Source organism: Enterovibrio baiacu (assembly GCF_004120195.1).
In the GTDB taxonomy this organism is placed as follows: domain Bacteria; phylum Pseudomonadota; class Gammaproteobacteria; order Enterobacterales; family Vibrionaceae; genus Enterovibrio; species Enterovibrio baiacui.
Genome location: NZ_SCHN01000009.1, coordinates 57,349 through 288,034 on the forward strand (window position 1 = coordinate 57,349; position 230,686 = coordinate 288,034).

Annotated in this window: 218 protein-coding genes and 4 pseudogenes (1 of these 222 cut by a window edge); 82 read left to right on the forward strand and 140 right to left on the reverse strand. The window is 48.2% G+C overall.

The annotated features are described in order from the left end of the window. Nucleotides 1-240: 240 nt before the first annotated feature. The 4 genes from EQP46_RS09745 to EQP46_RS09760 all read right to left on the reverse strand — a co-directional run bounded on the left by EQP46_RS09745 (nt 241) and on the right by EQP46_RS09760 (nt 5,298). Nucleotides 241-1,173 (reverse strand): alpha/beta fold hydrolase, encoded by a 933-nt coding sequence (locus EQP46_RS09745; protein ID WP_129493461.1) that lies wholly within the window; start codon nt 1,171-1,173, stop codon nt 241-243. Between the two features lie 424 nt (nt 1,174-1,597). Further along, the gene (locus EQP46_RS09750; protein ID WP_129493462.1) at nt 1,598-2,404 is read right to left on the reverse strand and encodes an AAC(3) family N-acetyltransferase; all 807 of its coding nucleotides are present in this window, start codon (nt 2,402-2,404) and stop codon (nt 1,598-1,600) included. Beyond that, complete coding sequence (locus tag EQP46_RS09755) at nt 2,401-4,194, reverse strand: beta-N-acetylhexosaminidase (protein WP_129493463.1); 1,794 nt, start codon at nt 4,192-4,194, stop codon at nt 2,401-2,403. Before EQP46_RS09755 ends, EQP46_RS09750 begins: the two co-directional genes overlap by 4 nt. A 24-nt stretch (nt 4,195-4,218) precedes the next feature. Next, nucleotides 4,219-5,298 (reverse strand): ROK family transcriptional regulator, encoded by a 1,080-nt coding sequence (locus EQP46_RS09760; RefSeq protein WP_129493464.1) that lies wholly within the window; start codon nt 5,296-5,298, stop codon nt 4,219-4,221. 330 nt (nt 5,299-5,628) lie between these two features. Here EQP46_RS09760 and EQP46_RS09765 point away from each other — a divergent pair, with 330 nt between their 5' ends. The 4 genes and pseudogenes from EQP46_RS09765 to EQP46_RS09775 all read left to right on the forward strand — a co-directional run bounded on the left by EQP46_RS09765 (nt 5,629) and on the right by EQP46_RS09775 (nt 8,940). After that, a complete protein-coding gene (locus EQP46_RS09765) occupies nt 5,629-6,801 on the forward strand; it encodes an MFS transporter (RefSeq protein WP_129493465.1) in 1,173 nt (390 codons plus the stop codon). Between the two features lie 71 nt (nt 6,802-6,872). After that, nucleotides 6,873-7,022: a hypothetical protein gene (locus EQP46_RS24200; RefSeq protein WP_167482757.1), complete on the forward strand. Its 150-nt coding sequence runs from the start codon at nt 6,873-6,875 to the stop codon at nt 7,020-7,022. Nucleotides 7,023-7,413: 391 nt separating this feature from the next. Continuing rightward, nucleotides 7,414-8,187, forward strand: a pseudogene (locus EQP46_RS09770) (cytochrome-c peroxidase); the annotation flags it as partial. Between the two features lie 33 nt (nt 8,188-8,220). Then, nucleotides 8,221-8,940, forward strand: a complete 720-nt coding sequence (locus EQP46_RS09775) for an MOSC domain-containing protein (RefSeq protein ID WP_129493467.1) — start codon at nt 8,221-8,223, stop codon at nt 8,938-8,940. A gap of 125 nt (nt 8,941-9,065) precedes the next feature. On the opposite strand, the gene EQP46_RS09780 is transcribed toward EQP46_RS09775, so the two are convergent. The 3 genes from EQP46_RS09780 to EQP46_RS09790 form a co-directional block, all read right to left on the reverse strand. Then, nucleotides 9,066-9,416 (reverse strand): DUF2750 domain-containing protein, encoded by a 351-nt coding sequence (locus EQP46_RS09780; protein ID WP_129493468.1) that lies wholly within the window; start codon nt 9,414-9,416, stop codon nt 9,066-9,068. Nucleotides 9,417-9,508: 92 nt separating this feature from the next. Further along, the gene (locus EQP46_RS09785; protein ID WP_129493469.1) at nt 9,509-9,814 is read right to left on the reverse strand and encodes a hypothetical protein; all 306 of its coding nucleotides are present in this window, start codon (nt 9,812-9,814) and stop codon (nt 9,509-9,511) included. A 123-nt stretch (nt 9,815-9,937) separates the two neighbouring features. Beyond that, entirely contained in the window at nt 9,938-11,278 is a 1,341-nt protein-coding gene (locus EQP46_RS09790) for an aminotransferase-like domain-containing protein (protein WP_129493470.1), read from the reverse strand. A gap of 206 nt (nt 11,279-11,484) precedes the next feature. Between EQP46_RS09790 and EQP46_RS09795 the strand changes: the two genes are divergently transcribed. Then, entirely contained in the window at nt 11,485-12,351 is an 867-nt protein-coding gene (locus EQP46_RS09795) for an NAD(P)-dependent oxidoreductase (protein WP_129493471.1), read from the forward strand. A 121-nt stretch (nt 12,352-12,472) separates the two neighbouring features. Here EQP46_RS09795 and EQP46_RS09800 read toward each other — a convergent pair whose 3' ends face one another. The 5 genes from EQP46_RS09800 to ectA form a co-directional block, all read right to left on the reverse strand. Continuing rightward, the gene (locus tag EQP46_RS09800; protein ID WP_129493472.1) at nt 12,473-12,949 is read right to left on the reverse strand and encodes an Lrp/AsnC family transcriptional regulator; all 477 of its coding nucleotides are present in this window, start codon (nt 12,947-12,949) and stop codon (nt 12,473-12,475) included. Nucleotides 12,950-13,111: 162 nt separating this feature from the next. Then, a complete protein-coding gene (locus EQP46_RS09805; protein WP_129493473.1) occupies nt 13,112-14,530 on the reverse strand; it encodes an aspartate kinase in 1,419 nt (472 codons plus the stop codon). Between the two features lie 66 nt (nt 14,531-14,596). After that, the gene (locus EQP46_RS09810; RefSeq protein ID WP_017010272.1) at nt 14,597-14,989 is read right to left on the reverse strand and encodes an ectoine synthase; all 393 of its coding nucleotides are present in this window, start codon (nt 14,987-14,989) and stop codon (nt 14,597-14,599) included. A 12-nt stretch (nt 14,990-15,001) separates the two neighbouring features. Beyond that, nucleotides 15,002-16,267, reverse strand: coding sequence for a diaminobutyrate--2-oxoglutarate transaminase (gene ectB, locus EQP46_RS09815; protein ID WP_129493474.1), 1,266 nt, complete (start codon nt 16,265-16,267; stop codon nt 15,002-15,004). 23 nt (nt 16,268-16,290) lie between these two features. Continuing rightward, nucleotides 16,291-16,836 carry a diaminobutyrate acetyltransferase gene (ectA, locus tag EQP46_RS09820; RefSeq protein ID WP_129493475.1) on the reverse strand — a complete coding sequence of 182 codons (546 nt, stop codon included), beginning with the start codon at nt 16,834-16,836 and terminating at the stop codon, nt 16,291-16,293. Nucleotides 16,837-17,372: 536 nt separating this feature from the next. On the opposite strand from ectA, the gene EQP46_RS09825 reads away from it, so the two are divergent. Next, the gene (locus EQP46_RS09825) at nt 17,373-18,818 is read left to right on the forward strand and encodes a glyceraldehyde-3-phosphate dehydrogenase (protein ID WP_129493476.1); all 1,446 of its coding nucleotides are present in this window, start codon (nt 17,373-17,375) and stop codon (nt 18,816-18,818) included. Between the two features lie 176 nt (nt 18,819-18,994). Next, the gene (locus EQP46_RS09830) at nt 18,995-20,269 is read left to right on the forward strand and encodes an RNA polymerase sigma factor (protein ID WP_129493477.1); all 1,275 of its coding nucleotides are present in this window, start codon (nt 18,995-18,997) and stop codon (nt 20,267-20,269) included. A gap of 39 nt (nt 20,270-20,308) precedes the next feature. Here EQP46_RS09830 and EQP46_RS09835 read toward each other — a convergent pair whose 3' ends face one another. The 5 genes from EQP46_RS09835 to rsgA all read right to left on the reverse strand — a co-directional run bounded on the left by EQP46_RS09835 (nt 20,309) and on the right by rsgA (nt 24,532). Next, the gene (locus tag EQP46_RS09835) at nt 20,309-20,659 is read right to left on the reverse strand and encodes a YciI family protein (RefSeq protein WP_129493478.1); all 351 of its coding nucleotides are present in this window, start codon (nt 20,657-20,659) and stop codon (nt 20,309-20,311) included. Nucleotides 20,660-20,866: 207 nt separating this feature from the next. After that, the gene (locus tag EQP46_RS09840; protein WP_129493479.1) at nt 20,867-22,030 is read right to left on the reverse strand and encodes a glutathionylspermidine synthase family protein; all 1,164 of its coding nucleotides are present in this window, start codon (nt 22,028-22,030) and stop codon (nt 20,867-20,869) included. 3 nt (nt 22,031-22,033) lie between these two features. Next, on the reverse strand, nt 22,034-22,636 hold the full coding sequence (locus tag EQP46_RS09845) for a DUF1190 domain-containing protein (RefSeq protein ID WP_129493480.1): 603 nt from the start codon (nt 22,634-22,636) through the stop codon (nt 22,034-22,036). A 15-nt stretch (nt 22,637-22,651) separates the two neighbouring features. Then, complete coding sequence (locus EQP46_RS09850) at nt 22,652-23,068, reverse strand: DUF350 domain-containing protein (protein WP_017010279.1); 417 nt, start codon at nt 23,066-23,068, stop codon at nt 22,652-22,654. A gap of 390 nt (nt 23,069-23,458) precedes the next feature. Continuing rightward, the gene (gene rsgA / locus EQP46_RS09855) at nt 23,459-24,532 is read right to left on the reverse strand and encodes a ribosome small subunit-dependent GTPase A (protein WP_129493481.1); all 1,074 of its coding nucleotides are present in this window, start codon (nt 24,530-24,532) and stop codon (nt 23,459-23,461) included. A gap of 439 nt (nt 24,533-24,971) precedes the next feature. Here rsgA and EQP46_RS09860 point away from each other — a divergent pair, with 439 nt between their 5' ends. After that, entirely contained in the window at nt 24,972-27,038 is a 2,067-nt protein-coding gene (locus EQP46_RS09860; protein ID WP_129493482.1) for a prolyl oligopeptidase family serine peptidase, read from the forward strand. Nucleotides 27,039-27,154: 116 nt separating this feature from the next. On the opposite strand, the gene EQP46_RS09865 is transcribed toward EQP46_RS09860, so the two are convergent. From EQP46_RS09865 to EQP46_RS09875, 3 genes are read right to left on the reverse strand one after another with little or no spacing between them, the layout of a single operon-like run. After that, a complete protein-coding gene (locus EQP46_RS09865; RefSeq protein ID WP_129493483.1) occupies nt 27,155-27,769 on the reverse strand; it encodes a PqiC family protein in 615 nt (204 codons plus the stop codon). Then, nucleotides 27,769-29,397 carry an intermembrane transport protein PqiB gene (gene pqiB / locus EQP46_RS09870; protein WP_129493484.1) on the reverse strand — a complete coding sequence of 543 codons (1,629 nt, stop codon included), beginning with the start codon at nt 29,395-29,397 and terminating at the stop codon, nt 27,769-27,771. The genes EQP46_RS09865 and pqiB overlap by 1 nt, the downstream gene beginning before the upstream one ends. Before the next feature lies 1 nt (nt 29,398). Next, nucleotides 29,399-30,658: a PqiA/YebS family transporter subunit gene (locus EQP46_RS09875; RefSeq protein WP_129493485.1), complete on the reverse strand. Its 1,260-nt coding sequence runs from the start codon at nt 30,656-30,658 to the stop codon at nt 29,399-29,401. 299 nt (nt 30,659-30,957) lie between these two features. On the opposite strand from EQP46_RS09875, the gene EQP46_RS09880 reads away from it, so the two are divergent. Then, entirely contained in the window at nt 30,958-31,851 is an 894-nt protein-coding gene (locus tag EQP46_RS09880) for a hypothetical protein (RefSeq protein WP_129493486.1), read from the forward strand. 48 nt (nt 31,852-31,899) lie between these two features. Here EQP46_RS09880 and EQP46_RS09885 read toward each other — a convergent pair whose 3' ends face one another. From EQP46_RS09885 to EQP46_RS09900, 4 genes are all read right to left on the reverse strand, one after another. Next, entirely contained in the window at nt 31,900-32,301 is a 402-nt protein-coding gene (locus EQP46_RS09885) for an NUDIX hydrolase (RefSeq protein WP_129493487.1), read from the reverse strand. Nucleotides 32,302-32,452: 151 nt separating this feature from the next. Next, nucleotides 32,453-34,270 carry a reverse transcriptase family protein gene (locus tag EQP46_RS09890; protein ID WP_129493488.1) on the reverse strand — a complete coding sequence of 606 codons (1,818 nt, stop codon included), beginning with the start codon at nt 34,268-34,270 and terminating at the stop codon, nt 32,453-32,455. A 417-nt stretch (nt 34,271-34,687) separates the two neighbouring features. Next, on the reverse strand, nt 34,688-36,331 hold the full coding sequence (locus EQP46_RS09895; protein ID WP_129493489.1) for an SWIM zinc finger family protein: 1,644 nt from the start codon (nt 36,329-36,331) through the stop codon (nt 34,688-34,690). A gap of 2 nt (nt 36,332-36,333) precedes the next feature. Next, the gene (locus EQP46_RS09900) at nt 36,334-39,447 is read right to left on the reverse strand and encodes a WGR domain-containing protein (protein WP_129493490.1); all 3,114 of its coding nucleotides are present in this window, start codon (nt 39,445-39,447) and stop codon (nt 36,334-36,336) included. 275 nt (nt 39,448-39,722) lie between these two features. Here EQP46_RS09900 and EQP46_RS09905 point away from each other — a divergent pair. Together EQP46_RS09905 and EQP46_RS24210 are read left to right on the forward strand one after the other, a co-directional pair. Then, a pseudogene (locus tag EQP46_RS09905) lies at nt 39,723-39,815 on the forward strand (enoyl-CoA hydratase/isomerase family protein); the annotation flags it as partial. 332 nt (nt 39,816-40,147) lie between these two features. Next, nucleotides 40,148-40,309: a hypothetical protein gene (locus EQP46_RS24210; RefSeq protein ID WP_167482758.1), complete on the forward strand. Its 162-nt coding sequence runs from the start codon at nt 40,148-40,150 to the stop codon at nt 40,307-40,309. A 68-nt stretch (nt 40,310-40,377) separates the two neighbouring features. On the opposite strand, the gene EQP46_RS09910 is transcribed toward EQP46_RS24210, so the two are convergent. The 10 genes from EQP46_RS09910 to EQP46_RS09955 all read right to left on the reverse strand — a co-directional run bounded on the left by EQP46_RS09910 (nt 40,378) and on the right by EQP46_RS09955 (nt 48,492). After that, entirely contained in the window at nt 40,378-40,761 is a 384-nt protein-coding gene (locus EQP46_RS09910; protein WP_102315916.1) for a DUF2541 family protein, read from the reverse strand. A 194-nt stretch (nt 40,762-40,955) separates the two neighbouring features. Then, nucleotides 40,956-41,456 (reverse strand): GNAT family N-acetyltransferase, encoded by a 501-nt coding sequence (locus tag EQP46_RS09915; RefSeq protein ID WP_129493491.1) that lies wholly within the window; start codon nt 41,454-41,456, stop codon nt 40,956-40,958. A gap of 117 nt (nt 41,457-41,573) precedes the next feature. Then, complete coding sequence (locus EQP46_RS09920) at nt 41,574-42,125, reverse strand: nuclear transport factor 2 family protein (protein ID WP_129493492.1); 552 nt, start codon at nt 42,123-42,125, stop codon at nt 41,574-41,576. 59 nt (nt 42,126-42,184) lie between these two features. Continuing rightward, on the reverse strand, nt 42,185-43,105 hold the full coding sequence (locus EQP46_RS09925) for a 5-oxoprolinase subunit C family protein (RefSeq protein WP_129493493.1): 921 nt from the start codon (nt 43,103-43,105) through the stop codon (nt 42,185-42,187). Then, a complete protein-coding gene (gene pxpB, locus EQP46_RS09930) occupies nt 43,102-43,806 on the reverse strand; it encodes a 5-oxoprolinase subunit PxpB (RefSeq protein ID WP_129493494.1) in 705 nt (234 codons plus the stop codon). The genes EQP46_RS09925 and pxpB overlap by 4 nt, the downstream gene beginning before the upstream one ends. A 10-nt stretch (nt 43,807-43,816) precedes the next feature. Then, nucleotides 43,817-44,557, reverse strand: coding sequence for a 5-oxoprolinase subunit PxpA (locus tag EQP46_RS09935; RefSeq protein ID WP_129493495.1), 741 nt, complete (start codon nt 44,555-44,557; stop codon nt 43,817-43,819). A 33-nt stretch (nt 44,558-44,590) separates the two neighbouring features. After that, complete coding sequence (locus EQP46_RS09940) at nt 44,591-45,901, reverse strand: TRAP transporter large permease (protein ID WP_129493496.1); 1,311 nt, start codon at nt 45,899-45,901, stop codon at nt 44,591-44,593. Further along, a complete protein-coding gene (locus EQP46_RS09945; protein WP_129493497.1) occupies nt 45,901-46,431 on the reverse strand; it encodes a TRAP transporter small permease in 531 nt (176 codons plus the stop codon). The genes EQP46_RS09940 and EQP46_RS09945 overlap by 1 nt, the downstream gene beginning before the upstream one ends. Nucleotides 46,432-46,668: 237 nt before the next feature. Beyond that, a complete protein-coding gene (locus tag EQP46_RS09950; protein ID WP_129493498.1) occupies nt 46,669-47,649 on the reverse strand; it encodes a TRAP transporter substrate-binding protein in 981 nt (326 codons plus the stop codon). Nucleotides 47,650-47,676: 27 nt separating this feature from the next. Continuing rightward, complete coding sequence (locus EQP46_RS09955) at nt 47,677-48,492, reverse strand: putative hydro-lyase (protein WP_129493741.1); 816 nt, start codon at nt 48,490-48,492, stop codon at nt 47,677-47,679. 386 nt (nt 48,493-48,878) lie between these two features. On the opposite strand from EQP46_RS09955, the gene EQP46_RS09960 reads away from it, so the two are divergent. Next, complete coding sequence (locus EQP46_RS09960) at nt 48,879-49,970, forward strand: DUF2235 domain-containing protein (protein WP_129493499.1); 1,092 nt, start codon at nt 48,879-48,881, stop codon at nt 49,968-49,970. A 10-nt stretch (nt 49,971-49,980) separates the two neighbouring features. On the opposite strand, the gene EQP46_RS09965 is transcribed toward EQP46_RS09960, so the two are convergent. Further along, nucleotides 49,981-50,886 carry a LysR family transcriptional regulator gene (locus tag EQP46_RS09965; RefSeq protein ID WP_129493500.1) on the reverse strand — a complete coding sequence of 302 codons (906 nt, stop codon included), beginning with the start codon at nt 50,884-50,886 and terminating at the stop codon, nt 49,981-49,983. Nucleotides 50,887-51,191: 305 nt separating this feature from the next. Between EQP46_RS09965 and EQP46_RS09970 the strand changes: the two genes are divergently transcribed. Continuing rightward, nucleotides 51,192-51,509: a hypothetical protein gene (locus EQP46_RS09970; RefSeq protein ID WP_129493501.1), complete on the forward strand. Its 318-nt coding sequence runs from the start codon at nt 51,192-51,194 to the stop codon at nt 51,507-51,509. 82 nt (nt 51,510-51,591) lie between these two features. On the opposite strand, the gene EQP46_RS09975 is transcribed toward EQP46_RS09970, so the two are convergent. Genes EQP46_RS09975 through EQP46_RS09990 form a run of 4 tightly spaced genes read right to left on the reverse strand, consistent with a single transcriptional unit; the run spans nt 51,592 to nt 56,297 of the window. Further along, nucleotides 51,592-52,992 (reverse strand): ABC transporter ATP-binding protein, encoded by a 1,401-nt coding sequence (locus tag EQP46_RS09975; RefSeq protein ID WP_129493502.1) that lies wholly within the window; start codon nt 52,990-52,992, stop codon nt 51,592-51,594. Continuing rightward, a complete protein-coding gene (locus EQP46_RS09980) occupies nt 52,967-53,776 on the reverse strand; it encodes an ABC transporter permease (RefSeq protein ID WP_129493503.1) in 810 nt (269 codons plus the stop codon). The genes EQP46_RS09975 and EQP46_RS09980 overlap by 26 nt, the downstream gene beginning before the upstream one ends. Then, nucleotides 53,773-54,708 carry an ABC transporter permease gene (locus tag EQP46_RS09985; protein ID WP_129493504.1) on the reverse strand — a complete coding sequence of 312 codons (936 nt, stop codon included), beginning with the start codon at nt 54,706-54,708 and terminating at the stop codon, nt 53,773-53,775. Before EQP46_RS09985 ends, EQP46_RS09980 begins: the two co-directional genes overlap by 4 nt. A gap of 2 nt (nt 54,709-54,710) precedes the next feature. Then, nucleotides 54,711-56,297, reverse strand: a complete 1,587-nt coding sequence (locus EQP46_RS09990; RefSeq protein WP_129493505.1) for an ABC transporter substrate-binding protein — start codon at nt 56,295-56,297, stop codon at nt 54,711-54,713. Between the two features lie 629 nt (nt 56,298-56,926). On the opposite strand from EQP46_RS09990, the gene EQP46_RS10000 reads away from it, so the two are divergent. The 3 genes from EQP46_RS10000 (at nt 56,927) to creD (ending at nt 60,950) form a co-directional block, all read left to right on the forward strand. Then, on the forward strand, nt 56,927-57,598 hold the full coding sequence (locus tag EQP46_RS10000) for a hypothetical protein (protein ID WP_129493507.1): 672 nt from the start codon (nt 56,927-56,929) through the stop codon (nt 57,596-57,598). A gap of 80 nt (nt 57,599-57,678) precedes the next feature. Next, on the forward strand, nt 57,679-59,259 hold the full coding sequence (locus EQP46_RS10005; protein ID WP_161972857.1) for a beta propeller repeat protein: 1,581 nt from the start codon (nt 57,679-57,681) through the stop codon (nt 59,257-59,259). A 203-nt stretch (nt 59,260-59,462) separates the two neighbouring features. After that, a complete protein-coding gene (gene creD, locus EQP46_RS10010; protein WP_129493509.1) occupies nt 59,463-60,950 on the forward strand; it encodes a cell envelope integrity protein CreD in 1,488 nt (495 codons plus the stop codon). A 213-nt stretch (nt 60,951-61,163) separates the two neighbouring features. Here the strand turns inward: creD and EQP46_RS10015 are convergent, their stop codons facing one another. Beyond that, complete coding sequence (locus EQP46_RS10015; RefSeq protein WP_129493510.1) at nt 61,164-61,352, reverse strand: hypothetical protein; 189 nt, start codon at nt 61,350-61,352, stop codon at nt 61,164-61,166. An 11-nt stretch (nt 61,353-61,363) separates the two neighbouring features. On the opposite strand from EQP46_RS10015, the gene EQP46_RS10020 reads away from it, so the two are divergent. Genes EQP46_RS10020 through EQP46_RS10030 form a run of 3 tightly spaced genes read left to right on the forward strand, consistent with a single transcriptional unit; the run spans nt 61,364 to nt 66,536 of the window. Continuing rightward, a complete protein-coding gene (locus EQP46_RS10020) occupies nt 61,364-62,494 on the forward strand; it encodes an efflux RND transporter periplasmic adaptor subunit (protein ID WP_129493511.1) in 1,131 nt (376 codons plus the stop codon). Beyond that, a complete protein-coding gene (locus EQP46_RS10025; protein ID WP_129493512.1) occupies nt 62,491-65,577 on the forward strand; it encodes an efflux RND transporter permease subunit in 3,087 nt (1,028 codons plus the stop codon). Before EQP46_RS10020 ends, EQP46_RS10025 begins: the two co-directional genes overlap by 4 nt. A gap of 59 nt (nt 65,578-65,636) precedes the next feature. Further along, a complete protein-coding gene (locus EQP46_RS10030; protein ID WP_017011689.1) occupies nt 65,637-66,536 on the forward strand; it encodes a helix-turn-helix domain-containing protein in 900 nt (299 codons plus the stop codon). Nucleotides 66,537-66,556: 20 nt separating this feature from the next. On the opposite strand, the gene EQP46_RS10035 is transcribed toward EQP46_RS10030, so the two are convergent. The 6 genes from EQP46_RS10035 to EQP46_RS10060 form a co-directional block, all read right to left on the reverse strand. Continuing rightward, nucleotides 66,557-67,327, reverse strand: a complete 771-nt coding sequence (locus EQP46_RS10035) for an HvfC/BufC N-terminal domain-containing protein (RefSeq protein ID WP_129493513.1) — start codon at nt 67,325-67,327, stop codon at nt 66,557-66,559. Next, nucleotides 67,324-68,151 carry an MNIO family bufferin maturase gene (gene bufB / locus EQP46_RS10040; RefSeq protein WP_129493514.1) on the reverse strand — a complete coding sequence of 276 codons (828 nt, stop codon included), beginning with the start codon at nt 68,149-68,151 and terminating at the stop codon, nt 67,324-67,326. The genes EQP46_RS10035 and bufB overlap by 4 nt, the downstream gene beginning before the upstream one ends. 17 nt (nt 68,152-68,168) lie before the next feature. Next, nucleotides 68,169-68,453 carry a BufA2 family periplasmic bufferin-type metallophore gene (bufA2, locus tag EQP46_RS10045; RefSeq protein ID WP_129493515.1) on the reverse strand — a complete coding sequence of 95 codons (285 nt, stop codon included), beginning with the start codon at nt 68,451-68,453 and terminating at the stop codon, nt 68,169-68,171. Nucleotides 68,454-69,104: 651 nt separating this feature from the next. Continuing rightward, the gene (locus EQP46_RS10050; RefSeq protein WP_129493516.1) at nt 69,105-70,031 is read right to left on the reverse strand and encodes a hypothetical protein; all 927 of its coding nucleotides are present in this window, start codon (nt 70,029-70,031) and stop codon (nt 69,105-69,107) included. 53 nt (nt 70,032-70,084) lie between these two features. Further along, complete coding sequence (locus tag EQP46_RS10055; RefSeq protein WP_129493517.1) at nt 70,085-70,639, reverse strand: luciferase domain-containing protein; 555 nt, start codon at nt 70,637-70,639, stop codon at nt 70,085-70,087. Between the two features lie 33 nt (nt 70,640-70,672). Then, nucleotides 70,673-71,419, reverse strand: a complete 747-nt coding sequence (locus tag EQP46_RS10060) for an outer membrane protein (RefSeq protein ID WP_129493518.1) — start codon at nt 71,417-71,419, stop codon at nt 70,673-70,675. A 114-nt stretch (nt 71,420-71,533) separates the two neighbouring features. On the opposite strand from EQP46_RS10060, the gene EQP46_RS10065 reads away from it, so the two are divergent. Next, on the forward strand, nt 71,534-72,439 hold the full coding sequence (locus EQP46_RS10065) for a LysR family transcriptional regulator (RefSeq protein WP_129493519.1): 906 nt from the start codon (nt 71,534-71,536) through the stop codon (nt 72,437-72,439). Between the two features lie 15 nt (nt 72,440-72,454). Here the strand turns inward: EQP46_RS10065 and EQP46_RS10070 are convergent, their stop codons facing one another. Continuing rightward, nucleotides 72,455-73,075: a 3'-5' exonuclease gene (locus EQP46_RS10070; RefSeq protein ID WP_129493520.1), complete on the reverse strand. Its 621-nt coding sequence runs from the start codon at nt 73,073-73,075 to the stop codon at nt 72,455-72,457. A gap of 189 nt (nt 73,076-73,264) precedes the next feature. Continuing rightward, entirely contained in the window at nt 73,265-75,271 is a 2,007-nt protein-coding gene (locus tag EQP46_RS10075) for an EAL domain-containing protein (protein WP_240671698.1), read from the reverse strand. Nucleotides 75,272-76,074: 803 nt separating this feature from the next. Between EQP46_RS10075 and EQP46_RS10080 the strand changes: the two genes are divergently transcribed. Next, a complete protein-coding gene (locus tag EQP46_RS10080) occupies nt 76,075-77,295 on the forward strand; it encodes an EAL domain-containing response regulator (RefSeq protein WP_129493522.1) in 1,221 nt (406 codons plus the stop codon). A gap of 52 nt (nt 77,296-77,347) precedes the next feature. Here EQP46_RS10080 and modF read toward each other — a convergent pair whose 3' ends face one another. From modF to EQP46_RS10100, 4 genes are all read right to left on the reverse strand, one after another. Continuing rightward, nucleotides 77,348-78,799 (reverse strand): molybdate ABC transporter ATP-binding protein ModF, encoded by a 1,452-nt coding sequence (gene modF, locus EQP46_RS10085; RefSeq protein ID WP_129493742.1) that lies wholly within the window; start codon nt 78,797-78,799, stop codon nt 77,348-77,350. Nucleotides 78,800-79,001: 202 nt separating this feature from the next. Further along, a complete protein-coding gene (pepT, locus tag EQP46_RS10090; RefSeq protein ID WP_129493523.1) occupies nt 79,002-80,249 on the reverse strand; it encodes a peptidase T in 1,248 nt (415 codons plus the stop codon). Between the two features lie 154 nt (nt 80,250-80,403). After that, complete coding sequence (dcuC, locus tag EQP46_RS10095; protein WP_129493524.1) at nt 80,404-81,765, reverse strand: C4-dicarboxylate transporter DcuC; 1,362 nt, start codon at nt 81,763-81,765, stop codon at nt 80,404-80,406. Between the two features lie 210 nt (nt 81,766-81,975). Further along, entirely contained in the window at nt 81,976-82,821 is an 846-nt protein-coding gene (locus EQP46_RS10100) for a MurR/RpiR family transcriptional regulator (RefSeq protein ID WP_129493525.1), read from the reverse strand. A gap of 331 nt (nt 82,822-83,152) precedes the next feature. Between EQP46_RS10100 and EQP46_RS10105 the strand changes: the two genes are divergently transcribed. From EQP46_RS10105 to EQP46_RS10120, 4 genes are all read left to right on the forward strand, one after another. Beyond that, nucleotides 83,153-84,244, forward strand: coding sequence for an aspartate/glutamate racemase family protein (locus EQP46_RS10105; RefSeq protein WP_129493526.1), 1,092 nt, complete (start codon nt 83,153-83,155; stop codon nt 84,242-84,244). A 145-nt stretch (nt 84,245-84,389) separates the two neighbouring features. Further along, complete coding sequence (locus tag EQP46_RS10110; RefSeq protein ID WP_129493527.1) at nt 84,390-85,037, forward strand: LysE family translocator; 648 nt, start codon at nt 84,390-84,392, stop codon at nt 85,035-85,037. A 153-nt stretch (nt 85,038-85,190) separates the two neighbouring features. After that, entirely contained in the window at nt 85,191-85,697 is a 507-nt protein-coding gene (locus tag EQP46_RS10115; RefSeq protein WP_129493528.1) for a GNAT family N-acetyltransferase, read from the forward strand. Nucleotides 85,698-86,037: 340 nt separating this feature from the next. After that, complete coding sequence (locus EQP46_RS10120; protein WP_129493529.1) at nt 86,038-87,216, forward strand: CHRD domain-containing protein; 1,179 nt, start codon at nt 86,038-86,040, stop codon at nt 87,214-87,216. 100 nt (nt 87,217-87,316) lie between these two features. Here EQP46_RS10120 and EQP46_RS10125 read toward each other — a convergent pair whose 3' ends face one another. Further along, the gene (locus tag EQP46_RS10125; protein ID WP_129493530.1) at nt 87,317-87,916 is read right to left on the reverse strand and encodes a hypothetical protein; all 600 of its coding nucleotides are present in this window, start codon (nt 87,914-87,916) and stop codon (nt 87,317-87,319) included. Between the two features lie 385 nt (nt 87,917-88,301). Between EQP46_RS10125 and EQP46_RS10130 the strand changes: the two genes are divergently transcribed. Further along, the gene (locus EQP46_RS10130; protein ID WP_129493531.1) at nt 88,302-89,069 is read left to right on the forward strand and encodes a DUF2076 domain-containing protein; all 768 of its coding nucleotides are present in this window, start codon (nt 88,302-88,304) and stop codon (nt 89,067-89,069) included. A gap of 331 nt (nt 89,070-89,400) precedes the next feature. On the opposite strand, the gene EQP46_RS10135 is transcribed toward EQP46_RS10130, so the two are convergent. The 5 genes from EQP46_RS10135 to EQP46_RS10155 all read right to left on the reverse strand — a co-directional run bounded on the left by EQP46_RS10135 (nt 89,401) and on the right by EQP46_RS10155 (nt 94,028). Next, complete coding sequence (locus tag EQP46_RS10135) at nt 89,401-90,123, reverse strand: spondin domain-containing protein (RefSeq protein WP_129493532.1); 723 nt, start codon at nt 90,121-90,123, stop codon at nt 89,401-89,403. Nucleotides 90,124-90,132: 9 nt separating this feature from the next. After that, complete coding sequence (locus tag EQP46_RS10140; RefSeq protein WP_129493533.1) at nt 90,133-90,819, reverse strand: spondin domain-containing protein; 687 nt, start codon at nt 90,817-90,819, stop codon at nt 90,133-90,135. A 200-nt stretch (nt 90,820-91,019) separates the two neighbouring features. Then, on the reverse strand, nt 91,020-91,685 hold the full coding sequence (locus tag EQP46_RS10145; protein WP_129493534.1) for a hypothetical protein: 666 nt from the start codon (nt 91,683-91,685) through the stop codon (nt 91,020-91,022). Beyond that, nucleotides 91,682-92,230 (reverse strand): sigma-70 family RNA polymerase sigma factor, encoded by a 549-nt coding sequence (locus EQP46_RS10150; RefSeq protein WP_129493535.1) that lies wholly within the window; start codon nt 92,228-92,230, stop codon nt 91,682-91,684. Before EQP46_RS10150 ends, EQP46_RS10145 begins: the two co-directional genes overlap by 4 nt. A 76-nt stretch (nt 92,231-92,306) precedes the next feature. Further along, nucleotides 92,307-94,028: a vWA domain-containing protein gene (locus tag EQP46_RS10155; RefSeq protein ID WP_129493536.1), complete on the reverse strand. Its 1,722-nt coding sequence runs from the start codon at nt 94,026-94,028 to the stop codon at nt 92,307-92,309. Between the two features lie 354 nt (nt 94,029-94,382). On the opposite strand from EQP46_RS10155, the gene EQP46_RS10160 reads away from it, so the two are divergent. The 3 genes from EQP46_RS10160 to EQP46_RS10170 are packed head-to-tail and all read left to right on the forward strand — an operon-like array spanning nt 94,383 to nt 96,567. Beyond that, nucleotides 94,383-95,141, forward strand: coding sequence for an amino acid ABC transporter substrate-binding protein (locus tag EQP46_RS10160; protein WP_017015787.1), 759 nt, complete (start codon nt 94,383-94,385; stop codon nt 95,139-95,141). Next, complete coding sequence (locus tag EQP46_RS10165) at nt 95,141-95,815, forward strand: amino acid ABC transporter permease (RefSeq protein ID WP_129493537.1); 675 nt, start codon at nt 95,141-95,143, stop codon at nt 95,813-95,815. Before EQP46_RS10160 ends, EQP46_RS10165 begins: the two co-directional genes overlap by 1 nt. A gap of 14 nt (nt 95,816-95,829) precedes the next feature. Further along, complete coding sequence (locus EQP46_RS10170; protein ID WP_129493743.1) at nt 95,830-96,567, forward strand: amino acid ABC transporter ATP-binding protein; 738 nt, start codon at nt 95,830-95,832, stop codon at nt 96,565-96,567. Between the two features lie 116 nt (nt 96,568-96,683). On the opposite strand, the gene EQP46_RS10175 is transcribed toward EQP46_RS10170, so the two are convergent. Further along, complete coding sequence (locus EQP46_RS10175; protein ID WP_129493744.1) at nt 96,684-96,974, reverse strand: YkgJ family cysteine cluster protein; 291 nt, start codon at nt 96,972-96,974, stop codon at nt 96,684-96,686. A gap of 271 nt (nt 96,975-97,245) precedes the next feature. Between EQP46_RS10175 and EQP46_RS10180 the strand changes: the two genes are divergently transcribed. Then, nucleotides 97,246-98,424: a methyl-accepting chemotaxis protein gene (locus EQP46_RS10180; RefSeq protein ID WP_129493538.1), complete on the forward strand. Its 1,179-nt coding sequence runs from the start codon at nt 97,246-97,248 to the stop codon at nt 98,422-98,424. Nucleotides 98,425-98,521: 97 nt separating this feature from the next. On the opposite strand, the gene EQP46_RS10185 is transcribed toward EQP46_RS10180, so the two are convergent. From EQP46_RS10185 to EQP46_RS10210, 5 genes are all read right to left on the reverse strand, one after another. After that, entirely contained in the window at nt 98,522-99,298 is a 777-nt protein-coding gene (locus tag EQP46_RS10185; protein WP_129493539.1) for an ABC transporter permease, read from the reverse strand. Next, the gene (locus tag EQP46_RS10190; protein WP_129493745.1) at nt 99,291-99,923 is read right to left on the reverse strand and encodes an ABC transporter ATP-binding protein; all 633 of its coding nucleotides are present in this window, start codon (nt 99,921-99,923) and stop codon (nt 99,291-99,293) included. The genes EQP46_RS10185 and EQP46_RS10190 overlap by 8 nt, the downstream gene beginning before the upstream one ends. Nucleotides 99,924-99,951: 28 nt before the next feature. Continuing rightward, complete coding sequence (locus EQP46_RS10195; protein WP_205685927.1) at nt 99,952-100,401, reverse strand: acyl-CoA thioesterase; 450 nt, start codon at nt 100,399-100,401, stop codon at nt 99,952-99,954. Between the two features lie 181 nt (nt 100,402-100,582). Continuing rightward, nucleotides 100,583-100,996 (reverse strand): alternative ribosome rescue aminoacyl-tRNA hydrolase ArfB, encoded by a 414-nt coding sequence (gene arfB, locus EQP46_RS10205; RefSeq protein WP_129493541.1) that lies wholly within the window; start codon nt 100,994-100,996, stop codon nt 100,583-100,585. Between the two features lie 55 nt (nt 100,997-101,051). Further along, the gene (locus EQP46_RS10210; RefSeq protein ID WP_129493542.1) at nt 101,052-101,981 is read right to left on the reverse strand and encodes a DMT family transporter; all 930 of its coding nucleotides are present in this window, start codon (nt 101,979-101,981) and stop codon (nt 101,052-101,054) included. A gap of 413 nt (nt 101,982-102,394) precedes the next feature. On the opposite strand from EQP46_RS10210, the gene EQP46_RS10215 reads away from it, so the two are divergent. Together EQP46_RS10215 and EQP46_RS10220 are read left to right on the forward strand one after the other, a co-directional pair. Further along, the gene (locus tag EQP46_RS10215; protein WP_129493543.1) at nt 102,395-102,811 is read left to right on the forward strand and encodes a DUF805 domain-containing protein; all 417 of its coding nucleotides are present in this window, start codon (nt 102,395-102,397) and stop codon (nt 102,809-102,811) included. Nucleotides 102,812-103,199: 388 nt separating this feature from the next. Continuing rightward, a complete protein-coding gene (locus tag EQP46_RS10220; RefSeq protein WP_129493544.1) occupies nt 103,200-104,786 on the forward strand; it encodes a BCCT family transporter in 1,587 nt (528 codons plus the stop codon). Between the two features lie 103 nt (nt 104,787-104,889). Here EQP46_RS10220 and EQP46_RS10225 read toward each other — a convergent pair whose 3' ends face one another. Genes EQP46_RS10225 through EQP46_RS10240 form a run of 4 tightly spaced genes read right to left on the reverse strand, consistent with a single transcriptional unit; the run spans nt 104,890 to nt 108,467 of the window. Next, nucleotides 104,890-105,645 carry an iron ABC transporter ATP-binding protein gene (locus tag EQP46_RS10225; RefSeq protein WP_129493545.1) on the reverse strand — a complete coding sequence of 252 codons (756 nt, stop codon included), beginning with the start codon at nt 105,643-105,645 and terminating at the stop codon, nt 104,890-104,892. A 6-nt stretch (nt 105,646-105,651) separates the two neighbouring features. Then, nucleotides 105,652-106,602, reverse strand: a complete 951-nt coding sequence (locus EQP46_RS10230) for an iron chelate uptake ABC transporter family permease subunit (protein WP_129493546.1) — start codon at nt 106,600-106,602, stop codon at nt 105,652-105,654. Next, nucleotides 106,595-107,530 (reverse strand): iron chelate uptake ABC transporter permease subunit VctD, encoded by a 936-nt coding sequence (gene vctD / locus EQP46_RS10235; protein WP_129493547.1) that lies wholly within the window; start codon nt 107,528-107,530, stop codon nt 106,595-106,597. The genes EQP46_RS10230 and vctD overlap by 8 nt, the downstream gene beginning before the upstream one ends. Before the next feature lie 28 nt (nt 107,531-107,558). Then, entirely contained in the window at nt 107,559-108,467 is a 909-nt protein-coding gene (locus tag EQP46_RS10240) for a siderophore ABC transporter substrate-binding protein (RefSeq protein WP_129493548.1), read from the reverse strand. 389 nt (nt 108,468-108,856) lie between these two features. On the opposite strand from EQP46_RS10240, the gene EQP46_RS10245 reads away from it, so the two are divergent. After that, on the forward strand, nt 108,857-109,240 hold the full coding sequence (locus tag EQP46_RS10245; protein ID WP_129493549.1) for a DUF805 domain-containing protein: 384 nt from the start codon (nt 108,857-108,859) through the stop codon (nt 109,238-109,240). Here EQP46_RS10245 and EQP46_RS10250 read toward each other — a convergent pair. The 3 genes from EQP46_RS10250 to EQP46_RS10260 form a co-directional block, all read right to left on the reverse strand. Continuing rightward, complete coding sequence (locus EQP46_RS10250) at nt 109,224-110,324, reverse strand: flavin monoamine oxidase family protein (protein ID WP_129493550.1); 1,101 nt, start codon at nt 110,322-110,324, stop codon at nt 109,224-109,226. The two genes, EQP46_RS10245 and EQP46_RS10250, sit on opposite strands and share 17 nt — an antisense overlap. A gap of 12 nt (nt 110,325-110,336) precedes the next feature. Beyond that, nucleotides 110,337-111,011: an SDR family NAD(P)-dependent oxidoreductase gene (locus EQP46_RS10255; protein WP_129493551.1), complete on the reverse strand. Its 675-nt coding sequence runs from the start codon at nt 111,009-111,011 to the stop codon at nt 110,337-110,339. A gap of 67 nt (nt 111,012-111,078) precedes the next feature. Next, on the reverse strand, nt 111,079-111,261 hold the full coding sequence (locus tag EQP46_RS10260) for a hypothetical protein (RefSeq protein ID WP_129493552.1): 183 nt from the start codon (nt 111,259-111,261) through the stop codon (nt 111,079-111,081). An 866-nt stretch (nt 111,262-112,127) separates the two neighbouring features. Here EQP46_RS10260 and EQP46_RS10265 point away from each other — a divergent pair. Next, complete coding sequence (locus tag EQP46_RS10265; RefSeq protein ID WP_240671699.1) at nt 112,128-113,078, forward strand: LysR substrate-binding domain-containing protein; 951 nt, start codon at nt 112,128-112,130, stop codon at nt 113,076-113,078. A gap of 66 nt (nt 113,079-113,144) precedes the next feature. On the opposite strand, the gene EQP46_RS10270 is transcribed toward EQP46_RS10265, so the two are convergent. The 6 genes from EQP46_RS10270 to EQP46_RS10295 all read right to left on the reverse strand — a co-directional run bounded on the left by EQP46_RS10270 (nt 113,145) and on the right by EQP46_RS10295 (nt 120,035). Continuing rightward, nucleotides 113,145-113,927: an MBL fold metallo-hydrolase gene (locus EQP46_RS10270; protein WP_129493554.1), complete on the reverse strand. Its 783-nt coding sequence runs from the start codon at nt 113,925-113,927 to the stop codon at nt 113,145-113,147. Nucleotides 113,928-113,942: 15 nt separating this feature from the next. Continuing rightward, nucleotides 113,943-114,584, reverse strand: a complete 642-nt coding sequence (locus EQP46_RS10275) for a glutathione S-transferase family protein (protein ID WP_129493555.1) — start codon at nt 114,582-114,584, stop codon at nt 113,943-113,945. A gap of 62 nt (nt 114,585-114,646) precedes the next feature. Continuing rightward, a complete protein-coding gene (locus EQP46_RS10280; RefSeq protein WP_129493556.1) occupies nt 114,647-115,348 on the reverse strand; it encodes a cupin domain-containing protein in 702 nt (233 codons plus the stop codon). 244 nt (nt 115,349-115,592) lie between these two features. Then, the gene (gene tkt / locus EQP46_RS10285) at nt 115,593-117,587 is read right to left on the reverse strand and encodes a transketolase (protein WP_129493557.1); all 1,995 of its coding nucleotides are present in this window, start codon (nt 117,585-117,587) and stop codon (nt 115,593-115,595) included. Between the two features lie 107 nt (nt 117,588-117,694). Further along, the gene (tal, locus tag EQP46_RS10290; RefSeq protein ID WP_129493558.1) at nt 117,695-118,645 is read right to left on the reverse strand and encodes a transaldolase; all 951 of its coding nucleotides are present in this window, start codon (nt 118,643-118,645) and stop codon (nt 117,695-117,697) included. Between the two features lie 397 nt (nt 118,646-119,042). After that, nucleotides 119,043-120,035: a sugar-binding transcriptional regulator gene (locus EQP46_RS10295; RefSeq protein WP_129493559.1), complete on the reverse strand. Its 993-nt coding sequence runs from the start codon at nt 120,033-120,035 to the stop codon at nt 119,043-119,045. Between the two features lie 392 nt (nt 120,036-120,427). On the opposite strand from EQP46_RS10295, the gene EQP46_RS10300 reads away from it, so the two are divergent. Then, nucleotides 120,428-122,989, forward strand: a complete 2,562-nt coding sequence (locus tag EQP46_RS10300; protein ID WP_129493560.1) for an EAL domain-containing protein — start codon at nt 120,428-120,430, stop codon at nt 122,987-122,989. A 98-nt stretch (nt 122,990-123,087) separates the two neighbouring features. Here EQP46_RS10300 and EQP46_RS10305 read toward each other — a convergent pair whose 3' ends face one another. Then, nucleotides 123,088-124,188 (reverse strand): anhydro-N-acetylmuramic acid kinase, encoded by a 1,101-nt coding sequence (locus EQP46_RS10305; protein ID WP_129493561.1) that lies wholly within the window; start codon nt 124,186-124,188, stop codon nt 123,088-123,090. 158 nt (nt 124,189-124,346) lie between these two features. Here EQP46_RS10305 and nagZ point away from each other — a divergent pair, with 158 nt between their 5' ends. Further along, complete coding sequence (gene nagZ / locus EQP46_RS10310) at nt 124,347-125,351, forward strand: beta-N-acetylhexosaminidase (protein WP_129493562.1); 1,005 nt, start codon at nt 124,347-124,349, stop codon at nt 125,349-125,351. A 326-nt stretch (nt 125,352-125,677) separates the two neighbouring features. On the opposite strand, the gene EQP46_RS10320 is transcribed toward nagZ, so the two are convergent. After that, entirely contained in the window at nt 125,678-125,977 is a 300-nt protein-coding gene (locus EQP46_RS10320; RefSeq protein WP_129493564.1) for an ArsR/SmtB family transcription factor, read from the reverse strand. Between the two features lie 113 nt (nt 125,978-126,090). Between EQP46_RS10320 and EQP46_RS10325 the strand changes: the two genes are divergently transcribed. Next, nucleotides 126,091-127,005: a permease gene (locus tag EQP46_RS10325; RefSeq protein ID WP_129493565.1), complete on the forward strand. Its 915-nt coding sequence runs from the start codon at nt 126,091-126,093 to the stop codon at nt 127,003-127,005. 74 nt (nt 127,006-127,079) lie between these two features. Here EQP46_RS10325 and EQP46_RS24215 read toward each other — a convergent pair whose 3' ends face one another. Then, nucleotides 127,080-127,247, reverse strand: a complete 168-nt coding sequence (locus EQP46_RS24215) for a hypothetical protein (RefSeq protein ID WP_167482759.1) — start codon at nt 127,245-127,247, stop codon at nt 127,080-127,082. A 665-nt stretch (nt 127,248-127,912) separates the two neighbouring features. On the opposite strand from EQP46_RS24215, the gene EQP46_RS10330 reads away from it, so the two are divergent. Further along, nucleotides 127,913-128,242, forward strand: coding sequence for a MaoP family protein (locus EQP46_RS10330; RefSeq protein ID WP_129493566.1), 330 nt, complete (start codon nt 127,913-127,915; stop codon nt 128,240-128,242). Between the two features lie 73 nt (nt 128,243-128,315). On the opposite strand, the gene EQP46_RS10335 is transcribed toward EQP46_RS10330, so the two are convergent. From EQP46_RS10335 to EQP46_RS10350, 4 genes are all read right to left on the reverse strand, one after another. Next, entirely contained in the window at nt 128,316-129,779 is a 1,464-nt protein-coding gene (locus EQP46_RS10335) for an IS1 family transposase (protein WP_129493567.1), read from the reverse strand. Between the two features lie 89 nt (nt 129,780-129,868). After that, nucleotides 129,869-130,039 (reverse strand): XapX domain-containing protein, encoded by a 171-nt coding sequence (locus EQP46_RS10340; protein WP_129493568.1) that lies wholly within the window; start codon nt 130,037-130,039, stop codon nt 129,869-129,871. Between the two features lie 406 nt (nt 130,040-130,445). Next, entirely contained in the window at nt 130,446-132,146 is a 1,701-nt protein-coding gene (locus EQP46_RS10345) for an RCC1 domain-containing protein (RefSeq protein WP_129493569.1), read from the reverse strand. Nucleotides 132,147-132,161: 15 nt separating this feature from the next. Continuing rightward, nucleotides 132,162-133,187 (reverse strand): OmpA family protein, encoded by a 1,026-nt coding sequence (locus EQP46_RS10350; RefSeq protein WP_129493570.1) that lies wholly within the window; start codon nt 133,185-133,187, stop codon nt 132,162-132,164. A gap of 364 nt (nt 133,188-133,551) precedes the next feature. Between EQP46_RS10350 and EQP46_RS10355 the strand changes: the two genes are divergently transcribed. Together EQP46_RS10355 and EQP46_RS10360 are read left to right on the forward strand one after the other, a co-directional pair. Next, nucleotides 133,552-133,977, forward strand: a complete 426-nt coding sequence (locus EQP46_RS10355) for a hypothetical protein (protein WP_129493571.1) — start codon at nt 133,552-133,554, stop codon at nt 133,975-133,977. Nucleotides 133,978-134,206: 229 nt separating this feature from the next. Then, a complete protein-coding gene (locus EQP46_RS10360; protein WP_129493572.1) occupies nt 134,207-134,497 on the forward strand; it encodes a hypothetical protein in 291 nt (96 codons plus the stop codon). Nucleotides 134,498-134,647: 150 nt separating this feature from the next. On the opposite strand, the gene EQP46_RS10365 is transcribed toward EQP46_RS10360, so the two are convergent. Together EQP46_RS10365 and EQP46_RS10370 are read right to left on the reverse strand one after the other, a co-directional pair. Further along, nucleotides 134,648-136,843 carry an immunoglobulin-like domain-containing protein gene (locus EQP46_RS10365; protein WP_129493573.1) on the reverse strand — a complete coding sequence of 732 codons (2,196 nt, stop codon included), beginning with the start codon at nt 136,841-136,843 and terminating at the stop codon, nt 134,648-134,650. 510 nt (nt 136,844-137,353) lie between these two features. Further along, complete coding sequence (locus EQP46_RS10370; protein WP_129493574.1) at nt 137,354-138,250, reverse strand: LysR family transcriptional regulator; 897 nt, start codon at nt 138,248-138,250, stop codon at nt 137,354-137,356. Nucleotides 138,251-138,365: 115 nt separating this feature from the next. On the opposite strand from EQP46_RS10370, the gene EQP46_RS10375 reads away from it, so the two are divergent. After that, a complete protein-coding gene (locus EQP46_RS10375) occupies nt 138,366-140,387 on the forward strand; it encodes an alkyl/aryl-sulfatase (protein WP_129493575.1) in 2,022 nt (673 codons plus the stop codon). Nucleotides 140,388-140,567: 180 nt separating this feature from the next. Further along, a complete protein-coding gene (locus tag EQP46_RS10380) occupies nt 140,568-141,179 on the forward strand; it encodes a class I SAM-dependent methyltransferase (protein WP_129493576.1) in 612 nt (203 codons plus the stop codon). Nucleotides 141,180-141,200: 21 nt separating this feature from the next. Here the strand turns inward: EQP46_RS10380 and EQP46_RS10385 are convergent, their stop codons facing one another. The 5 genes from EQP46_RS10385 to EQP46_RS10405 form a co-directional block, all read right to left on the reverse strand. Continuing rightward, complete coding sequence (locus EQP46_RS10385) at nt 141,201-141,587, reverse strand: hypothetical protein (RefSeq protein WP_129493577.1); 387 nt, start codon at nt 141,585-141,587, stop codon at nt 141,201-141,203. 177 nt (nt 141,588-141,764) lie between these two features. Continuing rightward, on the reverse strand, nt 141,765-142,445 hold the full coding sequence (locus tag EQP46_RS10390; protein ID WP_129493578.1) for a 3-oxoacid CoA-transferase subunit B: 681 nt from the start codon (nt 142,443-142,445) through the stop codon (nt 141,765-141,767). Then, a complete protein-coding gene (locus tag EQP46_RS10395; protein ID WP_129493579.1) occupies nt 142,442-143,128 on the reverse strand; it encodes a CoA transferase subunit A in 687 nt (228 codons plus the stop codon). The genes EQP46_RS10390 and EQP46_RS10395 overlap by 4 nt, the downstream gene beginning before the upstream one ends. 13 nt (nt 143,129-143,141) lie before the next feature. Further along, on the reverse strand, nt 143,142-144,347 hold the full coding sequence (locus EQP46_RS10400) for an acetyl-CoA C-acetyltransferase (protein WP_129493580.1): 1,206 nt from the start codon (nt 144,345-144,347) through the stop codon (nt 143,142-143,144). A gap of 173 nt (nt 144,348-144,520) precedes the next feature. After that, entirely contained in the window at nt 144,521-145,411 is an 891-nt protein-coding gene (locus EQP46_RS10405) for a LysR family transcriptional regulator (RefSeq protein ID WP_129493581.1), read from the reverse strand. A gap of 160 nt (nt 145,412-145,571) precedes the next feature. Here EQP46_RS10405 and EQP46_RS10410 point away from each other — a divergent pair, with 160 nt between their 5' ends. Together EQP46_RS10410 and EQP46_RS10415 are read left to right on the forward strand one after the other, a co-directional pair. Further along, nucleotides 145,572-146,465, forward strand: coding sequence for a hypothetical protein (locus tag EQP46_RS10410; protein WP_129493582.1), 894 nt, complete (start codon nt 145,572-145,574; stop codon nt 146,463-146,465). A 182-nt stretch (nt 146,466-146,647) separates the two neighbouring features. Then, a complete protein-coding gene (locus EQP46_RS10415; protein WP_129493583.1) occupies nt 146,648-147,610 on the forward strand; it encodes a transposase in 963 nt (320 codons plus the stop codon). A gap of 181 nt (nt 147,611-147,791) precedes the next feature. Here EQP46_RS10415 and EQP46_RS10420 read toward each other — a convergent pair. The 3 genes and pseudogenes from EQP46_RS10420 to EQP46_RS10430 all read right to left on the reverse strand — a co-directional run. Then, nucleotides 147,792-147,989 (reverse strand): annotated as a pseudogene (locus EQP46_RS10420) (hypothetical protein); the annotation flags it as partial. Nucleotides 147,990-148,053: 64 nt separating this feature from the next. Beyond that, nucleotides 148,054-148,273, reverse strand: a pseudogene (locus EQP46_RS10425) (type II toxin-antitoxin system RelE family toxin). Continuing rightward, nucleotides 148,263-148,511 (reverse strand): type II toxin-antitoxin system Phd/YefM family antitoxin, encoded by a 249-nt coding sequence (locus tag EQP46_RS10430; RefSeq protein WP_129493584.1) that lies wholly within the window; start codon nt 148,509-148,511, stop codon nt 148,263-148,265. Before EQP46_RS10430 ends, EQP46_RS10425 begins: the two are co-directional and overlap by 11 nt. Nucleotides 148,512-148,759: 248 nt before the next feature. Between EQP46_RS10430 and EQP46_RS10440 the strand changes: the two genes are divergently transcribed. After that, the gene (locus EQP46_RS10440) at nt 148,760-149,131 is read left to right on the forward strand and encodes a hypothetical protein (protein WP_129493585.1); all 372 of its coding nucleotides are present in this window, start codon (nt 148,760-148,762) and stop codon (nt 149,129-149,131) included. A gap of 90 nt (nt 149,132-149,221) precedes the next feature. Here the strand turns inward: EQP46_RS10440 and EQP46_RS10445 are convergent, their stop codons facing one another. After that, entirely contained in the window at nt 149,222-150,112 is an 891-nt protein-coding gene (locus tag EQP46_RS10445; protein ID WP_102309819.1) for an aspartoacylase, read from the reverse strand. Nucleotides 150,113-150,218: 106 nt separating this feature from the next. Next, nucleotides 150,219-150,878, reverse strand: a complete 660-nt coding sequence (locus tag EQP46_RS10450; protein ID WP_129493586.1) for a pyridoxamine 5'-phosphate oxidase family protein — start codon at nt 150,876-150,878, stop codon at nt 150,219-150,221. 127 nt (nt 150,879-151,005) lie between these two features. On the opposite strand from EQP46_RS10450, the gene pdxR reads away from it, so the two are divergent. From pdxR to EQP46_RS10475, 5 genes are all read left to right on the forward strand, one after another. Next, nucleotides 151,006-152,523, forward strand: coding sequence for a MocR-like pyridoxine biosynthesis transcription factor PdxR (gene pdxR, locus EQP46_RS10455; RefSeq protein WP_129493587.1), 1,518 nt, complete (start codon nt 151,006-151,008; stop codon nt 152,521-152,523). Nucleotides 152,524-152,680: 157 nt separating this feature from the next. Then, the gene (locus EQP46_RS10460) at nt 152,681-153,367 is read left to right on the forward strand and encodes a CDP-alcohol phosphatidyltransferase family protein (protein WP_129493588.1); all 687 of its coding nucleotides are present in this window, start codon (nt 152,681-152,683) and stop codon (nt 153,365-153,367) included. Further along, entirely contained in the window at nt 153,364-154,296 is a 933-nt protein-coding gene (locus EQP46_RS10465; RefSeq protein WP_129493589.1) for a phosphatidate cytidylyltransferase, read from the forward strand. Before EQP46_RS10460 ends, EQP46_RS10465 begins: the two co-directional genes overlap by 4 nt. Before the next feature lie 2 nt (nt 154,297-154,298). Further along, the gene (locus tag EQP46_RS10470; protein ID WP_129493590.1) at nt 154,299-154,943 is read left to right on the forward strand and encodes a lysophospholipid acyltransferase family protein; all 645 of its coding nucleotides are present in this window, start codon (nt 154,299-154,301) and stop codon (nt 154,941-154,943) included. A 280-nt stretch (nt 154,944-155,223) separates the two neighbouring features. Beyond that, nucleotides 155,224-156,519 (forward strand): DEAD/DEAH box helicase, encoded by a 1,296-nt coding sequence (locus EQP46_RS10475; protein ID WP_129493591.1) that lies wholly within the window; start codon nt 155,224-155,226, stop codon nt 156,517-156,519. Between the two features lie 92 nt (nt 156,520-156,611). Here the strand turns inward: EQP46_RS10475 and EQP46_RS10480 are convergent, their stop codons facing one another. The 5 genes from EQP46_RS10480 to EQP46_RS10500 form a co-directional block, all read right to left on the reverse strand. Continuing rightward, nucleotides 156,612-156,818, reverse strand: a complete 207-nt coding sequence (locus EQP46_RS10480; protein ID WP_129493592.1) for a hypothetical protein — start codon at nt 156,816-156,818, stop codon at nt 156,612-156,614. 145 nt (nt 156,819-156,963) lie between these two features. Beyond that, nucleotides 156,964-157,983 (reverse strand): CobW family GTP-binding protein, encoded by a 1,020-nt coding sequence (locus tag EQP46_RS10485; protein WP_129493593.1) that lies wholly within the window; start codon nt 157,981-157,983, stop codon nt 156,964-156,966. Beyond that, on the reverse strand, nt 157,973-158,533 hold the full coding sequence (locus EQP46_RS10490; protein WP_129493594.1) for a DapH/DapD/GlmU-related protein: 561 nt from the start codon (nt 158,531-158,533) through the stop codon (nt 157,973-157,975). The genes EQP46_RS10485 and EQP46_RS10490 overlap by 11 nt, the downstream gene beginning before the upstream one ends. A gap of 10 nt (nt 158,534-158,543) precedes the next feature. Next, nucleotides 158,544-159,368, reverse strand: coding sequence for a metal ABC transporter permease (locus EQP46_RS10495; RefSeq protein ID WP_129493595.1), 825 nt, complete (start codon nt 159,366-159,368; stop codon nt 158,544-158,546). After that, nucleotides 159,369-160,088: an ATP-binding cassette domain-containing protein gene (locus tag EQP46_RS10500; RefSeq protein ID WP_129493596.1), complete on the reverse strand. Its 720-nt coding sequence runs from the start codon at nt 160,086-160,088 to the stop codon at nt 159,369-159,371. Nucleotides 160,089-160,270: 182 nt separating this feature from the next. Between EQP46_RS10500 and EQP46_RS10505 the strand changes: the two genes are divergently transcribed. After that, a complete protein-coding gene (locus EQP46_RS10505; protein WP_129493597.1) occupies nt 160,271-161,299 on the forward strand; it encodes a zinc ABC transporter substrate-binding protein in 1,029 nt (342 codons plus the stop codon). A 210-nt stretch (nt 161,300-161,509) separates the two neighbouring features. Here the strand turns inward: EQP46_RS10505 and EQP46_RS10510 are convergent, their stop codons facing one another. Together EQP46_RS10510 and EQP46_RS10515 are read right to left on the reverse strand one after the other, a co-directional pair. Further along, a complete protein-coding gene (locus tag EQP46_RS10510; protein ID WP_240671710.1) occupies nt 161,510-162,565 on the reverse strand; it encodes an NADH:flavin oxidoreductase in 1,056 nt (351 codons plus the stop codon). Between the two features lie 240 nt (nt 162,566-162,805). Next, nucleotides 162,806-163,315: a M23 family metallopeptidase gene (locus EQP46_RS10515; protein WP_129493599.1), complete on the reverse strand. Its 510-nt coding sequence runs from the start codon at nt 163,313-163,315 to the stop codon at nt 162,806-162,808. 351 nt (nt 163,316-163,666) lie between these two features. On the opposite strand from EQP46_RS10515, the gene yghU reads away from it, so the two are divergent. Continuing rightward, nucleotides 163,667-164,527, forward strand: coding sequence for a glutathione-dependent disulfide-bond oxidoreductase (gene yghU / locus EQP46_RS10520; RefSeq protein WP_129493600.1), 861 nt, complete (start codon nt 163,667-163,669; stop codon nt 164,525-164,527). 77 nt (nt 164,528-164,604) lie between these two features. Here the strand turns inward: yghU and EQP46_RS10525 are convergent, their stop codons facing one another. Both EQP46_RS10525 and EQP46_RS10530 read right to left on the reverse strand, forming a co-directional pair. Beyond that, nucleotides 164,605-165,111: a GNAT family N-acetyltransferase gene (locus EQP46_RS10525; RefSeq protein WP_129493601.1), complete on the reverse strand. Its 507-nt coding sequence runs from the start codon at nt 165,109-165,111 to the stop codon at nt 164,605-164,607. Nucleotides 165,112-165,143: 32 nt separating this feature from the next. Further along, the gene (locus EQP46_RS10530) at nt 165,144-165,710 is read right to left on the reverse strand and encodes a TetR/AcrR family transcriptional regulator (RefSeq protein ID WP_129493602.1); all 567 of its coding nucleotides are present in this window, start codon (nt 165,708-165,710) and stop codon (nt 165,144-165,146) included. A gap of 246 nt (nt 165,711-165,956) precedes the next feature. Here EQP46_RS10530 and EQP46_RS10535 point away from each other — a divergent pair, with 246 nt between their 5' ends. The 3 genes from EQP46_RS10535 to EQP46_RS10545 all read left to right on the forward strand — a co-directional run bounded on the left by EQP46_RS10535 (nt 165,957) and on the right by EQP46_RS10545 (nt 169,271). Further along, nucleotides 165,957-166,415, forward strand: a complete 459-nt coding sequence (locus EQP46_RS10535; RefSeq protein ID WP_129493603.1) for a RidA family protein — start codon at nt 165,957-165,959, stop codon at nt 166,413-166,415. Nucleotides 166,416-166,816: 401 nt separating this feature from the next. Then, entirely contained in the window at nt 166,817-167,782 is a 966-nt protein-coding gene (locus tag EQP46_RS10540; protein ID WP_129493604.1) for a catalase family protein, read from the forward strand. Nucleotides 167,783-167,966: 184 nt separating this feature from the next. Continuing rightward, nucleotides 167,967-169,271 (forward strand): hypothetical protein, encoded by a 1,305-nt coding sequence (locus EQP46_RS10545; RefSeq protein WP_129493605.1) that lies wholly within the window; start codon nt 167,967-167,969, stop codon nt 169,269-169,271. A 594-nt stretch (nt 169,272-169,865) separates the two neighbouring features. Here EQP46_RS10545 and EQP46_RS10550 read toward each other — a convergent pair. The 9 genes from EQP46_RS10550 to EQP46_RS10590 all read right to left on the reverse strand — a co-directional run bounded on the left by EQP46_RS10550 (nt 169,866) and on the right by EQP46_RS10590 (nt 181,120). Next, nucleotides 169,866-172,013 carry a calcium-binding protein gene (locus EQP46_RS10550; RefSeq protein ID WP_129493606.1) on the reverse strand — a complete coding sequence of 716 codons (2,148 nt, stop codon included), beginning with the start codon at nt 172,011-172,013 and terminating at the stop codon, nt 169,866-169,868. A gap of 1,168 nt (nt 172,014-173,181) precedes the next feature. Next, on the reverse strand, nt 173,182-174,630 hold the full coding sequence (gene gnd, locus EQP46_RS10555; RefSeq protein ID WP_129493607.1) for a decarboxylating NADP(+)-dependent phosphogluconate dehydrogenase: 1,449 nt from the start codon (nt 174,628-174,630) through the stop codon (nt 173,182-173,184). Between the two features lie 14 nt (nt 174,631-174,644). Then, nucleotides 174,645-175,385, reverse strand: a complete 741-nt coding sequence (gene pgl / locus EQP46_RS10560) for a 6-phosphogluconolactonase (RefSeq protein WP_129493608.1) — start codon at nt 175,383-175,385, stop codon at nt 174,645-174,647. Then, nucleotides 175,382-176,881, reverse strand: a complete 1,500-nt coding sequence (zwf, locus tag EQP46_RS10565; RefSeq protein ID WP_129493609.1) for a glucose-6-phosphate dehydrogenase — start codon at nt 176,879-176,881, stop codon at nt 175,382-175,384. Before zwf ends, pgl begins: the two co-directional genes overlap by 4 nt. A gap of 553 nt (nt 176,882-177,434) precedes the next feature. Further along, on the reverse strand, nt 177,435-178,271 hold the full coding sequence (locus tag EQP46_RS10570; RefSeq protein ID WP_129493610.1) for a calcium-binding protein: 837 nt from the start codon (nt 178,269-178,271) through the stop codon (nt 177,435-177,437). Between the two features lie 279 nt (nt 178,272-178,550). Continuing rightward, complete coding sequence (locus EQP46_RS10575) at nt 178,551-178,946, reverse strand: hypothetical protein (protein ID WP_129493611.1); 396 nt, start codon at nt 178,944-178,946, stop codon at nt 178,551-178,553. Nucleotides 178,947-179,105: 159 nt separating this feature from the next. Beyond that, entirely contained in the window at nt 179,106-179,702 is a 597-nt protein-coding gene (locus EQP46_RS10580) for a DJ-1/PfpI family protein (protein WP_129493747.1), read from the reverse strand. Nucleotides 179,703-179,771: 69 nt separating this feature from the next. Next, a complete protein-coding gene (locus EQP46_RS10585) occupies nt 179,772-180,371 on the reverse strand; it encodes a pentapeptide repeat-containing protein (RefSeq protein ID WP_129493612.1) in 600 nt (199 codons plus the stop codon). A 224-nt stretch (nt 180,372-180,595) separates the two neighbouring features. Next, nucleotides 180,596-181,120 (reverse strand): MerR family transcriptional regulator, encoded by a 525-nt coding sequence (locus EQP46_RS10590; protein ID WP_129493613.1) that lies wholly within the window; start codon nt 181,118-181,120, stop codon nt 180,596-180,598. Between the two features lie 297 nt (nt 181,121-181,417). Here EQP46_RS10590 and EQP46_RS10595 point away from each other — a divergent pair, with 297 nt between their 5' ends. The 6 genes from EQP46_RS10595 (at nt 181,418) to EQP46_RS10625 (ending at nt 186,620) form a co-directional block, all read left to right on the forward strand. Then, complete coding sequence (locus EQP46_RS10595; RefSeq protein WP_129493614.1) at nt 181,418-181,846, forward strand: hypothetical protein; 429 nt, start codon at nt 181,418-181,420, stop codon at nt 181,844-181,846. Between the two features lie 192 nt (nt 181,847-182,038). After that, complete coding sequence (locus tag EQP46_RS10600; RefSeq protein ID WP_240671700.1) at nt 182,039-182,437, forward strand: hypothetical protein; 399 nt, start codon at nt 182,039-182,041, stop codon at nt 182,435-182,437. 87 nt (nt 182,438-182,524) lie between these two features. Continuing rightward, entirely contained in the window at nt 182,525-182,983 is a 459-nt protein-coding gene (locus EQP46_RS10605) for an NADAR family protein (RefSeq protein WP_129493615.1), read from the forward strand. A gap of 748 nt (nt 182,984-183,731) precedes the next feature. After that, the gene (locus tag EQP46_RS10615; RefSeq protein ID WP_129493616.1) at nt 183,732-185,090 is read left to right on the forward strand and encodes a sigma 54-interacting transcriptional regulator; all 1,359 of its coding nucleotides are present in this window, start codon (nt 183,732-183,734) and stop codon (nt 185,088-185,090) included. 278 nt (nt 185,091-185,368) lie between these two features. Further along, complete coding sequence (locus EQP46_RS10620; RefSeq protein WP_129493617.1) at nt 185,369-185,683, forward strand: hypothetical protein; 315 nt, start codon at nt 185,369-185,371, stop codon at nt 185,681-185,683. A 217-nt stretch (nt 185,684-185,900) separates the two neighbouring features. Continuing rightward, on the forward strand, nt 185,901-186,620 hold the full coding sequence (locus EQP46_RS10625) for a UTRA domain-containing protein (protein WP_129493618.1): 720 nt from the start codon (nt 185,901-185,903) through the stop codon (nt 186,618-186,620). Nucleotides 186,621-186,886: 266 nt separating this feature from the next. Here EQP46_RS10625 and EQP46_RS10630 read toward each other — a convergent pair whose 3' ends face one another. The 3 genes from EQP46_RS10630 to EQP46_RS24230 form a co-directional block, all read right to left on the reverse strand. After that, nucleotides 186,887-188,116 (reverse strand): glycosyltransferase family 4 protein, encoded by a 1,230-nt coding sequence (locus tag EQP46_RS10630; protein WP_129493619.1) that lies wholly within the window; start codon nt 188,114-188,116, stop codon nt 186,887-186,889. Nucleotides 188,117-188,464: 348 nt separating this feature from the next. Further along, nucleotides 188,465-190,231: a GGDEF domain-containing protein gene (locus EQP46_RS10635; protein ID WP_240671701.1), complete on the reverse strand. Its 1,767-nt coding sequence runs from the start codon at nt 190,229-190,231 to the stop codon at nt 188,465-188,467. A gap of 705 nt (nt 190,232-190,936) precedes the next feature. Next, nucleotides 190,937-191,104 (reverse strand): hypothetical protein, encoded by a 168-nt coding sequence (locus EQP46_RS24230; RefSeq protein WP_167482760.1) that lies wholly within the window; start codon nt 191,102-191,104, stop codon nt 190,937-190,939. A 460-nt stretch (nt 191,105-191,564) separates the two neighbouring features. On the opposite strand from EQP46_RS24230, the gene EQP46_RS10645 reads away from it, so the two are divergent. Beyond that, nucleotides 191,565-191,909: a hypothetical protein gene (locus tag EQP46_RS10645; RefSeq protein ID WP_129493622.1), complete on the forward strand. Its 345-nt coding sequence runs from the start codon at nt 191,565-191,567 to the stop codon at nt 191,907-191,909. Between the two features lie 103 nt (nt 191,910-192,012). Here EQP46_RS10645 and arsJ read toward each other — a convergent pair whose 3' ends face one another. Beyond that, nucleotides 192,013-193,242: an organoarsenical effux MFS transporter ArsJ gene (arsJ, locus tag EQP46_RS10650; RefSeq protein WP_129493623.1), complete on the reverse strand. Its 1,230-nt coding sequence runs from the start codon at nt 193,240-193,242 to the stop codon at nt 192,013-192,015. 24 nt (nt 193,243-193,266) lie between these two features. After that, entirely contained in the window at nt 193,267-194,280 is a 1,014-nt protein-coding gene (locus tag EQP46_RS10655; RefSeq protein ID WP_129493624.1) for an ArsJ-associated glyceraldehyde-3-phosphate dehydrogenase, read from the reverse strand. Between the two features lie 519 nt (nt 194,281-194,799). Between EQP46_RS10655 and EQP46_RS10660 the strand changes: the two genes are divergently transcribed. After that, nucleotides 194,800-195,168 carry a hypothetical protein gene (locus EQP46_RS10660; RefSeq protein ID WP_017008682.1) on the forward strand — a complete coding sequence of 123 codons (369 nt, stop codon included), beginning with the start codon at nt 194,800-194,802 and terminating at the stop codon, nt 195,166-195,168. 109 nt (nt 195,169-195,277) lie between these two features. Next, nucleotides 195,278-195,844, forward strand: a complete 567-nt coding sequence (locus EQP46_RS10665; RefSeq protein ID WP_129493625.1) for a GNAT family N-acetyltransferase — start codon at nt 195,278-195,280, stop codon at nt 195,842-195,844. Nucleotides 195,845-195,871: 27 nt separating this feature from the next. Here EQP46_RS10665 and EQP46_RS10670 read toward each other — a convergent pair whose 3' ends face one another. Continuing rightward, nucleotides 195,872-197,008: a GNAT family N-acetyltransferase gene (locus EQP46_RS10670; RefSeq protein WP_240671702.1), complete on the reverse strand. Its 1,137-nt coding sequence runs from the start codon at nt 197,006-197,008 to the stop codon at nt 195,872-195,874. A gap of 341 nt (nt 197,009-197,349) precedes the next feature. Between EQP46_RS10670 and EQP46_RS10675 the strand changes: the two genes are divergently transcribed. Further along, on the forward strand, nt 197,350-197,985 hold the full coding sequence (locus tag EQP46_RS10675; RefSeq protein ID WP_129493626.1) for a 2OG-Fe dioxygenase family protein: 636 nt from the start codon (nt 197,350-197,352) through the stop codon (nt 197,983-197,985). Next, the gene (locus EQP46_RS10680) at nt 197,963-199,210 is read left to right on the forward strand and encodes a cysteine desulfurase-like protein (protein WP_129493627.1); all 1,248 of its coding nucleotides are present in this window, start codon (nt 197,963-197,965) and stop codon (nt 199,208-199,210) included. The genes EQP46_RS10675 and EQP46_RS10680 overlap by 23 nt, the downstream gene beginning before the upstream one ends. 63 nt (nt 199,211-199,273) lie before the next feature. On the opposite strand, the gene yqfB is transcribed toward EQP46_RS10680, so the two are convergent. After that, nucleotides 199,274-199,609, reverse strand: a complete 336-nt coding sequence (gene yqfB / locus EQP46_RS10685; protein ID WP_129493628.1) for a N(4)-acetylcytidine aminohydrolase — start codon at nt 199,607-199,609, stop codon at nt 199,274-199,276. A 270-nt stretch (nt 199,610-199,879) separates the two neighbouring features. On the opposite strand from yqfB, the gene EQP46_RS10690 reads away from it, so the two are divergent. The 4 genes from EQP46_RS10690 (at nt 199,880) to EQP46_RS10705 (ending at nt 202,417) form a co-directional block, all read left to right on the forward strand. Beyond that, entirely contained in the window at nt 199,880-200,440 is a 561-nt protein-coding gene (locus EQP46_RS10690; protein WP_158239736.1) for an RNA methyltransferase, read from the forward strand. A 54-nt stretch (nt 200,441-200,494) separates the two neighbouring features. Next, entirely contained in the window at nt 200,495-200,953 is a 459-nt protein-coding gene (locus EQP46_RS10695; protein WP_129493629.1) for a cupin domain-containing protein, read from the forward strand. Nucleotides 200,954-201,020: 67 nt separating this feature from the next. After that, the gene (locus EQP46_RS10700) at nt 201,021-201,362 is read left to right on the forward strand and encodes a Fis family transcriptional regulator (RefSeq protein ID WP_129493630.1); all 342 of its coding nucleotides are present in this window, start codon (nt 201,021-201,023) and stop codon (nt 201,360-201,362) included. Between the two features lie 179 nt (nt 201,363-201,541). Beyond that, complete coding sequence (locus EQP46_RS10705) at nt 201,542-202,417, forward strand: drug/metabolite transporter permease (RefSeq protein WP_167482761.1); 876 nt, start codon at nt 201,542-201,544, stop codon at nt 202,415-202,417. An 82-nt stretch (nt 202,418-202,499) separates the two neighbouring features. Here EQP46_RS10705 and EQP46_RS10710 read toward each other — a convergent pair whose 3' ends face one another. The 5 genes from EQP46_RS10710 to EQP46_RS10730 all read right to left on the reverse strand — a co-directional run bounded on the left by EQP46_RS10710 (nt 202,500) and on the right by EQP46_RS10730 (nt 207,816). Further along, nucleotides 202,500-203,312 (reverse strand): carbon-nitrogen hydrolase family protein, encoded by an 813-nt coding sequence (locus EQP46_RS10710; protein ID WP_129493631.1) that lies wholly within the window; start codon nt 203,310-203,312, stop codon nt 202,500-202,502. Nucleotides 203,313-203,336: 24 nt separating this feature from the next. After that, nucleotides 203,337-203,804 carry an ASCH domain-containing protein gene (locus EQP46_RS10715; RefSeq protein ID WP_129493632.1) on the reverse strand — a complete coding sequence of 156 codons (468 nt, stop codon included), beginning with the start codon at nt 203,802-203,804 and terminating at the stop codon, nt 203,337-203,339. Between the two features lie 174 nt (nt 203,805-203,978). Continuing rightward, the gene (locus tag EQP46_RS10720) at nt 203,979-204,509 is read right to left on the reverse strand and encodes an MltR family transcriptional regulator (protein ID WP_026025168.1); all 531 of its coding nucleotides are present in this window, start codon (nt 204,507-204,509) and stop codon (nt 203,979-203,981) included. 76 nt (nt 204,510-204,585) lie between these two features. Next, nucleotides 204,586-205,734, reverse strand: a complete 1,149-nt coding sequence (locus EQP46_RS10725; RefSeq protein WP_129493633.1) for a mannitol-1-phosphate 5-dehydrogenase — start codon at nt 205,732-205,734, stop codon at nt 204,586-204,588. Between the two features lie 129 nt (nt 205,735-205,863). After that, entirely contained in the window at nt 205,864-207,816 is a 1,953-nt protein-coding gene (locus tag EQP46_RS10730; RefSeq protein ID WP_129493634.1) for a PTS mannitol transporter subunit IICBA, read from the reverse strand. A gap of 703 nt (nt 207,817-208,519) precedes the next feature. Here EQP46_RS10730 and EQP46_RS10735 point away from each other — a divergent pair. Both EQP46_RS10735 and EQP46_RS10740 read left to right on the forward strand, forming a co-directional pair. Continuing rightward, the gene (locus EQP46_RS10735; RefSeq protein ID WP_129493635.1) at nt 208,520-208,783 is read left to right on the forward strand and encodes a DUF5062 family protein; all 264 of its coding nucleotides are present in this window, start codon (nt 208,520-208,522) and stop codon (nt 208,781-208,783) included. A 138-nt stretch (nt 208,784-208,921) separates the two neighbouring features. Beyond that, nucleotides 208,922-209,395, forward strand: coding sequence for a DUF3429 domain-containing protein (locus EQP46_RS10740; protein WP_129493636.1), 474 nt, complete (start codon nt 208,922-208,924; stop codon nt 209,393-209,395). A 93-nt stretch (nt 209,396-209,488) separates the two neighbouring features. Here EQP46_RS10740 and EQP46_RS10745 read toward each other — a convergent pair whose 3' ends face one another. Beyond that, nucleotides 209,489-209,761: a hypothetical protein gene (locus EQP46_RS10745; protein ID WP_129493637.1), complete on the reverse strand. Its 273-nt coding sequence runs from the start codon at nt 209,759-209,761 to the stop codon at nt 209,489-209,491. A 197-nt stretch (nt 209,762-209,958) separates the two neighbouring features. Further along, complete coding sequence (gene msrB, locus EQP46_RS10750; RefSeq protein ID WP_129493638.1) at nt 209,959-210,402, reverse strand: peptide-methionine (R)-S-oxide reductase MsrB; 444 nt, start codon at nt 210,400-210,402, stop codon at nt 209,959-209,961. Between the two features lie 303 nt (nt 210,403-210,705). Between msrB and EQP46_RS10755 the strand changes: the two genes are divergently transcribed. Further along, nucleotides 210,706-211,380, forward strand: a complete 675-nt coding sequence (locus tag EQP46_RS10755; protein ID WP_240671703.1) for a hypothetical protein — start codon at nt 210,706-210,708, stop codon at nt 211,378-211,380. Between the two features lie 126 nt (nt 211,381-211,506). Continuing rightward, nucleotides 211,507-212,187 (forward strand): HAD family hydrolase, encoded by a 681-nt coding sequence (locus tag EQP46_RS10760; RefSeq protein ID WP_129493639.1) that lies wholly within the window; start codon nt 211,507-211,509, stop codon nt 212,185-212,187. A 50-nt stretch (nt 212,188-212,237) separates the two neighbouring features. On the opposite strand, the gene EQP46_RS10765 is transcribed toward EQP46_RS10760, so the two are convergent. From EQP46_RS10765 to EQP46_RS10800, 8 genes are all read right to left on the reverse strand, one after another. Next, nucleotides 212,238-213,113: a lipase secretion chaperone gene (locus EQP46_RS10765; protein ID WP_129493640.1), complete on the reverse strand. Its 876-nt coding sequence runs from the start codon at nt 213,111-213,113 to the stop codon at nt 212,238-212,240. Between the two features lie 124 nt (nt 213,114-213,237). Next, a complete protein-coding gene (locus tag EQP46_RS10770) occupies nt 213,238-214,185 on the reverse strand; it encodes a lipase family alpha/beta hydrolase (RefSeq protein WP_129493641.1) in 948 nt (315 codons plus the stop codon). 177 nt (nt 214,186-214,362) lie between these two features. After that, nucleotides 214,363-215,427: a succinylglutamate desuccinylase/aspartoacylase family protein gene (locus tag EQP46_RS10775; RefSeq protein WP_129493642.1), complete on the reverse strand. Its 1,065-nt coding sequence runs from the start codon at nt 215,425-215,427 to the stop codon at nt 214,363-214,365. Then, entirely contained in the window at nt 215,411-216,319 is a 909-nt protein-coding gene (rimK, locus tag EQP46_RS10780) for a 30S ribosomal protein S6--L-glutamate ligase (RefSeq protein ID WP_017012382.1), read from the reverse strand. Before rimK ends, EQP46_RS10775 begins: the two co-directional genes overlap by 17 nt. 3 nt (nt 216,320-216,322) lie before the next feature. Then, a complete protein-coding gene (locus tag EQP46_RS10785) occupies nt 216,323-216,817 on the reverse strand; it encodes an ATP-dependent zinc protease family protein (protein WP_129493643.1) in 495 nt (164 codons plus the stop codon). A gap of 500 nt (nt 216,818-217,317) precedes the next feature. Beyond that, a complete protein-coding gene (locus EQP46_RS10790) occupies nt 217,318-217,806 on the reverse strand; it encodes a GNAT family N-acetyltransferase (RefSeq protein ID WP_129493644.1) in 489 nt (162 codons plus the stop codon). A gap of 53 nt (nt 217,807-217,859) precedes the next feature. Then, nucleotides 217,860-218,336, reverse strand: coding sequence for a GNAT family N-acetyltransferase (locus EQP46_RS10795; RefSeq protein ID WP_129493645.1), 477 nt, complete (start codon nt 218,334-218,336; stop codon nt 217,860-217,862). 454 nt (nt 218,337-218,790) lie between these two features. Further along, a complete protein-coding gene (locus EQP46_RS10800) occupies nt 218,791-219,657 on the reverse strand; it encodes a DMT family transporter (protein ID WP_129493646.1) in 867 nt (288 codons plus the stop codon). 132 nt (nt 219,658-219,789) lie between these two features. Between EQP46_RS10800 and EQP46_RS10805 the strand changes: the two genes are divergently transcribed. The 7 genes from EQP46_RS10805 (at nt 219,790) to EQP46_RS10835 (ending at nt 224,000) form a co-directional block, all read left to right on the forward strand. After that, on the forward strand, nt 219,790-220,272 hold the full coding sequence (locus EQP46_RS10805) for a MarR family winged helix-turn-helix transcriptional regulator (RefSeq protein WP_129493647.1): 483 nt from the start codon (nt 219,790-219,792) through the stop codon (nt 220,270-220,272). Between the two features lie 130 nt (nt 220,273-220,402). Next, nucleotides 220,403-220,660: a hypothetical protein gene (locus EQP46_RS10810; protein WP_240671704.1), complete on the forward strand. Its 258-nt coding sequence runs from the start codon at nt 220,403-220,405 to the stop codon at nt 220,658-220,660. A gap of 131 nt (nt 220,661-220,791) precedes the next feature. Further along, on the forward strand, nt 220,792-221,208 hold the full coding sequence (locus tag EQP46_RS10815) for a BLUF domain-containing protein (RefSeq protein WP_240671705.1): 417 nt from the start codon (nt 220,792-220,794) through the stop codon (nt 221,206-221,208). Nucleotides 221,209-221,646: 438 nt separating this feature from the next. Beyond that, entirely contained in the window at nt 221,647-221,988 is a 342-nt protein-coding gene (locus EQP46_RS10820; RefSeq protein ID WP_129493649.1) for a DUF1428 domain-containing protein, read from the forward strand. Nucleotides 221,989-222,145: 157 nt separating this feature from the next. Then, nucleotides 222,146-222,631, forward strand: coding sequence for a cupin domain-containing protein (locus EQP46_RS10825; protein WP_129493650.1), 486 nt, complete (start codon nt 222,146-222,148; stop codon nt 222,629-222,631). After that, entirely contained in the window at nt 222,628-223,392 is a 765-nt protein-coding gene (locus tag EQP46_RS10830) for an SDR family oxidoreductase (protein WP_129493651.1), read from the forward strand. The genes EQP46_RS10825 and EQP46_RS10830 overlap by 4 nt, the downstream gene beginning before the upstream one ends. 248 nt (nt 223,393-223,640) lie before the next feature. Then, nucleotides 223,641-224,000, forward strand: a complete 360-nt coding sequence (locus EQP46_RS10835; protein ID WP_129493652.1) for a hypothetical protein — start codon at nt 223,641-223,643, stop codon at nt 223,998-224,000. 118 nt (nt 224,001-224,118) lie between these two features. Here the strand turns inward: EQP46_RS10835 and EQP46_RS10840 are convergent, their stop codons facing one another. Beyond that, nucleotides 224,119-225,024 (reverse strand): mechanosensitive ion channel family protein, encoded by a 906-nt coding sequence (locus tag EQP46_RS10840; protein WP_129493653.1) that lies wholly within the window; start codon nt 225,022-225,024, stop codon nt 224,119-224,121. 658 nt (nt 225,025-225,682) lie between these two features. Between EQP46_RS10840 and EQP46_RS10845 the strand changes: the two genes are divergently transcribed. Then, nucleotides 225,683-228,340, forward strand: coding sequence for a M4 family metallopeptidase (locus tag EQP46_RS10845; protein WP_129493654.1), 2,658 nt, complete (start codon nt 225,683-225,685; stop codon nt 228,338-228,340). A 105-nt stretch (nt 228,341-228,445) separates the two neighbouring features. On the opposite strand, the gene EQP46_RS10850 is transcribed toward EQP46_RS10845, so the two are convergent. The 3 genes from EQP46_RS10850 to codB form a co-directional block, all read right to left on the reverse strand. Further along, nucleotides 228,446-229,015 carry a chloramphenicol phosphotransferase CPT family protein gene (locus EQP46_RS10850; RefSeq protein WP_129493655.1) on the reverse strand — a complete coding sequence of 190 codons (570 nt, stop codon included), beginning with the start codon at nt 229,013-229,015 and terminating at the stop codon, nt 228,446-228,448. A gap of 213 nt (nt 229,016-229,228) precedes the next feature. Continuing rightward, nucleotides 229,229-230,509 (reverse strand): cytosine deaminase, encoded by a 1,281-nt coding sequence (locus EQP46_RS10855; protein ID WP_129493656.1) that lies wholly within the window; start codon nt 230,507-230,509, stop codon nt 229,229-229,231. Between the two features lie 12 nt (nt 230,510-230,521). Continuing rightward, nucleotides 230,522-230,686 carry the end of a cytosine permease gene (codB, locus tag EQP46_RS10860; protein ID WP_129493657.1) on the reverse strand. 1,074 nt of this gene lie beyond the right edge of the window, so 165 of the gene's 1,239 nt are visible here — the last part of the coding sequence; its start codon lies beyond the right edge, outside the window; it ends in the stop codon at nt 230,522-230,524.

Genomic DNA, 230,686 nt, shown 5'->3' on the forward strand with positions numbered 1-230,686 from the left:
ACTTTTTTTAACATTCAGTGTCCTGAAGAATTGGATCGACAGTTCTGGAATGGTCTAACCCCTGAATACACTTAGGCAATCCACAATGAACTGATATTTAGTGTGTTATCTCGTTGTTGTTTGTACATATTCTGAGCTTCTTTAGCAGCAGTCAAACCAACAAGGAAACGGTAGAAATTGACGAGAAAATGAAAAAACTTTAAGCATGCTCGTCTCTTCTTTATTTAGTTTCACCTTGCTTTAGGTTTGGTCAAATTGAAGGAATAGCTTCGCCGTTTTGGACGGTGTTTCAATCATTGGCAGATGGCCCATATCCTTCATCACTTGCACTTCTGATCGAGAGACTAATTTACCAAGGATACCAGCACCGGCGACATGCAAGACACGATCATTGTCTCCCCAGATAATCAGTGTTGGTTTCTCGAAGCCAACGAGTACAGTATCAAGCGGCACAGTGAAATGGACTTGTCCATCTTTGATGTGGTGGATCTGTTGGAAGATCTTGCTGTTAAGTGGGAAGCTGGCTTCTGCCCGTTTAGCGAGTTCTTTGATCATTACTTCTGGAATGAAGGGTGGCTTGTGAAATGCAAACGCCAACAGTTCTCTGTATTGCTTGGCATCACCTACCAGCACAGCGGGGCGTTCTTGCTGGTGCAACATGGCAAACATCTCGCTGTCAGGCGAGGTTGCCACGCCTAGTGGGTTGAGAAGCCACAAACTTAACACTTGATCAGGGTGCTCTACCGCGTAATTCCCCGCAATATAACCTCCCATAGAATTGCCGCCAATGTGAAACGCCGACAAGCCAATAGACGCTGCAAATGCTTGAAGGCGTGCCACCTGAGCTGGCACATCGTAGTTTAAGTCAGGTTGTTTCAGGCTATCCCCAAACCCTGGTAGATCCGGCGCAATCACCCGATACTTGTTAGTGAGGTGTTTCGCCATTCTTACCCAGTTGTCTTTGTCTGCGCCGAAGCCGTGAAGCAACAGAAGTGGCGTACCCGATCCACCTTCCAGATAGGCAATTTCGCCCTCTTCAATCTCCGATGTTTTTAAAGTCAAACCCGATATTCTTCGCTCTGCTGAAATGCCAAGCTCGAATAGCTTTTCTGGTGGGGTCATTCGGTAAGCGACAAACCCAATGAGTATCAGTACTCCAATGAAATAAAGCATTATGAACCCTTCCCTGTAGAGAGTGGCAGACCGGTATTTCCTTCCCGATCTAATGTAAAGTCTGAAAATGGGGCCAGCATCAAGCCAAACGGCAAGCAAGAAACCATGGTCATGAACTGATTCCAACGGTTCCCGTTGGGTTCAAAGCCTTTCTTGCATCTTTCATTTGCTTCTATTATGTCCAGATTTAGGCTTTGAATTTGGCTTTTTTTTGAGGTAACGGCAATTGTGCTTACTGAGTCTCTTTCCCACATGCTAATAGGAGACGCAGCAGGCAATGTTCTATGGGCGCCATTGTGAACTGATCGTGTTCTTATGGTATGTCATGCGTACGCGCTCTTTTCACCTCACCGAGAGGTCTCCATAGCCTGAGGCCATCGAAGTGTACGCTTGTAGTGAAAATGTGACGGTGTAACAAGTGGTACTACACTTTCACTAGTCCACCTTTCTCCATATCCGCACATCGGTAGCATTTTTCATCGCCACAATGGGTAATGGTTGGCGTTGTTTTGATGGCATTGGCGCAGGTTTGTACCAAAGTTTGCAGCGGATAGGCCGTCCAGGTGCTGTGTCCTACCTTGGCTTGCTGGGATATCTCGGTGAGCAAGGGGGCAAATTTGTTAAAACCCTCAGAGCAACTTCCCACTGACGTTTCGACAATGCCGCGCGTGAAAGTTTTTGCCCAGCGTCTTAGAAGGTTTCTTCCGGCAAGTTGTTCAGCATAGTGAATAGGGGTGATGGTGGTGAGTGGCACGCCCATTGAGATGACAAGGGCTTCTTTGGCCTCATCGCATGCATACAGGCCGTAGATGTCATCATTCGTTTGTTTCGACAATATGGCTTCCGCGTGTGGGCCTAACGCCGCATAGCTACAAATAGGGTGGGTGCTACGGATACGGTCTGGACGGTGGAGCAAGGCTTTAGAAATTGCCCCCATGCTGGGTTCAAGTCGGTTTTCATCGCCGCAGAAGGTCACGGTGTCTTCAAGTTGCAGCTCGCCGCGGTATCCGTTTTGGCGATACGGGTCACCGTTGGGTGGAAGGCAAAGTGTGTCGTAATTGAAGGTGGGCACCACGAGGGTGCATCCCGCTTCAAGCAAGGCATCGAACAAGGTATCTGGCCCACCATCAAGGTGGCCGAATGATCGAATGGACGAATGAACAAACAGTACTTTGTTCTCAAGCGCCAGTGCCTTGATGGCGTGTTGAACATCACTTTGCGTCGTGGTCACGGCGTTGCCTCTTTGTTTGTGGCTTTTGATGTCTCTGTCTGGAGCAGTGTCAATAAATGCTCAAGACGGCTTGTACTTTGATTCATCCCACCAGGACGATAGTTGTTTGTCCACAGATCGCGGTACGTGCGGATCATTGGCTTCAACTCTTGAATGAGCGCAGCCTTTCTATCATCTGCAAATCGTTCGACAAGGCGATGATCTTCTTGTTCATAACCTTGTGCAACAAGACAAGCAAGGCGCAATGCGTCTACCGTCCAGCGCAGCTCTTTGGATAATGGAGACGAGAGGTTTTCGAGCTTCTCTTGCCACAGGGCCAGTTCATTCAGGGCGGTATTGAGTGTGTTCGTTTCAATACCTTTGGCGTGTTTGATGTGGCGGCGTGACGCTTGGTCAAACAAGAAAGGACCAAAAAATGCACAGTTAGGCGTTTGAATGCCTGTCATCAGGTAAATGTCTTGCAGTGCAATCAGAGCATCACACTCTGTTTGAGAGGCGTCAGGGTAGAACCACAAAATAGCACGCATGACGTCGTTATCACTTTGCTGCAATTCTCCCCATGCCATTGCGCCACCAAAGGCGTACGCGGGGATCGGCATTGAGAATTGTTGTCCGTGTCCCATGTCACCCCACTCGGTCACCATGTAGCCTTTCGCACCGAATTTCTTCGCTGACTTTGCGGCTTTACGCATGTGGGTGACGGCCGCATTCCAACGTCCGGAGACAGATGCAAAACAGCCCGTGGAAACCGCGACATGGAAGGGGTAACCAAATAAGGCAAGTTGCTTATGCTCAGCATCAAATGGGTGGTCGGGTTCGTAACCCCAGTTAAGCAACGTGAGATCGTCAGGTAACTGGCTGATGAGGTTTGGGTAGCGGAAGAGCATGTCGCTGAAAATCTGACAGCGTTTGCCATGCTTGTTCGCAATGGCGAGCACTTTTTGTAAGTAGTTTAAATAGACTTTCCCTTTGCCGAATATTTCACACGCTGACTTGCTGGCGCCGACCCCTAAATCCATGGTTTCGTCAAAGTTGATGTTTAACGTGTTGCTGGAAAAATTCGGCACGAGTTCCGCGATGAGTTCGTCGACAAAGGTTTCAGTTTGCGGACTGATCGGGTTTAACCCAAATGACCCAGGACGGTGATCGCCGCGTTGATCTTTAAAGCCGGTTTTCTGTTCGGCAAGGTGCTTGTATTCAGGGTGGTTTAGCCATTTTTCCATGTGGCCAAAACAGGCTTGGTTTGCGACAAGCTCGATCCCTTTGTGGCGACAATAAATATCGATGTCGCGAATGTCTTCCGCGGTCATCGGCGTGTAGTCGCGCCATACCGTCTCGTGCTTTTTATACGCAAAGGTATGTTCGGTATAGAGTTGGAGCTGGTTGTATCTGAGCGCACTCCAATAATCGATGAGTCGCTTGAGCGCGGGTAGGGTTGGCACGCGATCTCGGCTGATATCCAGCAAAATGCTGCGCGCTGAAAAATCCGGCCAATCTTCGATAACAAAGTCGAATTTCAATTCAGCGTCGTTTTCAATCAATTGATTGAGCGAGAGATGTCCGTATCTCAAACCATGCAGGTCGGCGTAAGCAAGGTTCAACCCACAAGAGGAATAGCTCAGTCGATACCCTTGCTCTGGCAAAGAAGGATCGTGAAGGTAGGTTAAAAGCGCATGTGATGAACGTGCTTCATAGTCTGTCGGACAACCGCGCAGCACGTTCGCTATACGAAATCGCTGTGCTGAAAATCCCTCATTAAAGCGTTTGGGAGCGGGGAATATCAATTCCATCTGACATTGTCCTTGTCATTCACATTAAATTGAAACATTGCCGTTCTCTGCTAAGCGCAAGCTTTCCGCCAGCCTGAGTTCGGGGGTTAATAGCTTTTGCCACGCCATGGCTGCTGCGCCCATGGCTGCGGCTTGCGGGCCTAGAATCGAAAACTCAATATTGGGTTTTACGATATAAGAACCCGCCAAGGCGTCACTGTGTTTACGCATTGATGACGCCAGCTCTGAACCAAATGACATGCCATTTCCACCGATGACGATGCGCTTAATGCTCATCAGGCTACATAGGTTAACGGCAAGCTCGGAAAATTCTTCAATGATGACGCTTGGCGTTGGTTCTGCGCCTCGCATTAGCTCCTGGCTGTTAAATTGTCCGGCCATGTGTTGCTCGCCATAAAACAACTGGCGATTGAGCACCACGCCTACTCCAATGCCAAGGCGGTGATAGTGCTCGCGGGCATGGTGGGTAGAGAGCAGCACATACAAAAAATGGTCATAAGGCAGGCTGCGCTGTTGCATGAGTTCGCCCCACGCCCCGCAGTTGGCGTCGTTATCAATAAATACAGGGTAGGGCACATGGCGTTTAAACAGCGGCGCAAAATTGATGATCGAGCGAACATTGAGTGAATGAGAGAGCTGGAGTTGGCATTTTTCGGGGTCTACAAGGCCGGGAACGCCAACACCAATCGCGAGAACGCGTGGAAAAAGGGCTTCAATGTCTTTGATGCAGGGGAGAAGCGCATCAAGCACGGCATCATCTATCGAGATTTGCGTGTCGATGGGTAGCATATCGTGGTAAATGACCTGCCCGAGCAAGTTGACGACGGAAACTTTGAGTGTGTCTGAATTCACATCAACACCGATAACCACACCAAATTCTGGGTTGAAGACCAAAGACACTTTAGGCCGACCGCCTTTGCCTGAGACGATCTGAGGTTGCTCTAAAATCATACCGATGTCGAGGAGGTGGTTGACGGTTTTTGTCACGGTTGATTTATCGAGTCCAAGCTTTGACGCCATTTCGATGCGAGAAACCCCTGGCGATTGCCAGAGCGAATTAATGATCCCTGCGGTGCTGTGTGTTCTGCTGAGCCTGATCGTCACAATGGGTTAGTTTCCATGAGCAACTTAATACTCGTTATCTTATTGATGGCAGTATGAAAAACAACTACGTTCACGGAATTCAGAGCTGGGTTCACTCTTTTTTATTTCATTGTTGAAGTGAGTCGAAAACAGGGTGCAAAAAAAAGAAATTGGGCGATGGAGGGTAAAAGTTTTACGCGGAAACTATCGAGACAGTGAATTTTTGGGTATTCAACGCATTTGATGATTTCTTGCTCGCATACTTGCTGCCTAGTAGCCCCTGCGAGATACTCGCCTTATGACTAAGGAATGGTTTGTCTTTGTTGCGTCAGCAAAGACAAAGGGGAAGACATGAACAAAAACGTATGGTTGTTGGCGCTATGCCAAGCCCTTCTTATGAGCGGAAACATCGTGCTTATTTCCGTCAACGGCCTGATTGGACAAGCGCTATCCCCTAATGACAACTGGGTAACCTTACCCGTTTCGACACAGTTTGTAGGCTTGATGATGGCCACCATTCCTGCCTCGCTGATCATGGCAAAAATAGGCCGTAAAAACGGCTTTATGCTTGGCAATGTGATTGGTATTTTCGGAGCGTTGTTGTGCGTGTATGCCCTTGGTCAAAGTGCATTTTGGTTGTTTTGTTTCAGCACCATGCTGTTGGGTATTGGCATTGGTTTTGGCACGTTATACCGATTTGCGGCCATTGAAGTGAGCGCGCCTGAAAGTCGTGACAAGGCGATTTCACTGTCAATGGCGGGCGGCGTGCTTGCCGCCGTGCTCGGGCCAAATCTTGCGATTGCGAGTCAGCATTGGTTGCCTGGCACAAATTTTAGCGGTGCGTTTATTGGTATCACCGCGTTGTACGTGCTCTCGTTGGTGGTGCTTCAATTTATTGGCCTTCCTCCCGCGGTGCCTGAACATCATCAATCGAAACAAAGTCCTGTGGGCGATATTCTGCGCGCGCCGGGCTACATGCTGGCGGTGTTTGCTGCCGTCATCGCTTATGCTGTCATGAACCTATTGATGACGGTAACGCCGATTGCGATGCACAAGCATGGTTTCCATTTTGAAGCCGCGGCACTGGTCATTGAATGGCATGTGCTGGGTATGTTCCTCCCTTCTTTCTTTACGGGCTCCCTGATTGGCAAGATAGGCACACGCATGACGATCATGCTGGGTAGCCTAATGTTTATCGCCAGCATATTAGTCAACTTGAATGGCGTAACAGAGTGGCACTTTAGGGTCGCGCTGGTGTTGCTCGGGATTGGCTGGAACTTTATGTTCATTGGCGCAACCAGCCAGCTTACTCAAACCTATTTGCCGCAGGATAAGCCTCGAGCCCAAGCTATGAATGAATTTGCGGTGTTTGGTTGTGTCACGCTGACTGCGCTTTTAGCTGGGAATTTGGAGGCTTCGATGGGATGGCAATCGCTGAACTTACTGTTGCTGCCTTTTGTCTGTATTGTCCCGGTTGTGTACCTGTTCTTTACGCGTAACCCTCAGGAATTAAAGGCGAAATAACATTCTTCTTTCAGGTGGTTTTTCTGGTGCTATCTTTACTTTTACTGCGCTAAGTTGTTAAGGAGTGCAACATGGAATTGGAAAACCAATTTGGTGAGAAACTACATCTCGCCGATGATCTTACATTGAAAGAAATGGTCGATATGGGCTTGCTAGTGGTATTGGCAGACGAGAACGACGAGAGTGAGAACTGCTGGATCCCCACTGAGCCTTTTGAGTGAATACCCCTTAAAAACAACATGTAGAAAGCCTCTGATTGAATAAATCAGAGGCTTTTTTAATCGTCTGTATCGGCTGCTGCGCGCCAGTGATTCGTTTTTCCTGTTGCTTTCATCGAAATATCCCGCTGTAAATGACCGAAATTTGCTGTCTATACTCCCAGACAGGTTGCTGACAGGAGGTTATAGGATGAAAGCGATATGCCATGTGATATTCATTACTTCAACGCTTGGGTTTTCTTGGAATACCTCCGCAGCAGAACCCTTGCAAGATCTTGCCAATGCGTTATTTGGCCCTCTGCCAGAGGCCATGCCAGGCAGTGAATTTGATACGCCAGAGCGGGTTGCTCTCGGCAAAGCCCTGTACTTCGAAACCGCACTTTCCGCCACTGACAATCAATCGTGCAATACTTGCCACAACCTTTTAGAAGGTGGGTCGGGCACTGAGCCTCTGCCGGTATCTGTCGGTGCGCTCGGCAAGTTAGGCACGCGTAATAGCCTCACAACGTGGAACGCGGGTTTTCAGTTTGCTCAGTTTTGGGATGGGCGCGCAAAAGATCTCGCCGAGCAAGCACGAGGCCCAATCACCAATCCGATTGAAATGGGGTTGTCTTCAGAAGATGAGGCCATTGAGAAGCTTAAAGACAAGGGCTACCAAAACGCGTTCGCTGCCGCCTTTCCCAACGTAGATGATGCGATGACCTTTGATCATCTGACGGAATCCCTTGCGGCGTTTCAACGCACTTTGGTCACCGAAGACAGATTTGATTTGTACCTCGCGGGGGATGCAACCGCGCTGAGTACTCAAGAAAAGCGGGGATTAGAGCGATTTATTTCCACAGGGTGTAATGCGTGTCACAACGGCCCATTGCTTGGCGGCGAACTATTCATGAAAATGGGCTTAGTAAAGCCTTATCCGAACAAGATCGACAAAGGCCGCGCACATGTTACGGGCAGTTCAGCGGACAACTTTATGTTTAAAGTGCCGACGCTTAGAAACGTGGCGCAAACCGCGCCCTACTTTCACGATGGTGCGGTATTCAATTTAGATCAGGCTGTACGCGACACGGCATGGCATCAGCTTGGGGTGAAACTCAGTGAAGAGGATGTGAAAGACATCAGCGCATTTTTTGCTTCACTCGATAACACCAAGACAATAACGTTTTAGATAGTCTCGACTATTCGCTTTGGAGATTCCGCTTTGCAAGATGCATCGAACCCTGTGCCTTCATCACATTCAGCCTTTCAGGTTTCGACCATTTATCGTGGGAAAGTGGCAGCGCGCTATGGCCTACAAACCGCGATGGACAAGGTTGAAATTGTCGGGGATGTCTTTTTATCAAAGACGGGGTTAGACGGTGATGAAACCGCAGATAAAAAGCATCACGGCGGGCCTGAACGTGCGCTTCACCATTACCCGCAGGAACACTATGCATGCTGGCGTGAAAAGTATGGTGACGAACAGGATTGGCAAGCGCCCGGAATGGGCGAGAACATCAGCACTGTCGGGATGACGGAAGACACGGTATGCATTGGTGATCGCTACCAATGGGGCGATGCCATCATTGAAGTGAGCCAGCCGCGCTCGCCATGTTTCAAGCTCAATCAACGCTGGGAAGTTGAAAATCTGTCGGTCGATATGCAAGCCATCAGCCGCTGTGGTTGGCTTTATCGCGTGGTTCAGACCGGCACTGTGAGTGCGCAATCGCCCCTCGTGCTTCTCTCTCGCCCTGAGCATGCCATGACGCTGCGTGAAGTGTGTGACGTGTTCTTTGGCGACCCTTTAAATACCGAAGGGTTAGCGAAGCTGCGTGAGCAAACTGCCCTGTCTGACAGTTGGATGAGCAAAGTCATTCTTCGCCAGGAAACGCATGAAGTGGAGAATTGGTATTTTCGATTGTTGGGGCGTGCTGCGCCGTAATTCGTGTTTAACCACGTCATTACGTGACTGCGAATTAAGCGTCAACATCGATAGATAACAGGCGTGAAAAAGGGCATCTACGAGAACGTGGATGCCCTTTGCGATCTTACTCGTCGAGAAGACGATTACAGATACATTTTTGCCAGTGTTGCTGGCTCAATTTCTTTGCCTTCAAGCGCTGCGTTCCAGTTAATACCAACCAGCACGCCGTCTTCGTCTAGCGTGATCAGCCAATCTTGAACGAACACGTCTAGTGGGATTTCTTGCACTTCGAAATCTGCCCACTCTTCAACGTTGTGAATTTCTGCATCTTCTTTTGAAGACCAGAATGGCATGATTTCGCTGTTTTCAAATTCGGTTGAATCGCATGCCAGCCAACCTTCTTCATTGGTTAAACCCCAAACTTTGGCGGTTTCTTGTGTTTCTTCAATGAAAAGCGTCAAGTTTGCTTCGATGTCAGCAGTCAATTTGGTCATTTTTAGATTCTCAGTGATTCAATGCGAGCGCTAGAATATCACTTTAATTCGGAATGCGCTTGCATCATGTCGTGTCACTGAGCCATGACGAATTATCCCATCGCAAGTGATAACGCTGAGAGCTTACGATTTAGACGCAGATTGATGATTTCTTTAGCAAACGCCATGTAGAAATAAGGAAGAAGCGCAAGCATCACCAGCACATAACTTATTTTGAATCGAAATGGCATGTCTCGCTTCTTTCCCTCATCGAAAATCGTGATGCCAGTGACGAAAAAGAAACCGACAGCATACAAGGTGGCAATGGTGCCGACGAAGAGATAACTGATCATGACGCCCTTTGCGACAATGGCGCTTATAACCTGCAGGTAAACCCAAAAAATATCAATGTAATCCACAACCTACTCCGGTGTGTTGGTAGAAAAAACCAACAAGGTAGAGCGCGTTGCAATTAATACAATCCTATTCGATGAAGACTTCGGGAAGCATCAAAGCGGCTTTGTAACTGCGAATTCTGTCATTCAAAACGGCGCTAATGAAACCTCATGACTCTCCAGTAACGCCCTGAGTGCTTGCAAACCTTGCTTCAATGCGTCGTTGTTTTTTATCGACATCAAAGACAGGCGAATGCAGTTGGGGTGAGTGTCGCCCGCAGCAAAATAGCTGCCACTGGTTACGATCAGATCCCGTTGCTTCGCTTCCATCACAAAACGTTCTTGTTGCCAATGTGCGGGCAAGGATACCCAAACGTGATAACCCTCCGATGCTGAAATCACGTCACCGAGTATGTCTTTTGCGATGGCTTGTCGCTGCTTGGCAATGTCGCGCTGCATGTCTGCCATCGAAAACGCGTCGCCGCTGTTTATGAGTTGTTCGGCAACAATAAAATTCAACGGGGAGGCTAACCAGACATTGGCGCGAATGTGCGCATTCAGTAAAGGTAATAAATGCTCAGGGGCAACCACAAACCCGCAACGCATGGCGGGGCTAATCGCTTTAGATAACCCAGACACATGAATGCCTTTCTCTGGTAGCCAATGGCATATTGCAGGCAAGGTGTCTTCGTTCAAAAAACCGTAAATGTCATCTTCCACCAAGTAGGCAGAAGAATGTTCAATGATGGCAGCAATAGCTTGCCGTCGCTTAACGGGCATCGTAATGCCTGTCGGGTTCTGGTGCGACGGAATTGCGATTACCAGTTTGGGTTTGTGCGTGTGCAGTACGGCTTCGAGGGCGGACGGGATGAGCCCGTCTTCATCCATGTCTATGCCGATGATCTGGCGTCCCGCTAAACTGGCGATAGCCAGAATGCCGGGGTAGGTGAGCGCTTCGACCGCGATAACATCACCGGGTTGGGTCAGCGTTTCAACCAGCAGAGACAGTGCATGTTGCGCGCCGTTGGTTAAAAGCACATTGCTTGCTGTTGCGGAATCCAATCCGTAGCGCTTCGCCCACATGGCCCCAGCTTCACGGTGTGCATGGTGACCTGAATGATCGGTATAAGCGAGTAATTCTGGTGTAAAAGCGAGGGAGGCTTTTTGATAGGCAGTGCGCAGCGAGGCAAGGTTTTGCAACACGTAAGGTTGAAGGATCGAAAAGTTAAATTCGGTGTCGTTTTCGGCAGGCTGAATGGCTTTGTTTAACTGCGACGCACCCACGACAAACGTACCGCGACCGACAAATGATTCCACACGATTCATTTCCGCGAGTAGCTTATAAGCTTTGGAAATGGTGGCGGGTGTGGTTTCTAACTCAGCGGCAAGCTCACGGTGTGGGGGCAACTTGGCGCTGGGCGGATAAACGCCTTCGTCAATGCGTTGCTCAAGTTGACGGGCGATGTCTTTGAATTTCGTTTCGCTCACAAGCATTCCATGCGTTTTCAATCTCTGGGACAAATTATGGCCAGCTTTCCACCGAATTGAAATAGCCAACGCAATCAAATTTAACATTGACATATGTCAATTGGTGCAATTATAGTCACCTCATTACGCACGAATCATGCGCTTTTGTTTGCGTGGCTGAAGACGTCACGGCAGTTTGCATGCACCCAACATGAGAGGATAAGGATATGTCAGAGAAAAAGGTTTCGTTTATCGGTTTGGGTGTCATGGGATACCCAATGGCGGGTCACCTTGCGCGTGCAGGTTTTAGCACCACGGTTTATAACCGCACGACGGCGCGCGCAGAAAAGTGGGCGTCTGAGTATCAACAAGCGTTTGCGATTACTCCGCGTGAAGCCGCAACCGATAGCGACATCGTGTTTGTGTGTGTGGGTAATGACAATGACGTGAGAAGCGTTATTTATGGTGATGATGGTGTGCTGGCGAGCATGAAGCCGGACAGTATTTTGGTCGATCACACCACCACGTCGGCAGAGTTAGCAGAAGAGTTGGCGGCAGCCTGTAAGGAAAAGGGCGTGCACTTTATTGATGCGCCGGTATCCGGCGGTCAAGCGGGCGCAGAAAACGGCGCGTTAACCATTATGTGTGGCGGTGATGAAGGCACTTTTAACATCGTAAACCCTGTGTTTGATGCGTATGCGAAGCAAGCGGTGCTACTGGGCGACAATGGACAAGGTCAGCGCTGTAAAATGGTCAACCAAATCTGCATTGCGGGTATTTTGCAGGGATTGAGTGAAGGCCTATTGTTGGCGCAGGCGTCAGGCTTGAACATTGAACAAGTCACTAATGTGTTGAAGCACGGTGCTGCGGGTTCATGGCAAATGGAAAACCGCGCCGTCACCATGGCGCAAGACAAGTTCGACTTTGGGTTTGCCATCGATTGGATGCGCAAAGACTTGGGTATTTGCCTTGATGAAGCTAAACGCCACGATTTAACGCTGTCACTGACGCAAGAAGTGGATAGCAAGTATGCCAGCCTGCAAGAGAAAGGCTTAGGGCGCATGGACACATCGGTATTGATCAAGGCTAACTAAGGTTTTTTGCGCAGATGCTTCTTGAGCATCGTATTGTTTGAAAACAGCCTAAGTAAACAGATAAAAGCCAACGGCAGATGATGCGGTTGGCTTTTTTGTTTTATCAGTATCGGCGTTTTTATCAAAGCTGGGTATCGTCGATGGACAAGGCTTCTTGCTGGTGCTTGATGGTTTTGGTGACGATGTAGGTGTAGTAGCGTTCAATGCCTAAATCGGACACCAGCCAGTGGTCGATTAATCGTTGGTATTGGTCAATGTCGCTCGCGACAACGCGGAGCACGTAATCAACGCCGCCACCTGTTGCAAAGCAATCCGCCACTTCATCGCATTCTTGCATGGCTTGCTCAAAGCGCTCAAAGCTATTTGCGCTGTGTTGACCCAGCGTGACTTCCACGATGACGGGTGTTTTTTTGGATAACACGTTGTGGTTGATTTTCGCGCCATACCCTTCAATCACCCCCGCTTCTTCCAAGCGCTTTACGCGTTCCCAGCAAGGGCTTACTGATAAATTGATGGCCTCTGCGAGGTGAGATTTTGTAATACGGCCTTGTGTTGCCAAGATTTGCAAAATCTTCACATCGTATTTATCCAATCTCATCGCGTCTCCCTTTTGCTGGTGGTGTTACTGGTCGTGGTGATGAATACGTATTGAAGACGAGTTCACACATTACTTTAAGATTAGCGGAAAAGAAAAACGCTCATCGAGGTTATCAATGAGCGTTGATGGTCTTGTGACAGCGGTTGTCTTTAACGCCAGTATTTAGGCAACGTGCTGTTTTTTCGCCGCCTTGGCGGTAAAGAATTCATCATGCAGTGCACGGATGGTGCGATCGTAGGCATCGTCTTTCACAACAAACTGAACGTTCACGTTACGCATTGAAGAGTGCACGGCGATCGGCGCGATGTCATGGTTCATGAGTGCAAGCACACCACGGCTCAAGGTTGTGTTGGTGTTGATTTCAGCACCAATGGCAGAGATGAGGGCGACCCATTGACCGGTAATGGTCGAGCTTGGGAAGCGCTTCTCTGCTTTATACAGCAAGTGGTTTAGGTTTTTACCTGCGCCGCTCAAGTAGTAAGTAATGGAGTTCGCGTTCATTTCTTTGCCGACCAAGCTAACACGCGCATCGGCAATGATTTCCATCATTTCATAGCCCACGTTATCCACCTGTCCGACCATGGCTTGGTCGAAAACATGCAGCGCAAAGACTTTGTTTTTACCCGCGATGATTTCGATGTTCTCTGCATCAGGTTGGTATTCCTGAGAGATCAAGGTGCCTTGGTGCTCCGGTTCAAAGGTATTTTTAATTTGAAGCGGAATGTTGTTTTGACGTAGGCCTGATGCGGCATTGGGGTGAATGGCTTCCATCCCCAAGTTCGCAAGCTGGTCAGCGACGTCGAAGTTTGACTTGCCGATTGGCAGCACGTTTTCGGGCCCAGCGATACGCGGGTCAGCGCTGCTCAAGTGATACTCTTTGTGGATCACAGCAAGGTCTGCCGATGTCAGGCATGCAATGCGACTAAAGGTCATCTCGCTGTAACCGCGATCATAGGTTTTCATCAAGCCTTCATCGCAGTAGGCGTAACCCGTGACAATCGGCAGTTCCTTGGTGACATCAATGTCATCAAAGGCGCTTTTAATCACGGTGTCCAAGTTGCCTGAAAGGTTGTTGTCCCAGCCTGACAAATCAACAAAACGTGCGTTCACGCCAAGAGTTTTTAGCTTCAGAGCGGTGTTAAATGCACTGTGGGCTTCGCCGATCGAAGATAAAAATTCTCGAATTTGTGGAAGGTATTGGCGGAGGGTGAACTGGCCGTATTCGCAGGTCGCCAAAATGTTGGTGATACAGTTTTGCGCATCATCCAAACGTTCGGTAATGAATTTGTCAGCGCGCTTACGGCTGACCGGATCAGCAAACAGGTTTTCATTGATCATCATCATGCGTTGTTTCACGGTAGTGAACGCACTCATCCAGTTTTCATCGCGCTTCGCAACGTGTTGGTAAATCCCTGGCTCGCCAGAGCGTTTGCATTCCAACAAGGCATCCGTGATGCCGCCATAAGCTGAGACGACAAAAACACGATTATAAGGCGACGTTGGGCGTAATAAGATGTTGTCTAACACAGCATCAAACGCCGACATGGACGTGCCACCAATCTTTTCTACGGTGTAAGTCATTTGGGCTTCCTTTACACAAAAGAGGATAAAAAGAAGGGGCGAGTCGCCCCTTTTTGATGAGAGAAATTAGTCGACGAGAGGATAAACGCCGTTTTCATCGTGGACTTCATTCCCTGTGATTGGCGGGTTAAATACGCACGCCATCACCATCTCTTTGCCTTCGCCGGAATAGGCGCGAAGGTAGTGCTCATCATGTTTATCCAGAATGTACAAAGTACCTGGTTTGATAGGGTAGGTTTCACCGCCGACCACTTCGATTTCACCTTCACCAGACATGCAATACACAGACTCTAAGTGGTTCTTGTAGTGGATGTGTGTTTCTGTGCCTTCGTAAATCGTGGTGATGTGGAAAGAAAATCCCATCTTGTCGTCTTTCAACAACATACGAACGCTTTCCCACGTTTCAGATGCAACACGGCGCTCGCTGTTTCTGCACTCTTCCAGAGTTCTTACGATCATGTTTCTTGTTCCTTAAGATGCTTTGCGTGTTGCTGTTTGTGCAACGTATTCTGCGGCTTGCTCGAAAATATGAAGGCCTTGCTCGAGCTCTGATTCACTGATGGTCAGTGGGCAGAAGAACTTCACCACTTCATCGTTTGGACCCGCAGTTTCAATGACCATGCCTTTTTCAAAACAGCGACGTGAAATCGCAGAAGCAAGGTCACCGGTTTTACATTCAATACCCTGCATCATGCCGCGCCCTTTGGCACGCACGAACAAAGACGAATGGCGCGAGAGTGAACGATCGATGACCTTTTTCACTTGTTGGCTGCGCTCAGCAATGTGCTTTTCGAAATCGTCGTTTGCCCAGTAGCTTTCAATGGCTTTGGTTGCAGTCACGAATGCGTGGTTGTTACCACGGAACGTGCCGTTGTGCTCGCCCGGCGCCCATTTATCCAGCTCAGGTTTCATTAGAACGAGGGCCATTGGTAGGCCGTAACCACCAATTGATTTCGACAAGGTCACCATGTCTGGTTTGATGCCGGATGGTTCGAAGCTAAAGAAGGTACCTGTGCGGCCACAACCTGCTTGAATGTCATCAACAATCACGAGCACGCCGTTGTCTTTACAGATTTTGCTCAAACGCTGTAGCCAGGCGTTAGATGCCACGTTCAGGCCACCTTCACCTTGCAAGGTTTCGAGTAAGACAGCTGCCGGTTTGTCTAAACCGCTTGAGTTGTCGTTCAACATGGTTTCTAGCAGCAGCAGGCTGTCTACACCGGCATAGCCTTCATACGGCAAGCGTGATGTGCCTGCTAAAGGCATGCCTGAACCACCGCGGTGGTGTTGGTTGCCGGTTGCCGCCAATGCGCCATACGTACAGCCGTGGAAACCATTGGTGAAGGTCACGATGTTGGCACGACCTGTCACTTTACGTGCAAGCTTCATTGCCGCTTCAACGGCATTGGTGCCAGTGGGGCCCGTAAACTGCACTTTGTAATCAAGATTTCGTGGTTCGAAGATGTGATTACGGAGTGCGGTTAGGAATGCAGACTTGGCTTCTGTGTGCATATCAAGGCCGTGGGTCACACCATCACTTTCGATGTATTCGATCAGTGCTTTTTTGAAGATGGCATTGTTGTGACCGTAGTTAAGCGAACCAGCGCCGGCGAGAAAATCAATGTAGCGATCGCCGTTTTCGGTTTTCAGCCAGCACCCTTTTGCGGAAGAGAAAACCACAGGGAAGCTGTTTGAGTAAGACCTAACGTTTGATTCTTGCTTGTTATAAATATCCATAAGGATTCCGTTTTAACTCCAATTTATTGGTTGTTATTCAAAGGAATGCGGTAAAGAAATTCCGTGTCGTGATGACCTTTGAAGTGCTGCTGCTCGTCGAGAAATACCGATACCGAACCCGTTTCGCCATGCGATTTATCGAGCTTCTTGAAAAGATTCCAAGAGCCTTCATTGGATTTGGTGATCGTGGTTTCGACGGCTTGAACATGCTGTAAATATTCGCGCATCAGCAGTTCTTGCAACATGTGATATGCGAGGCCTTTGCCGCGCATGGTAGGTGAAACAGCCACTTGCCAGACGAAGAGTTCGTCATTCGCTTCGGGTTTTAGATAGGCGGAAATGAAACCAACAATTTCGCCATCATACTCTGCAAGGATGCAGGTTTTGTGGAAGTGGGATGACTGAAGGAAATTACAGTAAGAAGAGTTTTCATCAAGCGGCGGACAACTGGCGATTAATTGGTGGATCCCGATACCATCTTTAAGGGTTGGAACGCGAAAAACCCATGCATCTTCATCTTGACTCAAACGCGCTAATGCCGCAGTTTGGTAGATCGTCGTAGTGCTCATTTGATTCACTAATCCTTTAGAGGTCTAAACATTAAAGCCACCTAAAGGATACAGTTTGCTCATCAATTATCAAGTTTTCGTCACGTTTATGAGACTTTAAATTTGTATCTTATTGTTATATATGGGTGTAATTTTCCATCCGAAAAATCGAAAATGATTAGATGTATAACGAAAATATTGCGCTATTAATGCAATGAAATGACACTTTTCTTTCGAGGGAGATCACCAAAATGTTTTCGGGAAAGCGGGGGGGGCACTTAATTCCTAACGATTAAAAAGTGACAACAAGTCAGATTGAATTGGGTGGGAAGTAGTAAACTTTCAATCAATTTTTGTGGCACATGCGATGAGGAAGAAATAAGACAGTAATAATTCATCACTCTGCGTTTTAACTGATTGAATCGTATGACATTGAAGGCATGTTATTTTTGTTTGGTTAATAATTGTTCGCTCGTTAGACTCACGACCAAAATAATAATAATCACCCTTAGTTGTTCTTCTTTTCACGTATTAGTTAAAAGGCATAGAAAGTAACAATGAGTCCAGAACAGTACCTTACCCAATGGCAACAAAGTCAAACTGACGCCGAATCCATGTATCCGTTAATCGGAAAACTGTACCGAGAAAAAGGCGTCGACATTCACATTTATGGCCGCGCAATGGTCACCGCAAGCACCATTGATGTCGTCAAAGCACATCGTGTTGCGCGCTGGTACACCGGTCAAGAAGTCACCACAGAACACACCTTACCGCTGCTTCAAGCCCTCTCTACCATGGATTTACCGCCATGCCGTATCGATCTCGGTCGCCTTGCCAGCCTTTACTGGGGCGAGCACGACGATGATGCAGCGCTAGAAGGTTTTCTTGCAAGTGCCGTCGCAGACTTGCCAAAGGGCAATGCATTAGACGCACCAAGAGATGTTGTGCTTTATGGTTTTGGCCGTATAGGACGCCTTGTAATGCGTCTTATGATCGAAAAAAGTGGCCCGGGTTACCCGCTTCGCTTACGTGCCATTGTTGTACGTGGCGGACGTGACGGCGATTTGGAAAAACGTGCGAGCTTGCTGCGTCGCGATTCCGTACATGGCCCTTTCAATGGTTCCATCCTTGTTGATGAAGCGCGAAATGCCCTGATTGTGAACGGCAACTACATCCAAGTGATTTACGCCAATCACCCTTCAGAGGTTGATTACACGGCGTACGGCATCGAAAACGCCGTGGTGGTCGATAACACGGGCATGTGGCGTGACACTGAGGGACTCGGCCAGCACCTCACGGCGAAAGGCGCAGGTAAAGTGTTGCTGACTGCTCCGGGTAAAGGTGACATTAAGAATATCGTCTACGGCGTTAACCAAGACGACATTGACGATGCTGACACCATCATTTCTGCAGCGAGTTGTACCACGAATGCCATCACGCCTGTGCTTAAAGCGATGCATGATCGCTACGGCGTAGAGTCAGGGCATATCGAAACGGTGCACTCGTTCACCAATGACCAAAACCTGATTGATAACTTCCATCACGGCGATCGCCGTGGTCGCGCTGCCTCATTGAACATGGTATTAACGTCCACCGGTGCTGCAACCGCGGTTGCGAAAGCGTTGCCTGCACTGAAAGGCAAGCTCACGGGCAACTCCATTCGTGTACCAACCCCAAATGTGTCGATGGCGATTGCCAACCTTAACCTTGGCGCCGATGTAGAACGTGAGTCTCTTAATGCCTTTTTACGTGATACGGCGCTCGTGTCACCGCTGGCGGGTCAAGTTGATTACACGCAATCGACAGAAATCGTGTCATCGGACATTGTTGGTTCTCGCTATGCGGGTGTGGTGGACAGCGAAGCCACCATCGCGGATGGCAACCGTTGTGTACTGTATATCTGGTACGACAATGAGTTTGGTTACAGCTGTCAGGTGATTCATTGCATTGAGCACATGGCTGGCCTGCGCTATCCAATGGTGCCGACACCGCAAGAATCGTAACGATTTTTGTCGTGGATCAGGCAAATTAAAAAACGGCTCTCAGGAGCCGTTTTCTGATCGGCGAAACCTGTATCAAACAAGAGTAAAACTGAACGAATCATGGGCATAAGCCATTAGGGAGCTGCTTCTCACCGGGTGATGCGCTATACCTGATAGGAGGCAGGCAAGGAGTGGGAATGCCAGAGCTGTTAAACCGCATTGATCGACTTTATCGCGCAGAGTCCGCCAAGGTGCTGGCGGCGTTAACGCGTATCTTTGGTGTCGAGAATATCGAGTTGGCAGAAGACACCATGCAAGAAGCTTTTGGTAAAGCATTGAAGCATTGGAAAGTGCATGGCGAGCCGGAAAATCCCGGAGGCTGGTTGATGCAAACTGCGAAGAACCATGCCATTGACGTGATCCGCGCGAACAAGAACAAACACCGCTTTGCCGACGACCTATCCCAATTCCTCGAAAGTGAGTGGACACTTACTCGCACCATGGAACGAGAATTCAGTGAAGAGGCGATCAAAGATGACACGCTTCGAATGATTTTCTGGTGTTGTCACCCTCACCTCAAGCCAGAAAATCAACTGCCTTTGATCTTGAAACTCTTGTGTGGTTTTAGCCTGTCGGCCATTTCCCGTGCGCTGTTGGTGCCTGAAGAAACCATTAAAAAGCGCCTGCATCGCACTCGAAATCAGCTTAAACAATCCCCCTTTAAACAGCCTTCGCCCGCGCACATTGAGCAAGCGCTGGATACGGTTCATGTGTCTTTGTATCTCTTGTTCAACGAAGGCGTGTATTGCTCTGATGGTAAGAAAGCCATTGATATCGACTTCTGCCGAGAAGCAATGGCATTGGTGGGTATGCTGGTGGAAGCGCCGCACATTGCCAATCGAGAGACCTTGGCCTTGTATGCGCTGATGCATTTTCACATGGCGCGCCTCGTCGCAAGAACGGATGCGAATGGCAATCCTGTTCCTTTGGATTTGCAAGAACGTGGGTTGTGGGAACGAGACACTGTGCGCATGGGCCAGCAATTCATCACGCTTGCTACGCTGAATATGCCAGAGACATTGCAAGATGCTGGGCGCTTTTGCTGTGAAGCATTGATTGCTCAAGAGCACTGTATCGCAGAGACGTTTGAATTGACCAACTGGAAGAAGGTTGAGGCTTACTATGCGCGGCTTATTGATGTGTCTGCATCGCCAGTCGCCAAACTTAATCAAGCCATCGCGATCGCCTATCAAGGGCAAGAAAAGCGGGCGCTTCAACGTGTTGCGGCCATTCAAGCAAAGCATGGCATGGAACATTCCCATTTGCCGTTCGCTATTTTGGCTCACATTCACGCTAAATCAGGTAACAGAGCAAAGGCATATCAATTAGCTGAAGAAGCACAAAAAAGAGGAGGCACTCAACAAGAGCAGCAACTTATGCTTGCTCAAATTGAACGCCTCCTCGCCAGTTAACAGAGGGATGTTAACTGACGGATGTTAACGGATTAGCTTTTAGCCCATTTGCGCCACTTCACGGATTTCTAAAGATACGCCGGGCGATCGGAAAATCGGACAGGTTTTTCCAAGCTCGGCTGCCGCTTCTAAGCTTGCTGCACGAACAATGGAATAGCCACTGACGAGTTCTTTGAATTCGGCGGCAGCAATATCCGTCACGACCATATCAGGCGTGACACGTTTGCCATCAAAATGCAGCGGTGAACCCCCAGTCACAAGCTCCCCTGCTTCCTGCAGTTTGGTCATCCAGTCTTCCCAGCACTTCATCACCGCAGCCATTTCTTCAGAAGAAGTATTCTTCATCCAATCTGGGTCACCACCTTGGTAGATAAACATAAACTCTTTCATCTTTGTCTCTCCATATCATGAATCGTTGTTGTGAGATTTGGTCTCGTATAGACAACGTTTGAGGGTGACCAAACGGGGACATTTATTTTTAAAAGATAGGCGATTAAAAAAAGAGAAGGCGTGCCAATCCTAATAAATCAACACCTTATGCTTGTGCGGTGAAGGGGCAATTAAAAGAAGAAAAGAAGAAAAGTTGAAGCACGAAAGCTAAAGAATGATGTGTGGGATATATCGCGCAACGTCTTGGGTGATCAAACTGGCATCTTCGCGAATGGAAATGCCGGCAGCGCGATCGTTGACGAGCCAACTGCCGATTAAGGTGTAGCTGTCCCCAAACTTAGGGAGCGGCTGGTATTGTTGAACAATCGCCTGTGTTGATGCGTAAGGGCCGTCAGTTTTGACGAACGACTTGCCGTCTCGGATGATTTCGATGTTTGCGCCTTCGCGTGAGAACAAAGGCTTGATCACGAAGTCGGTTAATGACGAGGCCTTTGGGTCGTCAGCAAAATAGGCAGGCAGCAAATTCGGGTGGTTTGGTTGCATTTGCCAAAGCATGGGCAGCAGGGCTTTGTTGGAAAGCACTGACTTCCACATAGGCTCTAACCAATTGACGGTAGACGTTTTCAGGTGCGTGGCGTATTCCTCGTCAAACATAAACTCCCAAGGGTAGAGCTTAAACATCCAACGGATGGGGCGATCGCCGAGGTCGATAAATTCACCATGGGTATTAATGCCAATGTCTTCCACAAATACAAAGGCCGTGTGCAACCCTGCCTCAATGGCGCAATCTTCAAGGTATTGCACCGTGGCTCTGTCTTCTTCCGTGTCTTTGCAGCAACTGAAATGCAGCGTTTGCCCCGGTTGTCGACGCGCAAGATCGGCAAAGCGTTCGATGATGAAGTCTTGCAAGATATTGAACTGATCGGCGTTTCGATGAATGCGGCCACTGTCTACCACATCTTCTAACCACACCCATTGCCAAAAACCAGTCTCGAAGAGAGAAGTGGGCGTATCTGCGTTGTTCTCATAGAGTTTGGCTGGGTTGACGCCGTCATACGCAAAATCAAGGCGAGCATACAGCGAAGGATCGCGTCGACGCCAAGAGTTTGCGACCAAATCCCACATGTTTTCAGGGATGCCAAAACGCTGTAATAACGCATCGTCTCGCACCACTTTTTCCACCACGTCTAAACACATTTGGTGGATTTCTTCCGTCGGTTTCTCTAAATCTTCCTCAATTTGCTTGAGGTTAAATTGGTAATACGCCGTTTCGTCCCAATAAGGGGCGTCATACATGGAGTGAAAACCAAACCCATACTTCTTGGCGAGTTCACGCCAATGCGGACGTTCAGAGATATCCCGACGGAACATGTGTTATCCGCCTCGGCTCGATGAGCGTGATGACGATGACACGGATTTACCGAAGCCGCCACGTGACATCACTTGACCGACGGTACCGCCTTTACGGTTAATCGTGCTTGAACTGACGTTCACCGCCTTGTTCGCCACATTGCCATAGGATTTTCCATCGCCAGAAAAGAACTTGCCGCGGTAACGATAAAGCGGTTGTGAGTAGTAGCGTTTTTTCTTGCGCTTGAAGTAATCGTCATCCAACCCGCGAGCGAAAAAATACCCCGCTAACGCAGGAATGAAAAACGATGAGTAGCGCTGACAACCGTCCAAGAAGTCCATTTCACATTCTTGTTGATTGTAATAACGCGGCGCAGATTCAGCGGCATCGCGTAAGGCTTCTTGATACGCGATTTCACACTCTTCCATTTGTTCAGGAAATGAATTCCCACATTGGCGTGGGTTTTCGAACACAAAGCCTTCGGTTTCAGGTTCGAAAAAACACCCAGAAATGCCACCCACGAAGGCAAAAGGGATCACTTTCGCGGCCTTGTTCATGGCTGAACGTTTAACGTTGCTGCTTCGTTTTGGGCGGTTAGCATGTTGCTCGGTATTTTGCTGCGTCATGGTGTCTCTCCCGAATTAATAGGTCAGACACGCGGCATTCAAAATGCCAATGGACACAGAGACAACTGCTAACACGATACCGGCAGGCAATTCGTCGTTTTCGATGCGCTTGGTCAGCTCTTTAAGCAGCAAAAAGCGCACGATCGCGAAAGCAATGAACTGCGCGACCATGGCAATCACACCCCACACCATGAAATCGATGATGTTGACGGAGTTCTGCGCCGCCCCTGCAATGGCGAGACAGTAACCTAAAAATGCGCCGCCCAGCGCAACAGCTGCAGTCACGCTTTTGTCATCTTTGATCAACGACCATTCATCGTACGGCGTGATGCGCACATAGATAAATTTGAAAATGAGAACGAAGGCAATTGAGGTCGCGAAGTAGATCAGAAAGTTAGGAAGGCCGGAAAGTAGCCCTGCTAGCATGTCCATAGTGAGTCCCTGTTAGTAATTCGATGAAGCGCCATCCTTGCGGTTCCATCACCCAGCTTTTGCTGAGGATAGCGCGTGACTACTCTATCGAAATTCGTGAGCGGCATGTGTTCTAAAGATTAAACAATGCGTTGATTAAGATATAAAAAGCGTAGGCGATGGACGCCGCTATTTAAAGCGGGTCCATGCCAAGGCTTGTTATTTTGAGGTGTGTATTTCTTGCGCGTGACGCTGCAATGCTTCCAGCACTTTGATCAGGTCGCGATAGTGGGTGCCACTCAGGCTATCGAGAATGCCAGCTTCCCACTCGAGCGCACGAGGGACAACCCGCTAGTAGCGTGCCAGCACATCTTCCTTATCGTTTTATTAGAAACATCATGTTTTAGGGTGTTAGAACCCTTTCTTCATATGGCGATGGCTGGATTGCACCGTGTTCACCATTTTGGTGAAGGCTTTATCCTTTGCGCGCTTTTGCGCCATGGTTGCTGAGTTTCTCGCGTCTTCACTTTGCAGCTTGATGTAGTTGTTGAGCCGACGTTCGTCGATGCTGCCTGATGCCAAGGCGTCACGAATGGCACAGCCCGGCTCGTTACCGTGTTGGCAATCGCTGAATCGACATTGTGATTCCAGCGCCTTGATGTCGGAAAACAAGGTATTGAGGCCGTCTTCGCTGTCGAAGATTTTTAGCTCTCGCATTCCCGGTGTATCTAACAACACTGCGCCAGAAGGCAAACAGTGCAGGCTTCTTGCTGTTGTGGTGTGGCGACCTTTGCTATCACTTTCGCGAATGCCGCCAGTTGCTTGCACAACATCACCTAACAAGGTGTTCACCAAGGTAGATTTTCCTACGCCAGATGAACCCATCACGACCAGCGTTTTCCCCGGTTTTAGCCAAGGGCTAAGGGCGTTTGTGGTCTGTTCGTCGAGGGCGTTGACCGCTTCAACGGCCAAAAATGGCGCTAATGCTTCGACAGAACGAAGGGTGTCATTCAGATCAAACGGGTTGCCGTCCGCATCAAGGCTGCTTTCGGCTAGGTCACGCTTGGTTAAGACCACCACGGGTTCAACGGATGCGTCGGCACACAAGGTTAAGTAGCGTTCAATGCGGTTTAGATTGAAATCATGATCCAAGGCGCACACCACAAATGCGGTGTCGATGTTGGCGGCAATCAACTGTTCAATCACTTTGGTGCCTGCGCCTTTACGCGCAAACAAAGATTGGCGTTCAAGCTGGCGAATGAATTGGCCGTCATCATCCAATAAAAGCCAATCGCCGACCGTCATACTGGGAAACGAGGGGCGGATCTCAAGCAATTCGCTGCCCGATTCACTGATCAATACATAGTGACTACGGTGATGTTCTGCAATTCTGGCGATACGACGATTTTCGTAATCTTCTAGTGTCAGTTGTTGTTGAAATACAGGTTGCCAGCCAAGTTGGCTCAATGTTTTAAAAGGTGTCATTGCTTTTCCCTACGCACAGAGAATGGCTCTGTGTGTTTGAGTAACAGAGTGTTGTAGGGTCGAATCAATTTGGAAAGACCCCGGTCGAAATTCACCGGGCAAAGGAAGGGTGTCGCTGTCGCGTAAACGTGGTTTTACCGAGCGTTTTAAAAGCGCTATTTAGCGTACGGTTCCTGCCGGGTGGGTCATTACTACAATCATTTTGTTCCTCCTGGTTGTGTTGCGTCATGGATGTTGAATGTGTCGGCACTCGCCGTCAATTTCGCGAATTTATCACGAGTTTCTTTTCCCTGCAAAGTGTATTGATTTTCTGCGGTCCGCCCTTGGTATTCTTGCCGTATCACAACGCGGCAAAAGGGACGAAACACGGGCAGAAACTTAGGCAGAGAGTCGCGCCTTTCGTTATGATGAAAAACATAATGTCAGCACGGAGTGACACATGTTCCGCTATCCCCAAACTCGCAAAGACGACACCGTAGACACCTACTTTTCCACCCCCATTCCAGATCCCTATCGCTGGCTAGAAGATGATTTAAGCGATGAAACAGCCGATTGGGTCGATGCCCAAAACGCGGTGACCTTTGACTACCTTCGCGCGATCGCATGCCGTGATGAAATTCGCTCGCGCTTGATCCACGCGAACAACTACGTGAAGCAATCGAGCCCGTTCGTGCGTGGCGATTACACCTATTTCTATCGCAATGACGGCTTGCAAGATCATGCGATTCTTTACCGTTCAAAAACACACAGTGACAACACAGATGCGGCTGAACCTGAGGTGTTTCTTGACCCTAACACCTGGAGTGGCGAAGGCACTACGTCGCTCGATCGTTTGCAGTTTTCTCGTGATGATTCGCTGGTGGCGTACTCAACCTCTGAAGGCGGCAGTGATTGGCGCACCGTGTATGTGATTGATGCAGCGTCGGGCAACGCACTGGGTGACGCCATCGAGAACGTGAAGTTTTCAGGTATCTCATGGCGAGGCAGCGAAGGCTTTTACTACTCGACCTACGACAAGCCAGAAGGCAGCGAACTGTCAGCACGTACTGAACACCATAAACTCTATTTCCACCGCATTGGCACAGCGCAATGTGATGATGAATTGGTCTTTGGTGGCGAAGGTGACCCGCAATACCGCTATGTTGGCGGCTACATGACGGAAGATGATCGCTTCTTGGTGATCAGCGGTGCGAATGCCACGTCGGGTAACATGCTTTATGTGCAAGACCTAAACGCGGGCACGCCATTAACCTGTTTAACGCAGGATGATTCGTTCGACAGCGACGTGATTGAGCATCACGACGGCACACTGATTCTATACACCAACCTCGACGCACCGATGGGACGTATCGTCTCAGTCGATGCCGCCACGCCGACACAAGCACACTGGCAAGATTTGATCCCTGAAACCGAGCATGAACTCAGCATTGGCACAGGGTGTGGGTATTTGTTTGTCAGTTACTTGGTTGATGTGCAAACCCAAGTAACCCAATATCGCCTTTCTGGCGAGAAAGTACGGGACATCCAGCTCCCTGATATCGGCAGCGCGTCGGGCTTCAGTGCGCGCGCACAAGACACGGATTTATTCTTCAGCTTTACCAACTACACCACGGCCAGTGCCATCTATCGTTACGATCCTGAAAATGGTGATGTCACTCTGTTCCGCAAGAGTGAATGTGTCATCGACAGCGCTAAGTTGGAATCTAAGCAGGTGTTTTATACCTCCAAAGATGGCACGAAAGTGCCGATGACCATTTGCTACCGTAAAGGCATTACGCTAGATGGCAGTCACCCGACGATCTTGTATGGCTATGGCGGTTTCAATATCAGCCTTGAGCCTGCCTTCAACCCCAATGTGGCGACATGGATTGAGCTTGGCGGCATCTATGCGGTGGCGAACCTTCGTGGTGGCGGCGAATATGGGAAAGCCTGGCACGATGCAGGCACACAGCAGCAAAAGCAGAATGTGTTTGATGATTTCATCGCAGCAGCTGAATACCTGATTGACGCGAAATACACATCGCCCGATAAACTCGCGATCCGTGGTGGCTCAAACGGTGGTTTGTTGGTGGGTGCATGCATGACGCAGCGACCTGAACTGTTCCGCGTCGCGCTCCCTGCCGTTGGCGTGCTCGACATGCTGCGTTACCACACCTTCACCTCGGGCGAGGGCTGGGCCTATGACTTTGGTACGTCGGCACAAAGCCAAGACATGTTCGAGTATCTACTGGGCTATTCGCCGGTTCACAACGTGAAAGAGGGGGTGGCGTATCCATCCACCTTGGTCACTACCGCTGACCATGATGACCGTGTTGTTCCCGCGCATTCCTACAAGTTCATCGCTGAGCTTCAAGCCAAACATGCTGGTGACAACCCTGTGTTGATTCGTATTGATGTGAACGCAGGTCATGGCGCTGGGATGCCTACCCATAAAGTGCTGGATTTGAATGCGGATGTATACGCGTTCTGTTTTGACCAAATGGACGTTGCCCCCCGCTTTGACTGACGTTATCGGTTAACGAGCGCTCGTTAAAAGAAGACGAAAAAAACGCGCCAACAAGGCGCGTTTTTTATTGAGGAAAGCGGAATGCGTTGATTGCTACTTGGCGAAAATGCGAAGGTTCAGCGCGTTTTCACATAGCGCGCAATATCGTCACTCACTTCAACCCACGCGGCTTGCAGCGCTTGCGTCAGGCCGACATAACCGTCTTGCTCTAATGGCACTGATTTGTTGAAGGTGTTTTTAATCACCAGTTGCTGATTAGCGTCATACAGTGACCAGCTTCCCACCACTTCTGCATCGCCATTCAGCCCGCCGTTAAAGCGCTCGACGAAAAGTCTCACGGCATAACTGGCTTTTTCTGCGGCTGCAGACTGCGGGATATCGCCGTCTTTTTCGATCAGCACCAACCAACCCGATAACTGCTGCGACAACAAATTCGCCGTGGCGGATTCCAACATGTCAGCAGGCAGAATCGCCCACTGATGCCAGGTTGCAGCGCGGGCGCGGTAGTTGTCGACCCGTTGTACCATGCCGGGTTCGTTAAGCCCTGAATACATGTCTACGTTTTCGACAATGAGTTGAGGCTTCGAGGCTGGGGTCGTCACCACCTTGTCTTCCGCCACAATGTCGAACTGGTAGTAAGACACTTTGCGTTCTGTCTGCGCAGAGCAGCCACTTAACACAGCGAGAGCCGCAGCGAGTCCCAATCCTGCGAGGGTGCGTTTCATGATCATTATTCATTTCCTCGGGCTTTGGGTTGCACATCGTCTTCATCAGGTTTATCAAAAATCAGTATGTTTGGATGTTCGCTGAGTTCTTCCGCCAACGGCTGAATTTGCTTCATCAGTACTTCCATGGATTGAATCGCGTTCTGGATGTCGTTATACAGCGGCGATCCTTTTTGATAACTCTGTAGCGTGGTTTGTAGTTCTTCCAAGCTCTCCGTGATTTCTTTTGGCACGCTTTCAATGTTGGCGCTGCTGACGATTTTTTCCGTCGAGCCTGCGAGCGACGAGAAAGACGCCAAGGTGTCGTCTATGCGGGCGAGGGTTTTCTCGATTTCCAGCGCATTGAGCTTATTGAGGAAGCCTGACATTTGGTCCGTAAGCTGGGTAAAACCATCCGCAGTACTTGGGATCACGTTATAGCCGCCAAACGTTGCCGCATAGGGCTTCTCGTCGCGTTGATAAAAGTCCACATTGACGAACAACGCCCCCGTTATCAGGCTGCCTGTTTCCATGGAGGCGCGAAGGCCATTTTTCAGCCAAATACCGATATTCTTGCGCCAGAAGTTCTCGGCCAGCGCGACATCTTCATTGATGCGCGCAAACTCTACTTTGATCAGCACGGGAATGTCAGTGTTGTTCTCTGTGACAAGCACCGGCATGCCGTCTTTTCCTTCGTTGAGTGGCACTTCAACGACGGTGCCTATGCGCACACCGCGGTATTCAACGGGCGCACCCGCGCGCAATCCGCGTATCGAGTGTTCAAACATCACGACATAGTATTGATAGTCAGGGTAGCGCTCTTCCAAACTCTCGCTGTAGCTTTTGCTCAAAACAAACTGGCTGTTTTCTTTGGCGATTGCACCCGGGTCTTCGCGATTAGGCACACCGAACGTGATGCCGCCATCCACGAATTTTGTCAGCGGGCCAGCGCGCACACTCAATCCATCAGCAGACAAATCCATTTCTAAGCCAGTTTCAACCCAGAACAGCGTTTTCTGTGTGATGAGGTTATGGTAAGGGTCTTGGATGAAAACCTGATAGTTCATCACTTGCTGTTGCCAATCGAACTGAGCTTTTTCGATCGTGCCTACGTTGTAACCTTTGAAGTAAACCGGTGAGCCAACCGCCATCGCATCTGCGTTATAGCTGATCAATTCGTAGCGTTTCCCTTTGAGGTTGATGGACACTAATGGTGGCTCGGGTAGCACAGTAAATTCATCACTGTTTTCTTGTGCGTTGCCAGGACGAAATTCAAAGTAGATACCTGAAAGTAATGTGCCCAATCCACTAATACCCGATTGGTCTATGCGTGGCTGAACCGCCCAAATTTGCGCATCTTTAGTGAGAAGATCGTCATAGCGCTTTTCAATCTCAGCGGTGACTTCCACTTGGCGTCGATCATCGGTGAGGTGAACTTCAGTGATCAACCCAATGGGTACGCTGCGTGTTTTTATTTGGGTTTTACCAGGGCTAATACCTTCCGCATTCGGCATCACAATGGTGATCATGGTGCCTTTGTCATCGAGATAGGCGTAGACCATCCAAATGCCTAAAACCAGCGCCATCAGCGGCACAATCCAGATTTTGGATATGCCTTTTCGCTGTGTGATGACGGCGTTATCTGCCTCTGCCATATTATTCCTTATCGGCGTGTTTCTGCTCTAAATCCCAGAGCAGCTTGGGGTCAAAACTGTGTGCCGCAATCATGGAGGCGATCACCATCAGTGAGAAATACACTGCGCCTACGCCCGGCACGATTTCCATCATGCCGGAGAGTTGCACCAGCGCGGCTAAAACGGCGACGACATACACATCAATCATCGACCATTTCCCTAAAAATTCTGCAATCATGTAGATCTGCGTAAACGATAAGCGGCAGATGTTTTTCTGTTTGGTGACGACCCAGCAGAACAGCGCAAACGCCGCCATTTTGGCGAGCGGTAGCATCACGCTCGCGACGAAAATAACGATGGCTATGGGGTAAGACCCGTGTTCGATAAGAACAGCCACACCACCGATGATGGTTGAGGGTTCAGGCGAGTTAAGAAAAACGGTAATCAAAATCGGCGCGATATTCGCGGGGATATACAACATGAATGCCGTTGCTAACCACGCTAAGGTTTTCTGCACACTTTGAGGGTTGCGCGTATGGACGGCACTATGACAGCGTGGGCATTCTGATTCTTTGGTGATTAAATCGCAGGTGTGACAACCACCAACGTCTGAATCGATGGCGCGTCCGCGGGTGGGATACTGGGGATATTTGGAATGGTGGGAAATGGTGTCCCACAAATTCTGTCGATGAATGTTGAGCATGGTCAGCAAAAAGAAGACCACGAAGCCAATGTACGCCCAGAATGACAGTCCCATCCCAATGTCGGCCAATGAGGTGATTTTCACTAAACTGACGAGCACGGCCACCAAAAATATTTCCGGCATGCTCCAATCTTTGCAAAAGAAAATCGCTTTGGTCATGAAAATTTGCAGGGACGTCGGCAAGAGCTTGCGTAGCGGGGTATGCAGGAAAAACGCAAACAGCAGCAAACTGGCAGGCAGCATTGTTATGGTGGCGGCCATTAAAGCGCCCAGCGGTTCGTATTGGTGTTTCACCATCACGAGTGACACATCCATCAGCCCCATGGATTGGACAAGGCCTTGGCGAGAAAACGAGATCAGTTCAAACAATAACGAGCACAATAAGAGAATGCTGGCGGTGGTCGCGAAGGCGATGACTTTTTCGTCATCATGTTTTGCGCCTTCCACAACATGCCCACCACAGACGCGACAAACCGCCACTTGATTCTCATCAAGCTCGGGCACATTCGATACGTGATCACAAAGGTGACATACAACCTGCAAACGGTATTTCCAACATTTATCCAATAGGTTAAGCATTCAATATGTCGGCGGTTTTCGCAATGTTGTGTCGCGTATCAATCATAAGAAACACCTTAAATATATGATTATACGAGTGTATTCATATGTGCTAATGGAAGTGCCCCCTTCGCGTTTAAAGAGGCAGTCTGTCGGGGTTTACGCGAATAAGAAAAACAACAAAACGCGACAATTTCACAGATTCTAGGAAAACAGGCATCTTCTGATTTTATGAATGAGTATGATCATGCCGCAAAAAAAAGATAAAACTCAGCAACTAAACCAGCGCAACTGGTATTTGGGGATACAAAGGTTTGACCGTGGAAAATACTTGGCAAGAGACCACGCTGACACGTGGCGATTTATCATTGATTTTGGTGCCCGGCATTGGCGGGCGTCTGATGGATGTGGTTTACAAGGGGCACTCGCTGCTGTTTACCAATCCTGATTTGGAAGGCATACAGGCAGATCCGGCGACTGGCGTGTTAGACACTTTCCCGACACGTGCCAAGCATGTGCCTTTTCCGCTGTGGGGCGGTGAGAAAACATGGCTAGCACCAGAGCGACATTGGCAAGATAAAGGGCCCGTTCCAGTGCTGGATTCAGCGGCATATCACCTTGAATGGGTAGGTTCGCATTCCGTGAAAATGACCAGCGCAAAAAACAGCGACGGCTTGGTGATCACGCGAACGGTGTCATTGTCGGAAGACGTTGAAGGGCAGTTTGAAATACATCATCAGATCACGAATGAAGGCACAGATGTGGCTAAGGTTGGATGCTGGTCTGTGATGATGTTGCAACGCAATGCCGTTATCGCCTTTGCGCAACAAGGGGCGTCAGATGCTGAAACGTATTTCGGTGAACCTGCGAACAATTTGCAAACCGTTGGAAAGTACGGCGTTGTGCGTTGCGATGACGACAACGAGTTTAAAGTTGGGGCGCTGCCAAGTTCACCCGTCGCCTTTGCCTATTGCCCTATTGAAGAGACTACAAAGGGATTGTTACTCACTTCTTCTGTTGAAACGCTGTTTGATGCGGCTGATTATGCGCATGGGAATGCATTTGAAGTGTATAACTCGTCTGCCTATTCCTATTGCGAATTGGAATGGCATGGGCAAGTAAAGACGCTTGCACCACAAGGCTCTGTTACGTTGGTGACAACGTTCCGCGTGACAGATTCAGATGAAGAAGCATTCTTGGCGTTACTGTCATAACCCGAAAATAAAAACGCGCCAACGATGGCGCGTTTTTGTTGAATCGCATTACTGGGTGATTTGCCCTTGTTCAATCAACCGTTCCATCGCAATCCATGCGGCTTTTGAGGTGACAGGTTCGTCGTCTTTGCCGAGATACGCCAGTTCTTCGATTTCTGCATCGGCTTCTAGTTCGCCAGTGTAATCGGCGAAGTAGCAGGTCAATTGTACGGACACACCTTCTGCTTTTCCATCCGCAGGGCCAGTGAAGGTTTCAACATATTTGAGGCTCTCCGGCACCAAATCAACAGACAGTTCTTCTTTGATTTCGCGGATCAGCGCTTGCTCGTCCGTTTCACCTTGTTCGCGCTTTCCACCTGGCAGGTAGAACAGCGTTTTCCCTTTAGAGCGTACCGCCAGAAGTTTGCCGTCTTTGATGGTCAGCCAAGCCAGTTTATCAATCAGTTTCATCGTTGCTTTCTTTTGTTATTGATCGTTGTAGGGGGCAGATTATGCCACGGCGTGCGAGAACTGTCAGAGTGATAATGCCAGACGGTATCACTGCACCCCTCGAACGTATGCTGGCGCTTAAGAGGTGCATGTGTGAGAGCAAATCGTGGAATCACATAAAGAAGTAATACACCCAAAAGAAGAGTGATGCGGCGAATGCTATTTTCGCCGTGGTTGAGGCACGCGCCATGGCGACAATCAATATGATCGGAGAAAAGACAATCGCGAAAATCCAAAAGCCGATACCGCGCTTTTTCTTCTCTGAATCCGTAGCGTCGCTATTCTGTGTCTCTGTTTTCGAATCTGTAGGTGTGCCGCTGTGACGTTTTTGTTCCGCGATGGCTTCGCGCTTTTTGTGTTCCAACTGTGCGGGGGTGAGCTCCAATTCAGGTGCAGGCTTAATGGGGGGCTGCCACCATGTGTCTCTTGGCGTTTCTCCCTTCGCGGCTTTCATGCGAAAGAGTTTCTTGTTCAATGCACTGATCTTTCCTGAAGGGGTAGGAATGTCATACTGACGCTTGAGGTGAATAACCGCTTTTTGCAGAGGAATACCTTTCTCAGGGTTCACCATGGCAACAAAGTTTGCATACCCCGCCATACTTTGGAAGAGCTCACCACTGCCCCAGTGCTTGTTCTCAGGCCCATCAAGCTCTACGTGTTTTAATACGGCACGAAAACGCTTCAACGTTTTTCTTTCCACAGACAGCCCATCATTAACGACAACGCCTGTCACTTCCTGTTTCTGATGGCGACGCATTACGCGTGTTTTGTCAGGGTGAATGACAAACCCTTCGCTGGATACGATTTGTTTGCAGCGCCAAAGGAGTGCTTGTACTTGGCTGTCATCATCATTGGAAAAGGTCAGATCATCGGCGTAGCGGGTATACGTAAATCCAAGCTTTTCCGCCATGCCTTTTAAGCGAGCATCAAGGCGTCGGCATAGCACGTTCGTTATCGCTGGGCTGCAAGGCGAACCCTGCGGCAATGTGCGTTCCCCCACTGCGACATGCCAGGTTTTCCCATCCATGTCTAACGCTTCTGTTGCCGGCTTTGTGGTGAGTAGGGCAAAGGTTGTGGCCAGTTCTTCACTGTACCCAAGTTGCTTGAACATGCCCTTTACGCGCTTGTAACTGACCGAAGGGAAAAAATCCTTCATGTCTAAATTAATCACGACACGTTTCTTAGTGTGTGGTTCAGCATTCGACACAATGCTTCTGCTAGACACAAAACCATGTGCGGCATCGTGAACGGCCAACTTGTTCAATACATTGTCGAGCAACCAATATTGTGCGCGTTTCATGCGTGGCATCGGCGCTGAAATGGTGCGAACGCCGCCCGACTTTTTGGTGATAGCAAAATCCTGATAGTGGGAGATGGTTGACACGTCTTTTTGATAGCAAAGAAACCGTAGTTCGCTGGTGGAGACACCCATGGCATCAGCCACGGCGCCTGCATTTTCAAATACAGGAATCTCTTGTGAAATAAGCTTTTCTTCGTCAGATGTTTTGTCATCGAGCCCTGCAGAGACGTTTTCACCAAGATAAGTGAAGGTGTCTTGTTGCTTCATGTACCAAGAAAATGCTTTTTTGTAACGGGCTGTATTTTTCTTCAGCTTCGTCAGTTCGCGCTTTTCTAGCGCTGCTTTCTTGCGTTCATCATGCAGCGCTTTTAATGCTTTTTCAGGATCGGAATACAGTGCGTTCTCAGCGCTCAGTTCACGAAGCCGTGCTCGCAATGAGGCACGCTTTTCCATGAATGTATCAGTCAGATTGGGTTTGTCGGTGTTCTTTTTCCAAAAACCCAAGCGAATCATTTCGTTCAAAATATATTCGTCTTTTCCAACGCGTCTCACGCGGTCATACAATTCCTGACGCGTGAGCTTAGGAGAGGGATCTTGAATGGGGGAATCGCTTTGGTGTTCATTAGACATGGCAAATACCCTCCTTGGCTAAGGAGACATCGGTAGAAAACAGAAAAGTGCGGAGCGCAGAGAGAGGGTTTGGTAGCGCGACAACTTCCTTCGAAGAGTTCTTAGTACTGAGGGAATCAACTCGATGCCGTACGTTACCTATATCGCTCATTGACTTCTTCGAAGTCATACCGCAATAGCGATATAGGTGACAGTACGGCCCAGTTAAGATTGCCTCAGTGACGCGTGGGTAGTCTTTGTACCAGAATGGTGATCCACCATTCGCGATGCAAGGTTCTAACGTCGCGCTACCAAATGGGGCACGGTTTGAATCTATCGTATTCAAACCGCTAAAATCTGAATCGTCAGCATGCAAGGCTGGCCGTTCTGATTCAAGAGAGTTGCAGTAAAAGAGTGATGTAAATCTCGTAATGAAACTCATGAGAGGCGCTCCTCAGAAACCGCCAGTCTCAGAGCAAGCATGTGTTCACACGGGCCTTGACGAAGTTTGTTTTGATGCCAGAAATGGCACTGACATTCGCCTTTCACCAACCGTTGGTCATTATCAATGCTCAATGCAACGTGGTATTCGTGGGCGTTGTCCATCACGGAGCCACTCAATGCTGTACCTTGTTGGCTCGATACGGCTTCGCCAACAGACACGAGCTTTGCAGCTACAAAATTTGCGGCTTTCTTTTCGCGCTCGTTGCTAAAGCGGATTTCATCTAAATCAATCGGTGCGTTGTAGAGAGCACGAAGTCGATACACGTCATTGGTCATGTCATACAACACCAACCCCAGTTGGCTATATTGCGCCAGAGCGGATTTCACGGTGCTGATATCAAGTTGAAGGCGCGTAGCAAGGCGTTGCGCACTTTCTTGATGTGTTTGCTCAAGGGCTTGATAAACACGCTGGCTGGTGAGCTGATCCACGGTTTCACGCGGCGCAAGCAAATCGAAGTTTCCCGCTTGAGACCAATCGTTCGCACTCCATCCGGATAAGCCGAGCGTAAAGGTCAGAGGGCCCATATTGGCAACGTAAAACGAGGGGAGTCCATCGTCCATCAGGTGTACATCAAAGTGATCGGCCACAGGCAATAAGCGCTCTAGAGTAAGCAGCCGTCTGCGTCCCCAAACACGGATGGAACGTTCTGTGTCACCTTGGTAAATCGAACGGTCAAAGCGAATCACATCGCCCCAAGGTTCCATCACCACTTGAATGGGTTGGCCTGGCATGAGTTCAAAACGCATGGAACGAGGGCCGACGCGTTCTTTTTTGCGTTTAAGTTGCAGGCACAGGTTGTGAATGTCCATCGGTTGAAGCCGCAACGTGGTCATTGGCAGCGTCATTGCCGAACTGACTTGCAGGAAACCCCGCACCCAGCTTTCAGGTAAGTCGATTTTTTTCTCGTCGTACTCTGCGCCGCCAGAGGTTTGGATATTGAACCCGTCAGGATCAATTTTTAGCAATGTGGTGCGGTAATCGCGGATTTTTTGAAACTCGTTATACAGTTTGGTGGAGTAATCGATATTGGTGGTGCCATAAGCTTGCTCAGACACATTGGCGAACACATCGTATTGGCAACTCAATTTGCCGTAGCTAGATTCATCTTCAGAAAAGCATTCAAAAAAGACCTGATCGGGATGAATAGTGATCACCGGATCGAGCACGTACCAAGCGTCCATGTCGTGTTTGTAGAGGTAATTAAAATACGTATTTTGTGCCTTGTAGTAAGGCGCAAGCATCTCGCCTGCTTGGCGGTTCATGTCAGCGAGTTCGGCACTGACTGCATCAAGTTCTGCTTTCACTTTCCCTGATTGGCTAACGAATTCTGCCAGTAACCGTTCTTCTTCACCCGCTAACCAACGTTGGTATTCCTCGCGGTTTTTGGGCGTAAAGCGCATGTCCGAAATGACCACATCATGCAAGCTGGACATGGCTTCGCGAAAACGTCGTTTGTCTTTTAGCTCCCCAACAAAAAAGGTCGGTGGCCGAGATAAATCCGGTGAAAACGACATGTCCGTTCGTTGGCTGTTGGAACCGACGCGTGAGGCATTGGCGTATCGATAAGTCACTTCCATGTTTATTTCCCAACCTCGCTTAACGTCGTGTTTCGAAGGCTTTTGAGTGAAACGGGCAATGCGAGATCGCTGTGCGATTTTTTCAGGCTCAACATCAGTTTGATGTATTCCGCTTTGTCTTTTTGGACTGAGGTGAGCGATAAGCGAGTTAGCATTTGGCACAGCATTTCTCGAATAACATCAGAACTATCCGCGTGTGCTTTGAGAAAGCGGATAACGTTGTCTTTTGCAGGGCGGCCGGTATTTGCTCGCGACAGAACGGAAACGAAATACGGCTGCAATGCGAGAATGGCCGCTTCATTGTTCGCAGCGTGTTGGGGTAACAGCTGACTGACGAACAGCTCCACATTTGCAGCGGGGTGTTGGCTCAATTGCAACAGATATTGCTCTGCATCGCCTTGGTCGAAATGGGTTTGCACCAGTTCGCGCCCAAACCTCTGCACGGGTTCGACGACGCTGTCACAGATCGCGACAATTTGGTCGGGTGTCCAGCGATCTCGTGACAGTGTTTCGCGACAGAACGTGAAGGCAAATTCTTGTGTATCTGGCCATTCGCTTTCCATGATCGGAACAATGCTGTCCATCTGAACAATGAGCGCTTCGGGGGTATCATCAAAATATGTGCGGGCTTTCTCACGCAAGGACAGTGTTGGACTGTTCAGCAACGCGAGCCACTTATCGGCAGAGAAGGCGTCGTGTGATACCTGCTTGTCGAACTGTTCGGACGCAAGGGTGTGCACCACTTCAGAACGTGCGGTTGCTAAGAGCCAAAGTGTCTCTGAGTTTGCTCGTAATCTGTCTTCACCATGCACACGAAGGAAATCGGACAATTTGTGTTGCAATGCATCATCAAGTTTGTGCCCGTGTAGCAAAGCGACGATGTGTTCGAAAATCGCCTTCTGGTTTTTCGCGTGACTGGCTCTGTAAGACGCACCTTGCATGGTTTGCTCAAGCACACTCAAGATGGCGCGCTGATCGGTGTCACTGCTTTTCGTTAACATCTCGAGTAGAAAGTCGAGCTTGCTTGCCAGTTCATCGCTATCCAGTTTTTTCAGCAGTGCGAGGTTGAACGCGTGAATATCGTGATCATCCGATGAACGGATTGTCTCCAACACGGCATMCGATATTTGGTGATAAGCGATCGGCATGGCATCCAAAAGCTTGCACCCGAATAGCGAAAGACGCGGAGATGTTGAAAGAATCAACGCGTCTGTCGTGGAGAGATCACGGTAGGTTTTCGTGACTACATCGTGACACTGCGTCATCAGCCAATCGAAGACCTGAATGGCGTGATCTTTTGACGCAAAATCCTTTTTGCTCAACACAGAAAGCACCGTTGTCAGCAACTGGGTTTTGTCTACAAACGTGAATTTCGTTTTTTGTTCTGGGGTGTTGAGCCAAGTGATCACGTTGGTATGGCTGGCAAGCTGGGTGCTTGGATCGATACAAAGTGCGTGCGACAGGGCGACGAGGACCTCATTGAAATCACGCTTTTGCCCAAGCAAGGTTAAGCCAAGGCTCGCAGGCGCAGCTAACCCACTGTCGAACAAGGTAACGAGTATGTCGTTCGTGACAGCTTGATTCGCCAAGAGGTGTTTCAATCTCTCTGAGGCAAAGTCCTGTGAACGCTTAAAAGGCTTGGTAAATAGCGTCAGTACAGTATCAAGGGAAAGCGTTTCTAAAAACGCGGTATTGTCTTCCAGTGCACGAATCGCAAAATCTGAAATGGGTTCACATTCCGTGCCGCTGGCAATGCGGAGCAAACTGTCGGGGGCGTTATCCCAAAGCTCCGGGAAGGCTTCTCCGCGACCCTCAAAGGACGTGTCTGGATCGAATCGCCATATGCCTCGTCGATTTTTTGAGTAAGCTGGGTTGTTCGCGCGAAGCAAGGTGTTCAACGAAGAACAGTGCGCGTATTCGTCATAATGATTCGTGGCGATGAGTTGTCGTCGCCAATTCTCATCCCATCGATAGTGTGGCGTGCTTCGGGCGCGTTTGGCCTGCTCCGCGCGATATTGCAACAGTGTGGACTCGGCCAATGCAATGAAATGTGCATTTTTATTGATGCCAAGGCGTTTAAGTACACGGGCGTAGCGCGCAATAAAATAGCGATGGGTTTTCTGGGAATGCGCCAACCGCGCGGTGCTTGAAGCCAGTTCTTCTTCCACGTTAAGGCGACCGTGCTCGTTGTAGAGCACGTTCCACTCTCTCGTAAAGTGTGGCTTGCTTTGCTCTAAGCGAACATTCAGCGCTGCGAGCACGGCAGCATCCATCCGAAATTCACTCATCTTGAGCATGTATCGGATGCCGTGAAATGCACCTGGCACAAAAGGCAGGCTAGGCAACAGTTGAAGCAACGTATGGTGCATGTCGGCATCAACGCGGGCTTGCAAGTAAGCCGCTTTTAACAATGTACCGATGGGATAACTGGTCGCGCGCCGAGTGTTAGTATTGTTGAATTGTTCAACGGCATTTTTGAGCGTGTCCGCTGTGATGTTTTCTTGATGCGTGCGCAGCGATTCAAACGCGTTTTTACGTGCCTGTTCAGGCGTTAGAGCGAGAACAACTTCGACCGCTAAACTCGCCAGCGTGTTGTTGGCGTGCGTTAAATAAGGTGTAACGCTACCAATATTCTCTTCATTTCCCACGCGGCCCAATGACCAGAGCAGGGTGTATTCGTGCAGATCGTCTTTCTGTCCGAGAAGGGTAACAATCAGTGCAGCCGCTTCTGGTTTGCGCTCAGGTGGCAGTCGCCAAATTTGACGCGCGCGGGCATCGGCGTTCTTTTCATGTCGAATGCGATCAAGCAACGATGTCGAACTGTCTGATGTGGACGTCGTTTTGGGAGGCTGAGATGGCGATGAGACGGCATCCACATAGCCCTTGTTGGTTTTGGATACGACGACAGATGCAAAGAGCTTCTCGGCTTTCTCCAAAGAGACAGGCACAGGCGTTTTTGTGCCTTCACGCAGGTTCGCCCCTCGGCGTCCATAGCGAAAGTTAACGAGGTATCTCTCATTTTCATTTGTGTTCGACGTGTCGACTAAATCAACGTCATAGACCTTGTCTGAATTTCCTTCCTGAAAACTCAGACGAGATGTTTTTATCAGCCTCATTTCCCTGTCTCATTCGACTCAACAAGTTGATAACACCGTACCACATCAAAAAAGCCAGTTAATCAGTAAAGCCGTTGAATTCCTGAGAAATCACAAAGATGGGAATGTCGGCAATAAGTGATGAGCACCCCTGCGGAATAGGGGTGAGGATGAGGGTTTGAAAACCAACTGTGCTTTCTACACTCGCGGCTTGAGTAAGGCAATGAACGCCGCGTGAGCACTTAGGTTCGGGCATACAACGTTTCGAAATGCGGGATATTGCTTTCCCACACCGGAACGTCTTGATCAAGCATGGCGGTCAAACAGAGCGAGAAGCGAAAGACATTCAAGGCATTTTTGTTGATACAGCGGCAGAGCTCGCGAAATAATTCGCATACCTCTTATACCCAAACAACCTGAATCCTGCATCTTCAGGTTGTTTGGGTATATAAAACGGCCCACAGTTTTGTTGGCCGTTTTTTCGACCACGCTCGTTGCAATATGAAAATCGTTTTGCAATCAGGTGCCGCTGCTAGTGCCGAGTACTGTATCACTACCTAGTTTACTCACTGAAAATAAACAATTATTTAAGATTCTATAACCTTGGCCTGTTATATGCTGATGTCTATATACGGAATATCATCAAGTAAAAGAAGAGACAGAAAAAATACAGGGTTAAGTCGTTTTCGATAGGGATTGAGAGTGAGTTGAGGTGCTATTTATGATCTGTATGAATGAATTTGGTGAGCTACTGCAATGCTATGAAGATAAGCAATGTCCCGTCGAAGGTTCTGTGTATGTTGAATACCTTGACGGTGAAAAGAAAGGCAATTACTACATAGAACTAGAGCCGGAAACGCTGGTACAAGTTTACCTTCATTAATTTATTGATAACCTCGGAATCAACCAGAAAGGAGCATGTGCATGCTCCTTTTCGTTTACTGCTAAGGGTTACTGACGTCCGTAAACGCGAATACCTGCCGATGAATTCTTCGATTCGCCAAACACTTCCAACTTCTTCACACAGCGCTTGTAGGCAAACTTACGCCAATCGGTTGTCGCATCTTCTTTGATGTTGCGATAGAAATTGATGGTTTTGGTTTCGTCGTTTTTGAAGGTCACTTTCACTTTGCGCACGTAGGCGTCGCGGTCCGCTTTTAGTTTGATCGCGTTAACGCGACGACACACTAACAACGGGATATCAGCACCGTGGCTCGCGTTTTCTAGCAGAATAGTACGACCGAGTGTGATTCTCTCTTCAGCATGGGCGGTGTTTGATAGTGTCAGCATGCCCGTTAAAACGCACATCAGGGAAAGTAGCGTTTTCATTTTCATTGTTATGTATCTCTGTGAGTCGTTCAAAAATCGGCATATCGCCGAAAAGCGACGGAGTGTAGCGCCAGACGAGAAAGAAACAACAAATTTGCGTCAATTCTTTTGGGGGGTATGTCAGGGTTTGAACGAAACAGGCCAGATTTTATCTGGCCTGCAGGGAATTTTTTTTGGTCGGGGGTGAAACAAGTTGGGAATTAGAGGAAGGCTTCTAGCATGACTTCATCGACGTATTGCCCGTTGATTTTCGCATGCTTGGTCAATGTGCCTGCCACGGTAAACCCTTGCTTCAAATACGCGTTCAACGCGATGTCATTATCAGCGCGGACTTGGGCGATCAGCTTTTCAAAACCGCGGGATTTTGCAATCTCCAACGTGGCTGCAAACAGCGCCGATGCCACGCCTTTTTGACGGCTGCTTTCCTCGACGTACGTCGAAACAATACCGACGTGATCCAGCGTGCGCGTGAAGCTGGCAAAAGGCTCAACGGTTTGATAGCCCACGACAGCGTGGGATGCGTGATCTTCTGCCACGAGGAACACGCCATTGACTGGAAAATACTGAATAAAGAAGCTTTGGTCAGACACGGAAAACGTCGAATCTAGGATGGTGGATTGCCCACCTTCGATGATCGGGTTAATGATGTCAGTAATATGCTGAGCGTCAGAAGGCAATGCGGTGCGAATGGTTGGGTTCATAGCGTGAAATCATCAATAAACAGTCATATGGACGAAGCGTAGCGCACTCGTGCGGCGCGACGCCAGCGAATATTCTGCATCAAACGTGTTAATGCAGAAGGCTTTATTACGTGGACTTTAAATTTGGTCAAGGAATGTGCGAATGGCGTTCAATGCAGGAATAACAGGCATCTCAATGCGCACTGAACTGCTGAAACACCAAGGGTAGGGCAGTTCACTTAATCCATTGAGAAAGTGCGTTGTATTTTGGAAATCAATGGCCGACATGTGTTCGATAGTAATGGTCAGTTTCTTCACTGTTGATCCATCATCAGATTGAAATGCCCAATCATACTGCCCGCAGCCCACTTTAAGCTTACCGCCGTCTTTCTCTGTCATTGCCACTAACCATTTGCAGGTCAATAACGATCCCTTTCGTTCGATGGAATCTGACAGACAAAAGGTATACACGTTCTCATAGGTTTGGTTGAACTGGGTGACCAACACATCTGAAATCGCGGCTCTCCCGTTCACGTCTGCGGGAAAGGCAATGTTGTCAGTGTTTACTTGCATGACGAGGGTGGCTTGTTGGGTAAACACCTGCGACAGCAGGTGTGGTTTGTTGTTGTCTTTCGCTGCGATGTAGCGATTGATTGTCGATAAAAACGGGGCTATATCGTTTTTCTGCATCGATGCATCCTCCCCTCGATACGTTGAGCGGTTAACCGTGTTTCATGCGTTTGGCGCAGTTAGCCAAAGATGACACGGTTAAACAAGCGGCGTTCAATTTCGGCATCTGCCACATCCATGGCGGTGAACGTGACGATTTGTCCGGGCTGACGCTGTGAAAGCTGGCCTGCGCCTAGACTGCTTAAACAACCGATTTTCGGATACCCACCAATGGTTTGACGATCTTTCATCAATACGATAGGTTGCCCATCGTTAGGGATTTGAATTGCCCCGAACGCTATGCCTTCTGAAATGATGCCGTCTAAGCTGCTCTTAATCGGCGCACCAGAGAGTCGATAGCCCATGCGATCGATGTTCTGGCTGACCTCATAATTATTGGTGAAAAAGGTCATTTGTTCATCATGAGAAAACGATGCATGTTGATAGGCGGGCATTACACCTAATTCCAACGGCGCATTGTAGTCAGGAATGGTCCACTTTGGCGCGCGCAGAGCAATGGGATCAGCATGTGGTGCGAAGTGCAGGACATCCCCTTTTTTCAGGGGATCGCCATTGCCTGATAATCCGCCCAACTGTTCGCGTTTGACGGTTGAAGCGCTTCCCAGTTTCTCTTCAACGTGAAAGCCACCCAGCACGGCAAGGTAAGCGCGAAGGCCGTTTACAGGCGCTCCGAACGCTAGGGTATCGCCTTTTTTCAGTGCGTACGTACACCAAGGTTGAATGGGTTTATCGTTTAAACGCGCTGCCAGATCGGCACCTGTGATCGCCACGCTGGTGGGTGCATTAGCCACAAGCTGCAATTGACCAAAGGTGATTTCCAGTTGGCTTGCATCGGGGGAATTACCCAGCAACCGGTTAGCCCAATAAAAGGCGTGCTCGTCCATTGGGCCGCCAGTGGTAATGCCAAGATGCTGAAAGCCTTGCCGACCGCTGTCTTCTATTAGGGTCAGCATGCCGGGGTTAATGACGTTAAAGCTCATTTGCCCTCCGAATCATTCAATACGCCGCCTTGGGCAAGAAACTCGTGTTTATCGATAGGGCAAAACTTCACGCGATTTCCTACGTTCACTTTGGCAAGATTACGACTTTCCCAATCCAACATGCTGATGGGGGTGCGGCCAATGATCTGCCAGCCCCCAGGTGTACTGCTCGGGTAAATCGCGGTTTGGTTATCTGCCAAACCCACGCTGCCTGTTGGCACTTTGAGGCGCGGGGTGGATTTTCTTGGCATCACAATGGCATCGTTCAAGCTGCCAAGGTAAGCAAAACCCGGACTAAAGCCGATGGCATAGACGCGGTATTGGCGTTCGCTGTGCAGCTTGATCACTGTCTCTGCATCCAACGTTGTTTTCTCACACACGTCGGCCATGTCGAGCGCGACTTCGTCACCGTAATACACGGGAATTTCAATCACCACGTTGTCGCTGTTGTCAGTTAAATCATCCGCATTGCTGGCGAGGGCGTGTTTAATGCGTTTGATGATGTCGAAGCGGTCGGTTTGGTTTAAGTCAAAACACACCAGCATCGAGTTGTAGGACGGCACAATATCAGTCACGACATCGTCTAGTTCACGCCTTACTTGAAAGATGGCGCGATTGACGTTGGCCGCAATCGCTTCATCAATGGTGTCGCCAAAATACACAATCAGGGATTGCTCGCTGACTGCTTCAATCTTAAGCATGGGTACTCCGTTACAGCTTGTCTTTCTTGCGCCAGTGATGAAGGGCAGAGGCGACGGCGGTGGCATGAGGGCCATCGCCATGAATGCAGAGCGTGTCAGCCTTCACTTCCAGTGTTTTGCCACTGAGCGTGGTGACGGTGCCGTTTTCCACGATTTGCTGAACTTGGCGAATGATGGCGTCCGCGCTGCCGTGAACGGCCCCTTCCACCTTGCGATCAACCAGATACCCGGCATCGTCGTAGGCGCGGTCAGAAAATGCTTCGTACAGCAGCTCAATGCCAATGTCTTCTGCCATGCCGTCGATGGCGCAGCGGTTTGGTATTGCCATCACGACGAGTGCAGAACCGGGTGCCGCCTCTTTCACGGCAAGCATCACGGTACGTAGCACCTCCATGTCACGCATCATGGTGTTATAGAGCGCACCATGCGGTTTCACGTAATCAACATAGGTGCGTTGCTGGCGACAAATGCCTTGAAGCGCCCCAATTTGATAGCCCAACCACGCGCGCAATTCTTCGTTGGTGCAATCAAATTTTCTTCGACCGAATCCAAGCAGATCGGGGTAGCCTGGGTGCGCCCCAATCGAGACGCCATGTTCCCGTGCCATCGCGACGGTTTGCTGCATGGTGACAGGGTCTGAGGCGTGAAAGCCGCAGGCAATGCTTGCCATATCAATGCATGGCATCACGGCAGCGTCATTTCCCATGACCCACGCGCCGTAACTTTCACCCATATCGCAATTCAATTTCATCAATAACGCTCCGCTGTTATTTGGTTGCTGCCGCTATCGCTGACTCATGGTGGTTGGTAGGTACGTCACGATGTCAGGGAAGACGGTAATCAACACTAACCCTAAAAGGATCAGCATAAAAAACGGGAAGGCAGCCCGTGCGACATAGAGTATGTTTTTGCCCGTGAGTGCCTGAATAACAAACAGATTAAAGCCAACTGGCGGCGTGATCTGTGACAGCTCAACCACAAGTACAATGAATATCCCGAACCACAACAGATCAATACCCGCTTGCTGCACCATGGGCATGACCACGGCAACGGTGAGTACGACCACGGAGATACCGTCAAGGAAGCAACCCAGCACCACGAACAAGATGGTGAGGTACAGCAGCAGCTCCATCGGCGTGAGTGACATGGATGCAATCCATTCTGCCAGCTCGCGTGGAATACCAAGGAAACCCATTGCCAGTGTCAGGAAGTGTGCGCCGACCAAGATAAAGCCAATCATGCAGGCGCTTTTCACCGCACCTAGCAAACTGTCAATAAACCCTTGGAAGGTTAACGATCCCGTTAGCCACGCCAAGATCATGGCGCCAAACACACCCAGTGCTGCGGCTTCGGTTGGCGTGGTTAAGCCGCCGTAAATCGAACCTAAGACAAAGGTGATCAAACTGACGATCGGGATCAGTTTACGAAGCGCGGCAAAGCGCGTTGCCCATGAGGTTTCTTCCGCGTTGTGCGCAGGCAGTTCGTTTTTGTTGAGCAGAGCCCAAAGGGTGGTGTAACCCACAAACAAGCCCATCAGCATTAAGCCAGGCAACGCGCCTGCGATAAACAGGCGACCGATCGACACTTCGGCTGCTACGCCATACACAATCAAGATGATCGACGGGGGAATTAACAGCCCCAAGGTACCCGAACCTGCCAGTGTGCCGATTGCCATGCGTTCGCTGTAACCCTGCGCTTTGAGCTCAGGCAAGGTCATACGGCCAATGGTGGCAGCGGTGGCAGCCGAAGAGCCTGATACCGCCGCAAAGATGCCACAGCTTAAGACATTGACGTGCAAGAGTTTGCCGGGAAAGCCACTTAGCCAAGGGGAAAGGCCTTTAAACAAATCTTCCGACAAGCGTGTTCTGAATAACAGCTCACCCATCCAAATAAACATAGGGAGTGCGGTGAGAGACCAACTGGTGCTGGCGCCCCAACTGGATGACGCAAATAACAACCCAATCTGTTCGTTGCCAGTGAGGTATAAACCAATCACACCCACACCTATAAGCGAAAGGGACACCCACATGCCGGCGGCAAGAAACAGCAACAAGCTGACGGCAAGAATGATGGAAATAAGAGACATGTCAGCCATTACGCGCGCTCCTGATCTTCTGAAAGGTCAATGTTCGCGTCTTCTTCTTCACGCACGCGGTAATGCGGAGTAATGCCACGAAGGTTATCAATAAGGCTGTCCAGCACTGCAAGGTTAAAGGCGATCATGCCGACGGCAAGCGGGACTTGTGGTATCCAAAGGGGAATAGGAATGTAACCGTGCGTCACTTCCTCAAAATCGTAGGATTCCCAGACCATATAGGTGCAGTAGTAACTGGCAAAACAGAGCAGCAAAAATGCGAGTGTTAGCACCACGCTCTCGAGCGGACGTTGCCATGATTCAGGCAAACGTTGAATAGCGAGGTTTACACGAATGTGTCCACCTTCGCGAAAGGTGTACGCCAAGCCAAAGAACGTCGAGGCGGCAAGCGCGTAGCCTGAGAAATCCTCCGCAGAGGGAACAATAAAGCCAAAGAGTCGGCCGATGATTTGGGCGAGGATGATCAACATGATCACCACGATAAAAAAACCGGATAAGCCGCCCGACAGCATATACAGGGCTCGTTTCATTTCAACCTTCCTAGTTTGGCGCTGTTGGCGTTACCGTCGTTCAGAGGTAAGGCATGGCAGCGCGATATTTCCCTCTCACTTATCATCCTTGCTTTGCCGTACAACTCGCGGCGAACTCACCGCGTGATACAAAGCCAAGTGACAGGGGCACACGTCTTTTTATTGCTGCATCACACCGTTTTGAATGCATACCTAGCCAAGGCTGATGTTGAGTGCGTGCAGTCTATTTGTTAGCGGTTATTGGGCACTGTAGGCGCTCAATACGGGTGTCAATGCGGCAGGATTTTCTTGTTCCCACTCGTTCGTCATGGTTTGACCAATGGCTTGCAGTTCACCCAGCAATTGCGCAGAAGGTTGAGACACCACGATGCCGTTATCAGCAAGGGTTTTTGTGTCTTTTGCTTCTTGTGCTGTGACTTCGTTCCATCCTCGCGCTTCTGCTTTTGCAGCCGCATCAAGAATGGCTTTTTGATCGTCTTTGTCGAGGCGTTTAAACGCACGCTTGTTCACGACAACGAAGTTCTTCGGGATCCACGCTTTGATTTCATTGAAGTGGCTCAGGTAATCCCATGCTTGACCGTTCGCACCCGTTGAAGGAGATGTGATCATCGCATCGATAATGCCCGTGCTGAATGCTTGTGGAATGTCTGGCACTTGTACCGTGGTTGGCGTGGTGTTCATGAGATCTGCCAAACGTGACGTTGATGGGCTGTAAGCGCGCATCTTGGTGCCCTTGATGTCCGCCAGCGCGTTCACAGGCTTCTTGGTGTAAAGGCTTTGTGCAGGCCAAGGCACGGTGTAAAGCAAGATCATGCCTTCTTTGCTCAACTGCTTTTCAATTTCAGGCTTTGCCGCTTCCCACAGTTTCTGAGCTTGTTCGTAGTCCGTGGCAAGGAAAGGAATATTGTCGTGCTTAAAAATAGGGTGGGTGTTACCCATGATGCCAATGAACACTTCACCAAGCTGTACTTGACCCGTACGCACGGCGCGTGGGATTTCAGGGTGCTTCATGAGCGATGCGCCTGAGTGCACGGTAATGTCGACGTCGCCGTCTGTGGATGCTTTAACTTGCTCTGCAAAGTCATAGGCAATTTTGGTTGGCAGGTTTGCGTCACCATACGGTGTCGGCATGTGCCACTGAGCAGCAATCGCAGAAGAGGCGGTCAATGCGGAGAATGACACGACCATGGCAGGTAGCAGGGTTTTCAACAACTTCATTGGAAGTCTCCTTTTCACATGTGTTCGTTAAAGAATTGAGAGTTGTTCAGTACTGATATCAGTCACGAGCATCTTCCCTGGCGCGTGAGTGATCGCAATGGGGGGACGAGCATTCGCAATCGCCAACTGTGGCGTCACACCGCACGCCCAAAATACGGGAATTTCATCGTCTTTAATGGTTACTGGGTCGCCAAAGTCGGGTGAGGAAATGTCGCTGATACCGATCATTTCTGGGTTGCCAAAGTGAATCGGCGCACCGTGAGATTTCGGCAAACGCGATGTAATTTGAATCGCGCGAATGGCATCGGCCGGCGTAAAGGGGCGCATAGACACCACTAAGTTACCGCTGAAATGCTGGCTTGGGTTCGCGGGAATGTTCGTTTGATACATAGAGACGTTGGACTGGTTTTCGATGTTACGAAGCGACAGTCCAGCGCGCATCAGTGCATCTTCAAATGAGAAAGAACAGCCAAGCACAAAGGTCACCATGTCTGGACGCCATAAGTCGCGAATGTTTTGTGTTTCTTTGGTGAACTCACCGTGTCGAAACACACGGTATTCAGGGACGTCAGAACGAATATCAATGTCATCGCCCAGTGCATCGAGTAAAGGTTGACCGGGAAGCGACACCGCAAGTAAAGGGCAAGCAATGGGGTTTTTCTGGCAGAACAAGAGGAAATCATCCGCCCAATTCTTGGGTAAAATCACCACGTTGCCTTGCGCTAAGCCTGATGCGTAGCCGCTGGTGGCGTCTTGAAATTCGCCGCGGCGGATTTTCGTTCTCAGATTACGTGCTTCCGCCAATGCGGCGTCACGCTGCATAAATGCGATAGGACGTTCCATGCCTGTCGGTAACGTGGTCGTCATCCTTAACCCTTACAGTGATTTGTTGTGTTAATTAAATGTTGCAGTTTGGTGTCATTCCGTCCAATTATAGTTTTTTACCTTTTGCCATAAAAAAAATTAATCGGTAGCCAAAGGCTGCGATACATCTGCAATTCGTCACGAGATGGGCTGTTTTAAACGTGTTATTTGGGAATATGTTTGTGAAACCACTCGATTTGTCTCGACCTTGCGTATCCTTTGCACTCGGTGAGTGCATAAAATTTCTAGATAAAACGTCCAAAGCATGGAACAACGCAGCACCTGAAGGATGCCATTGACGCAAAAAACACGAACAGGTCACGGTCGCTTTGACAGAATGTAGACCTTGGTCGCTGGAGGTATTTATGACGAGCGACAGTGAAAGAGAACATCCATCTAGAGAAAAACATCAGCAACGCCTCATCGTGCTGTTCGACGGCACGTGGAATGACCCACAAGACCAAACCAACGTCTTCAGACTCGCCAAGTGCATTAAGCCCTTTGATGAAAAGGGTGTGCGTCAGCGTTTTTTCTATGATCCGGGGGTAGGCACCTCCGCCGTCACCCGTTTGCTAGGCGGTATATCTGGCTGGGGGTTAACGAAAAACCTCCTCCAAGGGTATGAATGGCTCGCCAAACACTGCCACTCTCAAGAAGAAATTTGGGTATTTGGGTTCAGTCGTGGTGCATACACAGCCCGCAGCTTGGGCGGGATCATTCGCCTGTGTGGCCTGTTGAACATTGTCACGCCTGATTTGCTAAAACGCGCCATGGCGCTCTATAGCAACCCATCGCTGACACGGGACTCCGAAGAGTGTGTGAACTTTCGACGCGATTTCAGCCGCGACGTTGATATTCACTTTATGGGCGTGTGGGACACGGTGGGCGCACTGGGTGTGCCGGGTACGATTTTGTCGGAAAAAGGCGTGTTCAGCTGGCACGATACGACGCTGTCTGACAGCATCAAACATGCCTTTCATGCCATGGCGTTAGATGAACACCGAAGCGCTTACAACACGGCGCTGTGGACATGCAATGCAAACACCGAGATGAGGCCGATTGAAGAGGTCGAACAGCGCTGGTTTATTGGCGCTCATGCTAACGTGGGCGGCGGCTATCCTAACGATACCTTGCGTGAAATTCCCTTCGGTTGGATGGCAGAAAAAGCGATGGGGCTGGGGCTTGATTTAGACATGTCGCAGCATGTGTTCACGAAGGAGCCTTGGCGCAAACAACCCCGCGATTCCTTTCATGAGTTTATTCGCGGTTTGTATGCCACCTTTCAGCGCTTTCGTGGCAAGGGGGATGAAAACGGACGTTTCTATCGTGCGTTCAATCTCGGTAGAGGGGATTTACCTGCTTTGAATGTCAGTATCGATCCAAGTGTGTGGCAGCGTTGGCATGAACATGATTATCGACCTCAAACGCTGATCAACGCTGAACAAACACCCCCTTAAACACACAGACTTACTCAATCAGCGTGTGCTCTCCAGCATGACGAGCCGCGACTTGCGTGGCTAACTTCGCCGCTTCTTGTGCCGCGCCATTCAAGGGCGCGCGCATGAAGGATGCGGTAAATTCTAACGGGGAGGGCGTCCAGTTGCATTCCACCGTCCTCAACCTGCCTGATGCAATTTCAGGTGCGGCAATCGCCATCGGCAAGGTGGCTACACCAAGCCCATCTGCCGTCATTCGTAAACATGCTGACAACGAACTGGATGTGAAGAAATGCACGCCAGACACATCGGCCTGCGCCACGTGCTCTTTGATTTCACAAAATGGCAGGGTATTGCGGGCGTAGGTAATGATGGGCCAAGGCGCGAGGTGTTCCAGAGATTCTACGGAATCGGGCAATGCAATTGAAGGGCTCGCAACCCACGCTAGCGGGTAGCTGCACAAAGGTAAATTCGTTACAGAAGGCTCTGAAATGGGCCCCATCAAAAACGCCAAATCCAAAGTTCTATCGAGTAAATCATGGCGCAGGTTTGACGTCACATCGACGGTCACATCTATGTCCAAGCTAGGAAATTTGTCATGCAAGCAGCGCAAGAACGCCGTAAGCCAAGTATGCACAATGGATTCCGATACCCCTAATCGCAAGGTGCCGCTCAATAGCGCATTGTTCTCTGCACGGCGCTCAAATTGCTCCGCCGAGATCAGCATCTTTTCAGCATAAGGCAATAGCTCTCGCCCCTTTGCCGTCAATGAAATCGGCGATGCTTCGCGATCAAACAAGGTTACGCCAAGTTCTTTTTCCAGCCCTGCAATGCGGGATGAAATTGCCGGTTGAGTGGTGAATTGTTGTTCAGCCGCTTTTCGAAAGCTACGAAGCGTCGCGACCAAGACAAAAGTTTCGATTCGTTTAAGGTTCATGGATCACTCAGTGATGGCTGTTATTGAAAAGATAGACGTTTCAATCGGTTTGGCACAGAGAGCGTTAGCGTAAGGGAATTTGCAAAGCATGGGCGTGCGGGTTTTGAGAATGGTCGCGCGAAAAGATTCGCGAGGTGCATCGACCTAGAAGGAAAAACGTGCTGAGAGAAGGAGTGTTGAATGTCTCAATAAATGCACAAAATGTGTAAATGAAATACTTAGTATGTCTGCTAACCAATTGTAAATAATAACGATGACTCAAGGCGCAATGAGACCTTGATGTTGGCTTACTTAAGGATGAGTTCGTGAATTTTTGGAAGGGCAGTGTGGTATTTGGATTGCTGATTGTATTTTCGTCAGCATACATTTTTGCGTATCTATATTGGCAATATTTTATGGAAGTGAAACTGGGGCGTCCGCGATCCGAATCCTTTAGCAGCGCGTTGCCTTTGATTTACTTTATAGCATGCGCAGTATTTGGCGTGAGAGGGGCAAGAACGGAAAATGGCGTTTCAATACTGGGTTTCGTTTGGGGCTATTTTAAGCCGTTAGTCTATTCCTTATTTGCCTTCGTTGTTGTCATCGCGCTCATCGCTTTTGTTGGGTTCTTGTTCGTCAAATAAGCGAAGACCACAACCTTGCCCTTCTCTCTTTGTTTTTTTGGGAAACAAGAGAAGGGCAACGTCAGGTTTTTTCTTTTGTCTGTTAAACCGCTTTTGTAGCACCCAAACTAATCACCGAGTCACAGCGCTTCTCGATAAGATTCTTATCATGGCTGACCAACAACACGGCGCAGCCTTGCTCTTTGGCTAGGGAAATTAAAATCTCTGTCACTTCCTTGGCAATGATCGGGTCGAGTCGAGAAGTGGGTTCATCAGCGAACAAGAACACAGGGTCGAGCAGTAGCGCACGAAGAATGGAAAAACGCTGTAGCTCGCCGCCAGAGACTGAGGTACTGCGTCTTTCAAGCAGCTCAGGGGCTAGTTTGAGTTTTTCCATTAAGGGCGCGACCTTCTGTTTATCAATGCTGTGAAGCGTGAGCAGATCGTCCAGCAGTGTCCCAAGCGTGACGCTAGATGTCACCGCGGATGGAGGGTCTTGAAACAGCTTGAGCCATTGATAAGGGGTGGCGTTTTCATTCGGCTTTTTGATGTTGCCTTCCAAAGGCGGAAGCAGCCCAAGCAGCGTGTCACCCAATGTGCTTTTACCGCAGCCGCTATCGCCAACCACACCCATGACTTCACCTGCGTGAAGCGTGAAAGAAATGTCTTTCGCTAATGCTTGGTTGTTCCGACCAATACTTAACATCTCTGCGGTTAAAACAGGTTTGGTGAGTGCTTGCGGGTATTCGCTTTTCTGCCAATGGCGAGGATCAGCGGCAATCAGGGCTTGGGTGTATGTATGTTGCGGCGCTTCGAGCACTTGTGCCGCTGTGCCTTGCTCAACCACAGTGCCTTCTTTCATCACAATGATGTCGCCCCCAATTTGGCGGGCAACGTCGATATCATGGGTAATTGTGAGCAAGCCGCCACCTTGGGCGCTTTTTATCAAAAGCTGAATGATGTCATCCCTGCGGCTAACATCGAGCCCTTTGGTGGGTTCATCCGCCAGAATCAAGGTTGCGCCGCCTGCTGTGGCGGCCGCCACGGCCAAACGTTGCGCCATGCCACCAGAAAGCTGGCCGGGTCGTTTCAACGCACTGGATTTTAGCCCCAACTCATCCAAATCGTGTATCGCGTTTTCAAACGCGGATTCAGGGTTTTGTTCATGTACACACTCGTAAACTTCGGCCACTTGTTGGTAGCTTTGCATCAGCGGATCTAACGCGCGCCAAGGCTCTTGGGGCAACATGATCATCTGTTTCCCCCAAAGCGTTTTTAATGCGGGAACATCATGGGATTTCCCCATGATTTCGACGCGACCGTATTGCTGTAATGTTGCGGGTAACAAGCCAATGATCGCTTGCGCTAACAGGCTTTTTCCAGAACCAGTTTGACCCAAAATGGTTAGCGGTTTGTCCTGAAATAACGATAACGAGAGTGGCTCAAGCAGCGACACATCCCCGGCGGTGATCGACAGATCAGTCAATTGAATTAATGGGGTCATCGCCTGTTCCTGCTAAAAGATGAAAACCTAACACCAGCAATGCGACCACAACCAAAGGTTGCGCCAACACCCACGGTGCTTCGATATAGAACGGGAAGAGTTCGACACTCATTAATCCAAGTTCTGCGAGCGGCGGCTGAATACCAACAGCGACAAAACCAAGTGATGCCATCATGAGGATGGCGTTTGCCCCCCCAAAAGCGGCCATGGTGAGTATCGAAGGCAAAATGGCTGGCCAGATATGGCGTTTAAATTGATACCACTTTCCAAACCCCATCATGGCGGAGAGTTGCCTTTCCGGGCTATTGATTTTGGTGCGAGTGATGACGCGGGTGACGCGGTAATACTCGACCCACTGAACCAGTGAAATCGCCAAATAAAGCACAAGGAATGAACCCGGCGCGATGGCGGCGAGCAATAGCACCATGACCAAACCGGGTAAAGCGAGCAGAATGTTCACCAATACGTCCAAGGCTTGTTCAACGCGACCTCCTGCCCATGCTGAGCACACACCAAGGGCAACGCCCAACACGGAGGAGGTGATGACGCAGAGCAAACTTAACGAGAAAGACAGCGCAATGGCACTGGCAAGGCGCGTTGCCATGTCTCGCCCGAAGTGATCAGTACCTAACCAATGCACACTATCAGGTGGAAGCAGTGTCATCGTGAGGTTTTGTTGTTCAATGGTGTAAGGCGATAGCCAGCTAACGCAAAGTGCAAAACCAAACAGCACGAACAAAATGGATAGCCCGATACGTTGTCGAGGCGTGAGATTTTTCATCATTGTGCTTCTCTCCCTCTCGGATCGATCCAATAACAGGCGAGGTCGATAATGCTGTTTAGCACCACAAACAAAATGCCCATTGCCAGCGCACAGCCTTGAATTACGGGAATGTCTCGCGCAAAAATGGCGTGTGCTAAACCGTGCCCAACGCCCGGCCATGAAAACAGGGATTCGATCATCACAATGCCTTCAATCACGCTCACCAGTTGAATGCCGATAAAGGCAATCACGGGCACGGCCATGTTTCTTACGCCATGGCGGAGAAAGGTTTGTACTTCCGATAATCCTTTAACACGGGAGAATTGATAGAAAGGCGAATTCAACACGTTGAGTGTGCTGGCATGCACAACGCGGTTAGACACTGCCGCCAAGCTAATACCCAGTGTGAGGGCGGGCAGTACGAGGTGCTGCCAGGTACCAAAGCCTGCGACAGGAAGCAATTGCCATTCCATCGCAAAGATCAGGATCAGCACCAACCCCAGTACAAACACAGGCAGTGCTTTGGTGCAGGTGGACAGCCAAACAAGCGCACTGTTAATGGCGCCGCCTTTTTTGGCTGACCAAATTCCTAAGGGCACGGCAATCAGTGAAGACAGCAAAATCCCAAACACTGCGAGCAGTAGCGAATGGCCGAGCAGGTGGGCAACGGCTTCGCTCACCGGTAATCCGCTCACGAGTGAATTGCCAAGGTTAAATTGCATCAGATCCATCAACCAGCTTACATAACTGCTCACCCAGCCTTGGTCGAGGTTCAATTCTTCGCGCACCAAGTTAGCAGCGGCGGTATCCACGTTGTCTTGCCCGTATCGGCTTGCCGCAATGCGGTAAGCCATATCACCGGGTAAGCTTCTCATCATGATGAACGTGAGGGTACCAACCCCCCACGCCACGAGAACCAATTGGAATAACCGCTTTTTAATCAGCGAAAGCATGCTTACTTAAAGTCCATTTGGCTGATGAAGTAATTGCGCTCAAACGGATCAAACGCGAAGCCTTGAACACGGCTGTTTACCGCGGTGTGCTGGCTATAACTGGAAATAGGCAGCACGGGGTAATCTTCGTGGATTGCTTTCGCGACGTGTTGGCTCAGTACCGTGCTTCTTGCTGTGTCGCGGGTTTGCATGAGCTCTGCGATGGCAGCATCTACCTCGGCGTTTTCCCAGTTCATGGTGCCCCAATCGCCCCCACCGTTAGAAAAATCGGTACTGATGATAGGAAGAGGGTCTGCAATGAAGCCAAAGTTACGTGCAATCAGCGCCATCTCGAGCGAGCCGTCTGCGTGCCCTGCGGGGATCATGCTTGAGTTGGTAATATCGACAATCAAATCCACGCCAAGCTCCGCCCACTGTGCTTGAATCGCTGTTGCGACGGTGGCGAGCTCAGGGCGATCGGCATAGGTGATTAATCGAATTTGGAAAGGTTTGCCATCACGGGTGAGTTTTCCATTCTCGTCGGCTTCCCAGCCCATTTCTGTGAATAGTGCTTTGGCTTCAGCTTGGTCAAACTCATCATTCGGCAAATCTGCTATATACCATTGAGACATCGAACTCGGCATGATTTGTGCGGTTTCAGACCCTTCTGCGCTCAACACGTTTTTCGCAATCGCCGCACGGTTTATTGCCATGCTCAGGGCTTTACGTGCACGCACATCATCAAGGAAAGGATGCCCGTTGTTGAGTTTTACAAACAAGGTGCGGGGGATAAGGTTGCTGTGAACGTCAACGTCTGTGGTTTCAGCCAATTGCGGGATCATGGCAGGGGCGAGGGTAAACACAATGTCAGCCTCACCGGATTTGGCTTGAAGAATACGGCTTTCAGGACGGTGCCCTGTCAGGTAGGTTGCGAACGTGATGTTGGCGTTGTCGCCCCAATAGTCGCCAAACTTCTTCACGGTTAGCTTGTGTGGCGGTTCGAAGCTTTCCATCTGGTAAGGGCCCGTGCCATAGAGCGTCGCAACCTCTCCGGCCTCGTTGTAAGAAGCAGGCGCAATGATGGCCGTCGAATAGTTAGTAAGAAGGGCGGGAAAGGCAACGTAAGGTTCGCTCAAATGAAATTGGATTTGGTTGTCACCCAGCGCTTTGATGCTTTCAATCGAGGCTTTTTTCAGCGTACCGTGCTTTTTCAAGGCGTTGTTAAGACTGTCCACAACGGTGTTTACGTCCATCGCTGTCCCGTCATGAAACACCACGCCATCTTTCAGCGTAAGTATCCAATCCAAGCCATCCACGCTTACGCGCCACTCCGTTGCTAAGCCAGACGTGATTTCGCCTTTCTCATTCACATTCAACAAGGTTTCGATAACTTGCATGCGGGTGAGAATGTAGCCTTGTTTGGAGGGATCGAGGCTTGAGATTTCCCAAGGTCCACTGATGGATAAGGTGTTTGATTTTTCAGGAGTGACGGTTGAAGGTGTCTGCATGGAGAACCACGCAGCAATGGCAGCAATAATGATCGCGCCATAAACGAACAATCGAACAGTTTTTTTCTTTTTTGCCACATCGGCGTATGAGATATCAGTCATGAGTGTGCCTAACGTATTCCTTTAACGTTATAAAAAATGGGGAGTAATGATTGTGTCAGAACGTTATGAAAATGGCGGGGAGCGCATTCTTGGGGTGCAACTCTCGCTGAGAAACGCGGTTCCATGTTCGGGCGTGTCGAGCACTTCAAGAACGATAGTCGGGGGGATCGAAGTAGACGCGTAGATCACCGCATGATGAATGGAATCAAAAACCGTGCAGTGGTGTGTTGCGTGAAAATCTTCAGATGTATCGGCTTCGTGGTACAAAGAAACAGCATTTAACCCCAGAACTAAAATAAGGAGTAAAAATGCACAGCGCGCAGATGCTGTAACACAATGAAAAACGGGCACAACACCAACTTCACGTGAACACGAATTGTTATAATATAACAATTCGTGTTTCAACTTTAAACGATAATTGTTATCAACTTCGTTTTGTCTAATATCTTATACGCATTCAAAGAAATGAGGCGATTAAGACGCAATTCCCACCCTACCCAAACCGCGATTATTTCCGTGTGGTCTTAGGATTGAGTAACCCCTGTAAACTAAATTGGGTTAGCGTTAACAATGCGCGTATCGCTTGCTGAGAAAGCGAGTTTGTTCAATGGATTGATAAGGATATCCAGATGTTTGGTGACACGCTTTCTGCTGCGTTTTGGTTTACGTTTCGGCACAAAATGGCGCTTTTACGCATTACCATTATCCCCATTTTGATTTCAATTTTACTGCAATTGGTCGCGATTGAATTGCAAAGCGAATCGTTCAGTTATTCAGTGATATTCATTGAGGCAATTCTGAGCTCAATCATCGCGATAAACGTTCACCGTGTTGTGCTGGAAGGAGAAGAGTCGGTACCGACGTGGGGGCGTTTCAAGATTGGTAAGATAGAGCTATGGTTTTTGGCCCACTATCTCAGTCTTTGGTTCGCGGTGTATGCGGTCTTCTTGTTAGCCCCCTTTATTGGTGCGCTTGTTGGTGTGCTTGCGATTATCGGGGGGATTCTTGCATGCCGCCTCTGCCTCGTGTTTCCAGCCATTGCTCTCGGCAAAGCCGTGTCATTCCCATATGCATGGAATCTGACAGCGCAGCGAACTTTCTACATGCTCTGCGTCGTCGCAATAGCACCGCTGATTTTTAGCTTCTTCTTAATCCCTCTGGGACTTCTCGGTGTTCCTGATGCGATCTTTACCTTTTTTAGTCATGTCATCACGATAATTGCGGTTGTCACGTTGTCATTCGCTTATCAGAAGTTAAAGGAAGGGCCTAAGCCTGTGGACAAAGGTGCTGACCCATCATAGTCATTTAAGGAGAATGATGAAAACCCCGCCTTGTGTGGAGTTTTGTTGGATTGGCTGTATTTAAATAAAAGGACTTTATGTTGGCTAGTTTAAAATTATTGCTTGTTAGTTTTTCGATATTGTTTTTTCTAAGTGGATGTAAGCTTATACCAGAGCCAGATCCAAGTGTGGAAATAAAAAGTCAAGGTGTACTTGTCGCTTCGTTTAATTCACCTTTGTCTGTAGGCATAGAAATAGAAAGAGATGATGGTAAATCATACTTCCTTACAACGGGTCATGATGTAAGGAAGAGTAAAAACATTTGGCGGTGGGTTGAGCCTGGAAGCTATAGAATAGCAGCATTACTTGTTCAAACAGTACTTACTCTAGATAGCGTTGAGCTTAGAAAGGATGCATTTCTACCATTTGAAGTTAAGACGGGGGGAATTACTGATCTTAATACCTTGGTCCCTTTAAGCTTAGGGGGGGAAACGTATTCACTTCTTTCTTTACCTCGAGAGCAAGATTTTACGCCAAAAGTCATTTCAGATAACGTAGACTTATTTAAAAATGCGCCGAAAGTATCTTGGACATCATCGAATAAACCTGTCGTCGTTGGAAAGATTGAGTATGGTTCGACAGGGCAAGGCTTGATTGCAGATCTCATCGTTGATTACGAGAAGGAATCGCAACGAACGAGAGCTTCAGGTGTTTTTCGTGAAGGAAAAGATCACTATGATACGCTTAAAAAATACCAGCACTATCTCCCTGTAACTGGCGCTATCGCTTCAGGAAAAGACGGTAAAGATTATATTGGAACCTATTTTGGTAAGATTAAAGTTTGGGGTGATAGAAAAAGTAACCCGTCGATTATTGATACCGGTTCAATACATGCTGTTGTTGCGTTAGATATCTCAGAGAATAACCATATTTATGCCGCATTAGACTCCGGTGTTGTTATTGTGTCCCCTGATGGTGGTGATTCATGGAATGAGATGTTTAGATTGAATTCTGATGAGATGATCTTTGACATAAAAGAAATTAATTCGAAAATTTATATTGGTGCATGGAAGCCTGCGGCGGGTGAGGCTTTTGATAAATATAGGGCTAATGCCAGTGTAAAACCTAATGTTTCTTTATTTGAATATGACAATCAGAAAATTAACACGTTAGTATCTGTGGAAACTGACGCTATCTATGCTGCGAGTTTTAATCCTACGCTTATCAATAATAACAACGAAATTTATATTGCTTTCCCAGGTGATAACTTTGTGAAAGTGGACATAAATAGTAGAGTTTCAACGCAGAGTAAACTGTTAGATGATCTGCATGGTATGGCATTACACAAAGACGGAAGTATGACGATGTGGCTGCCTGCTGGAATATTTTCTGATAGCTACAAAAGCACAGATCTAGGCACCACCTGGCAAGAAGTTGACATTCCAGCAAACCCTCTTTATTTAGGGTATAACGCTTATGGGGATTTAATTCTCTGGAACCAGAGAGATTACCAAAAAATCAATCTCAATAAGTTCTTTAATGGTGAATGGCAGCTTGTAACCCAATCGCCTCAGGGCTGTGTAAGATTGCTCATGAATGACGATGGATTAAGAGCTTACTGTGCGACAAGCACTGGTCTTGTTCGTGAGTTCTACAAAGGAGGCTGGGGGCGAGCTTTCTAATTTAAAAGTTAAAGGATGAGGAGGGATGACCTCCTCATCGTTACTTTCAGTGTTGAACCTGTTCGCGGGTGTTCAAAGCCTTAACAATACTACCCGCCATATTCTCGCCACAATTGATCACCACATTGCCAGCCTGTGACTTCATCGGTTTGGTTTAATGTTCTCTCGACGATCACTTAATCCTCTCCATGCAAGGAAGACCCATGACAGAATTAATCTTCGGGCTGTTTGCCCTCTTGCTTATCGCTGTGTTTGGTTTTGGTGCCTTTATTCTCGTGAAAACAGGACTGAACCGAATGAACATAAATCTCGATATCCCTGAAATGCAGGCCCGCAGTTCATTGCTATTAAAAGGCGTGCTGGCGCTGACCCTTTGTTTGCTCGCGATTGTGCCGCTCTCAATGGTGCATGACATGGCCAATGAGCGAGAGTATTTGTACAAAGACGTGGTCAATGAAATTGGTCAGTCTTGGGGGAGCGAGCAAACCTTGGCGGGGCCAGTGCTGGTGCTGCCTTATACCTATGTAGTGATACAGGAAGTGGCGACGGGTGAGGGGGAAGTGAAAGAAGTCAGCGAGCGCAGAACACGCCGGTATGGCGAGGTGGTGTTCTTGCCGAAAACACTCGATTTAAAAGCGGGGCTGGCGCATGACTTCCGACACCGTGGCATTTATCAATCGCTGGTCTATCAAAGCAAGATCGAGGGCAAAGCGCAGTTTGATTTCGAGCTTCCCAATATCGCCAACCTTGAAACCTTCCATTTTGATTCCGCACGTTTGGTGTTTGGGTTGTCGGCTAATAAGGCGATCGACGGTGTAGATATGTTTGAAGTGATTGGGGAAGGAGCAACCTCTAATGCCAGCTTAATGTCTGGCACAGGATTGAGCACGACGGCGCTAGAAAGAGGCTTTCACCGTCCGGTTTCATTAGCTGAAACGCCGAAGCCGTTTACCCTTGATTTCAAACTTCGCCTCCGTGGCTCGCAGGGAATTGGCTTTTTACCCTTGGGTGAAAACTCAACAATCCAACTGCATACCGATTGGCCGCACCCGAGCTTCAGTGGCGCACTTCCTTCAGCGAGACACATCAATGAAGGCGGCTTTTCAGCGGAGTGGGATATCAGTCATTTGAGCCGCAATTACCCGCAGGTATTTGTTGATGATTCGAGCGTCAACCTTGAAGAAGCCAATGCCTATACACAGCTCTTTGAGCCAAACACACACTACGGAAAAATTGAACGCTCGCTGAAATACGGTCTGCTGTTTGTTGCCCTGACGTTTATCGTATTGATGATGTTCGAACTCGGCATGAAGAAGGGCAAAGCGCAAAGTTTGTCGGCACTTCAATACGCCATGGTAGGTGCGGCGATGACGCTGTTTTATTTGGTGTTGTTAGCGCTTTCAGAACATTTGAGCTTCACCATGGCATTCATGATGGCGGCGAGCATTCCACTGCTAAGCATTCCCGCGTATGTCGGCAGTGCCACGAGAAGTGTGGGTAGAGGCGTGGTCATGCTGTCTATGCTTGTCGGTTTGTATGCGCTGTTATATTCCATCCTGCGACTTGAAGACTATGCCTTGTTGATGGGCAGTGGTTTGTTGGTGGCGGTGTTGCTGACCTTGATGTTTATGACGCGAAAGGGGAAGCGGGAAGAGCAGGACCTCGGCCCTAGGAAGAACGAGAGAGGGTAAAGCAAAAAGCGGGATTGAGATTGTGAGAGGCGAGAAAAAGCAGAAAGAGATCGTGATTAATTAGGGACAGTGTGGTGGTTTTTCTTGCCCTGATTCAGGGACTGCCCCCACACTGATTCGCAATCTCGCAATCTCGCAATCTCGCAATCTCGCAATCTCGCAATCTCGCAATCTCGCAATCTCGCAATCTCGCAATCTCGCAATCTCGCAATCTCACGCAATCAAAACACCAGTGGCTGGAATATTTAAAACAGCAAGTTGGGACACTTTTTTTCTAACATAATTGGCAATACTGGCGCGACATTCATTGGTCGGGTTCATTATGTCACTGAGTAAAACCATCATCTTATCCTTACGCCATATCCGCCTCTTCTCGCCGGTTGCCTTGCTGTCGATATTCAAGGAGGTACCTCATGAAGCGTAAAAAGATTCTTGCGGTTGGTGCTGGGTGTCTCGCGATTTTTTTTGCCTTGGTGATTGTTGACGAACTCGAGCCAGACGTGCAAAAGGTGAAAGAAAAGCCGCCAGTGTTAGCCCCCGTGTCTGTACTAGACGTTACCCCAAGTGCACATGCATCGAGTTTAACCTTGTTGGCGACAACCTCGGCGCGCTGGCCTGTGCAGTTGAAAGCTTCCAGCAGCGCCAGATTGGCGTGGCTAAATCCAAACATTGAGCCGGGCATATTGGTGCAGAAAGGCACGGAGTTAGCACGTTTAAATACCAGTCTGTTGGTATCCAATATGGCGCAGGCAAACAGTGACCTCAAACAAGCGGAATTAAACCTTAAAAAAGCAGAGCATGAACAGACGGTAGCATTGCGTATGCTATCGCTCACAAAAAGCTCGCCATTTGCACGAAAGGAGCCTCAAGTTGCTGCTGCAAAAGCAGAATTAAACAGAGCCAAGCAAGCCTATGAGAGCGCGGATGTTTTGCTAAGAGACGCGAATATTGTTGCACCGTTTGATGCTGTGATCATGCGTCGCAACATCAGTCCGGGAGAATGGTTGGTTGCTGGGCAAGTCGCATTTGAATTGGCGGCGAGTGCGTCAATAGATATTGAATTGCCTGTGTCAGAAATGGATTGGCAGAAGGTGCAATCTGCATTGATTGTGCCTGAGATTCGCATTGTTGATCGCAGCGCAAATGAATGGCCGGCAGATGTACGCTATGTGTCTCCACAAGCTGATAAAGCAACGCGTCAAAGAAAGGTGGTGTTATCGGTCAGCTATCCTTACCAGCACGAGCCTCGCCTTCTTCCCAATCAGCAGGTCAGTGTGGTCGTCAATTTGGGGGAGCAACAACAGGTTTCTGCCTTGCCGTTGAGTGCGATGACACGCGATGGTTATGTTTGGACGATAGACAAGCAAGATCGCCTGCAAAAAGAGTGGGTCACGCCCGTCGGGCAAGTTCAAGATAAGGTGTTTGTTCGCTTTGATACTGAGCGGGATAATCCGCGCCGTGTAGTGGCGTATCCGTTGATGTCCATGTTGCCCGGTAAGCATGTTTCTCCTCAGCGCTTGAACGTGCAGGAGGTGGCGCAATGAATTGGCTCACCAAGTGGTTCATTCATAATCCTGTTGGCGCGAACCTGTTGATGATTGCCATTATTGTGAGTGGTGTGATGGCTGCTGGGCAATTACGGGTTGAATCCTTTCCTCAGATTGCGCCTTCGTCAGTCATGATCACTGTGGCGTATCCCGGAGGCACAGCCAAGCAGATTGATGAAAGCGTTACACAGCGAATTGAAGAAGCCATTAGCGGCGTGGCGGGCATCAAACACATCACCAGTCAATCAAGTGCAGGGCAGTCGAGCGTGGTGGTGCGAAAAACCAGCAGTGCTGATCTTAATCAATTGCTGGATGACATTCGCAACCGGGTGAATACCATTAGTGCGTTTCCCACACAGGCAGAAAAACCGCAAGTTGTCCGAAATGAATTTACTAATCTTGCTGCATTTGTTGTGGTGTCTGCTCCGCGCAGTGACCACGAATTACAGCCCATTGCGAGGCAAGTCGAACAGGCACTTAAGAAGCATGCTCAGATCTCAAATGTTACGAACTGGGGCAGTCGCTTCCCAGAATTGGTTATAGAACCAGACCCTGCAGAGCTTAAAAAACTGGGGCTCAGTTTAGATGATTTGGCGACGCTTATTGAACAGCGGTCGCTGGAGTCCCGCACGGGTGAATTAGTCAGTGATAAAGGCCGTATGATCATTCGCGGCGATGGTTACGCAGATGATATTCAAAAGCTACATCGATTAGCGATTGTCGCTGGACCCGCGGGTACGGTGTATCTGGGTGAGATTGCCACGTTACGCCGAGGTTATGAGCAAAGCGGTGCAATTGTAAGAAACAATGGACAGAACGCCATTGCTTTGTTGATCAGCACCAGCCAGACCGACAATTTACTGAGCGTCAGCAAGGCCATAGAAGAAACCTTGGCGGCACAACGTCACATTCTGCCATCGGACATTGCGTTAGACACAATGGCGGATATGGCCCCCTATATTGAGGATCAGCTTTTCAGGTTGGGCGACAATGCGTGGCAGGGGTTGGCAATCATCATCTTATTGCTTGGTCTCTTTCTTGAACTGAAGCTCGCGTTTTGGGTGGCTGTGGGAATCCCCGTTGCTTTGGCTGGCACGCTAGGGGCCATGCAATTGGCAAACTATAGCCTTAATGATATTACCTTGTTTGGTTTCATCTTAGTGCTGGGGATATTGGTCGATGATGCTGTGGTGGTTGGTGAATCCATTTATGATGAACGCGCAAAAGGGCTAAATGGTCAAGAGGCCGCGTGGCAAGGGGTGCATTCGGTATCTGTTGCGACCGTGTTTGGTGTATTGACGACCATCGCGGCATTCTCGCCCATGCTTTGGATCGATAACGATTTAGCCAAAGTGCTGGCAGGTTTTTCTGCGGTCGTCATTTTTGCGCTGATCTTCTCCCTGATTGAAAGCAAGCTATTTTTACCCTCACATTTGGCGCACCTGTCCCCGCAAAAACCATCAAAAAGTGCAATCGGGCGCGTTCAAAAAGCCGCCCAGCAAGGGTTAAAAACAGTCAACATGCATGTCTACAAACCCCTGTTAAAAGTGGCGTTAGAATACAAGTTAGCGTCGCTATTAGGGTTTGTTGCAGCCGTGGTGCTGGCCTATGGGATGTGGTCAACAGGATCGATAAGAAGCGCTATTTTCCCCGATATTCCAGGTCGTTATGTCACGGCAAAAATCTCGCTGGAAGACGGCGCGCCATTGCCACTGCAACAACAGGCATTGTTTCAAACGGAATCCGCTATTGAGGCCGTTGCACAGGCATTGAAAGATGACTATCCACTGGTTGTGTCACCGTTGGTGAACGTGCTGGCTTGGTCGGATGGTCATGGCAGTATAGAAATCACCGTAGAGTTAACCCATGAAGCATTAAGTGTATTGCCTGGGAACGTGGTGATTGATCAGTGGCGGGCGCAAACGGGCGCCATTGAAGGTGCGTATTCCGTGCAATTCAGTGCTGCGGATTCACCAATCGGTGGCACGTATGTGTCTATTTCATCCAGAGATCGAGAGTTAGCGAAACGCGTAGCGGGCCAACTGGCTCAAACACTTGAAACGTTGCCAGGTGTCACCGACATTTATGACGATGGGAAGTCCGGACAGCCTCAGGTACGCATAGTGCTAAATGCGTTTGGTCAGCAATTAGGGGTGACGCAAGCGACATTGGCACGGTTGGCCGGAGAAGCCTTTGGAGAACGTGAGATCCATCGCTTATTGGAGCAAGGTATAGAGACTAAGTTGCTGCTCAAATACCCGCGAGAGGAACGTAAAACGCTAGCGCAATTAGCACAAGCTTTGGTCAAATTGCCGAATGGTGAGAGCGTTCCCTTAGGCGACATTGCGACATTCCAACACGAGCAAGAAACGCAGATCATTCATCGTCGAAATCGCGAACAGGTGGTGAATCTGTATTGGAAACAAAATCGCGATATCCAAGCGCCAGAACAGACACTTATTCAGCTAGAAAAGACGATCGAAACATTGCACCTCCAATATCCTGATGTGGAGATCAAAGCGGGGGGAGAATTTGAAGAAATCGATGATGTATCTGATGGGTTTACATCAGCGATGGTGCTGACACTTTTGTTGATTTACATCTTGCTTGCGGTGCCGCTCCAGTCCTATTGGCAGCCATTTATTATCATGGCGATAATCCCTTTTGGGTTTGCTGGGGCGATATTCGGGCACTACGTGATGGATTTGCCGATCAGCTTGTTGTCGATGTTTGGCATGATGGCAATGACAGGAATCGTTATCAACGATTCCTTGGTGCTCATTACGCGGTTCAACGAAGAGTATCGACATGGCATGCCATTAAAAGACGCTTTGATCACTGCGGGAACAAGCCGCTTTCGGGCGATATTTCTGACCACGATCACCACGGTGTGTGGATTGATTCCGCTGCTTAGCGAAACGGCTGAGCAGGCACAGTATTTAAAACCAGCCGCTGTTTCTTTGGTGTTTGGTGAGTTGTTTGCAACTGTCGTTACCTTGATTTTGATTCCTGTGTTGCTGGGGATGACAACACGCAAGTTACCGAAAGTGGCCGATGAGTTGTCTTTGAGCGCTGTGTAATTGATTTTAGGGAGTATTGGGGCGATAGTAACCTTATTGTCCCATGCTTTCTGGCACCAATGACTGAACCCCCATCCCCTTTTTACCTCGTTCCTGAAGTTGCCTTGCTCGAACAACTTCCTGAGCATTTGCGTAAACGCTTCATACATGCACTGACTTTGATGCACAAACATCTTGATGATCAGCTTTCATGGGAACAAATTGCCACGAAAAGTGCTATTTCTCCTTATCATTTTCATCGTCAATTTACGGATCTGTTCCATGAAACGCCCGGGCATTACTTAGGCCGACTGCGATTACAGCGGGCAGTGAATCTGTTGATGAAAAATGCACCTTGGACCATCACTGAAATCGCACAACATTGCGGCTTTTCTTCCTCTCAAGCATTGGGGAAAGCGCTTAAACGTGAATTGGGTGTGACTGCAAAACAGATCCGGAAAATGGGGATTACATCCACCGCGAATGAAACGGTGGCGTTGATGAACAAGTTGGCGCACCCGGGCGAAGGAAACACGCTGGAGCAAGAATTAGCGCAAGCGATGCCGACCGAGTTGGTTTGGTACCCGCAAAGAGGGATGAAAAAGATAGCCCTTGATGACCGCAACTGGGACAAGGTATTCAATGCCTATGGTGAGAAAGCTGTTCGGCTCATGGGCATTACGCCGATCAAAGACATAGAGAAATCATGGGAAGAAATTGAAACTGTGATTGGCGATTGGCAGGTGGACAATGAGGAATACGATAACGTTATCCAAGAAGGGTATTTTTTGTGTTGTGATGTCTATGTGGCGTCGGATATCGGTTATATCGCTGCCATTGAATCTTTATTTCAGCGTACAGAACAAGAGCAACTGTCTGTTGATGTAACAGGCGTTTTGGTAGAAATGATCCGAGACATTGATCTGTCTGATACTGGCGGTGTCACCTTTTCACTGCAAATACCCATCAAAGTGAAATAAGCTTTTCTCATTCGTCACCGTTATGATTTTACCGCCAGCACTTCATCGCCAATCCATTGTTGGAGTAGCTGGCCGAATATCATCGACACGTCTTCTTCTGGGAAGCTCTCCACCAGTTTCGCGCCAATATCATTCAGCGTGTAGCCCTCGCGCACATAGCCAATCGCGGCGGATTCCAACGGTGAAATGCTGCGAAAATGCGGCGAATCGCCTTTGCGCCAAATCAGTATATCGATGGCGTGAGGCAACGGCGCAACCTCGGGCGGTGTTTCATCCTGATCGATGGCATGCCAGATTTCCAGCGTGTTGAATTGCAGGGTATTGATGGTCAGGGTCGCGACAGGGTGTAGCGCGAAATTTTCTGGGTCACTGCAGGCAAGTCGCTGCAGATTGTCCATGGTCATCACTGTGCTGTTGCCGCCGTCGAAGGCGCGTCGCAATGTCCAATCCAGTGTCGCCAACTCAGCCACTTCCAAATCATTGGGAAGCTGTTCAGCCAAAAATGTCGTGAACGTTTGACCGTACAAGCCGATGTTGTTGAAAGTGGAATGGTGCGTCTGCACATAGTCAGCGGCTAACTGGCGAAACCAATTGTCGCCAAGGTAGGTCGCGGTATGTTCAAACGTATCCCAAAGCACATCCATTAACCGCACACGATACGCGTTGTGATAAATAGCAATGCGGTGTTCCGGTGTAATACCGTGTGTCGATTTGGTCACCCAATCCGCGCCTGCGCTTTCTTTCGCCAATACAGTGCGTTGAAAGTCGTCTTGTATCGCTAATAGATTCATAGGGCAACCTTTGGATGCAGGATAGTTTGTGCAATGGCTCGCGCGGTATCGAGCTCTTCCAGAAGCTCGGTGAGCAGCGGAATATTGTCGTCGCGTTCAATCATGGTAGGGGTTTCCCCAAATCGAGCGAGGGCTTGTTCATAGAGTGTCCAAACACTGTCGCACACGGGGTGATCGTGTGTGTCGATCAAGTGGTCGCCGTTATTTTGGTGACCCGCTAAATGGAATTGTTGAACACTGCCAATGGGAATCCCGTTGAGAAATTCTTTTGACGAGAAGCCGTGGTTAAAAGCACTAACGTAGATATTGTTGATATCCAACAGCAGCTTTGCGCCGGTGGCTTTATGAATGGCCGCGAGAAATTCCCATTCCGTCATTTCTGACGAGGTAAATTCAACGTAGCTAGAAACGTTTTCTAACACCAAAGGACGTTGAAGTGCATCTTGCGCTTGGTGAACGTTGCGGATCACCACGTCGAGCGCTTCTTGTGTAAAGGGCAGGGGCATTAAATCATGGAGCTTTCGCCCATGCACGCCTGTCCAGCAAAGGTGATCAGACACCCACATGGGTTCTATGCGTTGCTCAAGTTTTTTGAGGCGTTTTAGGTAGTCAGCATCAAGGCCATTGATTGAGCCTATCGACATGGACACACCATGCATTGCCATGGGGTAGTCGGCACGTATGCGGTCAAGCATGGTCAATGGCTTGCCGCCATCGACCATGTAATTATCGGAAATGACTTCGAGCCAATCTACCGGCTGCGGCGCAGTCAAAAAATCGTTGTAATGTTGAGTGCGTAATCCTAAGCCAAAGCCTGAAGTCATTTCCATTCTCCTAACAATTAACCGATATCAGAGATAGTGCCGCCTTGGTTCAGGCACTCTTTCGCTTCCATTGCTTTAAAGCCGTGACCTGCACAAACGTTCTGACCTTTACACGCATTTTCAGCAGTTTTACAGTCTGAGTTGCCTTTACAAGAGTGAATGCCGTAACAGTGAACTTTGTCACCAGCGCCAATCGCTGAGCCTGAGCTGCCTGCTGGAAGTTCAGCGGCTGATACGCTTGCGCTCATTGCTAGAGCCAGTGCTACAGATGCGAATGTGCTAGTTTTTGCGATATTGTTCATGGTCTATCTCCAATATTTATTAAGAATGAGTAGCCATTGATGTGCTCAAAAAGTGAATAGAATTGAGAGCACTGCCACCATCTGGTATTGACGTATGTCGAATCCAATTAAAGAGACCCACGACATTCTGAGTTTATTTCAAAAATGTAAAAAATAGGAAAATTAGTTTTAACATGTTGTTTTGGCTGGCGTTATTTTGAGGTGGATGAAAGAACAGGGAAAGGCGACGCGTGTTTGTCTCAAAGTAATTGAAATCATTTAATAAATGAGAATTTATTGGGTGATTTTATTTTTCAATAAAGTGCATATGGTGTGTTTTTATTGGGTATAGGTGACGGTTTATTTTCTTTGGTGAGAAAAGGCGGGTTGTTATTAAAATTCTGTGGTCTTTTTTCTTATTTTTCCGAGGGATAAAAACATAAATAAAAAAGAGAGGTTTTGCATACACTCTTCCGTTTTTACATTTGGATAATGAAAACAGAACCTCTTTGGATAAATCAAATTAACCTGAAAGAAAAGCTGCTGGGCCGTGGAGATCAGCAGCTATTTTTTGAAAGCGCAGAGGTTGTGAAGTGCATAGGTAACGCACTCTCTACGCATGAATGAACATCTATGTCTTTTTACCTTTTTCGGGGTTAAGAGTAAGCACGATCAGTTTAGTGGTCCCAACGCTTCCGCCACCATGTCAACGTTGCCAAGCCCTTCAGACGGGATGTAACCGCTGCCTGAAAAGCCTGTAAATGCGCTGCGGTTTGTACCAATCAGTTCATTGATGGTCGTGCCATCATTGGTGACAACAAACACATCAGGGCCTGCGGTGTCGGTGAAGGTTTGATCAATAACCTCATTACTTAACGCAGTGACACGATCGTGTTTATCGACAGACCACCAGTTTGCAATGAAATCAGCGCCACCCACATGGCATTCAGCCGTGGCTTCAACAACATCACCTGTAATGCCTAACGCGTATTGGCTCTCACCTGGCACGTTAACTTTCAAGTTGGCCGTGCTGCACGTGTTGGGATCGTTGTCAGTGAGTTCATTGACGATGCCTTCATTCAAATCAATGTTCTGCATCCCCGCGCGTTTCATTGCACCGAAGTAAGCTGGCGATGAGGTTTGGTAGCTGAGCGCGTAAATGTTGAAATCTGCGCCATTTACGCTGTCGTTTGAGTACGTGGTGGCCGGAAGGTTTGATACATTAATTGGTGTGCCCACATGTACAAAAGCAACGTTGTTATCTGTTCTTACTCTGTCTTTTGAATCGGTGACTTGAATGGCTTCACACGAGAGCGAGCGCACAATCAGCATGCCTTGATCGTCTGACCCTTCAAACACAAATCCCATGTCGGTCAGGCTATTTACTGTGATGCCGTCAGGCACTTGCGATTGTAAATCGGCTTTTGCGACCACAATGCCGCCAGCGATTTCGCGGCAATTAGAAAAATCGACATCTGAATTGCTGAGTTTTATCTGGTTGTTGTGGCAGGCAGTAACACCTAAACATAACGCGCCAATAAGTGCGGTGCGCGGGTTGATTGCTGCTCTACGAATTTTCGTTGTCATGCTCGTCGTCATGAGGAATAGCTCCTGTTTAACATGGTGAGAAATGGCGTAGCGAGAGAAAACGGTTATTGAAGTGAGGACAATTTCTGTCCAGTGACGAAATCAAAAGACGCCAGCACGAGTTGATAAACGGTATCGACTTCGCTGTCTGTGGTAGGTGTGTAAATCATTACAAACCCCTCCCAACCTAATCGTTTGTTTGCCCAAGGGTGAGGAATGGCCCAACCCGCGTTAACTGCCTTTTGGGCGAGAGCAGGAGGCAGTGAGGCATGTAAGCTGCCATCAGGGTGCATGTGGGCGAATTCGCGACCACCCACAATGGATTGTGGGTTCGCCAGTGTTACGTGCTCTTCAATCCAGAACCCTTTTGTCCCTGACATGGAAATCACCGTCTCGCGGACATCTACGCCGGGAATGCGAGATGCTCGGGCCATCAAATCCTTTAGCAAGGCAGGGGTTGATTCCCCGCCAAGCTGAACATGCGGCACGCTGTTTGTCGTAGCAGGGACTGGGCTGGTTCTTGTTGGTAACGTTTCAACGTCAGTCGCGAAGGATGTTTGCACAAAAGAAGATGACAAAATGAAGGCAAATAGTGCGCTGATTTTCTGTTTCGTGGTCATAACATCGCTCCGTGACTGAGTATTGGGGTTTACTTAGAAGTGGTAACGCAAGCCTAATTGCACTTCATGTGCGGTTGCTTCATCGATACGGAAACCGTCATTGGTTTCGCCAGAGCCAAAATCAAGCGAATCCACACCCGTGCCAGCATCACCCAATGAAATATATTGATACTCACCGATTAGACTGAGTTGATCAGTAATGGCATAGCTCGCACCGACACCCAGGTTCCAGGTAAATTCGGTTGAGGTTTCATCAGCATAGTCGTCGTAGTAGCCGTCCACGGCTCCATCAAGTTGATCAAAGAAACCTTGAACACCTGCGCCACCTAAACGTGCGGAATATTCGTTTCGGGCTACACCCACACCCGCTTTGATGTAAGGCGTAAATGCCGTGCCGGTATCAACGTCGTAGAAACCTTCTACGGTCAATGTGGTGCTTTTGAGCTTGCCGTTAAGCACATATTCTTCACCTGTGCGTGCACCAGTACCTATACGCTGGCTATTAAATTTGCCTTCGCGATAGCCCAAACGCGTTTCAATGCGGAATTGTTCGTTAATCACATAACCCAACCCTAGGGTGCTGACCGTGCCGTCACCTGCGTCGAACTTACCTGGAAAATCGGCATCTTGTGCGATGTTGTTACCGTAAGGTTCTGAGTCTGTCGCTTGGTAGCTTTTACCCACTAAACCCGTGATATAGAAGCCCTCTGCGCTGGCGAGACCTGATAAAAAGGTCGTTGCGAATGCAGCAACATATAGAGGTGTGCGCGTTAAATTCATGATGTCTCCCTTCGGGTTACGTGATGTGGTGTCTTACGCAGTGAGAAGTTACAACAAATTGTTTATATCTGTTATCCTGTATTATCAGAAGATATAATTCCGCAGAGCAGAACAATGATTGATTACCTAAAACACATGGCAATATTTGCCCGCGTGGTGGACGAAGGTTCTTTTCGTGCAGCGGCAAAAGATTTGAACTTGGCACCGTCTCGAGTGAGCCAAACCGTGTCAGATCTTGAAGACCATCTTGGGATCACCTTGCTTTATCGCACCACGCGCAAACTCGCGCTGAGCAATGAAGGGCGGTTGTTTTATCCTCGCGTGGTAGAAATGTTGCGCAATGCGGAAATGGGATTGGACGAACTGAATGCGTTGTCTGTTGAGCCTGTTGGTGCGTTGAATGTGTCGCTCCCTGCTTACATGGCGTCTTCTAGAATTTCTACGATATTGGCGGAATTTGTTCGGGAATACCCACGCGTGACCTTATCGGTGTCTTATACGGATCACCTTGTCGGTCTCATAGAAAACGGCTTTGATCTGAACATTAGGATGGGCTGGTTGGATGACAGTTCAATGGTCGCGCGCAAGCTCGGAGAGTATCAACGTGTGCTTGTCGCCAGCGCTGACTATGTTGCGTCTCGACCTAACCCAGAAACGCTTGAAGATATTCAATCGTGGGATTGGATCAGCTATAAACAGCGTAATGAGAACATGGAATTCGCCGTGGATGGCGAAACTCGGGTGATTGCCTTCAATAACTACCGTCTGCAAGTAGACAGTATCGATGCGTTGTTTTACTTTGTGCAGCAAAACGTGGGCGTGACGGTTTTACCGTGGCACCTTGCTGAAGAAGGGTTGAAGTCAGGTAAACTTGTTCACTTGTTGCCAGAATGGACGCTCAGCCCGCTGGGATGTTACGCCGTATGGCCGGACAAATCTCGACGCGCCAATTTGACCTTGTTGCTTGCCCGCTTTCTGGCGGAGAAAGAACAATACTACGCCGTTGCGCCGACGCGCTAACGGCGCGTATGAAGACTAGGCGCGCACTTTCTCAAACAAGCCTTTCATCGCCCCCTTACTGGTTTTGCTGATGGTCTGCATCAGTTTGAAGCTAGGGTCGAACACGCCTTGTTGTTCCAGTTCTTCAATCATCACCATCCAGAGTTTGGCTGTCATTTGAGCATCGGCCAACGCGCGGTGAAATACGCCGTCGTTGTCGATGTGCTTGAAGCGCACCAAATCGCCCAACTTATGCGTAGGTGCATCTTGGATCAGGCGGCGAGCAATCAACATGGAACAGGCAAACTGGCCAGAATAACGCACGTTCACACGTTCTAATTCAGCATCCAAAAAGCGCTTATCGAACGAGGCATTGTGCGCAACAAGGTGGCTGTCGCCGATGAAATGCCCAAACTTCTCCATCACTTCCTCACAGCTCGCGGCAGTGCGCAGCATGTTGTTGGTGATGCCCGTGTAACCCTCGATAAAACTGCTGACACGACGGCCTGGATTCATCAATTCTTGGAAGGTATCGACGACGTCACCGTTCACCAATTTAACCGCACCGATTTCGATGGCGCGATCGCCCATATTGGGTGATAAGCCTGTGGTTTCGAAGTCGAGAACGATAACGGAATGCGCGGGTGTTGATGGCATGAAATGGAACCTTGTTGATGTGCGACAGTGCAATAAGGCGGAGTATACAGAGACAGGGTTGACTTAGAAATGAGTTCGCGAGCACATCACCGATGAATCGATGCTAGCGAGGTGGCAAGCGCGAGCATGCGAAAGTGAGAAGAGCACGTTTCAGTGCTCTGTCTGCATGGTTCAATGGCTGTCGTCCAACTATATATTTGCGTTCATTGTGGCGGTGTGTTGAATGTTGAAGCTGGCGAAATCGTTCGCGGCGATGGCGCGCGAGAAATACCAACCTTGTACTTCTACATCCGCTTTCTGTGAGACGTAAGCATATTGCTCCTTGGTCTCTACGCCTTCGACAATAATTTTGATATCGAGCTCGTTGGCAATAGCAATTAAGCCGTTAAACACCTTTTTTCCTTTATCGTTACTGAGTGCAGCCACGAAACTTTGGTCAATCTTGAGCGCATCAATATCAAAACGGTTTAGGTAACTAAGGGAACTGTAACCCGTCCCAAAATCATCGATATGAACGCGTGCGCCGGCCTCGTGGAGTCGGCGAATGGAATCGCCCACCATGAATTCGTTTTGGATCAGCGTGTCTTCGGTAATTTCGACATGGATCAATCCGGGGACGCGTTCAATCAGCAGAAGAATGTCACTCATTTTTTGCGCATTGGTCAGCGTCGGGCTGGTAATGTTGACGCTAATTGGAATTTCTAACCCGTCGCGTTTCCATGCTTCACACTGCGCCACGCTGTTTTTGACTACCCACACGTCAATGTCGCTCATCATGTTGGCTTTCTCAAAGATATGCAGGAAGTCCGAAGGTAATTCCACGTTGCCTTGCTGATCCTTCACGCGAATCAAGGCCTCCATCCCAACGACTTTTTGCGTGTTTGAATTGATCTGAGGTTGGTACTCCAAATAGAACTCGCGGTTGGAGAAAAGCGCGATGCGATTGTGGGTTTCTTCCATTTCTTTTGAACGAAGCAAAGACTCGCGCACCGGGTCAACGGAAAGCACATATGCTTCTTCTTCGCTGCGGGTAAACGTGGTGTCGAGAGACGGTATGTAGACCTCTTGCTGCTTAGCTTGATTGTCGATTCTACGCACGAAAGGCAGATAGATCAGCACGTTGAGGGCGATAATAAAGAGCTGCAACGCAATAGCAGAAATATCCCCGCCCGTCGCTACGTATGCATTGATGATGATTGGGCTACTCATCGGAGCTAATGTGTAAGGCGCGGCGACCAAGCCCATTTGCAGCACAAGTACGGTAACAACAACGTTCACGAGTGGCGTGAAAAGAAAGGGAAGGAACAAACGCGGGTTGAAGATAATAGGCAATCCGAATAACAGCAGTTCGTTTATGTTGAACAGCCCGAGGGGGATGCTGGTTATGGCAATCACCCGCATCATTTTGCTTTTCGAAAAGGCAATCAGCGCGATGGATAAACCCAGCGTGGCGCCCGCACCGCCAATAAATACAAACAGAGAAAGGGTCGAAAGGGTCATCACATTGGGCGCATCACCGCCTGCGAGTACGGCGGCACGGTTCATTTCCAGCGCTGCGAGCAAGGGTTCTACCATGGGCGTTAACGCGTAGTAACCGTGAATGCCAACAAACCAAAGCATGGAATTCAACGCAGCAAATGTGCAGCCCGATTCAATAGGACTATTTTCGACATCAATGCCATGAAATGCGCCTAGCACGATTTCGAGTTCGAAGTAGTTAAACAGCGCATTGAGCATCACGGCGACAGCGGCAACCACGGCGGCGACAATCGCGCCGGGGAGCATTAAGTTCATCGAGTCTTTAACCGGTTTGCCTGCGAGCTCGGTTTCTAAAATACGTGCGTAAGGCAGACGCTCTAACTTCGATATCAGTGGCACGGTATAAAGCGGCATAGTGAGACCAACAAACAACAATAAGGTGGCTTCAGCTTGGCCTTCATGGCCGAGGATCTGTGCGGTGATTGCGATGTACGCCATGTTCAAAATGGCGATAGGTGGGCGAGGTAACCGCCAGTAAATCGCGAGCATCATGCTGATGGAGGCGGCAAAGAAATAGGGATATAGGCTCGTGAGCCATTCATTTAGGTGGTGAAGGCCATTGATCAATGACACTGCGTTTGAGCCAAAAAAATCGAGCAGACTCGACGCGAAGCTTAAAATGTTTGACAAGATCAGGCAGGGCACTAGCCATAACATTCCATCTCTCAATGCACTGAGTGCCCCGGAATGGCGGGGAAGAGCGGACGACATGAACTGCAATAACCAACTGTTCGTTAAAGGGGTTTTCATTCCAGCTTTCTCATAACACTTTGCGGTTGCCTTTCACGTCATTTTTATTGGCCGTGTTATACACCAAGGTGTTTTTATTCGCAGACAGGCAATAGTCATCAAGGTGTCGCCACTTTCACTACGAAAGAAAATAAGCGTTGCACCATGATCCTTATTCTTGAGTAGGGAAAAGGTAAATAAAACAATAGAAACAGAGTCTTGCGTTATTATATTAATAGCGGGCTATTTTTGAGCACGTTTCTTTGCACGTTTGCTCGTATACACACTGTTGCCTAGCCCGTGTCTAGTAATAGTGTATTCGTTCGATAAATGCTTACAAAAACCAGATGAATAAGGTGATTGTTAATTTTCTTCTCAAAAATAGGACTGGTGTGTCATGTGGATTTGCAGGGATTGTAGATAATGAAGCGGGTGCAAAGCGTTGGTATGCTGGCTTTTCATTCCCTTCAACTATGTGATCTGTTCATTTATTCACCTCGTTAATAACTCTTTAAATATCATGATCATGGTTTTTTCTGAAAGAATTAAAATAATCATGATGTCTTAATAATGAAGCGTTATGTGTCTTTTTTAACATTCACTAAATTGATAAGTTATCTGAAATTCTAGTGTTTCAATGTGATCCGTTTCATACGGAATGCTTACACCCCAGTGTCGCTCTGGATGAATAATAAATAACAACAATGGCTCACGGCGTGATGCAGTAAGTTTTGGGTGAAGGTTTGGATAGAGAAAAGTGGATACTCGTCATTGATGACACAGAAAGCATGATCATAATGATCGAGTCTGTGCTCTCTCAACTCGGATACAACAACGTAGACAGCTTCACTCAGCCGCAATTGGCGCTCGATGCCGTGAAGCAAAACCCCAAGAAATATGACGTGGTTCTGACGGATTTGAACATGCCAGAAATTGATGGCATGGGTGTGATTCGGGAACTTGGTGATCTTGGGTTTCGCGGCGGCGTGTGTATCGTTTCTGATTTAGAAACCCGTGTTGTCGAACTGGCTGCCAACATTGCTCAACAACAGGAGATATACCTGTTGGGCAGCATTGCAAAACCCATCAGCCGAGACGGCCTTTCGCGGGTATTGAAACGCATGGGTTACGTGGGGCGGAAAAAACGCCTTCATTTGGAAAAGATGACCCGTGATGAGCTGATCGGTCATGTGTCTCGCGATAGCATCGTCCCTTACTACCAACCCAAGCTAAATCCTGTTAGCAATCGCGTTGAAAGTTTAGAAGTGGTCGCAAGGATTGAAGTCGCGAAAGACAACGAGATGATCTTGCCAGATAACTTCATAGGCACCGCGATCCAGCATGATCTTGTCGATACCATCACCATGCAGCTGGCTCAGAAAATTGCGACTGATATGCCCGCGTTACTAAAGGCATTTGGCAATGATGTGTGCATCAGTATCAACCTCTCGCCGACTCAGCTTTCCGATCTGGATATTCCTAAGCGTCTTCACCAATTGTTTGATGCGCAGAACATTGATAAGCACCAAATCATCCTCGAAATCACGGAGGAGCATGCGCTGAAATCTGCCGAACAATTGGAATCGCTCAACCGTTTACGCATTCAGGGGTATGGGGTGTCGATGGATGATTTTGGAACAGGCTTCACCAACATTCAGCAGCTCAGACGCTTGCCGTTCACCGAAGTGAAAATTGACCGCTCATTGGTGCGCCAAATCCACAACGACCCGTTCAGTCAGGCTATCGTGCGCTCTCTTGCAACTTTTTCACCGACTGAGAATTTCAAACTGGTGGCGGAGGGCGTTGAAGAGCTAGAAGAGTTGGAATACTTGGTCTCGCACTATCCAAACATGTTGATCCAGGGCTTTTTGATTTGCCGACCTAAGCCGATTGAACAACTCACCCAATGGCACTCGCGTTGGCGTGAACAAGCAAGTGCAGACAGCGCTTAGCTGCCTTTTCATCCATCCTTTGGTTTAGCCATGTGAGTCAACGGTGTGCAGACTAACGTGACTGCGCTGTTGCACGGTAGCACTCAGATGCTTCATCAAACTCAAACGTCAGTGAATGCTTGATACTTTCTAGCTCATCACCTTGGTAGTGGGACACATAAAGAAGCTGACTGAGGTTTTCCTTCGCAATCAGCTCCAAGGTGTTTTTCATTAGTCTTCGCCCTAGATAATCCAAACCTTGATAGGGTTCATCCAGAATCAATAGCGTCGGCTGTTTAACAATGGCGCGCGCAATCAGTAACAAGCGCTGTTGCCCATATTCCAACTTGCGAAAAGGTGTTTTTAGGTATTGGCGCATATGAAGAATATCGAGCCATTCTTTGGCGATTTCTCGCTCTTTCAATGAAGGCTGGTTGTAAAGGCCGATAGAGTCATAAAAGCCTGACAAAATCACATCGAGTGCCGAACAGTTCACGCGATATTGCAGATGTAACGCTGACGACACCATGCCGATGTGTTTTTTGATTTCCCAGATGGTTTCACCTGATCCGCGTTGCTTACCAAATATCTGAATGTCGTTACTGTAACACTGTGGGTGATCGCCAAATATCATCCCGAGCAGTGTACTTTTCCCGCAGCCGTTCGGGCCTTTTACCTGCCAGTGCTGGCCTTTGTCTATGCGCCAATCGATCTCGGTGAAGATGGTTTTTTCGGTATAGGCGACTTCGCCGTTTTTGAGTTCAAAGATCGGGTTTTCGAATGGCGTGCTGTGTTGATAGCGACGAATTAGCGCCATCATGTGTTCGCTTTGCTCTTTCGATTGCGCCTTGATTTGCGTGATGATGGGGTGAGTATCCCACGCGTTTTTGTTCATCAAGCTATCGAGCTTTCCATGGTTAAACAGCGCTATGTGGTCAACCCACTCTGGCATGTCTTCTTCTCGTGAAAAGGTCACCAGCATTTGTACGCGTTGGGAAAGGGCGGTGAGATAAGTTGCCAGCGACGCGCGGTGCGCAACATCAAGGCCGGTGAAAGGATTATCGAGCACGATGAAATCTGGTTGCGTGGCCAATGCGCGCGCTAGCATGACGCGGCGCGTTTCCCCTGTAGAAAGTACGCGAAAACCGCTCTCTTTGAGATGATTCAGATCCAGCTCATCAATGAGCTTTTGCGTGAGGGCATCATCATGGCATTGTTCGAATATCAGTGTGTAAACAGTGCTGCCTGCATCGATACGATCGAGAAAGTCGGTGTCATCTTTCGCCAGTTCGTCATCGAGTAAACGCTGCTGCTCGACCAAAGACACTTGCGCGAATGTCCCTGGCGATAGGTGCAATTCGCCATCAAATTCAAGTTCACCCACCAGTAATTCACCCAACAAAGAACCAATGTCGCCTTCGGTGCTGAATACCGCCCAAGATTCCTGTGGAGCGATTGCCCAGTGTTCGATGTTGAGCGTTGATGTTGCGCCCGTGGCAGAGAGTTGGGTAAACCTAATTTCCATGGTGGTGTCGCGTCCTTTCGTCCAAATATTCATCGGGCTTTCATGGGTTATAACAATTCTGTTCTCTGCCGAGAAGGGTTTTTATTGAGAAACGAGGCGCGAGATTTGAGGGACGAGAAGGCGACAAGAGAATAAGAGATGGACGGCGTGAGCGAGAGAGAATGAACATCGGGCGGGGGGCGCCCGATGTGGGTTGGATAACTTACAAATGACGCTCTGCGGTAATCTTGATCACTTCCACCACCACGGCACTGGCGGCTTGCAGCGATTTCACGGGCAAGTATTCGTAGATGGAGTGGAAGTTGTGTGCGCCAGTGAAGATGTTCGGGCATGGCAACCCTTTCTGAGAAAGAACGGCACCGTCATAACCGCCGCGCATTGGGATCGCGTTCATTTGAATGTCGTTGCGGGCATAGGCTTCTTTGGCGATGTCGATTGGGAAACTTGCCTCACCTTCTAAGCTGTTTGCCACGTTTTCATAGCGATCTGCCAAGTGAATCGATACCGTTCCTTCGCCCCATAGGCCAGCACAACTGTCAGACAAGTTCTGCAAAAACGCCATGCGGTGTTGGTAGCCTTGTTTGGTGAAGTCGCGAATGTCCATTTTCAGCACGGTTTTTGCGCTGTTTCCGGTCATCTCTTTCACCCAGTAATAGCCTTCGCGGCCTTCTGTGTATTGCGGTGCTTCGCCTGCTGGCAACATGTTGATGAACTGGTGCGCGATCAATAGTGAGTTCTTCAGTTTCCCTTTCGCTGACATAGGGTGTGCAGATTGGCCGGTGAAGGTGATGACTGCATCGCCCGCATTCCAGTTTTCATGCACGAATTCGCCAATGCCACAGCAGTCCAAGGTGTAACCAAAGTCTGCACCAAAGCTTTCTACGTCGAAGGCTTTCGCACCGCGCAGGCCTTGTTCTTCATCAGGGACGAAGGCCACTTTCACGTCACCGTGAAGAATGTCTGGGTTCGCTTTCAGTGTTTGCAACGCGTGCATGATGGCAGCAATGGCCGCCTTGTCATCTGCGCCCAGCAGGCTGGTGCCGTCGGTCACGATGATGTCGTCACCCACATACTGAGCAAGCTCTGGGAATTCTGCCTGTTTTAGGATGATATCTAACTCTGCATTGAGGCAAATATTACCGCCGTTGTAAGGCACGACTTGCGCCTTGGTGTCGTTAGACTGCTCTGCGCTGGTATCAAGGTGCGCAAAGAAAGACACCGTTGGGATGGTTTTCGCCGACGCTGGCACGTTAGAAGGCAAGGTCGCGGTGAGGATGGCGGTATCGCGCAACACGATGTCTTCCATGCCCAAGGCTTCAAGTTCTTTGGCGATCAATTGCGCCAACACCCTTTGTCCTTCAGAAGACGGCATGATGCCAGCAGCGCCTTTTTCTCGGCTGGTGGTGGTGTTAATGCGGGTATATTGCAGAAAGCGATCAACGATATTCATTATGTTCTCCTATACGCGCTTCTTAGTGAATCGCGTGGAAAAAATACAAAAACAGGTTGGGTGCGTCATTGCGATCTTGTCTAGACCTTGCTTAGACGACACACCTCAACCTGATAAAAACTTACGTGTTCATGTGATGGCTGTTTCTAGGGAATTAGATCAGCACCTGTGAGCATACGAGCACCGAGGCCAGGCCGCCCAGCATTGGGATCATGGTGCGTTTTGCTAGCTCGATAGGCGATACGTTTGCCACGCCAGCACAGGCGATAACGACACCAGCAACGGGCGATGCAGAGCGCATCAAACCCGCTGCAAGTTGCATTGGCATTGCGACATGCGCAGCGGTTGTACCCACCTGCGCTGCCACTTCTGGTGCGAGGTTTGAGAAGCTAAAGAATGATGCATTGCCTGAACCCGACAGCATGGTAACCAGCACAATGATGGCAACCAGCATGAGCACCATGGCTAAGTAACCCAACCCAAGGTTTGCAGCACTACCTAGTAACATGTCGATGAAGCCAATCGCGGTGAGACCTACCACGAACACTTGCGCTGAAATGATCAAGCTCACTACGCTTGAGAACACCGCACCCATGCCTTCCAAGTACACCTTCAAAGAGGCAGCAACGGCTTTGCCGTCACGGGTGTAAATGAAGTCACAAACCATGGCGACGAACAGGGCGATGAACATGGCTGTTACCACGTCCATGCGAATGGTGGTGATAGCAAACTTACTGAAGGTCAGAAGGAGCATCAACGGCAGTACAGGCAGAATCGCAAACCATTGTGGTGCTTCTCGTTGCTCTTTCGCTTCAATGTTGAATTCGTGCGTGACGCCTTTTTCTGCGTCTTTCTTGTCAAAGTAACGCTGGCTGAAGTAGTGCAGGGCAGCGATAACAATCATCGACACCATGGCTACTGGGAATTGGTAGCTGGCGAAGTAGGTAGCAACATCAATGCCTGATACTTCCGCGGCTTTGTTCGCGGCAGAAGATGCGGGGCCTAAGTCCAAACAGCCCGTGGTCGCAACAACCGCAGCGGCGGCCGCTGGGTTACAGCCCACGCCAACTAATACTGGATACATGGCAACCAGCAACAAGAGTGCTAGGCCCGTCGCGCTAGGAATAAAGATGTTGATGAGCTGACCAATGATGTAAGCCAGTGCCAATACCATGTAGGGGTTTTTAATGTGGGAAAGCGGCTTGGTGGCGATGTTTACCATCGCGTTTGCTGCACCAATGTGCCCCATGTATTTAGAGAAACCACCCACAGCCATGATGATCAGACCGAGCTTCGAGAGGGTGGATGATGAAATGACTTTAATCACCTCAAAGAAATCGACAATGATCGAGCCTGTTGGTTTACCGCCTTTCGGTAAAAAGTCAGTAGTGCCATCAATAACAGCAAGCGCAATCATGAATAAGCCAGCAAGGAACAGCACAGCTTGCGTGTTATATTTTTTAACAATGAAGTAACCAACACCGAATATTATCGGCAAGGCTAATAATGTGATCATTTAAAACCTCATTTCTTACAGTCAAATGTGAAACTCTTTAATGAAAAGAGCAAATTGTGAAATTAGAATCGAATTTTCTTGAATTTAAAGCGCAGAAAGTCCTCCGCCATTATGTTAATTATTGGCGATATAATGCATTTATTTGTTAACGGTTTTGCTGGCGGTGCTGATGAATAAATGCGTGACCGATTTATGTATAAAGAATGAAAACTAAAAAACGTTAAATTCTTCGAACAGACTGTCTATTCGTTTAAATCGGTCATTTTTTTCTTTTTGGCGAGAAAGTCCTTTTATAAATGCTTCAATCAATGCGAAGCCTGAAGTGCGATTGTTAAAGAAACCCGAACTCGCGCTTTCCACCGCAAACTGAACGTCGCAGTAGGACACAAAAGGGTTTACAGGTTGGTCTGTCACGAACACAACGCGTCCACCATGTTGGTGGAACCATTTCACGAGTCGAACGGTGGTGAGTGAAAAGCGGTGGTATGAAATGGCGAGCAAGGTGTCGTTCGTTGAAACATCAATAAGCTGGTGGGGCAGTGTGGAAATATCGGCTTTAAGCCAAACCACATCTTTGCGTAAATATCGCGCGAGTAAATAGAAATAATTGGCGAGCGCTTCTGATGAGGCACTGCCAATAACATACAACTTCCCATTGGGGTTTTGCATGTAATCAATGGCGAGATTAAAGTCAGATTCAGACAGAGATGCGATGGTTTGCGTCATGTTAGACATGACTTCGTCAAAATGACTTTCCAATACACCTTGGTCGGCGTCGTTATGTTGAGCGCCTTCGTAGCGTTCAATGGGGGTGGTTAATGTTAATGCAAGATCGTTTGAAACCTGCTTTTTAAACTCTAAAAAGCCACTGAACCCCAAGCGCTGCAAAAAGCGACCAAGGGTGGCTTTTCCCAGCCCCATCTGTTTGCAAAGCTCATCAATTTTGGCAAACGGCAGCATCGTGTAGTGCTTCATAAAATACTGAGCAATAACGACTTCTGCGGCTGTTAACGAATCCAATCCATTCACCGTGTCGATGAAGGTTTTTCTGTCCATGGGGAATTTTTCCCAAATCCTTAATCTGCGGGACATATTTCCACCCGCCCTGTGGGAATTCAAGGGAATTGCAATTTCCCATACAAAAAATGTGACTAATATGTCCTTGTTTTTATTCCGTTAACGAGTCGGTGTGCTTTGTTATTGATAGCATGATTAACATCTAGTTTTTGTTATATCACTAGATAGATATGCTGTTAATGCGTCTCTATGCTGCTGTTTGATCAAAGAAAATTTGGAATCTCTTGTTTAGATTGCGTTATCGGATCGCCATTGGTCCTTGTTCTGAAGTCGATTTTCAGAGCATTCGCGCAATTTAAAAGGGGTTTTTATGAGCAGTACGCATTTGCCACGTATTGGCATTATTGGTGGCTTAGGCAATGAAGCCATGGTGGATTTGGTCGAAAAAATTGATGCCATAAAGGGTGCGGATAAACGCGCGTTTATCGCGTTCGGTAACTCACGTTTGGCCTACAAACCTGACGAAGTGATGCAAAGCTGGAAACCAACGGACGAACCTGAATTAAGAAAGGCTGATACGGCCATCTACACGCTGCGTTTCATGCAATATCTCGGTGCGGATGTCATGGGGTTGGCCTGTAATAGCGCGCACGATCTGTTCCGAAAACTGTTACCAGAAGTGCCAGTGACCTTCGTGGACATGCTTCATCGAACCGCACATACCTTAGAAGGCACACAAGACAAGGTACTGGTGATGGGCGTGAATAGTTTGGTTGACTCGGGTCTCTATCAAGCGGCACTGATGGAACAAGGTGTTGCATCCACTAAGCCATCGGTCGATAACCAACAGAAAGTGATGGCGGCGATTTACGATTCTGCTTTTGGTATTAAAACGGCGCAAATCACACCAGAAGCCGAAGCGCTGTTGTGTGAGGTGATTCGTTCTGAGTGCGAACAGCAAGGTTGTTCTAAGGTCGTCCTCGGTTGTACGGAATTGCCGCTTGTACTGACGGCGGCAAGCTGTGCGCGTTTCAAGCAAGAGGGGTTGATTCCAGCACACATCGAGGTGATTGATGCATCAAATGTGCTGGCGCAGTGCCTTTTGACGGCGCACGGTAAAGGCGCAGCAGTTGATGGCGAGCTTGAACAATACAAGGGCCAGCATACGGATTGGTTTGCGCCGCTGACGTTTAAAGTCTCGTCTCTTGACGCGCTCGTTCGTCTGCAAAAAAAGGTGTTTCAACACACGGTGTCATTCCTTGCGGCGCAAGGGAAATCGGTCACGGGCAGTTATATGCACCTTCCAACACTTTTCATATCCCAAACCTTGCAAGATGCTGAAGACAAATTGATCGACATGGGGATGCCTGTTTATCTCGAACATGATGATGTGGACATCGTCATTGTTGATGCCCTTCAACGCTACTACGCCGACATGGATAAAAACCTGGTAGCGCGCTAGCGGGTATTGGGTCCTCACACCCAAAGAGACTGACTGTCTCATTGGGGGAATGACGGAAACGGGTAAGCTTTCGGGGCAAAAACTCGTTATGCTTGGCGGGCAATGACGCGTTGTGCATTTCTCACCCTAAGAAGGAGCTTACCCGGTGCTAGGAATCGAAAACATTTGGTTGTTTGTTATCTCAGGTTTCCTGCTCAACATGATGCCGGGGCCTGATTCATTGCTCATTGCTGGTCGTGCGGCCAGTCAAGGGTTTAAAGCGGGCTCAGCAGCGGCATTAGGCATTGGGAGCGGAACGCTTGTTCATGTTTTTGCGGCGGCATTTGGGCTTTCTGCCATTATGGCGACATCTGCAACGGCGTTCACTGTCGTGAAAATGCTCGGTGGCCTGTACCTGATCTACATGGCCTTGACGATGTTAGTGGGAAGCGTGAAGAACACGAATGAACACCGCGCTGATTTGCCGCCTCAGCCTGCTAAAACCTCCTTAATGAAGATTTACTCTCAAGGGTTTGTCACGAATGTGTTCAACCCTAAAGTGGCGATTTTCTTCCTCGCGTTTGTGCCACAATTCATTTCAGATGCCAGTGAAAACAAAGCGCTGGCCTTTATCGTGCTTGGCCTTGTTTTTAACCTCAATGTCATGATTTGGTGTCACTTCATCGCTTGGGCGTCTTCCCTGATTAGCCACAAACTGTCGGTGAGTGATTCTGCCCAGAAATGGTTAACCCGACTTTCTGCGAGTTTGTTTGGCTTTTTCGGTATCAAGCTGTTGATGTCGACGCAAGATTGATCAAACAAACAGCACCTTGTTCACTAAGTGATCCAACGAACCCCATTTGATTGCATCGTGTAAAGCGCCTCGTATGATGACGGCGTGTGGGGCGAACTGCGTGCAGTGCGTTTTCACAACACATTGATGAAAACTAAAAAGTGGTAGGTGGGTATGCAGTTAGTCGTTAGGGAAGCCAAGGCCGAGATTCATGATGCGGAAGGTATCGTGAATATTCTCAATCCGATCATTGATGAAGGGCGCTATACAATCCTTGATACGCCATTTTCTGCGGAAGAAGAAGTGCAATTCATCAAAGGCTTCCCTCAAAATGGTGTATTCAATATCGCCATTAACACTCAAGATTCGATCGTGGTTGGGTTTCAAAATGTTGAGCCTTTTGCATCGTATACCAGCGCCTTTAACCATGTCGGCATCATTGGCACCTTTGTGGATGCACAATATCGTCGCCAAGGCATTGCAACCGCGCTTTTTAATGCCACATTTTTAGATGCGAAAAGCAAAGGGTATGAAAAGTTGTTTGCCTATGTGCGTAGCGACAATGAAAATGCACTGGCGACCTACTTAAGGCAAGGTTTTGAGGTGGTGGGGACGGCAAAGAAACACGCGAAAATTCGCGGCGAATACATCGACGAAATCTTGATCGAAAAGTGGTTGTAATGTGTCGTTACCCGCGACATTCAGCGTGAGAAAATAGGGCAGAGCACAGTGTATTCACTGTGCTTTTTTTGGTTTTAGCCCTATATAAAACAAGGGCTTTTTGTTGCTTTATTGAGAATCGATTGTATTGCATCAATGCGTTGCTCTGTATCTGAATCCAGTGCCCCATCGTGTTCGTCCCACCTGTGTGTTTACACAAACACCGAATACAACACCCCTGAAATGGAGCCAGAAATTCGGCGTTTCTCTTATCAACGCCTTTGTTGACCTTCTTGTTGTCGCCTAATGATCGGAGACACATGGGTACGTCAAAGGTTGGGCATATCAATAGGACGATAAAATGAAATACATAGCAGCAGCGGTAGCTTTAACCACATTGGTTGCATGCAATGATGACGATAACAACACAGTCACGCCTTCATCCCCTGATTTTACGGCCACCAAAACGTACGCATTGATGCTGACAGGACAACAAGCGGTGCCGATGAACGATTCCACACGATCGGCCAGCTCAACGATAGACGTGGATGAAAATGCCAAGCAACTGAAAGCCACGCTTGATACCAGCAACTTTAGCGATCTCACTGCAGCGCATATTCATGCTGGGGACATTGGCGAAACAGGCGCTGTGGTTTTCCCATTTGGTACGCCAGATTCAAACGACATGGCCAGCATTGATGCGAGCGATCTGACCGATGAACAACTTCAAACGCTGTTGAGCGGTGATTGGTACATAAACCTTCACACAAGCACGGTGCCTTCTGGTGAAGTGCGCGCGCAAATTGTGCCTGATACCACCACCATTTATACCTTCGAAGTGGATGGCTCGCAGGAAGTACCCGCAGTGACCACGAGCGCAAGTGGTGACGGCTATGCCGAGTACAACAGTGAAAACCAGACGTTGAACCTTCGCGTAAACACTGAAGAGATCGACGATGCGACGGCAGCGCATATTCACATTGGTGAAGTAGGCAGCAATGGCGGCGTGCTGGTTGTTCTCGACCAAGACGCAACAGATGCTGGCGTCTGGACAACCCCCGCGAACACTGAACTTGATGCGGCAACATTGGCGACCTTAAATGCGGGTGGCTATTACACAAACTTCCACACGCCTGGAACGCCAAGCGGTGAGATAAGAGGCCAGATCACCACGAACCAGCAAGTGCTGTTTACCTTCCCGATTGATGGAAACCAAGAAGTGCCCGCGGTGACAACCTCTGCACAAGGCAATGGTTACGCGCTGTTAAATACAGAGACAGGTAGCTTGACGCTAAAAGCGATAACAGAGGGCGCTTCAAATGCCACCGCTGCACACATTCACATCGGTGTCTTTGGTGCGAATGGCGGTGTGCTTGTGGGGCTCGAGCAAGACAGTGGTGATGTGAATATTTGGCAAACACCCGTCAACACGGTGTTGGATGCAGGGCAGCAAACCACATTCGTAGAAGGTGGTAATTATGTGAATGTGCATACGCCTGCAAATGCGGCTGGAGAGATCCGCGGTCAGATTATTGAGTAAATTCGTTACTGCGTGAGAACAAACGCCCCATTTTTTGCCAGCATTGAGGAACACTTGGCATAAATGGGGCGTTTCTGTTGGCGCTGAAAAACCGTTTACGTTATGGCGTTCCGCCACAGCTATAACAGCCGTCACCTTCGCTTAGGTAGGTGATCACAAGACGGTTTTGATAGTCATTAATGTAATTCCACGGCGACACATCATACGGCGCGCGCTGATAACGCGCCTGAATGAAAATGGTGTCACCTTGGTTTAGGTACATGATGCTGTCGACCGCAGCCACGCCGGGAATGGCGCAGCCAGTGTCGTTGTTTGCAAACGTAACAGGGCCAATGGAAGCGTTACTGCCTGGGGCTATCGCGTTGGGAATCGAAATGCCGATGCGGAGCAAATATTTAAAGCCACAGGTGCGCTGCGCATAGCGTGCATCAATGCTGTACAACCCAGAAACCGGCGCTGTAAAGGTGTGACTGTGAGTGTCGAACGCATCATTAAAGTTGATCACCGCGTGGTTGTATTCCACGACTTTAATTCCGCCATTGTTGTTCTCTGTTAATTCACTCCCTGTAATGCGCGCATCGACGACGACAGATTGTGACGCCAGATACCCGTTGTAGGGCTCCGCAGTGGCTGTTGCCGTGACAAAGAGATAGGCAATGCCGATCACAAACGTTTTCAAGATCGATGACATGAGGTACATAAATAATTTCCTTAATCAGATACGCGATCATTGGCGCATCGGCGCGTTGATGCGGCCAGCCAATATACCCAAACAACCTGAATGCGAGCATCTTCAGGTTGTTTGGGTATAAACCATTCAATGAATAAGGCTATGCCATTCAATACGGGCGTGTTATCTCAAAATTGATATACATGTGCATGAAAAAGTGGATATTAAACAAAGTTTATATTCTGAATTTGTTGGTGTTATTGGACATACTTTGGTTGGGGTTGAAAAGAAGGTCGTTGGAAGGGATGTGGCCTCTTCATTTTCGCAAACTTAGTTTGGGCGCTTTTGATTTTCATTAATTGGCGTATGTTGTCCGCATCTACAATCCCATGACAGACAAGGGCTGGGGGGCGACATGACACCACAAGAAAGAGAATTGATTCTGGGTTTAGCAAGCAAATTGAGTGCGAATCAAGGCAAGTCATCCGACCCAGAAGCATCGACGCTCATTAATGAACAGATCGCGTCGCAACCTGATGTGATATACCGATTGACGCAAATGGCGTTGGCGCAAGATGTGGCGTTGAAAGAGCTTAAAAGCCGCAATGATTATTTGCAGCGCAATGCGGAGTTTTACCAGCAAGAATCTCAGCGCAGCAGCATGAGCAAAATGTTTGGTGGTGATCGTCAGCCGCCAACCCCGCCACAACCTGCGTATCGTCCAAGTGCATTTGGCGGGTTTATGCAAACAGCGGCTGGTGTTGCGGCAGGTATGGTTGCAGGCAGCGCATTAAGCCATTTGTTCTTTGGTGGCGATCATAGCGAACCTGTGGTGGAAGATGTCACCAACAATACCGTGATCAATGAGGACACTTCACCCGATGACGCGTCAACGTCGGATTTGGGTGATGCGGCGTCGCCAGAAAGTGGCAGTTTTCTCGATGGCTCAGACAGTTACACCCAAGATTATACGGGCGGTTGGAGCCAAGGCACTGGCTTTGGTGATGACACTGGATTTGGCAGTAGTTTTGGTAATGACAGCGGCTTTGGTAACGATAGCGGATTTGCCAATACCGACGAAGACGCCAATCGCTATGGCGGTGACTCAGGGGCTGAAGACAGCTTTGGTAATGATTTTGACGGTGGTGATGATTTTGGCGGGTTTGATGATGAATCGTTCTAGCTGACTCCTTGACGCGATAGTGACACGAGGAAAAGATAAAAAAACGGACGGCTAACATCGTTGTATCTGGCTCAAACGTTCCTTCAAGTGAAGGCGGGGGATCAAGCAACCAGTAACATCGAAGGGCGGAAGGCCGTCCGTTTGCGTGTGAACTGTCTCTGCATGTAACAGGTTTCACGCCAAGTCTTTCCATGTTTTCCAATAAGCTGCCACGCTTTTTCTTGTGTCTACTTTCTTCCTTTCAGACGTCCTTCTTTGAATATGATGTTCACCGCCCAGTCGTGGGTTTGCCTATTCGTTTTGGCTAACACGCCGGCGGTGAGTCCTCACGTTATTCGGTGCGTTCAATCGTGACGCTAATACCTGGGTTCAAGAAGCGATGCTGGGTTAACAACGCAGAGGTTGTGAGTCCATCATCACTGCTGATCACACCCGGGTGAACCGTCACTTGATCATCACTGCCACGCGCGGCATTGAAGCCTTCACCACCGCCAGCTGGGCCGGGAATGTTTGCTGCAAGCTCATCGTTGACTTCTGTGCCTGCATCCCAAATCACTGCATTAACGCGTTCCGTATCACCCGCTTCAAGCGCACTGATGTCCATTGCACTGAAACCGGCAAACGCATCGTTAGTGTTGACTAACATGCCAGCCACTGACAGATAACCCGCGCTGCTCGGATCCACGGTGAAGGTAAAAGATTCTTGTCCGCCTGGAGGAATAGGGCCCGTGCCGCCCATGGTCAATGTCACATTGTCATCGCTGCTGAAAGCGAGAAGGTCGGCATTGTCCCCACCTTCTGCCATGACTTCTAGCGGGACAGACGCGGCTTCACCTGTCGTGAACAGGGCAAAATTGTCGTTATGTGCGAGCACGGCAACCGGAGAAACAGGTTGCGCCGCCGTCAGGTTTTTTACCGTGACGGTGTAGCTGGCACTGGTTGGCGTGCTCGGTGAGTCAGGGGTGGTTGACGTGCTTGGAGAATCGTCATCATCAAACGGACAACCCGCTAGCAATAAGGCGGAGCTCGCAACGAGCATTAATCGTAATTTCATAAAACCCCCTTATTTCACCACAACGGTCATCACGGCAACGGGATTCAACCAACGGTGTACCGCGAAATCGAAATCACTCGCGCCAGCGGTTGCATCAGCATCGCCAAGGTTGCCCGGGTGGATGTGAACCGTCGCATTACTCGCGGTTTGTTCAACACCGGTTCCGTTAGCGCCGAGGTTAGTAATAAACGGCGGGTTAGGAATGCTTGTCGCCAACTCATCGTTGATTTCTGTACCTGCATCGTAGCCATTAAGGTTGATGGTGTACGTGCCGGCTTCCGTTGGAATCTTCCAGCTATTTAGGCCAACGAATCCATCATTGGTCGGCAGCAGCATGGCGGTAAGAGAAAGGTACTCATGTGAACCAGTGTCAAAATCAAACGTGGTGGTACCCGCCGGTGCTAGTGGGCCAGTGGCTGGGTTTTCGACCACGCTGCCACCCGCGTTACTGACCGCAGAAGACAGTCCTGAAATGTCACCTCCTTCAGCCATGGCTTGAAGTTCAGCGGATGCAGCGGTACCTGTTTCGAACAATGTGTTACTGCCGTCATGTGCGGCAATAAGAAGGGGGGTGAAATAGATACCTTTGGTGGCATTTGTGACGGTAATTTCAAGCTCCGCTGCCGCGATATTGCCTGATACGAGGCAGCCAAGAAGTGAAAGTGCGTAGAGTCCTTGCTTCGTTGATTTTGTCATTGTCGTTCATCCTGTTTAACGGTTTTAAACAGAATGAAGGACAAAACTTGCAGGCCAATCTCTAACGTTTCTCAAAATTCTCGCGAATTTCTCGCAGGGGCTTTTGTGAGGGTTTTGATAGAATTACGTCCCCGATAACGCGCCAACGTGGGCATTATCGGGGCAATGTTTAAGAGACCCTTATCAGAGGGGAAGGGTCACTATTTTTCTGCACCATTATTGCGTAAACCCTGTAATTCGGCGGGTAATACTGCTTCTAATGCAGGCTGTTGTTCAAGCAGCTTACGCAGCGCGTCTCGTGCTTCTGCCTCTTTTCCTTCATCGAGTAGCGTTTTAATGTCAGCGAATGGCTCGTCTGCAATACGGTCATTTTCAGCGCTGAACGCATTGTCTGCCATCATCTCACTTTCAAACATTTCACGCGCAGGCGCTGTTGTTTTCTCAGGCAAGGCGGACTTCATGCTCCGCGCTCGTGATTTTTCCTCGCTCGGTGGTGCAACCTTGTAAAGCTTGTTATCGGGCACTGCATCTGCAGCGGATGGCGCAATGTCTATTTCTTCCAGCATCATGACGTCTGGCGAAGAATACGGTTGGATATCTTGTGCGCCAGGCAGTGTTTGATCGACCCATTGCCAAGGCGCAAGCAGGGCGACAAACATGGCACCGGCGGCAAGGCCAAATATCGGCCACCACGGCGTCGCGGATTTTGCTTTTTGCGATGCCGTTTCTGTGTCAGGTGAATCCGCGTGTCCTGTTTGCTCTGACGCATACGCCAAAATGGCATCATCAAGCGAAGCGGAAGGAGCTTCTGTCGCACTGTCTTTGTAGATGGCGGCGATATCATCATCGCTAAAAGGCTTGCTCATTCTCGGCCTCCTAATTTACGGGTTAGGCATTGCCTGAGTTGTTCCATGGCATAGCGCAGTCGGGTTTTCACGGCTTCTGGCTTTGCATCTACAATCTCGCAGATCTGTGCAGGTTCAAACCCCGCTTCGTGGCGCAACAAAAAGGCTTCGCGTTGAAGTGGAGCAAGGGCATCCATACAGACTTTGATGGCGTCTTTTTCTCGCGCTTCCGCGTCGTTCATGTTTGATTGAGGTTCGTCAGGAAGCTGCGAAGCATAGGCGTTTTCCGACAGGCGTTTGCGGTGTTCATCAATCACGAGGTGGTGCGCGATATGATACAGCCAGGTCGTGAATTTGGCGGTTGGCGCATAGCTTTCTCGTTTATCAATCACCCGATACCAGACGTCCTGATACAGCTCTTCGGCTCTGCCGCCATTTCCTGTGCCAAGCTGGCGCAAGAAATAGCGGTAGAGTGATCCTTTGTGTCGCTGATACAGGGTCGCGAAGGCAGCTTGGTTGCCGTCGCGAAACTGCAGCATCAGTTGTTCGTCGGGTATGTTTTCCATGAAACCTTATTGGTTATTAAATGGCCGTGATGAAACGTGTGATTATTCGCTGTTGCACGCTTTGCAGTCCTCGCCATTAAAGACTTTGCGCCACTTCCACTAAGCGAACAAACTCTCCGCGGTAGTTGTAAGGGTCGTCGCCGCGATTTTCTCGTGCGATGGTGGCGATCTGCGCGTAATCGAAATCATCAAGGTAGCTATTTTCTTTGAGTTTCTGTGCAAATGCCGCAACCGCTGTGGCAAATTTGAAATCTGCACTCGCTTGGGTGAAGCCCTTCTTGATGTCGTTTTGATTCACATTGCCTTCTACCAGTGTGCTGGTGGCGGTGCCGGGTAATTTATAACGGACTTTCACATGCGCCAATTCGTTACTGTGACTGCTTGAAGATGCCACATCGGCCTCTTTTTGTTGATAACGCAGATCATCAATTTGACCTTGGTCGCCTGTTAACGTCAGTTCATAGAGCGCAGTCACGGTATGACCCGCGCCAATCTCGCCTGCATCTACCTTGTCATTGTTAAAGTCTTCATCGCGCAGTTTTCGGTTTTGATAACCAATCAAACGGTACTCTTTGACGTTAGTCGGGTTGAACTCGACTTGAATTTTCACGTCAGACGCAATGCTTTGAAGCGTGCCGCTCATCTGACGCAGCAACACTTTTTGTGCTTCATGCAGCGTATCAATGTAAGCGTGATTCCCATCTCCCGTGTTCGCCAGTTGCTCCATCAAGGCATCGTTGTAGTTGCCTCGTCCAAAACCGAGTGTGGTGAGGGAAACGCCTTTCTTACGCTCTGCGGTGATGATGTCTTTAAGCTCATCCATGTTGGTGACGCCGAGGTTGAAATCGCCGTCTGTCGCCAGAATCACACGGTTAACGCCGCCTTTGATGAACCCTTGCTGCGCTTGTTGGTAGGCGAGTTTAATGCCGCTTTCCCCGTAAGTGCCGCCGCCCGCATTCAGGCTTTTGAGCGCATTGAGGATGGCTTGTGTGTTGTCGCCTTTCGTGGGTTTCAACACCACGCTGGCGTTACCGGCATAGGTCACCAAACTGACGGTGTCGTTCTCTCCCAGTTCTTTGGTCAACATCGACAAACTTTGCACCAGCAATGGTAATTTGTTGGGTTGCGCCATTGAGCCTGACACATCGACCAAGAACACAAGGTTCGAGGCTTTACGCTCTGCTTTTGGAATGTCGTAGCCTTTGAGCGCAATACGAAGCAACTGGCGTTCCACGTTCCAAGGGGACGGCGCGATCTCTGTGTTTACCGAGAAAGGCTGCTTTGTACTGTTTGGCGTGGCGTAGTTGTAATCAAAATAGTTGATGAAGGCTTCTTCCCGAATCGCGTCAGTCGGAGGCTTTTGTCCCATGGTCAGATAGCTGCGCACATTGGCGTAACTGCCCGTATCAACGTCAATCGAAAAGGTCGAAAGCGGCGTGGTAATGACTTGGTGCACGCCATTGCTCGGTGTTTCGATATAGTTGTCACGATTTTTGGCCTGAGGGTAGGGCTCGTAACTGGGCATTACCATCAATGCCTTGCCCATGCGATTAGCCGGCTGCGCGGTGAACGCAACGTCGACGGAGGCATCATGCATTGCAACGTGCTCTTCTGTTTCAGGCATAGGTTGGATTTGCGGTTGAGGCAACTGAGTTTTTGGTTTCGTGGTGGAGGTTTGCGCATTCTGCGCCTGTTTTTCTGTTGATGCGTCATTCATCGCGACATCAGAACAGGCAGTGGTGATCCCCAAGGCAAGTGTGATCGCAATAGCAAGGCGTTTTTTTGAAAGCGAGAGCATGGTGTTTTCCTTTGTTCATCGGGTATTTACACACTACAAACGGGCAAGTCCTCAGAAGGGGTGATCTTTTTTCATTTTATTTTTTGATTGTTGTTAGCTGCTTGTTTTTAGTGGCGAGTAATGGGGTGGCATAAGGTTTTTAATGGAGGCGGTGAAGCTGGGTGGTTATAAAGTAAACAATGCATCTGCAAAACTGCGGATAGAGTAGTTAGCTGTTCGGTGAATGAAATGGATTACATTTTATTGCTCTGGTTTATATGAAATTTCCAGAGTATTACATATGTTTTTTCGTTATTTATCGCAAAAAAGGAACTGCGTTACATTGGCGGCAACAGAATAAAGGAGTACTTCACCATGCCTTCAATGAAAAACCTACTGGTTGCCACACTTGCACTCGCAGCCAGCTTTACCTCTACCGCATCACTTGCTCAAGACGAAATCAAAGTGGGCATGTCGGGCCGTTACTTCCCGTTCACGTTTGTGAAGCTCGATAAGCTACAAGGCTTCGAAGTGGATGTGTGGAATGAAATTGGTAAGCGTGCCGACTACGACGTTGAGTTCGTGACGTCCAGCTTCTCTGGCCTGTTTGGCATGTTGGAAGCGGGCCACATTGATACCATCAGTAACCAAATCACCATGACAGATGCACGCAAAGCAAAATACGCGTTTTCTGTGCCTTACGTGGTTGATGGTGCGCAAGTGGTTATCCGCAAAGGACGCGATGACATTCAAGGCATTGATGATCTGAAAGGGAAAAAAGTTGCAGTAAACCTCGGGAGTAACTTTGAACAATTACTGCGTAACTACGACAAAAACAACGAAATCAACATCATCACGTATGACTCTGGTTTCGAGCAAGATGTTGCCCTAGGCCGTACTGATGCATTCGTGATGGACCGTGTTTCTTCAGCGCAATTGATTAAGAAGTCAGGTTTGCCGCTGGCACTTGCGGGTCAACCGTTTGAAACCATCCAAAATGCGATGCCGTTTTTGAACACACCAGAGAAGTTAGAGATAAAAGCCAAAGTAGATAAAGCGCTGAATGACATGAAAGCCGATGGCACCCTAAGCGCAATCTCGCAAACTTGGTTTGATTCTGACATCACGAAATAATGAACGGGTTTGATTTCGACTACATGATGGCGTTGTTCCCGATACTGTTTAAGTATTTGGGAATAACCCTCGAAATGTCACTCATTGGCTTTGCTGTGGCATTGGTATTATCCGTTTTTCTTGCTCTCGTGCGTGTGTTTAAACTCAAGGTGTTGAACGCCCTTGTGGTGGTGTATATCTCTTTCTTTCGTGGCACACCGCTCTTGGTTCAACTGTTTTTGCTTTACTACGGATTGCCACAAATCTTCCCTATCTTTGTCGGGATGGATGCGTTCACCGCAGCCGTGATTGGTTTGTCGCTCCACTTTTCTGCCTACATGGCCGAAAGCATTCGCGCTGCGATCTTAGGTATCGACAAAAACCAAATGGAAGCCAGCTTGAGTGTGGGAATGACACAGCTTCAAGCCATGAAGCGCATCATCCTGCCGCAAGCTGCCCGCGTGGCAACGCCGTCGTTGATGAACTATTTCATCGACATAATCAAAAGTACCTCTTTGGCATTCACCTTGGGTGTGGCGGAGATCATGGCAAAAGCCCAGATGGAAGCGTCATCGAGCTTTAAGTTTTTCGAAGCCTTTATGGCGGTTGCACTGATTTACTGGGTGGTAGTGATTTTCTTCACGCAGATTCAGTCGTTGTTGGAAGTCAGGTTGAATAAGGCGTACGCACGATGAGCACAGTGAATCAAATGATCGCGGTAAAAAACCTCAGCAAACGCTTTGGTGATGTTGAGGTGTTAAAACACATCGACTTGGACGTGAAGCAGGGTGAAATCGTCGTCATTATCGGGCCGTCAGGTACCGGAAAATCGACCTTGCTACGCTGCCTGAACTATTTGGAAACGCCTACCACAGGTGATATCCAAATCGGTGAAGCGTCTGTTAATGCGGAGAAAGCGTCGACGTCAGACATTCATAACCTGCGTAAACAAAGCAGTTTTGTGTTTCAAAGCTATGCCTTGTTTGCCAACAAAACGGCAGTGGAAAACGTCGCTGAATCTTTGATGACGGTGTGGAAAGAGCCAAAAGACACGGCACAACATACTGCCCGACAATTACTAGATAGCGTCGGTATGTCAGATCATCTGAACAAATACCCAGCGCAACTTTCTGGTGGTCAGCAACAACGCGTTGGCATCGCACGTGCGATGGCTTGTAAAGGTGACGTGATTTTGTTTGATGAACCCACTTCTGCACTTGACCCTGAATGGGTGGATGAAGTGTTGGCCGTAATGAAGCAACTGGCTGAGAAAAAACAAACCATGGTCGTTGTGACCCATGAAATGCAGTTTGCTCGCGACATCGCTGATACTGTGATTTTTATGGAAGGCGGTGTGATTGTTGAGCAAGGGCCACCCTCACAGATTTTTGGTAACGCCCAGCATGAACGCACCCGCGCGTTCGTCTCAAGGGCCATGGGCAGTTAAAATGTATGCCCGCCTGAAAAGCAAAAAGCCAGCATCTGCTGGCTTTTTGCTTTTAGCTACCTTTTATCCCGCTTCCTGATTTCATGGGGAATGGGGCGAACCCTTTAAACGCGGGGTTACAAGCAGGCTTTACGTTCTTCGACACACTCGTACGAACCCATTTCAAATTCGCGGCAAATCCAAGGGCGATTTTCATAAATCGTACACATCAGGGTTTCGCGATCGACCGCTGAACACCATCCATCTTCTAAGCGCAGCATGGTTTCTGCGCCCCACTCATCCACCGCGATATGCTCTTCAGGCACACCGGTGTCTGTGATGATCATGACTTCGAGACGGCAACAACACGCTTGGCAATTGGCGCACGTAACTTCCGCCGTTGGGATATTTTTCACTTCAATGGTCATAGACATCTGTACCCAATTTAATTGCTGCATAGTACTGGAAATCACGTGATTGGCACACCCGTATTTCTCATTTAACAGCGGATACAGCGTGAGCTGTAGGACGTGGTTGTTTGCTTGGTTTATGAAATTAATGCGCTGTAATTAATAAAGATAGTGTGGGCAATTAACGTTAGATCATGTTGGCGAGCCTTCTAAGGCTCAACTATTTTTAGTTAAGCAATACACGTTTGTATGCATATTATCGCTGCGTTGTTTGTATTAGGGAAAGCTAATGTCTAGAAAAAGCATGTTTAGTTCGCTGTTTACAAGAATGAGGTTAATTCACTGGGTGGGTATTGTGCTGCTGTTAGTGAATGCGTTTTTCTTCACCGACAATGTCTATTCGGTGATCATTCAATTGACGTTGGCGGGCGTACTCTTGATCCACGATATTGATGAGAAAAAGTGGGGCGTTGACTCGCTAAACGAAACCAAGCGCTATTTAAAAAACTTCGAAGAGAACAACCTTAGTGTAAAAAACAACGTGAAATCGTCATTAAACAGTGAAATGGAAGACTTTTTACGGGTTATTGAAAACTTCCGCATCAGTATTCGCAATACGCTTGAGACGATTGATGAATCCTCAAATGAGTCAAAATCCTTGTCTGACGGCATGCTCATGAAGGTGAAAAACATCAACGAAGATCTTGTTAAGCAAGATGACAACTATGAGCTCGCCACAACCAATCTGTCCTCGTTGAAAACCTTCTCCTCTTCCATGGTGCAAACACTGAAAGACACGGCGTCTTCTACGCAGCAAGTGAAGGGGGATTTGATTGATTTAAACAGTAAAAACATTTCTTCACTTCAGCAGTTAGAGAACTACTCAAGCAGTGTTGAACACATGTACACCTCGTTCATTGAGCTGAAAGCGCAGGCTGAATCCATCGAAAAGTTTGTTGAAGTCATCAAGTCGATTTCAGAGCAAACTAACTTGCTGTCTTTAAACGCAGCAATAGAAGCAGCACGTGCAGGTGATCAAGGCCGTGGCTTTGCCGTGGTGGCGGATGAAGTGCGTCAGTTAGCACTGTCGACGCAAGATAGCTTGGGTGATATCACGAAAATCGTATCTGAGATCCGTGGTTCCGTGGTGCAAATCAGTGATCGCTTAACCACGCAAAAAGAAGAGCTCCTAGAAATTATTTCCCATTATGAAGGCTCAAATCAAACGGTCCAAGATGCCGTGTCTTCCATCAATGAGGTGGTGACATTGATTTCGACCGACGATGAAAGCACGGGGCTTGATGAACTGCTGGGTCAAATTGAACATTTGAATACCTCGATGCTCAAGATTAAAGAATCGAAGGATTCAATCGTGAACCTGAGCGACCAAATTCGAGTTGATAATCAAAACTTGGTTAACGCTAACGATGTGTTGAAACAGCGTGTATCCCAGTTTGTGTTGAAGTAAGAGAGAGGGGCGCGCAGCCCTTCACCTTCGTTTTAAAAGGCCGTCGGCATTTCTCGACGGCCTTTTTTCGTGGAGTACGTGCAGATCCGGGATGGGGTTAGGGTGAACCAATGAGATTCCCGTACTCATCGAACAGACGTCTCCCCGCTAACAGCAAGGTCGTTGACACTGACGTAAAGACGACGATGAAAATGGCCACCATGATGACGAGTTGGTACTTCACCGCCAATAGCGGCTCTGTGCCACCGAGGATTTGGCCCGTCATCATGCCTGGAAGGCTAACAATGCCTAACGTGCTCATGGCTGCCATGGGCGGCTTTAATGCGGCGGATAAGGCTTCACGCATGAAAGGGCGGCTGGGTGTTGGCGCCCCCATTGATACATAGAATTGGTATTCGGCATGGCGCTTTTTCAGGCTTGAGTGCAGGCGCTCTAAGGCCAGCACGTTGGCTGAAAGTGCATTGCCGAGCAACATGCCCGCCACAGGAATAAGATACTGCGCTTTCCACCACGGGTCAGTTTGAATGACGCCCACCATCAAAACCGGTAACACAAACCCTAACGCGACACATTGCCCGGCCAGCACGGCGGGCATAAGTGCTTTCATGTTGGCACTGGCTTGCTTGCAGATCGTGATGCTGGCGAAAAAGATCATGAGCAGCAGCCACAAGGTGTTCAGCCAAAAGTTCGCAAATGAAAACAGGGTTTGAAGATACAACCCAACCACCGCAAGTTGCAGGGTCATGCGTACCACGGAGGAAATCAGGTTTTTACTGAGTCCAAGTTGCCAGCGCTGGAAAAGAATCAAGGGGATGAGAAAGAGCAAATACAGCCCTGCTAACGCCCAATGATTGATGTTTAACACCTCACTCATTGTTTGCTCCAAAACTGAACTGGTGGCTCGCACTGCCTACCCAAACCTGATCGTGTGAAATGGATACCCGAATCACGTTCATCGTTTCAAGCAATGCCATCACATTGTCTCTACTGCCTGCATCGAGCGCAGAGGTGGGTTCGTCCATGAGCCAAATAGGGCGTTCAAGCAACACTGCACGGGCGAGCGCCAAACGCTGTTTCTCGCCACCGGAGAGGGTATCAACCTCTTTGTTTAGAGCGTGGGAAAGGTTGACCTGATCAAGCACATGCTGGCATTGGCTTTCGCTCGGCAGTTCACGCGATGAGGCTTTGAGTGTCCAGGGTAAATGCAAAACATCAATCACTGTGTCTGCCCCCATCACAGGGTCTTGCGGTAAATAGCAAAACTGGCTGCGCCACCATGCAAGGTTAGCGGTGTCAATTTGCGTGTTTTGCCAATGGATTTCACCGTTTTGCGGCGCTTGTAAACCACAAATAACTTTGAGCAGACTGGTTTTCCCGCTGCCAGATGCCCCTTTTAGCACCAAGTGATCCCCCGCAGTGAGTGACAGACTCAAGGGAGCTGTGCTTGGCGCTTCATAGCCTGATCGCAATTGAACGAACGACAGCGAAAGGGAAGTCATCAAATACCGGTGTCCTATTCTTGTGGGGTTATGCGTGGCTAGCGCCGTCGGGCAAAAGGTAGTGTTCAAGTTTTTTTGCCGTCTCCGCAGGGATTGCGCAACTTTTGCCATCGGTAAAGTCACAATACACCACCAAGGCTTCACCGACAGCTACGCGACGCTGTTGTTGGTGACTGTGGATTTCATATTTCATGGTGTAGCGCTTTTCTTGAATGTCTTCGACCCATGACACTGTGGTGATTTTATCGGGGTACACCAAAGGGGCGCGGAAATCACAGCGAGTAGAAGCAACGACAGGACCAATGTTATGGCGCTTTACGTACTCAAAAACCTTCAGTTCTTCCAACATCACGACGCGAACGTCTTCAAAGTAGCGAAAATATACAGTGTTGTTGATGTGTTGTAGGGCATCCATGTCGTTCCACACCAGTGATTGCGTGTGTTGAAGCGGAAAGTGGTTGAAATTCTTGTCTGTCACGGTGCAATCCTTTTGCGTTCAGAGACATCGATTGGACACCGTTTCGTTGTGGCTGACAAGGTGCTCAGTTTTTTGAGCGCGGGGAATGTGACCTCTGCCATTGTGAAGGCAAAGGTGCGAGAAAAGAAGAAGAAGAAAAAGTTCAGAAAAAGAGGAACAGAGAGAACGAGCGAAGCGAACGTTAGAACTGCACTTTTCCACGCATAGATTTGGTTTTTCCACGCAGGGTTTTCCCATCCATCCGTTTACGTTGTGACGACTTAGAGGGCTTGGTGGCTCTACGCGCCTTTTGCACCACGCCAACGCTTTTGATCAGTGCTTGCAAACGCGCGAGGGCATCATCGCGGTTCTTTTCTTGCGTGCGATATTGTTGACCTTTGATCACAATGACACCGTCTTTGGTGATGCGGCTGTCTTTCAACGCCAGTAAACGTTCCTTGTAGAAATCAGGAAGTGATGAGGCATGAATGTCAAAGCGGAGGTGAACCGCAGAAGAAACCTTATTGACGTTTTGACCACCTGCACCTTGGGCGCGGATATAGGTGATTTCAATCTCGTCATCTGACAAGGTCACGGTCTGAGAAATGTGAAGCATTTTGCTGGGTGTCCTTTCTAAATCAAGGCAACACTATAGCGGAATGTGGCTGATTTTACGACGATGCTGATTCTGCCGTCGCGCCGCGCTGAATGTTTGCAATCACCAGCCCAGAGACGATAAACACGATGCCTATATAATGATAGGTTTCCATTCTCTCCCCTAGAAGCAACATGGAAAAGACCAAACCAAAGGCGGGAATAAGGTGCATGAATTGCCCGGTTGTTGCGGCCCCCATACGCATCAATGCCGTGTTCCAACACCAAAATGCGATGCCGGAAGCAAACACGCCCGTATACAGAGAAATCGCAATGCTTTGTGGAGAAATCGGCATGGTTTCATAGAACACAGATTCTGCAAGATAGAAGGGAAAAATCATTACCACACCAAGGCAAACGGTGTAGCCCAGAATCGGCAAGCCTTTAAGCATATCTGGCAGTTTCTGCACAAGCACGGAATAGGTTGCCCAAACTAAGATGCCAAACAGCGCAATGAGCTCGCTGTTTCCAATGGCGAAGTCTGAGACCAATTGGCCTTTGGTAATGATGAGCAACACACCGATGGCAGAGGTCAGTATGGCGAGCGTTTGTTTTAAGGTCGCGGCTTGTTTTAGCAAGAAGAACTGTAACAGCAGAATCATTAAGGGGGAGGCTGATTGCAGAATCACGACATTGGTGGAAAGCGTGTTTTCAAGCGCGATGTACACCAAGCTGTTGTAGCCCGCCACGCCCAATAAGGCCAACAGTAACACCAGCCCAAGATGTTGCTTGAACAGCAGCCATTTCTCTCTCATCGGCTTGTATACAAAAGGCAGCAGCACGATAGCGGCCACTGTCCAGCGCCAAAATGACAACCCCAGCGGTGGAATACTCGCGTTGACGAGCTTCGCCAGCGTGATGTTGCCCGCCCAACTCATGGTGGCAATGGTCGCCAATAGAATTGGAAACCACGTTAATGATTGTGTCTGTTGGGGGCGGTCTGACATGGCGCGCTTTGCATCCTTTTCTTTCGTTCCGACGTCTTATTCTGGGGAAGCTTCTGGGTGTTTGATCTCAGTTACGCACGCTTGTGAATGAGGATCAACCTCGGGGGCATTGCGAGGTGATGTCATCCTTACGTTTTTGCTGAATGTGAGATATCCAAAGATGGTGAATGTCGTTATTGAGCAGTTTCGCGTTGTCTTTAATACGTTTCGAGTTGCCAATATTTGGTACACTGTACGGTGAATGAGGTAATGCGCCTTGATGCGCACTCAAGCATAGTGAGAATGTTCGTCTCTAATGTTTTGACCGAGTTTGAACGCAAATCCCTGCGCTCTGTAGCGCATGAGCGATAACGCTCACTGTTTCGACGAGAAAGGGTGAGTGCTTGTTGGGAAGAATTGTTCAGGAGAGAAGAATGAATTGGTATATCGATGTACTTAGAAAGTATGCAGTGTTTAAAGGACGCGCTCGCCGCAAAGAGTATTGGATCTTCATTGTATTCAATATGTTTTTCTCATTGGTGCTGTCCCAAGCTGATCAAATGCTGGGATTTTACGATGCAAAAATGGGGATTGGCACGTTAGGTATGATCTATGCGGCGGTTGTTTTCTTACCAACCTTGGCTGTCACAGTCCGCCGTCTCCATGATACCGATCGCACCGGCTGGTGGGCGTTGCTGGGCGTTGTGCCTTTGGGTGTCATCGCGCTATTGATCCTTCAAGCGTTTGATGGCACAAAAGGGGATAACCGTTTTGGGCCAGATCCAAAAGCCGATGACTTTAGCAATAGTGACAACAATGGGTCACCGAAAGACGGTACGTTTGCTGGTTAATATAACGAGCGAATAAGCATCGTATTGATTTCACCATTGAATACGAAAATAAACACCTGCAATATGTAGGTGTTTCTCTCTGTCCCTTAAGATCTCTTCACTCACCAAATTAACCTTCCTCTCTTTCTCCATTTTCTCGAACTTTACATCGACGTCTTAAAAAGAAGATGTTTGAGTGCGCTTACATTTTTCTCTTAACTGATTGCGCATTAATCGGGATGAAAACGGATTTTCTCAGACTTCTATTAGTCGATTCGTCATCATTAACTAGCGTGCACAATAAAATAATGAATGAATGCCCTTTCTCACTCTACGAGGCGTGAGAAAGGGCGTTGCTATTGCTGCTCAGTCGTGTCGCGTTTTAGAGCAAGCAAATGGAGGCAATGCTGTGAGTGGACCAACATCGGAAGTGAATAACGACGATCAATACAATACCGATTATCAAATCGGTCAGGACAACGTCAATGTGTTAGGGCTGGATTTCCATAACCCTGTATTCCCAATTTCAGCCATCATGGTAGTGGTGTTTGTTTTGGGCGTGTTGATTTTTCAAGAACAAGCTGCAGATTTCTTTGGGTGGCTTCGCCCTGCAATTACTCAGTCGTTTGACTGGTTCTTTGTGATTTCCGCCAACCTCTTTTTAATCTTCTGTTTAATTCTGGCGGTGTTACCAGTCGGCAAGATTCGACTCGGTGGCGATGATGCAACCCCTGATTACTCTTACCCTGCATGGTTTGCGATGCTGTTTTCCGCGGGCGTGGGTATCGGCCTGATGTTCTACGGCGTGCTAGAGCCAATGAACCATACACTAAACCCACCATTGGGATTAGAAACCGGTTCCGCAGAAGCGCGTAGCATTGGTACGGCAGCATCCATCTTCCACTGGGGTTTCCATGCGTGGGCGATTTATGCCGTGGTGGGTTTGGCATTGGCTTTCTTCCACTACAACAAAGATTTGCCACTGACACTGCGTTCAGCGTTTTACCCATTATTGGGTGATCGCGTATGGGGTGTTTGGGGACACATCATCGATATCATGGCGGTTTTGGCAACCTTGTTTGGTTTGGCGACGTCGCTGGGTATAGGTGCAAACCAGATTGCCGCAGGTTTGAACTACCTGTTTGGCATTGATTCTGGCATTGAAACCAAATCTATCTTGATTCTCGTGATCACGTTGGCGGCATTGGTGTCGGTTTATCGTGGCATGGACGGCGGTGTGAAACGCCTTAGTGAAATCAACATGGTCATGGCGGGCATGTTGATGGTATTCGTGATTGTGGTTGGCCCAACGGCGCTTATCTTTAGCGGTGTGGTGTCTAACACGGTTGATTACCTGAGCTGGTTGCCTGCGTTGTCTAACTGGGTTGGACGTGAAGATTCTGGCTTCTACCACGGTTGGACAACCTTCTACTGGGCGTGGTGGGTATCTTGGTCTCCATTCGTTGGTATGTTCATCGCGCGTGTATCTCGCGGTCGTACCGTTCGTGAATTCATTCTGGCAGTACTGATTGCACCAACCATCGTTTGTATCGTTTGGATGACGACGTTTGGTACAACGGCACTGGATCAAATGGATGGCGGCTACAATGGCGTGGTGAACTTGATCACCAACGGAAACTGGCAACCTGAGCTTTCCATCTACAAAATGTTTGAAGCCTTGCCGTTTACGGGTGTGATCAGCTTCTTCGGTATGGTGCTAACGATCATTTTCTTCGTTACATCGTCGGATTCCGGTTCGCTGGTTATCGATACCATTACGGCGGGCGGTAAGATTGATGCGCCAGTTTCTCAGCGTATCTTCTGGTGTACCATTGAAGGCTTGGCGGCTATCGCCCTCTTGATGGGTGGTGGTTTGGGCGCACTTCAAGCGGCGACCATTTCAACAGGCTTGCCGTTTGCGGTGTTCTTGTTGGTGATGTGTCTGAGCCTATACATAGGTCTGTCACGAGAGCTACGCAGAAAGCAATTCGCTTAATGCCTTCGCGTTAACGTAAGCAGATAAAAGAAACCCGCCAGTTGGCGGGTTTTTGTTTTTAAGCTCACGGTGCTAATGGGCGAATGACGACTTCACTCACTCGTCAGTAATACAAACACATGCGCTTACCGTTGGCTTCAACGATGTTGAAGGGTGTGTCGTAAATGCCTTCCAACACGTCAGCTTGAATCACATCATTCACCTTGGCATTGGCGACAATGCTGCCTTTTTTCATGGCGATGATATGGTCGGCATAACAGGCTGCAAAGTTGATATCGTGGATCACCACAATGACAGCTTTGCCCATCTCGTGCGCAAGGCGCTGCACGGTTTTCATGATGGAGAGCGAGTGGCGAATATCGAGGTTATTCAGTGGCTCATCCAAAAACACATAATTGGTGTCCTGCGCGATGACCATGGCGATGAACGCAAGTTGACGCTGACCGCCGCTGAGTTCATCCAAATAGCGATGTTGGAGTTCGGCTAAATCGAGGTAGTGAATCGCCTGATCAATCGCATCGTTATCCGCAGCAGTCAGGTTACCTTTGGAGTAAGGGAAACGACCAAATGCCACCAGTTCACGAATGGTGAAGCGCATGGTCATGCTGTTTGCTTGGCGCAGCACTGCCAGCGACTTTGCCAGTTCCGCCGTGTTCCAGTCAGAAATGGCCTTCCCGTCTATCACGACTGTCCCGCTGTCTGGCGAAACGAGGCGTGTTGCCATTGAAAGCAGGGTACTTTTTCCAGCGCCATTGGGGCCGATAACTGCGGTGACTTTGCCTTTCTCGAAATCGGTTGTGGCATCGCTAACAACACGTTGTTGACCAAAGGCCTTACTGATTTTATCTAGAATAATCATGATGCTTTATACAATCTTGTTCTTGAGTAACATCCAAAGGAAATACAGCCCACCTGTGAAGTTCACCACCACACTCAGTGTGGTATCGAAGGTAAACAGGTTCTCTACGATCCATTGCCCAGCCAGAAGGGTACATACCGACAATAAGGCGCAGCCAATCAGCAATACACGGTGCTGGAAGGTGTTGAATAGCTCTCTGGCGAGGTTGGTTACCAGCAAGCCAAAGAACATCACAGGGCCAATCAGTGCGGTAGAAACGGCAATGAGCACTGCGGAGAGCATCAGCGCACGTTGTGTGACACGTCGAACATCAATCCCCAAACTGATCGCGTTGTCTCGGTCTAGCCAGAACACATCCAGGGTGCGGTGCATACGAAACAAAGCAACACTGATCACGGCTAACACCGGCAAGCAAAGGTAAACCAATTCCACCTTTACGTTGTTGAAGCTCGCAAACATGTTTGCCTGCACAGCGGCAAATTCGTTCGGGTCCATCAACATGGTGATGAAGGACGCGGCGTTGCCAAATACCTGACCAAGAATCAATCCCACCAAGAGCAGCACGATCAAGTTTCGACCTTCTTTGGCGAAGTAAAAACCGAATAGCAACACGGAAAAGATCACCATTGCACCGACAGAAATGGCGAAGTTTAAATACGCGTTCAACACATAGGCACTGAAGCCGCCAAACATAGCGACGATCAGCGTTTGTGTTAGAAGGTACAGCGCATCAAACCCCATGATGCTAGGTGTGAGAATGCGGTTGTGCGTGAGGGTTTGAAAAACCAGTGACGATTGCGCCACTGCGATTCCTGCAAGCACCATGGCGAGCACTTTCGGCACGCGGCGAGAGAGGAAATATTCATAGTTGTTGGCCGTCAGCCCGACGCAGATAAACAGTGCAGCGAAGACTAGGGCGGTGATCAGCATTAGGCCAATTTTCTTGGAGTCAGACATGCTTTTGCCCCTTCAAAATAAGCACAATGAAGGCAAGGCCGCCAAGAATACTCACGAGCATGGACACGGGAATTTCATAGGGGAAGATAATCACGCGGCTGGCAATGTCGCAGACCAAGACCAAGGCAGCACCAAGGGCAGCGGTACGAGGGATGTTCTTTCTCAAATTGTCGCCGTAATACAAACTGACCACGTTTGGCACCAGTAGACCGAGGAAGGGCAGGGTGCCGACGATCATCACCACGCTGGCGGACATGATGGAAACCAGCATCACACCAATTAACACCACATGCTGATAGCGCAAACCTAGCCCAGTGGCGAAGTCTTTACCCATACCAACGGCGGAGATTCGCGTGGCGTAGAGATAGCTGAAAATCGCAATAGGAATGGCGATATAAAGCAGCTCAAAATCACCCCGCAAAATGGTGGCAAAGTTTGCAATCGCCCATGCGCTGAGCATTTGCACGGCGTCATATTTGTAGGCAATGAAGGTCGCCCCCGCATCAATGATGCTGCCGTAAATGATGCCGATTAGCGGCACGAACACGGCGTTACGAAATTGAATGCGTTGGATGAGGGTGACGAAAAGCAGGGTGCCAAGCACGGCAACGCTGAAAATAAGCCAAAGCTGATTGCCGTTGCCGAAGAAAACCAAGCTCATCACGTAGCCGAGCATGGCGCATTCTATGGTGCCCGTGGTAGAGGGCGCAGCAAATCGGTTCTGACTGATCTGCTGCATGATAAGGCCAGCAATACTCAGCCCTGCGCCAGCAAGTAAGATGGCAAATAGACGGGGAAGACGGCTGGTAAGAAAGAGGTTTAGCGCCTCAGGATCACCTGCAAGCAAGCTCGCAGGTGAAAGTGGGCTGACGCCCACGAACAAGGAAAACAGGCTTAATAAGCCCAGAGGAAGCAATAACTTGAACAAGATAACCTCTGCTCTCCGGGAGCAAGTATTAAAGCGCTACGCTGTTTTTAATGTCTGAAACCATCTGTTCTGTCGCGGTAATGCCTGACATAGACAAGTACCACGCATTCAGGTCTAGATACGTCATTTTGCCCGTTTTGTAGGCTTGCGTGCTTTTCACGAGGTCGTTGTCGAAGTCTTCGCGTGTCGTGCTTTCCGCTGGGTTAACCAGGGTGTCGCGGTCAATGATCAGCAGTGTTTGTGGGTTGGCTTCACGGATGAACTCGAACGAAATGGAATCACCGTGTGTGGCAGTTTTAATGTCTTTCACGGTCTCTTTGAAACCGAAATCTTTGTAGATCACTGAAAAGCGCGACTCTGGGCCAAAGGCGGTGATGTTGCCACCAGAGCTCATTACTGTCAGCGCGTCACTGTTGTTGGCACTGTTATGTTGGCGGATGGTGTCGAACTCTTTCTCGAGTGACGCGATCTTTTCTTCTACCAAGGCTTCTTTGTTGAAGATTTTTCCAAGGTTACGCCATTGTTCTTTCGTGCCTTCCCAGTAGCCTTCCGCTTGGTTATTGGCGAAGACAACAACAGGGGCGATTTTTGATAGTTCTTCATAGCTGGTGGAGCTACGTGGACCCACGATGATCAAATCCGGCTCTTGCATGTAGATCTCTTCGAAGTTGGGTTCGAAAAGGCTACCCGCATTGGCGTACTTGTCGCCTTTGTATTTCTCAAGATAAGCAGGAGTTTGAGACACTTTAGATACCGCAACTGGGTCGATGCCGAGTGCGTTAACAGCATCAAGTGAACCTAAACCAATAACGACAACTTTCTCTGGCGTTCCATTGATTTGGGTTTGTCCCATCAGGTGATCAACGGTGATGTTGTTTGCATGTGCAAAGAATGAAGCGCAAATGGAAAGCAGAATGGCCTTGAACAAGGTTTTCATGTTAACTCCCTATTAAGAAAATGAGAATGTATATCAAAAGCATTCGCAATATACATTTGAGGGGCCAGTGATTCAACCTGTTATGTGTAATCGGCGCCTCCCTGAAAGAGAGAGATAAAGGATTTGCGAGTGCTGCAGTTTTTGTTCTGTGTTCGAAGGGAGGCAATAGACGTAAAGATTCTCATCAGGAATGGTGACTTTCAAATAATGAGAATGGTGTGTGTAAAGTGATAATTTAACGACAACCAGCGAGAACGGGCGTCATTTTGTGGGTTTAATACAGACAATTCAAACAGGCATTTGATAACGTAGCCCACGCGTCATAGAGGCTGTAATTTAGTATTAAAACAATAATTCGAAAACATCTATAAAGTAGTAAGGATACTCGAATGAAGTGGTTGTTTTCTGCATTTTTGAATTACGCAAAATTCTCAGGCAGAGCAAGGCGAAGAGAATACTGGGGCTTCTTCTTCTTCCAAAACGTTGTACTGGCGCTTTGCTTTATGATTGATATCGCGGAGTCAGGAATAAACCACTTTCAGGTGGTAGATTTACAGGCAACCGCCTTATGGGTCGCTTTGACCATCATCCCAGCGATATCTGTTACTGTGAGAAGGTTTCATGACATCAATCGCTCTGGATGGTGGTGGCTCATTATCGTTGTTCCACTGATTGGTTCGTTGATTGTTTTGATCTTTACGTTACTACGCGGCACCAAGGGCACTAATCGCTATGGCTGCGATCCCAAAGGGATTTTCAGCAACAGTTTTTGATGGCACTAACGGCACGACTTGCAGCATCGAGTGCCCCTTCTAAATAGCCACCATACCCGCGGGATGCTTCTGTTCCGGCAAACACGATATTCGGATGCGCGCTGTCTTTGGTGCTGAGGCCATAGACACCGTGCGATGTGGCGATATCTTCTTTGGTCGCTGTCAGCGGATCTTGGTACCAATCAATATATTCAACACTGAGCGGTGTTTGTGCTTCTGGACCAAACAACCGAACTGATTGCTGGATAATCAGTTTCTTCAACGTCTCATCCCCCGCGGTTTTTCTTGCTGGGCCATTAATGCCCATAAAGCCCATGATCGCACCGTAGGCAGGCTCACCATTGATGTCGGGTGACGCATCATGGATTTCTACCAAAGGGCCAACATTGCTGTTTACTGACCCTGAAAATCCCATTTCTCGCCAGAACGGTGTTTCGTAGATCAACACCGCTTTCGCATGCGCCGCCATCCAGGTTTCGGTGCTATCGAATGCCTTTTTCAGCGCAGGGTCGAGGGCAGGGCTGAATGCGATATGTTTAGCCACCAATCTGAGAGGCATGGCGAACACGATATGTTTGGCTGACAAGGTGCCGATGTCGCCATTGCGCTCATATTCCACCGAATAGGTGTCGTCAGCTTGCTTCAATACGGCGCTGACCTGCGTGTTCAAGAAGCGCTTTTCAGAAGGCAGCGCTTCCAATAAACCATTGATGATCGCCTGCATCCCGCCGTGAAGACGGTAGGTATCGGGCATGATGTCATAACCGACATCGATGGCTTGAGGCGGCGCGCCACGCATTTTATCCACTAAGTAACGGCCGTCGGAAAACTGCTTATAAGCTGTGATACCCAGCGCTTCGATGAGTGCTGACAATTGCGGGTTAATATTGGGCCAAAACCAAGAAGGGCCAAGATCAACGCGTGCTGGGCTTTCGTCACTAAGAGATGTTGAAACAATGCGCCCTCCAAAGCGATCACGCGCTTCAAGCAACATGTAGTCATGCCCTTGTTGCTCTAACAAATGCGCAGCGTATAGGCCGCTTAAGCCGCCGCCGATGATCACTGTGTCAGTTGTTGTTTTCATAGTCACTCCGATTTAAAAGACTTCACTGTAAGGGCGAATATCCACTTCTTGTGTCCAAGCGGTGACGGGCTGCTTTGCTAAATGTAAGTATGTCAACGCGGCATCTTCTGGTTGAATTGCGTTTGCTTTAACGAGGGTAGGGAAACGCTCTCGACTTTTTTCAGACCAAATAATGCCGTCGATAACCACATGCGCGATATGAATTCTATTGGGCTGAAATTCTCTGGCGAGTGACTGAGTTAATCCCCTTAGTGCAAACTTTGCTGATGCAAAAGCGCTAAAGTTTTTGTTTCCCTTTACGCCTGCGGTAGCCCCCGTCACTAAGAGTGAACCTCTGCCTGTTTTTATCATTGACGGAATAACGGTCTGTGCAATGTTAAATACACTCATCACCGACGTTCTCCATGTTTGCTCAAATTGGCTAGACGTCGTGACAAAAAAACGCTCTATCGTGAGTAAAGCGGTATTGCATATAACAACGCTGGGTATGCCGTAGAGCGTTTCTATCTGCGCAAAAGCGCGATTGACTTCGTTTGGGTCCGTTGTATCAGCCAGAATCATTGCGTTTTTTCTGCTGAGGGTAACCACTTGAAAACCATCATCCTCAAAGGTTTTTTTTATAGCATGCCCTAAACCTTCACCGTAACCGGCAATCACTGCGAGTGGTTTTGCTTTGTTTCCTTTCATGATTTCTCCCTCAACAACGTATCTTCCATGCATTCTATCGAGCCAAAAATCTGAAACGAGGCATGATTCATTCATTGGTGGGATAGTTTTTCTTTGTCAAAAAACAGGATACTGAAGTCAAAACGACGGTTTCTTGCTCGGTTAACAAATGTTCAACGAGTCTTTTCTCGCTGCCACCCGAGAAAAAACTCTCGTCGGCAGTACCCTTAGCCTGATCGATAGAATCATTTCCATTGACAATGTTGGGCATGCATTTTTCCCTGTTTATAAGGTCTTTTTGTGGTCAATCTTGTTGCTAATTTAGCGTGAAGACTTAAATGAAAAATATAATGAGTTGTTATTTATATAATCATGAAAAAAGTATTAGCTGTTAAGTGTTTGATGTAAGGTTTTCTGTAGGGTGGTAATTTTAAAGTTAATTAAATCATTGGCTTAATGTCATTCCTTTCAGTTTGTGCTTTGTTTTTATTCACTGATAACCCTGTGGGTTTATTGGCTTTTTAAATGGTATATAAATCTATAATCACGATTGGAAAGTAATTGATGCGTGGTGGGTGAATTTTTTGTTTTTATTTAAGTTCTATTTTTAATTTTATCTTTGGTTTTCATAAGCGTTTTATGAATTATTAATTTAGAAAATTATAATTAATTAATTTTTCGGTTGTATCGAAGGAAGAGGTATGGATGTTGTGTAGTAAGTTTCGAAAGTTTCATGTGATGGTAAAAATGTCTTTGAATTGGGTTATTTGGCGCATCGGATCATCTACACTTTTATTTAAGTCGTCGCTATTCAAGGCCTTATATACCCAAACAACCTGAAGATGCAGGATTCAGCGAGGTTTACTGACGTTATGATCTAGGCGTCCCTTTGCCGATGTAGTGATCTCCATCAAAAAGGGATAACACCGAGCATGGCGTCAGTAAACTCGCCCGAAGGGAGGCCCTCAGTGCGTCCACTTCATCGTTAAATTCCTGTGAAATAGAATGACTATTCCTACAAGAATTTGCCTTGAACTGAACGTACTGATGGCCTCTGAAATCGAGCATCTTCAGGTTGTTTGGGTATATGACAGTGCAAAAGATACATTTCGGTTTTGAGAGCAAAAGGGATAGATGATGGAAGCATCTAAAAAACGGGCTAAAAAAATGAGATTGAACAGAATCGCTCATCTCAACGGGATAAGGGCGTTTGAAGCAGCAGCTCGCCATCACAGTTTCGCGGGTGCAGCACAGGAGCTCAACGTCACGCCGGCCGCAGTGGGTCAACAAGTTAGGCAGTTGGAAGAATGGCTGAATGTGCGATTATTCAATCGAGCGACATCAGGTGCATCGCGTTTAACGCTGACGGATGAGGGAGAACGCGCCTTCCCTGATATTCATCGCGGATTTGAGCTGATTGGAAGAGGCTTAAACCACCTTTTTGATGAACCTCAAGACGATGTGATCAAGGTGTCAGCCAGTCCTTCCATCGCGTCTAAGTGGCTACTTACTAGGATCAACCAATATCAAATGCAACATGATGATATCGATATTCTGGTGGAAACAAACGTATCGTTAGTTGATTACGCCGATCAAAGTATCGATGTTGGTATACGTTATGGACTTGGTCAGTGGGAAGGAATGTGTGCGCAACACTTAATGTTTGAAGATGTGTTCCCTGTCTGCTCACCAGATTTTGCAGAAAAGCATGGTCTAAGCGACGTGCCTCCCGACCTATTAAATGATATTCCTCTACTTCATGATCATTCGGTGCCTTCCAGCAGTGGCTATCCTTCTTGGCAAGAATGGTCAGATTGCGTTGACGTTGCTCTCCCCAAAAAACTGCATGGATTGAAAATCAACGATTTCGCCAGTGTGACTGAGCTAGCACGAAGGGGAAATGGCCTTGCGTTGGGCAGAAGCAGATTGATAGAAGATGAGTTGAAATCAGGGGAGTTAATTTGTCCTTTTGATGTGAAAAAGTATCAATATCGATCTCGATTTTGCTATTTCATGGTGTGGAGACTCGATGAAGTGCAGAGTGAACAAATTGATGTCTTTAGGAATTGGTTATTGTCTTCTGCGTGAATACGTCGTGCTTTACTCAATGTTTTAAAAGAGGGGCTCATGCATGATGAGTCCCTTTTTTGTGTTTTAACGTTTGGTTGGCAGGAGGAAAGTAAGGTTAAACGGAATCGCGATATTCAATAGCTTTGGTTCCATGAGAGAACTGTCTCGTCTATCTCGCGTAAAGACATATTCTTTCAAAGAAGTGTTTTGTTTAATCATGACGTTCCTTCGCTTTTGCCAATCTAACTTTGTACACGTTGTTGGTGGCGTACCCAATGGTGGGTAATCATGGCAAAGATAAACGTTGGTCTCACTCGGCAGTTGATAAAGCTTCTTTATCGAATGAAACAAGTCTTCTGCACTACCGCCTGGAAAATCTGCCCTTGATGTTCCTTTGTCGGGAGCAAAAAGTGTGTCACCGACAAAGATGTGATCACCAATTTTATATGTGATACAAGCGGGGGTGTGTCCCGGTGTTTCGATCACTTCGATCATTTTTGAGCCAAATGGAATCCGAGAATGGCCATCGACAAAAAAATCGAAGTGCGCAACGTTTTTCAGGTTCAGCTTTGTTTTCCATTGGTCAAAGACCTCTTTTATCTTCGCGCTTATCACTGATTTAGCGCCCGTGATGTCCTTGACATACTGGGATGCTGATAGGTGATCGGCGTGAATATGCGTCTCTAATACAAGGCGTAAATCAAGACCTTTTCGCTTGATATAATTCAACACTGAATCAACATGTGCGTAAGAAATTTCGCCGTCACGATAGTCGAGAACGGGGTCGACAATGAGTGCGAACCCACTGTCTGAAACAACATAAGTGAGTGAGCCCGTTTCCACATGAAAAAAAGGTTGTACTTTCATGATCTCACTCCTTCATTAGTTTGTTGAAAAACAGTCTCTTTTAGACATCGTTTCTCGCCACGCGATAAGGTTGGTTAATTCACTTGGAATCTGAAGACCTGCAAATTCAGCAAACGCTAGCCCATAAAAGAGGGTGATGTCTGCCATTGAAAAGGTACTTGCAGCGACATATAGATTGTTTTCCAACAGCGTATTGAAATACGCAAATCCGGCGAGCGCGCGATGCTTCTGGTGGTTGCCCCATTCTGTACACTGATAAGTTTCTAGCGTTGGACCCAAGCCATCGGTCGCGTGGTGGAAGTAGGTCGCAACCGCATCCATCACCATGGATTCTGCTCTGCGTTGCATCATATGGATCATCCCGCGCTCTAACGGTGTTGTTCCTGTGAGCGATGGACCATCAAAAAGCGCATCAATGTATTCAGTGATTGCCGTAGATTCAGAGATGTATTCACCTTCTAGTGTGCGAAGTACAGGCACGGTTCCTGTCGGATTCTTGGCATAGAATTGTTCGGTTCTGTGCTCAAGATTCATCACATCCACTTCAATGAATGTCGCTTGATTAAGCGCATTTTTCTCTGCCAATGCTGCACGAATACGCGCAGGGTTAGGGAAGCCTGTGGTTTCATAGATGGTAATGGTATTTTCTGAGGACATGACGTTTCCTTATCCGAGTCTTCTCGGTCGTTATGGTGTTGTTCCTGTGAGATTTTTGGCGTCTAGATGCGGACTTCGCCTGACCCAATTTTTTGGTAAACCACCGCGCCCAATGTCGTGGAGACGGTGATTGGGGTGCCTGCTGGAAAACGCATCCAAGAGTGGTGTTCGTAGCTAACGTCGTTAATGATTGCTTTGCCTGACAACACGAAGAATTCCGTCACTTCGTCATGTTCGATGACGGTCGAGGTATAGCCAGCTTTAAACTGATTTAACGTCGTGTTTTCGATGTCTGATTGCCACAGTTGAAGTTGCAAATGCTTATCTTCAATGGTTTTCCAGTCTGCTTCATGCGTATTGAGGTAGAAGTAATCAGGCTCGTTAGATGGCACTTGGGAAAGCTTCACGAATATCTCGCAGCCTTCTTTGGTAAAAGGGGCATGGGTCGAGCCGACAGGATTACGCACATACCAACCTTTGGTGAAATCACCGTTGTGATCGGAAAATGTGCCGTCCAGAACAATATACTCTTCACCGCCAGGGTGGCTGTGAGGTTTAAATGAACTGCCTTGCGCATAGCGAACACATGACGTTGCGCGTCTCGCTATTTCATCACCTCGACGTTCAAACATCATGCGTTTCACACCGACCATCGGGGTATCTGAGAAAGGCAATGAACCACCAGAAACGGTAATGGGTACTGACAGATCGACATTCCATTCGATGTATTCTTGGCTAGCTGTTTTTGTGTCTGCTGTTGTCATCTCGCAACTCCTTACCTTTGATTTGTAGCCAGTCTAAGGAGAGAGGGTTTTGAGCACGAGGCACAAAAATTATCAGAGTGGGATAGTTTTGGTTTCTCGGTAGGATTTACGTGTTTTAGTGTTTGTATTTAAAGAGAAATAAATTGCAATCGGCGTTCTTTGGGTGGTTTGCAGGTAATAAAAAACCCGCTTTTCAGCGGGTTTTAAGCATCAAAAACGTGTTGTAATTGAGGGGAAAGTAGGGTTACTCAACCAACTCTTTCGCCGTTTCAACCACGTTTTCAACGGTGAAACCGAACATCTTGAACAGCTCACCTGCAGGTGCAGATTCGCCGAAGGTGTGCATACCGATGATACGACCGTCGAAGCCCACGTACTTGTACCAGAAGTCAGCAATACCCGCTTCAATCGCAACACGCGCAGTCACGTCTGAAGGAAGCACTGACTCGCGATACGCAGCGTCTTGTTTGTCGAACACGTCAGTTGCAGGCATGGAAACAACGCGCACTTGAATGCCGTCAGCCGTCAGTTTCGTTGCTGCTTCAACTGCAAGTTCCACTTCAGAGCCTGTTGCGATAAGGATCAACTCTGGTTGGCCAATGCTGTCTTTTAGGATGTAGCCACCCTTAGCAATGTTCGCAACTTGCTCTGCATCACGGGCTTGTTGTGCCAAGTTCTGACGAGAGAAGATCAGCGACGTTGGGCCGTCTTTACGCTCGATAGCCAGTTTCCATGCAACCGCAGATTCTACTTGGTCACACGGGCGCCATGTGCTCATGTTTGGCGTTAGGCGCAGTGAAGAAATTTGTTCAACAGGCTGGTGTGTTGGACCATCTTCACCCAGACCGATTGAATCGTGAGTGTAAACCTGAATGTTTTGAACCTTCATCAATGCAGCCATGCGCATTGCGTTACGTGCGTATTCCATGAACATCAGGAAGGTTGCGCCGTAAGGCACGAAACCACCGTGCAGAGCGATACCGTTGATGATCGCTGTCATACCGAACTCACGCACACCGTAGTGAACGTAGTTGCCTGACGCATCGTCAGCCGTTACCGCTTTCGAACCAGACCACATGGTCAGGTTTGAAGGCGCAAGGTCAGCAGAGCCGCCCATGAACTCAGGGAGCATCGCGCCAAACGCTTCTAGCGCGTTTTGAGACGCTTTACGTGATGCAATGTTTGCAGGGTTTGCTTGCAGGTCAGCAATGATTTGGTTGGCTTTCGCTTCCCATTCTGCAGGCAAGTCGCCGTTTACGCGGCGTTTGAATTCTGCGGCAAGTTCTGGGTGAGCAGATTCATACGCAGCCAATTTCTCGTTCCACGCAGCTTCCTTCGTTGCGCCTGCATCTTTCGCAGACCACGCTGAATAGATGTCTTGCGGGATTTCAAACGGGCCATGTTCCCATCCTAGTTGTTGACGGGTTGCTGCGATTTCATCTGCGCCCAATGGTGCGCCGTGACAATCGTGTGTGCCTGCTTTGTTTGGTGAACCGAAACCGATAACGGTTTTGGTACAAATCAAAGTAGGACGGCCTGTTTCTGCTTTTGCAGCAGCGATAGCGGCATTGATTGCGTCAGCATCGTGACCATCAACAGCTGGGATAACATGCCAGCCGTACGCTTCGAAGCGCTTAGGCGTGTCGTCAGTGAACCAGCCTTCTACGTGACCGTCGATAGAGATACCGTTGTCATCCCAGAATGCGACCAGCTTGCCCAAACCTAGCGTACCCGCCAGTGAACAGGCTTCGTGAGAAATGCCTTCCATCAAACAACCGTCGCCCAAGAACACGTAGGTGTTGTGGTCAACGATGTCGTGGCCTTCACGGTTAAATTGCGCGGCCAGAGATTTCTCTGCCATCGCCATGCCTACCGCATTGGTGATGCCTTGGCCAAGTGGACCWGTGGTGGTCTCGATGCCTGGTGCATAACCGTATTCAGGGTGACCTGGGGTTTTTGAATGCAGTTGACGGAAGTTTTTCAGATCGTCAATCGACAGATCGTAACCGGTGAGGTGAAGCAGAGAGTAAATCAGCATTGAGCCGTGGCCGTTCGACAGAACGAAACGGTCGCGGTCCGCCCACTCAGGGTTTTGTGGGTTGTGATTCATGTGGTCACGCCACAGTACTTCGGCGATGTCAGCCATACCCATTGGGGCACCTGGATGACCAGAGTTTGCTTGTTGTACACCGTCCATGCTTAGCGCACGGATCGCATTGGCAAGGGTTTTACGTTCCATCTTGGGCTTACCTTAACTATGAATTTCAGACCTGATATCAATCAACAGAATGATATAAGAAATAAGAGAGCGGCAATAGCCGCTCTCGAAAATGTCTTTTGTTAGATTTAAAGTTTCTCGCGAATGGTCACTTCTAGCTTGCCTTGGTCGACAGCGAAGTTGCGAATACCTTCTGCCAGTTTCTCAACGGCCATTGGATCTTGGTTGTGTTCCCACAAGAACTCAGCATGGGTCATTGCCGCTGGACGTTGTTGAACTTCTACGTCATCAGACAGTTTCTGAACCACTTCACCTTCTGCATCAGACAGCTCTTGAAGCAGTTGCGGACTGATGGTTAGGCGGTCACAACCGGCCAGTTCCAAGATTTCGCCGGTGTTACGGAAGCTTGCACCCATGACGACAGTGTCGTAACCGTGGGTTTTGTAGTAATCGTAAATTTTAGTAACAGACAACACGCCTGGGTCTTCTGCAGGTGCAAAGTCACGGCCTTCGGCAGCTTTGTACCAGTCCATGATGCGACCAACGAAAGGAGAAATAAGGTAAACACCTGCTTCCGCGCATGCACGTGCTTGAGCAAATGAGAACAACAGTGTCAGGTTACAGTTGATGCCTTCTTTCTCTAGCACTTCAGCAGCACGGATACCTTCCCACGTTGATGCCAGCTTGATCAGGATGCGATCGTTGCTGATACCTGCTTCGTTGTACATGCTGATCAGTTTGCGCGCTTTCGCCACGCTGCCTTCGAAATCGTAAGACAAACGTGCGTCAACTTCTGTTGAGATGCGACCTGGAATCACGTTAAGGATTTCTTTACCGATGTTCACTGCAAGGCGATCGCCTGCGTCAGCAACTTGCTGCTCAATGTCTTGACTCATTGCTTTCGCGTAAGCGATCGCGTCGTCAATCAAAGGCGCATATTCTGGGATGTCGGCAGCTTTAAGAATAAGAGAAGGATTCGTGGTGGCATCTTGTGGCTGATATTTCGCAATCGCATCAATATCACCCGTGTCAGCGACGACTGTTGTGAGCTTGCGTAGTTGTTCCAATTTCGTGCTCATCTTTTAAACCTTTTTTGTCTTGAGTTTCACTATGGCAGCGACGCTACCAGTAGGTGCTCAGTGCTCCTGTAACCCGCAGTCTACAAGGCTGTAGACGTTTGGATGAACAAATGTATCAAGCATGAGCAAATGATAGGGTCATATTTGTGTTTTTACGCGATAAAGTCAACGATCTGATCGGATAAATCTCACTTCGATCTCACACGCTTTTCACGTAGTAACGGATTGTGTTGAATGTGTGACAGAGTCTTAGTTCCATTTCTGGAAGCGCGCTAACGCTCTGTGGTTGCTGCAACACACCGCACTGATTTTCTCTTTTTGGTAACGGCTTTTCATTTTTGTCTTGGCTGTTTTGGGCTAGACACCTAATGAAATGGGGCGAGAATGGTGCTCAGCGTTATTCATTATCGACCATATTTAGCAGTGCCATGGCACAACTTGCACTGGTTGCAAGCACATCAATGGTGCCTGTTTTCAATGCGCCTAATATGGACAGTGCCTTACGGCTTTCACTCGCCATTGCAATCACATTTGGAATACGTGTTAAGTCGCTCATTTCTAAGCCAACAACACGGTCTCGCATCAATGTATTGGCGCGGCTACCGTCCAATTTGAAGAAATCAAAGCCGCCGATATCGCCGACAATGCCATCATTCACGCGCGCCTCGACAAACTCTTTTGCAGAAAAGCAGCCCAACTTCACCATGTGGCTGTTTTCATCCATGTCACCAATACCCACCAAGGCGAACTCGGCTTTTCGTGCCTGATTTAAGGTTTCATTGATGTTGGGATGATTCAGAAAAACATCACGAATTTCAGGGGTATCAACGTATGCAGGGGCATAGAGGGTTTCACTGCTTCCCCCAAACTTCTTCGCAAGGCGACGGCAAATGTGGTCAGCGTTAATGATGTCACCGCTGCGGTGTGTGCCGCCAATGGCACAAACGAACCGCGCATTACGGTGAGAAACAATGCCGGGGTGATCCGCCACTGCTGCCACGTTTTGACCCTGTCCAACCGCCACCACCATGCCGTCTTGCAAGTTGCCATCAATGAAAGAGGAAACGAGCGTTGCAACTTGTGTGCGTTGTTCTTGAACGCTCGGTTGATCAAGTGCAATCAAGGCACGTTTGAGAGAGAAACACGCCATTAAACGTTGTTCGAGTTGCGCACTGTGAACAGGGTGAAACTTCACACTGATTTCAACAATGCCTTCTTCACGTGCTCGGCGGAGAAGACGACTCACTTTCGCACGGCTAATACCGAACTTTTTCGATATTTCTTCCTGCGTGGCATTTTGCTGATAATAAAGAATGGCAATTTCAGTGAGCAGGTTAGTGTCATCAAGCAAGCTTTCGAAGTTGCTACTCAATGTGCGGGTCGTGTTCATGGGGATATCCTGAAAAGATTTAACGCAAACAGTGTACGTTGAACCCCTCCTATGAACAAATGTTCATGTGACTGGCATGTGTTCAGTCACGCTTTTCACCTTTTTTAGTGAACTTTTTACGTCAAGCCTATGCTGTGTTTGTAAAAATAGTCATTCGTATCTAGATTAAAATATAGCGGTGTAAAGCGCGGATACACGGTAGGACAATCATTTTCGCTGAAACTCATTCAAACAGGCTTTTTAAAAAAGTTTGAATAAAAAAAGAGTAGAGCGGTTAGGTACAGAGTTCGGTTGGTTTTCCCAGAAAGGTTGCCTTGTTCATGTGGTTTGTTGGCCGCACGGGGCAGTTATGTTTGTTGGGAAGGCCGATAATTATCTGTCAGGGTGGCTAGATGAAATTTCAATCGCTTGTTCCAAACAAGATGTTATGGATAGCATCGACGTTGTTTGTTGTATTGATATGTGTTGCAGCAGGCGTTCGATATATCAACTTCTTTCCAGCGTTAACGTCCCAAGGGAAAGATCTCAATGTTGCATATAGTTACTTTATAGACAGTTCAAACAGCCATGTATTGAGTTATGTCCGAAAAGCCGCCATTTTCAGAGACATTGACGATCCAAAAGAAATTCCTTGGCAGTTGGGTAAGAAATCTTACTGGATCAAGCTAGAAATCGACAACCTCCTTTCCGAACATCGTCACTTGTCGTTGTATTTTGATACGCCGATGATTGATCGTCTGAGCATTTACCAATTCAATGTAGAAGGCACCGAAACCCAACAATGGTCGTTAGGCGACAGCAGCCAGCGAGAATACAGAATGGGCGACATGCCGCCTGCCATTCATTTCGGGCTTGATGGTTTTGAACACACCACCCTATACATGCAGGTGTATTCTACCGGTATTCCTGTGATGCCGATTTGGATCCTAGAACAAAACGAATTTCATTTACTCACCCAGCTTCTTCACACCCTTTGGGGCGGATTTATTGCCATCATGTTGTTAGTGGCAATATACACGGCCGCGGTGTATGTCTCCCTGAAAGAGCGGGTTTATGCAGTATACGTGGGCTATGTTCTCACGGCGTTGCTTCAATTAGGGGCGATTCACGGGTTTGGTATTTATCTCTTCCCTTCAAGCGTTCAACTTTTCCTCAGTAATAATATTGTCGCACTGACCTTCGGGCTGTTTTGGTTCTCTTTGTTATTCGCGCACCTTTATCTACGCGTACACAAATCCAACTCACTGCTGCGCCAAGTTGTTCACTACGGATTGTGGGTGTTGGCGGGCTTAATGTGTTTGTCTTTGTTCTTGCCAGAGCACATTGCCGGTACGTTCTTGATTGCCATGCAGCCGATGTTTTATGGGCTCATTGGTACGCTGGTGTGGGTACGTTGGCAGAAAGGCCATAACTGGGGACGCATGTTTATCATGTCGTGGTTGCCGCTGGTGATTGCGGGCGTGTTCCCGCCGCTATTGGCGACAGGCGTGATCGAATACACCTTGTTCAGCCGTTATGCCTTCATGATGGGTACGGTACTCGCCGTGCTGTTTATGGCACTTGCCCTAGGTGAACGTTTTCGACAGCAACGTCGTGAATCGGTATATCAACTGACGCATGATGAAACCTCATTACTGCCAAACCTCAACGTGATGTCGTTTGCGGTGTCCAACCTGATTTCAAGAAACCGCGAATTTACCCTCTGTTGTTTCCAGATTGATCGCTTCTCAAGCTTATCGCTCTACATGTCGGAAGATGAAAAACGCTACTTCGTCGGCGAGATTTGCTCGCGCTTACGCAGCGCCCTTGATAGTGACAACGTGAGTGTGTTGGAAACGACCTTTGACAAACATCATCGTCTGGCGAGTCTAAAGGAAGGCAAGTTCGGATTTATCATCCTTTCTACGGACGCGGAAAAAGTAAAACTGCTTGTCTCTACCATGCTTGATGAAGTGGACAGCTACATTGAATTGAACGCCTTTGGTATTCGTATTCAAGGCTCAGTGGGCACGAGTTGTTTCCCGAAAGACGGCAAGAATGCAGACTTGCTGATCAATAAATCCTTCCAAGCGGTAGAAGACAGCAACCCTTGCGACAAGAAAATGAACGCGTACGATTCGCTGAAAAATTTCAACCGCACCATGAACATGTCTTTGGTGGCGGATCTGAAAAAAGCGATTGATAACGACACCTTAGCGCTTTATCACCAGCCTCAGGTGGATTTGCGTACAGGGTCGATTCATGGTTCAGAAGTGCTGCTTCGCTGGGATCATCCCAAGTTTGGCCAAATCTCTCCGGAAGTGTTCGTCAAACTGGCGGAAGAAGTCGGCATGATCAACGACCTCACCATGTGGGTGATTCGCCGTGCCTTCTTCCAGCAAAGTAAGCTGATGGATCAAGGCTTCAATCGCCGTTTGTCGATCAACGTGAGCGCCACTGACATTGCTATTCCTAACTTGGTTGATCGCATTGCCGATATTGCCGATTCTTACAGCGTACCAACAGGGTTACTTTCCTTGGAGCTGACCGAATCAACCATGGTGTCTGATTATGAGCGCTTGCATGAAGTGATAGATAAGTTGTCACAGCGTGATATTGAAGTCTCGATTGATGACTATGGGACGGGGTATTCCTCTCTGACGTACCTTTCACAATTGCCGTTTACGGAATTGAAAATCGACAGAAGCTTTATTCATTCCCTGACAAGCAGTCCACGTAAACAGAACATTGTCCGAGCTACTACGGAAATGGCGAAATCACTGGGCTTGATGGTGGTTGCGGAAGGGGTAGAAGACCTCGAGACAGCGTCTGTGCTGAAACGTTATGGTGTCGATATTGCGCAGGGGTTTCACTACTCACGTGCGTTGAGCTTTAACCAGTACATGAACTACATGAAGCGAACCAGTCACCAAATGCCGCTGGCGCCGAATCGCTCGCGCAAGCTGGGTTCTTAGCTTCGAGTGTTGTTTGCTTTTGGCTTAAAAAACGGAAAGGGCGTGAATACAATTCACGCCCTTTTTTGTGCTCGGAAGCGGGTGTTCACTGGCTAGCGTTAGTCAGGGTAATAAATCGCCCCTAATCGGCAAGGTCGAGACGCGCCCGTTACCTCGGGCAAATTCCCCGGTTTACCTTCCATCGCCTGTTTTGCCAGCCATGCAAACGCCAGCGCTTCGAGGGAATCACCATCAATGCCTTTGGCATCCGTTGGCATTACCTGCCAACGTGGTAACAACTCTTGCAGTGAAGCCATCAACGCCGCATTTTGCGCGCCGCCGCCACACACGAGCAATTCCCCTTCGCTAACGGCTTTCACGTCGTTAGCGATGGAGGTCGCCGTGAACGCTAACAGCGTGGCTTGCACGTCTTGCGCCGAAACGGTTTCATTCAGTTGCGCTAATTGCGCGTCTAGCCAACCCTGGTGGAACAATTCACGGCCTGTGCTTTTGGGGGCAGGCAGAGCGAAATACGGGTCGCAGAGCATTTGTTCAAGCAATGAACGATTGATCGTTCCCGATGCTGCCCATGCGCCATCATGGTCATAGGCTTTCCCTTGGTGTTTGTGAATCCAACTGTCCATCAGCATATTGCCGGGACCAGTATCAAAACCCACAACGGGCTTATTGGGTTCAATGACTGAAATATTTGCGATGCCGCCAATGTTCAAAATGACGCGGCTGGTTGTGGCATCTTCAAAGAGTGATTGGTGAAAAGCTGGCACAAGCGGCGCACCTTGACCACCAAGCGCCATGTCTTTGCGCCTAAAATCCGCCACGGTTGTGATGCCTGTGAGCGCAGCAATCAGATTGGCATCGCCCAATTGCATGGTGAAGGGCATGGGTCCCGTGGGTTTGTGGAACACGGTTTGTCCGTGACAACCAATCGCAGCCATGTCGCTCGCTTCTAACCCCGTTTCAGTCAGGAAACGATTCACGGTTTCAGCATACGTTTTTCCAAGAAAGTGGTCGATGGTGCCAATTTCTTCCAGCGTAATGGGCTCACCTTGGCTTAAACCGATGAGTTTGCTTTTGAGCGCATCTGGAAACGGATACATCGCTTTGTGAAGAAGCGTGGGTGCTGATGCCGTAAAGTCTGCAGCGACAATGTCGATGCCATCTAAACTGGTGCCGGACATGATGCCAATGTAAGTGCCCATCTTGTGACTCTTCAAGTTGTTTGGGTATAAGTCTCTCATAGCGAAAAGAATTCAGATATCAAATTCGTGCTTCGGGTTTTCTACTGTGTGCGTATCAGCGTAATATAGCCGCTATCGGGCAGAGAAACTGCCGAACACAGCGAAAACAGGAGAGCACCATGGGCCCATTGTGGGTTGATGTTGAAGGATACGAGCTAGACGCGGAAGATCGCGAGCTTTTGGAACATCCTACCGTTGGCGGCGTGATTTTATTTGCGCGTAATTATCATGACAGTGAACAATTGGCAGCACTAACAGCGTCTATGCGTAAAGCCGCAAAGCGTCCGTTGTTGATTGGTGTTGATCAGGAAGGCGGCCGCGTTCAGCGTTTTAGAGAGCACTTCACTTTGATCCCGCCTGCGCAGTCTTATGCGAACATGCCGAATGGCGAAAACATGGCGCGCGAATCAGGCTGGTTGATGGCCGCTGAATTGATGGCTCATGACATTGATATCAGTTTTGCCCCTGTGCTTGATCGTGGTTTCGATTGTAAAGCGATCGGCAGCCGTGCGTTTGGTGAAGACAACAATACCGTGATTCGTTTTTCTACCGCGTTCATGCAAGGCATGAAAGACGTGGGTATGGCGACAACAGGCAAACACTTCCCAGGTCATGGCGCGGTGCTGGCAGATTCGCATGTGGAAAGCCCAGTCGATGAGCGAAGCGACCTGTTCGAACAAGACATGGCGATTTTCAAAGCCCAAATCGATGCGGGTGTGTTGGATGCCATGATGCCTGCACACGTTATTTACCCGAACTATGACGCGCTACCAGCAAGTGGCTCGTCATACTGGCTAAAAACCATTTTGCGCAAACAGCTTGGTTTTAACGGTATCGTGTTCTCAGACGATTTAAGCATGGAAGGTGCCTCAGTGATGGGTGGCCCAGCAGAACGCAGCCAGCAAGCACTAGACGCAGGCTGTGACATGCTTTTGCTATGCAATAACCGTCAATCATCGATTGAGGTATTGGATAAGCTCGCCATCAGTGACGTCCCGCAAGCTGCTACCTTGCTCAAGAAAACTCAGTTCACAGTGAAAGAGCTGAAAGCATCGTCGAAATGGCGCGAGGTTCAGCAACGCGTCGCCGCGTTTGGTGCGGAGTGGCAAGAGAAGAATAGCTAAGATCTAGACGCGAAAAGCGAAATTGCGAGAATCGAGGAAGAGCAGAAAAAGCAGGACGAGCAAAAGCGAAAGAGAAACTCAGGATTCAAATAAGCAGTAGTGACGTGCGAATAGCATGTGTAGTACTTGCTTTATCTTAACCGCTTTTATCATGGATCTGCTCTATCTGCTCTATCTGCTCTATCTGCTCTATCTGCTCTATCTGCTCTATCTGCTCTATCTGCTCTATCTGCTCTATCTGCTCTATCTGCTCTTTCTATTCTCTCTACTCCCTCAGCTCTTCCTCGTCCCTCGTCCCTCGTTTCTATTAATCTCGCGATCTACCGTCAGCTTGCTGACGATTCATCCACACAGCACTCATCCCGCAAAAACGCCAGCACAGCTTCTAGCTGCTCAAACTGAGGCACACAGTACAACACGCGTCCTTCGCGACGCTGCGTGATCAAGCCTGCTGACATCAAGCTGGAGAGGTGGTGGGAGAGGGTAGAGCCGGGAATGCTGAGATCGTCTTGAACATCCCCCACGGCAATGCCGTTATGCCCAGCGCGTACTAGGCGTCTAAAAATGGTTAAACGGGTCGGATGTCCCAGTTCTTTCAATGCTTTTGCTACTGCGTCCAGTTCCATAAAACCTGTCTCCGAAAAATTTATATTTCGATAATACCAGAAATATCTTGATCTCGTCGCCTGATAAATCTATATTTCGATTATTCCAGAAATATAGATTAAAGAAGATTATCATGAATACAGACATCATTAGTTCCACCCTCGGTATGTTCGCGTTCCTCGCGGTGGAAATTACCCTTTTGTTTTTAGCGATTAGCTACTTGGTGGGCGTACTGCAGATGTACATTCCGCCAGCGCGCATTCGCAACATCCTGAGCAGTAAGAACGGTAAAGGCTATTTCATGGCTGCGTTCTTGGGCGCAATCACGCCGTTTTGCTCGTGCTCAACCATTCCTTTCCTAAAGGGGCTGATTCGCGCACAGGCAGGTTTTGGCACCATGATGGTGTTCTTGTTAGCAAGCCCATTGTTGAACCCGATGATCATCGGTCTCTTTGCGGTAACCTTTGGGCTTGAAGTGACGGTGTACTACTTTGCATCGGCGTTAACCGTGTCGGTTGTCGGTGGCTATATGCTAGAGAAGCTTGGGTTTGAAAAATACGTGAAAGAAGAGGCGCACGTTGAACCTGAAGCAAGCAATGCTGGCTGCGGCACGTCATGCTCTGGCAATGCAAAACCCGTGAACAAATGGCTGAAAATTTGGCAGGGCGTTTGGAAAGATTTCAAAAAGGCGTTGCCGTACATCTTGGTCGGTGTAGGCATTGGTTCCCTGATTTATGGTGCCGTTCCAACAGATTGGATCGCTTCTTATGCAGGTAACGATAATCCTTTTGCCATTCCCTTCGCGGCGATTGTGGGCATTCCACTCTACATTCGCGCGGAAGCGGTCATCTTGCTAAGTGCACCATTAGCGGCAAAAGGCATGAGCATGGGCGCCATCATGGCACTGGTCATCGGCAGTGCAGGTGCGAGTTTAACAGAAGTGATTTTGCTGAAATCACTGTTCCGCAACCAAATGATCATGGCGTTCTTGATGGTCGTGCTTGGCATGGCGGTGCTGACAGGTTACAGCTACGGGGTGTTCTTCTAAACAGCAATAGCTAGGAAGTACCCTAGAAAAACTAAAGCCAGAGATGTTCTACATCGCTGGCTTTTTTCGTTTCATCAATCGAACGGGAATTCCTCAGGGGATGATGCGCGACTTGGACGTGCCTTGCGGCGTTCCTTTTTCGCACGTTGTTGAGGACGGTCGTCGAATTCGTCGTTGAACTTCGAATTAAACTTTTCTTTTTTGTTAGTGTCGTTTTTCAGCCACTGTTCCCACTTGGCCATTTTATTTACCTTGTTCCTGTTCGAGTTACTTTTCACTGTGCCTATCTGTCATGAATGACATTATCTGACGGGCTAAGTCCTTGTCTAAAATAACGTAGCGTCCATGTGTGACGCTATGATGAAATTACAGTGTCAGTACCATGACACCGAATTCACGCCAAGCATAGATCTGGACGACAGAATAAATAAAACGAAAAAATTCATTGCCGTTGATTAAAATATTTTATCGTCATAAACAGAATCACACCTTCATTCTTGGTTTATTAAACGTGTAAAGAATTGAACGATAAGAACGTGACGGTCATCAGTGTCAGGATAGTGAAAATGGGGGCTGTAGCCATTTTTGTCCAAAGTTTACATTGTGTGTCTTAAAACATGGTTGAATGCTTGATGAGCAGCGTTTGTCGAGAATTGCGCCATATATTGATGTTTTTCACATTGTTACAAAGGCTTACTCTCAAACGTATCGACCAAATTAATTTTCTCAGATACCTTACGGATCGAATTCATGAACTATCTAACGCTAAAGACTCGACAGCGCTTTTAATCGTGACTATAAAGCAAGTTGTGAATTAAATTTCTTTATCGTTAGATCAACAATATTTTGCTTTACACCTTATTGGTTTAATGAAGAATATTGCGCAAATTTACTAAGGAGCTAAATAATGTTTAGTGGTCAAAGGTTTTTTGATGACAAGCATTTTCCAAAAGGTTTTGCCCGATCTGGTTATTTCACCATCAAGGAAGCACAGCTTTTGGAAACCTGTGGCCGTACTATGAAGGCGTTGTTCGAAGGTACGATGGTTCCACAAGACGAAGAACAGCAGAAATTTGTTGATGAAGTGAACGGTCGTCGCGCTGCTGAGTCGCAGTACTCTCTTTGCTGGATCAAATATCTGAAAGAGATCAACCACAAGCATGTGGTTTACAATCTTTGCTCAACCTCTCGCGGCGGTGCTGCAGAAGATTATTCAGAAGCAGAAGCGGACGAATAAGGTTCATTTGAGCGCAAAAAAAGCGAGCTTTGGGCTCGCTTTTTTATTTTGTCATCAAAACAAATTTGCCGTTTTAGGCCAATAAATGCGCCAAAGTATAAGGGTGACGCGTCAGGCCAAGCGCCTGTGCAGGTGTGATCCCCTCGCTGTTTTGATTACATAAATTGTTCCACGCCCGGAAAATATCCAGCAGCGGCAGCAAGCCACCTGGGCGCAAACGGCGTCTAGGCTCGTCAATCAGCGAACGAAAATGCTGATGGAAGCGCGCTTGATATTGATAAACAACCTGCGTACTTGCCTCTTGAAGCCATGTTTCTTCATTCCCCGTTTCACGTCCTAGATGGCAAATGGCCTTCGCCGCCGCGCCTTCCTGCGTAAACGCCCAACGATCACGCCACCAACTGAGCAACATAATGTCAATGTTACTGGCTGCAGAACCCTCAACCCAATGGGCATTTTGCTCAACATATATCGGGTGACATGTCTGTTCCACGAGCCTTTCTTTGAAAATACTCATCATGGCAGAACGCATCAGAGGTTCTTGTGGCAAATACAAGGTGAATGAATCCCATGATCCCAACAGCTCTTTCAAGCGAAGATATTGCGCATACGCCGTGTATTGCGGGCGAATAAGACAACCCTTAGAAGGGTAATCCACGCGAATGGGACGGGTGTATGGGTCTTCCACATTGCTTCGTGACAAGACTTCTTTGTATTTGTCGTTCACTTGCGTCAGTAAATCGCTGCTCGTTTCTAAATGCATCTCACTGTGCGGGTGAAACGCATCTGGCATTAAGCGTGACGATGCATCAAACACATCGGCCAGTTGGTCAGGCTTTTCTTCTGCGGCAGAGTAGTTGATGTTTTGCAGCAGAATATAACCGTGCTTCGCATCGCCTGTCGTTAGCCACATAACACCGTTGTCGCTTTTCGGTTGAAGCGGCATCAGCGTTGAAGCGAGCGGCGTGTTTGTCGCCATTTGCAGAAAACGCGCATCCACACTGGCGAGTTTGTTACGACAGCGCGCGGCAATCTGATCCAAATGGTCGTAAAACGTTTTTGGATTGATGGCCAATTTACGGCAGATCTCTCTGACGGCATACCCGGTAAACAACAAGCCCAGTAGTTTTTGCTGGACGTCGATTTTCGGGTTCGCATTAGACCATTTATCTACAAAGGTTGATTGGCAATGCTTACAGCGGTAACGCTGGCGTTCACCACTGTAACCAAAGGCATGATAGTGCTCTCTGTGCGTTAACACAGGGAGACCATGCGCAGGGCAACCTTCTGTACTGCACGCAGCGAGGTTACCTGAATCTTGCGCTTTGAGGCGCAAATACTCATCCATCACTGCGTGATTGTTAAGGAGAGGAGGAAAAGCGCCACACTCTCGGCACACCAAACTAGGGCGAGATGGATCGGTATCTTGAAGAAGGTATAACTTCTTGTCACTCAATCCAAAGTTTCGACACGCCAATGTTTTACAAAAGTTGAGTTGTAATCCATCTGCCGCGGGCGGTAGCTTCCCTGTAGACACCAGTCCTCCTCGAGTTTTCTGTCGTCGTAAAATATAAATAGCTGAGAAATGCTCAGCATGAACAAATGTCCCTAAGGACGAATTTTGTATTAAGAGAAGAATCGCTCAGCGATGGTTTGATATGCCATGCCGCCAAGATAGATACCAACGATCCCCATGATGCCTGAAATAACAGGCGGTGCAGGCAGTGGCAGCTTGATCGCACTAAACAAAAATCCAACAATCGCGCCCGCCGCTATGGCTAATAACACTTCACTCATGGGTACCCTCTTTTTCGTACGTTGCATTTGCAGATGCAGGTTGTCGTTACGGCTTTGTATGATATTAATGAAGATGCCGTTAACGTTTCGGTGTCCAGTGTATGGAAGCGACAAACATGATCAGCCGATCTTGATCACAATAAACGGGATATTATTGTGGTTTTTCGCTGTATGTAACCAATTTTGTTGAAAGGGAGAGGTTGCGCAAGGGGGAATATGAAGGTGTGATGAGGTGCAGTTCGGCGGGTGATAACTGGCAAAACAACAGATTGATCATGGCTAGAAACAAAATGTGTACGGTAAAAATTAGAGTAAAAACGCAGATTTAGCCAGGGTGTGGAGAGTTGTGCAAAGAAGGTTTTTACTGAACCCTAAGAGAAACAGCCCAAATAGGGCTGTTTGAATATTAAAGTGATGTTTCTATGAGAATGTCATCGCTGGCAACAAGGCTCGCTGAAATGTCATCAGGAACAGTTGGATCACCGCCATAGCTAGCATCTCCCCAAACTACGATCGATCCATCTTTTTTAATGGCGGTAAAAGATAAACTGCCCGAAAATACATCAACAACATCACTAGCCACTTGAGAGGCGATGGCATCATATTCTGTTTTGAAGCGTCCCCACGAGACAATTTTACCGCTTGATGTTAATGCGGCAAAACCAGATCCATTAGGCGCTGCATAGATGGTGTCGACATCAATCAATTGACTCGCTATATCTGAAGGTATAGTGCCGCCATGAAAACTACTTCCCCATGCTACGACAGTTTTATCATCTTTGATGGCGGCGAAAGCTCTGGTATTGCCAACGACTTGGGTAATGTTTGTCAATGTACCTCCATTGCCTCCTTGGCCAGAGGCCCCCCATGTGATGATGGTTCCATCGGATTTTCTTGCAGCAAACGCCCCCTGAGTTGCTGAAACTTCAACCACGCCACTTGTTAAATCGCCAGTAACATCATTTGGAACTGTCTGATCCCCACCACCTCCGCTTAAGCCCCATGAGACAACTTGCCCGTTTGTTTTAAGAACGGAAAACGCGTTATTAGTCGCGGAAATGGTTTGCATATCACTTTGCACCTGTGACTCGACGGCCGCAAACTTCACCTGAGTATTTGCATCATCAATACTCCCCCAGCTTTTAACTGCGCCTGACGAATCTATGCCGGCAAAGATACTGCTCCAAGTGCGATATATTTTTTGAATATCTGTAGCAACAATGCCTTCCGCGGGGCCTTCTACCCTACATTGGAATCCGCCCCAAAACACGACATCGCCATTGTCTTTGAGCGCAGAAAAGCAGTATTGATTTTCGACTATTTCTTTTACACCACTTGTTAGTAGACTGGCTACGGCCGATGAGTCACCACCAAAGCTACTGCCACCTAGTGTTACCACGGAGCCATCCTGCTTCCAGATGGATAAAGCGCCGAATGACACAGCTGCCCCGGCAGCATTGGGTTCAGTGCCATTCAATAAACCCCAATATATTAGAGTATTGTCTTCTTTCAGAGCGGCGAAATTACTACCGCCGAGGTACGTATCGACGCTTTTGACATTGGTTAAATCAAGACCATTACTGCTCGTTGAGCCCCAAGAAAACGCAGTACCATCGTTCCGCAATGCTGCAACAGATAGTCTTCCGGGATAATAACTATTCACAGCGTTTCGAGCGTAGACGCTATATTGTTCTTCCGCGCTATATTTCCCACTTTCGCTGTAAGTTACGACTGACAATCGAACCTTTTTTGCAACATCAATATTTTCAATTGTAATGCTATCAGTAGTAGCAGAAAGGTCAGAGATAAACTTTCCATCAACCTCTATTGTGTTTCCAAATATTCCGTCATTGTTTCTATCTATCTGCCAAAGATAGGTCGTCAGTCCGCGATTACAATCATCACATGTGTAATCTGCGGCTACTGTGTCGCCGACAATTAATTGTCCTATTTTGCTTAACGATGTAGTAACAGGGCGCGGCTCATCATCAATTGGCGCGGGAGTACCGCCATCCACAGGCTTTCCTTGAGAAGGAATTCCGCTATTTTCTCCTCCGCATCCAGAAAAGATTAATGCACCCACTAAAAAAAAGTATTTGTTATTCATTATTCAGTTTCTCTATTAATTATTCGTCGTGAAAGAAGGAATGAAGACTTCAACACGGCGATTTTTCTCTCTTCCTAATTCAGTTTCATTGCTTGCGATAGGGTTTGATTCCCCCTGACCTGTCGTGCTAATTCGTTCCTCATCAACACCACTATCTGCCAAGTATTTTGCTACTTGTTTTGCACGCAATTCTGAGAGTGTTTGGTTGTATGCCGACGCCCCTTTGCTATCGGTATGACCAATTAATTTTACGTCAACTGAAGGATTTGCTTTTAAGTGAGAAACAATGGGTTCCAACTGCGCTTTAGCGTGCTCGGTAAGAGAGAAATCGTTGAATTGAAAAAGGGCTTTGCCTTCAACATCGCTTATAATGATTGGTTCTGGGCTTGGTTCTGGTTCCACTCTGCTTGGGCTCGGCGAGAGTGAAGGCTTTTTGAATTGATATTGCAAAGACACGGTGAGCCAGTGGATGTCTGAGCCTCCAGTATTTTCACCTCCAACATTATCAAACCATTGATATTCAAGCCTTGTTGTGAGGTTTGAAGACACTTCATAATCAAGGCCAGTGCCGAGCGTTAAGGAGAAATCTTTGTCGTCAGAATTAACCGAGTAAGATGCTTCTCTGCCTGTTTTATCCGCGTGCCAGTAAAGAGAGCCGCCCTTACCAAATACAGATAGTTTATTGGTTATTGGATAGCTTGCTTTAAGTGAAATTTCTGCACCATGAACTTTAGATTCATAAGGAGCATATACATTACTGTTTTCTAATGCTGGGTATACAGCTTTTGCACGACCGAAATAATCATATCCACCTTCAACTGCAAGCCATGGAAGAAATTGATATCCTAAATATGCGCCAGCGCCTAACGCATCTCTGTCACATTCTACATTGTGACTTTCGCATCCGTTTCCGAAATATGTCCATCCAACCTTTCCGCCAACATAAAAAAAATCATTCTCTGATGTCTCAATGCTTTCAGCGTGTGAGTAAAGGGGAAGTACAATGGATAATATGAGTGAACATAGACTTATTCTTTTCATTTTGTTGTGAATTTCCCTTGTCAGTACCAACGTTGGCGGCATAGTAGCAAAGTTGCTTATTCAATTATAAGACACAAAATGGGAATATTACTTTCTGTCTCCATTTTGAGATATTGATGATGTGGCTGCATTTATATTCATATCTGGCTTATTATCTATGCTTTGTGTATTTAATTGTGGGCAATTTAATCGATTTTTATTTTGGCGAAAATGTATATTTATGAATTGAAAAGGAATTAAAATTAGTAAGAAATGAGAGTTTGTACAGTTAAATGGCGTGTATTGCACGTTAAGGTTTTTCTTTATCTTACGAAACCACATGCATTAAAATGCTGACTGAACCATCCAATTTAGGCGAATGTGTATGAAAAAGGTAATTGCTTCTGTTGCTATTGTATTGGCGCTTTCTGGTTGTGAAGAAGCGAACAAGGCGATTGACCAAGCGCAAGAGGCTGCGAATAGTGCGGTTGATAGTATTCAAGACAAAGTCGATTCCGTCGATTTCAGCGAACTGAACGTGGACGCTTTCGGTGGTGCAGCTGAGTCTGCAAAAGAATTTGCGGCATCGGTCGAAGAAGCGCTAAGTGCAGATTTGACGAATGCAGCCGTGTTTGAGGACATGCAAGACAAGGTGGCAAATTCCTATGCTTGCTTGGTGGATGCAACCTCAGAAAGCACCGCGGAAAAACTGCTGAACCAATTTATGTCTGCGATTGGGAATGAAGACAATCGTTCTTTGATTGAAAAGGGCGTAGAGAAAGCCAAAGCGGCACAAGAGTGTGTGATGTAATTGCATTGCTTTCGCTCTTTACTTACCGTTAAAAGAAACCCGACCGTTGTCGGGTTTCTTTTTATTCAGACCCCTAAGCGCAACCCTTTTTAGGGTTCATTTCTTGATTGCCTTGTTATTTCTATTCCCAATAACGAATCACTGTGTCGCTATTTTCATTACTAGGTTCATTAGATGTACTGTGGTGATGTGCATGACAACTGTCATGACATGTGTGCGAGGGAATGCAATGAACCATCATGATAAAAAGCAAGATGAGGCCATTAGACGATTGGCTAAGCTCTCAGCGTCGCATCTCGACGAGGAAGATAGAACGTTTATCGAAATACGCGATGAGGAAGAAGAGAAAGATCGCATATCGCGTTCAGTGAAGCATGGTTATACCTCCCCTCGACCCGAGCCTGTTGGGAAAGACGTGACGTTTATCGAATCACTGTTCAACACTATCAAAATACTGGTGGTGTTGGCGGTGCTAGGATTTGGTCTCTATGGAATACTCATGGCCTATCTGGCTTCATAGCATTGCAAAAACACGGTGACAATGAGGCGTGTGCACCTGAACAGTTCAAAGTATTCACCGTCTATGAACGCTTAACAACAAAAAGGGAAGCACATGCTTCCCCTTCGTTTAGGTTTAAATCAGTTTTAGCGTCAGACTAACGCGCAGAACTTAACGCTGCTCCCACGCATCCGCCCAGTAAAGGCTATCACCCGGCGCGTATGATGCGTTCGCACACCAGCTGGTGTAAGGCCATGGCTTACACTCGTAAATGTTGCCATCCACGCCTGTCACCATGTCGCCCGCTGCGTACGCAGTACCAGACACATAGTTAGGGTATTCACCGCCAGGAGGCGGCGTAATCGCCTCATCTTTCACGGTAAATGCTGCGTTTTGCTTCACTGTTGTGCCGCTTTCGGTTTTACCAATCACAGACACGGTATATTGACCCGCGTCCACATTGCTCAACGTCAGAGAAACAGCCAACTTACCATCAACGGACACTTGGGTTTCACCGCCAGACACCACCGATGCACCTGTTACTTTGATCTCAGCGGTCATCGCTTGGTTGCTTTCAAGAGAAAGATCGAGCGTTACATTGCCATTGTTTGCTGTGTAGGTGCTTTTCACGCCTGACAGTTTAAGTGTTGCCGCGGGTGTGCCTGTGTCACCACAATCGCTGTCACCTGTTTCGCGCCAAACACCCCATTCGCCTGTGGTGCCCGGTTCTTCACCGCGCGTCCACCAACCGGCTTGCCAGTTTTTACCTGCGTGGCTCACGATGTCATCCGTGTTGTATACCGCTGAGGCATCCCACGCGTTTACACAGGTGCTGCCATCGGTAACAGAAATGACGCGGTCAACGGTCACGGTTTGCAATGCACTGTCAGTGACACTGTAACTAATGGTGTGTTTGCCGATCACATTGGTATCAATGCTACCTTCCACGGCCACTTTATCGGTTAGGTCGCCATCTTCAGCATCGGTGGCTTTTACGCCCGCCATCGCATCGAATTGAGCACCCAATGTCAGGGTCAGTTTTTCTACGCCCGAGAAAACAGGTTTCTGGCTATACACTTCCACAGTACGTGTCGCTTTGGTTTCGTTACCGTCTTCATCGGTCACACTGTAAACCAGCACGTATTGACCTAGGCGTGAGGTATCAACGCTGCCGTCAATCACGATGCTAAAGGTCAGGTCGCCGTCTTCTTTATCGAGCGCTTTTACGCCAGCCATTGCGTCGAATTCGTCACCGTGGCGCACACGTGCATCGGTCACGCCGCTGATCACAGGTTTGCCTTCGACAGGTGGCGGCGGTGTTTGCCCGTGAATGAATGGGCCGTAATCTTTGATGAATTGTTCGTTGTATTGGTTGCCTGCTGCGTCGGTGCCCATGTCCCAGTTTACTGACCATGTCATCACACCACGAAGTGGCTGACCTTGGTTACTTAACTGACCAAACGCCGCATACAGCTTGGCAGGATCTTTCACAAAACCGGTTGCCGCTGCATCGTTGCTAGAAGGAATACCGAATACCAGTTTGTCGTGCGGGATCTTATGGAAGCCGCGCGTACCGTTGATCAACGAGTCAGAGATGTAGTAGATAAATTCTTGTTTTAACGCATCGTTGTTCTGTGCAATCCAACCCACACCATCGATCCAAATGCCGTCTCCGCCTTGGTTGTAAAACTGTGGGTTGATCCAATCGTAGTAACCTTCAAGCGCTGTAATGTAAGGGACGTATTTGCCGCCTTCAGTCAGATAAGGGAACTCTGGCGCCATGGTGATCAGGAAGTTTTTACCTTGTGCGGCGTAGTGGTCTTTCACCATACGCAGTGCCGCAGGGATCACGGTCTGGTTGTCAGCCGCGGTGACAGCTGCTTGTTCTAGGTCGATGTCTAAACCGTCGAAACCGTACAGGTCAGTCAGACGAATGATTTCATCCGCGAACGCCTGCTCGTCGCCTGTTTTCAATTCAACGTGTGCGTCTGCACCACCCAGTGCAAGCAACACAGAACGGCCTTGACGGTTTAGCTCAGCGATTTCGTTAATAAAATCTTGCTCAGACAAACCAATCATAGGGTCAAGACGGAAGGTGGGAATGCGGCCTTCCGCGGTGTCGAACACCTTCATGAAGGACACGTCGACCACGTTATACATTGGGTTCACTTCTTCTAACGTCACGCACGGTGCATTACCGCCTTTGTAACCCGCGCCGTCACACCAGTTGTGCCAGTAACCCACAACAACGCCACCTTCAGGGTTCACCATATCGTTGCCATTTACTGCAGACACAGAAGCGTGAGAAGAGAAGCTCGCTAAGCCCAAAAAGAGCGCAGCACAAATTGCATTTGGTTTAAACGTCATGGCCGTTTTAATCCTTATAAAAGAAGAGACAGGTATTTTCGTCAGTAAGTTACGGGATGTTTTTTAAAGACATAAGCGAAATGTATGTCTGCTTTTTTTACATGGAAGTACGATCACTCCTTGTTCATTTTTTCGACAAGGAAATACAAAGTTATTCAATGTAACTCACTGAAATTTAGCGCGAATTGTAGGGTCGAGATACGGGTGAAATATCAGGGGAATGACGAAAATACGTCAGGGGAATGTCAGGAGTCTCAGTGTTGAACAATAAAAACGCAGGCATATAGTGAGTTTCCAGACAGCCCTGCCGATGCTTTGGAATAGCGATGAAAAATGGGGTGGGTGAAGGAAAAGTAGGTGCGAAAAATGGTGAGCGTATTAATGGAATAAAGATCACGCCTTTTCTTGAGGCTGAAGAATGCTCCCTCGGTATTTAGCGAGCAAGCGTTAAACAGCTAACGTGACAGAGACGCCTCGTTAGCTATATAGCATCTTCGTAAAGTGGCAAAATCAGACAGCAAAATAAGACTGTATCTTTTCCCTCAACCAGATGTTTGATGGGCTATTGCGGTTACGATTATGAACCATCAACCGGTATCGCACGGGGTGGGTAGTCAAAGGGATGTCTAGTATCTGGATGTGTAATCGTTCTGCAAGTAACGAGGCAACGCTTGCTGTCATTGTCGCAATGCAATCACTGTTTGATACCATCGACAATTGTGAAACCAGTGATGTGCATTCTGCAGCGACCTCTCTGTCCTCTAGCCTCTCCTTAGTGAAATAGTCCGCCAAGTAAGCATCTTCCCTCCGTAGCTTCAAGGTGATGTGCTTTTCTTTGTAAAACTGCTTTTGGCTGATAGTACCTTCAATTCTTGGGTGGCCTTTACGGGCAATCACGCAGATACCATCCTCAAAGAGATCTTCGGTAAAGAACGAGCGCGTTGAGTATTTGGCAAACTCTATCGCCATATCCGCTTGGTGCTGGTTCAAGCCGTTGATCAGCTTTTCTTCATTGGAAAGGGTAGGTTGAAGTTCTATCGTCACATTGCCAAGGCTGTCGTCTGCTTCAATCTTGGGGAGCAGCAGCATCATCACGGGCTCTGAGGTGTAGATGATGAATTTACGCGGATGCTCGACGGAAAATCCATTCAAGTTTTCTAGCGCATTGCTGATTTGAATTAGCGCGGGCTCAACGTGTTCCATGAGGGCTTGCGCGTGTTGCGTTGGTGCAATGCCTCTTCCCGAACGTACAAAGAGTTGGCTGCCAACTTGCTGTTGCAAACGCTTTAATAGCCCGCTGACACCTGGCTGCGTTAGTCCCATCTCTTCTGCTGCCATTGTGATGGATTGATGACGATAGACCGCCACAAAAACTTTTAGCAGATTCAAATCAAGATGGTTTAGCATTGTATCCTTACATAACAATTTGTGATGTTTAAAATACATTTTCATGCATGTATTGCTATGAGTCAAACACGATAGATTAGACCCATACCCAATACGTAACCCCAAGAGGTTCACCATGAAAATTCAATGCACTCCTTCCGTTTTGTCTCTCGCGATTTTTGCGTCTTTCGGTGCTTTTGCCAATGACTATGCATCGATTGACACGTATGAAGGTAAACCCGCCTCAGTGCATACGATCAACGCGAATGCTGCGTTGGCAAAAACACTTCCTTGGCATGACACCTCCGCATTTGATCGAACGACACATGGCCTGATTGCGGAATTTGGTACGCATGAAGCGGGTGAGCTTAAAAACCGATTCGAATACATGACTGACATGTCTGTGGACGATCTGCCACCCACCGTGAATCCGTCCATCTGGCGTCAAGGCATGTTGAACTACGCAGCAGGCGGGTTGTATGAGGTGACTGACGGTGTGTATCAAATCCGTGGCGCTGACTTATCCAACATGACGATTTACCGCTCTGACAACGGGTACGTGATTCATGATCCTCTGTTATCTCGCGAAGCAGCAGCGGCATCCTGGGCGTTTGCTAAAAAACACCTTCCCGCCATCAATGGTGAGCATAAAATCACCGGCATGATTTACTCACACATGCATGCCGACCATTTCGGTGGCTCTCGCGGCGTGTTTGAATCTGGCGACTTTGCCGCAAATGCCGAAATCTATGCACCCAAAGATTTCATTAAAGAACTGGCGGATGAAAACGTGATTGCAGGTACTGCAATGGGACGCCGCGCGAATTACCAGTACGGTACAACGCTGGACACCAACACCAAAGGCATCGTTGATAACGCGTTAGGTTTAGGCACGTCACGCGGTGAAGTGACCTTGGTTGCGCCGACGGAAGAAATTCAAGAGCGTGAGAAGCGCATAACGATTGATGGCTTGGACTTTGTCGCCATCAATATGCCTGGTGCAGAAGCGCCCGCAGAAATCGTGCTGTATGTGCCTGAATATCGTTCTCTCAATACCGCAGAACTGACCTATGACGGCATGCACAATATATATACCTTCCGTGGGGCGAAAGTTCGCGACTCATTAGTATGGACGAAGTACCTGACAGAATTGAAGATGCGCTTTGTTGATTCTGGATTGGTCGACAACATCCACGCCGCGCACTCTGCCCCCGTGTGGGATGACAAAGACACTGATGTGAACGAAATTTCGGAGTACATGACATTGCAGCGCGATAACTACGGGTTCATTCATAACCAAGCCATGCGTTTAGCAAACCACGGTGTCACCATTCATGACGTTGGGCGTGAAATAGAAAAGATCGTTCCTCAATCTCAGATTGATACTTGGCATACCAATGGGTATCACGGGTCATACAGTCACAATGCGCGAGCCGTGGTGAATTTGTATCTTGGTTACCATGACATGAACCCCGTGAACACGAATCCACTTCAAACCCAAGACAAGTCTTGCGTATATGTTGAAGCTGCCGGTGAAGATGCGCTCTATAAAGCGGGGATGACGCATTTCAACGCTGGCGAGTATCAGGAAGCATCGCAACTGTTCAACGATTTGGTGCAGTGTGAACCTAGCAACATCGATTACCGTTTTGCTTTGGCAGACAGCTTTGAGCAGCAGGGCTATCAGTCTGAAACCATGGCATGGCGTAACAGCTACTTGCAAGGCGCAGCCGAGCTTCGCACCGGTGAAATTCAGCCTTCCATTAAATTGGCATCACCCGATGTGATTGCAAATACACCCACGGGCATGTTCCTTGATTTTATCGCAGTGAGCTTGAATGCGCCGAAAGCGGAGGCGGCAGGTCTGGACTTCAATTTCGGGGTTTACCATCCTGATCTTGGTGAGCGTTTCTACGGTGAAGTGTCGAATGCAAACATGGCAAACATCGAAGTTGATGAAATGCCAGATGTTGATTTCGAACTCATCATTCATAAAACCGACTTCACCAAAGTGGTGTTGGGAGAAACAAGTTTGGAAAGTTTGCTCAAATCTGGTCAAGCAGGTGTGAAAGGGGATGTTGAACTATTGAGTAAGCTCGCTGGCACGCTGGATGATTTCGATGGTTTGTTTGAAATTCTGCCAATGCCGAAGAAATAAAAGCACCATAGCGTAAAAATTGCATGAGATAGCCCAGCGTCCTGCTGGGCTTTTTTATTGCGTTTCACAAAGGTTGATCTCTTACCTTGGTGCCAGTTTTGGTCGAAAACCGACACTGCCTTGGCCAATTTGTACATAATGTTAACGATTGGTTTTCGGATCTTGAGATGCTTTGTATTAATGGATGAACACAGTGATATTTGGCGAAAGTTTTATGAGAAAGCACTGCTTCGTCCGCATTTAAAACGAACGGAGTTTGTCGTTCGCCTGAACGAATCTAGGTCAAACGTGGCGATCGATTGTGGCTGTGGAACGGGGAGTGATATTGCATTCCTAGAGAAGCAAAGCTATCAGGTGTATGGGTTTGATGTGAACCCAGAGGCTATCGCAATTTGTCGCGATCGTTTTCAAGGTACATCGCTGGTGGAGATATCAGAGGCGTCATTTGAGTCCTATGACTATCCAACTGCGGGCATTGTTCTCGCCAATTCTAGCCTCTTTTTCGCAGATCCCAGCCAGTTTGATAGGACGTGGGACAAGATTAAATCATCGATTGAAATTGGCGGCGTTTTTGCTGGTGACTTTATGGGAGAAAAAGATAGTTGGGCATCAAATTATCGTAGCCCAACCACACCTCTGTCAGAGCGTGCGGTTAGGGCATTATTCTCAGGGTTTGAAATCGTTCGCTTCTTTGAGCGAGACGAAAATGCCAAGACATCATTGGGTAAAGTAAAGCACTGGCATACATATTCTGTTGTTGCTGTCAGAACCGCTTCAGATGGACACCTTTAGCTCAATCACTCAATCACTCAATCACTCAATCGTTTCAAAGTGGAATTTGTAATCGCGAACACCGTCTATTTGAACCCCTTTCTCTCTCAGTTCAAGGTACTGCTTGAGCTTCACGGTTCTGAAATCCATCGCCTTGAGTGCAAGGATGATCCTCAATTCGTCCATTGAACGTGATTTCGCCTCAGAGCTACACGTACCGCAGACAACGTGTGTTTTTTGCTTAAACCCCACCTTATCCAGCCAGTGCAGTTCTTTGGGCTCTTTACGTGTGCCACAGAAGTAGCATTGATTATCTTGCTTCAATGCTGCCTCTTCCCTTAACGCTTTAGGGCTTGGCGATTGGGTTGCTGGCGTAGTGTTGGTCTTCTTACTACCACCAAACTTCGAGATTTGAACGACATTAGACATTGGGATTGCTCTTACTCATCAAGGTATATGGCAAGTCATTGAACTTGATTGCCATGTGCCCTCATATCCTATTTTCTGAGTACTGAATGAGTCAAATTATTCTGAACATGCTTGTTCCGTGATGACTGTGCTTGGATAGGCGTTCGTGAGTTAGACCTGATGGCTAGCTCATAAACGTCAGTCAACGGGCAATTGCATCGGCACTAAATCGGGTGATACCAGAAGCGTGGCTTCCGTGGCGGCTTGAACCTCTTCGATGGAAAATTCAGGGGCAAGCTCAGTAAGCATCATGCCACGTTCGCTGATTTCAAATACCCCCATTTCTGTCACGATCAGGTTGACTTGATTCGCGGCTGTGAGTGGTAAGGAGCAATGCTTCAGCAACTTAGGCTGGCCTTTCACGGAATGCTCCATCGCGACAATGACCTTTTTGGCACCGACGACCAGATCCATTGCGCCGCCCATGCCCGGCACCATTTTTCCGGGAATGATCCAGTTGGCGAGGTTACCCTGCTCATCAACCTGCAGCGCGCCCAATACCGTGGCATCGACATGGCCGCCACGGATGATGGCGAAAGAGTCGGCGCTGTTGAAGTAACACGCCCCGTTTACGGCAGTAATGTGTTGGCCGCCTGCATTCACCAGATCGGCGTCCATGGTGTTTTCACACGCCAATTGATCAATGCCCAGCAGGCCGTTTTCCCCTTGCAGTAACAACTCGACCTCTTTGTCGACATGATTGGCAACCAGTGTGGGTAAGCCAATACCCAGGTTCACCACATCACCGTCTTTCATCTCGCGGGCGACACGCCATGCAATGCGGTGGCGGATGGTGTCTTTATCCAATTGCGCTGTCATTGCGTGTCCTCCACCTGAATGTGATCAACAAAGATATGATCGACAAAAATATGATCAACAAAGATGCTTGGGGTATGAACCGCTTCAGGTGCAATGTCGCCAAGTTCAACGAGTTGTTCAGGTTCGACAATGACGGTTTCCGCCGCGGTCGCCATGAGCGGATTAAAATTCTGGGTGGTTTTGCTGTAAAACACGTTGCCACGACGATCGACTTTTGAGCCTCTGATCAAAGCCAAATCGGCTTTTAGCGGTGTTTCCAGCAAAAATGGTTGCCCATCGACGTCTATCACGCGTTTGTTTTCCGCGACGATGGTGCCGAGCCCTGTTGGCGTGAGTACGCCGCCTAACCCTGCACCAGCAGAGCGAATGCGTTCCGCGAGCGTGCCTTGGGAAACCAACTCAACCTCCAGCGTGCCTTCGTTCATTTGCTTGCCCGTTTCAGGGTTCGTCCCAATGTGGGAGGCATACAGCTTTTTCACTCGCTTATCAGCAATCAAACGGCTTGAACCACGGCCGGGAGAACCTGTGTCAGTGGTGATCAGCGTAATGTCTTTGATGTCTTTTTGAATCAAGAGATCGATCAGGTGCTCTGGTGCGCCTGTCGCCATAAAGCCCCCGATCATGATGGTCATGCCGTCATGCAAGAGGTGTTCAATCTGTTGGGCGGTCGCTGCTTTTTTCATGGTGTCCATTCCCTTAGCAACGTTTCAGAATGAGTGCCGTGCCCATGCCGCCACCAATACATAACGACGCTAGACCATACTCTTGTTGCGTGCGTTGCAGTTGGTAAACCAGCGTAGTGACAATACGGTTGCCAGACGCGCCAATAGGGTGACCAAGGGCAATCGCGCCGCCGCTGAGGTTGCTGCGTGCTAACAGCCAGTCTTGTTCGATCTGATGTTCTTCAGCGACTTCTTTGATCACACCAAGCGCTTGAGCCGCAAACGCTTCGTTTAGTTCGAATACCTTGATGTCTTCGATGGTCATTTTGGCCTTGGTCAAGGTGTTGGCGATGGCTGAAACAGGCCCAAGTCCCATCACTTCTGGTGCAATGGCGCCCTGTCCGTATTCCACCAACTCAGCCAGTGGGGTGAGGTTGTGACGTTTCACCGCGCTTTCTGATGCCAGCAAAATGGCGGATGCGCCATCGTTAATGCCAGATGCGTTGCCCGCCGTCACGCTGCCTTGTTTGTCGAAGGCTGGGCGCAGCGCTTGAAGCCCTTCAAAGGTGGCGTTTGCTTTGGGGTATTCATCGTCTTTGACGTAAAACTGGCGTTTTCGCTCAGTCACCGTGATTGGCGCGATTTCCGCTTCGAAATGACCGTTTTCAATGGCGTTCACGGCTTTCTGTTGGCTCTGCAAGGCAAACTGGTCTTGCGCTTTGCGGCTGATATTGCACTGGGAGGCGATATTCTCTGCGGTCACACCCATGTGGTAGTGATGGAAAGCATCGGTTAAGCCGTCTTTGATGATGCTGTCTTCCTGCATTTGTTGGCCCATACGAACGCCGCGGCGAATTTGCCCAGAGGTGATAAACGGCGCGTTGGACATGCTTTCCATGCCGCAAGTGAGAACAATTTGTGCATCGCCAGCACGAATGTGGCTCGCACCGTCCATGATGACTTTCATGCCGCTGCCACAAATCATGTTCAGTGTGTAGGCGGGCACCGTATCTGGAACACCGGCATTGATGGCAGCTTGTCGGCCTGGCCCCATACCCGCACCGCCGGTCAGCACATTGCCCACAATGACTTCGTCGATAAGATCCGGCGTGATGTCTACCTGTTCAAGTGCGGCTTTCATCGCATGTGCGCCAAGCTCAACGCCTGACAATGACGCGAGAGAACCGTTAAAACTGCCGATTGGCGTGCGTTTTGCCGCCACAATATAGATGCGTTCCATGTCACCCGTGCTCCCATGCTTGCGATTTGTTATTTGCTTTTTAGCTTACGGAATGAGAGCGGGAGGCGATATAGACAGAAATTCAAAGTGGCTTTGCGAAAATGCAAAGCAGGAGGAGTGAGGTGTGTGAAGCCCTATTAGCAAGGCGTCAATAAGACGTGGTTAGAAAGGGCTCAGCAAGGGTTTTCCAGTAAGAAATCTTTAAATTTACTGGCGACGGGCGAGGCAACTGTGGCGGGGTGATAGTAAAGATTCAAACTCCAAGTACTGGTTGTAAAGTCTTGCAGCAAAGGAATAAGTGCACCGTTTTCAACCGCATCTTGGGTGACGAATTGGGGAAGGTAAGCAATCCCCGCGCCTTGGGAGACGCCGCGCAATAAGAGGTCGCTGTCATTCACCTCAATGGTTTTCGGTACTTTCAGTACGATGTTTTCAATGCCTTTTTGGAAGATCCATTCGTTACTGCCCGTGAGTGTGGTCGCGACCAAACAGGCGTGGTCCTGCAAATCTTCCGGTTGGGTGGGTAGCCCTTGTTGTTCTGTGTAGTGCGGTGCAGCCACCACCACAAACGGAGAGGCCAACAGTTCCCGTTTGACCAAGAGTAAGTCTTTTTCTCGGTAGCCCTGAAAGCGGGCGTTGGCACTGATCATCAAATCGCTGGTGCTGGCATGGTCGAGTGCCCAAGGCGTGACGTTAATGTTGAACGTCACTTTCGGGTTGAGTCGGGTGTACTCGGTGATTTTGTCCATCAAATAGTGGTTGGCATAAACAGGCGTGCAGGCAATGTTGATGTGGCCTTTCTCGTTATCCTGAAACCCCGCGAGCTTCTGACTTACGCGCTCGGCGTTATCGACGATCGGTGAGAATTCTTCATAGAGAGTCTGGCCCGCCTGTGTGGCTTCCAATAGGCGGTTAGAACGGTGGCAGAGGGTAGTGCCGAAATGTTGTTCCAATTCTTGTAGCCAGCGGCTTCCCGCAGAAACGGAGACATTAAACTGACGCGCTGCCGAAGAGATAGACCCTGTGCGGATCACGTAGATAAAGAATGCCATTTTATCGAGCATGAAATCTCTCCGAGGCTGTTTAGGTATATGCGAAATCCCTTTGTAAAAGATTCGGTTAACTTTTGCACGTGCGCAACAAACAGTTTTCAGGTTTGGTCAGTTTTTATCCCACAAGTTCGAGTTTTTACTTAAGGAGGAATCGGGCATTCCGAGCATCTGAGTGCTTGACGCGTCTTCCAAAGGCCAAACTTTTCTTGTGAATAACGCCTGTTTGGATGTGCAATGGAATGCGCATAGTGAAAATTCGCGCATTTTTAGTGCGGGACGCCTGATTTTTTCGTTGAGGCTACCACCAATAAGAGTTAATTATCTGATTTTATACAACTATATGGTAAGTTTGCACAAGTTAGAGCGGATTGGTCGGGCGTCCCGGTTTTGGACTAAACGGGCAATTTGCACGCTAATAGGCTGTTATGACGCAAGGCTTAGTGTATTGGTGAGGTTTGATTTGCAAGAAATAATCGCACACATTGAAAGTGGGGATTTTGGCTACGCAGTAACAATGGTCTTAGTCTTCTTCCTGGTAAATACCAGAAACATAGTGACCTTTCGTGATGAACATAGGAAGCGGAAACTAAACATCCTTCTTGAAGCTAGTAAGTCAAATGAGGTTTCTGAAGAACTAAAAAAGCACTTCAGAGATGAAATAGAAGTCGAATACTTTAGGCTCACTTATGGCGTAAAGGTAATACGTCCACTTATAAGGGCTATGCTAAGGGTCAACCGTTTTGGGAATGAGAAAATTCCTTTTGGCTTGATATTAAGTGCAAGAAAATACTTTGATAGCGATGATGAAAAGTGCGTTCGCAAATTAGTCTCTATTGATTTATTTAGCTCATTGGAATCTGCTTTTAACTTGTTGGCTAGCTGCTTGTTAGCATTAGTCATCTATTCAGTTTTAATTGAAGGTAGTGTGAAAGACATACCTCTTGTCGTAGTTGCTGCCTTACAAGTATTGTTTGGACTGTATCAATTATACGGTTTCTTGGCGGCCTTACTACTTAAGATCATACTCAAGCTCAGATGTGGAAAGGTGGTGGAGTCCGCTTCATAAAGTGAAAAAAGGAAAAAAGAGGGACACGGAAAAAAGAGGGACACACACCTTAAGAAAACCATAACTTTATCAGTTGCATGCGTTAGTGCTTTTAGGCTCAAAGGTGTGAGACAAAGATGAATGGATGGTTTCATAACGATATGCTTTTTGTATTGTTTAGTTGCCATCCATCTTGAATCTCAATGACAAAAGCCCGTTCCTCCCTCATCAGTATTGACGCCACGCCTTATTACCACTGTGTATCCCGTTGTGTTCGTCGGTCATTTCTCTGTGGCTATGATGAGCAAGTGCAACAAAGTTACGAACATCGCCGCGGATGGATTGAAAAGCGGCTACTTGCGTTAGCTAGCGCGTTTTGTATCGACGTATGCGCGTACGCCATCATGAGTAATCACTATCATGTGGTTTTGCATATCAATGCTGAAAAGGCAAAAACGTTGTCAGATGTTGAAGTCGTTGAGCGTTGGCTCACTTTTCATCATGGACCAGCGTTAGTTCAGCGATTCATGCAGGGGGATGAACTGTCAGAGGCTGAAACTGAAAGGTGCAATGAGATGATTGAAGAGTGGCGAGAGCGCCTTGTCTCAATCAGTTGGTTTATGCGTTTGATCAATCAGCACATTGCCTCAGAAGCCAATCGAGAGGACGATTGTACCGGACATTTCTGGGAAGGGCGCTTTAAAAGCCAAGCATTACTGGATGAGAAAGCCGTCGCCGCAGCCATGGCGTATGTTGATTTGAACCCTGTACGTTCAGCAATTGCCGAAGCGCCAGAAACGTCGGATTATACAAGCGTGAAAGCGCGCATTGAGGCGATAGAAAGTAATCAAACATCTCCAGTAGGGCTGTTTCCTTTTGCTGGAAACCCGCGAGAGAGCATGCCAGCTGGCATTCCTTTTCTATTGATGGATTATCTTGCCTTGGTTGATTGGACTGGTAGACAAGTGCGGGATGATAAACGTGGAAATATTGATAATACTTCGCCGCCACTGCTAGAAAGACTAGGATTTGACGCTAAAAGTTGGTTGGAAACATGCACACGCATTGAGCAAGGCGGCATTGTCGGCACTGAAAATTCAATAAAGGCGGCGTTACCTCACTTGCAGCGAAAGCGATTTTCAGGCTTTCGGTTGCCAAACCGCTAAATCAAGCTCCCCCTCCAGAAAATACGATCCCTCAGGCGCGAGCTTGAGGTTTTTGTTGCGTGTCATTCAGTCAATCTCCGTAAATTATGGTTCTTACTTAGAGATAAGATAGATTTTCTCGAAAGAATAAACTGTTCGATAGAGCGAAAGCGTCATTCTCGGTGTCAAGCTGGGATGGTTTTTAAGTATGTCTGTCCTTGTTTTTTCTTGTTTTTTCAACCATCTTTCTCACACAGGCAATGATGGCGACTTTTTTGGGTTTTCCAGCATTGACCAAACGTGTATAGGTTGCCTTAAAAGTAGGGTTACATTGCATCGCCAACATCATTGCCATGTAAAGAACTGTCCGTACTTGAGCACGTCTTCCTTGGATGACGCGTTAACGTCCACTTTCTTTTGTCGTGGAAGCGTGCTTCACACCTTGAACGTGCGTTATACCGCAATCAATCATCTAACCTTTTCATCGCTTTACGGTATACATCGCTATGTTCGCGTTTTCCGACAGCTAAGACGATTACAATGATGACATCGTCTTCAACTTTGTAGACAAGACAGACGGTAGCCCGATTGACGTAGCTTTTTCTTAAATTGTTGCTGCAGAGTAGAGCCAAGTTTTTTCCACTCTTTGAGTGCGCTCTTTTTAAAGTCGAGTTTATAGGTCATCAATATCTATCGAAATGCTCTCTTCAGATTCACGCTCTTTCTCAATGGCTAATAGTTCAAGCTCTTCGAGTCTGTCCATCATCATTTCGTACGCTTCGGCAGGTACGCAATAAAATGCTGGCTCATTTCGGTTCAATACAGCAACAGGTTCACCGTGAGCACTCGTTGCAACTTTCATCGGGTTAGCTTTCAACTCAGTAATGCTTGCAGCAACATCAGCTAAAATTCTAGTGGTCATTTAATAGGTCTCTTAAGTGGTCTTTATTTTGGTCATTTTAGCCTCAGCTAAGCGGTTTAACAAGTTGCTTACGGCGGTCTCACTGCAGCCTGTATTTCCCCAATCTCGCTTAACATCGTTCTGCGTGGCTTTAGCGTATTGGCCACTGGCTTCGGGGGCGGTAATCCTCTATTCCGAACCTATTGAGATAGTATTTTCCAAAAAAACACTCATAATCTTGCTTCAAAACACTTAACGAAAAATTATCCATGACTGATTTTCAATATTACTTTCATCAAGCGCCTTGTTTTAACTGTAAAAATACCAAAGTAAGCACCGATCTTGGTTGGTTAACGGCAGCGATGAAAGAGGATGTCGTTGCACAAATGGCGGCGATTATCGCGCAAGGGAAGGTTGAGCCAGAGTTTTCGGTGAACGTGACGTGCACGAAAGAGGAAGCGCGCGATTACTTACTGCTTAATTTCTACGGTTACTCAGAAAAAGACCTTGCGAGCCAAGTGAAAGCGGAAGATGAGCAAGAAGTGGCGGATGAAATCGCAGAGCTTCTAGCAGAAGGTAACGACGCCGTTTTTGAACATGAAATTTCACTGCAACATTGCAATGATTGCGACATTGACTAAGCGTTAATCCACGCGAAAACATGTGCTCTGCACAAAACAAAAAGCGCCGTTTTTATACGGCGCTTTTTTCATACTCGTATCTACGAATGCTTAGCGAATCACTTCAATCTCGACTTTCTTACCGAGCGACATGGCGAGGTTATTGTCGTAGTAGGCGGCTTCGTTGATGAAGTGCGGGTAGGCATCGTAATCGCCTTCCCAGCAGACTTCTGAGCCGTCAAACAGGGTGAAGATGGGGTCGCCGTTGCGCAGTACGGTAAAGTCAGCATCTTGCACATTCTTATGCACCATGCCTAGGCGTTCGCCGTCTTCACTTTCTGGCAGCTTTAGCGTTTCTTCATAGCGGTAAGCAGAAACCGTCGCTGGCAGCTCAGGCACTTCGTTCTTATTGAACAGTTCCACGAAATCCAGAATGTGGGCGGTCATTTCGTCCATCCAATCCAGCACATCTTGGCGAACCACGGATTGTGGTTGCGGGCCAATTTCAACAATAATGCCTTGGTCTGCGATTGAGCAGAGGAAGTAATGCTCTTCCATCGAACAATGGTCTTCAAACAGAATAACGGCGTTTGCCATACGTGAAGACACATACGCAGCAAGTTGGGTGTTAAACGCATCTGCTTTCAGCAAGATGATGGTTGGGCCCATGTTGCTGGTGGTGTTGTGCAAGTCTATAACCAAATCAGTGCGGGCATTGCCTTTCGGGCCAAGCTGCGCGTTGATCACTTTGGCGCGGCTTTGCTCGTAATTGCTTAATTCCATGTTCGCGAGATCGGCAGGAAGGAACTGTCGGTTGAGGTCGACGTCGAGATAGCGTTTGTTATCGCGAAAGCCATTGGGGTTAGCAAAGAGTGTTTCCGTTTCAAAGCTCGAGCGGCTGATCAGTGCAGGGGAAGCCTGCCACTTTTTAAGAAGATAAATACCACTGAATTCGTTGCCATGGGTACCGCCGACAATGGCTACCCGATTGAATGTGCTCATCCTTGTCCTCTCCTGATAGACGAAAATTCAATATATCAGGGAGATGAGCAATCCCCAAGCGCTTCGACATACTTGAGGAGTGCATAATCATTCAATAATAGTGAGGTTATTCGGTATACCAACGGCCTTCGTATGCACTTGAGTAGTCTGGCACGTCGGTGACTTTGTTATCAGACGTTGGTTCCAACGGCCCTGCAACGGTGCGAAACGGCAAAATACCCGCCCACACATCAATGTCCATGTCTGCCAAATCATCGTTCACACCGTGACGTCCAATTTTCACCGAGGTTTCATCCAGCGGCATCACCAACATTTCTGTGGCGGTGAGTTCTTTTTCATTGCCGGGGCGCGCTTCTTTGCTTCGTCCCGGTGCGATTTGCTCAAGGAACGCATCCAGTGCGACGGATTTTTCTTCGTTGTCTTCCACCACTGAAAAACGACCAAATGCCATGGCGCAGCGATAGTGCGCACTGTGGTGAAAGGCGGAGCGTGCCAATACCCACGCATCAAGTATCGAGAAGGTCATGCTACATGGTTCGCCGCTTTTCAAATGCTTCAACATTTGGCTGTTTTTCGCGCCGTGGATATAGACCTTGTTGCCGATACGCCAAGCAAGCATGGGTATAACAGTGGGGCCGCGTTTGTCACTAAACGCGACGTGCGCCAGCTTGGATTCATCAATGATGCTGTATAGCGCTTCTTGATCTTTTACTGCCTTGTGCGCGCCTTTTCTTACGCGCGTTCTCTCGGTTGTTCCTACTGTCATCACATTCCCCTTTTTTGGCGCTATGTTGTTTTTGCTTGTCCGTTGACTTGCAATCTACGGATAAACTGGCACCTTAAATAGAGCCAGTTTTAATAACTCAATAGATCCAATTTTGAGGCGGGATACCATGCAACCCATTGATATCGGTGATTTACGCTTAGATGCGGGCAATACGTCTAAGCAAAGTGCTTTGTACCTTGCGATTCAAGACAAGATTTTGAATGGCCAGTGGCCGACAAACGGACGCTTACCCGCAACCCGCTTGTTGGCGGAAGAATTGCGCGTCAGTCGAAACACGATCACAGCGGTGTATGAGCAATTGAAAGCCGAGGGCTACATTGAGAGCCGACGCGGGGCAGGGTATTTCATTCAATGGGCAACGCCGGATCACTATTTACACACGAACACGCAGGGCGATCTTCAACGATCGGTGCCGCCTACTTCTCTTTCAGACTCGCCCTTAGAAGGGGAGGAAACGGATCAACGTCCACCGTTTGATGCGCATGTTCGAAATCGACCTTTCGCGCCTGGGGTGCCTGATCTTGCGCAGTTTCCTTACAAGAAGTGGGCGCGATCGCTGCAATGTCATTTTCAACGGTCGATTCTCGGTGGGCAGAACGACATTCAGGGCAATCTTGCGCTTCGCCAAGCCCTGAGTGACTATCTGTCATTTAGCCGTTCAGTGGATGCATCGCCGCAGCGCATCATTATTACCGTGGGCGCACAACAAGCGCTGTATATCGCCATTAACGCCATTCTTGATGCGGGTGAGAAGGTGATGATGGAAAACCCCGGCTACGCACAAATGCGCAAGGTGCTCGATCGCAGCAAGATTGCTGTGTCTTATTTGCCTGTCGATGCAAAAACCGGCGTCGATATTTCATTGCTCGATCAGTTTGATGGTAAAGCGGTGTACCTCACACCGAGTAATCAATACCCCATGGGCACGAGTTTAAACACCAATGATCGTATGCGATGCATTGAGTGGGCGGCGCAGAAAACCGACGGCAAGCAGGCAAGATGGATCATCGAAGATGACTACGACAGCGAGTTTCAATTCGCTAACCGTCCTTATCCTTCCTTGCAGGGGCTCGCGACCAAGTTTCATGGCGACGCCGCCAACGTCATTTATGTTGGCACCTTCAGTAAAACCCTGCTGCCTGCGATTCGTGTCGGTTACATGGTGGTGCCTGCGTCATTGGTTGAGAAATGCTTGAGCGTGAAAGATGCGATCGGCGGTGACTCAGCGATGCACATTGAAGAAGTCTTGGCGGAGTTCATCGCTGAAGGGGATTACCTGCGTCACATCCGAAAAATGCGCACCTTGTACCAAGAAAAGCAGCGGGTATTTGTTCAAGCATTGCATGAACATTTCGGCGATCGTATGGAGGTCATTAGCCAAGCGGCAGGGTTGCATGTCACCTTCCGATGGCAAGGCGGATTCACCGCGCTCGAAGCCAAAGCATTGCTAGAAGAAAAGGGTGTCACGATCCGTACACTGGCATTTTACTGCGATGCTGAGACTGTGGATGAAGTGCCGGATTGGATGCACCGCACGCTGGTGGCGGGTTTTGGCAACAGTTCTTTAGAAGATATTCGCCAAGGTGTGAAGAAACTGGCCGAATGCTTTGAAGCGCAATGCTGATTACGTCGAATGATGATGCAATCTTTTGTTTTCGTTTTAAAAAAATAGGTGATTCGCATTTTTGACATTATATGCAAAAACGCGTCTAACGCCGTATGTGAAATAAAGATGTAACGCTAAGATATCGTTAGATTAATGGATTATGTCGAGAGGATGGATGGACCCCAAAATCAATGACGCGAGTCGTCGTCCGTTAGCGGTGCGACAGAGTGCTCTCACGCAACGCATTGCTGTGTGGATTAACAATCATGATATTACGCCGAATCAGATTTCGTTGATGAGCATTGTGTTTGCCGCATTGGGATTTGCGGCAATGCTTGGGTACCATTTCTTCGCATCAAGTGTGCTTTTACTGGTGGCGGCAGTGTGTATTCAGGGGCGTCTGCTGTGTAATTTGTTCGACGGCATGGTGGCCATTGAAGGCGGCAAAAGTACCGCATCCGGTGAGCTGTTCAATGATGTGCCTGACCGTATTGCCGACCCTTTACTCATCATCGGCGTAGGCTTTGCCACGCAGCATGAAAGCGGAATGTATTTGGCGTGGGCCTGTGCGCTGGTCGCTGTTCTCACGGCGTATATTCGCGTGTTGGGTGTCAGCATGGGGACGAAAGCGGATTTTCGTGGCCCCATGGCGAAGCAACATCGCATGGCGTTGTTAACGGGCGCACTCGTGGTGCTCTTTCTTCAGAACCTGACAGGCTTTTTTGCAGATCTTCCTGTCAACATCATCGAATTGGCGCTTGTTGTCATGCTGCTAGGCAGCTTAGTGACATGCTGGCGACGTTTGGTGTTCATCTATCAGGACGTTGAAGGTGCAGCGTTGAAAGATGGGGATAAACAATGACCTCGATTCTCCCTCATTCTCAGCATGTGATGGTCTCTGTTTTCGCCGCGCTTGTGGCGGGTACGGCAGTGTATCTTTGGAAATCGCGCACCACGCCCGACGGGGATTTTCTGGAATTAAAGCTCAGGATCCGCTCCTGGTGGTGGATGGTGGGCATTATCTTTATCGCGCTTTTCTTGCCCCTTCAGTACACCATTGTTTTCTTCGGTTTTCTGAGTTTTATGGCGTTGAAAGAGTTTCTTTCGATTGTGCCAATACGCTTAGCTGACCGACGGGTCATTTTCTGGGCGTATCTTTCCATTCCGCTTCATTATTACTGGCTCTCCATTGAATGGTACGGGATGTTTATCATCTTCATTCCCGTCTACATGTTTCTTTATCTGCCGATGGTAGCGGTGTTAATTGGTGACACGAACGGATTTATTCGCTCAGCGGGGGTGATTCACTGGTCAATGATGTTGACGGTATTTTGCCTCAGCCACATGGCGTATTTACTCGTGCTTCCGAGCAAAAACCCCGATGCAGGATCGCTCGGTATGCTGCTTTTCCTTTTGATCTTCACGCAGTTCAATGATGTGAGCCAATACGTGTGCGGGAAGAGTTTTGGGAAGCGGAAAATCATCCCGAAAGTCAGCCCGAACAAAACGTGGGGAGGATTCATTGGCGGCGGTATTACCATCGTCGTGCTTTCCTATTTTGCGGCACCGTATTTAACGCCGCTTACGCCGTTAGAAGGCATGGTCGCAGGGTTGATCATTTCGTTAAGCGGATTTATTGGGGACTTGGTCATTTCTTCAGTGAAGCGGGATTTGAAAATCAAAGACACGGGTCATCTCATCCCTGGGCATGGCGGTATTCTTGATCGCGTGGATAGCTTGATGTTTACAGCGCCACTGTTTTTTCATTATATCTATTACTTATATTATTGATTATGTTGCCGAAAGTACTGAAAGTGTTGTTTGTGCTGCTGATCGTAAAGCCATTGGTGTTCATTGCGCTTGGCCTCAATGTCATTAACAGAGACAAGCTCCCCGTGAGTGGCCCAGCAGTGCTTGCCGCCAACCACAATAGCCATCTTGATACGCTGGTGTTACTCGCGCTGTTTCCGATTAGCCAAGTGCACAAAGTGCGACCAGTGGCTGCGGCGGATTACTTTCTTTCCAACCGTTTTGTTGCTTGGCTATCGCTGAATGTGATTGGCATTATTCCGATCAAGCGAATGAACTCAGGGGCGGATAAAGACAAACTCTTTGATGAGTGCCACCGTGCACTGCGTGATAACGATATTTTGTTGGTGTTTCCTGAAGGCAGCCGCGGTGAGCCAGAAGTGATGAGCGGGTTGAAAAAGGGCATTTACCATCTGGTCAGGGAGTACGACAAGTGTCCGGTACTGCCCGTGGTGATGCGCGGTCTTGGGTTGTCCCTGCCCAAAGGCACAGCGATGTTTGTGCCTTTCAATTGTGACGTGGTGGTAGGTGAGCCACTGGAAGCGTTTGAGAATTCCGATGCATTTCTGACAGACATGCAGACAGCCTATGAATCGCTAACGAAGCACTGTGTGACCCAAGTGCTTTAATTTTCCCCCAGCGATGTTTTTCTGCTCTTGGTTAGGACAAATCAGAAAAAGAGATGCTCGGATCAGTGTTGGACACAAGCGTCATGCGATTTCGTCGCTAATGCCTTGTTTTACTGTTCGATTTTGATTTTTTTAATCTTTGTACCCAGCGTGATCTAGCCCGAGAGCCAAATCCGCACAGTGGATGAAAGACCGATAGTGATCAATATCACTAACTGAGTAGGGGCGAAATACACTAAAATGTTCGGCTATCATTTTTAGCTTTGAGCCTTTTATCTTAATGACTACTGCAAAGACGCCAGCCACCTTTACTGAACTCGGCCTTATTTCACCTCTGTTAGCACGTTTAACCGAGTTGGAATACCAGCAGCCAACGCCTATTCAAGCACAAGCGATCCCAAGTGCACTTGCGGGGCGCGACCTCATTGCTGGGGCGAATACCGGTTCAGGTAAAACGGCGAGCTTTGCACTGCCAATGTTGCAGCATATCTTTGAACAACAAGGCAGCATGTCAAAAGGCGGCAAAGGCAACTATGTCACAGGCTTGGTGCTGGTTCCTACTCGCGAACTGGCGAAGCAGGTTGCAGACAGCATTAAATCTTACTCTGTGCATTTTAATGGCGCGGTAAAAACCGTTGCGGTATTCGGTGGCGTGTCTGCCAATACACAAATGCTGGCATTGCGTGGCGGCACAGATGTGCTGGTGGCAACCCCGGGTCGTCTGCTGGATCTGATTTCTAGCAACGCGATTAAACTTGATCGCGTGAAAACCCTGGTGCTTGATGAAGCTGACCGTATGCTAAGCCTTGGTTTTACCGAAGAGCTTTCTGCGCTGTTGGCTTTGTTACCAAAGCAAAAACAAACCTTGTTGTTCTCAGCAACCTTCCCAGAAGAAGTCACCTCGCTTGCTCACGCGCTGCTGAACAACCCTGTCGAACTTCAATTGCAAAGTGCTGATGCAAGCACACTGGTTCAACGTGTTTTCACCGTCAACCAAGGTGAGAAAACGGCCGTTCTTGCGCATTTGATTCAACAGAACGCATGGCGACAAGCATTGATTTTCGTGAACGCGAAAAAGCACTGTGAGCACTTGGCAGATAAACTGGCAAAGCGCGGCATTAAAGCGGAAGTGTTCCACGGCGACAAAGGCCAAGGTTCACGTACGCGCGTGCTGGATGGCTTTAAATCCGGCGAGATCGACGTGCTTATCGCTACTGACATTGCCGCGCGTGGTCTGGATATCGAAAAACTGCCTGTGGTGATCAACTTTGATTTACCGCGCAGCCCGGCAGATTACATGCACCGCATCGGTCGAAGTGGCCGTGCGGGTGAAGTCGGTTTGGCGCTGTCGCTGATCGACCATGAGGACTACCACCACTTCAGCATCATCGAGAAGAAGAACAAGATTCGTCTTGAGCGTGAAGAAGTCGCAGGCTTTGAAGTGGATGCGTCAGTGGCTGAAGCCCTCGCGAACGTGGCTAAACCGATGGCAAAACCTGCGGGCAGCGGCAAGAAAAAAAGCAAAAACAAAGATCGCAAACCCTCAGCCGCTGAAATCTGGCTGAAACGACTGTAAGCGATTCACGCACTTTTTTGCGCGATGATAGAGTGAAAAAAGGGTTGGCATTGCCAACCCTTTTTACGTTCCGCTAGCGCTTTTACGGTCTGCTAGCGCTTAAAGCGAGATTTCAATTCTGCTTCTTTTTCTTCTAGCCATTGGTGAATGCGTGGGCCGTTCATCGCAATCATGCCAATGCCACACATCACGAGCAGATACACCCATGCCATCCAACGCAGTGAATCGGGCGCATCAGGTGTCGCAATAAGCGCGATAACCCCGACAGCGATCAATAAGCTTAAAACACGAAAAAACATGGCAAAACGTCCTGTTTGTTGGCCGATAAAACCAGCATACCGCAACGAAAAAATTTCCAAAGTGTATGTTGTCTTAAAGGCTCAACAAAGGCGGATAAAGAAGGGAAAAGGGCTGATACGTCAGCCCTTTTAGGTTTCGAGGGTGTTATTCGCCAAGCACACAGGCCAACAAATTCGGCTCTAAGTCATCTTGTTGGCGATCGGTAATCACTTCGATGCGGCTTTCCAGTGCATCATCCAACTCCATTTCATTCAGCGCGTCGAGGGTGAGGTTGTAACCAAACACGCCCGTGTCTGTGATAAACACGGCTTTCATTCTCACCGCACGAATGGTCGATAAAAACGTTGAGAGTTTTTGGTAGTTGAAGACTTTGCTCGCGGCAAAGCGCCAACCTATGCTCGAATACCCTTCATCTTGATTTTCTGCTTTAAGAAAACCGGATTCAGGGAGCGGCAGCTCAGATGCCAATGGTTTGTCTTGTTTGTGGTGATGATGATGGTGGTGGTGACCATGTGGGTTGAGAAGGTGATTCGCGCTTGGGCCAGACAGCAGAGAAAACGGAATGTCGCCGTTTTGGGTTAACACAATTTCAGTCTGCGGCGCAGCGTGTTCTTTGACGTAGTTGGCCAGTCTCGCCGTGTCGCCCTCACGGTATAAGTCGACTTTATTGCCGACGATTAAATCTGCCATCGCAATCTGCTGATTAAACGTGGCATGGTTTGTATATCGCTCGTCTGAGAGGGTTCTTGCATCCACCAAGGTGAGTGTTTTTTGTAGCGCGAGCACTTCTTGGTAATACTCGGATGTCAGTACTTCGAGCACTTCTTTAGGGTGACCGAGGCCTGTTGGTTCAATCAACAGGCGATCAGGCCTTGCCTCAGAAAGAAGCTGAGAGAGGGCGATTTGCATGGGCAGCCCCGCCGCACAACACATGCAACCACCGGGCACTTCACGAATGAATACCCCTTGTTGCTTGGAGTGTGTCCCTTCAAACAAGCTACCATCGACGCCAATTTCGCCAAATTCATTCACCAACACAGCCCAGCGTTCGTCAGCCGGTTTGCTTTTCAGTAAATGCAAAATTGCCGAGGTTTTACCTACGCCCAAAAAGCCCGTGATGATGTTTGTGGGAACGGCGAGTATCGGTGAGACATTAGAATTCATTCGCTAACCTCTTATAGCCTTCAACCAAGGTATTGTTCGCTGACACCACCGATTCAGAAAAGCTGGCGTATTCAGGCGGGACTTTCTCGATCGCATTGAGATCGAACCCAGGACCAATGTTCGTCATTGGTGGAACATGGTAGGCCGGTGGCAGGTCGGTTCCATCCACCACGCAGTTATGACGAATAACGCAACCCTCGCCAATCGTGGTACGAAACATCACGCTGTTAAACCCAATAAAGACATCGTCGCCGATCGTACAGGGACCGTGAATGATGGAACGATGCGCAATCGAGGTCTGTTTGCCGATGGACACGGCTGCGCCACTTTTCGAATGAATGACGACGCCATCTTGAATGTTTGAATCCCTTTGAATGTGGATAGGCTGCATCTCACCCGTTTCATCGACCTCATCTGCGCGGATCACCGCATAGGGGCCGACAAACACATTTTCTTCAATGATGACGTGACCACAGATGATGGCTGTAGGATCAATAAATGCCTTTTCAGACACATTCGGGTAATGGCCTGATGGATTTTTTCTCAGCAAGTGATTCTCCCTAATTTTCTTTAGATGAAGCGAACCTTTCGCGACCTTGCACAAATAACTTTGCGGCGATATTGGTGACCATAAACAGAACGGTGCAAACACACACAATGGTTGCGCCTGTGGGTGTGTCAAACACGTAGGAACTGCGCAGACCGATGAGGCTGGCACATACCGCGATAAGCGCTGCCATCACCGCCATGCCTTCAGGTGTTCGGCTTAATGGACGCGCGGTTGCGGCGGGCACAATCAGCATGGCTGCGATGAGAAGCACACCGACGACTTTAATGGCAACGGCGACGACAATCGCGAGAGAGAGGGTAAGGATGAATTGCTCGCGTTTAGGGTTAAAGCCACTCGCCAGTGCAAGGTCGGGGTTCAATGTAGAGAGAAGTAACCCAGACCAACGGTAAGCGATGAGCGTCAATACCAGTGCTGCGCCGCCCCAAATCAGCCAAAGATCCGTGGGGCCGACAGCGAGAATATCGCCGAAGAGATATGACATCAGGTCAATCCTAACGCCAGAAAGAAAAGAAACGGCGACAAGACCTATCGCCAAAGAAGAGTGTGCCATCACACCAAGTAAAGTATCCATGGCAAAGCCGCGCCCACTCAGGCTTGAAACTGTCATTGCCATTAATAATGAAACGACCAACACCCCAGCAAAAATCGGGGTCGATAGCGTAAGAGAAAACGCCACACCCAGCACGGCGGCGTGTGCCGTTGCATCACCAAAATACGCCATGCGTCGCCACACCACGAAGCAACCCAACGGGGCGGCAGCCAGTGCAACACCGACACTGGCAAGCATTGCGCGGATTAAAAAATCATCAAACATTTAGAAGGTTCCCGTAGCAGGTTGGCGGCGGGATTCGCGCAGGTTCAATGCCATGTCGTCATGCGAATCAAGGCCAAACAACGCGCGGTATTCGTGTGAATCACTGATGACGTCGGGCTCGCCTTGGCAACAGATGTGACCATTGAGGCAAATCACCCAATCGGTTTGCTTCATCACCACGTGCAGCTCATGGCTGATCATCACAATGGCGCAGCCGCGTGTTTCTCTGACCTTGGCGATTTGTCGGTAAAAGTCTGCGGTTCCACGATGGTCTAACCCTTGAGTTGCTTCATCGAGCAGCAACAAATTCGGTTCGCCAAGCAATGCGCGCGCCAGCAACACACGTTGGAATTGCCCGCCGGAGAGGCTCATTACTTGTTGTTTATCCAAGCCAGCAACACCGGCGTCCGCCAATGCTTGTGCCACCACGTCAGGAGAATGTGTGCGAGGTAAGTTCATGAAGCGCGACACCGTGATGGGCAAAGTCTCATCGATGTATAGACGCTGAGGGACATAACCAATCCGCAAGTCACTGGCTTTGTGTATTTTGCCAGTGCTTGGAGAAAGCGCGCCAATGAGGGTTTTAAACAAAGTGCTCTTGCCAGCGCCGTTGGGGCCAACAAGGGTAATGATTTCGCCAGCATGCACCGAAAGGTTAATGTTGCGGAGAATGTTTCGTTGCCCAAGAAGAACGGACACGTTTTGGCACTCAATCAACATTGAGGCATTTCCTTATTACGACCTGAAAAGAAAACAGCGCTAGATCCGAGGGGTGACGCCTGTTATGTTTGTAATGTTATAACATAACAATTAAGTTTTCTACTCACGTCAGTTTGCGATTGACGTGAGTTTGCCACTTACGAAGTTTTGAGTTTTTTTGACTCAATGAAAGGGAGAAATTCATGCGTCACTCACTGTTTGCTTATGCCGCGCTAGGCTTAGGCATGTCTTTTCACGTTCAAGCAACGCCAAATGTTGCCGTTGATATCGCACCACTTCACTCACTGGTTAGTCAAGTCATGGACGGCGTTGGCGAGCCTGATTTACTTATTCCCCCTGAATCGTCGCCGCACGAATACACACTGCGTCCTTCGCAAGCAAAAGCCCTGTCGAATGCCGATGTGGTGTTTTGGATGGGCGAGGGGCTAACGCCGTGGCTCGAGAAGGCCTTGGACAACGTGGCTGGCTCTGCACAGAAAGTGGAAATGCTCGCGCTAGAACAAACCCAGACGCATGAATACCGCGAAGGTGCGACATTTGAAGCTCATAACCATGGTGATGAGCACCATGATGACGATCATCACGACAAACATGACGACGAGCATCATGACGAGCATAAAGACCATGATGATCACAAAGACCATGACGACCACGACGCGCACAAAGATGAAGGCGGCCATCATGGACACGATCACCACGGTAATGACCCACACGCATGGCTTGATCCTGAAAACGCAAAAGCATGGGTCGCCGTGATTCAGGAAACACTGTCTGCCGCTGACCCTGACAATGCGTCAACCTACCAACGCAATGCTGCGGAAGCGACCGCGTCTCTTAACGCCCTGATCGCAGACACCCATGACAAAATTGGCAAACTCGGCGACGTGAAGTTCATCGTTTTTCACGATGCCTACCAGTATTTTGAAAAGCGTTTTAACGTCGTCGCAGCAGGGGCAATCTCGCTGGGCGATGCAGAAGATCCAAGCCCGAAACGCATCAAAGAAATCAGGGAGACAGTTAAAGCCCTGAACGTGAATTGTGTGTTTACCGAACCGCAATACAACCCAGGTTTGGTGAAGAACGTGTTTGAAGGCACCACCATTACAACCATCGGCGTCATGGACCCACTGGGTGCCGCCATTCCTGTTGGTAGCAAGCAATATCAAACCTTGATTAACGCCATGGTGAACAGCCTGAGCCAGTGTAAATAGTTCTTTATGGAGGCATCGCCTTTGCACGCGTAGGCATGCCAACATTTGCCAGGCTAAAACAAGTCCGGCTGGAGCAAGAGTTACCTCTTATTCCAGCCGGACTTTTTCGTGGTGAATCTGCTGGATTTTCTATCTAGGCGCTATGTTGCACTCGCTCAGACAGGATCCGAATCAGAGCAACGAAGACAACTTACGCTACGACATACGCGACTACATACGCGCAAGCTGGACTTTTCTGTCTTTGTTCACGACGCAGAAGTTACCGCGCTTGGTGCGGCACTTCGAACATCTCTCGCATTCTACTGGGCTTCGATCGCCTTCTTTCCAGCGCTTCACAAGGTGTGGCTCAGAGAGCAAAGGGCGTGAGAGGGCGAAGTATTCAATACCCGTGTTGTTCGCGATGGCTTCAATGGCATCAAAATCGGTGAGGCCACCCACGGTGATCACCGGGATGTTCACATCTTGGGAGATTGCGTGGCCGTATTCATGAAAGTAGCCTTCTGCTTGAATCGTAAAGCCATCGTGTGATTCGCCAATCATGGTGTCGGCTTTACCATGAATGTTGCCAGACATCACGATGCCATCAACGCCCACTTCTTCGAGCTTTTTACACACTAAGCGGGTTTCATCGAAGGTTGCGCCGCCCTCAAAAAACTCAGAGGCGGTGAGCTTCACCAAGATAGGGAAATCGTCGCCGACCAGCTTGCGCGTTGCCGCGTAGATCTCTAACAAGAATCGCATGCGATTCTCTAGGCTACCGCCATATTCGTCTTCACGTTGGTTGTAATAAGGGCTTAAGAACTGGTTGATCAAGTAAGTGTGGGCAGCGTGAATTTCTACGCCATCAAAGCCCGATTGCTGTGCCCTTAATGATGCTTTGGCAAACGCATCAACAATGTAATCAATGTCATCTTTGGTCATGGCTTTGCCAAGTGTTTGCGTCCCTTTTTCTGGTACTTCACTTGGTGCATAAATCACGCGTTCGCCAAGGTCATGCGTGGTTTTCGTGCCACCATACGCCAATTGCATCACGATGTTAGAATCGTTGTTATGAACCATTTGAGTGAGCTTTTTGTATTCCTCGATAAACGAGTCGTTATACATGCCCATCATGCCCGCGTTGGGCTTTTCTTCTTCAACGATGTTAGCGTAACCGGTCACGATCAGGCCGATCTCACCTTGAGCGAGCTCTTCATAGATGGCGTAAAGCTTATCTGTCATATGGCCATCTTCTGTCGCCATATTTTCCCACGTCGCACTTCTCACGAAGCGGTTTTTAAGTGTCATGGTGCCGATGCGGGTTTTTGCAAACAAAGAACTCAAGTCTCATCCTCATTAAAATCGTTTTACGCGAGTGACCCACTGAGCATGGGCACTGATTCACGGGGATAGTACAGAGAACATGGCAGGCAAAACTTAATCTAGATTAAGAGAGCGGCACTCTCGCATAAGAAAGCGACAAGAAATGAACGCGAAAGAGAGCAGTTATTGAAAGGCGCATTGTTTCTAACGGCACGCGCCGAATGCACTGGCGGGATCAAGGTAAAACATCTTCTTCCACCCTTGGGTTTCCGTGGTGATTCGCCAAGGGTAGGGAGCAAGGGTTAGCACCGAATAGTGCAGGTGAGCGGGTTTGTTGAATGCATTACCCGTTCGCCCAGCCGAGCCGATTTCTTCCCCTTGGGAAACCCAACGGCCAAGCGTGGGAGAAATGTCTTTGAGGTGTGCGTAGTAATGGATGCGCCATTTAGGGCCAAGGATCGCGATCACTTTCCCGCCTTTACTGATTTCGCCAGCGTACGTCACCCACCCGCTGGTGGCGGCAAGAAGCGGCGTGCCTTCTTTCGCGAACACATCAATGCCTTTGTGCACACCCGAACTGCCCCAAGGTTCGAACCAGAACGTTTTTGCATTCCAATCGTTACAGGCGGCGTTTTTTACCGGAATGACCGCACCAGAAGGCATCAATAACCCCGCCCCAAAAAGCACAAGCAGGAAGAGAAAAATCCGTTTCATGTCGTTAATCCTTTAACGTGTATGAAGGAGAAAACTGCCGAGAAAAGAACAGCATATTCCTGCTTGTCGAACGTTTTGTCAGGCTTGGGTCAAAGAAAAGAGGCCAAAGGTGAAAGGGTTAAACGGAAATGAGGTTCTCTTTCTCAATATTGCCAATGCCTTCGGTTTTCAGCGGGTCGCGCGTAATCTTTGTGATTGAGCGAAGCCTAATGCTAGAGTGTATTGGTTTGGATAATAACGAGTTAGCTTCGGACGCCTTCAATGCACATTGTTTCTGGCATTTATCTGCGAAGCGCCGTTGATTGAAGTTCGTCAGTTAACTCGTTCATCATTAACGTTTAAGGAGAAGCCATGAGCGACAACCAATATACACCGCCGAAAGTCTGGGCGAATGAGGCAAGCAGCGGTAACAAATGGGCGAACATAAACAGCCCGGAGTCAGGTGCCCGATTTGATCGTGATTTGCCGGTTGGCGAGCACGGCTTCCAGCTTTATTCGCTTGGCACGCCAAATGGCCAAAAAGTCACCATCATGTTCGAAGAACTGTTAGCGCTGGGTATTACCGAAGCAGAATACGATGCGTATTTGATCAACATCGGCGAATCTGATCAGTTCTCGTCTGGCTTTGTGGGCGTAAACCCGAACTCGAAAATTCCTGCACTGGTGGACAAAACAGGTGCGGAGCCGGTTAATGTGTTTGAGTCAGCGTCTATTTTGATGCACTTGGCAGAGAAGTTCGGCAAATTCCTTCCAGCAAGCGGCCCTGCACGCACGCAAACCCTGAACTGGTTATTCTGGGCACAAGGATCTGCGCCGTTCCTTGGTGGCGGTTTTGGTCATTTCTATGCGTACGCTGATGTGAAGCAAGAGTACCCGATTAATCGCTTCGCAATGGAAGCCAAGCGTCAGTTAGATGTGCTTGATAAGCAACTTGCTAACAACACCTTTGTTGCGGGTGAAGAATACACCATCGCTGACATGGCCATTTGGCCATGGTACGGCAACTTGGTGCTTGGAAACGCGTATGACGCGGCAGAGTTCTTGAGTGTGCATACCTATACCAACGTCATGCGTTGGGCGAAGCAACTTGAAGAACGTGAAGGTGTGCAACGCGGTCGCGTGGTCAACCGTCCGTTTGGTGAAGAGTGGGAAAAAGTGCCTGAGCGCCATTCAGCAGAAGACATTGATAAGGTGCTGAAACTACGCCCGTAGTGTTTAGGTCATAACGTATAAAAAAACGCACCCAAGGGTGCGTTTTTCATTTCCCGCATGGCAGAGGGGGATTTTAATTATACCTGCTCGCTTGGGTGACCCCACATGAGTGGGTTGGCATAGGCCCCCGAGATGCTTGATGTCGATTGACCAACACCATCCAATGCACCCGGTGTAAGCGCTCTAGCAAACCAGCATTCTAGCGGCGCAAGCGTTTTAACCGGCGGCAAAACATTGTGAGGCGTATTGTAGCGGTTGCCATAATGGAAGGGTTCGCCCATCACAAAGATCACGTCGGCATCTAGCTGTTTTTCAGCTTCATCCATTAAACGAGACGCATACCGTTGACCCTGATAATCAGGCAGTACGGCTAAAGGCGCCAAAACAAAGCACTTTAGATGAGGTGCAGCATCAACTGTGATTGGGGTATAGCAAGCATGTGCGACGCTTTCAAAAACAATAGAGAAACTGCCTTCGTTAATGAGGTCGTCAGCAAAGGATGCATATAATTTTGCATGGCGCTCATCATAAAGCCCACCTGCTGCGGCGAACGCTTCATATTGAATTTGATATGGTGTTTTCATTTAAAACATTCCTATTGGGTTTTCTTTTCGCGCTATAGATCAAGCAACATCAGATATTTACGAATGAAACGCGCTTTAATTTGCGCTAACGGATAATCACCTTCCGAGAACAGATAGTTGAGCGCGATACCGTCTATTTCAGCAATTAACATGTGGCTATCTACAACGTCATTTGACTGAGGCAGATCCGCTAAAATTGTTTGAAAAGAGTTCATCATCAGTGTGTAGCGCTCATCTAACAGATCTTTCAATATCAGCCGCATAGCCGGCTGGCATTTAACCTGGTAGTCAAACTGATAAAACAGCTTTTGTTCTGGGTTTGCCATAGAGAGAAAGATCGCCTCTAACAAATGAATCAGCCTTTCTTTTGCCGATGCAGATTCATTCTGAGCATTGGATGCTTCACCAACATCGTTGATGATTTCCTCCATACGGACAAATACCTGACGCAGTAAATCCTCTTTATTCTTAAAGTGATGAAAAACCAACCCTTTAGACACATTTGCAGATTCACAAATCTGTGCGATGGAGGTTCTCTCATACCCTAGCGTTGCAAAGAGCGAGATCGCTACTTGCATGACCTGCTGTTTTTTGTCCATATCAGTGCTCTCTAAAAAGCAAACCGACCGTCCGGTCTGTAAATTTTCTCGAATAATATAGCGATCAAAAAGAGAGAACAAGATCTTTCGAATGTTTTAAGTTTGGTCGTGCATCCAAACCCCGTCCTAATTCGTCTCACTTCCAGCTATCTCATCTTTTTGCTCGCTGATAGCTGTCATTCTTGCGTCGGTTTTTACTCGCTTAATCCGCGACGCGCATCGATAGTCAAACGTAAGGAAACTAACATGCGACATCTTTTCATCTTACTCACGGTCGGTCTCAGCATTCTCACTGTTCAACCTGTATTGGCAAAACAGCATGAAGGAATCGAGTTTCTTAACTCTGGCGCCGTGCTTCCTAAGACACTTCCTTTTTCAGAGGCCGTAAGAGTGGATAAAACCCTCTACCTGTCAGGGCAGATCGGCATTTTGCCAGGCACACTCACCTTAGCGCCGGGCGGAATAGAAGCGGAATCAAAACAGACGATGGAAAACATCAAAACGTCGCTCAGCGCAAACGGCTATGCCATGAGCGATCTGGTGAAATGCACTGTCTTACTCGCAGACATGTCGGAATGGCAAACGTTTAACGGTATCTATAAAACGTATTTTTCTGACCGATACCCAGCGCGAAGTGCCATCGGCGCAAATGGGTTGGCATTGGCGGCAAAAGTGGAAGTGGAATGTATCGCAGCGGTTGATTGATAGGGCGAGCGTGATCAAGTGATCGTGACTGTCATTCTCTAGGTGTTGTGTCCCTTATCAAAAGGCGCAACACCTCGTATCACGTCAGTAAATTCATCCATCATAGCCAAAGAAAACTGAGGTTGAGGCATTTATGAGTGCCTGTCCCCGCTAGACTTCGTATTCCTTTCGTTTTTTGTACTGCATCCATTTCCTGCCTCACCTCGTCTCATTCTTGTTTGACTGGCTCGGTGTGCATTCTGTGTGATTGCATTGGTCATCGAAAAGAAAATAGTTGGACCCATTTTGCCTGCTTATCTCAACAAAGACACAGTAGGGAGTTTGAACTTTTATTCATCATCCATCATTGTTTGATTACTAATAGTTCGTGTGCGAATAATTATAGGGAGAGTGAGGTTGTGATGAAAAAAACAAGGTTAAGCATGATGTTGATGGGTCTGATTGCGTTCACCGCAGAGGCAGCTATTTCGCCACAGTTACCCGGAGAAATGATTGATGCCTTTGAAGGCAAATTTGGTGTTACCGAGGGAAAAAGAAGAAATCATACCAAAGGGTTTTGTTTCAAAGGGCAGCTAATTCCTAATGATTCATTGATTGCTAACTACTCTGACAGTGCGATTTTTAAGGCACCTTCACGCGTCATCGGACGGTTTTCTCATTCAGGGGGGAATAACAACGCGCCTGATGACAAGTATGGTGAGTTAGGGATCGGGCTATCCATTGTTGATCTTAACGGTGACAACACAAGAATGGCACTCAATACCTTGGATTTTTTCCCAGTATCAACACCAGAGGCTTTTCTCGCGCTGAATCAAGCAAAAGTAAAAGGCAAAGATGCCGTGGCAAAAATGAAGCAAAGCCATCCAGAATTGGCGGCGTTTAGCAAACATATGGCGAAGCGCGATAAGAAAGTGAAGCCGTATGAAGACCACACATATAATGGCATCAATACCTTTTTCTTTGTGAATGCTCAAGGCGAGAAGACACCGTTTCGTTGGGTGTTCGAACCCACTATGGCGAACGGTGTTCGCGTTGAAACGCACCCTGATTTCTTCTTCGATAACATTCAAGCGAGTCTAGAAAATGGCGGCGTGTCTTGGGACATGACGGCGGTTTTGGCGAACCCTAGTGATGACATCAACAATGCAGCAGTGAAATGGACAGGCCCTCATCAAACCATCACGCCTGTCACCCTGGTGATTGAAAAAGTCGCGACGGAGCCGGAAGGTCAATGCGACACCATTAACTTCGACCCCTTGGTGTTGGCCAAAGGTATTGAGCCGTCGAGTGATCCCATACTTCTTGCAAGAAGCCCAGTCTACGCGGTGAGTTTCGGCAAAAGGCTCACCGAAAAAGCCGCAAAATAAAAAGCACATAAAGCGCACCCTCAGGTGCGCTTTATGTATGTGTTGGTTAAACACAGAACATATTCTGTGTGTTTTTTCATCGTTTTGTTTTCACTGCAAATTGTAAGGTTTTAGTTTTTGTTTTTTCTTCTTTCTTGCCCCATGATGAGCGCAATTTTTGGCCGACATATTCCGTGGAGCAGTCGTGAAATCGGGCTTAGACATTCAGTTAGGTGACGCACTTAATGCGTTTATTTGTGCGTTAAAAACAACCCATGAAGCGTACTTTGAAACGTCAATCCGCCTCGTGTCTTTGCAAGATTGGGAATACGTCGGCGTTAGCATGGGCGCTCAACCTCCCCAGCAAACAAGTGAAGCGTGTTGGGTTGCATTGCCAAATCACGATGACGAAGCCACGACGAAAAAGCATTTCTATTGCACCGCGCGAGACGCTGATGTTTGGGCGATCAACATGGCAGGTAAAGGGCGAAGAATCGCGTTTGCTCGCCGAGATACACTGAGTGACATGGCAATTTTGGATCAAGACGCCTTTACTGATCATGTCATTTGGAATGCGCCGCTAGGCGAATCCGGCCAAGGCGTGCTGCCCGTCAATCAGATGGTGTTAGACATGGGCGGTGAAGAGCGCGTTTTTCATCTTTGCGGAATGCGTGATGAGAAAGGCAGCCTATTGATTCATGTCAACGGCCATGAAAAACTGGCATTAACGGCATCACGCTATATCGATAACGCCCTCCATCGCTTTGGTGAACGCTGCGCGCAAAGTAATAACAGCGAACAACCTCACTCGGGTGTGTCGCTAGATAACCTACCATTTTTAGCACTTGTTGAAGCGCAGCAAGACAATGATGTGCTTTCCGAGCAATTTCCTTTTCTGCCACCGCTAACGTTTCAAAAGGTAAGAAATGAAATCGCCAAATCTCGGCATCTCGTTCAAACCGCGATGAAAAAAGCCGTGTCTGCAAGCCGCGTCATGCTGCTTGCCGTTCCGAGCGCGTTGGCAGTGTCTGTGTCGCTATTTTTCATGTTCAACCTGACAATGAGTAACGGTGTATCGGCAGGTTTTCTCTCAGCCATAGAGCCGTTCATGGCGGCTTTCCTTGGCGCGAAACAATCCCTATTGCAGCAATACTTCGCGTTGTGGGGAAACATGAAATACGGCCTCATGGGGTTGGTCGTCATCGTTATGGCAGTCTCTCAACTTGTCGATTATGGCGCTAAAAAGTGGAGGAAACAGGGCGTGTTATTCCCCGTCGCCGCGAAACTGACGTATTACTGTTTTGTCGCTGCCTTTTTGATTGATCTCTTGCTGCTCAGCATGAGTGCAGCGAACCCAAACATCTTCTCCGTCGCATCGGCGTTTGCGATGTATCTTTTGCCCGTCACGGTGTATATCAGCTTCCAGTTTTTGAAGAAGAAAGCCGAGAGCAAGGTATTGGCTCCCTTGAAAGCGTTTACCTGGTTTTCTGTTGAGAAGCCTTTGCGATAGGGCAGTAGAATAGGGTGGGGTGAAAGGACTGGGGCAGTCACGTTGGGGTAGTGGCTGTTTCAACGATACCTATTGGCTATTGAATCGAACAACACTATTTTAGCCACTTTGACATCTTGTTCTTTGCTTTTGCGCAGTTCAGATAAGATCTCGGTTGCTTGGCGTTTTAACGAAGTCACTAATGCTATTTTCATCCACACTACCCCGAAGAAATACTCAAAGTGACACTATTCGATCACTTTGAGTCTGGCAGGGTTGGGGGCATTTTTGTATGTCTGTCCCGCTTATTGCCAAAGGGAATGAAAACCTGAAGATCAACACTGAACACAGTGGCAAAAACAACCTCAATATCGTTTCGCTACGCGACAAGAGCGTATTGACTTGACGTTCGGGGAGCGTCCATATATGTCCTCGATGTTTTCTAATCAATAGAAAGAGCTTAAATGCCCCTTTCACCACCGTACCAGTGACACTAACATAACTCATAGGGGAGGGGGCCGATGTTGTGACTGAAAGGTGATTTCAGGGGCAAAGTGTGTTCATTTAAAACTCACTATACTCAAGCACCAAAATTTGATGTTCTAAATATGAATATCACATAGTCCCAAACAGCTCTCTCCCATCTTGTAAGATGTTTTCGGCATCCGTCCAAATTGTAATAGATTCACCTGAAGAACGAACAAAAACGTATGCATCAAGTTCGGCAACTTGTGTCTCATTTAATCCTAAGAAGGAAACTTGAGCTGCTGAAAGCTCGGCTGATATCGGCGTATTAGCACTATAGCTCCAATTTTGAGCTTCAAGGTTAAATGTATCATCACCTTCACCTAAATATGCTACGAAACCATTCCAATCATCGGGCTCTTCATGAGTTACTGTCTGAATCTGGTCTGACTGCGCTAAAATTGCGTTAGCATTGATGCTTACAGTTTGGTCTGAATCCCCATATGCGACAACAGCTTCAACTTGTGCTATTACTTTAGGCCCTGAAGTTACACCATAAGTGTTTCCAGAGAAATCGATTTGTGTGTCGTCTTCCACGAGAATTTTGTCAAAGCCTCGACTGCCAAGATAGGAAGTCCCATTAGACAACAATAAATTAGTATCTGAAAAATCCTCTTGATCGAAAACCATTGTATCGTTGCCTTCACTGCCAACATATCGATCTATCCCCGTTCCACCATCCATAATGATGTCATCGTCAAAGCCAGCTTGAAGATAATCATTGCCAGCGCCACCATATAGTGCGTCTCCTCCAGCGCCACCCAAAAGAGTGTCATCGCCATTGCCACCATATAGTGTGTCATTGCCTTGACCACCATTTAAAATGTCGTTTCCATCTCCACCATATATAATGTCATCTTCAGCGCCTCCTTTAAGGGTATCATTCCCAGCCTCACCATAAATTATATCTCCTCCAGCACCCCCATAAACAATATCCTCCCCCTCTCCAGCAAAAATGGTGTCATTGAATGTATTTTCGCTTGGTGAATATTTGAGTGAAACATTGTCAATTAGAGCTCCATAGCCATCAGAAGATCCTTGCGCTGCAAAACGAACCGTTAAATAATCAATGCCTTGGGGAACAACAATATCCGTAGAAAACGTTTCGTAATCAATGTTTCCCTGGGTGTTCGAAAAATATTTGCTATATAAAATGCGACCCACTGGGTCTATAATCTCGATTTCAAATGGACTGGTTGATGAATTACTACCCATGAAGCGGTTTGCATAATCAAAAGAAAACATCAGGTCTATATTACCTGACTCCGATAGGCCTTCGATATTTACATGTTGCTGAATCCATGTGTTTTCTAAGCCATCTAATTCAAGTACAGTGTTTGTATCGCTATTATCTGGAGCTCCCTCACTCTGCCCTTGTTGCAATTCTATTTTCCTAGATCCTCTAGAATACCAACCTGTAACGCCATAATCCTCGAAAAGGTTGCTCTTATAACCTTCATTATCTCCCCAGTCTTCAAAATCTGAATTTATTAAGAGTTCGCGAGAAGTATTAGAACTGCTATCACCATAAATAATATCGTCTCCACCGTTTCCAACAATACGGTCATCGCCCATGCCTCCAATTAATACGTCAGAATTATCTCCACCCGTAATAATATCGTCGCCTTCAAGTCCATCGACAGTTACTATGCTTGAATCAAGATTAGGCTGGGAAAGTGAAACATTATCAACTAATGCCCCGTGATTATCGACCTCACCTTGTCCTTTAAAGCGCAGCACAAGACCATCAGTTCCTTTAGGTACAGAAAAATCCACATCAAAACTTTGAAATGTTTCATTTGATTGCGTGTTGCTGAAATATTTGCTATACAGAACAACGCCTTCATTGTTTATAACTTGAACAACGAAGGGGCTTGTTGATTGATTATCACCGTTGTATCGATTTGCGTAATCAAAGGATAAGTTCAGGGAAGTATCTTGCTCACTTGCTATTTCTGTGACATCAATTTCTTGATGAACCCAAAGGTTTACATAAGCATCCAATTCCAGCACACTACTTGAAGTATGATCAGTAGGTGCGCCAGAAATTGAACCTTGTTGAAGCTTTAGGTTATAATCTCCTGTCACATACCAACCAGCAACACCATAATCAAAAAAAGTATTGTTTTCACCACGGACTCCAAAATCTTCAAATCCACCATTAGTAAGAAGGTTTACACCAACCCCTTCTGAAATAGAAAGTTTATCTGAACCACCTGTTCCTATTACTTTAGTCATAATATATATCCATTTTTAAATTTTAATCCAGAAGCGAACCACTATCTTAGGCACTAATTAGCCATGAAATCGAGGCTTCTAATGGAGAGGGATTTTCGTAAACGTGTATTTTACATATATTATTTATTGTGTGTGATTTTACATCAATCCCCACTTTGTATAGTTGAATAAAAACAATAGGTTAAACTGAATTTATCAGCTAAAAATCAGTCTAAATTACTAATGGAGCTTGATGTTTTTTGTTAACTAGAATATATCCTTACCCTCCCATTAAATAAGGTTTTTTGTTACAATAATAAATTAACAGAAATAGTTGTATATAAATTCATTCAATTTGGATAGATCAGGTTCAGCATCTGAAAAATTATCGTCGAAGTAAAGCTTTTAAAACCAGTACTTTATGAATGAGCATTGTTGAGCAATTTCAATTATGGGTGCGGTTGTGCCAAGTGTCGCTGTCAAATGTTCTGTTGTTGACGAACAGACATTCCTCGCTTGCACTTTGTTCAATACCTCGACCCCAGCAATAATTTCTCTAACTTGCGCGTTGTAATCTCGGAAGCTCAATTCCCCGCTAAAAAATTGCTTGTGACGATAGACTGTCGGCTCTGACAGAGATAGTTTGTGGTAACTAAAGCTCCGTTTCCATTGTTTCAAATCTCTATTTTTTAATGCCTCTACAGCAAGTTTCCGCAGAATTCTTCATGCCAATAGCCTGCATTTTTACGTAGAGGAATGTTAGGCACTAACCCTTTCTAAATTAGTGCCTTATAGCAACATTTTATGTTGTAGGCACCGTCATCTGACATTTGGTTTGTTTGGCGTCTTAAAGGATTGAGCTAGGACGTTAATGCCTCCTGTCATGCACCGCACCTAATGATGCAACGGCTGAGAATATCTCGTTGCTATTGGCATCAACCATTAACAAACTAACATTCATAGCGATATAAGGATTTCCTGTTTAGCTTTCCCCCCCCCAACCTTATCCCCAATTTCTGTGCATAACTCCCACGAAATCGATGGCTTCAATGGCTTAGGGATTGCAAGTGATTGTGTGACTTTTGTTCAACTTTTTTCTGTGAGCGTCAGGCACAAAAAAAGGGCAGGATTCTCATCCTGCCCTTGGGTGTTTATTCGCCTTGCTTAAAAGGCGATTTGCACGCGGTGCTTACACGTCGTAAGTGGTAGACGAGATGTTGCCGCCTGTGCCAGTCCAGTTCGTGTGGAAGAACTCGCCACGTGCTTTGTCAGTACGCTCATAAGTGTGCGCGCCGAAGTAGTCACGTTGTGCCTGAATCATGTTCGCTGGAAGGCGAGCAGTGGTGTAACCGTTCAGGAAGGTCAGTGCAGATGACATACATGGCATTGGTAGTCCGCTTTCGAACGACTTAGCCACCACTTTACGCCATGCTGGCAGGCTGCCTTGTAGGATGTCTTTGAAGTACGCATCTGTGCCGAGGAATGGCAGTTCTGGGTTTGCTTCAAATGCATCACGGATGTTGCCAAGGAATGCGCTACGGATGATACAACCGCCACGCCACATCAGCGCCACGTTGCCGTAGTTCAGTTCCCAGTTGTTCGCTTCTGACGCTTCGCGGATCAGCATGAAACCTTGCGCGTAAGAGATGATTTTAGATGCAAGCAACGCTTGGCGTAGGGCATCTAGCCACTCTGACTTGTCGCCTTCAACCGGCTGAATTGGGTTGTCGAACAGCGCCGATGCTTCAACACGTTGGTCTTTCAGTGAAGACAGCACGCGTGCGAAGACAGACTCGGTGATCAGGGTCAATGGAATGCCCAGATCAAGTGCGTTGATACCTGTCCATTTACCGGTGCCTTTTTGGCCCGCTGCATCCATGATTTTCTCAACCAGTGGCTCGCCGTCTTCATCGCGATAGCCGAGGATGTCTGCGGTGATTTCTACCAAGTAGCTGTCTAGCTCGGTTTTGTTCCACGCGGCAAAGGTCGCTTGCATTTCATCGTGCGACATACCTAAGCCTTCTTTCATGAAGTGGTACGCTTCGCTGATCAGCTGCATGTCTCCGTATTCGATACCGTTGTGAACCATTTTCACGAAGTGGCCTGCGCCTTCACGGCCAACCCAATCACAACAGGCTTCGCCGTCGTCTGTTTTCGCTGCAATCGCTTGGAAGATTGGTTTCACGAACGGCCATGCTTCTGGGCTACCGCCCGGCATGATGGAAGGCCCGAAACGTGCGCCTTCTTCACCGCCTGATACGCCAGTACCCACAAAGTAGATGCCTTTCTCACGTAGCTCAGCAACGCGACGGTTGGTGTCAGGGTAGTTGGTGTTACCGCCATCAATGATGATGTCGCCTTCGTCTAGCAATGGTACGAGTGCGTTGATGAATTGATCAACCACGTCGCCTGCGCGAACCATCAACATCACTTTACGTGGTGTTTCTAGTTTGCTTACCATGTCTTCTAGCGATGTCGCACCGACGATGTTGGTGCCTTTCGCTGGGCCTTCAAGAAACTCGTCGACTTTGGCGACGGTACGGTTAAAGGCAACAACCTTGAAGCCGTTGTCGTTCATGTTGAGGATCAGGTTTTGACCCATTACGGCCAATCCGATTACGGCAATATCAGCTTTCATTTATCCATTTCTCCTTAGGCCAGCTCTTTCGCTGCGTCTGAATCTAAATACCACTCGGTAGTGCCCGCTTTTGAGCGAACGTGTGCAGCAGGGTAGGCCTCTGCTGCTGGCGCGTTGTCGGCAATTTCTTTCAATACCGATGCTTTGCTCGCGCCCAATACCAAGTAGGTGATGCGTTTTGCGTTTTCCAAAAGATGCGCGGTTTTTGACACACGGAGCTGATGGCTCTCAGGGTGTGATGCAATGGTCGCGATCTCTGTGGTTTTGTAATCTGTTTTGCCCGGGAACAGGGAGGCGGTGTGACCGTCTGTGCCCATGCCAAGCATGATCCAATCGAAGACTGGCACGCCGTCTTGATCCACGGTGCCTTCTGCGTTTGGAATGGTGTCGAGCATTTCTTCTGTAAAGCGGATCACTTCACCTGCCACGAAATCTTCGCCACGAATGCGGTGAATGTTTTCAGCGGGGATTTGGATGTGATCAAACAAGAGGGCTTTGGCTTGGCCGTAGTTGCTTTGCTCGTCTTCGGGTGCCACGCAACGTTCGTCGCCCCACCAGAAGTGCAGGTTTTGCCACTGAATACGGGTAGCGTAATCTGCGTTCGCCAAGTAGCTGAAAAGCTGTGATGGCGTGCTGCCGCCAGACAGGGAAATGTGCACAGGGCGGCCCATTTCGCTGTATTCCAGCAGGGTGTTTGCTAACGCTTCAACGACCTGTTGGCTGTCGTCGAACACGCGGTAATTCATGTTACTCATAGTTCGCAATAGTCCGTGCTTGCTAGGTTCTTACAAGGGAAGCGCCACGAACGGTCTTCTTCATGAAGCAGCTCGTCGGCCTCTTTCGGCCCCCACGTGCCTGCGGCATAGCCATACAGGTGTTCTGGGTTTTGCTTGTATTCCAAAATCGGTTGTACAAACTCCCAACACGCTCTCACTGCATCGGTACGGGCAAACAATGTGGCATCGCCTTTCATTGAATCGAGCAATAGGCGCTCGTAAGCCGTCAGCATGTGCGTTTCTTCGAGGGTGTCGTAGTGGAAGTCCATGGAGACTTCTTTGGCTTTAAAGCCTGCGCCCGGTTCTTTCAAACCAAAGCTCATTTGAATGCCTTCGTCAGGTTGAATACGGATGATCAACTTGTTCTCTGGGGCATTGGCACCAAATACGGGGTGCGGCGTTTTCTGGAAGTGGATAACCACTTCGGTGACGCGGGTCGGTAATCGCTTACCGGTGCGCACATAGAAAGGCACGCCGTTCCAACGCCAGTTGTCGATAAACATCTTCAAACCGACGTAGGTTTCTGTGCGGGAATCGTCTGCCACACCGTGTTCGTCGCGGTAGCCTTTTAGGTCTTCGCCACGCACGTTGGATTCTGTGTATTGCCCCAATACCAGGTTCTTCTGCAGTTTTTCTTCGGTCAGTGGTTGTAGGCTGTTTAGTACCTTCACCACTTCGTTACGCATGGAATCTGCATTGATCACCGCTGGCGGCTCCATGCCCACCATGGCGAGCACTTGCAGCAGGTGGTTTTGGAACATGTCACGCACTGCGCCAGCACCGTCGTAGTAGCCACCACGTTCTTCTACACCGAGGAATTCTGCTGCGGTGATTTCAACGTAATCGATGAAATTGCGATTCCAAAGTGGTTCAAACATGCCGTTAGCAAAACGGAAAACCAAAAGGTTTTGGACGGTTTCTTTACCGAGGTAGTGGTCAATGCGGTAGATTTGGTGTTCTTGGAAGCAGTCGTGGAGGTTTTTATCAAGCTCTTCGGCAGTGGCAAGGTCGTAACCGAAAGGCTTTTCAACAATCAGTCGTTTCCAACCGTTGTCTTCGGTGTTTAAACCGTGTGCAGCAAGGCTGCTTGGAATGATGCTGTACAAGCTTGGCGGCGTTGCCAAGTAAAACGTGGTGTTGCCACCGGTTTTGTACTGTACTTCGATGTCGGCCAAGCGCGTTTTCAACTTGGCGTAGTCATCGGTGTTTGAGGTATCAATCGCTTGGTAGTGCACGCGCTCTAAGAAGGCATTCAATACATCTTGATCGACTTTCTCATTCGCGGTGAGCGATTCTTTTAATTTTTGTTGGAAGTCCGCATCGGAGTAGTGCGTGCGGCTCACGCCTAGAATGGCAAACTCTTCTGAGAGCAATCCGTTGGCATAAAGATGATAAAAGGCGGGAATCAATTTGCGGTGAGTCAAATCGCCCGAGGCCCCAAAGATGACGATACAATTATTTTCAGGCTTAACCATAATGCTATCCCACTTGTCTGAGTCCGTCAGACAAGTCATTCATTTTTTAGTGCTAAAACTATAAACACTAAGGAAAAAAGTGATAGTCGGTTTTACCTATCAAACTGATAGGCAGAACCCCGTTCTAATTGTGATGACACAACCCTTACATAGAACTATACCCAAACGACCTGAAGATGCTCGCTTTCAACGTGAATGCTACTTCATCAATCTGCCTTTTTCCTGCACTAACACTGCAAGCTTAGTGTTCGAAAAAGGCAATTGGTGCATGACGTTCGATACGAAAGCAAGAGGACATGAATACGCTGTGAAAGCGTTTTCATCACGTCGTCGCGGGGGATTTTATATGAAGTCGCTCCAAAAATCTGTCGTTTTCCAAAGACAAATTTTAGGAAACCAACAGGCACATGAGGCGAGAAGTCCGTGAATAGTTGCCGTAAAACCGCGATTTACGCTGACATCGGTCGAAGGTGGATCTTGCAAGCGGTACGAAAAAAGGCGCATCACGCGCCTTTTTGTCCATCAGAATGTGACATCTTGTTGTCGCGGGCGATTAGCCATAACTGAACAAGAAATCATCGGCGGTAAGCTCTGACAGGTCGGTGTTATTGAACGTCACTGTGTTGGTTTGTGACAGTTCCAACACGACCGTTGAGCCAACTTGGGTGAGGCTGAGATCCTCAAATTCATCGCCTGTGTACAGCAGCACGATGGTGTCTTCGCCTTGTTGGTAATCCACCACGCGATCATGGCTGGATTCAGTCGGTAGTTGCTCGTAGAAGACAAAGAAGTCATTGCCTTCTCCGCCGATGTAGAAATCGTTACCTGTGGTGCCAACGAGAATGTCATCGCCGTCGTTGCCGAACAGGCGATCATTGCCGATGCCGCCGATAACAAGGTCATCGCCAGTGCCACCTAGCATGTCGTTGTTGCCCGCCACACCAATCATGACGTCATTGCCTGAACCACCACCGATGTAATCGTCACCGCCACCGCCGTAGATGACATCGTTACCTGCGCCACCGATGATGCGATCGCCACCGTCGTCTTCAAACAATGACAGTGGGAATTGAATGTCGCCATACAGAAAGTCATGAATGTATGGGGCGTAATCTTCAAGGGAGGTGATATCTGAAGATTGCCATGCGTTGTATAAGATGGCGAGGTAGTCTTCCGCTTCATCGCCAGGCGCGAAGATTTCTTGATCGGAGAGGTATTCATCTAATCGAAAATCATCACCCAGCAGCAAATCATTGCCGCCAAAGCCAATCAATGTGTCGTTGCCGCTGTCGCCGTTAAGTAAATCGTCACCTTGCATGCCGGAGATTTGGTCATCTCCTGTTGTTCCGACTTCGATATAATCAAACTCAATATCGGTCATCGTCGTCATGTCTCTCTCCTTGTCACCTTTGCCAACTAAAACGTCCTATTTTTTTCGATGTTACCGATTTAATTTATGGTATCTGGCCGTATTTGCTGCGTCTTTTCGTTGAAACCTCATCGTAAACAAGCCAATGAGACGCGTGTATTGAAATTGAGCGCAACCCTTATAAGCAAAGGTGTGAAAGGTGAGTGTTTACTCACATTTTGACTGGGAAAGGTGTGGTAGGGAGGCGATGCGCCGTGCGCGGCGCATTGATTTGGAGAACATGCGGTGTGGGACGATAGGTTAAGGCGTGACCTCGATGTCTTCTAGCTGCTTGCATTCCGGGGTTTCAAAATCGTCCGCGAGCTGATTACAAGCAAGGCTGTTGACGCTTTTCATGCAGGCGATGGCGGCTTTTTGAATGGTGGGATCATCGGGAATGTCTCGCATCTCTATTTTTGCCTGTTCACAAGCTTGATCGGCAATGCCGCTCACCATGGCTTTCATTTGCTCGTTCTGCGCATGCTCACCGAGTAGCTCTGACGAACAGGTTTTCATTTTTCCGCACATCTTGTCGATCTCTGTCATTAACGCCGGGGAGATGGCGGCGTGAGAGAAGGCGGGCACAAAAAGTAATGCCACAGCACTGCTGCGAAGGATGCATAACAAACGCGCGGATAAAAGACGATGAGTTCGCATAGAATGCCTCAGTTGTTTTAGAGAAAAAGGGCAAGGGAAAAGACGGCTTGCTTCTACAGAAAGCGTAACACTAACGAGGCGTTTTTCTGTGTTGCAGCAAAGAGATCCGAAAGAAACTTCAAGGTAGGTGCTCGGCGCGATGATCGGGCGGTGACGCGATCAAAGGTAGGGTTCTATCACCTTGAGACAGCGTTCCACGGTGTCCTCTTTTTCACCAATAGGCGCAACGTAATCAACCACGCGCTTTGCCTCTTCCACACTGGCTAGCTTCGCAATTATCCATGCGGAGAGGTATTGGGAGGATAAGCATCCCCCTGCTGATGCGAGGTTACCTTGGGCATAGAAAGCTTGATCGAGCACGGTCGCCCCTGATTCGATGAGCAAGGGTTTGGTGGTGGCGTCAGTGCATGCCGGTGAATGTTGGAATAGCCCGAGTGAAGAGAGTATCAAAGCGCCTGAACACTGACTGCCAATGCATTGTTTTTCAGGGTTAAACATCATGCGGCGCAACAAATCGCCGTTTCTGGCAATATCGCGTGAGGATTTGCCACTGCCAACCAAAACGGCATCTGCATGGTTGGCAAATTCGATTGGCTGGTGGGCTTTTACGGTGACACCGTTCATTGAGGTGACATGATCATTTGGGCTGCAAAGGTGGATATGCCAGCCACAGGGTTTCATGCGATTTAGCATACTAAGCGCGACGAAGGTGTCCATCTCGTTGAAGCCTTCAAACGTGAGAATGGCAATGTCCATCATGCTGCCCTCGTGCGCGTTTCAGTGCGCGGTTGTGGTCGCTTAACGTTCTTGCGTCACCGCGTTGTGTTAGTCGACCAATTCAATCCCTAAACTTTCCAACAAGTTTAACGCTTCGTAGCGAGAGAATTTTGCACCGGCCACACGATTTTCCAATACGTTCAAAAACACGTTGGTGGATTCTGTGAAATCTGCGTTTTGTAGATTTGTGCGCATGAATTGGGCGCGGTCAAAATCGCAGTAGGTCAGGGTGGATTCGGTAAAATCGCCATCACGGAAATCGACATCATGCAGTTTGCACTCAGTCATTGAGAGTGAATGCAGGGTGAGGCCAAAAAAGGAGGCGTCGGTCAGAATGCATTGGGTGAATGTCAACTCGGCATCAACGCGATACGTCGGCCACTCTGCTCTTGTCCAATCAATGCCCACCATTTTACAGGCGTTAAACACGACCTCGTTAAACTTAGAGAAAGGGATTCTCAGTAAGCTCAAATTGCAGCGCGTGAAGGTGCAGTTGATGAATTTGCTGCTGCGAAACTCAGCGGATGAAAAGTGACAATCAATGAACTCACATTCTTCAAACTCACACTGCGTGAAGGCTTCATCGTTGAGTTCAAGCTTGTTGAACGTTTCGTTGTAATACTCGTTATTGCTTTCGATGGTTTGCACGGTTTCCTCAGAAGATATCCGCAAACAAGAGGGGTATTTAAAACACAAGATGACGGTGTGTCTAGGGATTTATGGGCCGTGATGAGCACGCTGTAACGACACACTCTTTTTTGAAACAAAACGCGCGAGAAAGGTTGAATCGCGCCTTTTTCTCTGTGCAGCCTAGAAGCCAAAAAACGGCCACGAGGGCCGTTTTTATTGCGTTGTTGAGCGAGATGATGCGCTTAGACGTCTTTTGACCACGTGCGGATCTTGGTAATTTCTTCTGCGTCGATGTTTAACGATTCAAGAAACGCTTGGTGTGCCTCGGGCTCCATTTTTTCGAACTGCTTGTGCCAGTTCATCATGTCTTCTTCGCTCATACCCGCGGCGACCATAATGTCTACCCAGCGCTCTTTCGTTACCATGTTTTGCTCCAGTAATGTCGGTTGTTCTAACAAAATGACAATCGCTTTTTGCTGCTGACGTAAACGCTGGATTTCGTTCTCCAAGGCGTTGAATTGGTCACGCAGAATCTGTTCTTGCGTCATGTCATTCTCTTGATCAAGAAGAGGGGCGATTTTGTTAATGGGCACACCGTAAGACCGATACGCCAAGATGGCGGATAAGCGTTTTACTTCTTTCTCTCCGTACCACCGATAGCCATTCTCCGAGCGATATGCAGGGTTAAGCAGCCCTTCACGTTCGTAATACAAGATGGTGGTACGAGATACTCGGTGTTGTTTTGCCAATTGACTGATCGTTTGCATCGCTATGTTGTCCTCTGAACGCATGCACCGTTCCTCAAAGCGGGAACGTCGTTCTCTTCTCTCTCTGAAACAAAAGTCTCAACCCATCACTCATAGACAGGTCAACTGGGCGTTGGGCGTTTTATTTACATGTGATGTTTTATTTGCACCGTAAAAAAATCGACAATTGATTATAAAATACACTGTATTATAATGACGAAATCATGATGACACTGGATTAACATCAAGCCGCAAATTGTTGTTACCTTGTCGTCGTACTGTATCAACTGCTCAGACGGGAAAGGGATTTTCAGCCAAATGTACACGTTCTTCTCTTCGCTCATTGGATTGTTTGTCCTCAGTCTGTACATCGAATCTGCCCGCACAGCGTTACCCGATACCGCCTTTCATTTGGCATTGCCTATCGCACCATCTTTTACGCCAACAACAAGCTTTGATGGAACATGGGAAGGGATGCATGTGGATGAAAATGACAAGCACACCTGCCTGCCTTCAAAGGTGGTCGGCACGATCCGCAATGGGTTCGTTTCTTTCCACATTTCACACGACAATTCGACCCTAAAGGGCTGGATTTCTGAAACCGGTGAACTGGAAATTTACAGCGACAGCATGCAGTGGGGCTATCACTTTTCAGGGAGCGCAAGCCATGATGCGCTGACGGGAGAGTGGGAAATGAGCAACGCACCATGCAATGGCCACTGGTCGATGTCCCGCGTATCTGTCTGATAACCTTTAATGTTTTTGCAATTTCGAGACTTGATACGAATGCTTCGTTTTTACTGTCGCGAGTGAGCAACAATTCATTTACATTGTCATTATCTACACACTAATAACGGTCTACACCACTTGAATAAAGTCTGAGCGGCACAGCTATCACTGCGCGTTTGGATCTTGCTGTTTCGTTGTTTAGAGGCTGATATGGTCAATGTTTTCTATTCTTTCCGCGGTGAACACCCTGAAATGCAGCACGTTGAAGTGCAAACTACGCGTTATCGCGATGCGGTTGATCTGATTGATAAGTATCCGTGGCGTGAAGAAGTGGCATTGTTTGAGGAGCACGGTGAAGGCGGCGGACTGTTTTTCATGTTGGGGGACGAAAACGGCAAACATGCATGTTTTCAATTGGTCCCGACAGAGCCAGACAAAGGCTTGCTGTGTTTTTGGCTGGTGCTAGAAAAGGGCTTTCTTGGTATTTTCGGCAAAAAAGCCATCGATACACCCTTTGAAGAAGTGTCGATTTCCGAAGCGAAATCGAAGATTAAACCGCTATTCGATTATTCCATCGAACAACTCTACGAATCCCACAAAAAGTCTTAACATCACGAGTTTGCATTTGTTCCGTCGCTTTTACTGTTGTGTTGTCTATCATTAATGCTGCAAGTTCCAATGACTTAGGTGGTGCACATGTCGACAATCTACTTCTATGAGCCTGATGACCCGTTCGGCTTTCTTTCAAATTTTTACCCAGCACCTCTGATTATCGATGGCCAAACCTGGTTGTGCTCTGAGCACTATTACCACGCGCAAAAATTTGAAAGCCAAGACATTCGGCGGATTATTCAGCAAGCTCCCACACCGGATGATGCGTTCCGTTTGAGCCGTCAATACGCGGAAGCCGTGCGTGAAGAATGGATGGATGTTCGCGTGGAAGTAATGCGTTTTGTGGTGATGAAAAAGTTTGAGCAACATGCTGAGTTAAGAAAGCAGTTATTGGCGACAGAAAACCAAGTGCTTGCTGAATGTTCTCCTTGTGACGCTTTTTGGGGGGCTAACAGTGAGGGGGTGGGTGAGAACAAACTTGGACAAATCTTGATGGATGTTCGCGCGAAGTTGGCAACTGCGCAGCGCGTTTTATCACTGTAATATCTAGGGTTTATGTAGAGTAATGCATACGGGGTGTTAGAAATTTTATGCGCTCTGTATGGGTTTTTAACTTTTAGAAACAGAGAATGTGCCTACAAAATAAGAATTAAGTGTTATTCCCTCCTGTGGATCAGCCTTCAACTCTCTCCGCTGCTATTGTGAACTCATAAAAGTGAAGCTGGAAAACTCTGGGCATGCGCGAATTACGCATCCCTAATCGTTTTGATTTTCCACACTTTTAACTTCAGCGACATGATTGCCCATTATGTCGCTCGTCAACTCGGCTTCTATGAGTAGTGCTGCCAAGTAATGTAGAGACGGTTGCGTTAGCAATGTAGTCATCGTTTTCATTGTTGCTAAATGGTAAACCGTCAATAGGCAAAAACGTCAGTGCAATGGCAGGTGGGACAAGCGACGTTTTCGGGTTCCAACTGGCTGATGTTAAGCGGTAAAACCCAAAAACTTGCCAGCATATTTTGATCACTTGTGACTTCAACATCTCGGTAGAGGTCGAAACAGGGCAAACGGCTCAATGCGAAGGCTTTGACGTTTTGGCTTGTATAAACGCGTGGTGTATGAATTTTTGCGTTGCGTGAATGATAACTATCGAGATTGCACGCTAAATAAGGCAGATAACACGAACGAATGGATTTGTGTTGACTTCGATTCCTAAGGGCAATGCATTGTCCTTGCGCAGTAGGCCTTGAGCGGTTTCAACACAGGTGTTAAAGCCCATTAAGGGGGATACATGGTTGATACTATTAGAAGCGATGCATCATCACTTCAACAAACATTACTCATTATTGAGGACGATCCAGAGAATTTAAAGCGGCTGGGAAGGTTACTTGAAGATATCGGAGCGGTTGTGACAGCAAGCCGTTCAGAGGCGATTTCGGCACTTAGACACCATCAACCACATGTGATCGTGATGGGCGATTTGGTCATGGCTGACCTGACGCTGATAAGCGATATTCTCGCTCTGGATAAGAAGAATAAGATTCTCGCCCTCGTAGGGAATGAGAATACACAGACAGTGCAACCGGCGTTCGAGCTAGGGGCATTTGATGTGGTGGGGCGCGAACTCAATGATCCTTTACTCAAACTGGTGGTGAAGCGTGCTGCGCATGTTGCCAAAGTGGAGAAGGATCTTGCTCGACTCACTAAACAGGAAAAACGTGAAGATCAGTTCGTTGGCAATAGCTCGCAAGTGTTGCAGCTGATGCGGATGGTTGATCGTGTTGCGCTGACGGATGTGAACACGCTCATTGTGGGCGAAAGCGGCACAGGTAAAGGGCTGCTAGCGCGCGCAACCCACGACAAAGGGCCGCGAAGAGAGGCACCTTTCATCGCGATCAATTGTGCGTCTGTGCCAGATCATCTTTTGGAAGCAGAACTGTTTGGTACAGAAAGTGGGTCTGCGTCTGAAGGCTACCGTGTCACGGTCGGTAAGATTGAAGCGGCAGAAGGGGGCACACTATTTCTTGATGAAATTGGCGACATGCCGTTAGCGCTCCAGTCGAAATTGCTGCGCTTCATGCAGGAACGGATGGTGAACCGCATTGGCGGCCAGCAGCCTATTCCTGTGGATGTGAAGATCGTAAGCGCGACCTATCAAGACATGAGCAGTCGTGTTGCAGAGAAACGCTTTAGAGAAGATCTGTTCTATCGTATTGGCGAAGTGACGATTCATATTCCTCCATTGCGGGAGCGCCCGGATGACATCATGCTCCTCGCAAAAACTTTTCTGAATGAATTCAGTCACAGCATGAACAGAAACATTCTTGGCTTTACGGAAGAAGCTGTCGAAGCCTTGCTCGAACACCCTTGGCCGGGGAACGTCAGAGAGCTTCAAAACAAGGTGAAATCTGCGGTGATTTTGGCAGACGGCAATAAGATTGCGACGGCGGATCTTATGCTGACCAAGGAACAGAAGAAAGACAGCGGGTTACCGCTGAACTTGCGTCAAGTGCGTGAAGAAGCTGAGCGTCATGCTGTTTCGCGTGCATTGCTGCGTGCTGAGGGGAACATGTCTCAAACCGCCAACTTGCTTGGTGTGTCTCGTCCTACCCTTTACACCTTGATTGATAAGTACTCTCTTCAACGTTAACACATGATTTTGTGTGTGATTTTCCATCGTTAGCGTTTTGTTTGTAAGCGATGGAAAATCCGTTGATGCCTTTCTGTCTTACCCCTGCGACGAAACTGAAAGTAACCCTAAATTTCATAAGGAAAACTCCCCATTGGTTATACAGTTAAGAATGTATGAACATGTAACCTGAGGGTATCGCTGAATCCGGCATCTTCAAGTGACTTGTGTACGACGCTATGGAACGCAAGAGGTTTCGGAAGGATAGGTTTAACTCAGCAAAGCGGTGGAGTGTTGATATGAGAATGTCCGAGTTTGTCGATGACAATCTAGTGCTAAAAGCAGATGTCGATGTGTGCTTAGCCGATGATTTTACGTTAGACGCCTGTGCGTATGAATCAGGCGACCAAATGGTGTTGTTCAGTCCAATGACGGGGGATGTGTTGGTGTGCGACAGCGCAACTAGTGTGTTTCTCTCCCTTATCGAAAAAAACCTTCCTCTTGGCGCGGCGCTTTCAGCGCTCTCTGTGTGCCACCCTGATTATGCGCAAAAGTTGCTCCGTGAACTTGAACGTATGGAAATCATCCGATTGGCGGGCGTGAACTGGAGCTGATTGCTCGTATCATGGTTGTTAATGGATGTCTGTCAGCCTAGCTGACGTGCTCTTCTTACTGTTTTTCATGGTGCACGGGTATTCGGCTGGCTAGTCGAACGAGTAACTGTCTGATTTCTGACGAGACGAAAGCTGTTTTCTTCTGTTTGCTGAGGTATGCTTCAAGCATGACTTTTAATGGTTCAGTGTGAATGCTGGACGACTGAGCAGGCTTGCTTTGCAGTACATCAAAATCAAAGACACCATTGTTGAACAAATCCAAAGTGGCCTTCTGGCGGCGGGCACCAAACTGCCTTCTGAACGAAAGCTGGCGGAATCTTTCAAAACCACACGTGTCACGCTGCGTGAGGCGCTCTCATTATTGGAAGCTGAAGGGGTGATTTTCCGTGAAGATCGCCGCGGATGGTTCATTGCTGAGCATCCTTTGCAGCTTGATCTAACGTCTGCTTATCACATTCATGCCGTGGCTCAGGCACAGGGGAAATCAGCATCAACGGAAGTGGTGGTTGCTAAGACCTTGATGGCCAATAAAGAGGCGGCGGAGAAAATGGCATTGCCACCGTTTTCGGATATTCACCATATTGTGCGAACGCATCTGGTTGATGGCCGCCCTGTGATGTACGCGATTCACTATGTGCGTGCGGACAGCACACCGTCTTTGCTGGATCACGACCTCTCTCAAGATCTTTCCGTGATTTTCAATACCACTTTCCAACTGCGTTTTGCTCAGTGCACGTATGGTGTGTCTTCTACGTCTTTCGATAAGGAGATTGCGCAAGCATTACGTGCGACAGCAGGCGCGCCAGCGCTGTTAATCGCGCGGACACACACGGACATTGATGGTGTGGTTCAAGAAGTGGTGTTAGAGCATTGGCGACACAACGCGGTAGCGCTGAACGTGTCGGCGGGTTTTTCGCTCTATACCCAAACAACCTGAAGATGCTCGATGTCAGAGGCCCTCAGAGTGTTCAATTCAAGGCAAATTCTTGTAGGAATAGTCATTCTATTTCACAGGAATTTAACGATGAAGTGGACGCTCTGAGGGCCTCCCTTCGGGCGAGTTTACTGACGCCATGCTCGGTGTTGTCCCTTTTTGATGGAGCGCACTACATCGGCAAAGGGACGCCTTGATCATAACATCAGTAAAGCTCGCTGAATCCTGCATCTTCAAGTTGTTTGGGTATAGTCTTCCTTCCAAACGCTTCACACGTCGCGATTTGACCGTATTGACAGTCTTTCTTGGCTGTATCGTTGCGCTTCCTTTTCTAATTTATCCCCATGCGCCAACACGTAAAGCGCTTCACAACGCTGTTGGTGAATGCGTTCGTCATGGTGCTGTTGAATGTGCAAGCGGGCTAAGCGGCCCAACTGCATGCGCTGTGACACATTGCTAAAGAGCTGAAGCAAACGATCGTACGTCTGTTGCCCTTGCGCCGTGCTTGAGGAGAGTACCGGTGGCGCTTTGCTTTGACTCAAAGGGTGAACGTTTGGGTTGGCGAGCAAAATCGGCAGCCCCATCGACATGGCTTCCAAGGTTTTCGATGGGAAGGCGTATTTGCGGTGCAAGCTGGCGTAGCAATCTACGCGTGTATTGAATTGGTAGCTATCCGTGAGCAAACCACAAAAACGAATGGCGTCGTCTGGCAGCGATAAACGGTCAACGCACTGGCGATAGGCGTGCAAGTGTCGGCTGTTTCCCGACACCAAGAGTATGGCGTGATTCGCGAATTCCTCGTCGAGATCTCGCGCTTTCGCAAACGCTTCAAAGAAGGTTTCAACGTCCTGCAGTTCGGCGTCGCAGATTGATGTGCCAATGACAAATTTATCATTCGGCACGGGCGCTGTGCCAATCATGCACTCTTTTTTGTTAACCTCTAGCTGCCTCAAAGGCGGGCGCAACCGCTGGCTGTTTATGCCGAAGCGGATCAGCTTCACCTTGCTTTGTTCCACTTGGGTGTGTTGAAGCAGCCACTGCTCGCTTTCATCTGAGGTTGTAACAATGAAATGCGTTGAAGGAGAAAGCAGGCGGTAGCGCCATTGTTCAACAAGGAGTGAAAGCCCTTCTGACGCGCTTGGGCTGGCGAGCTGCGTATGCAGGCGCAGCGGCGTAGCGTGTTGGTAAGCAAACCATTGGATCGCCATGGTGTTGTCGCCATAGGTGTGGCAAATGTCGGGTCGAAGCAAGGCTATCACGCGGCGGCATTCTTTGAGACCACCGAAATTCAGTAAGCCTTTTGGGTTGAGTTCAATGCAGCTGGTGTTAGGCGGAAAGCGCACGTTGAGCCCTGGCTGCTTCTTGAGCACCACTAAGGTATGTTCATACGCATCACTGCTGAATAGGCGAATGACATTAAACACCTGACGGTTCTGTTCTGCATCGGCGAGGTTATCGACGAAATGGCAGATATGCAGGGGAGCCGTTCGATTCATCATCTTGTGCTCAACACGTTCAAAGACGCTACTTCCATGAAACCACCTTCAAGACATGATCTTAAAGAACCTATGCGTATACTGGCATAGCCAATAGGTGAGAAGTTTCTGATTTAAGAGACAAACCAACAGAAAACTGGGCGGATTAGCCGCGGGCTTGTTGGCGGCTTTGTTGGCGGCTTTGTTTGCGGAACGGGGGGATTGAAAGGCCGCCTAGCAAGAGGCGCTTTTATCTGCTCAATACAGACATGGAGTCTCTTGATGCGTGAAGGCGAATTGAATCAGCCGGTTAAAACGAGAAAAGCGACGAAGTGCGTCGCTTTTAGAGAGGTGATTCCACTAAGGCGAGGTTTAAGACTCGAACGCTTCTGAAGGAATGGGGGCCAAATCGAGCACTTTCACTTCTGCGCGATTGCGGCCTGCACGCTTGGCTTTATAGAGCCGTTGGTCAGCGGTTTCTAGCAGTTGATTCGGTTGGGTTGCACCATCTGGGGTACAGATAACACCGCCAATACTGACCGTGATGATCCCGCTATTTTTACTGCCTTGGTGTGAAATGCTTAAATCACGCACCGATTGACAAAGTTGCCACGCCACTTTCTTCGACTGTTCAAGATCAGCACCTCGTAGAAGAAATGCAAACTCTTCACCGCCAAATCGCGCGATCGTTGCATTGCTTGCTGTTGCCACCTGGTTCATGGCACGCGCTACGTAGGTCAACACTCGGTCGCCTTGCAGGTGTCCATAAATGTCGTTGTACGCTTTAAAGTGGTCGATATCGATCATCATGATGGTGATCGATGCGTTGTCATCGACGGCATCATACAGGGCGGTGTTCATGATTCGGCGGAAAGGACGACGATTTAACAGGCGTGTCAGTTCGTCGGTTTCGGCCTCAACACGCAACCTTTCATTGGCGAGGATCAGCTCTTCTTGCAGCTCGGTCATGGCCACATGATCGCGCTCACGGATCGTTAATTCACTCAACATGGTGGCGAAACGTTTTAGTAGCAGGTCTTTGTTTTCATTCCAACGCAGCGAGCAGTGATTGTTGGTGGCGACCAACAAACCAAAACTCTTACGGCCATCGGTTAATGGGAACATGGCCAAACTGTGTATACCAACGCTTTCGAGGAACAGACGTTCAGTCACGGCGTGATCTGACATGCTATTGGTGTCGATGATCGCGGTGTCATGTACGTCCATTAACCAACGCTTGAGCTTATACATGTCGGTGAAATCAATATCTGGCTCATCGCTCGACTCTGGGTATGAGGCGCGATATTGCACTTTGTCATAATCAAAGGCGAGCCAGAAGATATGGTCAGTTTCAAGCAGGGCCGCCATGCGTGACATGCTCGCACGCACATCGTTCTCGACATCGGTTTTGTGGCCTTTGAGTAAGCGGAGCGATAGGTCAGCCAGCAGTTTGTTGGCTTGGTTCTGCCAGTCTAACTCCAACGTTCTTGCATTCACTTCTTCTGCCAGCAAGGTTTTGTGCTGCTTTAACGTGCGCTCTTCTAGCTTCTTCTCAATGAAGTCGGCACGAACACGTTGATAAAGCGCTTGCACGGAATTAGACACTTGGCCGATCTCATCTTCACACTTGATCAGTGCGTCTGGCAGAACGAACTTCCCAACCTTGGCTAAGTCTATTTTATCGACGTGCTCCGCCAGCGATTTCATTCGGCTGGTGAAGGTGCGCTGCACAATGAACAACAGCAACAGCGCGATCACAAAGGCTTCGAGCAGGTAGATCATTGCCACGGAGCTTGCGCTTGTAATAGCCGATGACTCGATGGCATCCAGATCTAAATAGACTTCAATAAAGCCCGCGTTCTTTGTGCCATCACTGATGCTGAAACGCGAAAAATAGGCTTCAGCAAGCGGCGCATCTTCAGGGTAAGCCCAACGTTGTGTGCCGGTTGCACTGACCAGAAGGGCATTTTTCACATACGGCATGCCCGCGAGGCTTTTTAGCTGCTGGGTTAAAAGTTCGTTGTCTTGTTTGCTGATGGCATAGTTCAACACGGAGATGGTGCTGCCAATGCGCTTTTCTAGTGAAGATTTTGTCCAATCGACCGTGTGCGAGTAGTTGATACCTACTTGAACACTCATTGAAAGCACCGCAAAAATGAGGCTCAGGCCTAATACAAGAACGGTCAGTTGTGTTTGTATGCTTCGGCGTAATTTGAATAACTTTTTCAGCATGCAAGGCTCTTAACGTATGGAGCAATGGCAGCTTGGTGCTGTGTATGCATCGCCATGGCTTTTTTCATGTTCTGGTGGTGGTCATACTGAGGCTGGGGTGGCCTTGCGTTCGCAAACACTGGCGCAAGAGTCACTACGTGATCTAAGACGCGGGTGAAGCACCTGAGAATGCTGAAAGCGTAGAGTATTAGCTCTAAGGTGTATGTGAATAAAAGACAGGGGCGTTGAAGCACGCCTTGGAGATCACATTCATTCACATCAAGCGTTGCGCGACGACGATCTGTTAGATGTTGGTTGCTTCGCTGATGTAATCCGGGGTGCATTGCGCTTTGCCAATGCCAGACGTCAGATTCAATCGGAGTAGCGATTGCACGACGTATTCCCCTGGAAAATGGTTTCGCCATCTTTTACTCCAAAGTACCGACAAATCTTTCAGTAATTTACAGTCAGTCTTCAAAGTCTACCGCATTTTTAAGGCAGATCTTGTCTATAAAATCATTTAAAACGTGTCATGTGTATCGTTTGAGCAAATAAAACGCATTTACAGCGAAAATGTTATTCTTATGTTGGCATATGTTTGGCGCGGACTTTCGCGACTGTTTCGAAGATGAATTAGTCGTGATCAGTGGAGATGCATATTTGATGGCTGCCAATACTCCTATCACCGCCCATATCAAGGCAGGAATCAGGCTCGGTAAATTTTTGGAATTCGATGCCGAGTACAAACGCACCAATCACAAGCACAACAACGATAATCCATCGGAATATCTTTAATTTCATGTAGAATGCCGCTTCCCTGTCAATCCGACCCGTAATAATGGGTCGTGTTAATGTGCACGCTGATGTCGTGTCGCTGTGATGGCCATGCCTTGTTTTGTCAAAATGTTTGGTTTTAAGGCGTTAAAATGCAAGCCTCACGCGTGCGAGAAAAGATTCAGACCAGAGTAGTATCAATCCAATAAGTATATCTGACCAACAACATACCGTGTTTTTAATTTATTAGTGTATCAACTGAACAGACGAGCGTGTCATTGTTGGCGATTATTCCCGTTAATGAGATTTTTTCGGGGCTTAGCGCAGTCGATTCTGCTGGGTCATTAGACCCAAATTATCGAAATTGAAAGGATTGATGCCAATTAAAACAAGACTTTATTTAAGTGTGTTTCATGGCGAGCTTTGAATCTGTCTCTATACTCAGATCGTGTGTGCATCCAGTTTTCGTTGGAAAAGAGATACAAGTTTGAAAATCAAAAAACGAATCCGAAAAATGTTTCCGCTGGATTTTTATGGCGAAGATAGAGGGTGGCGTTTTGTTATTCGGGCATACAACACAGCCGAAGTGTTTGATGCGCTGATGTGGCGTTCTTTTCTTTCTGTGCGCCGACAAGAGTTAAACCTTCTTCACCTTGCGATTGAAACCTTCCCTTACCAGAGTGACTACTCCGAGGGGCGTGTTGCGGAAATCTCTGGCTCTCATGGCGCATTAATGCGCGTGAAGATGCTAGGGCCTGTTGTCGAGGTGAGTGCGTTGAATAAGGCCTATCACGATAAAGTGGCGTCTGAGGCAATGCTTTCCATCGCCTAATGCTGGTAATACCGCGCATTGCTCGTGGTGTCTAGACAACGAAAAAGAGGTTGGACATTGTCCAACCTCTTTTTTTTAGAGAAAAACACGTCATGCGATGGGATTACGAGGCGTGTGTCTTCGCCTCAATTTGGCGAGGAAGCCAATAGGAAACCACGCTGGCAGTTGTCAGCATGGCAGCCGAAATCCACAGACACGCTTCTAGGCCATAAGCTTGGTAGACCCAGCCTGAAAGCAAGGTGCCGAACAATCTACCCAAGGCATTCGCCATGTAATAGAAGCCAACATCCAGCGACGCGCCATCGCTGCGGGCATAACTCACGATGAGATAGCTGTGCAATGACGAGTTGATTGCGAAGACGCCACCAAACACCAATAGGCCCACCACAATGGAGATTTCAGGTGCGAGAGAGTGGTTGAGCGCGATGGCAATCAAGGCCGGAATAATGGCGAGGCCAGCCGCCCAATACATCGCTGAGCGACCATCTGGCGTCTTCCCTTGTGCTTTGCCTGTGATTTTTGGCGCAAAGCCCTGAACGATGCCATAGGCAATCACCCAAGCGGCAAGAAACCCTCCCACGTACCAGTGGTCCCAACCGAGTTGACTGGTTAAGAACACGGGAAGCGCAACCACAAACCACACGTCACGCGCACCGAACAGAAACATTCTCGCAGCAGACAGCACGTTAACGGGCACGCTCTTCGAGAAAATCTGGGTGAACTTAGGTTTGCTTTTCGATGTGCCAAGTTCGGCTTTCAATGACAGTAAGCTGCTGATCCACACGACCAGAAGCATGGCGGCCATTGCTGCAACTGCCCCTTGGAAACCGAGTACCGACAGCAATGCGCCACCCAGGAAGAAGCCAGCCCCTTTCAGTGCGTTCTTCGACCCTGTCAGTGCTGCTACCCATTTGTAGAGCGTGCCTTCGGCATTCTCAGGCACCAGGGTTTTCACTGCGCTTTTCGCACTCATTTTGTTGAGATCTTTGGCGATGCCTGACAAGGCTTGCGCGGCCATCACCCAAGCAACGGTTAACATGCCCGCAGGTACCATGAGCATACCGAGCGCGACGATCTGCAAACCAAGGCCAATGTTCATGGTGCGGTTTAGGCCAATACGTGCCCCAAGCCAACCACCAACAAGGTTAGTGACAACACCAAAGAACTCGTAAAACAAAAACAGCATGGCGATTTCCAACGGGCTGTAACCCAGCGCGTTAAAATGCAGCACAACCAACATGCGCAATGCGCCGTCGGTCAGCGTGAATGCCCAGTAGTTGCCTGTAACAATGAGATACTGCTTTATCTCAGTGGAGAGTGAAGCGAATGGCATGGTGAAGTCTCTTCCCGTCTACGCTTATTTTGCTTTGTCTTGGCGGCCGACCATGAGTGCTAGCTCTGCAGTACGGTTCGCGTAGCCCCACTCGTTGTCATACCAAACGTACAGTTTTACCTGTGTGCCGTTAATGACCATTGTGGACAGGGCATCAATGGTGCCTGAGCGCGGGTCTGTTTTGTAATCAATCGATACCAGCGGGCGCTCTTCGTAACCAAGAATGCCTTTCAGTTCGCTGTTTGTGGCGTCTTTCAAGAATGCGTTCACTTCTTCTTCCGTGGTGGCACGGCTGACTTCGAAGACGCAATCGGTCAGTGAGGCGTTGGTAAGCGGAATACGAACAGCGTGGCCGTTCAGGCGACCTTTTAGCTCTGGGAAAATGTGGGTGATAGCCGTCGCTGAGCCTGTGGTCGTTGGGATCAATGAGGAACCGCATGCGCGTGCACGGCGCAGATCTTTGTGCGGCGCGTCGATGATGGTTTGTGTGTTGGTGATGTCATGAATGGTGGTCATTGAGCCGTGCACAATGCCGAGCTTCTCATGAATCACTTTAACCACAGGTGCAAGACAGTTGGTGGTACACGAGGCTGCCGTCACGATAGGATGGTTGTCTGCATCGTATTCATGGTGGTTAACACCCATCACAACGTTAAGTACGCCATCTTCTTTGACAGGGGCAGTAACAACAACGCGCTTCACACCTTGTTCTAGGTAGGCATTCAGTAGCGCTTTGGTTTTCATCTTACCAGACGCTTCAATTACGATATCGCAATCAGACCAATCAGTATCACCAATGGCACTGTTTTGTGTGCACTGAATGGAGTTCTCGCCAATCACCATGTTTTGTCCATCGGCAATGGCTTCATGTTCCCAACGGCCGTGAACGGAATCGAAGTTGATCAGATGGGCGAGGGTTGCAGCGTCGCCAGCAGGGTCATTAATGCGAATGAATTCGACATCCGCTTGGTTGAATGCTGCTCTGAACGTAAGGCGACCCATGCGGCCGAATCCATTGATACCGATCTTAATTGTCATTGCGTTTTCCTTCTTCGCTGAATGCGCAGTCTAAAGGTGCGGGATTTACATATGGAAAATCATATATTCGTTTTTTCATATGTAAAGTGAAGTTTTAACGACAAAGGTAAAAAGAGCCTGTGTGGTGCTTCATCTTGGCATGTGCTGTCAGAAAATGCGTATGGTGTGTCGTCTAAATAATGCAATTCAAAGCAACACTCTCCATTCAAAGTAAAGATAAAGACCGCGATTACTTATCAGTTGCTGACAATTTCATTGTATTCATCGCATAAAACTTCATCATAATCGTAACAAAAGGTTTCCAGTTGCAACAAATAAACAATTTATTAACGTGTTCTCTACAGAGAATCTTCCAATAAATAAAGCAGTTATGATTTTATAACCGCCTGATTTTGTATAAAAGTGTAACGTAAATGTAAATAATCACCCCTTAGCGGTCGGAACAGAAATGTGTAAAAATACGCTCCAGGTGAGCAAAGTTTGCTTAATGTTTTATTTAACTCTCATTTTGGAGTAGAAATGGCCTTCTTCTTGGTTGTTTTTCTGTCTGTTGTTGGCGGCATCCTCGCGGGTGAGCATGTCCATTCCTATATGGTTGGATTTTCTCTCGCAACGGTTGCTGTTGGGTGTTGTTATTGGCTGAGCTTCCGCCATACAAATTATCCACAATTGGCGCTGCTGCTTCTGATTTCAGGATTTGCAGTCAAAATGGGTATCACTGTATTCGGCGTGATGTGGAGCCTTGAGCGCGAATTGATCACATCACCTTTCGTCTTTGCTCTGTCGTACCTGTTCTTCTCTTTGGTCGCGACTTACGGCTACTTTAAGTACCGCGAATTTGTGCAAACCCGAATGGCGGCAGTGAAAGCGCGTTTGCAAACAACGTAAACACAATCAATCGTTAACGTGCGCATTTTGTTAACGTTCGCCTATAGTTAGAAAGGTGGCTTATTAGCCACCTTTTTTTGTGCCTAGTTTCTGACTTGCAAGGAATTAAATGGGAAAAGAGCTTCATACTGAACGTCTGGTTTTACGGCGTTTTCAGGAAAAGGATCGAGAGCCTTTTGCTGCGATGAACGCAGACCCGTTTGTCATGCGCTACTTTCCTGCCACGCTAACTCACAGCCAAAGTGACGACACCTTATTGCGTATCGCCAATAAGTGGGACGAAACCGGGATTTCCTATTGGGCGGTCACCTTGAAATCGACAGGCGAATTGATCGGCACTGTCGGCATCAATTTCACTGATTATCAAGTGATGGGTGAATACGTGTATGAGATTGGTTGGCGTATCGCCTCGGCGTTTCACCGCCAAGGTTATGCCACAGAAGCAGCCAACGAAGTATTACGTGCTGGGTTCGAGGAAAGCCAACTTCAACGCGTCGTGTCATTCACTGTGCTAGAAAACACGCCATCACAAGCGGTAATGAAAAAACTGGGTATGCGTGATACGCAATTTCAGTTTTTTCATCCCAGTATTGCTGCTAGCCATCCGCTTTCAGAGCACTGCCTTTACGAAATGACTTCACAGATGTGGCATAAACTGCACCGCACATCGGACTGAGTGGCGCGATAAGCCTGAATGTAAGCATTACGCCTTTCTGTAGGGCAGGTGTTGGAATGCGTCGTCGTAGTATTGTTGGATCATGTCATGTTCGCGCGTGAGATACTCTGCAATCCCGTCATGGAAACCTGGGTGCGAAAGGTAGTGTCCAGAATAGGTAATCACAGGCTCAAACCCTCGAATCAACTTGTGTTCACCTTGTGCACCTGCATCAAAGGTGGTGATGCCGTGCGTTATGCAGTACTCAATCCCTTGGTAGTAACACAATTCAAAATGCAGGTTTTCGAAATCTGACAAACTTCCCCAGTAGCGGCCGAACAGCGTGTCATTCGATTTGATGTAAAGCGCGCCCGCCACGTAATCGCCGTAGGCTTCAGCAAATACCAATACCACTTTGTCTAACATGGTTTCACCGAGATGGTGGAAAAATTCACTGTTTAAATAGCCGGTATGCCCTGAGCGTTTTAGGTAGGTCATTTGATAAAAGTGGGTGAAGACATCCCAATGCGCACTGGTGATCGCATCCCCTTCTAACACATGGACGGTTGCCCCTTGGTCACCAATGCTTTGACGTTCTTTGCGAATGGTGCGGCGTTTGCGTGAGGTGAGCATGGCCATGAAATCATCAAAACAGGTATAGCCCCGATTCAGCCAGTGGAATTGGACGTCGCGGCGTTCCAAGAACCCGTTCTCTTTCAAGGTGTCACACAAGGTGCTTGATGGGAATAAAACGTGAACACCAGAACACTTTCGCTGCTGAGCGAGCGTTTGCATGGCGCTCAGTAAATGTTGGTAAATCTCGGCACTGTCTTCATTCGCGGACACAAGTAGACGCGGGCCTGAGGAAGGCGTAAACGGAATTGCGCAGACGAGTTTGGGATAATACTCCATGCCTGCATCTTCATAGGCTTCTGCCCATGACCAGTCAAACACATACTCACCATAAGGATGTGCTTTGATAAAGCAGGGAGCGATACCGATGAGTGTTTGGTGACGGTATACACCAATGTATTGCGGGAACCAGCCAGTTTTGGCGCCTACGGCTTGGCTCTTTTCAAGTGAATAGAAAAATTCATACTGAATAAACGGATAATCACTAGGTAGCAACGCGTTCCACGCCTCTTTACCAAATTCTTCGATTGTCGAGATTACCTTACATTCCATGGTCATCAGCTTTTGAATCACTCCATTGTTGATTTTATTGTTAATAGTGAAATTCAGCAGTGATAGTGAACGAGATATCAGACAGAAATACAACCAATAGAAACTAAAGGTTTCGGGAAAAGCATAGAGGTTCTTGAATACTCTCAACCATGGTACAAAACACTATATTTATCCCTGTTCGCTTCATGATGTTTCAGTTTCGACTTTATGTAAAATTATAAACTGGAATATATGCTCATAAATGGATTTAAGTGTTGTTAGGGTGTTGTTTGTTGGCATAGTATAAGGTTAACGACCCATTAACATGTCGGGCTTTGTTTTGTCATCAAAAGGAATGGGATATGCAAAACACCTTTTTAATTGAAGCATTTCAGACACCTTCTGAAGTTGCTGACACACTCACGCCTTATTTTTCTTCGCTAGAACGTGACCCGTATGTGGACAGTGATGTGCGCTTTAGAAGCTATGCGCGTTTTTCGCTTTCATCGTCTGGCGAGATCTCGCGATTAGCACACGCCCCCTTTATGCAATCTTCCGACGTGAACCGCGTGGTCGGTGATGTTCTGCGGGAGTTTGCGCCTATGTCTGACGACATGATTAATACTCAGGCGTTTCAACATTTACTGAAATCTTTCGCCAGTGCCACTGGCATCGAGAAAGACGGCACACAAGTGGATGTTCACCAAATTCGCGTCACCTGCTCGGTGGATGATACGTCTGCCCCCGCGCCTGAAGGCATTCACCAAGATGGATTTCGCTTTGTTGGCATTTTCTGTGTGCAACGCAAAAACATCGCGGGGGGATTCACGCAAATCTTCACCTCTCCGGTGGATCAGCATCCACACCTGAATACGGTTCTGGAACCTAATCAGTTCATCATTCTGGATGATGCGCGCTACTACCACCACATATCTGAAACACTATCCAGCCAATCAGGCGAAGAGGGGATTCGCGATGTCTTTGTCTTTACCGCTTAATGCTACAAACATTGAACAACTGCGCCGCCAGTTTCCTGCGTTGCAGCGAGAAATTGAGGGCTCTCATCCCGTCTATCTTGATGGCCCGGGTGGCACCCAACTTCCTGAGCGCGTGATTGATGCTATCAGCGACTATTTGCGTGCGGGTAATTCCAATCTTGGTGGAAAATTTACTGTTAGCCGTGAAACCGTGGATGTGGTGGCAAAGGCGCGGGAATACGCCGCGACATTGGTGGGCGCAGCATCGCCAGACACTGTTTTCTTCGGTGCGAACATGACCTCGGTAACGTTCAGTTTCAGCCGTGCATTGAGCCAAGAGTGGCAAGCGGGTGACGAAGTGATCGTCACTGCGGCAGATCATGGTGCGAACCGATCAAGCTGGATCATGGCGGCGAATGACAGAGGCGTAAATGTCCACCACTTGCCGATTAAGGATCGCACTGGCGCGTTAGATCTTGACGCATTAGATGCGCTGCTGAGTGAAAAGACACGCTTGGTGGCATTAACCGCGGCCAGCAATATCACAGGCACGATCACGGATTTAAAGGCGGCCATTGAAAAGTGCCATCGTGTGGGGGCGAAAGTGTTCGTGGATGCCGTGCATTTACTGCCGCATCAGTTGGTGGATGTGGTGGCGTTGGACGTGGATTTTCTTGCGGGTTCTGCGTACAAATTCTACGGGCCACACCTTGGTTTCCTGTATGGAAAGCATGAATGGATGTCGAGTGTTGCACCCTACAAAGTTGAACCTGCACCGAGTACACCTCCAAACTGTTGGGAAACGGGTACGCTTAACTTTGAAGCCTTGAGTGGGTTCATTGCTGCGGTTGAGTATATTGCGTCTCTTGGCGACGGAGAGACGTTACGTGAGAAGCTGGAAACGGCATACAAGGAAATTTCTGCGTATGAGTCGGCGCTTGCCCGTTACTTCCTAGCGCAGTTGGATTCCCTTGATGGTGTCACCTTGTACGGTAACGACGGCGTTGAAGGGCGCACCGCGACGTTTGCGTTACGCTTTGGCGATATTGACCCTGCAGACGTGGCTGAGGCGTTGGGTAAGCAGCAGATTTACGTGTGGAGCGGACATTTGTATGCAGACAAGCTGACGGATGCATTCGACGTGACCGAGAAGGGCGGAATTTTGCGGGCGGGTGTGATGCACTACAACACGCATCAAGAAATTGATCGCTTTTTTGATGCACTAAAAACGGTGCTCAAGCGTTGAGTTTACGCCGTTCAACAGAAACAAAAAGGCCGACGCGGCGTTTACCCTGCGTCGGCCTTTTCTTTATTCTGCGCTTTTTTCGCTTACGAGCGCGTAGCTGATGACGTAGAAGACATCGTCATTCGGGTAGATTTTGCGGATGAGTGGCTTTAGCTCATCAAGTGGTAAAAACTCTTGCGCTGCGTGCTCTTCACCGATGTCATCAAAGGTGATTTCAGTAACGGACTCAATGTCGATCTTACAGACATATTCGTCGGTTTCTAACGTGTGCACATCTACTCGCGTGCCCGGCACATAATGGCTTTCCGATTTATCACGGATGGTGATGGTTTTCTTTCCGCTTACGATCAGCGGCGTAAGCCAGCCAAAAAAGGTAATTTTCGTCGGTGCTTGATTCACAAGTCGAGCCTGTCTTTACTAAATTCAAAGTGGCGCATTAAAACACATTGTATAACAAAGTGCGTCAACAAATTTCACCTCTATGCATACTCCTAAAAACAGGCGAAAGAAGCGGGTTGATAGAGCGGGGGTAGACGGGTGAACGACGGGCGATAGAGGGGAAGTGGGTGGTAAATTGGGGAGAGAAATGTTTGTAATTTGTACCGTTGAAGAAAGAAATCGTCGCGTAACCTGGAAACAGTGTGGGGAAACGTCCGTGGCTTTGTTAGAATGCCGCCCCTTGTTTGGGCACAACCCGCGATAGAAGAGAAGAACACGTTGAAAGAATCGACCGTCATCATTGGATTAAGTAACCCTAAAAGCCCAGAAAACGTGGGCGCTGTGATGCGCGCTGCCGGCTGCTACCAAGCGGATGAAGTGCGATACACGGGACAACGTTATGACAGGGCGGTCAAATTCTACACCGACACGAAAAGTGCCGCTGACACCATTCCACTGACGGCGGTGGAATCGTTTCTGGATGATTTACCCGCAGACATGAAAATTGTTTGTGTTGAATTGGCACTCGGCGCGCAGCCGCTGCCACATTTTGTTCACCCAGAAAAAGCGATTTACATTTTCGGGCCAGAAGACGGTTCGATTGCGCAGAACGTGGCAGACAGAGCGGATCATGTTGTGTATGTGCCGACGGTAGGTTGCATGAACCTTGCCGCGTCGGTGAATGTGCTTCTTTACGACCGTTTGGCAAAAGCGGAGAACATTGAACTTGGCGATGATTTAATTCTTTCTAGCCGTGATAACCGCAATACGCTGAGCGTGAAAAAGCCGTAACGCCGAGCCATTGCCACTGTGACCGCCGACGCAATGACAGGGAGTCTGCAAGGTATGATCAAGCACGTTTCTATTCGTTCATACACGCGCCAAGCTCATGGCCATGCACACAGCTACCATCAGTTGGTGTTGCCGTTGCATGGCTCTATCGACATTCGTGTTGGTGAGTATGCGGGGTTGGTCAGTGCTGGCGATTGTGTGATTGTTCGCGCTGAACATCACCACGAGTTCAAAGCAGATGAAGCTGCGCGTTTTATTGTGGTAGATCTCGATACTCTGCCAACCAACCTCGAAAATGCTGAACGTGCCAAGTTCGCCATTAGCCCTACCTTGTTCGCCTTCCTTCAATTCCTTGAAAAGCAACTCGCGTTCGAAGTGAGCGCGACATTGGAAAGCCATTGTTTTGTGCTGCTTGAGCAGTTGTTATCTACTCAGCAATGCGCATTGAAAATGGATCATCGCATCGAGCGTGCCATCGCACTGATCCAACAAGATCTCAGCCAATCTCGCTGAATCCTGCATCTTCAGGTTGTTTGGGTATAATGATAATCCGTAATAACATCGTGAGGTAACAACGAGCATGCGTAAAACAGACAAGAAAATGGACAATGAACTGCGTATCGCGCTCACGAACGTGTGTGAAGCGGCGCTAACAGACATAGACGGGTTTCAATGGCTCACGCATACCGTTAACTATTCATTTTTCCCACAGAGCTTAAAAATCACCTGTGTGTTTGATACCAATGCGCAACTGGCGGCCTTTTCTGAGAGCAATGAGCAGAACAAGCTCGTGTCGTTGATTCAATCGACACTGAACAATCTCGGGATTCCGGTTAAAAACATGGCTCGTCATGTCTTTTTCGACTCGGAAGAAAGCTGCACGAACGTCCATGATGGAAACTGGGCGAAGCGTTTGGCGTAACGTCTGCCATTAATCACGTCACCGACCCCCTTGTGTTGCGCATGCATTGCGTTTAGACCCTATTTCTATCTTTTCAGCCAAACAGAGCGTCTTTCCTGCACAATCACTCTTGTAATTCGCTGTTACGCTTTTCCTATCGATTCGGCCACTAATGGCAAACAAGGAAAAGGGTTAACAGCATGGCTTCAGTAATGGGTATCAGCGCAACCATTCTTTGGTGTGTTCTGGCGCTATTGGGCACGATGATGTCGAGTATTCCGGCGTTTCAGCTTCTTGCGTTGTGTTTTTCTCTCTCTGCATGTTTGATGGTGGCGAAACGCGTTGTGATGAAACAACCCCTGTTGACCTTGCCCACTCTCACTGTGCGCCAGTGGCTTTTCGGCATAGCAGGGCTGTTCGGCTTCCATTTCTGTTACTTCATGGCGATCAAGTTTGCCCCCGCCATTGAAGTCAGCTTGATTGTGTATTTATGGCCCTTGTTATTAACCGTGTTTGTCGCGTCGAGAAATCAGCTGGTTCAAGCGCTATTGGGCGGGACGCTGGGCTTTGTAGGCATCGCGTTTATCATTGTCGGAGACGGTGAGTTAGTGCTGAACGGCAGTTATATGAAGGGCTATGCCTTGTCGATGTGTTGTGCGCTTATTTGGTCTTCTTTCTCATGGTATTTATCGACGTCCAACAATCACGTTGATGACATTGGTTGGCTGTCTGCGGCGGTTGCTCTGCTCTCATTCGCGGCGCACTTCTCGTTAGAGCAAGGTCATTGGGATTTCTCATGGCTTGAAGTGCTGGGTGTGGTTTTGTTGGGCTTGGGGCCGGTTGGTGGCGCATTTTACTTGTGGGACGTGGGAATGAAGCGAGGCAATCGACAATTGTTGGCCTCTCTGAGCTTTAGCACGCCGCTGTTATCGTCGTTTGCATTGTCTCTCGCAGGGCTGGTGGATTGGTCTATGAATTTGGTGGTGGCGGTGGTCTTAGTGACGCTGGGCGCGATGGTGTCGAACTACAAAAGCAAAACGGAGCGCACAGATGTGCTGGAAGAGCTGAGCCAGTGACAGTGTGCTGAGAGACGAGAGACGAGAGACGAGAGACGAGAGACGAGAGACGAGAGACGAGCTTAGGCTCGCCTCTTTTGTGTTAGGCGATCACGGCGGAAGGGTCTTCAACCATTGGCCGAGTTGTGCCCGGATGAAACTGGGAGGACAAGAGATCACTGCCTGTAAGGCTGCACAGAAGAATACCGTTAAGTATGGTGCAACCCTTTTCGGATTTATCGCCATTCACGTCCCAAACTCGGTTTTGTCCTGCAGCTTGCCATCCACCCGTGTCGCCAACAAAGTTGGAAAGCAAAACAGGGAAGTGGTGCGTTCGAGCAATATCTGCAAGCAATTGGCCGTCATTTTCGTAGCCATTGTGGGAAATGAGTGCCGAGACAAGGTAAATATCAGCACCATTCTCTCGCGCATCTTTTGCGTGTTGCGGTTCACTGAAATCTGCACAAATCGCGAGCGCAAGTTTGTTGCCTTTGACGGATAACATCACGTTGTCATGCCCTGGAGCACAAAAAGCGGTTTCCCCTTCGTGAAGGTACTGCTTTTTATAGAAACTCACTGTTCGCGAAGGCTGACAGATCGCGGCAGCGATATACGGCTTAGCTTGGGCGTCATCTGCGCTGCTTTCGTTTTTAAACGGCAGGCCGCAAATAATGGTCATGTTGTGATAGGTCGCTAGGCGAGATAAGGCCAACACACTCTCGTCGGTTGGCGTAAAAGCAAGCTCTGCAAGCAACTCGGGTTCGTAGCCAGTTAACGATAACTCTGGAAAGACAATCACATTGGCATGCTGCTCTGCTGCAAGCTCGATGAGTTCAATGTGCTGTTGTAGGTTCGCGCGGATGTTGCCTTTGGTTACGTTGAGTTGTGCCAACGCAATGCGTAAATTCTTCTTCATTCTTATGTCCTTCGATTCGCGCGATTAGCCGCGATAAACCACATGAAATCGCTCTAATACGAGCATGGTATCTTCGCGCATTTCAATGCCGAGCTCTGCGCATTCCTTGCTGAAAAATGCCCAATGGGCGTCTCGCCACCAAGCGTAGGTTTTGTCACCTTCTCCTTCTAAGGCGGCAAATTCCTCTGTCACTTGATTGAAAGGGCAAGATTCAACAGATTGGATTTCAACAATGCACTTAGGTTCTCCAGACCAATCGGTAACGACCTGAAGATGTCCAATTTGTGGGCGAGGTTCATTTTTGTGCGAATACCAGTGTTCTAAGCTGCACGATGCGCGTTTTTCTCCGCGTCGGATGAGGTCGGCGCAAAGGTTGGCGTTGAGAGCGTCTGCGCAAAAGTAATCAGAAGAAAAGGAAGTATGATTGGCGCGCTCTATGTCAGAAAGCGTCCTCAAATATTGGTTTAGAAAATGCTGACTTCTGTCGTCCATGGTGTGAAGTATTACTCGTGTTGGGAAAAAGAGGAGAATAAATAGCGTCTGTTATCCTACCGGAAGCGATATTTCGCGTCTGCGTAATAACTTCATTGTTGCCAAGCAAAATGTAAGATGATGTTAAATGTTGAGTAGTAAATGTAACAAAAGGAAGAGAGGTTGTTACCCGGTTTAGAAGGGGCTTTCGCGGTTTAATTCATTGCAGATTTCGACAATGGCAAGTGACAGACCCGAGGCAATCATTTGCTGCTGGCGTTTGAGTTGAAGCTGATAAAACATGACGTCAACATCATCATCTGGTTCTTGTATATCAAGTCGAACCATGCCCATTTTATTGACTAAGTGAAGGTTCTTGATGGCATTGAGAATGAAAGGGTCAGTGAAGCTGTACTCTTCCATGTCGTTGTTGAGCTCGTTTCTTAGCTTGATCACATCGTTGATGTCTTCAAACAATTCGCTAGGCAGCACGCCTAAGCCAAACAATAGCTTTAATCGAACGGAAAGATCACCTAACGGACCGGAGTCTTCGAGCAATGGCCCGACAACAGATTTCACGGCAAAATCGTCTTTACGAAAAATACGTTGTACTAACGCATCAATAGCCTCGCTGAAGACATCTACCGCCGTGATGAAAAAGCCACGAACAGACGGTGCTGCGTTGAGCCTTTCTAAAATATCTGCTTCGTCAATGGGTGCTGGCATCTTGTCCTTAAACATCATGTTTAGGTAGGGGAGCTTGCGCTCCCTCTCTGTTTTTTCATCCGCTTTGCGAATGCGTTTAAAGCTGGTGGTAGATTGACTCAATGCTCTCCGCCTCTTTGCCGTTTTCATCTAATCCGGAAAAGTGCGCAAGCGTTTTAACCACACCGTTTTTCTCTAGGAATGATTGAAGTTCAATGGCTTGCGGATCCGTATCGTTTGTATACTTGAGCGCAGCCGCAATGCCTTTCACTAGAGCCTCATTTGAGGTGTTGTACTCCATTGTACCGAGTAATGGTCTGATTAATCTATCGTTCTCGCCAAGTTTTCTGAGGGGTTCGCGGCCTACACGTGAGACATCATCAACCAAAAACGGGTTCGCAAAGCGTTCTAGAATTTTGTCGATGTATGCATAGTGGCGTTCTCTATCAAAGCCGTAGCGTTGAATGAGCACTTCGCCGCTTTCCATCATGGCTTGTGTTACGTCATTGCGGATCATCGGGTCGCTGATGGCTTCCCGAATGGTTCGGTGGCCCTTCAGGCAGCCAAGATACGCGGTAATGCAATGGCCCGTGTTCAAGGTAAAGAGCTTACGCTCCACAAATGCCATTAAGTTGCTGGTTTTCTCCATGCCAGCAATGTCTGGGACTTCCCCTTTGAATTGCTGGTCGTCGACTATCCACTCGCTGAAGCTTTCAACCGTGACCTCTAAAGGGTCGTCATTCGCTGCCTCCATCGGGGGAACGATGCGATCGACGGCCGAATCAACAAAGCCCACCAAGTTGTCGGCATATTGTTGATCTTTCTCATCAAGGTGTTTATATACCTCACCTTTCAGGTGTGTACTGCCGCGTACCATGTTTTCGCACGCGATGATGTTAAGCGGTGTCATGTTGCCAGTGGAAAAACGTTTCTTAAGGCCGCTAGCAATGGTCTGTGCGATTTTATCTAGCACATTTGGACCCACTGCGGTTGTGACTAAATCCGTTGTGGCGATTTGTTCGATGAGCTCTGGACTCATGGAGTTCACCGCTGTCACGTGATTGACCACGTCAATTTTACTTTCTTTACCGACAACACGGACATTGTATTGTTGATCATGGCTGAGTTGGTCAACCAAGGGGCCATTTACGTCTGCAAATGTCACTGCGACGTTGGAGTCAGCCAACAGTTTTCCGATAAAACCACGACCTATATTCCCTGCACCAAAATGTACGGCTTTTTTCATGTTCTGATCCTCGCCAAAGGAAGACGTTGTAAAAGAAACCTGCTCATACACAAGTTTTCTTTGTGTGTTCGATGATGGGGTGGTCAGCGAAAATCTCTGCGTGATACCGGATTAACGCTGACCAACACCTTATGCGGCTTGGCTCGAAGACAGTATCGCGAGCACTTCGCTGACATCTTGCGTGGAGGTGAGACGTTCAATGGCGTCGTCGTCATCCAGCGCATTGGTGATTGCTGTGATCACCTGAATGTGTTCATCGTTTTTGGCGGCGATGCCAATCACGAGTTTCGCAACATCATCTTCGTCATCTGTGAACTGCACGCCGGCAGGGTATTGGCAGATGACAATGCCTGTTTTCTTCACTTTGTCTTTTGCGGCGATGGTGCCGTGCGGGACGGCGATAGATTCGCCCAAGTAGGTAGAGACCATTTTTTCGCGTTCGAACATGGCATCAACGTACTCGGCTTCTACGTAACCCAGTGCTACCAGCTGTTCGCCAGCAAAACGGATTGCGTCTTCTTTCGTGGCAGCGCTCAAGCCAAGGTGCACGTTCTTCTTCTCAATTTGGAAGGCAGGTGCAGGGGTGGGCTGGAGCGTTTCATCATTGGCGGCAAGTAGCGGTTTTTTGACGTACTCAGCGTCATTTGCCGCCTTTGGGCCTTGAGCCGCCAGTAGCTGTGTCACTAACTGGTTGTAAACGTCGCTATCAAGGAAGTTTTGTAGCGAGATATGCATTGCATGTGCAGCGTGTGTTTTTGCGCGGTCCGTCAGGTCTTTGTGCGTAATAACGACATCGACATCTGCAGGTAGGTTGTTGATCGCAAGGTTGGTGACCTTGATATCCAAGCCTGCTGCTTCGACTTTCTTGCGCAGTAGGCTCGCACCCATTGCACTTGAGCCCATGCCGGCGTCACATGCCACAATGATGCTTTTCACAGCAGATAGGTTGACGGAGTCATTGGCACTTGCAGTGTTTTGCGCTTTCACACCTTTTGATTCTGCTTTCATGTCTTTGATGTCTGACGTCGCTTTCGTCAGTGCGTCTTCATCATCTTCATCCGTCTCTTTCTGTGCTTTTAGCAAGATAGACGCCACGAAAAATGACACAGCAGTAGATGAGGCAATGGAGAGTAATACACCAATCAGTGAGCCCTTTGGTGTCATAAGAAGAACGGCGAAGATAGAGCCTGGTGACGCAGGAGAAACAAGGCCCGCATCAAAAACGCTTAAAACAAATACGCCTGTCATGCCGCCGGCAATGGCCGCCAGAATCAAACGTGGGTTCATCAGTACGTAAGGGAAGTAGATTTCGTGAATACCACCAAAGAACTGGATGATAGACGCGCCACCTGCCGTTTGTTTTGCCAATCCACGGCCGAAGAACATGTACGCCAATAGGATACCCATACCAGGGCCTGGGTTCGCTTCGACGAGGAAGAAGATAGATTTTCCTGTTTCTGCTGCTTGCTGAATACCCAGCGGAGAGAAGATGCCGTGGTTAATTGCATTGTTGAGGAACAAGATTTTTGCAGGTTCAACAAGAATCGAGGTTAGCGGTAGAAGGTGGACTTCAACCAAAAAGTTTACGCCAGCCGCGAGTACATCAGAAAGTACCTTCACCAAAGGGCCAATCAAGTAAAAAGCGATGATCGCGCAGAGCATGCCGATGATGCCAGACGAGAAGTTGTTCACCAACATCTCGAAACCGCTTTTTACCTTGCCTTCAAATTTTGCATCGAACGTTTTGATTGCCCAGCCGCCCATTGGACCCACTATCATGGCGCCCATAAACATGGGAATGTCTGAACCGACGATGACACCCATCGTCGTGACGGCACCCACGACGGCACCGCGATCACCACCGACCAATTTACCCCCGGTATAACCAATGAGAAGGGGCAATAGATACGTGATCATTGGGCCTACAAGCGACGCTAGCGTTTCATTTGGAAGCCAGCCTGTTGGGATGAAAAGTGCAGTGATAATGCCCCATGCGATAAACGCACCGATATTGGGCATAACCATATTTGAGAGAAATCGACCAAAATTTTGTACTTTGATCTTCACATCTGGTGATATCATAAAAGTTACCCGTTTGAAGTTCCTGGTTGAAGTTTGTGTAACGGTTCGCCAAAACCGTTAAATTTGTTTGTATTCGAAATTCAAATTACCACACAAAATTCGTCAGTCACTGATAACGGGTTTTTTGTGATCAATTCCACAATTACTCCCTGCTCCTCGCGTTTAAAAGTGAGAGATGTCCCGCATTTATCATGTAGTTTTATTTCAAAATTACATTATTTATTTTGTCAATGCTTTTGGCTTTAATTAAAAGTGATGCAAGTCACATGTATCGACTGGTGTCATTTGATATTTATTGTGACGAATATCACCAATATGATTAATGCTATGGTTTATGGGGATATCAGTGTGACTTTAATCACTATGTGATGTGCTTATCCCTCGTGACGTGATTCACCCATTCTCCTTGTGAATGCATTGTGTAATTTTTATACACATCATTCACTTTTCGAGCGCGGGGATCCGTTGTTTTCTGAATGTCGACCCATCCCATCTACCATGCACTTACCCCGTCATCTTTAACCATAGCTGTCTCAAAACGTCATTGTTCAACTTCTTTTGGGGGAACGTGTGTTAAGAAATGCTTTTATTATCAACAGCGAAATAGTTTTTCAGATTAGTTTTGAGTCCTCTCGTGTATGGTCACAACGGTTGCGCGTTTGCTCTGCTATGCTGGCAGCACACGAAATGTTGGAGGCTCAGGATGAAAAAGATTAAGCACGAAGCCCAACTGCTGAAAAAAGCACTTCAGATTGGCGAGCAGTACGCAGAGAAAAGGGGTTTTGCACACTTTGATGATGGGACGTCTAACAAAGTAAAGATCGAGTGTATTTATCGTTTGTTGGTGGAAGACAAAGTGCTGACGCCGTTAGCGACAGATAAGGAAGATGGGCCGAACATGAAACATAAATTGGTGCTTTGGATTCAGAAACAACTTCCTGACAATCACCCACTATTGAGTGACTAAGTAACGGTAGGTAAGCTCTTATACCTAGGTAAATTTGAGCCGCGCCTATGCGTGAAGAATAAAATCCGTGCGGGACCACAAACGTCGAAGGAGAGAACGGTAGCGCTATTGAGGTCTCAACGATAAAGGATTCAAAGAATGAAAAAGACAGCGTTTATTTATGGCGTGATGGGACTGATTCCCTTTCTCGCATTTGGGGTATTGCTACCGGTTTGGCCGTTAGATTGGCAAGGAAAGCTCGCTTACACCTTCCTCACGTATAGCGCCATCATCTTGGCTTTTTTGTCAGGCTCGGTGTGGGGAATGACAATCAGCGATGCGAAGAACGCAGCGAAGGAAGAGAAATCGACGAAGGGGTTAACGGTCGGCATCGTGTTTTCGCTGGTGGCGGTTGGCGCACTCTTAATGCCTTACCCTATATCACTCTATTTACTCACGGCTTCTTTTGCGATTCTGTTTTTATTGGAAGTGGGTTTGATGTTTAAAGGCGTTTACCCGCTTTGGTACACCTTCTTACGCTTGGCGTTGACCTGCGTGGTCGTGGTTTGCCACGGTTTCCTTTGGTACTGGGTATATGATTTGGGTTCGGGTGTTTTACCGCAAATCATGTAATTGAGCCTGACATCTCGACACCGAACGCAGAAAACAAAAAAGCGCCGAAAGGCGCTTTTTTCATCGTAGGTGTTGCGATGTTAACAGGTCGATTTAGTCTTCCAAATCGTCTTGCCAAGGCATTTCAGGCAACATGTCTAAGTGCTGCTCGTAACGTTTAAGGTTGAATTCACCTTCACCCTTTGCAACGTCATAGATCTCAACCATTAGCGCACACGCGATGAATTCAATCGCTTCTTCTTGTGTGCTTCCCGTCATACGCAAGCGCATCAGGGTTTCTTTTACTTTCTTAGGGTTGTTATCTTCTAGTTGATTTTCAACGATTTCAATAAGGTTTTCGCTGGTTAGAATATCGTCATCATTCATGATTTATTGCCTTGCACTCACTTGATAAGTCTCATTGAGGCGTATGGTACGGGAAAAGCCGTTGAGATCCTAACAGCCTGATCGTTTCTATAAGGAAAAGGGAGATGAATAGGGGGTGTGCAGTCCGTTCGCGGTGCTGACGCCAGAAGGAAAGGTTGAAAAGGCGCAGTGAAATTACGCCCTGCGCCTTATGAGTGTTAGCTTTCTTTTTCCATGGCGACGGCATTGATGCAGTAACGCAAGCGCGTTGGTGGTGGCCCATCTGGAAATACGTGGCCTAGGTGCGCATCGCATACATTGCATGTGACTTCTACGCGTGTCATGCCCAATGTAATGTCCATGGTGTACGCCACTGCATTTTCTTCGAGCGGCGCTGTGAATGAAGGCCAACCTGTGCCTGAATCAAACTTCTCTTGTGCATCGAACAAGCGCGTGTCGCAACACACACATTTATAGACGCCCGGTGCAAAAAGCCCACACATGTCAGAGCTGAACGGCCTTTCTGTGCCATGTTTTCTCGTGACGTAAAACTGCTCAGGTGTCAGTTTAGCTTCCCATTCGGCTTCGCTCATCTCAACGCGGCGTGGTGCTGGAGGATTGCCATTCTTCGCAGTGGATAATACAGATTCCCAATTAAGCATGTCGTCACCTTCTTGGGTCAATAGACCCTCTATGTGGATGGATATGTCGAAGCGAGTGGCGGATCTTTGCTGAATCGTTATCAAAGAGAAGATTCAAGGGAAAGAGAGCCATTGCATTTGCTTCGACCGAGTAGTTGACCGCATTACTGGGTTATTTATTTCATGCGGGAAAACAGGGCCATAAAAGGTATGGATTCTTGATACGTTGTAAGTATGTTCTTTGTATCACTTATCTTTGGCGTTTTATGGCTGGGAGCCACCTTCCATTGGGTACTTTGCATTTTCGTGTACTACGGTTCTTTAATGCATCATTTTGTTTCTGCGTTTCATTGCCTCCGTATCATGTTGCCTTTCTCTCGTGGGAAGCGCTTGGCGGATGCCGTGCCTAACGCAATGTTGTTAGGCACACTGTCGGCTGTACTGTTGTTGGGTGGATGCAGCTCAGGCGCTTCGTCGTCAAAGACCGCCTCCGATTTGCTGAATCTCGATGACGATGATGTTTTGGTGTTGGGGAAGGTGTCGCGTATTCCGTCTTACCTGGCTGCGGACCTCAAGCTTGAAACACACACAAATGTACCGTCACGGTCAGACAAGGTGACCTTGTGGTTTAAAGACTACCAACGCGACCAGAATGCGATTGCGCGCGCCAAGGAAACCGTGAGCCTCACAACGTCGTGGGATAAGCCTTTTGAATTCGTCACCCACAAAAAAGCCCTCGTGTTAAGCCGAATTGAAGTGCATGCCGCTTCTCACGGTGAAACGCAGCCTCAGCATTTCACCTTACCGATGACGTATACCTACTTGGTTCGCGTGGATGATCAGGCGTTGTATGTTGGTAACCTTCGTCTTTATACCAATGAGTTCGATGAAGTGATTGCCGTTGAGCTGGTCGATGAATCTTCGGCTGCACGTCATCAAGTGGCGGGTCTAACTCATTCCTCTGTGCGTTTTCGTGTGTCGCTGTTCATGCCCCAATAGATACCGCGTTAATGGTTACAGCTCAAACGTGCTTTGCGTTGTCGCATAAAACGCATATTTTTCGTGGCGTTACCCTCAAAGCCTGACATGATTAAGATTAGGGTTTGACGGCAATGAGCGCAGAATATGGCGACGGATTTAGTGGTGTTTGATCTCGACGAGACGTTATTGAATGGTGACTCGATGACCTTATGGCATCAGTTTCTCGTGGATAAAGGGCTCGCAACGAAACCGGATTTTCTGGCGTTGGACACGCAATTTATGATGGCGTACGCCGATGGCAGTTTAGATCTCGATGCTTACCTCGCGTTTAGCCTATCCCCGCTAAAATACATGCTCGCTGAAGAAGTGAATGCGCTAGCGGAACGTTTCGCTCAAGACACCTTAATGCCGTTAATCTTTCCCGAGGCCATCGTTACGCTGGCGCAATACAGGGATGAAGGCGCGGCGCTGGCAATTGTTTCGGCTTCTCCAAGTTTTCTGGTAAAACCTGTGGCAAAGGCGTTAGGTGTTGAGACTGCCATGGGCATTGACTTGGCAGTAAGCAAAGGAAAATACAAGCCCAAGCCCGACGGAGTGCCTTCGTTTCGTGAAGGCAAAGTGTTGCGACTTACCCAATGGATTGGCGGCCTTGGCCATGACTTTGAACGCATCAGTTTCTACACCGATTCGATTAACGATCTCCCCATGTGCTTATTTGCCGATGATGTACACATCATCAATCCGTGCAGCAAGTTATTCAAAAAAGCGGGGGAGTACCAGTGGCCCGTGCATAAGTGGGGGGATGAGAAAAACTTTTCGCTGTAACCATAACCTAGAAGCGATTTTAGCTCGCACTCTTCTCCAGCGCGTGGTGACTACAGCGCACGGTTCTTTTCCGTATCATCTAGGCTTTCTAGGCCCTGCACGCGTCGATGGTTATCAGACGAGAAACGGCTGCTGCGCAGATCGGTGATCGCTTGCAAGCGTTCTGCATCGCTGTAGCTATTGTCATTGAGTAACGTTTCACGCGCTTGCAGGTAGGTTTGAACGGATGCGTGGAATGCGCGCTCTTCTTGTTCCAATACCTGAATACGGCTAGCCGCCTCTTCCCCAACAAGCGCAGTGAGACGGTAAGACTTTTCATCTTCGTTCAGCGAAGCAAGGCTGTTGATGTTCCCAAGCAATTCTGCGTTTTGATAGCTTTCCTTCATGTCGGGTGGAAGCGTGTTCAAGGTATCTTGCCAAAGGTCATGGAACGTTTGGTCATCGACCCCCAGTGCTTTCAATTCCGCTTTTTTGATGGTCATCTCACGTGCCAAATTCTCTTCATAAAAAAGCTTGGATTGCTCCTGTGTGCTGAAGGCGCTGGCTTGCAGTTGCTGCATCTTTTCATGAATGAACTTGAGGTACTCAATGCCTGAAAGGCCATCGGGCGATTGCACAGACGCAATGGATTCGCGGTAGGTGAGGTACTTTTCAAACAGCGTTGCTTGCTGTTCACCGTAGCTCACGGTACCTGCAAATTCGTTGTAAGCCTTTTGAACCTCGCCCAACTCTTTTTCACCTAACGTCGATAGAAAGTATTCGAAGGTGTCGCGATCAGACGAAATATCAATATCGGTCCCAATTTGGGATGGTGCGGGGGTATCTGTCGCTTTTTCTTCTTGAGCATTACCCGTTAAGTAAATCGCTGCTGTTACCAACAATATTCCAGCAAAAGCCATCCGCAATGAGCGAGAAGCAATGTACATGTGCGGTCCTCCGGCGTGAGTGAAAATTCCATCTGATAGAGGTATAGAGCGGGCAAGTCTCGAAAAAACTTCAACGCGTGATGATGTTTCATCCCATCACGCGTTATTGAAGCGACTTACAGCGTTATAGACCCTGCTGTTTGAGGCGATTCGCGTGTTGGCGATACACAGTCACAGGATCCGTATCAAACAGGTGGTGCAGGCCGAAAAAGCCGTTCACCTCATCAAGGTGGTTCATTCGATAGTTATCACGAATGACGCGGCCGAGGTGTGTGCTGCAACGACCGACAAGGCCATCGTTGGCTTCGCTAAAGAAAAGCCCGGTCGTGAACAGCACAGGATCGCTTAAATCCAGCACATTGGTCACCGTGCTTGTGCCGGACCACGAGTAGTAATACACGCCATTGGATGCGCGATATTGCCCTTCGCCGCAACGGGAAGTGGGAATGCCTTCAGGGTATTTCGCATTGAACGCGAGTGACCCTTTGGTAGACAGTGAATCTAACGATGCAAGTGGATCTTGTGGAAGGCTGCTACCGCCCGATAAGAAGCTGATCAAGCCGGACAGGGCATTGGCGGCTGCCACTGCGCCCGCTTCGCCAACCGAGCCGGGCTGAAAGGCTTTTCGAACCACGTCAGCAAACTCTGAGCCTTTGTTCACCCCACCTACACTGGTGACCGAAGCAACAAACTGTGGCGCGACAGATGCGACATAGCGCGCCGTAGGGCTGCCGTGACTATGGCCAATGAGGTTCACTTTATTTGCGCCCGTCACTGCGCGCACGTAACGGACTTGGCGTAGCAATTGCTCGCCACGTTGTTCTGAGCTGTTGGTGGCGGAAACTTGTGCGACAAAGACTTTTGCCCCGCTGCGCGTTAACGCTTGCGGTATGGCATGGAAGTAGTCGAAACCGGCGATGTTATCGAAGCCGAATAGACCGTGAACAAGCACGATAGGGTATTTGGTTTGAGTATAGCCTGTGTTAGCGCTTGGAACGGTAGAGCCTGCAAATACAGATAGTGACGTTGCTGCAAACAACAGTGATATTAAGATCCCTTTCACAGTTTTCATCCTCTGGTCAGTCCTCTGATGTCGATCAAAGCGTAGCGACACAAATGTAAGGTGAAGAGACTTAGAAGTGAGACAAACTCTAATTGTTAAAAATTCGTAACAATTATTGCTTGGAGTGAGATTTGGATCAAAAAAAGAGCGCAAGAGCGCTCTTTTAAATACGGTATGACGTGTTAATTACGCGGTACCGATACCAAATTTGATTTCGTTGTTCGCGTCATCAACCACTTCATCCAAGTAGTTTTCCACTTGCTGTTCAACCATACGGTCTGGTTCTTCGAAGTAAGCGATATGGAAAATCGCATCACCTTCGTTCACCAATGGCAGGGTTTGCTGACCAATGATAATGCCGCCTTGCGGGGCATAGGTCTGGATCTCTTCGCTACCGATAGGGCTGCTGATAGACGCCAGAGATTGGCCTTTGCTGACACGCTGTCCAAGGGACACGTGAGAGCGCAAAATACCGTCTGCTTCTGCACGTACCCAGCGGGTTGCGCGTGCAATAACAGGTTCAACGGTTGACGTTTTACGGTTGTTTTTACGGATCATGCCCAAGTGGCGCATAACACGTTTAACACCTTTAACGCCTGCTGTGATCGCGTAAGGTTCGAAGCGTAGCGCTTCACCTGCTTCGTATGTAATGACAGGAATACCGATGTTTTCTGCTTCCGAACGCAATGATCCGTCACGAAGTGCAGCATCGATAACCACTGGCGTACCAAACGCCAACGCCATTTCATTGGTTGCTTCGTTCGCCAAGTTAGCGCGAATTTGAGGCAGGTTAGTGCGGTAAATCGCTGCAGTGTGCAGGTCGATAATATGGGTACAACGACGAACAATTTGTTCGAAGATTTGGTACGCCATACGACCCGCAATGGACCCGCGCTCAGAGCCCGGGAAACAGCGATTTAGATCGCGACGGTCTGGCAGGTAACGTGACTTATGGATAAAGCCAAATACGTTAACCACAGGGATCGCGATAATGGTTCCTTTCAGTGTGGCAGGGTTGATGCGTTCAAGTACTTGACGCACCACTTCCACACCGTTGAGTTCATCACCATGAATGGCCGCGTTGATCATCAACACTGGGCCAGGTTTCTTACCATGAAGTACTTCCGCTGTTACTGACAGCGGCGAGTGTGTGTAAAGCTTAGCGACTTCAAACTCAACGCTTGCGCGCTGACCTGGCGGGATAGTTACCCCGCCAATTTCAAAGGCATTATTCTTAGTTGCTTTTGACACGTGTCCTTGTCCTCGGAGATGAGACTATTTTCTCTATATGGTCAATGATGAGGCCTGCGACGTCTTTACCCGTTGCGGTCTCAATCCCTTCAAGACCTGGCGACGAATTCACTTCCATCACCAATGGTCCGCGCTCTGAGCGCAGTAAGTCTACGCCTGCAACGTGAAGTCCCATGGCCTTCGCTGCTGCAACCGCAGTTTTACGTTCTTCAGGCGTGATGCGAATCAATGAGGCGCTACCACCACGGTGCAAGTTCGAACGGAACTCGCCCGGCAATGCTTGACGCTTCATGGCGGCAATCACTTTGTCGCCGATAACGAAACAGCGAATATCGGCGCCGCCCGCTTCTTTGATGTATTCCTGCACCATGATGTTCGCTTTCAAACCCATAAAGGCTTCGATCACGCTTTCTGCTGCCTTGCGTGTTTCAGCAAGAACAACACCGATACCTTGTGTGCCTTCAAGCAGCTTGATGACAACAGGGGTACCGCCAACCATGCTTAGCAGGTCTTTAATATCGCCCGGTTTGCTCGCAAAACCTGTGACCGGCATACCAATGTTTTTACGTGAAAGCAGTTGCAATGAGCGCAACTTGTCACGTGAACGTGAAATTGCGACGGAGTCGTTCACTGTGTAGACACCCATCATTTCGAACTGGCGCAAAACGGCGCAGCCGTAAAACGTCACAGACGCGCCAATACGTGGGATGACAGCATCAAAACCGACCAAGTCTTCACCTTTCAAGTGAATCGAAGGTTGGGTCGAGTTGATGTTCATGTAGCAACGTAGTGCGTCGATGATTTTGTATTCGTGGCCTCGTTTCTCACACGCTTCAATCAGGCGACGTGTAGAGTAGAGATTTTCACTGCGCGATAAAATTCCAATTTTCATAACTTAACCTTGTGGCGCCTGAAGAATAAAAGATGCTTCTGGTTGGACGATTAGACGACCTTCCATCGCGATGCGACCTAACAACATACGAAACTTCATGTTGTCACGAGCGGTCAGTGTCATCTCAATTGGGTATTGCAGATCGCCAATAACCAATTGCGTTTCGATGACATAACGGTACGTCTCGTGACCACCAGAATCGCGCACTGTGCGCATATCAAATACTTTCGCGTGACACTCTTGTTCGGTATGCACGTCGTCTTGGATTGGATGAACCATGAATTTCACCCATTTCTCGCCATCTTTTTCGTATTCTTCGATGCCGAAAGTGTGCAGACAAGATGTTCTCGCGCCTGTGTCTACTTTTGCTTTGATTGCTTGGATGTTTAATCCTGGTAAGCCGACCCATTCACGCCAGCCGACGACAGTTCGTGCGTTTGCTTGAATAATATTTGAATCTTCGCCATCAGCTGTGCGAGATGTGTTGTTGTCAGTCATTACTGCAATGCCCCAGATAGTATATTTCGAACGGATGGAGTGAGCGCATCAGTCTTTGACACTTACTCAAGTAAACGATAGCTGCTCAGCGGCGTATGCCTGCTCACATTTATAAGAACCGATTGAATAATCAACACTATCGTTTACGTTCTCCGCGGCGACCTTATCTGTTCCAAATTCTCAGCACCGCATGAAAGAGCGCGAAAGTTACAGCTTTGCGCCAGTCGCTACAAGTCAATCTTTTGGTCGTGACAATAAAAAAATTTAATCGTACGTCAGGTTGATTTTTGAGATCTACATCAATGTTTTACAGGCCGCGAATTTACTGGATTCAAGCGCTTAAAGTATGGATTAGAAAGGAAGAATTCTCATTGCTGACAACGTGAGAATGATGGGATTATTTTTCAATTTTTTTCGTTTGAAGCGGGGGAACAGCCCGATGTACTGCCACGATGAAGGCGAGTGTTTGAACTGGGGATCCAAGATGGGATGTTGGCTGTCTATCGCACCAAGGTTCTCGATTGCTTAGTATGCTTGTTCGGCTGCCATTCGCACAGTACATCAAACATGCCTTCATCGCTTTCGATTGTTTTGGTGTCGCATTCAATAAAGCCTTGTTTCTGCCAAAACTCCCTTGCTTGTTGATTAATTTCAACGGTATACAGCATCAAACCCTTTAGCGCCGTTTCTTTCGCGAGCTCGACGAGACAGCTTCCGATGCCTTGCCGTTGTGCATCTGGCGCAACGTAAAGTTGGGTAATGGATTCACCATCGGTCGCTATCATGCCGAGCACACGTCCAGATTGTTTTTCTTTGGCGAGGTAAATGTCATTGCATGCGGCAAGTACGCGATTGAGGTAATAACGGTGCGACTCGAGGCTCTGCGTTTCCGCTGTGCCTAGTGCGAACTCTTTGCTCTCGCGCCACATACGAAGCGTCTCTTCGGTGTAGCGCGGGTGGTAATCGACAATATCGATGTGATTATTCATCGCGAATGATGTTGATGCATGGTGGTGTGTGTCCGTTATGTCAGCGTTTCGTTTTAGACAGCAGGGCTGAATAATTGCAGTGCGCGTGAATAAAAGACGCTATTTGGGTCTTCCACATAATCACCAAACGGTGAGCAGGTATCAAAGCCGAAACGTTGGTATAGCTTTCTTGCGGCCTCGAACTCGGGTTCAGCACCTGTTTCTAAGCTAAGGCGCGAATATTTCCGGCGGCGTGCTTCTTGAAGGATGTATGCGAGCAAGTTTGCAGCCACGCCACGACGTAGGAAGTTTTCGGAGGTTCGCATTGATTTGATTTCACCATGGCCTGGGCCAATTTGTTTTAGCGCACCACAGCCCGCAATCTCGCCATCAATCCATACACTCCAAACCGTGACATTTGGATGTTGAAGGGCGGTAATGTCTAATGCGTGAACACTTTCAGGCGGGCTAATTTCATACATGTTTGCGAGGTGTTGATGGAGAAGATCTTGGATTTCCTTTCCTGATAAATCATCGACGCGTATTTCCATTGATCTTTTCTCCCATCGTTATTGACTCTTTGCAATTTGCCCTGTGTTTAGGCGCTGTTCAAGTTTCCAAATCCAAAGAGTTTGAGGTGTTATATGCAACTTGATTGGCATGTGTGTCTGTGTATTGCGTTAATATCGAGATGATGTGCGAGCACTCAAAGATTGGGCAGGATAAACGCGTAATTTATGAAGTGACGAAATGTGGACCGCGTATCGTTGAAACTAAGAGCTCACTCACGAAAGACAATGTGACGTTCGCGAATTTGTCTTAATTAAATGATAGGTGAGTGTTTATTTAGACAAAACGCGCAGTGCAAAGTGTGGAGATTGCGGTACGACGCTCCACATAAAAAAGCCCACAGGAGGCAGATTGAGAAGCGAACAAAAAGCAGAGAGAGAAACCACAATGCTTCTCTCTCTATATATATGTATCTGTTAGCGAACGAACGTCGTTTTAGGCAAGCGTTGCTTTTTGCGCTGCTTTCTTTGTCAGCTTTTGCTTGCTTCGTCCCATCAAAAGCAGGCTCAATAACACCAGCCCAATGCCCACCCACTGAAGTGGACCCAAGGTTTCACCCACCAAGACTATCCCTAAGGTAACTGCCGCGACGGGGTTTAGCATACTGATCATCGCCATGGCGTCAGGGCCGATACGTTTAATTGAACGCGAAAATGCCCAATAGGCAAACGCACTGTTCAAAACGCTGACCCAAACAATGCCGGGTAAAGCATCAAGCGTGATGGTTTTCGGCGCGCCTTCCACCAAAAACGCAATGGGCGCGAGCATGAGCCCGCCCAAGGTTAATTGCCATGCCGTGAGCCTGAAAATATCAGTCACTGGCCAATTTTTTAGCCACAATGTCGCACGTGCAACCAGCGCTGTTGCGACCAATGCTGCAGCCGCACCGACAGGGTCAATGTCGGCGGTGGGGTTCAAAATCAGAACGACGCCTGACAGCCCCAATATTGCGAGTAACAGCATTTTGAGCTCCGGCTTCTTACCTTCCACCAACCATTGCATGAACATCAATTGAAGAGGAAGTGTTGCACCGAGCGTGCCTGCAACGGAACCCGGCAAGCGATAAGCGGCAATAAAGAGAAGTGGGAAGAAGGCCACGATATTAAAGGTGGTGAGGAGCGTGAGCCTGCCAAATGGCAGCGGTGGTTTGCCCGGTTTTAGCAGCATCAGGAGTAAACCGGCAGGTAGCGCACGCCAAACTGCTACCCAGAATGGCGACATATCGTGGAGAAACAGACTTACAGCTGCATAAGTGCTACCCCAAAGGATGGGAACGGTGGCGGCGAGTAAGTAGTTAATCACGGTGTTTCCTCTATAAAGTCAACCAAAAGGGAGTAATCACCTTTTTAAAAAGTATCTTTCCTGAAAGGTAAATTATTCGCTTTGTCTCTTTAGATCAAGTATCTTTTTGGAAAGATAAAATATGGAGGTGTTATGAAGCAGGATCATGTCGATACCATCCTTGCTCAGTGGCAGGTTCAACGGCCTGATTTAGATTGCTCACCGATGGGCGTGATTGGACGAATGGACAGAGCAAATCACTTGATGAAACTGGGTTTGGAAGACGTGTTCAAACAGTTTGGTCTCATGAGCAGCGAATTCGATATTTTGGCAACGTTGCGTCGTGCAGGCGAACCCGTGACACCGACGGAAATGTATCAAATCTTGATGTTTTCGTCGGGTGCGATGAGTACGCGTGTTGATGGGTTAGTGAAACGCGGCCTTGTGGTGCGTCAAGCCAGTGAAACCGACAGAAGAAGTTGTTTGGTGACGCTAACGGACGAAGGGCGAACCTTGATTGATACTGTGGTCGCTGTGCACGTAGAAAATGAACATAAAATGTTGAATGCATTGACGGAAAAAGAGCAAGCAACCTTGGCATCTTTATTGCGGAAATGGCTGGCCGCGAACGAGTAAGCTGGTCTTTTCTATCATGCCTTTTTCACTCCTAACGGAAACAGAAATCACGCTCGCGGCGTTTTGCATTTGGTTAAACTCATCCTAATGATGATGTTAGATAGCCATTCAAAGGGGAAGAGCGATGCAAATGATGCCCATTAGCGACATTGTAAAACTCGATCTTCATTGGGTGCGTGGAGAAGATGCTCGCTATGCTGCCATCATGAAAAGCCTAAAACGAGGCGAGGCCATCAATGAAGCCATCAAGTTGATTCAATGTGCCTGCGGGAAAACCTATATTCTCCAAGATGGCGGTCATCGCATTACTGCGGCGCACAAACTCTTCCAGCAAACCGGCAAAGATACCTTGATCCCCGTTGATATTTTCCAATCAGACATTCCCTAACGCCTCCTTATTCCTTAAAAGCCTGCTTTCTAATGATACGGCTCTCGCTGTCTCATTATTGTGACTATATTGTTTAGATAGAACAAAACGATGACGCAGCGTTGTGCGTAACGCTGGGAAGCATTGAGGAAATGATGATAAGACTGATTTATGCCAGTTCTGCCACGATTGCTTTCAATGAAAACAATCTCATGCAGTTGTTGGGCGTGTGCAGGGCAAACAACGAAAAATTGGATGTCAGTGGGCTGTTGCTTTACTCAAAGGAAAATTTCTTTCAAATCTTAGAAGGTGAAGAAGACGTTGTAGAAAAGCTTTATGCCGACATTGCGTTGGATACCCGACACAATGGCGCGATTGTGATCGATCGTAGTGAGATCGAACAGCGTTCTTTCCCGAATTGGTCGATGGGCTTTAAAAACCTAGAGACGTTCGATAAGCGAAAACTGCGTGGTTACACCAATTTGTTTGATCGCAAACTGTCGAAAGAGGAGTTTGGAAACCTAGGACAAGACATCATCTATTTGATTGAGATGTTTAAAGAGATGTAACCCTCGAGATAAGTACGTTTCAGACTGTCTCCCTAGCGTCCTCATAATGTTTCTTTATTCGGCGTAAAGCCCTTCGTTGAACATGTGAAAATGCCTTCTGGTTTACCTAACGCTATTTTTGATGCCTCTTAACGCTTTGGCGTCTTTCACCTTGAATACCAAGATGAAATGGCATTCAAATTACTTCCTTTAAATTCAACTGTTAATAAGAAACGTTTTGCGTATCTTATTTTTGATGCAATACGCCCTGCGATGTCAGCGTTATAGTTGAGCACAATACACACGCACATTCTGAGTGGCTTTTTTGCTATCCAGTATGTGAATATAAAGCGTTAACATATTAATAAATATAAAAATAACAACAGAGTCGGTGGCTTGAACAGGATGTTCGTTGTTGAGTTGCTTAGGGGTGATTCAATCCGACAGAGGGAGCCGTTCATGCTTTATGTAGATGGGCTGATAACCGCGTTACCGGCCATGAACAAAGAAACCTACCGACGATTGTTGCAAGACGTCGTCCCACTTATTCGTGCTTATGGCGCAATCAATATTGTGCAATGCAGCGATCAAGAATCCTCTTCCTATTTAGGTCTCATCGAGTATCACAATGCCAGTAAGGTAGTGGTGTTTTCGTGGATTGTTTGGCCTTCAAAGGAGATGCGGGATAGAGGCATGCAAAGCATGCTCGCAGATCCACGTTTTGAAGCGGTCTTGAACCCTGTCTTACTTGGTGGGGAGCGTATTGAGCTGGATCCCGAGCTATCGCTGAATTGCCACTGACGCTTCAACGTCCATCGTGTGCCTTGAGCACATCAGACCGCTGACCCACTTCGCGCTTTTTTGCGCACATCGCCTTTGCGTGTTGCATTCCTTTACGCTGCATTTTTGTTCATGTTAAAAACAAAGACATCACTTCAGAACCGACAGGGACGTGGGCATGAGCAAATCGATCATCTCGAAAGACGAGATTGAAAAGATGCAAGGCACAACCAAAACACATTTCTTAAATTCAAATGCTGTTCGCACCAATAAATCCCTTGGGGATCTTGTGGGGCTTACCGGGTTTGGGTTTCACATCGTCGAGATTGAACCTGGCTATGAATCGACGGAATACCACGTGCATTACTTTGAAGATGAGTGTGTTTACGTGCTCAAAGGCAATGCAGAGGTCACCATCGGCGAAGACACGTTCAATGTTGGGTCGGGCGATTTTATCGGCTATCCCGCCAATGGGTTGCCACACACCATGATAAATACGGGCACAGAGACGTTGCGCTGCATTGTTGTTGGGCAGCGGCTCGCACACGATGAGGCTGATTATCCTCGCCTAAACAAGCGGATATTTCGCAACCAAGACCGACCGTGGCAAGTGGTCGACATTGAACACATTGATTTACCCGGCGGAAACATAGGGAAGAAATGATGCTAAAAGATAACGTCAAACGCATCGCATTGGTGACAGGTGCCAGTCGCGGCATTGGGGCTGCAACCGCCATTCGCTTAGGGGCGGAAGGGTATACCGTCTGTGTGAATTATGTTTCTAACGTGGAAGCGGCAGAATCCGTGGTGCGTAGCATTGTTGATGCGGGTGGTGATGCGTTCTGTGTTCAGGCTGATGTGTCAAAAGAAGCGGAGGTGTTCGCGCTTTTTGCAGCAATTGACCGCATGGCGTTTCCGCTGGCAGCACTTGTGAACAATGCGGGTGTGTTGTTTACCCAAAGTAAGCTGGTAGATATTACCGCAGATCGCATCGAAAAGGTGCTTGCAGCGAATGTAACGGGTAGCCTGCTATGTGCACGTGAAGCGGTGAAACGCATGTCTACTGAATTTAACGGGCAGGGTGGGGTTATTGTTAATGTTTCCTCGGCAGCATCACGAACGGGTTCGCCTAACGAATACATCGATTATGCGGCGAGCAAAGGGGCGGTTGATGCTTTCACCCTTGGTTTGTCAAAAGAAGTCGCGGCTGAAGGTATTCGTGTTAACGGTGTGCGCCCTGGCCTGATTTATACCGACATTCATGCTGATGGCGGCGAGCCAAATCGTGTCGATCGTTTAGCGTCTCGTATTCCGATGCAGCGCGGTGGCACCAGCGAAGAAGTGGCGGCGTCTATCTGTTTTCTGCTCTCCGATGACGCGTCGTTTATCACAGGGTCGATCATTGATGTGACAGGCGGTTTATGAGTTTCCTATTTCATACTCGCGCGCTTTCGGCTTGGTGAATAATTGCCCAATGGTCTGATATTACTGATCTTTATCATCCGTAGATCTTCAACGTACTCTAAACAATATTCCATATCTATGGGATAATATGCATTCCTATGAGGATGTGCGCTGACGGTGAACGCGTTTCTTAAAGACCTAACATTTTCGGGCTTTATTTGAAGGGTTGTCGCCAAGGGCACTGCATTTTAGATTGTTTGGATACCGTCATGAAATTCTTAGCAAGTTGGGCTGTCGTGTTGCTCACCATGTGCAATGTCTCTTTGGTGTTTGCTGGGCAGCATGCAGAACAAAACAATCGCCCTAATTATGAAAGGCATTGGTCGACTGAAAGTGAGCCTGTTTGCCGCGCTAACCTTATGACTTCTTTGTTTAGTCAACAAGTGACCTACAGCGATAGAGAAAGCTCGCCAGAAATAAAGAAAAGGGCAGAAGAGAGTATTGATGCGGCGCGATTGGCTTATGAAGAAAGCGGAAGTTACTGCAATGCTGGATTGGCATTGAGACGTTTTTTAGAAGCGCCAACCCATGCCGATCTCTCCGCCACTCCCTCAGAGCAAACGCAATAGAAAAAGACGTGGTACGCAGGAAAGGCAAAACGAGAAAAATACAGCGCTGGTGACTTACCCTAAAGGGTGCCAGCGCTGAGTCATAAGCGGAAACTGTGTTCGGCGAAAACGCTGTGCGTTAGCCTTCTTGCTCGGTTTTCGTTTGCAGTTCGAGTAACAAATCGTCTTCTGCAATCTCAACGGACTTTTGATTCAAAATGCGTTCGCAGAACAATGTCATGAAGTCTTCTCGAATCAACTGTTCAAGCTCAGTTGCCCGCTCGGTTGGACAGAAGAGTCGAACATGCACTTGTTGGTCCCCCAAACTGGTTGTTGTCACGTGAATGTGCGGGTCTGCACCAGGAAGATCGACACCCGCATGGCGCTCAATCACATGGTTGTAGCGAGTGGCAACTTCATAGAAATCCTCACAGTGATCATCAATACGTGCCAGCAAACTCGGTATTAACGGGAAGAGGTTGGCCGTTTCTTTAATCGTGATACTGAATTCGTGGTACACATAACGCTTCATGAAGTTCAGGTTTTTCACCGGTGTGGTGAAGAACAGGCTGTTCGGGAAGGTGACGGTTTTCCCGGTGTAGTTGTACGTACCGTGGTGAAGATCAATCTCTTGGATTTTCGTCGCCATCAAGTTGTGCTCAATGACCTCACCACACTGAGAGCCAACCTCAATCCATTCCCCTATCTGAAATGATCGCGAACTGGCGCGTTGAATTGAGCCAGTGAAACAGAGAATGATTTCTTTTGATGCCACAACCACAGCAACCGCGATTGCTGTTAAAGAGAGGGCAAACTCGTTGATTTCTGAACGCCACAAAAGAAACATTACAACCAGTAAGATGGTGAAAGTGCCGTTTTTAGTTCGCGAGATCCACTTGCGCTGGTCTTCGCTGAGGAAGTTTGTTTCACCCCAAATGAAACGGATCAAAATGCGCCGGATTATCCAAATCACGGTAATGACTAAGAGCGTGAAAAGAAACTTATGCTCGGTAAAGAAGGCGATGGCTTGTCCTAGGTATTCCAAAACTCATTCCCAATGTTGAAGACGTTACAATAAGTATACCCAAACAACCTTGAGGTGCTTATTCAGTAAAACTCGCCTTTTGGGAGCCGCTGAATCCCGCATCTTGAGGTTATTTGGGTATATAGCGTCTCACAGTAAAGGGTATGGTTGGCCTGATCAAGGCTAGCTTGATCCTGTTTTAAACTTGGGGTTTAAAACCTTTACCTATATCAATATATACACTTCACAATATTTCCCCCGACAATGGTTAGCATTGCCGAATGCGCGGGCTTTTCCTCTTCAGTGATCCCATCGATATCTGCCAGTACATCCTTTCTTTCTTCGTCAATGTCGCGTCGTTGAGCGACACCAAAGTAGCCACATTTTTGTATGTTTTTTATTTCTATTTGACCTGAAAAATAGTCATTTCATGGAAGTGTTAACCTTGATTTACATATTTTGTCGTGAAAAAAACCGCAGGCTCGTTTTTTGTTTTCATTGTTAACGTTATGAAAATTAACACTATTAACTTTTAATGAAATAACACTGAAAAACACAGTCTCTAATATGAGTCACAAGCATTAAAAAAGAACCATTATCGCTCGATCAACAACCCACGCTAGACCATGATTAATTAATAGTGATTCACGTGATTCATAAGTGGGAAAGAGGGGCTGTAATGAAAAGGAAGTGGAATGTCATTTCGGGTCTTATTCCTGCCGTTTTACTTTCGACAGCGGCGAGCGGTGCCATTGTTGAATCAGTGAGTGATGTGAGTGTGCTGTCTGAGGAAGCCCCTGTTGCGGCGGCCCGTTTGAGCAGTCAACGAGGGTTAACGGGGATCTACCCAAAAGAGACCATCACGCTACCCAATGGGAAGGTAAAAGTTCGTCACCAGCAATATTACCAAGGCATTCCTGTTAGAAAAGGGCGTGTAGTAACGACGAAGGAAAGCAACAGTCACAAGCAAGCTCGCGGTAACCGAGTGATGGGGTTGAGCGCAGAGCTGCCTTCCGTTGTTCCTGCGATGAGTCACCAAGGTGCACTTCAACAGCTGAAAAACCAATACCTCCTTGGCGTACCTGCTGCCACCATTGTGGTGCCAGAAAACGAAGAAAGTGAGCTCTTCGTTTGGCTTGATGATGGCGTTCCCCGCTTAGTGTATGAAGTCAGCTTCTTTATTCCTTCCAGCAAACCTTCTCGACCTCATGCATACATTGATGCGAAATCCGGTGAAATCTTAAAAATGTGGGAAGGTCTTGCACATGCCGAAGCAACAGGGCGAGGCCCTGGCGGCAACGAGAAGACGGGCCGATACGACTTCGGTACTGACTACGATGGATTTGCTATCACCAAATTGGGCACGACATGTACCCTGGAAAACAGCAATGTTAAAACCGTTAACTTGAACCATGGCAGCTCCGGATCAACGGCATTCTCTTACAGCTGTAATGACGGCAATAACACCAACACCGTGAAATCAATCAATGGTGCCTATTCGCCAATGAATGACGCGCATTACTTTGGTGGCTTAGTGTTCGAAATGTTTAATGAATGGTTGGGCATGTCGCCGCTAACAGGCCAGTTGGTGATGCGTGTTCACTATGGCAACAACTATGAAAACGCATTTTGGAATGGCTCGTCCATGACATTTGGGGATGGTCATTCACGCTTTTACCCACTCGTCGACATTAACGTATCTGCCCATGAAGTGAGCCACGGTTTTACAGACCAAAACTCCGACCTGATATATAGCAATATGTCAGGGGGCATTAACGAATCCTTCTCTGATATTGCGGGTGAAGCCGCGGAGTTTTATTGGAAAGGGTCTGTGGATTGGAAGGTCGGTGCTGCCATTTATAAGGGGTTTGGCGCACTGCGATATTTTGAAACACCGTCAGATGATGGTCGCTCTATAAACCACGCGAATCAGTATTACGATGGCATGGACGTACACTATTCGAGTGGTGTGTTTAACCGTGCTTTTTATCTGTTAGCCAATACCGACGGGTGGGACATTAAAACCGCCTTTACGGCATTTGCGATGGCAAACAAAATCTATTGGGAAGCAGATTCGACCTTTGATGAAGGGGCGTGTGGCGTGGTGAATGCCGCCAATGACCTTGATTACAACACCACGGATGTTGTGAACGCGTTTAATACCGTGGGGGTGTTTGCTTGCCTAGCGACCACGTCGCTTGAAGACGAAGTGCCAGTATCGAACCTGAGCGGTGGTGCGGGTGAAGAAAGTTATTTCACGTTTTCTTTACCCCTGAATACGGAATCAACCAATGTCACCTTGAGTGGTGGTACGGGTAATGCAGACCTTTACGTGAAATATAACGCGCTGCCAACGGAATCAGACTACGATTGCGTATCGAAGACGTCAGACAACAACGAATACTGTGACGTTTCTTTCCAAGGTAGCGGTGAATACAACGTCCTCGTCGTCGGACAAACGGCCTACAGTGGTGCGAGCATCGTCATGGATACGACAGAATTGCCTCCTCAGGAGTTAGTGGTGGGTTCTTCAGTCACGAACTTGTCCGGCGCGAGAAGCGATACCCTTTTCTATCGTTTCGTGATCCCAGAAGATGGCAGCAATCTACGAGTAAGAATTGCAGGTGGTACGGGCGATGCCGATTTGTACCTCAACAAAGGAAGTTCGCCATCGCAATCCGATTATGACTGTCGCCCTTATTACTACGGGAACAATGAATCTTGTACGGCATCGGGTGTAGCGGGTGATGAGTTCTATGTCATGTTACATGGTTATTCTGCTTACTCAGGTGTGACACTGTCACTATCTTTGGATACATCTACACAGCCACCCGAAGAGCGCGCTGATCCGATTGATCCGTCGTTACCTGTCTCGAACATTCAAGGGCAGGAAGGCGATGCCATTTACTATTCCTTCACGGTAGGCTCGGCGGGGGTTCTCTCCGCTAGCGCTGCCAGTGATGGTTCAAAAAATGCGCTGAGTGCAGCAACGTATTCCGGGGGTGGGGTCACGATTACCATGTCGGGAGGATTGGGTGACGCAAACCTCTATGTACGAGGAGGCTCAGCCCCGACAACCTCGGTATATGATTGCCGCTCGACATCAACGTCTAACCAAGAAAGTTGCTCATTGACTAACATGTCTTCAGGTACTTATTACGTGATGATTTACGGGGAGACGGCGTTTGAAGGTGCAACACTTTCAATGGCTGAAACTACATCTCCCACGGCGTCGTCAGATGGGGGCGGCGGCGGTGGACATGCCTTATGGTTGTTGGCGTTCATGCTGTTTGGTGGCGCTTTGCGAACACATCAGAGAAGCTACAACGCGCACTGAATGTGACTTAGGCACGCTGAATTTACAGTGCAAATCAGTTAACAAATCGATGGATAACCCAAAAGCACAGTGAGGAGACGCGCTGTGCTTTTTCTTTTATGGCGATTAACGTGCAAGATTCTCACGAGACAATTGCGCACCGCTATAAGCGTCTTGCTCTTTGAGGTAGACCAACAGGTTCTTGGCGGCTTGTTCGGCAGACGCAAAGGTTGTGTCGAGCTCTATGTCATAAGTGAGGTGCTGGTGAACGAGGTGGAATTCGCTCTCGGCGAGTCCAATGGCGCGATCGCCGCGTTGCCTTTCTCGTGCAGAAGTTTCACGTAGATCGCATTTCACGCCTACGAGGCACACATTGAATTCAGAAAGCGCGTTCAACATATTGAGTTTTTCAGCTGGGAGAGTCCATGCGTTATCGAGGATCAGATAACAACCTGCCTTAGCCAGTCCATGTGCGGCTTGGTGATACCCTTCAACCAACGTTGAGTAATTGTAGCCGTCTCGCGTGATGGCTTTGCCTTCCATCATCTTTTGAAGATCACTGGGTGGAAGCGCATAAAGCACACTGTCGATACTGAAATTCAGATATTGGCGAGGAAGCAATTCAATCAAAGATTTCGCAACGCTGGTTTTCCCCGCACTGCCTGTGCCATTTAGAACAATCACGTTTGGAAACATACACTTCCCTCAAGATAAGCATAATCCCTTATTTAAATAGGCTTATTGATTGGTGTATATGCTCCATGTTGCTTAATTGAGGCTAGCTCTCATGAAGCATGTGAAAATGATGAAAAAACATGATGTCGCGATGAGAATGTTGGTTTGCGTTGGGCGTAAAAAAGCCCCGTTAATACGGGGCTTCAAATCATACCAAGACATTAAGGCTTCGGTTTAGCGCTTAAAGGTCACGGCTTCTGTTTTCTCTAGGTGCAAAGACGTGGTTGCAGGTTGGGTTTCTGCAATCACTTTACCGTTGCGGATAGAGTAACGAACGGGTACTTGGCGGCGCAAGGCGTCGAAATCGTTCTCAGCAGGTAAGATCAGTAAGTTACCTGCTTTGCCTACTTCCACACCGTAACTGTCAGTGATGTTCAGTGTGCGTGCCGATTTATGGCTGATGAGATCAAGGGATTGGTTAAGTTGGTCGTAACCCATGATTTGACATACATGCAGGCCCATGTGAAGCACTTGCAGCATGTTGGCCGTGCCGAGCGGATACCAAGGGTCAAACACATCATCGTGACCAAAACAGACGTTAATGTCTGACGCCAGCATCTCTTTCACGCGCGTAATGCCGCGGCGTTTCGGGTAATCATCGAAACGGCCTTGCAGGTGGATGTTTACCAGTGGGTTGGCAACAAAGCTGATGCCTGACATGCGCAGCAATCGGAACAAACGGGACGCATACGCACCATTGTAAGAGTGCATTGCCGTTGTGTGGCTCGCCGTGACTTTGTGCCCCATATCGAACTTGTGCGCGAGGGCTGCAACGGTTTCGACAAAGCGTGATTGTTCATCGTCAATTTCGTCACAATGCACATCGATAAGGCGGTCGTATTTGCGTGCCAATTCGAAGGCGAAATGCAGAGACTCCACGCCATATTCACGGGTGAACTCGAAGTGTGGAATCGCGCCTACCACATCCGCGCCTAGCTTCACGGCTTCTTCCAGCAATGCTTTACCGTTCGGGTAAGACAAAATGCCTTCTTGCGGGAACGCAACGATTTGGATATCTACCCATTCTTTCATCTCTTCTTTTACTTCAAGCATGGCTTTCAGTGCGATGAGGGTAGGGTCTGAAACATCCACATGCGTGCGAACGTGTTGAACGCCGTTTGCGATTTGCCATTTCAAGGTTTGTTTCGCGCGCGCCTTTACATCGTCAATAGACAGCAGGGCTTTACGCTCTGCCCAGCGCTCAATACCTTCAAACAAGGTGCCTGAAATGTTCCAGCTTGGCTCGCCTGCCGTTTGGGTGGTATCAAGGTGAATGTGGGGCTCACAAAATGGCGGTAGCGCCATGCCACCTTCTGCATCAAGCACAGGGGCATTTGTTTGCAGTGTGGCTTCATTGGGTTCGATTGCACGGATAACGCCGTCTTCAATCAGAATTTGCGACAGGCTTTCTTGCCCGCGAATGACAACGTTTTTAATTAGCATAGTTGCTGACATGGTTTAACCCTCTTACACGCGAGCTGAAGTGTTTTGTTTGTTCGCGCCTAGCATATCTAAAATCAAGAAACTGATTGCGCCGCCAAGTACTGCATTTAAAGGTACAACACCCGGAAGTAAATGACCCGCAGCGATACCAATGGCGACACCGGCGATGGCTGCCCAATTGACGGTTTG

What these genes read in the sequence shown, in the direction of transcription:
- EQP46_RS10320 (WP_129493564.1), bottom strand. Translation starts at nt 125,977, where the DNA reads ATGGAACTGGACGCAGTAGCAAAAGCATTGAAAGAACTGGGACATCCG.
- EQP46_RS10125 (WP_129493530.1), bottom strand. Translation starts at nt 87,916, where the DNA reads ATGTACCTCATGTCATCGATCTTGAAAACGTTTGTGATCGGCATTGCC.
- ectA (WP_129493475.1), bottom strand. Translation starts at nt 16,836, where the DNA reads ATGAGCACTACGACGATCTACCAAACTGCGGCATTAGCGCGTTTGAGT.
- EQP46_RS10175 (WP_129493744.1), bottom strand. Translation starts at nt 96,974, where the DNA reads ATGACCATTGAAGTGAAAAATATCCCAACGGCGGAAGTTACGTGCGCC.
- EQP46_RS10035 (WP_129493513.1), bottom strand. Translation starts at nt 67,327, where the DNA reads ATGAATCTATTAGCGATACAAGACGACTTTCAACGCACTGTATTGGCG.
- EQP46_RS09945 (WP_129493497.1), bottom strand. Translation starts at nt 46,431, where the DNA reads ATGAAACGAGCCCTGTATATGCTGTCGGGCGGCTTATCCGGTTTTTTT.
- EQP46_RS09965 (WP_129493500.1), bottom strand. Translation starts at nt 50,886, where the DNA reads ATGAACCTTAAACGAATCGAAACTTTTGTCTTGGTCGCGACGCTTCGT.
- EQP46_RS10395 (WP_129493579.1), bottom strand. Translation starts at nt 143,128, where the DNA reads ATGAAAAAAGCAGCGACCGCCCAACAGATTGAACACCTCTTGCATGAC.
- EQP46_RS10245 (WP_129493549.1), top strand. Translation starts at nt 108,857, where the DNA reads ATGAAGTGGTTGTTTTCTGCATTTTTGAATTACGCAAAATTCTCAGGC.
- EQP46_RS10375 (WP_129493575.1), top strand. Translation starts at nt 138,366, where the DNA reads ATGAAAATTCAATGCACTCCTTCCGTTTTGTCTCTCGCGATTTTTGCG.
- EQP46_RS10295 (WP_129493559.1), bottom strand. Translation starts at nt 120,035, where the DNA reads ATGAACACGACCCGCACATTGAGTAGCAACTTCGAAAGCTTGCTTGAT.
- EQP46_RS10180 (WP_129493538.1), top strand. Translation starts at nt 97,246, where the DNA reads ATGTCTAGAAAAAGCATGTTTAGTTCGCTGTTTACAAGAATGAGGTTA.
- EQP46_RS09980 (WP_129493503.1), bottom strand. Translation starts at nt 53,776, where the DNA reads ATGATGAAAAATCTCACGCCTCGACAACGTATCGGGCTATCCATTTTG.
- EQP46_RS10620 (WP_129493617.1), top strand. Translation starts at nt 185,369, where the DNA reads ATGAGAATGTCCGAGTTTGTCGATGACAATCTAGTGCTAAAAGCAGAT.
- EQP46_RS10270 (WP_129493554.1), bottom strand. Translation starts at nt 113,927, where the DNA reads ATGAAAGTACAACCTTTTTTTCATGTGGAAACGGGCTCACTCACTTAT.
- EQP46_RS10445 (WP_102309819.1), bottom strand. Translation starts at nt 150,112, where the DNA reads ATGAGCACATTCAATCGGGTAGCCATTGTCGGCGGTACCCATGGCAAC.
- EQP46_RS10655 (WP_129493624.1), bottom strand. Translation starts at nt 194,280, where the DNA reads ATGACAATTAAGATCGGTATCAATGGATTCGGCCGCATGGGTCGCCTT.
- EQP46_RS10105 (WP_129493526.1), top strand. Translation starts at nt 83,153, where the DNA reads ATGAGCAGTACGCATTTGCCACGTATTGGCATTATTGGTGGCTTAGGC.
- EQP46_RS10575 (WP_129493611.1), bottom strand. Translation starts at nt 178,946, where the DNA reads ATGCGAACTCATCGTCTTTTATCCGCGCGTTTGTTATGCATCCTTCGC.
- EQP46_RS10000 (WP_129493507.1), top strand. Translation starts at nt 56,927, where the DNA reads ATGTTTGGTGACACGCTTTCTGCTGCGTTTTGGTTTACGTTTCGGCAC.
- EQP46_RS24230 (WP_167482760.1), bottom strand. Translation starts at nt 191,104, where the DNA reads ATGAAATTAAAGATATTCCGATGGATTATCGTTGTTGTGCTTGTGATT.
- EQP46_RS10530 (WP_129493602.1), bottom strand. Translation starts at nt 165,710, where the DNA reads ATGGACAAAAAACAGCAGGTCATGCAAGTAGCGATCTCGCTCTTTGCA.
- EQP46_RS09915 (WP_129493491.1), bottom strand. Translation starts at nt 41,456, where the DNA reads ATGAACCCAACCATTCGCACCGCATTGCCTTCTGACGCTCAGCATATT.
- EQP46_RS10305 (WP_129493561.1), bottom strand. Translation starts at nt 124,188, where the DNA reads ATGGGCACTTACATTGGCATCATGTCCGGCACCAGTTTAGATGGCATC.
- EQP46_RS09920 (WP_129493492.1), bottom strand. Translation starts at nt 42,125, where the DNA reads ATGCAGAAAAACGATATAGCCCCGTTTTTATCGACAATCAATCGCTAC.
- EQP46_RS10730 (WP_129493634.1), bottom strand. Translation starts at nt 207,816, where the DNA reads ATGATATCACCAGATGTGAAGATCAAAGTACAAAATTTTGGTCGATTT.
- EQP46_RS24215 (WP_167482759.1), bottom strand. Translation starts at nt 127,247, where the DNA reads ATGGCCAAGTGGGAACAGTGGCTGAAAAACGACACTAACAAAAAAGAA.
- EQP46_RS10300 (WP_129493560.1), top strand. Translation starts at nt 120,428, where the DNA reads ATGAAATTTCAATCGCTTGTTCCAAACAAGATGTTATGGATAGCATCG.
- dcuC (WP_129493524.1), bottom strand. Translation starts at nt 81,765, where the DNA reads ATGATCACATTATTAGCCTTGCCGATAATATTCGGTGTTGGTTACTTC.
- EQP46_RS10705 (WP_167482761.1), top strand. Translation starts at nt 201,542, where the DNA reads ATGGCTTCAGTAATGGGTATCAGCGCAACCATTCTTTGGTGTGTTCTG.
- EQP46_RS10605 (WP_129493615.1), top strand. Translation starts at nt 182,525, where the DNA reads ATGTCGACAATCTACTTCTATGAGCCTGATGACCCGTTCGGCTTTCTT.
- EQP46_RS24210 (WP_167482758.1), top strand. Translation starts at nt 40,148, where the DNA reads ATGATCTGTATGAATGAATTTGGTGAGCTACTGCAATGCTATGAAGAT.
- EQP46_RS10440 (WP_129493585.1), top strand. Translation starts at nt 148,760, where the DNA reads ATGACTGATTTTCAATATTACTTTCATCAAGCGCCTTGTTTTAACTGT.
- EQP46_RS10570 (WP_129493610.1), bottom strand. Translation starts at nt 178,271, where the DNA reads ATGACGACGATGACCGATATTGAGTTTGATTATATCGAAGTCGGAACA.
- EQP46_RS10665 (WP_129493625.1), top strand. Translation starts at nt 195,278, where the DNA reads ATGGGAAAAGAGCTTCATACTGAACGTCTGGTTTTACGGCGTTTTCAG.
- rsgA (WP_129493481.1), bottom strand. Translation starts at nt 24,532, where the DNA reads ATGACACCTTTTAAAACATTGAGCCAACTTGGCTGGCAACCTGTATTT.
- EQP46_RS10275 (WP_129493555.1), bottom strand. Translation starts at nt 114,584, where the DNA reads ATGTCCTCAGAAAATACCATTACCATCTATGAAACCACAGGCTTCCCT.
- EQP46_RS10805 (WP_129493647.1), top strand. Translation starts at nt 219,790, where the DNA reads ATGAAGCAGGATCATGTCGATACCATCCTTGCTCAGTGGCAGGTTCAA.
- EQP46_RS09850 (WP_017010279.1), bottom strand. Translation starts at nt 23,068, where the DNA reads ATGGACATGCTAGCAGGGCTACTTTCCGGCCTTCCTAACTTTCTGATC.
- EQP46_RS10215 (WP_129493543.1), top strand. Translation starts at nt 102,395, where the DNA reads ATGAATTGGTATATCGATGTACTTAGAAAGTATGCAGTGTTTAAAGGA.
- EQP46_RS10615 (WP_129493616.1), top strand. Translation starts at nt 183,732, where the DNA reads ATGGTTGATACTATTAGAAGCGATGCATCATCACTTCAACAAACATTA.
- EQP46_RS10170 (WP_129493743.1), top strand. Translation starts at nt 95,830, where the DNA reads ATGATCGCGGTAAAAAACCTCAGCAAACGCTTTGGTGATGTTGAGGTG.
- EQP46_RS10405 (WP_129493581.1), bottom strand. Translation starts at nt 145,411, where the DNA reads ATGCTCGATAAAATGGCATTCTTTATCTACGTGATCCGCACAGGGTCT.
- EQP46_RS10350 (WP_129493570.1), bottom strand. Translation starts at nt 133,187, where the DNA reads ATGAAAAGAATAAGTCTATGTTCACTCATATTATCCATTGTACTTCCC.
- EQP46_RS09910 (WP_102315916.1), bottom strand. Translation starts at nt 40,761, where the DNA reads ATGAAAATGAAAACGCTACTTTCCCTGATGTGCGTTTTAACGGGCATG.
- EQP46_RS10355 (WP_129493571.1), top strand. Translation starts at nt 133,552, where the DNA reads ATGAAAAAGGTAATTGCTTCTGTTGCTATTGTATTGGCGCTTTCTGGT.
- EQP46_RS10060 (WP_129493518.1), bottom strand. Translation starts at nt 71,419, where the DNA reads ATGAATTTAACGCGCACACCTCTATATGTTGCTGCATTCGCAACGACC.
- nagZ (WP_129493562.1), top strand. Translation starts at nt 124,347, where the DNA reads ATGGGCCCATTGTGGGTTGATGTTGAAGGATACGAGCTAGACGCGGAA.
- EQP46_RS09875 (WP_129493485.1), bottom strand. Translation starts at nt 30,658, where the DNA reads ATGCTTAACCTATTGGATAAATGTTGGAAATACCGTTTGCAGGTTGTA.
- EQP46_RS10450 (WP_129493586.1), bottom strand. Translation starts at nt 150,878, where the DNA reads ATGACAGTAGGAACAACCGAGAGAACGCGCGTAAGAAAAGGCGCGCAC.
- modF (WP_129493742.1), bottom strand. Translation starts at nt 78,799, where the DNA reads ATGGAAATTAGGTTTACCCAACTCTCTGCCACGGGCGCAACATCAACG.
- EQP46_RS10280 (WP_129493556.1), bottom strand. Translation starts at nt 115,348, where the DNA reads ATGACAACAGCAGACACAAAAACAGCTAGCCAAGAATACATCGAATGG.
- EQP46_RS10845 (WP_129493654.1), top strand. Translation starts at nt 225,683, where the DNA reads ATGAAAAGGAAGTGGAATGTCATTTCGGGTCTTATTCCTGCCGTTTTA.
- EQP46_RS10670 (WP_240671702.1), bottom strand. Translation starts at nt 197,008, where the DNA reads ATGGAATGTAAGGTAATCTCGACAATCGAAGAATTTGGTAAAGAGGCG.
- EQP46_RS09950 (WP_129493498.1), bottom strand. Translation starts at nt 47,649, where the DNA reads ATGAAGTTGTTGAAAACCCTGCTACCTGCCATGGTCGTGTCATTCTCC.
- EQP46_RS09805 (WP_129493473.1), bottom strand. Translation starts at nt 14,530, where the DNA reads ATGACTTACACCGTAGAAAAGATTGGTGGCACGTCCATGTCGGCGTTT.
- EQP46_RS09800 (WP_129493472.1), bottom strand. Translation starts at nt 12,949, where the DNA reads ATGAGATTGGATAAATACGATGTGAAGATTTTGCAAATCTTGGCAACA.
- EQP46_RS10580 (WP_129493747.1), bottom strand. Translation starts at nt 179,702, where the DNA reads ATGGACATTGCCATTCTCACGTTTGAAGGCTTCAACGAGATGGACACC.
- EQP46_RS10025 (WP_129493512.1), top strand. Translation starts at nt 62,491, where the DNA reads ATGAATTGGCTCACCAAGTGGTTCATTCATAATCCTGTTGGCGCGAAC.
- EQP46_RS10525 (WP_129493601.1), bottom strand. Translation starts at nt 165,111, where the DNA reads ATGAAAACACCATATCAAATTCAATATGAAGCGTTCGCCGCAGCAGGT.
- EQP46_RS10630 (WP_129493619.1), bottom strand. Translation starts at nt 188,116, where the DNA reads ATGATGAATCGAACGGCTCCCCTGCATATCTGCCATTTCGTCGATAAC.
- EQP46_RS10765 (WP_129493640.1), bottom strand. Translation starts at nt 213,113, where the DNA reads ATGTACATTGCTTCTCGCTCATTGCGGATGGCTTTTGCTGGAATATTG.
- EQP46_RS10380 (WP_129493576.1), top strand. Translation starts at nt 140,568, where the DNA reads ATGGATGAACACAGTGATATTTGGCGAAAGTTTTATGAGAAAGCACTG.
- EQP46_RS09935 (WP_129493495.1), bottom strand. Translation starts at nt 44,557, where the DNA reads ATGAAATTGAATTGCGATATGGGTGAAAGTTACGGCGCGTGGGTCATG.
- EQP46_RS10190 (WP_129493745.1), bottom strand. Translation starts at nt 99,923, where the DNA reads ATGACTTCCCTTTCGCTGTCGTTCGTTCAATTGCGATCAGGCTATGAA.
- EQP46_RS10340 (WP_129493568.1), bottom strand. Translation starts at nt 130,039, where the DNA reads ATGAGTGAAGTGTTATTAGCCATAGCGGCGGGCGCGATTGTTGGATTT.
- EQP46_RS10795 (WP_129493645.1), bottom strand. Translation starts at nt 218,336, where the DNA reads ATGGAAATACGCGTCGATGATTTATCAGGAAAGGAAATCCAAGATCTT.
- EQP46_RS10100 (WP_129493525.1), bottom strand. Translation starts at nt 82,821, where the DNA reads ATGGACAGAAAAACCTTCATCGACACGGTGAATGGATTGGATTCGTTA.
- rimK (WP_017012382.1), bottom strand. Translation starts at nt 216,319, where the DNA reads ATGAAAATTGGAATTTTATCGCGCAGTGAAAATCTCTACTCTACACGT.
- EQP46_RS10120 (WP_129493529.1), top strand. Translation starts at nt 86,038, where the DNA reads ATGAAATACATAGCAGCAGCGGTAGCTTTAACCACATTGGTTGCATGC.
- EQP46_RS10500 (WP_129493596.1), bottom strand. Translation starts at nt 160,088, where the DNA reads ATGTTGATTGAGTGCCAAAACGTGTCCGTTCTTCTTGGGCAACGAAAC.
- EQP46_RS10255 (WP_129493551.1), bottom strand. Translation starts at nt 111,011, where the DNA reads ATGAAAGGAAACAAAGCAAAACCACTCGCAGTGATTGCCGGTTACGGT.
- EQP46_RS10150 (WP_129493535.1), bottom strand. Translation starts at nt 92,230, where the DNA reads ATGGAAAACATACCCGACGAACAACTGATGCTGCAGTTTCGCGACGGC.
- EQP46_RS10835 (WP_129493652.1), top strand. Translation starts at nt 223,641, where the DNA reads ATGAAATTCTTAGCAAGTTGGGCTGTCGTGTTGCTCACCATGTGCAAT.
- EQP46_RS10550 (WP_129493606.1), bottom strand. Translation starts at nt 172,013, where the DNA reads ATGACTAAAGTAATAGGAACAGGTGGTTCAGATAAACTTTCTATTTCA.
- EQP46_RS10790 (WP_129493644.1), bottom strand. Translation starts at nt 217,806, where the DNA reads ATGAATAATCACATCGATATTGTCGATTACCACCCGCGCTACACCGAA.
- ectB (WP_129493474.1), bottom strand. Translation starts at nt 16,267, where the DNA reads ATGGATATTTATAACAAGCAAGAATCAAACGTTAGGTCTTACTCAAAC.
- bufA2 (WP_129493515.1), bottom strand. Translation starts at nt 68,453, where the DNA reads ATGAACAATATCGCAAAAACTAGCACATTCGCATCTGTAGCACTGGCT.
- EQP46_RS10850 (WP_129493655.1), bottom strand. Translation starts at nt 229,015, where the DNA reads ATGTTTCCAAACGTGATTGTTCTAAATGGCACAGGCAGTGCGGGGAAA.
- EQP46_RS10725 (WP_129493633.1), bottom strand. Translation starts at nt 205,734, where the DNA reads ATGAAAAAAGCCGTACATTTTGGTGCAGGGAATATAGGTCGTGGTTTT.
- EQP46_RS10360 (WP_129493572.1), top strand. Translation starts at nt 134,207, where the DNA reads ATGAACCATCATGATAAAAAGCAAGATGAGGCCATTAGACGATTGGCT.
- EQP46_RS09890 (WP_129493488.1), bottom strand. Translation starts at nt 34,270, where the DNA reads ATGTCTAATGAACACCAAAGCGATTCCCCCATTCAAGATCCCTCTCCT.
- EQP46_RS10210 (WP_129493542.1), bottom strand. Translation starts at nt 101,981, where the DNA reads ATGTCAGACCGCCCCCAACAGACACAATCATTAACGTGGTTTCCAATT.
- EQP46_RS10225 (WP_129493545.1), bottom strand. Translation starts at nt 105,645, where the DNA reads ATGATTATTCTAGATAAAATCAGTAAGGCCTTTGGTCAACAACGTGTT.
- EQP46_RS09860 (WP_129493482.1), top strand. Translation starts at nt 24,972, where the DNA reads ATGTTCCGCTATCCCCAAACTCGCAAAGACGACACCGTAGACACCTAC.
- tal (WP_129493558.1), bottom strand. Translation starts at nt 118,645, where the DNA reads ATGAGCACGAAATTGGAACAACTACGCAAGCTCACAACAGTCGTCGCT.
- EQP46_RS09840 (WP_129493479.1), bottom strand. Translation starts at nt 22,030, where the DNA reads ATGTTCCGTCGGGATATCTCTGAACGTCCGCATTGGCGTGAACTCGCC.
- EQP46_RS10165 (WP_129493537.1), top strand. Translation starts at nt 95,141, where the DNA reads ATGAACGGGTTTGATTTCGACTACATGATGGCGTTGTTCCCGATACTG.
- EQP46_RS09765 (WP_129493465.1), top strand. Translation starts at nt 5,629, where the DNA reads ATGAACAAAAACGTATGGTTGTTGGCGCTATGCCAAGCCCTTCTTATG.
- EQP46_RS09990 (WP_129493505.1), bottom strand. Translation starts at nt 56,297, where the DNA reads ATGACTGATATCTCATACGCCGATGTGGCAAAAAAGAAAAAAACTGTT.
- EQP46_RS10535 (WP_129493603.1), top strand. Translation starts at nt 165,957, where the DNA reads ATGCGACATCTTTTCATCTTACTCACGGTCGGTCTCAGCATTCTCACT.
- EQP46_RS10720 (WP_026025168.1), bottom strand. Translation starts at nt 204,509, where the DNA reads ATGCCAGCACCCATTGACGAAGCAGATATTTTAGAAAGGCTCAACGCA.
- EQP46_RS10030 (WP_017011689.1), top strand. Translation starts at nt 65,637, where the DNA reads ATGACTGAACCCCCATCCCCTTTTTACCTCGTTCCTGAAGTTGCCTTG.
- EQP46_RS09925 (WP_129493493.1), bottom strand. Translation starts at nt 43,105, where the DNA reads ATGAGCTTTAACGTCATTAACCCCGGCATGCTGACCCTAATAGAAGAC.
- EQP46_RS10055 (WP_129493517.1), bottom strand. Translation starts at nt 70,639, where the DNA reads ATGACCACGAAACAGAAAATCAGCGCACTATTTGCCTTCATTTTGTCA.
- EQP46_RS10365 (WP_129493573.1), bottom strand. Translation starts at nt 136,843, where the DNA reads ATGACGTTTAAACCAAATGCAATTTGTGCTGCGCTCTTTTTGGGCTTA.
- pgl (WP_129493608.1), bottom strand. Translation starts at nt 175,385, where the DNA reads ATGAGTAACATGAATTACCGCGTGTTCGACGACAGCCAACAGGTCGTT.
- EQP46_RS10715 (WP_129493632.1), bottom strand. Translation starts at nt 203,804, where the DNA reads ATGGACGACAGAAGTCAGCATTTTCTAAACCAATATTTGAGGACGCTT.
- EQP46_RS09745 (WP_129493461.1), bottom strand. Translation starts at nt 1,173, where the DNA reads ATGCTTTATTTCATTGGAGTACTGATACTCATTGGGTTTGTCGCTTAC.
- EQP46_RS09795 (WP_129493471.1), top strand. Translation starts at nt 11,485, where the DNA reads ATGTCAGAGAAAAAGGTTTCGTTTATCGGTTTGGGTGTCATGGGATAC.
- EQP46_RS10755 (WP_240671703.1), top strand. Translation starts at nt 210,706, where the DNA reads ATGCATCATTTTGTTTCTGCGTTTCATTGCCTCCGTATCATGTTGCCT.
- bufB (WP_129493514.1), bottom strand. Translation starts at nt 68,151, where the DNA reads ATGACTTCAGGCTTTGGCTTAGGATTACGCACTCAACATTACAACGAT.
- pqiB (WP_129493484.1), bottom strand. Translation starts at nt 29,397, where the DNA reads ATGGCAGAGGCAGATAACGCCGTCATCACACAGCGAAAAGGCATATCC.
- EQP46_RS10240 (WP_129493548.1), bottom strand. Translation starts at nt 108,467, where the DNA reads ATGAAAACCTTGTTCAAGGCCATTCTGCTTTCCATTTGCGCTTCATTC.
- EQP46_RS10820 (WP_129493649.1), top strand. Translation starts at nt 221,647, where the DNA reads ATGCTTTATGTAGATGGGCTGATAACCGCGTTACCGGCCATGAACAAA.
- EQP46_RS10345 (WP_129493569.1), bottom strand. Translation starts at nt 132,146, where the DNA reads ATGAATAACAAATACTTTTTTTTAGTGGGTGCATTAATCTTTTCTGGA.
- EQP46_RS10260 (WP_129493552.1), bottom strand. Translation starts at nt 111,261, where the DNA reads ATGCCCAACATTGTCAATGGAAATGATTCTATCGATCAGGCTAAGGGT.
- EQP46_RS09960 (WP_129493499.1), top strand. Translation starts at nt 48,879, where the DNA reads ATGACGAGCGACAGTGAAAGAGAACATCCATCTAGAGAAAAACATCAG.
- EQP46_RS09780 (WP_129493468.1), bottom strand. Translation starts at nt 9,416, where the DNA reads ATGACCAAATTGACTGCTGACATCGAAGCAAACTTGACGCTTTTCATT.
- EQP46_RS10680 (WP_129493627.1), top strand. Translation starts at nt 197,963, where the DNA reads ATGTCTTTGTCTTTACCGCTTAATGCTACAAACATTGAACAACTGCGC.
- EQP46_RS10230 (WP_129493546.1), bottom strand. Translation starts at nt 106,602, where the DNA reads ATGTCTGACTCCAAGAAAATTGGCCTAATGCTGATCACCGCCCTAGTC.
- pdxR (WP_129493587.1), top strand. Translation starts at nt 151,006, where the DNA reads ATGCAACCCATTGATATCGGTGATTTACGCTTAGATGCGGGCAATACG.
- EQP46_RS10130 (WP_129493531.1), top strand. Translation starts at nt 88,302, where the DNA reads ATGACACCACAAGAAAGAGAATTGATTCTGGGTTTAGCAAGCAAATTG.
- EQP46_RS10330 (WP_129493566.1), top strand. Translation starts at nt 127,913, where the DNA reads ATGTTTAGTGGTCAAAGGTTTTTTGATGACAAGCATTTTCCAAAAGGT.
- EQP46_RS10050 (WP_129493516.1), bottom strand. Translation starts at nt 70,031, where the DNA reads ATGACGACGAGCATGACAACGAAAATTCGTAGAGCAGCAATCAACCCG.
- EQP46_RS09885 (WP_129493487.1), bottom strand. Translation starts at nt 32,301, where the DNA reads ATGAAACTGATTGATAAACTGGCTTGGCTGACCATCAAAGACGGCAAA.
- EQP46_RS10785 (WP_129493643.1), bottom strand. Translation starts at nt 216,817, where the DNA reads ATGACTGACAACAACACATCTCGCACAGCTGATGGCGAAGATTCAAAT.
- EQP46_RS10505 (WP_129493597.1), top strand. Translation starts at nt 160,271, where the DNA reads ATGCGTCACTCACTGTTTGCTTATGCCGCGCTAGGCTTAGGCATGTCT.
- yghU (WP_129493600.1), top strand. Translation starts at nt 163,667, where the DNA reads ATGAGCGACAACCAATATACACCGCCGAAAGTCTGGGCGAATGAGGCA.
- EQP46_RS10735 (WP_129493635.1), top strand. Translation starts at nt 208,520, where the DNA reads ATGAAAAAGATTAAGCACGAAGCCCAACTGCTGAAAAAAGCACTTCAG.
- EQP46_RS09825 (WP_129493476.1), top strand. Translation starts at nt 17,373, where the DNA reads ATGAGTCCAGAACAGTACCTTACCCAATGGCAACAAAGTCAAACTGAC.
- EQP46_RS10760 (WP_129493639.1), top strand. Translation starts at nt 211,507, where the DNA reads ATGGCGACGGATTTAGTGGTGTTTGATCTCGACGAGACGTTATTGAAT.
- pepT (WP_129493523.1), bottom strand. Translation starts at nt 80,249, where the DNA reads ATGAATATCGTTGATCGCTTTCTGCAATATACCCGCATTAACACCACC.
- EQP46_RS10825 (WP_129493650.1), top strand. Translation starts at nt 222,146, where the DNA reads ATGAGCAAATCGATCATCTCGAAAGACGAGATTGAAAAGATGCAAGGC.
- EQP46_RS10600 (WP_240671700.1), top strand. Translation starts at nt 182,039, where the DNA reads ATGGTCAATGTTTTCTATTCTTTCCGCGGTGAACACCCTGAAATGCAG.
- EQP46_RS10135 (WP_129493532.1), bottom strand. Translation starts at nt 90,123, where the DNA reads ATGAAATTACGATTAATGCTCGTTGCGAGCTCCGCCTTATTGCTAGCG.
- EQP46_RS10675 (WP_129493626.1), top strand. Translation starts at nt 197,350, where the DNA reads ATGCAAAACACCTTTTTAATTGAAGCATTTCAGACACCTTCTGAAGTT.
- EQP46_RS10810 (WP_240671704.1), top strand. Translation starts at nt 220,403, where the DNA reads ATGATGCCCATTAGCGACATTGTAAAACTCGATCTTCATTGGGTGCGT.
- EQP46_RS10385 (WP_129493577.1), bottom strand. Translation starts at nt 141,587, where the DNA reads ATGTCTAATGTCGTTCAAATCTCGAAGTTTGGTGGTAGTAAGAAGACC.
- zwf (WP_129493609.1), bottom strand. Translation starts at nt 176,881, where the DNA reads ATGGTTAAGCCTGAAAATAATTGTATCGTCATCTTTGGGGCCTCGGGC.
- EQP46_RS09865 (WP_129493483.1), bottom strand. Translation starts at nt 27,769, where the DNA reads ATGATCATGAAACGCACCCTCGCAGGATTGGGACTCGCTGCGGCTCTC.
- EQP46_RS10480 (WP_129493592.1), bottom strand. Translation starts at nt 156,818, where the DNA reads ATGTTTTTTCGTGTTTTAAGCTTATTGATCGCTGTCGGGGTTATCGCG.
- EQP46_RS10770 (WP_129493641.1), bottom strand. Translation starts at nt 214,185, where the DNA reads ATGAAAACTGTGAAAGGGATCTTAATATCACTGTTGTTTGCAGCAACG.
- EQP46_RS10470 (WP_129493590.1), top strand. Translation starts at nt 154,299, where the DNA reads ATGTTGCCGAAAGTACTGAAAGTGTTGTTTGTGCTGCTGATCGTAAAG.
- EQP46_RS10475 (WP_129493591.1), top strand. Translation starts at nt 155,224, where the DNA reads ATGACTACTGCAAAGACGCCAGCCACCTTTACTGAACTCGGCCTTATT.
- EQP46_RS10370 (WP_129493574.1), bottom strand. Translation starts at nt 138,250, where the DNA reads ATGCTAAACCATCTTGATTTGAATCTGCTAAAAGTTTTTGTGGCGGTC.
- EQP46_RS24200 (WP_167482757.1), top strand. Translation starts at nt 6,873, where the DNA reads ATGGAATTGGAAAACCAATTTGGTGAGAAACTACATCTCGCCGATGAT.
- EQP46_RS10415 (WP_129493583.1), top strand. Translation starts at nt 146,648, where the DNA reads ATGACAAAAGCCCGTTCCTCCCTCATCAGTATTGACGCCACGCCTTAT.
- EQP46_RS10185 (WP_129493539.1), bottom strand. Translation starts at nt 99,298, where the DNA reads ATGAGTGAGGTGTTAAACATCAATCATTGGGCGTTAGCAGGGCTGTAT.
- pxpB (WP_129493494.1), bottom strand. Translation starts at nt 43,806, where the DNA reads ATGCTTAAGATTGAAGCAGTCAGCGAGCAATCCCTGATTGTGTATTTT.
- EQP46_RS10660 (WP_017008682.1), top strand. Translation starts at nt 194,800, where the DNA reads ATGGCCTTCTTCTTGGTTGTTTTTCTGTCTGTTGTTGGCGGCATCCTC.
- arfB (WP_129493541.1), bottom strand. Translation starts at nt 100,996, where the DNA reads ATGCTTCACATTTCTCAGACCGTGACCTTGTCAGATGACGAGATTGAA.
- EQP46_RS10700 (WP_129493630.1), top strand. Translation starts at nt 201,021, where the DNA reads ATGCGTAAAACAGACAAGAAAATGGACAATGAACTGCGTATCGCGCTC.
- EQP46_RS10590 (WP_129493613.1), bottom strand. Translation starts at nt 181,120, where the DNA reads ATGCAAACGATCAGTCAATTGGCAAAACAACACCGAGTATCTCGTACC.
- EQP46_RS09975 (WP_129493502.1), bottom strand. Translation starts at nt 52,992, where the DNA reads ATGACCCCATTAATTCAATTGACTGATCTGTCGATCACCGCCGGGGAT.
- arsJ (WP_129493623.1), bottom strand. Translation starts at nt 193,242, where the DNA reads ATGCCATTCGCTTCACTCTCCACTGAGATAAAGCAGTATCTCATTGTT.
- gnd (WP_129493607.1), bottom strand. Translation starts at nt 174,630, where the DNA reads ATGAAAGCTGATATTGCCGTAATCGGATTGGCCGTAATGGGTCAAAAC.
- EQP46_RS10070 (WP_129493520.1), bottom strand. Translation starts at nt 73,075, where the DNA reads ATGCCATCAACACCCGCGCATTCCGTTATCGTTCTCGACTTCGAAACC.
- EQP46_RS10400 (WP_129493580.1), bottom strand. Translation starts at nt 144,347, where the DNA reads ATGGAACGCATCTATATTGTGGCGGCAAAACGCACGCCAATCGGCAGT.
- EQP46_RS10635 (WP_240671701.1), bottom strand. Translation starts at nt 190,231, where the DNA reads ATGAGTGTTCAAGTAGGTATCAACTACTCGCACACGGTCGATTGGACA.
- EQP46_RS10325 (WP_129493565.1), top strand. Translation starts at nt 126,091, where the DNA reads ATGAATACAGACATCATTAGTTCCACCCTCGGTATGTTCGCGTTCCTC.
- EQP46_RS09835 (WP_129493478.1), bottom strand. Translation starts at nt 20,659, where the DNA reads ATGAAAGAGTTTATGTTTATCTACCAAGGTGGTGACCCAGATTGGATG.
- EQP46_RS10075 (WP_240671698.1), bottom strand. Translation starts at nt 75,271, where the DNA reads ATGTTATGGCTAGTGCCCTGCCTGATCTTGTCAAACATTTTAAGCTTC.
- EQP46_RS10745 (WP_129493637.1), bottom strand. Translation starts at nt 209,761, where the DNA reads ATGAATGATGACGATATTCTAACCAGCGAAAACCTTATTGAAATCGTT.
- EQP46_RS10830 (WP_129493651.1), top strand. Translation starts at nt 222,628, where the DNA reads ATGATGCTAAAAGATAACGTCAAACGCATCGCATTGGTGACAGGTGCC.
- EQP46_RS09845 (WP_129493480.1), bottom strand. Translation starts at nt 22,636, where the DNA reads ATGACGCAGCAAAATACCGAGCAACATGCTAACCGCCCAAAACGAAGC.
- EQP46_RS09940 (WP_129493496.1), bottom strand. Translation starts at nt 45,901, where the DNA reads ATGGCTGACATGTCTCTTATTTCCATCATTCTTGCCGTCAGCTTGTTG.
- EQP46_RS10465 (WP_129493589.1), top strand. Translation starts at nt 153,364, where the DNA reads ATGACCTCGATTCTCCCTCATTCTCAGCATGTGATGGTCTCTGTTTTC.
- EQP46_RS10460 (WP_129493588.1), top strand. Translation starts at nt 152,681, where the DNA reads ATGGACCCCAAAATCAATGACGCGAGTCGTCGTCCGTTAGCGGTGCGA.
- EQP46_RS10160 (WP_017015787.1), top strand. Translation starts at nt 94,383, where the DNA reads ATGCCTTCAATGAAAAACCTACTGGTTGCCACACTTGCACTCGCAGCC.
- EQP46_RS10115 (WP_129493528.1), top strand. Translation starts at nt 85,191, where the DNA reads ATGCAGTTAGTCGTTAGGGAAGCCAAGGCCGAGATTCATGATGCGGAA.
- EQP46_RS10710 (WP_129493631.1), bottom strand. Translation starts at nt 203,312, where the DNA reads ATGAAGAAGAATTTACGCATTGCGTTGGCACAACTCAACGTAACCAAA.
- EQP46_RS09895 (WP_129493489.1), bottom strand. Translation starts at nt 36,331, where the DNA reads ATGGAAGTGACTTATCGATACGCCAATGCCTCACGCGTCGGTTCCAAC.
- EQP46_RS10855 (WP_129493656.1), bottom strand. Translation starts at nt 230,509, where the DNA reads ATGTCAGCAACTATGCTAATTAAAAACGTTGTCATTCGCGGGCAAGAA.
- EQP46_RS09985 (WP_129493504.1), bottom strand. Translation starts at nt 54,708, where the DNA reads ATGCTTTCGCTGATTAAAAAGCGGTTATTCCAATTGGTTCTCGTGGCG.
- EQP46_RS10065 (WP_129493519.1), top strand. Translation starts at nt 71,534, where the DNA reads ATGATTGATTACCTAAAACACATGGCAATATTTGCCCGCGTGGTGGAC.
- EQP46_RS10485 (WP_129493593.1), bottom strand. Translation starts at nt 157,983, where the DNA reads ATGAATTCTAATGTCTCACCGATACTCGCCGTTCCCACAAACATCATC.
- EQP46_RS10595 (WP_129493614.1), top strand. Translation starts at nt 181,418, where the DNA reads ATGTACACGTTCTTCTCTTCGCTCATTGGATTGTTTGTCCTCAGTCTG.
- EQP46_RS10155 (WP_129493536.1), bottom strand. Translation starts at nt 94,028, where the DNA reads ATGCTCTCGCTTTCAAAAAAACGCCTTGCTATTGCGATCACACTTGCC.
- EQP46_RS10430 (WP_129493584.1), bottom strand. Translation starts at nt 148,511, where the DNA reads ATGACCACTAGAATTTTAGCTGATGTTGCTGCAAGCATTACTGAGTTG.
- EQP46_RS10740 (WP_129493636.1), top strand. Translation starts at nt 208,922, where the DNA reads ATGAAAAAGACAGCGTTTATTTATGGCGTGATGGGACTGATTCCCTTT.
- EQP46_RS10695 (WP_129493629.1), top strand. Translation starts at nt 200,495, where the DNA reads ATGATCAAGCACGTTTCTATTCGTTCATACACGCGCCAAGCTCATGGC.
- msrB (WP_129493638.1), bottom strand. Translation starts at nt 210,402, where the DNA reads ATGCTTAATTGGGAATCTGTATTATCCACTGCGAAGAATGGCAATCCT.
- EQP46_RS10390 (WP_129493578.1), bottom strand. Translation starts at nt 142,445, where the DNA reads ATGACAGCGCAATTGGATAAAGACACCATCCGCCACCGCATTGCATGG.
- EQP46_RS10140 (WP_129493533.1), bottom strand. Translation starts at nt 90,819, where the DNA reads ATGACAAAATCAACGAAGCAAGGACTCTACGCACTTTCACTTCTTGGC.
- EQP46_RS09755 (WP_129493463.1), bottom strand. Translation starts at nt 4,194, where the DNA reads ATGGAATTGATATTCCCCGCTCCCAAACGCTTTAATGAGGGATTTTCA.
- EQP46_RS10265 (WP_240671699.1), top strand. Translation starts at nt 112,128, where the DNA reads ATGGAAGCATCTAAAAAACGGGCTAAAAAAATGAGATTGAACAGAATC.
- EQP46_RS09955 (WP_129493741.1), bottom strand. Translation starts at nt 48,492, where the DNA reads ATGGAACGTCCTATCGCATTTATGCAGCGTGACGCCGCATTGGCGGAA.
- EQP46_RS09830 (WP_129493477.1), top strand. Translation starts at nt 18,995, where the DNA reads ATGCCAGAGCTGTTAAACCGCATTGATCGACTTTATCGCGCAGAGTCC.
- EQP46_RS10145 (WP_129493534.1), bottom strand. Translation starts at nt 91,685, where the DNA reads ATGAGCAAGCCTTTTAGCGATGATGATATCGCCGCCATCTACAAAGAC.
- EQP46_RS10540 (WP_129493604.1), top strand. Translation starts at nt 166,817, where the DNA reads ATGAAAAAAACAAGGTTAAGCATGATGTTGATGGGTCTGATTGCGTTC.
- EQP46_RS10250 (WP_129493550.1), bottom strand. Translation starts at nt 110,324, where the DNA reads ATGAAAACAACAACTGACACAGTGATCATCGGCGGCGGCTTAAGCGGC.
- EQP46_RS10020 (WP_129493511.1), top strand. Translation starts at nt 61,364, where the DNA reads ATGAAGCGTAAAAAGATTCTTGCGGTTGGTGCTGGGTGTCTCGCGATT.
- creD (WP_129493509.1), top strand. Translation starts at nt 59,463, where the DNA reads ATGACAGAATTAATCTTCGGGCTGTTTGCCCTCTTGCTTATCGCTGTG.
- EQP46_RS10515 (WP_129493599.1), bottom strand. Translation starts at nt 163,315, where the DNA reads ATGAAACGGATTTTTCTCTTCCTGCTTGTGCTTTTTGGGGCGGGGTTA.
- EQP46_RS09810 (WP_017010272.1), bottom strand. Translation starts at nt 14,989, where the DNA reads ATGATCGTAAGAACTCTGGAAGAGTGCAGAAACAGCGAGCGCCGTGTT.
- EQP46_RS10815 (WP_240671705.1), top strand. Translation starts at nt 220,792, where the DNA reads ATGATGATAAGACTGATTTATGCCAGTTCTGCCACGATTGCTTTCAAT.
- EQP46_RS10690 (WP_158239736.1), top strand. Translation starts at nt 199,880, where the DNA reads ATGCCGCCCCTTGTTTGGGCACAACCCGCGATAGAAGAGAAGAACACG.
- EQP46_RS10495 (WP_129493595.1), bottom strand. Translation starts at nt 159,368, where the DNA reads ATGTTTGATGATTTTTTAATCCGCGCAATGCTTGCCAGTGTCGGTGTT.